The sequence below is a fragment of the Methyloceanibacter stevinii genome, assembly GCF_001723355.1.
Lineage (GTDB): Bacteria > Pseudomonadota > Alphaproteobacteria > Rhizobiales > Methyloligellaceae > Methyloceanibacter > Methyloceanibacter stevinii.
Genome location: NZ_LPWE01000003.1, coordinates 1 through 168,281, shown reverse-complemented (window position 1 = coordinate 168,281; position 168,281 = coordinate 1). Strand labels below are relative to the sequence as shown.

The window sequence follows — 168,281 nt, the reverse complement described above, 5'->3', positions numbered from 1 at the left end:
GCGCGAGCAGCGCGCGGGCCGGCGGCACAACTGGGATCAGCGATGAAACGAGGGGCGCCGCGCCGCGTTGGTTAACGCGGCGCCTCGAAACCACAACATGTCGTAGGGAACAGCGTGCGAAGATTTACGAACCCCTGATTCGTCGCTGCTCTGTTCACGGTGCGGCCTCGCGCGAAGCGCCCATGGCGCGGCCTCCTACACAAGATGTGGGAGGCCACACCGATCGCTGGCGGATCCTTACGACGTTCCGAACTTCAGAAGCTTGATCGCGTCGAAGTCCTGCACGCCGCCGCCCACGCGCTTGGTCGTGTAGAACAGCACGTAGGGCTTGGCCGAGAAGGGATCGCGCAGCACGCGAATGCCGGCCCGGTCGACCACGAGATAGCCGCGGCCAAAATCGCCGAAGGCGACCGCGAAGCTGTCCGTGTCGATGTCGGGCATGTCTTCGCTCTCGGCGATCGGGTAATTCATCAGCGTGGGCGACAGGTCCGCGCGCTCCGGCGGCTGCCAGAGATAGTTGCCGTCCGCGTCCTTGAACTTGCGGATCGTCGCCTGCGTGGCGCGGTTCATGACCCAATGGGCATTGGCGCGATACTCGGACTTCAGCGTGTAGATGAAATCGATCAGATCGTCGCTCGGGTGCGAGGCGTCGAACGCGCCGTCGTTGCCCGTGGCCACGTAGCCGATCTTGTCCCAGGCCCAGGAGCCGTTCTCGACTTTGCTGTAGTCGAGGAAACCGCGGGGCTTGTTGTTGCCGTCGCCGGAAACGAAGGCCGCGCCTTCCTGTTGCGCGAATGCCACCTGGATTTCCTCGGCCAGCCATTCGTCGATGTTGACTGCAGAGTCGTCGAGCAGGCTCTGGGTCGCCGACGGCATGGCGTAGATCTCCATGGTCGGGAAGGTCAGCTCGGCCAGCGTCGGCGAGTTGGTCTCGTCCCGCGTCGTGGTCTCGGCTACCCAGCCGGTCGCGGGGCCCGTGACGGAGAACGGCTTCTTGTAGACCGACGCGCTCACCGTGCGGTTGCCGGCGATGGCGCGAATGGGCGATATCTCCTTCACGCCGCGAAGCACCGCCGCCTCGACTTCCGGCGGCACCAGATAGCCGCCATCCGCGCCGTCATTGGTGCTGATCGCCAGTGCCTTTCTGCTCCAGCGACAAAAGCCCGGACGTCTCGCCCCGGCGCATATAGCCGTCGAAGGCGGCCTTGTGCTGCAGGCCGCGCCGGACGCATAGAGCGGCGAGGAAGACAGGCGCGGCCGCGCGCCCTTCAAGGTCAGCCGGTCCACGAGCGCCTTCTGCTCGTCCAGCGCCTGGTTGATGCGGTCGATCTTGTCCGTGGTGACGACGTCGACGGGCATGCCCTGCTGAAGCGCGCGGATCTTGTCGTCGTTCTCCTGTTTGAAGATCTCGAAGTTTCGCAGAAATTGCTCGAAGGCGAGCGCTACGTCGTCGCCGGTGCCGCCCGGCGTCGTGGTCACCACGCTCGTGGCCGGCACGCCGGGGTCGACGCCATCCATCTTGCCGTAGCGGGCCTTCGTCTCGAGGTCATCAAGCGCAGTCGTGTCGTGCTGTTCGTCCATCGTCAGTCCTCTGTTCTAGGGGCGGGAATGCGCCCCATTGTCTGTTAGGGGCGGAAGCACGCCCCATTGTTTGGTCGGGGGCGGAAGTACGCCCCATGCGGCAACGCCGCGGCGCGATAAACGCACCACGGACAAAGCCGTCAGGGGCTGGTGGAAAATTCAATCGCGCTTAAGTGGCGCGAAGCGCTACTCGTCGGAGGCGCGATAGAGCGTGGCCGCGGCAACCTACTCTGTGCGGCTGTCGCGGAACTCAGCTCAGCCTAGGCCGATAATTACGACATCGGGTTCTGTTGGATGATTGACCCATATCCGCACTCGCGTTTCAGCGCCCGGGACTATTGCACTTAGAATTGTTCGATTTTCTACGGTTCACACATCCACCCGATGGCTCGGCGTCTCAAGTTTGGCATCAAAAATTGGAAGCGCCCCTGGATCGACCTCGGCCGCGGGACCAAGCGTTACTTCTGTGTCGCCGTCGTCGGACATCATGCACCCACATGTAATGCGAGAGGGCGTCGACAGGATCAACTCATTCTCGATGAACCCCGGTCCGACACCGCGGTTCGGGTCGGAAATAAGAAGCATTGAATTCGGCGGTGCGACCCTAACAGTGCGCATCTGCTGTCCTCACTAGTGATTGCTTAGCCAGTTGCCCTGCCGTCGACTGCACTGAATACACTGTGGATAGAGACGTTGTGATCGGCAAAGAGGACGACTTCCTGCGCCTCGCAGAGGGCCAGGTAGCGCTCAACCAATTGCTCGTCAGTCATGTCGGAAACGGGCATGCGTTTCATGGCTTGAGTACTCCCAACCTACGCTGGGACGTAACGGCCCTCTTCCAATGCACGCAACATCCCACGCGCATCTCCTGCCTGAGGTTGTCGGTTCCGGTCGCTCAGCCATTGAAGTACCGCTCTCGAAGCCTTTGGCGCGACGGCCAGTGTCGCTAGCGCAGACTTCAGGCGAACTTGTAGATTTTCATGCTCATAGAGTGGTTGCAACAGTATGCGCTGATCACCCGCACGCGACTTCAGCTCAGCTTCAACAGCCTCCATCTTGTCGTAGAGGCGGTTGTAGCGCCCGTTATCGTCGTAGAGCATCGCCTGATCTTGCTCGATCGCGATTGCCACGAATAGCTCAACGAGCTCTTCCGGCGTCATGTCCTCAAGTCTTGCGCGCTTCACGGCCTTAGGACTCCCTGTTCGACCATTATCTCCAACCCAATCCGATACCGCTCTTCCCAGGTCTTGTCTTTGAGATAACTCCTTAGAGACACGCCTCCGTACTCTTTCCTCTTTCGCGAGAAACGCCCCGAAATCAGATGATGCTTGAAGGTCGGGATGCTCACAAGGTTATCAGGCGAATTGACCTTCGCGTCTTCCCCAAGCTGTTTCGAATTCTGCTCTACGATGTGGTGAATCTCGTAGCCTGGCCTCCTGCCCAAGGCCGCTGCATCCTGCAGTTCCTTGAGGGACTTCGGTGGATCGTTGTAGCTCTCGATGACCGGCCACAAGTCTTGCTCAATCCATGGCGCAAGTTCTGCGGCATAGAAGAGCTTCCGAAGCATACTCCGCAACGTGACCTTTTTCGCAGCGGACTCCACCGACTGTTTCATGATGTAGTCGGCAAACTCGCAGGCTATGAACTTGCCAGCTGCATTGACAAATTGAATCGAACTCGGCTTCTCCTTCGGAATATCTGAAAGCGATTGAATCGAACGCGGCAGGTTTCGAGGCCGTGGCGGGACATCGGTAAGCGTGTTCGGATCGTCGTTCTGCGCAACACGAATGCGTTGCTGATCGCTTGATCGTCCGCCACCGCCCCCAGCCGTCCATTGGCCCCCGCGCGGGTCGCCGGCCGGCACGCGCGGCTGATCGGGGTTGTATTTCCGCTCGACCGCGTCGCGCAGGTCCAGCAGCGCCTTCTCCACGCGATAGGCGCGGTAGAACCAATAGGCGCGGTGAAGCGCGCGCGAAGCCGCAAGGCCCGCAAGCGATACAGACATACCGGCCTCTCCGCCTCGCTATTTAATTGTGTTGTTCATCGCCCCCAAGCGGACTAGTCGCAATTGGGGAGCTTGATGGGCCGCCAGCCGCTCGCGTCGCGCGAAGCGCGGTAGCGCAAACAATCCAGCCCTCAAGCAGCCGCTAGGCGGTAGGGCAAACAATCCAGCCCTCAAGCAGCCGCTAGGCGGTAGGGCAAACAAAATGCCTACCAAAAGTCCCACGGAACATGGCCATGCACAGGCGTTCGCCGCCATGCCAAGCTCCACACGCGCGAGCGAACCAGGCGCGGAAAGAGAGTGCATCCCGAATGGCTTCCCGAAGAACGCCGATCGTCGGCCTGGCAATTGCCGGCGCCGTCACCGCTCTTCTTGCGACCGGATACTGGGCGACCCAAGACAGCCCGACGCCGCCGACCCCGGAACATGTGGCGGCGCCGGCAGCGCCACCGCAGCTCCAATGTGTTTTCATCGGCTATACGGGCGCCCCGCGCGTGGCCTTCCTGTTCGACATGAGCCGGGACGGAAACGAACCGCGGTTCGAACAAACGTCTCTCACCGAGATCAGCGGCACGGGCCGCACGACCAAGAAGCCGCCCTTTCCGGCCTGGCGCCTGGACACCGGCGTGGAGCCCGCGCGGCTGGAATCGGAGATCACCGTCATCGACAACACGGCAGCCGGTAAGCACATCGAGCAGATCGCAATCGAGCTCTACAAATACCGCCCCGAGGGGACCAACCCGGGCTTCATCGAAGCCGGCTTGAAGAACATCCACTATCAGAACTTGTCCGGCTCCTGTCAGCAGTCGCGCAGCCTGCCGCTGACCGTTTCGAGCAATTGACGGTGTGAAATGCCCGGCGCCATGGCCGCGTGCGGTTCGTCCCTCATCGCTCGTCTCCTCTAGATGCGAACCGTTGGCGGCTTGCGCGGGAGCGGGTTTGACCCGGCCAGCCCCGTGCGTTAGCGAAGGCGCCAGCGCCGCCGCAAACCCGATTCAGCCGACATGCCCAAGATGAAATTCGTAGCCAAGCTCGCTCTCGCGAGCATCGCCGTTGGGCTTCTCGTCCTCGGGTTGAAATGGGCTGCCTACCTTGTGACTGGCAGCATCGCGCTTTACTCCGACGCGCTCGAGAGTGTGATCAATGTCGCCACGGCGATCGCCGCGTTTCTGGCCGTGCGCCTCAGCGCCGTGCCGCCGGATGCGAACCATCCTTACGGCCACCAAAAGGTCGAGTACCTGTCCGCCGTCGTCGAGGGCGTCCTGATCGTCGTCGCCGCGCTCGCCATCCTCCGAAAAGCCTATTTCGGCCTGATGGACCCGCATCCATTTTCGGCGCCGCTGCCGGGCCTTGCCCTGAACGTCTTCGCCAGCCTCATCAATGCCGCCTGGTGCTTCGTGCTCATGCGCTACGGCCGCCGGCACCGCTCGCCCGCGCTCGTGGCCGATGCCAAGCACCTGCTCTCCGACGTGATCACGTCGGTCGGCGTCGTCGCCGGCGTCATTCTCGTCGTCCTGACCGGCTGGACCCCGCTCGATTCGATTGTCGCGGCCCTCGTCGCCCTCAACATCCTGTGGTGGGGCTGGTCGCTCATGCGCGAGTCCGTCGGCGGCTTGATGGACGAGGCTGTCTCGAACGAGATCCTGTCCGACATTCGCCTCGTAATCTCGCGTGAAGCCGAAGGCGCGATCGAAGCACACGATCTGCGCACGCGCACTGCGGGCCCTACCGTGTTCATCGACTTCCACCTTGTCGTTCCCGGATCGATGAGCGTCGAGGAGTCTCACGACATCTGCGACCGCATCGAAGCCGCGCTGAAGGAAGAGATGAACCACGCGGTCATCACGATCCACGTCGAACCGGAAGACAAAGCCAAAATGGGTTCGGGCGTGCCAGTCCTTTAGGAGCGGCGTTCCGGAACCCGACAGTCGCCGCCCCTACTGCGCGGTCCAGCCACCGTCGACGGTCAGCACCGAGCCGACCGCGAAGCGCGCCTCGTCCGAGGCGAGATAGAGCGTCGCCGCGGCGATCTCCTCGGGCTTGCCCAGCCGCTTGATGGGCAGCCAGCCCTTCGGCATCCTTGCGGCTGACTTTGTGATCGTCGATCCAGCGCAGGAACATGTCGTTCGGTATGTCGAAGGCGCAGGTCGCGATCGCGTGATCGAGATGTTCTCGGCCGCCACCTGCAGCGCGGCGGATTTGGTCAGCCCGATGATGCCGCCCTTGGTCGCGGCATAGAGGCCGTTGTCCGGCACACCCGTCATGCTGCTGGTGACCGAGGCCTGGTTGACGATGGCCCCGCCGCCGTTCTTGCGCATCTGCGCGGCCTCGTGCTTCAGGCAGTAATAGGTGCCCTTCAGATTGGTGTCGATCACCGTGCCGAAATCCTCCGACGGCAGATCGAGCGTCGGACCGGAGATTTCCTTCGAGGCGTTGTTGATGGCGACGTCGAGCCGGCCGAAGCTGGTCACGGTCTCCGCCACGAAGCGCGCCACGTCGGCTTCGCTCGAAATGTCGGCGTGACTGTAGAAGCCGTCCGCGCCGATCGTCTTGACCGAGGCCAGCGTCTCCTCGCCGCCGGAATCGTTGATGTCGCACAAGGCGAGCTTCGCGCCGCGCTCGGCGAAGGCCTCCGCCACCACGCGCCCGAAGCCTTGCGCCGCGCCGGTGATCAAAACGACCTTGTCTTTGAAATCGAACATTGGCTGTCCGCCCCTCTCCTCGGCGTTATCCACCATCACGTCGGCACATAGGACCCATCATCCAGCGCATCAAGCATCTCACGTGCATCCGCAGCTTGAGGATACCGATTTCGGTCGCTCAGCCATTGAAGAACCGCCCTTGAAGCTTCCGGCGCGACCGCGAGTGTCGCAAGCGCCGCTCTGAGTTTGACCTGCAGGTTTTCGTGTTCAAGGAGCGACAGCAACACCCTTCGCTGGTCGCCTGGACGTTGCTTTAGCTCCTGTTCGACATCCTTCATTTTGTCGTAGAGCTGGTTGTAGCGCCGGTTGTCGTCGTACAGCATTGCCTGATCTTGCTCGGTTGCGATGAAAACAAACCGCTCGATCAATTGCTCCTCGGTCATCTTGGGGACGGAGATGCGCGTCATGGCATGAGGACTCCAAACCTGACTAGCGCGCGAAGGCCAACGTTGTTGCGCACTTCCCACTCCTTATCCTTTAGGTAGTCCCGAGGTGACATCCCGTCGAACTTGTCATTCTTTCGCATGTACCAACTGGTAACGAGATGATGCTTGAAGGTCGGGATACTCACAAGGTTCTCGCGTGAATCGATCCTCGCCTCCTCGCCGAGCTGCTTCGAGTTCAGCTCTGTGACGTAGCCGCGTTGCATCCCATACTATCGTGCTTATCATCTGTCGTCGGACTAAGCTTCGCGCATCACGTGCGCGCCGCGACGTAAGGCCCGGGCGAAGGCCGGCAGATTGTCCGGGGCCCGCAAGCGCTGACGCCCATCACGCGGCAGCGAGACCGCTTGGCGTTTCACGGCGCTCACGCGCGCGTCGCAGCATGGGAAACGTCACCACGGAAATTTCCCAAAGATCGATCTTGTCGAGCCGGCGCACGCCCGACGCCGGGTCCGTGCGGCCCTGCACGGTGCGGAAGCCGATCGACAGTCCGTCGAGCGCGCCGGCCCGCATCAAAGACAGCACCTCACGGGCGCGCGTCACCTCGGGCATCAAGCGCCCCTTGGCGAACAGACCGCGCGCATCCTCGGCAAGCTCCAGCCACACGCCGATGGGCTCGTTGGGGTCGTGCTGAAACAGCAGCTTCACCCCACGGGCGCCGCGCGTGCGAGGCTCTCGCGGAACGCGCCCGGCATGACGAGGTCCTGGCCGAGATCCACCTGGCCGAACACGCTCGCATAGCCGGAGAACGTGCCGTCGGCTTCGACGGCCTGCAGATTGACGGGCGCGAACTTGACCTCGCGCTCCGGCGCGAGCTCGCCAAAGCGTTGCAGCATCGTTGTGGTCTTTCCCGTTGGGCGCGGCCGCCCAAAGGGTTAGCCCGAAAAGGGAAAATCCAAGGGGGACACGTGTGCTGGCGTCAGACGCCCTTCATCGCCACGCCTGCGGTCAGCATGCCCCAACCGAGCATGGCCGCCCAAAAGGCGAAGTGCGAAATGGACGCAAAGCCACCGTCGATCACGCCGAGCACGCCAAGCAGATACAGCACAAGCGCGACGACCACGCAGACGATGGATAGATAGAAGACGTTCTTGGTCGGTGGTGTCAGACGAATTGCCATAGCCCCTCTCCTTGCCGATTCTCTTCAGGTCCCGGCGGAAGGCTAGCATGGGGCACGGCGGCCGCCCAGCTTAGGGCGGCGGCGCGCCGGACAACGTATCGCCACCTTCGATGGCGCCATAGCCGACGGCCGCACGCTTCTCGTTGAGGGTTAGGAAGTCCGACGCCTGCACGCGTGCCCACAGGGCCTCGCGTTCCGTGGAGAGCGCCTCCACCGCGTCGAGATCGGGCTTCAGCTCCAGCGCCGGCGCGTCCGGTCCGTTCCCGAGGTCAAAGCCGGGCGTGAGCCAGGCCGACAGGGCCTTCGCGGTCCGGGCCACGAGCGGCAGCACCGTCTGCCGCCAGAAGGACCGGTTGGCCTCCGCATAGTTCGCATAGGTATTATCGCCAGGAATGCCGAGCAGCATGGGCGGCACGCCCAGCGCCAGGGCCACTTCCCGCGCGGCCACGTGCTTCGCCGAGATGAAGTCCATGTCGCGGGGACTGAGCCCCATGGCCTTCCAGTCGAGCCCGCCTTCCAGCAGCAGCGGCCGGCCGGCATTGGCCGCGCCGGCGAAACCGTCCTCGAGTTCGGTCTTCAGCCGCTCGTATTGTTCCGGCGAAAGCTGGCCGTCCTTCGCTGTGTAGACCAGCGCGCCCGAGGGACAGGCGGAATTGTCGAGCAGCGCCTTGTTCCAGACGCCGGCCGCATTGTGCAGGTCGAGCCCCACGGCGGCAGGTTCCAGAGGGCTCATGCCGTAATGGTCGTTGAGCGGATGGAACAGCGCCATATGCAGGATCGGCCGCACGCGCGAACCGTCCTGATCGAAACGCATGGTCTGCCCCGAGACGGCGTATTCATACGCCTCCGGCCAGCCGTCCGGCCCCGGCACCACCTTCATGCGGTCCGGGCGCAGCGCGTGGAGCTCGCGCACGGTGCCATCCACCGCCACGGCCTCCAGATACGCGTTCCCCGCCACGATCAGATGGCCGAAGAACGATTCGAGCAGATCCGGCCCGCACTCCATCGGGTTCGGCCGCTGCAGAAGCGCGAGCAGCGGATGCTCGTCGATCTCCTTCGCACCGTCGAACAGATAGAGCGGCACGGAGGCCGCGGCCTCCGCGATCATGCGCACGGAGCGATAGACGATCGGGTTCTTGGTGAAACCTTCGCGCGCCAGGCTCGCATAGTCGCGCGGGGTCCAGACGGCATGCCCGCCCGTGGCCCAGGCGATCAGCTTCGCCGTCTGGCTCGCCTTGGCTTCGAGGCCGAACAATCGCCTCAACTGAGACCGTAAACCCGTTGTCATGAATCACCTTTCACGAGTCGCAGAAGAGTCACATGAACCGCGCACGACGCCGTCCCCACCTTCGTCATTGCCGGACTTGTTCCGGCAATCCATTGGTGAGTCTGCAATGCGCCGCGCCGCCCCAATGGACCCCCGGGACAAGCCCGGGGGTGACGATGAGAGTATGGCGCCATCCTCGGGCAACGCGCAGCGCGGTAGTGCAAATCACCATGCGCTCAAGCAGGCCACCGCCCTCAAGTAGGCCGAAGGCCGGTAGGGCAAACAAGACGGCCGATAGCGCAGACTAAAGAGTGCGGACTCTCGGCTCCGCTTGCCCACGCAAACACAAATCCGTCAGGGCCCAGACCAGCGCGTCGACCCGGTCGGGGCTTCCCCCGCCGGAGAGGCCATCGAGACCGAAATCGCACATCTCGTCTTCGAGCGCGGGCAGCGCGCCTACATGAGACACGCACGCACGCTCATAGAGCGCGGCCACGGGCTCGGCGCGCAGCACCTTGCCGCGCATGGCGCGCACGCTCCGCACCGGCACGCACCCGTCCACCTGCCGCAACACGGTTTCGACCAGGTCGCCGCCCTGGTTCACCTCGGCGACGATGCGGTCCGCTTCGAGCGGCGGAAGGCGGCGATGACAGCGCGCGCCCAGTCGAGAGGCCGCACGCCCTGCACGGTCGCGTCCGCCAGCACGTAAGCACGTCCATCTTCCCCGAGACCGGCAACGACGATCCCGCACGCATCGGCGCGCGGGCCTGAACTTGCTGGCGGATCCACCGCCACGACGACACGCACCAGCGGCGGCGGCGTACCGACACGGTGCCGCTCGATGATTTCGCGCGGCCACAAGGCGTCCGGCCGGTCTTCCAGCAGTTCCGCCTCGAGTTCCTGGCGTCCGAGCCGCGTGCCGCGATAGCGCCCGACAATCGCCTCGAGAAAAGACGGCGCCAGGTTCGCGGCGTTGGCGGCAGTCGCGACGCGCGTGACGATCGCGCGCGCGTCCACGAGCAGCGCCTTGATCAACGGGATCGGCCGCGGCGTGGTGGTCACCACCTGCCGGGGCGCCTCCCCCAGACGCAGACCGAACTGCAGCATGTCCCAGGTCTCTTGCGGCCGCCGCCACTTGGCGAGTTCGTCGCACCAGGCTGCGGTGAATTGCGGCCCGCGCAAACTCTCCGGATCCTCCGCCGAGAACAGCTGCGCCACGGCGCCACTCTCCCAGCGCACTTGCCGCTTCGACGGCTCGAACACGGGCCGAGCGCCCGGCGGATGCACCGCCAGCAAGCCGGACACGCCTTCGACCATCACGGCGCGGGCATCGGACAGCGTTTCGCCGATCAAAGCGATGCGCGCATCGGATGCGCGGCGAGCTTGCGCGCGTACCCATTCGGCGCCTGCCCGCGTCTTCCCGGCCCCGCGCCCGCCCAGCATCAGCCAGGTGGTCCAGGGCGGCACATCGCCGAACGCGCCACCGGACGCTGCGGGCGGCAACTGATCGTCACGCGCCCAGACCTCGAAATCGTAATGCAGCGCCGTTAGCTCATCCGGCGAAAGCTTGAAAGGAATCGCTCAATCGTCTCCGGGCTGGAGGCGCGCAAGGCGGCCCGCAAGGTCGCGGCGGAGTCTGTCCGCATCGGCACCGTCCTGTGTCTTCTTCTGCTCTCTGCCTCCGCGCGCGGCCTTTTCGTTTGCGGCTTTGGCCTCGTCCATCTCGACGAGCTTGGCGTAGAGCCGCGCCAGGGAATTGAGATTGCGCGCCTCGCGCTCCGCTTCCGCCGCGCTTTGCGGGCGCCCGTCGTTCTCGGCCATACGCGTCTCGATCTCGCTCATCTTCGCATCCAGCAATTTGTAGAGCCGTTTTACGATCCGCCCGCGCCGCTTCTCGGTCGGTGTCGGCGGCAGGCCGTCTCCGAGCGGTCGCCGCCGCGTGGGCAGACGCACGAGCGGCGCCACCCGTACCCAGCCGCCCTCGTTCCGGCGCTTGGCGATATTGGCCGGCGTCGTGCCGTGTTTGTCGGCGATCCGGCGCAGCGCCATCCCGCTGTGAAGAAAGTCGTGGTGCACCGCCTCCCAGTCGATGGTCTCGGCGACGCGATCACCCCGAAAGGTGGGGGCGCTTGTCCCTCCCCGATCAGCGCGCACGGTCGAGCCTCGCCCGTCGGTGTCGGGCTGCGTCATGGCCACCTTGTCGATTGTGTTGAGGTGTGGAGACCGAGCGCCTCCTAGTGCGTCATGCCCGGACCCCGCGCTCAAGCAGGCCGCTAGGCCGGTAGCGCGTCAGGATGTCCGGGCATCCATTTTGGCCTCTCGATCGGCCGCCGACGTCTGCGTCTACCGCGCGGCCCCAATGGACCCCCGGGTCAAGCCCGGGGGTGACGATGAGAGTGTGGCACCACGCTCAAGTAGGCCGTTGCCCTCAAGCAGCGAAGCGGCAGGGCAAACGAGATGGCCGGTAGGGCAAGCAAGAATGCCCTCAAGCAGCCGCTGCGATAGGGCAGCAAAGACTCCTACCCCTGAAACCAACAACGCCGCCCCATTTCTGGAAGCGGCGTTCTAAACGCGATCAGCGACGCAGGAACTAGGAGGGAACGTCCCCCTCAAGGGGCCGTGCCCCTCGCCCAACTGTCGCGTTGTAGAGAGAACCTAGCCCATGAGCGTCACGCTGTCAAGGACTTTTTTCCTATATTTTCGTCTTCGAGGCTCAACTTTCTTCCTCCGTGCAGGTCGGGCGCCAGGTGAAGTCGGCATCCTTGGAGGGATCGGGGGCGTCCGGACCGGTCTTGCAGGGGGCGGCCTTGGGCGGGGGAGCGACAGGGGCGCCAAGCGGATCGACGCAGAACGTATAGCCGGTGACGGGGTTCACCTCGGCCCGCTTGCATGCCGGCGGTTCGTCTGCCGCGCGGGCTAGCGTGACCGGCCCCGCAGCCAAGATTGCCCCAGCGGCAAACGCCGCACCCACCAATAAAACCTCAGCTCGCTTCATCCTCATCTCCAGGTCGCGCCGCCTCCATCGGATGAGGTCTACGCGGGACGAGCCGCGTCCGTCTTGCATGAACTGGCTATGCGGGTGCGGCGCGGGCGCCCTACTCCGCCTTGGACTTGCAGGGAATGCCGTCGGCGAAGCACTTCGAATAGAGCCCCTGGACGGCGCAGCTGAGATTGGAGTCTTTGGCGAGATCGAAATCCAACTCCGTGTCCGGGAAGACCTTCGCAGCCTTCTCCATCCAATTCTCGATGGCCACGGTCTCGGCCTCGTCGCGGTCGGCCGTGAAGCCCGGACCGCTGCCGCTGATCATCTCGGTGCCGCATTCGAGGTCGGCGAACTCATCGGCTCCCGCTCCGGCCTCCGGCTTCGGCACGGACAGATCGAACGCATCGTCTTGAGCGAACGCCAGGCTTCCCAGCGTCATCAGCCCTATCGCGGCGATCGCCCCAATCGTCTTCACGGCAAAGCTCTGCATGGCCGGCACACTCCCTCCCAGTGACCCATTGTTCTTTTGGATGTCTCTTCTGCGCAGGACTGTCTCGTCTTGGATGGTTCGTTGTCCCTCAGATGGAGGAGGCTTGCGTCGGATAGAAGAGACCTGCAGTCGGTGACGCCATTCTTTCCGGCCTTTCCGGGAGATTCAAGGTCGCCCGCACTCACGCGCGCCAGCGCCCGGCACTGCCCGGGTCTCGCCCGCGCGCCTCACACAACTGTGATGGGCGAAGCCGGCAGGCGCGCGCGCCTGAGGCATTGGGACGCGCATATGTCCTTGATAACGCCTTTCTTTGCCGCAAATGTTGGTGGATAGGGTGGCGCTCGGGGGACTCGCCTGACACTAGATTGCTGTGGGCTCACGCCAAAAGGGCGGCTCTCCAGCCGCACCGGCATTAAGGCTGCGGGCTTTGAGAGACTTGCCGCCGGCGGGGTCGTTCGGGCAACGTGGCCGGCAGGTTCGTGGTTGCGTTAGGCGTGCGGCGTGTCCCGTGCGGAACGCCGAAGAGGGAATGTAGGATCGTGACGAGGCTTTGCGGGGCATTATTGGTCACTGCCGTCTTGGCGCTGGCGCTTGGCGCCTGCAGCCGCAAGGGTCCGGCCCCCGACGTATCCTTTCTGCCGACCGCCGCCGTCGAGGCCGAAGACAAGAAAGCGGCGTTCGAGGCGGCTAAGGCCGTCTGCCTCGAGCAGGCGCAGCGCAAAGGGATTTCCTCGGTAACCCGTATTCTTCTGTTCAAGGGCAAAGTCTCCGAATCCGACTACGTGGATTGCATGGAGGCAAAGGGCTTCGCGGAGCTCGAATAAGCTTGGGCAAGCCGTGAGGCGTCGGCGCCGGGCCCAGAGCACGCCGCGCGGGATTTTCTGCCGTACACCCCGCCAAACCTCTATAAATGGCCGTATTCGGTGTATACTTAAGAATTCGGGTCGTCTCCCTTGGGGCGGCCAGCTTTTGTGCGGGCGGAACGCACTCTCTCAAGAGGTCCAAAGTCGTTGCGGGATATCCAGGGCAATAATCGCGGCAAGCTGATTGATTGGCTGAAGATCGATTCGTGGATCGATTCGGGCCTTTATTCCGCGCTGACCGGCTTCCGCGATTGGTGGGGCGCCTACTCGTCCTTCTTCGGCCGTTTCGAGGTCAAGGGATTCTGGCGGGCCTGCAACGAGTTGGTTTGCGATGGCCTCACGCTGAGCGTGGCCGGCCTGCTCGTGGTCCTTGCCTTCGCGCTACCCTCGTTCGAGATCGCCCAGGGCAAGATCAACCTGTCGGACGAGTTCAGCGTCACCTTCCTCGACCGCTACGGCAACGAGATCGGCAAGCGCGGCCTCCTGCGCGACGACTCCGTGCCGCTCGAGGAAATTCCCGATCACATGATCAAGGCGACCCTCGCCACCGAGGACCGGCGCTTCTTCGATCATTTCGGCATCGACATCATGGGCACCTCACGTGCCCTGATCCAAAACGCCCGCGCCGACACGGTCGTGCAGGGTGGTAGTTCGCTCACACAGCAGCTCGCCAAGAACATGTTTCTGTCGCCCGAGCGCGCCATCACGAGAAAGATCAAAGAGGCGTTCATCGCCATCTATCTCGAAAACCACTACACCAAGCCGGAACTCCTCAAGCTCTATTTCGACCGCGCCTATCTCGGCGGCGGCTCCTATGGCGTCGAGGCCGCGGCGCAGTACTACTTCAACAAGTCGATCCGCGACGTCACCTTGGCGGAGTCGGCCATGCTCGCGGGCATGTTCAAGGCGCCCACCCGCTACGCGCCCCATGTCAATCTCGCCGCCTCGCGCGCACGCGCCAACGAAGTGCTGAGCAACATGGTCGAAGCCGGCTATCTCAGCGAGGGGCAGGTCTACGGCGCCCGGCTGAACCCGGCACGCATCGTCGAGCGCGGCGACTCGAACACGCCGGACTACTTCCTCGACTGGGCCTTCGAGGAGGTCCAGCGCATCATGGGCGGGCGGCCCAACCGCATCGTCGTGGCCCGTACGACGGTTGACCTGGGGCTGCAGAAAACAGCCGAGTCAGCCGTCGAAGACACGATCTCGAAATTCGGCCGCTCCCGGAACTCAACGCCGGCGGCCCTCGTCTCCATGGAGACCAACGGCGCCGTGCGCGCCATGGTCGGCGGCAAGGACTATGGCGTCAGCCAATTCAACCGCGCGGCACATGCCTATCGGCAGCCGGGCTCCTCGTTCAAACCCTACGTCTACTTGAGCGCGATCGAGCATCTCGCTACACGCCCAACAGAAAGGGTGGTCGACGGCTATGTGAGCTGCGGTCGCTGGTCGCCCAAGAACTATTCCGGCGGTTATCGTGGCGCCATGACCTTGCGGACGGCGCTCGCGAAGTCGATCAACACGGTGGCCGTGAAGCTCTCGCTGGAAGTGGACCGCCAGACGGTGCTGGATGACCTGAGCAAGATGGGCGTCAAGCATTTGAAGAAGACCTGCTCGATGGCGCTCGGCGACAACGGCATGACGCCGCTTGAGCATGTGGGCGCCTGGGGTGTCTTCGCATCGGGCGGCCTGTCCATCCGACCCTACGGCATCGAGGAAATCAGCACGATCGGCGGTCAGCTTCTTTACAATCATGACCGGGACGATCCGAAGCCGACCCAGATCTTCAAGCCTGAGGCGGTCGCAACGCTCAACAACATGCTGCAGACCGTCGTCGATGCCGGAACCGGCCGCCGCGCACGGCTCGACTACACCAATGCAGCCGGCAAGACCGGAACGAGTTCCAACTATCGCGATGCGTGGTTCATGGGTTTCACCGGCAAATACGTCACCGGCGTTTGGTACGGCAACGACAACTTCTCGCCCATGGGCCGCGTGACGGGCGGCAGCTTCCCTGCCCAGACCTGGAAGACGTTCATGGACGCCGCCTATGACGGCGACAACATTCCCACGGCCCCGGGCGTCACGCCGCATCCGCGGCAGATCGCCGAGCGCCAGCGGATTGCCGCGGTCATGTCGCAGAACACCTCCGCCGACCTGCCGGTGCCGCCGCCGGTCGACACATCCAAGGACATGTCCAAAGCGACACGCCAGGTTCTCGGCAATATCGCGACGCTTCTGCAAAAGGCTCCCGCCGTGTCGCCGAACAGTGCCGATCGCCAGAGCCGGGCGACCCAGCCCGTCGGCAACAATCCGAAATCGAACGTGGCGTCGGCCGAGGGTACGGGCGTCCCGCAGGCCGCCTCTAATCGTAATGCGGAGCGGGCGGCGCGCACAGCCAGCACCGACCGTCAGTAAGTCGCCCGCGTTGCGCCTAGATCGAAAGACGATGCTCGCGTGACAGCACTCCCCGACATGCCGCTTTCCGGAGCGCCGACGCATAACAGCCTTTGGCGCGACGAAGGCGGCACGTCCATGCGTGCGCTGGGCTACTTCATCGGCGCTTTTGCCGTCGCGCTACTCCTAGGCATCGGATCGGCCTGGTACATGATCGAGCGTGGTTCCATGCTCACCACCACGCGCGTGGGACCGTGGACGAGTTGGCTCAGCGAGGGAAATCCTAGCGCGGATCCATACACGCGTGCCCATCTCGCCCGGAGCGGCCGCCTACCGCTGACGTCGACGGCAGCCCGGTATTTCATGGCCGGCACGGACTCGGGTGGCAGCCACCTAAGTCCCCAATGCGAGTACCGTATCTCGGGCGGTCCTTTGAGGCCCGCTGGTGGTCGCTTGCGCTTTACGACTCGCAAGGGTCCATCATCCCCAACCCGTCCAACCGCTACAGCTTCAACAGCGAAGAAGCGATCCGCCGGTCGGACGGGAGCTACGAAATTTATCTTTCGAAGAGCGCGCGCCCCGGCAACTGGCTGCCGAGCGGGACCGATCCGTACAGAGACCTCAAACTCCTGCTGCGCGTCTACGGCCCCCGCGAAACGGACGCCAACGGCATCGGGCAGATCCCCGATGAGAGCCTTCCAACGATCGAGCGTGTGCGATGCGAGTAAGACTGCCGGGACTGTATATCGCCTTGGCCGTCGTGCTCGCCGGCCTCATTCACGTGGTCGCGGTGCTGACGCTGCCCATGCTCGCGCCGCGCGACGCCCATGCCCGGCTTGCGGCTCTCGGTCCCACCAACACCATCATTCAGCTTCCGCCGCTGAAGCCTGGACAACAGGTCATGCCCAACATGGCGCCGGACGTGCGCTATGCCATGTGCCTCTTCGATCTTTCCGACGGCCCCGTGCACCTGCGCGCGAATATTCCTGACGAGCTGTGGCTCATCGCCTTCTACACGCCGATTGGCGAGAATTTCTATACGGTGGTCGGTGCCGACATGAAGCGGGGCAACGTGGACCTCGTCGTCACGACCGGGGATCAGTCCGTCGCGGACGCGACGGGCGACTCTCCCGAAGCCCTCGAGAATCTGTTGGTGGTCAATTCACCCGCGAGCAAGGGCATTGCCTTGATCCGCGCACCCCTGGCCGGTCCAAGCCGCAGCTTCGAAGCCCAGCGCGCGCTCGAAGCCGCCTATTGCGGACAGCAGCGGGCCACGGCGGCACCCCCCGCAGAGGCGACGCCCCTACCCACACCGGCGCCTTCAGGCCTGTGACTTTGTCCGGGCCTGCGCCGGATGTTCTCCAGCGGCGGTAGACAGTGTCTGTTCGTGAGCGCCATGGCGCTCGATACGCACACCCGGAAAGATGATGATCTCACCGAGCGCCCCTTCGGCCGGCACTTCCTTTCGGGCGCCGTCGTGCTCCGTCACGCGGAATTCCAATATGGTCGCCATCTTAAGGTCTCCACGGCTTGCCTCACGCGATGCGCAAACAAAACGGGCGCGCAACGCGCCTTTCCTGGATTAGGACCCCGTTAAGGTTAACGAACCCCTAATGGACCCGGGCCGCTCAGGCCGCAATCAACGCGTCGCCGAGGAAGTGCCGCCCCTCTTTGTCCTCGACCGCGATCACCCAAAGGTCGGGGTCGAACTCCTCCTGCCGGTCGAGATATGCGGCGACGGTCGGCGCATCCGCGGCGTCGCCTCCGAGACACGCCACCCAGAAGCGCTCGGCATCGGTCGCGGACAGTCCAGCCGGCGCCGGCCCGTAGAGATTGAGCGTACCGTCCAGCCTGTCGACTTCGATGAAGATCGCACCCGCTTCCTCGTGGCCGCGCTTGACCACGACCGCCGGAACATTCTCAACGGCGCATCTGCGCAAGTAGGCGCTGACCCAGATCCCGCTCTTCAAACGCATGAGACGGCCTTCTTTAATCGGGTCGAGGGTACGGTGAGCGGGCTAACGGTTACTAGCCGCCGTTCTGGTGAAGTCGCGTCCTGTCACGCGCTGAAGCTCGGCAAGAAGTTCCGGCGTGATCGAGCCGGTGACGGCCATATTGCGGTCCTGCTGAAACGCACTGACGGCATCGGCGGTGTTTTCGCCCCATTGGCCGTCAATGGCCCCCGGTGCGTAACCGAGTTCGGCAAGCACCTGCTGCACGCGCAAGACCGTGCTGTCGCCGGCCGATTGCGCGGCAATGCTGTCGGCCGGCGGTACCGAGCCGGTCGCATCGGAATTGGCGATCGTGTCGCCGAGAAGAATCTGGCGCAGCACGTCGTCGCTCGGAAGACCAGTGATGGCAAGCCCTTCGCGCATCTGAAACGCGGAGATGGCCTTGCGCGTCTTGTCCGACAGTTGGCCATCGACGGTTCCCACGTCGTAGCCGCGCAACGAAAGCTCCCGCTGGATAGCCCGCACGACCAGCAGCGATTCCCCGTCTCCGGGTGGCTGCGACGGCAGGTCGGTCACGACCGGTGCCACGGCCCCACCGGACTCCGCCGTCTTCTCATAAGTGCTGGCTGTGCTGTCGGCACTCACGCGCGCACTCGGCGGCTCGACGCCGATCACACGGGTGGTGCCGGAGCCCGCGGACATCGCATCGGCCATGCCATGCGGCGCGTGCTCCTGCAGGTAGAGCGCGTTGTAAATGATCGTCGCGGTCATGCCCAAAAAGGCCAAAAACAAAAGCCGCGCTGTGACTACGCCCATTATTCCCACAAATCGATTGTTGAGGTCTCGCCCACTCGAATCGAGAAGGACATCACGCCCCTCCCCTAACGCATCTTGGCGCTGGAAGCTAAAGAGTTACTAAACGCCCGTCCGCGCCTAGGCAGCCGCCACAGAAGCCCCGTGCTCCTCGTTGGCCGGAGGTTCTGCCTCGACTTCGAGGGGTAGAACGATACGCACGGTCGTGCCCTGCCCCAGCGTACTTTCGAGGTCCAGCGATCCCCCATGGAGCTGCGCGAGCCCCCGCACGACGGACAGGCCAAGGCCCGCGCCCTCGTAGCTGCGGTCATAAGAGCTCGCGGCCTGGACGAATGGATTGCCAAGGCGCGGCAAGTCCTTCTCGGCGATACCGATGCCGTTGTCGGACACGGCAAACACCATGTTCCCGTCCTCGGCGGAGGCGGCAACTCTGACCCAACCGCCTTTCTCGGTGAACTTGACGGCATTCGAGATCACGTTGAGCAGCATTTGCTTGCAGGCGCGCTTGTCCGCCGCAAGTTCCGGCAAGCCGTCCGCGACCTGAGTCGTAAGCGTCAGCCCCTTGGTCTCGGCGGTATGGCGCAGGACATCGCAGCACGACTTCACCAAGTCGCCCACGCAGAAGGGCTCCCGCACGATGGAGAACTTGCCCGCTTCGATCTTCGACATGTCGAGGATGCCGTTGACCACACCCAGCAGGTGCTCGCCACTTTCATGGATCAGGCCCGCGTAATCGCGATAGCGCTTCTCACCCAGCTTGCCGAATAGCTCCCGCTCCAAAATCTCGGAGAAACCGATAATGGCGTTGAGCGGCGTCCGCAGCTCATGGCTCATACTGGCGAGGAACTGGCTCTTCGCACGGCTGGCGCTTTCCGCCTCGCCGCGCGCGCGCAGGAGATTCGCCTCGTATTCCTTATGTTGGGAGATGTCGCGCGTAACGGCAACGACGGCGGACTGGTCGAAGCCGTCTGCCTGCGGCATCGGCCGGCAGCGCATCTCGACCCAGGCGTAATAGGCATTGTCGCTCGAGCCGCCCCGGCGCAGGCGGAATTCGACCGATATCGGTTCATTGTTCACACGGCATCGGTTGAGCGCCGAGAGAAAGGCCGGGCGGTCGCCGACATGGACATGTTCGAAGAGGCCGTCGCCGAGCACGGCGGGCGCCGTGGCCCCGAGAAGCTGCCGCGCGGCTTGCGACGCGAACACCACACGTCCGCGGTGGTCATGCAGCGTGATCATGTCGTTCACGTTCTCGGCGAGCAGACGGTAACGCTCCTCGCTGGCTTCAATGGCGTATTCGGATTGCCGGTGAACGAGCTGAAGCGTCACGACCAGACCTGCCGCATAGGCCATCGCGCTCAAGGCGCCGATAAAGGCAAAGGCTGCAGGCGGGATCGGCAGGGTGAACGGCGTCGGGTCGATACCTCCGGCACCCAGCATCGCGAGCGCGACAAGTCCCGTGCCGGCGGCGCCGACGGCCCACGCAACGCTGCGCCTGTCAGTGCTGAGACCCGCCTCGAGCGGTACGGCGACGAGCCACGGCAACAGCGCCGAGGCGAGACCGCCGGTCAACCAGGCACAATAGGTGACGAGGCCGGCAAAATTGACCGCAGAGATCCGATGGGCCACGGCAAACCGGCCAGTCCGCGACAGATAGATCGCAATCGCGATCGGCGACATCAGCCAGAGGAAGGCGAAGGCGCTCAACAAAGAGGGCTTGCCCCCGACAACCAGATAGATGGGGAAGACGCAAAGCGCCAAGGCGCCGCCCAGGAGCCGCGAGGCAATAAAGGTCTGGTGCCGCGCCAAGGTCAGCGCGTCGCCACGCGCCGACTCGTGGACAAGCGACCGGAAATAGGCTGACAGGCCGCGGATACTCTCTCGACTCAACACTCGCAACTCGGAGCGGCACGGGACCGCTGCGTCCTAGAATCCTCAGTTAGCAGCGCATTATTCCCGAGCCTCACTTAAAGAAAGCATAAGGCCGCGACACTTACCGCCGCCCCGATGGCACTTCGCCCTGTGTGGCGCGCCAAACTTCCAGCCGATTCGATTAAAACTTTAGTCAAGTTTCTTTCAAATGCATTTACAGAGATAAACAGTGCGTTTACTTACCGGCCTCGCAAAACCCGATAGAGGAGGTTGAGAGTTCGAGTAAAAATTTACAGGGTTTCAGGAAAGGACGTTATTTTCTTGCGCGTATAGTTCCCTCATCTGCGAAAAATCGCGGAGCACAGAGCGGCAAAAAAAACGGGGCCGCCATCGACAGAGAGGGCAGACAAATGATGTTCCTGATTAGATCGGCCTTTTGGCTGGTGGTGCTCATCCTCCTGATTCCGACGGACGGGGAGCAACAAAAGAAGATTTACGGCATGGCGCAGACGGCTGTGGCCGACATTCGCAGTTTCTGCGTGCGCAACCCCGAAACCTGCGACTCGGGCCAGTTCGCGATCAATGTGCTCGTGCAGAAGGCGCAGTATGGCGCCCACATGGTTCAGAGCCTCGTCAACGATCAGACGGGCACCTTCGCGCCGGCGCGATATCCGGATAACAGCCAACAGGCCGCTGCAAATCGGCCGTCGGCGCACCAAGCACCCGTCGACAACTCTGTGATGCCGGTGCCGTCGGCCGTGCCGATCGAGCCGACACCCTGGATAGACAGCGGGTCGCAGAACACGCTGAGCCCGGAAGACCTTAAGACGGAGTGGAGCGGCCCGAACGTCTAGCCGTCCGGCTCGTTGCCACAACGAAGGTTATCCGGAAGCACCAAAGTTTCCCCGGCAGCCCCCCGCCTGCCACCAGACGCGCAAGCGGCCGGTCTCTCCCCTCGGGACCGTCCCTTGCGCGTTCCTTTGCCGCTCCTTGGCCTAAGCTCTCGCAGCGGGCGGCGAGCGGACCTATAATCGGGCTATGGATACCGCAACAACCACAGACCGCCCCTCGTTCGAGGAGATCCTCGCCGACTTCGAACTACTCGATGACTGGGAGGACCGCTACCGCTACGTCATCGAACTCGGCAAGAAACTCGAACCGCTGCCGGACGAGCTTCGCAACGCCGACACCAAGGTCCAGGGCTGCGTCAGCCAGGTCTGGCTTTCCACGACGGTCCATCCCGACGGCGTACCGCGCCTCACCTTCATTGGCGACAGCGATGCGCACATCGTCCGCGGGCTGGTCGCGATCCTTTTCGCCGTCTATTCCGGCAAGACCGCCAGCGATATTCTCGACATCGACGCCGTGAAGACCCTGGGCGAACTTCACCTCAACGAGCACCTCACCCCGCAACGCTCCAACGGGCTCATGGCCATGGTGACGCGCATTCGCACCGACGCGGAGAAAGCGCGCACCGGCGCGGCCTAGGTCACGCCGTCAAGCATCAGCCTGATCGGCCCCGTCCGCAACGCCGTCGATGCGCGGCCGATAGCCGGGCTGACCCCATTTTCGGAGCTTGCGTCTACGGTCATTGCCATCGGCGAGGAGACCGTAGTGTTTCGCCAGCCGTGTGAGGGCGATCTGGAGCACCACCTTGCCGGCGCGCTGCGGCCAGCCGTTCTCCTTCTCGGCCTCCTCGAGCCCCTTCAGTTCACAACAAATATCGACGAGAACGCCGGAGATCTCGGGCCCTACGGCGGCCAGCGCGCGCATGACCCGCTCCTTCGCCGCCAGGACCTCATCGCGCAGCGCCGCCGGGTCAGCCGGTGCTCCGCGCCGAGAGCGGCTCGCAGGCTCCACCGAGGACCAATTGGCCGTCACGCGCGGGTTCATCTGCGCAAACCAATAGTCCGTCCGCAAACGCTCCCCGGCTTCGAATTGCTCCTGGCCGATCAGCGGCCGACCGGCACGATCCTTCCGACTGCGAAGCCAGCCGAGCGGACTCTCGCCGTCGTTCAGGAGCACCGGTTGCCGGATACCGCCGATCTCACGCACGTCTTGGGTCCGGCATTGATGCTGCGCGCGGAAAGGTTCGACCCCGTCGGCACCGCTACGCCGGACGCGTGCGTACCCGGTATCGCTAAGTACCAAGCCGTGATCGGTGCGCTCCAGGAGGTCGGCTGCGAGGCACGCCATGACCACATCACGGTCCACGGATTTGAAGACGATGCGGCCGGCCTCCCTCAGAACGAAGCGGCCCTTGCCATCGTCGACGAGCACCGCGCCGCCGGCGAGACGCTGCAAGAGCCGGCTGTGTGCCGCTACGGCCGGTTTCGCGGGGCCACGCGAGCGCCGCGCGCTCACTAGCGCCTCCCGCGCCAGGAGAGCGCCCCGATCACCGCCGCGATGGCGCATTCGAGCCGTTCAACGCGGCTGTCCAACTCGGGGTCGTCGCGCCGATCCTCGACGACTTCGCAGGCATGGGCAACCGTCGTCCGGTCGCGCGAGAAAAGAGCGCCCACTTCCGTCATGCTCAACCCGCAGACGACATGGGTAAGATACATGGCCACCTGCCGAGCGAACGCGGCTCGCGGGGACCGGCGCGTCGCGGCGCCAAGCTCAGATGGATCGACCTCGAACACCAGCGCCACCGCAGGATCGATGACTTGGCGCAGCGCTGCCCGAGCGCCATGGCGCTGCCCAATTCGCTCCCGCGTATCCTGAAACCGCTCACTCCCCAACGCACTCATGAACTCGCTCCTCCAAACTCGTTATAGGAATCTTGTCCTATATACTCTAAGAGCGAACGCAATGACGGGGATAGAGAAGCTGCTCGGGAACGCGCTGAAAGAGCCCTTGTTCCCCCAAACCACCCGGCCTCAATGGCACGGCCTGCGTTGAATCCGAGACGTTACGCGCGCAGGGCCGTAGGTCCGGGCTGACCGGAACAATAGGCCGTGAATTCAGCGATTTGGTCGGCGTCCGTGTCGGGACATCGGGCGCATGGCAGAGGATGCGATCGACCCGGATGCCGTCATCGGAGAACGGCAGGCGCAGCCAGTAGAGCACGACATGGTCGCGGCCCTCGGCAGGTCCGCAGGCAATGCCCTGGGCGCATACGGCTTCCGTCGCGATCCTCGAATGAACAGCGTGCCACGGCTCGGCGCGGCGACCCGAGAACACTTCCGGTAGGGTCAGACCCGTGATCTCGCGTCCGTAGATCTCCCGCAAGCGCGTGCCCGCCAAGCGGAAATGGCTGCGTTCGAAACCATCGCGCAGGTCTATCAAACCGAGATTCGGGAGGAGTTCGGGGAACTTGAGCGGATCGAAATCCGCGCGGGCCGGCATCGGTCGCCCACGAGCGATGTCGCTCCAATAGTCCAAAAGCACACGCTGTTCCGGCAGCGCCAACTGTGCCCTGAAGGCGCAATCGGACAGCATCACATCCCCTCGCAAAATCGAATCGGCCCGCACCCCGACTATGGGGGTTTCACGCCGTCACATTCAAGAGAGGCGCGAAATTTTGCCTGATATCACAAGGGGTTGTGTCGATACGGCAAGCGCACACCGGATATTGCGCTTGCAGCCAGGCGGTGCAGTCTGACCGCAGAATGCCGGCACCAACGATGGTGGTGAAAATGACGGACACGCAGCCCAAAATGCGGTGTCCGTGAGCGGGCCAGCGCCCGCTTGCGCGTGCCTTAGCGGCGGCGCTGTCCGAGACCCATGCGCTTCGCAAGATCCGACCGGGCCGCGGCGTAGTTCGGTGCGACCATCGGGTAGTCGTGCGGCAGGCCCCACTTCTCCCGGTACTCTTCCGGCGACAAGTCGTAATGAGTCCGCAGATGGCGCTTGAGCGACTTGAACTTTTTGCCGTCCTCCAAGCAGATGATGTATTCCGAGGTCACCGACTTCTTGACCGGAACCGCGGGCCGAAGCTCTTCCTTGGCCGGCTGCGCACCGGTACTGGAGGCCTTCTTCAGCGCGTCGAATACGTTGTTGATCAGGGCCGGCAGATCCGTGGCCACAACAGTGTTGTTGGTGACATAGGCCGAAACGATCTCAGCCGTCAGTTCAACAAGCTCGTCCTTTTCCACCACTGCGTCCATGATTTGGCTCCTTTAGCCGCGAGCGTTTCTATTCGAACGCTGGAAACGGCGATTCAGCGACTCAATTCGCATTCCACACAATCTAGCGCCCTTGAAAGTCATCAAATTGCGCCGTTTTTGTGGCTTGAAACTATCGAACTTTGGAAACTAACAGCCTTTGAGCACGTTTAGTTCCATCAATTTGCTTCGTATAGCACTCTGCGACGGAATCGCAACGCACTTTTGCTCACGAAGACTGTGGAAAACGGACGTGGGCTCTGTCGGTTCTCGATTTTCTCTGCTTTGAAACATCCCAGAGTTTGTCTGCATTGCCGGAAATCTCTCGTTTACCGAGCAGAAGCGAGATCACGGTTGTGCGTTGCTGGATCAAGCTTGCGTGACACCACTTAGGGACCTGCGCGCGCCACCCTATATTCTGTAGCGAACACGAGGACGACGGATAGAAGGCAAGCCATGAGCACCACGCACAAGAAGACAGGCACCCCGATCCCGGCAACGAAGGACGACTGGCGCGAGCAACTCACACCAGAGCAGTTCCATGTGATGCGCGAGCATGGGACGGAGCGCGCTTTCAGCCATCCCTATCACCAGGAGAAGCGCACCGGCATGTATCGCTGCGCCGGGTGCGGGGCGGTCCTATTCAGCTCGGACACGAAGTTCGATTCCGGCACGGGCTGGCCGAGCTTCACCGACGTGGCCGCCGCCGAAACCGTGACGAAACACGAGGACAGCAGCTACGGCATGCGCCGTGTCGAGGTCCGCTGCGCCAATTGCGAAGCCCATCTTGGGCACGTGTTCCCGGACGGACCGGGGGATACCGGCCTGCGCTACTGCATCAACGGCTGCGCCCTCGACCTTGACACCGATGACCTTGACAGCGGCGGCGCGGACGGCAACACGTCGGGCTAGTCTCCGAGCGTGGGATGCCTCCATATTGGCCGCATCCCATGCTCAACCATGGTCCTATTACGCCTCAACTAGGCCTCACGAATGAACAAACCCGATCTTCCGGCGCGCGGCCCCATCGCCCCGCGCCGCCCCTCCCAGTCGCACCATCACGGCATCGATCGCGAGGACGGCTACGCCTGGCTCCGAGCCGACAATTGGCAGGCCGTGATGCGCGACCCTGCCGTTCTCCCCCGAGATATCTGCGCGCATTTGGAGGCGGAAAACGTCTACACGAAGGCTGCGATGGGGGATACCGAGGCGCTGCAGGAGACGCTGTTCGCCGAAATGAAGGGCCGGATCAAGGAAGACGATTCATCCGTGCCGGCCCCCGACGGACCGTTCGACTACTACACCCGCTTCGTCACGGGCGGGCAGCAGCCGCTGTTCTGCCGGCGCCCGCGCGGTGGAGGTGAGGAGACAATCCTGATCGACGGCAACGCGCTGGCCGAAGGCCAGGCCTATTTCCGCATCGCACAGGTAGCGCACAGCCCCGACCACAAGCGCATCGCCTACGCGGTCGACACCAAGGGCTCGGAATACTTCACGGCCAAAATCATCGATGCCGAGACCGGCGCGGTTGTCGAGGAAGCGATCGCGGATGCCTGCGGCGGCCTCGAATGGGCCGCCGACAGCCAGACCCTGCTCTATGTCTGGCTCGACGAGGAACACCGGCCGCGCAAGCTCTTCGCGCATAAGATCGGCGATACGGGCGAGGACCGCTTGGTCCACGATCAAACCGACCCCGGCCTGTTCCTCGACATCAGCCTGACCCAGGACGGCAAGTACCTTCTGCTCGGCACCCACGACCACGAGACGACGGAAGTCAGCCTGATCGATGCGGCCGACCCCTACGCCGAGCCCCGTCTCGTTGCGCCGAGAGAAGCCGAGCACGAATACTCCGTATGCCATCACGAAGGCCGGCTGATCATCCTGACTAATTCCGGCGGCGCGGAAGATTTCCGCATCGTCGAAGCACCCGCCGACAACCCCTCGCCCGCCAACTGGACCGAGATCGAACCGCACCGGCCCGGGCGGCTCATCCTCGACATCATCGCCTTCAAGGACTTCCTCGTGCGGCTCGAACGGGAGAACGGCTTGCCGCGCATCGTCATCCGCCGTTTCGCGGACGGCGAAGAGCACGAGATCGCCTTCGACGAAGAGGCCTACGCGCTCGGCATGAGCGCGGGCTACGAGTACGACACGACGACCTTGCGCTTCACCTATTCGTCGATGACCACACCGTCGCAGACTTACGACTACGACATGGCGACGCGCGAACGGACCTTGCGCAAGACGCAAGAGATCCCGAGCGGCCATGACCCGAGCCAATACGTCACGCGCCGCGTCTTCGCCCCGGCGAAGGACGGCGAGACCGTGCCCGTCACCTTGCTCTACCGGAAGGACACGAAGCTCGACGGCACGGCGCCCCTGCTGCTCTACGGCTATGGCTCCTACGGCATCACCATTCCGGCGAGCTTCATGACGAATGCGCTGAGCCTCGTCGATCGCGGCTTCGTCTATGCCATCGCGCACGTTCGCGGCGGCAAGGACAAGGGCTTCGCCTGGTACAAGAACGGCAAGCGCGCCAAGAAGACGAACACCTTCACGGATTTCATCGCCGCCGGCGAGTATCTCGCGAACCAGAAGTTCACGTCACGCGGGCGCATCGTGGCGCAAGGCGGCAGCGCAGGCGGCATGCTCATGGGCGCCATCGCCAACATGGCGCCGGATCTGTTTCTCGGCATCATCGCGAGGGTGCCGTTCGTCGATGTGCTGACGACCATGCTGGATGCCACCCTGCCGCTCACGCCGCCCGAATGGCCCGAATGGGGCAACCCGATCGAGAGCGCCCAGGACTACAAGACCATCGCCGCCTACTCGCCCTACGACAATGTGAGTGCGCAAGCCTATCCCAACATTCTCGCGCTTGCGGGCCTCACCGATCCGCGCGTGACCTATTGGGAGCCGGCCAAATGGATCGCCAAACTGCGCGAGACCGGCACCGGCAACAATCTCATTCTTCTGAAGACGAACATGGAGGCCGGTCACGCCGGCGCCTCCGGCCGCTTTGACCGCCTGAAGGAAGTCGCGCTGTCCTATGCCTTCGCGCTGAAACTGACAGATCGCGCCTGAGTAGACCTCTTGTTCGTCATGCCCGGACTTGATCCGGGCATCCACGATTTGCAGACTCGCACCATGAGCGGGGGCTGGGTCTATATCCTCACAAACAAGCCCAACGGCATTCTCTATACGGGCGTCACGCGTGACTCGCGCGGCGGGTGTTCGAGCATAGAGAGGGTGTGGCGCCGGGATTCTCACGCCGCTACGGCTGAAGAGGCTCGTATGGTGTGAACAGCATGAAACGATCACTGCAGCCATCCAGAGGGAGAAGACCATCAAGCATTGGTCACGCGCCTGGAAGGTGAAACTCATTCTGGCGGACAACCCTGATTGGGACGATCTCTATCTGACGCTAAATCAGTGAAGACGTGGATGGCCGGGTCAGGCCCGGCCATGACAAGGAACGGACGAATTCGCGGTTGCCGTCATCCCCAACCAAGCCACCACACTGTCATGCCCGGACTTGATCCGGGCATCCACGGAGCGCAGCAACGGCTAACCCAACGTACTGATAACAAGGCTTGCGGGCGCTTGCCTCTTGTCCGCAAGATGGCGGAGCCGCCATCGCCCTGAAGCCGTGACACCATGAGCCTTCTCGATATCCTGGCCTTTGCCTGGTTTTGCCTGTGCTATTTCGGCTATGCCTGGGCCGTGCGCTATGGCCCGCTGAAATCGCGCCGCGGGCTCGTCGCCGCTGTCAACGACCGGCGCGTGCAGTGGATGGAGACGGCGCTGCGGCGCGACATCCGCATCATGGACGCCCAACTCCTCACTTCGCTGTCGAGTGGGAACGCCTTCTTTGCGTCCACGTCCGTGCTGGTGCTCGGCGGACTGACGGCGATGCTCGGGGCCGCGGACAATGTGAAGGACCGCCTGGAACAACTGCCCTTCATCTCGGACGCACCAATCGTCATGTGGGAGTTCAAGATCCTGTTCCTCATGGTGCTGATGATCATTGCCTTCTTCGCCTTCGCCTGGGCGTTTCGGCTCACACACTACGTGGGCACCATGTTCGGGGCCTTGCCGCTCCAAACCGAGGCGAACACGGCTGAGGCGCGCGCCCATGCACGCAAGACCGCCCAGCTCGTCGGGCTGTCGGGGCGTCATCTCACGCGGGTCTTAGGACGATCTATTTCGCAATTGCCGGTCTCGCCTGGTTTGTGAGCCCCATCCTCTTTGCGTTCGCATGCGCCCTGGTGACCTTCATCGTTTATCGACGCGAATATCTGTCCGAGGCCTTCACCGTCCTCGACCGTTAGGGAGAGCGGGTAAGCTTGAGCAGATCCCTATGAGGCGTCATGCCCGGACTTGATCCGGGCATCCACCAACAACGGCCCTAGGCGAAGCCGCGCCACCTATGCGACAGTGCCGCCCATGCTGCTCTCCCGCGAAAAATCCCAAGTCCTCATCGTCGATGTTCAAGACAAGCTCCTGAAAGCCATCAACGGCGCGGATCGGGTTATCGACCGCTGCGTGCGTCTCGTCATCGCCGCCCGCAAGCTTGGCATTCCCATCACCATGTCGGAGCAATATCCCCAAGGTCTGGGGCCGACCCACGATTCCGTGCGCGATGCCTTCGCCAATGACGGCTTCGTGGCCGACAAGACCGAGTTTTCCTGCATGCGCAACGAGATGTTGCGGGACCGGCTCCATGCACTGCGCCGCGACGGCCGTTCCCAGGTCGTGATCGGCGGCATCGAGGCCCATGTCTGCGTGACGCAAACCGCCATGGACCTCGAATCGCAAGGGTTCGAAGCCTTCGTGGTCGCCGATGCCGTGGGTTCGCGTGCCAAGAGCAGCTACAAGCTCGCCCTATCGCGTCTGCAAAAATCCAGCGTCGACATCGTCGACAGCGAAATGGTGCTGTTCGAATGGATGGAACGCGCCGGAACCCCGGAATTCAAGGCGCTTCAGGCCCTCGTCAAGTAGCCCTCACCCCGGCCTCTTTGCCCCAAAATTTCAATGAACCGGCCCTGCAGGATCGGTTCATGTTGGGTTCAGGTGGAAAATCGCACTCTCCAAAGCGTCAGATCCCTGTACCTGATTGTAGCGAACCTTCCTCGGCACCGGGCGTGGAGTTCAGGGGCTCCACGCCCACCCCGATTTCTCCGGAACAATAGGGACACTTGCGGTATTGTCTTCCGCACCCCGCATCGCCGCCCGGGCCCTTCGACGCGCCCCGGTTGCTTCGGCATGGCCGACGCATTAGCTTCGCGCCGGACAGTGTTCTTTCCACCCCCTAGTTCGCGGAGACCCAAAGTGGCATTCGAACTCGAACCCCTCCCCTACGCATACGATTCCCTGCAGCCCTATATGTCTGCCGAGACGCTGGAGTATCACCACGACAAGCACCACAAGGCTTACGTGGACAATCTCAACAAGCTGATCGAAGGCACCGACTACGAGGGCAAGGACCTCGAGACCATCATCAAGGAAAGCTTCGGCAAGGACGCCGGCGTCTTCAACAACGCCGCGCAGAACTTCAATCACATTCACTTCTGGCCCTGGATGACCAAGGACGGCGGCGGCAAGAAAGTGCCGGGCGCGGTTCTGGCGCTGATCGACCGCGACCTCGGCGGCATGGACAAGTTCAAAGCGGACTTCCTGCAGGCCGGCGCGACCCAGTTCGGTTCGGGCTGGGCCTGGCTGACCCTGAAGGACGGCAAGCTGGAAGTGACCAAGACGCCCAACGGCGAGAACCCGCTGGTCCATGGCGGCTGGCCGCTGCTCGGCTGCGATGTGTGGGAGCACTCCTATTACATCGACTACCGCAACGCGCGTCCGAAATATCTGGAAGCCTGGTTCGACAATCTCATCAACTGGGAGCATGTCGAAGAGATGTACGCCCGGGCGCCGTCTTCTTAAGCGCGCCTCGCGCGTCAGCGCATCGCAGTCATTTCAGAAACGGGCGTCCCCAAGATCACATGATCGAAGGCGGGCGCCCGTTTTGTTTGGAGCGCGGCCTTACGCGTCGACCTCGGCCATGGCTGACTCGACCGCTTCGCTCGCGTCCAGCCAGCGCGCTTCGGCTTCTTCGATCTCGCGGGTGAGCTGCCCGCGCTGCTTCATGAGATCGCTGGCTTCGGCCGGCGTCGCATCGATCAGCTTGGCGTCCACCGCGTCGCGCTTCACCGTCAGCTTCTTCATGTCGGCTTCCGCATCGGCGATGGCCTTGCGTAAGGGTTTGGCGCGCTCGCGGGCGTCGGCGGCGGCTTTGCGCTTCTCCTTGCGCTCGGCCTTCGACAGCGTCTCCTTCGGTGCCTCTCCCTGCCGCTTGCCCTTGCCCGACCGGGCCGTGCTCAAGATGCTGTCGCGATAATCGTCGAGCGTGCCGTCGAACTCGTGCACGCGGCCGCCATCCACCAGCAGCAGCCGGTCGGCGATGAGGCCCAGCAGATGCCGGTCATGGCTGACCACGATGACCGCGCCGCCGAAACCGGCGAGCGCCTGCACCAGCGCCTCGCGCGCATCCACGTCGAGATGGTTGGTGGGCTCGTCGAGGATCAGGATGTGCGGCGCATCGCGCGTCACCAGCGCGAGCGACAGCCGCGCCCGCTCGCCGCCCGACAGCGCGCTGACCTGAACGCCGACCTTGTCGCCGGAGAAACCGAACCGGGCGAGATGGTTCCGCACCTCGCCGGGCTTCGCATTCGGCATCATGCGCTCCATGTGCTGGAACGGCGTGTCCTCCGGCACGAGCTCTTCGATCTGATGCTGTGCGAAATAGCCGACGTTGAGCTTGCCGCTCGCCTTGATGTGCCCATCCATAATCTGCACGCCATTGGGCGTGAGCTGTCCCGCCAGCGCACGCGCCAACGTCGTCTTGCCGTTGCCGTTGCGCCCCACCAGGGCGATGCGGTCGTCGGGGTCGATGCGTAAGTCGACATGCGACAGCACCGGCTTGCCGGGCACGTAGCCGACGGCGGCATCCTCCAGCATCATGAGCGGCGGCTTCACCTCCTTCGGCGAGGGAAAGTCGAACACGAGCGAGGAATCGTCGAAGATCTCGGCCTCCGGCGCCATGCGTTGCAGCGCCTTCAAGCGGCTCTGCGCCTGGCGGGCCGTGTGCGCTTTATAGCGCCAGCGATCCACATAGGCCTGCAGCTTCTGGCGCTTGGCGTCCTGCTTGGCGCGCATCGCCGCGTCCTGCGCCTGGCGCTCGTGCCGCTGCCGCTCGAACTGGTCGTAATTGCCCACGTAGAGCGTCGTCTTGCCGTGGTCCACATGCACGATATGGCTGACGACATTGTTCAGCATGTCGCGCTCGTGGCTCACCACGATCAAGCTGGCCGGATAGACCCGCAGGAACGACTCCAGCCACAGCGCCGCCTCGAGATCGAGATGGTTCGACGGCTCGTCGAGCAGCAACAGGTCGGGCTCGGAGAACAGCAGCGCGGCGAGCGCCACGCGCATGCGCCAGCCGCCGGAGAACTCGGTCAACGGCCGGTGCTGGTCGTCTTCGGGAAAGCCGAGCCCGGCCAGGATGCGCGCGGCCCGCGACGGCGCCCCATGGGCATCGATCGCGTTCAGCCGCTCGTGAATCTCGGCGATGCGATGCGGGTCTGTCGCCGTCTCCGCCTCGTCGAGAAGCGCCGCGCGCTCCTCGGCGGCGGCCAGAACAGTCTCGAACGGCGTGGCAAGCCCGCCTGGCGCGTCCTGTTTGAGATAGCCGATTCTGGTCCCGGTGGGCGCCTCGATGCGCCCCTCGTCCGCCTCGTAGATGCCGGCGATCATCTTGAGCAACGAGGATTTGCCCGCGCCGTTGCGGCCGACAAGCCCCACACGGGCTTTCGGTGGCATGGCGACGGAGGCGCGGTCCAGAATGACGTGACCGCCAAGGCGCAAGGTTATGGCATCGAGGGTGAACATGGCGCCCGTGTAGCACACGGTGAGCAAATGCCACTAGCGACCGCGCACGCGTCCCAATGCCACGAGCGCTACCGGCGGCGCTGACCCCCGAGCGCGTTGCGCCGGATCGCATCTTCCAGCACGCGCGTGGCCATGGGCACCACCGCGCGCACCACGGACTTGCCGAGCGCCGTCCAGAAGCCGTCGCCGCGCGAGCCGCCGGACGACTTCTTGGTGGTTTTGGACTTCTCCTCCGCGGCTTCCGCCTCGGCCGCGGCCTTCGCCCGCTCCTCGGTGCGCTTCGTCAGGATCTCGTGAGCCGACTCGCGATCCACCGATTCGTCGTATTTGCCGGCGACGGGATCCGTCTCCATGAGCGCCTTGCGTTCGTCCACCGTGATGGGTCCCACTTGCGAGGACGGCGGTTTGACGAAGGTGTGCTGGACGATGCTGGGCTGGCCCTTCTCGTCCAGGGTCGAGACCAGCGCCTCGCCGATGCCCATGGACATGATCATCTGTTCGGTGTCGAGGTCCGGATTGGGCCGGAACGTCTCGGCCGCGGACTTCACTGCCTTCTGCTCGGCCGGCGTGAAGGCGCGCAAGGCATGTTGCACGCGATTGCCGAGCTGCCGCGAGACCGTGTCGGGCACGTCGCGCGGGTTCTGCGTCACGAAATAGACGCCGACGCCCTTCGAGCGGATCAGGCGCACCACCTGCTCGACCTTCTCCAGTAGCGCCTTGGGCGCGTCGCGGAACAACAGATGCGCCTCGTCGAAGAAGAAGACGAGCTTGGGTTTTTTCGGATCGCCGATCTCGGGGAGTTCCTCGAACAGCTCCGACAGCAGGAACAGCAGAAACGTCGCGTAGAGCCGCGGGCTCTGCATCAGCTTGTCCGCGGCCAACACGCCGATATAGCCGCGCCCCTCGTCGTCGGTGCGCATCATATCCTTGCCCACGTCCAGCGCCGGCTCGCCGAAGAAATGATCGCCGCCCTGCTGTTCCAGCACCAGCAATTGACGCTGAATGGCGCCGATCGAGCGCTTGCCCACATTGCCGTATCGCGTGGTGAGTTCGTTGGACCGCGCCGCGAGATCCTCCAGGAGCGACTGCAAGTCCTTGAGGTCCGAGAGCGGCAGCTTTTCTTCGTCGGCGATGCGGAAGGCGATGTTCAGCACGCCTTCCTGCGCTTCGCTGAGGTCCATGAGGCGCGACAGCATCAGCGGGCCGAGTTCCGACACGGTCGTCCGCACCGGATGGCCTTGCTCGCCGAACAGGTCCCAGAAGATCACGGGATGGGCAGTGAACTTCACGTCGTAGCCGATCATGGCCGCGCGCTCTTTGATCCAGCCCTTCTCCTTGCCCATGGCGGCGACGCCGGACAGGTCGCCCTTCACGTCGGCGCAGAACACAGGGACGCCGGCCGCCGAGAAGCTCTCCGCAAGCCCCTGCAGGGTGACGGTCTTACCGGTGCCCGTGGCGCCGGTGATGAGGCCGTGCCGGTTGGCGAGCTTCAGGAGTATGTATTCTGGCTTGGTGCTCTTGCCGATGAACACGCAATCGTCGGGGATCTCGATCGGCTCCACGGCGGCGTCTTCGCTCTCCGCCGCCTCTGCCGGCTTGTCCTCCCCGGTCGCCGCGTCCTTCTCCGACGCTTTCGTCCGCCTCGCCATCCCCCGAACTCCTCCATTCGCGCAAATCTGCCGTTGCGGCACTCTAGCCGCCGCGCGCGCCCGACGCCAACATGGCCGCAGTCCGCAAGTCCCAATAAGTCACCCTCACTGGTTGCTCGCCCGTGGGTTTCTTGCCGCGCTGGCTTCTGCTAGGAGAAAATCCAGAACCAATCTAGCTTACGCGCATGTCAGACTTGTCACTCGTATCCGCCTTTCCGAAGGCCGAAGATTCCGCTTGGAAAGAGCTCGTTGAGAAAGCCCTGAAGGGCGCTCCATTTTCCGTACTTGAATCAAAGACCTACGATGGCGCCGTGATCGAGCCGCTCTATGCGCCTGCGACAAACGGCGCGGTCATTCCGAGCCGCGATCCGGGAACGCCTTGGGAGATCACCCAGCGTATCGACATCGCCGATGCGGGCGTGGCCAACGGCCAGATTCTCGAGGATCTGAACAACGGGGCTTCGGGGATCGCGCTCGTGTTTCAGGGCGCCGTCGGCGAATGCGGCTATGCGCTCCCGGCCGATGCCGATGCTCTCGGCGCCGCGCTCGAAGGCGTGCACCTGGAATGGGGCGTCCCGCTCGAGCTTCAGCTCGGCGCGAATGCGGCGGCCGTCGCCAACATTGTCGCCGATCTCGTCGACGCGCGCGGACTGCCTGCGAACCACACCAATATCCGCTTCGGCTTCGACCCCATCGGCGTTCTGGCGGCACACGGCGCCACTGACGCATCGCCAGAGGATGTCGCGGCGCTTGCCAAGGATTTGTCCGCGCGCGGCTTCAAGGGCCCCTTCGCCGCCGCCGACGGCCGTCTCGTGCACGACGCCGGTGGCACCGAGGCCCAGGAACTGGCCTTCGCTCTTGCCTCCGCCATTGCCTATCTGCGCGCGTTCGAGGCGGCAGGCATTCCGTTGGATGAAGCGCGGCGGATGATCTTCTTCCGCCTGTCCACCGATCAGAACCAGTTCCTGACCACTGCGAAGTTCCGTGCCCTACGCAAGCTGTGGTCCCGGATCGAAGAAGCTTGCGGCCTGACACCGGAGCCAGCCTTTGTGACCGGCGAAACCGCCTGGCGCATGATGACCAAGCGCCACGCGCAAGGAAACATCGTCCGCGGCACCATCGCCGCGCTTGCGGCCGCCGTGGGCGGGGCCAATGCGGTCACCGTGCAGCCCTACACCGCCGCGCTTGGCCTGCCCGAAGCGTCGCGCGCCGCGTTGGCCCGCAACACTCAGACCGTGCTGCTGGAAGAGTCCAACCTTTATCGCGTGGCCGATCCTGCCGCCGGGTCCGGCGCGCTGGAAGCACTGACAAGCGATCTGTGCGCCAAGGCTTGGCGCCTGTTCCAGAAATTCGAAGAGGCCGGCGGCGTGATTGAGGTTCTCGGGACGGGGCTGTTCCAAGAGGCCGTCGCGGAAACCCGCCGCCCGAGAGACAGCATGGCACGGCGGAAAGAGTCGTTGATCGGCACATCGGACTTTCCCGATCTCGGCGAAGACGATCTCACCGTGATGGATGTCGCCCCGGCCCCGTTCGAGACCGGCGCGCAAGAAGTGATGCCGCTCAAGCCGATGCGCCTCGGCGCACCGTTCGAGGCTTTGCGCGACCGCAGCGATGCCGTGCTGGCCAAGACCGGCGCGCGCCCGAAAATCTACCTGGCCTGCCTCGGGCGTCCCGCCGATTTCAACACGCGCGCGTCCTTCGCCAAGAGCCTGTTCGAGGCCGGCGGCATCGAGGCCATTGCCGCCACGTCCGAGCAAACGCTTGCTGAGACGGTGGAAGGCTTCCGCGCATCGGGCGCCTCGCTCGCGTGCCTGTGCTCCTCGGACAAGGTCTACGCGGCCGATGGCGCCGAAGCTGCGAAAGCGCTCCGGGACGCCGGCGCCGCCCATGTCTATCTCGCCGGAAAGCCGGGCGACCTGGAAGCCGCGCTCCGTGAAGCGGGCGTTGAGAGTTTCGTGTTTCAAGGGTGCGACGTGCTCGCTGTACTGGATGGGGCGCAGGCAACGCTCGGAGGCTAACGGCAAAGTAGCCAGATGTATGAAACGGAACGACAAGCCGAGATCGAAAGAGTCGAACGCGAACTGCAGATTCTGCGTGAGCGTTACGCCAACCTCGATCGTGGCGGGCGGCACCTGCGAATTTTCTCGTACGCAGTCCCAATTATACTCGGTGTGCTTGCTGGAGCGGTTATCGTGGGATTGTTTTTGAAGGACCCCGTCGTAGCGATCGTTGTCGCCGCCGTCATTCTGCTGAGCGTCCTTGTGGCCCTAGCCGTTAGCGTGCCTTATGCCCGGATCATGGAAAAGCGCGTCGACCGTCCAATTCGATGGATTGATTACGCTGATTTTTTTGGAGTTGGTATTTGGCGGTTCGCCGTTCGACAGAGTGAAGCGAGCGCCGTTGAGGATATGGTTGCCGAACGGACCGAGCAACTCGCGAGGTTGAGAGGAAACGAAAAAGTGACGGGCATTCCGAAGTTTACCGATATCGAGTATCGCGAACCGCAAGAGCCGGTGCTTGGGCCTCCGGCCGACCCCTGGGAGACGCCTGAGGGCATCCCCGTCAAGCCCGTCTATGGCGAAGAGGATCGGGAAGGTCTCGACTTCCTCGACGGCTGCCGGGCCTGCCGCCCTACTTACGCGGCCCCTACCCCGACCATGTATGTGCAGCGCCCCTGGACCGTGCGCCAATATTCCGGCTTCTCGACGGCCGAAGATTCCAACGCCTTCTACCGGCGCAACCTCGCCGCCGGTCAGCAGGGCGTGTCCATCGCCTTCGACCTTGCCACCCACCGCGGCTACGACTCTGACCATCCGCGCGTGACGGGTGACGTGGGCATGGCGGGCGTCGCCATCGATTCCATCTACGATATGCGCGTTCTGTTCGACGGCATCCCGCTCGACCAGGTCTCCGTGTCCATGACCATGAACGGCGCGGTGCTGCCGGTGCTGGCGCTCTTCATCGTGGCGGGCGAGGAGCAAGGCGTCGGCCACGACCAGCTCTCCGGCACGATCCAGAACGACATCCTCAAAGAGTTCATGGTGCGGAACACCTATATCTATCCGCCCGAACCTTCGATGCGCATCGTCTCGGACATCATCGGCTACACGTCGAAAGAGATGCCGCGCTTCAACTCGATCTCGATTTCCGGCTACCACATGCAGGAAGCCGGCGCGACGGCGGACCTGGAGCTCGGCTATACGCTCGCCGACGGCATCGAGTACGTCCGCGCGGCGATCGCTTCCGGCCTCGACGTGGACGCGTTCGCCCCGCGCCTGTCCTTCTTCTGGGCCATCGGCATGAACTACTACATGGAGATCGCCAAGATGCGCGCGGGCCGCATCCTGTGGGCGAAGCTCATGCAGGAAGAGTTCGCGCCGAAGAACGCCAAGTCGCTTGCGCTGCGCACGCACTGCCAGACCAGCGGCTGGAGCCTGTCGGCGCAGGACGTCTACAACAACGTGATCCGCACTTGCGTCGAGGCCATGGCCGCCACGCAAGGCCATACGCAGTCGCTGCACACGAACGGTCTCGACGAGGCGCTTGCACTGCCCACGGACTTTTCCGCGCGCATCGCCCGCAACACGCAGCTCATGCTGCAGAAGGAAAGCGGGACCACGCGCATCATCGACCCGTGGAGCGGCAGCTACTATGTGGAGCGCCTGACTTACGACCTGGCCGAGAAAGCCATGGCGCATATCAAAGAGATCAGTGACTTTGGCGGCATGGCCAAGGCCATTGAAGCGGGCATTCCCAAACGCATGATCGAGCAGGCGGCCACGGCCACGCAAGGCCGGATCGACTCCGGCCGTCAAACCATCGTTGGCGTAAACAAGTATCGCTCCGAGACCGATGCGGACATTCGTCTCCTGAAAGTCGACAACCGATCGGTGCGCGAACAGCAGCTCGCGAAGCTTGATCGTCTGAGAGGCGAGCGCGACGAAGCCGCCGTGACGCAAGCCCTCGACGCTCTCACGCAATACGCCGAGAGCGGCAAGGGCAACCTTCTCGAAGCCGCCGTGAGGCCGCGCGCGAAAAAAGCGACCGTGGGCGAGATTTCCTATGCAATAGAGAAGGTGTACGGTCGGCACCAAGCCAGCATCACGGCAATCACCGGCGTGTACAAATCCGAGATGAAGAAGGACGGCAACATGGACCGCGTGGCCGACATGATCGACGCCTTCGAGGCCGAGCACGGCAGACGGCCGCGCATCCTCGTGGCCAAGATGGGCCAGGACGGCCACGACCGCGGCCAGAAGGTCATCTCGTCCGCCTTCGCCGATCTCGGCTTCGACGTGGATATCGGCCCCCTTTTCCAGACGCCGGAAGAAGCGGCCCGCCAGGCCATCGAAAACGACGTACACATCCTAGGTGTGTCCTCGCTCACCGCCGGTCACCTGACGCTGGTGCCGGCCTTGCGCCAAGCGCTGGAGGACCAGGGTCGCGGCGACATCATGATCGTCGTGGGCGCGGTGATCCCGCCGCAGGACTATCCTGAGCTCTTCGAGGCGGGTGCGAAGGCCATCTTCGGCCCCGGCACGCCCATCGCCAATGCCGCCATCGATATTCTCGGCAAGCTCGGCGTGGCTCCCAAAGCCGCCGCAGAGTAGATGACGGCCAGAGCTTCAAGCAGTCCGGGCGCCGCCAGCGCCAGGCCCCCGCAAAGCATCGACGAGATCGCCGCCGCCATTCGTGGAGGGGACAGGGTGGCGCTGGGCCGCGCCATCACCCTGATCGAGAGTACCCGGCCCGAAGATCAGGCCCGGGCGCGCGAGTTGCTGAAGACCCTCCTGCCCGACACGGGCAAGGCGATCCGCATCGGCATTAGCGGCCCGCCCGGCGCAGGCAAGTCCACGCTCATCGATCAGTTTGGCCTCAACCTGATCGAGGCGGGTCACAAAGTGGCCGTCCTCGCCGTGGACCCCACCTCGTCGCGCACGGGCGGCTCCATTCTTGGCGACAAGACGCGCATGGGACGGCTGGCCTCGGAGACGGACGCATTCATTCGCCCCTCGCCTGCCGGGTCCAGCCTCGGCGGCGTCACCAAGACCACCCGCGAGACCATCGCCATCGCCGAGGCCGCCGGATTCGACGTGGTGCTGGTGAGACCGTCGGCGTCGGCCTCGGAGACTGCCGTCTCCAACATGGTCGACGTGTTCGTGGTCGTGGCCATTCCCGGTGCGGGCGACGAGCTGCAAGGCATCAAGCGCGGCCTTCTGGAGCTTGCCGACATCATCGCCGTGAACAAGGCCGACAGCGACAACGTGGAGCGTGCGAACCGCGCCGCTGCGGAGTATCGCGCGGCGCTGCATATTCTCGCCTCCGGCAACATCGCCTGGCAGCCGGCCGTGCTCACCATGTCGGCGCGCGACAACACCGGCCTCGATACGCTGTGGGAGAAGATCGGGGAGTGCCGCCGCTCGCTCACCGAGGCCGGCGTGCTCGACGAACGGCGCGCCGAACAGGCGGCCACCTGGATGCGCGAGATCTTCGAGCAGCGCCTGCTTGCCGCCTTCAAGGGCGGACGCCGCGCCGCACGCGAATATCAGGACATCGAGGACCAGGTACGCGCGGGCACCATGAGCCCGGCCGAAGGGGCGGACGCGCTCGCCGGACTCGTGGGGCTGAACGACACCGAATAGCCGCAAGGCGGCTCAGCCGCTCGGGTCAACCACAAGTCCGATAAGCCCTTCCCTCAAGGGCTAAGCGGGGCTAAGCCTTCAGTCATGGCAGACGTCTCGTCAGACCCTTCGGCGCACGATTCGGCAAGGCCACGCGTCCTCGTCACGGGCTTTGGCCCGTTTCCCGGCGTCGCCGAAAACCCATCCGGCTGGCTCGCCGAACGGGTGGCCGCAACCGCGCCCCCCACCGACTGCATGCTCTATCGCGCGGTGTTGCCGACCGAATGGACCGCTGTCGCCAGCCGCGCCGCCTATTTCCACCAGGCTATTCGGCCGCGCCTCATGATCCATTTCGGCGTCCAGACCCAGGCGACGGAAATTCAGCTGGAGTGCAAGGCCCATAACGTGACCGAGCAGCGCCCGGACGCGGCCGGCGCCCATCCCGGACGCCCCGACGTGATTTCCGGCGGCGGCGACATGCTTGAAACCTGGCTGCCCGTCGATGCGCTCGTCGCGCGGCTGCAAGCGGAGAAGTTCCCGGCCAGCGTCTCTCAGTCCTGCGGCCGCTATGTCTGCAACGATCTCTATTTCCGCTCGCTCCATTGGGCGGAGCAGAACGGCAGCGACGCGCTCTTCGTGCACGTGCCCCAAACCCATGTCCTGAGCCTACACACTCTGCTGCAGGCGGCGGAAATGATCCTGCAGGAGGCGCTGCAAGCCGTGCAACTGCAGAGCAAGTTCGAGGCGGGGCCGTTGGACACCCTGCCGCCGACGGACACGCCATGACCAATCCCCGGAAACCCGCCGGCCCCGGCGGCGGCCTCCAGATCGGACGGCGGGACGCACTGCTGGCGGGCCTGGGTACAGGTGTCGGCGCCGGCCTCAGCATGGCCGGCCCGCACACGGCTCTGGCGTACGATGGTTCCAGCAGCAGCCGCATTGCCCCGGCGGGCGGCGCGGTCTCGCAAACCGCGACGCTGCAACAGGCTCTGAACGATGCGGCCGCGAACGGCGAACCACTGTTCCTGCCCGCAGGGACCTACAAGACCGGCACGCTGACGCTTTCAGCCGGGACGCATGTGCAGGGCGTTCCGGGACGGACGATTTTGAAGTCGGACGGCGTGCCGATCCTTGTCTTGGAAGAGGCGGACAACGTGCGCCTGTCGGGCCTGGTGCTCGACGGCGGCGGCTCACCGCTTGGCGAGGACAGCGCGTTGATGACGGCGACCGGCGCGACCGGCCTAGATGTCGCCGCATGCCGCTTCCTCAACAGCGGTGGCGGCGGCATGACCTTGCGCAAAGCCTCGGGCCGCGTTTCGAACTGCACGTTCGGCAACATCACGAGCGCAGCCCTCTTCAGCGAAGGCGCGGCCGGCCTCGAGATCAGCAGCAATCACATCCACGATTGCGGCGACAACGGCATCCTCGTCTGGCGCACGGAGAAGGGCGAAGACGGCACGCTCGTCACCGACAACCGCATCGAACGCATCGCCGCCAAGAGCGGCGGCAGCGGGCAGAACGGCAACGGCGTCAACGTGTTCCGGGCAGGCTCCGTGCTCGTGACGCAGAACCGTATCTCCGACTGCGCCTATTCGGCCATCCGCAGCAATGCCGGCTCGAACTGCCAGATGGTGGCCAATTCCTGCTCAAGGCTCGGGGAAGTCGCGCTCTACGCCGAGTTCGGGTTCGAGGGAGCGCTCATCGCCAACAACATCGTGGATACGGCCGCCACCGGCATCTCGGTGACCAATTTCAACGAGGGCGGCCGGCTCGCCGTGGTTCAAGGCAACATCGTCCGTAATCTGTTCTTCCGGAAGACCGGCGAAGCCGCGGCAGCGGGATTGCCGTCGAGGCCGATACGACGGTCACCGCGAATGTCGTGGAGGGCGCGCCGGCCTACGGCATCATCGTGGGCTGGGGCGATTATATGCGCGACGTGACCGTGACCGGGAACGTGATCCGCAAAAGCCATATCGGGATTGGCGTCGCGGCCGCTTCGGGCGCCGGCGCCGCCCTCATCACCGACAACCTGATCGACGGCGCCCAGGACGGCGCCATACGGGCGATGAAAGGCCCGACGCCGGTCGGTCCGGACCTCGCTTTGGAAAGCGCGGAGTCCTATCCGAACCTCGCCGTTTACTCGAATGTCGTGCGCTAATCGGCTTGCCGTTCAGGCTCCGCCGCTTGGGACATCAGCTCGGTCGGAACACCCGGCGCTTGCTTGGATGTCCGGATCACGAGCGAGGTCTTGACGCTCTCCACATTGGGCGCGGCCGTGAGATCGTGAATGATGAAGTCCTGAAACATCGTCAGGTCCGGCGCCACGCAGCGCAGCAGGAAGTCGATCTCGCCCGAAAGCATGTGACAGTCGCGGACCACGGGGCTGGCGGCGACCCACTTCTCGAAGGCGATCAGATCCGCCTCGGCCTGGCTGTGAAGCTTGATCATGGCGAAGGCGGACACGTCGAAACCGAGCGCCCGATCGTTGAGCAGGACCGTGAAGCCCTTGATAATGCCCGCCTCTTCCAGCGCCCGGACACGGCGCAGGCAGGGCGGCGCGGAAATGCCCACTTTGCGCGCCAATTCGATGTTCGTGATGCGGCCGTCAGCCTGCAATTCACGCAAGATCAGCCAATCCGTGGAATCGAGGCGGGCGGCACGCATCGGGCCCCATGCTCCCTAGACGATCGCGGGCGCATCGCGGTAGAAGGCGCGATGGCAGGTCACTGACGTTCAGTGGGGAAGTTTTGCATACTTTTGTGCCTCCCACACAACGGAATCGAAAAGAATTTGAGCATTTTCCATTCTGGAAATTCTCGTGAGTAGGATTTAAGGAAACCCATGCCGGAAACCTGGATCGTCACGGACGGCGCGGTGGGCATGGAGGCACAAGGCATCGCCGTGGCTGAAGCGGTAGGCCTGCCCTATGTCCTGAAGCGCGTGAAGCCCACCGGGCCGATGCAGCTGATTCCGACCCGTTTCCAGCACCTTGTGCCCGCGAAGGGCCGGATTTCGGCCTCGCAGTCGAACAGCCCCCTCGCCCCGCCTTGGCCGCGTCTGGTCATTTCGATCGGGCGGCGCAGCGTGCCGCTGGCCCTCGCCATCAAGCAGCTCGGCGGCGCCTATGGAGTCCACATCCAAAACCCCAAGGTCCCGGCACGCTTATTCGACCTCGTCGCCGCGCCGGTGCATGACGATTTCGAGGGGCCGAACGTGATCACGACGTTCGGGGCCGTCCATAGGGTAACGGCAGATAAGCTGGCCGAGGCCGGCGCGCGCTACGCGCCACGCATCGCCGATCTGCCTCACCCCCGCATCACCGTGCTTCTGGGCGGCGAGAGCCGCGCCTTCAGCTTCCCGCCGGAGGCCGGCGCACGATTTGGGGCGTCGCTGGCAGCGGCCGCCCGAGAGACCGGCGGATCCCTCCTGATCACACCCTCGCGCCGCACCCGCCCCGACACGCTGCGTGCCGTCGCCGAAGCAGTCGCGGACGTGCCGCACGTGGTCTGGGACGGGACCGGCGAGAATCCCTATCTCGCGTTTCTGTCGCTGGCGGACGCCATCGTCGTCACCGAGGACTCCGTCAATATGGTCACCGAGGCCACGGGTACGGGCAAGCCCGTCTACACGCAGGCCCTCTCCGGCCGGTCCGCGCGGCTGTCCCGATTCCATGCCCTGATGCGCGAACGTGGCGCCACGCGCCCGTTCGAGGGCCACGTCGATCCGTTCGACTATGCACCAGTCAACGACACCGAAGCCGTCGCCGCCCCGATCCGCGCGGCGCTCGGTCTTGATTCGAGAGGATAAAGACGTTGTGACACGGCACGGGTTGCGCCCGGACGCGCAACTGCTTACCTCTCCCATCCGACGCGACAAGCAGAGCCACAGCACATCCGAAAGGCAACGCCCATGGGTTCCCGCCACGAGAAGCTGATCATCATCGGCGCCGGTCCGGCCGGCTACACCGCGGCCATTTATGCGGCCCGCGCCATGCTGAAGCCGCTGCTGATCGAAGGCATCCAGCCTGGCGGACAGATGACCATCACCACCGATGTGGAGAACTATCCGGGCTTCGCCGATGTGATCCAGGGACCGTGGCTGATGGAACAGATGCGCGCGCAAGCCGAGCATGTGGGCACGGAGATTATTTCCGACATGGTGGTCGAGGCGGATCTGTCACAGCGCCCCTTTCGGCTGAAGGGCGACAGCGGCGAGGAGTACACGGCCGACGCGCTCATCATCGCCACGGGCGCAAAAGCCCGGTGGCTCGGCCTCCCCTCCGAGGACAAGTTCCAGGGCTTCGGCGTTTCGGCGTGCGCCACCTGCGACGGCTTCTTCTATCGGGGCAAGAACGTCATCGTCGTCGGCGGCGGCAATACGGCCGTCGAGGAAGCGCTCTATCTCGCCAACCTCGCGGACAAGGTGACGCTCGTGCATCGCCGCGACGAGCTGCGCGCCGAGAAGATCCTGCAGGAGCGCTTGTTCAAGAACCCGAAGATCGACGTGCTCTGGGACCACAATCTGGTCGAGGTTCTCGGCGCCGACGACCCGCTTGGCGTCACGCACGCAAAGCTCGCCAACGTCAGACCGGGCGACGAGACCACGACCGAGATCGACGGCATCTTCATCGCCATCGGGCACTCGCCACAGACCGAGTTGTTCAAGGGTCAATTGGAGCTGAAGACCGGCGGCTATATCCAGACCGCGCCCGGGTCCACGGAGACCAGCGTCGAGGGCGTGTTCGCGGCCGGTGACGTCACCGACGACGTGTACCGTCAGGCGGTGACGGCAGCGGGCATGGGATGCATGGCCGCGCTCGACGTTGAGCGTTATCTCGCGAGCGTCGAGGCCCACGCGGAAGCGGCCGAGTAGCGGCTCTCGGTAGCCCTCAGAACCACACCGAAACGACGCCGAACAGGCTTTCGCCCGCCACCAATCCTGCGGCCACGCTCAAGAGAAAACGCGCGGCCCAGTGGGGTGCGAATTTATGCGCGATGGCGGCCAGCCCCGCGCCCGCGAACAGCATCAGCGACGTGCTGGCCGGGATCACGAAGGCGAGGCCCAGTGCCGCCCCGCTCGGCACGAAGATCAGACGTTTCGGGTCCAGCCAGCGCTCCAACAGAGCCAGCACCACGCCGAGCACCCCGCCGACGGCCATGGCCCAAAGCGCGGACGGGGCGATCCCGCCAAGTCCGTCGCTGAGGGCCTCCGCCACTGCCTTCCAAACGGCGACGGCGGGCGCGGGCCATTCCGGCGTGAACAGTTGCGTGGCCGGATCCGGGATCAGCATCAGGTACACGAGACTGCTGACGATGCTGCCGACCACGACGCCCGCGCACTGGGCCACGACCTGGCGCGCCGGATGCGCACCGACCTCATGGCCCGCGCGAAAATCGTTGAGAAGGTCCGCAGACTGGCCCGCCGACCCGCCCGCTACATTGGCGGTCATGAGATTGGTGATGGGCTGGCCCGGGGCCATAGCCCCAAATGTCAGCTGTGAGACCTTGCCGATCGCCCCGATCGGCGCGACCGATGTCTCTCCGACGACGCGGGCGGCCACCGTGGCCAGCACGAAGGCCACGGGGATGGACGCCAGCGCCATCGTCCAATGCACATTGAACAGGACGACCTGGAGCACGATGGCGAGCGCCGCCGCGACGGTAAACCCGGCGAACTGAAACCAGCCGTTCCCGGATGCGCGTGTGGGCGCCTGACCGTGCGGATGGTGTTTCGAGACCGCGAACAGCGAGGCGGCGAAGCTGGTGAGACTGGCCGCCACCATCACGGCGACCCCCGGCCAGAGCAGCCAGCCGACCAGCGGCTCGAACCAGCTCACCTGGCTTTCCGAGACCTGAACGATCCCGTGCTCGATCAACACGGGCCCGATCAGACCCCACGCGAGCAGCGCGCCGATCAGCAAGCCGAGGCCCGCCCGCAAGCCGATGATGCCGCCGAAGCCCAGCAGCAGCAGCGATGGATCGAACACGAAGGTCAGCTTCGAGGCGGTCAGGGTGGGCCCCACCCTCGGGATTTGCCAGACCAGCTTGTCGAGTACGTTGAACAGGATCGCGCCCACCAGAGACGACATCAGGACCTTGACCCGCGACATCGCCTCGTCCGCATGGGCGAACATATCGCGCATGGTCTGTGCCGCCGCCATGCCGGCGGGAAAGACGAGATCGGACTGCTCGATCATCCGCGGCCGCAGGAACCAGCCGATCCACACGCCGAGGAAGCTCACCGAGAACACCCAGACGATGAGGGGTAGCCAGGGCAGGTTCTCGCCCGTCATCGCCGCCAGCGCCGGGATCGGCGCGACGAGGCCGCTCGACGTAATGGCCGCGGCGGCCGAGGCCGTGGTTTGATTGATGTTGCTCTCGAGCATGCCCCAGGACGGGCGCCGCAGAAGCCGCGTTATGGGCGCCCAAAACGCAAAGGCCAGCAGCAAGGCGGTGATCGACATGTTGAACGACCAGCCGATCTTCAGCCTGAATAGACATTGCAGGGGGCCAGGAGCGCGCCGAGGATCAGGCCGGTGGCCAGCGCCCTTGGTGTTAGCTCCCTTGCTGATGGCACCCTTGGCGTAGGCTCCCTCTGGGAGGGAGCGGCATCCGCCTTGGACGCCGAACCCGCCGTCAAGCTGTCGTGAATCCCCGCCATGGCTTCAGCTAACTGCCACGATCAGTTCACCATACCAAGCGAGAACGGGCCCGGAAGGCCCCAAAAGCACGGTTTACGGGCCTTTGGGGGGGCGGGGCGGCAAGCGTTCCTTAAGGCCCCTGACATAGCTTTCGTGGCCGAATATGCTGTATTCTATGTCCCGTATCGCGTTGGGCTCAGGGCCCTTTGAAGAAGAGAGCCGGGCTGAAAGGGAACCCATGAATAAGAAACAAATGTTCGAATTTCCAACAGACATGCGTGACTTGGCCGAGAAGAACGTCGAGCAAGCACGCGTGGCTTATGGCCAGTTCATGGAGTTCATGAGCCAAGCGATGAACGCTTGGTCCGCGTCCGGCGTGCCAGAGGCGAAGAACTTCAAGACGATTCAGGATCGCGCGATTGGCTTCGCCAAGGAAAACGCCGAGCGCTCGTTTGCGCTGGCGAGCGACATGGCCAAGGCCCACGATCTGCAGGAGGTCATGACGCTGCAGAGCCGCTACGTGCAAACGCAGATGCAGACCTTCGGCATCCAGGCGCAGCAATTGTCGTGGCTAATGGCGGACGCCCTGCAAAACATGCAGACGGGCCGCCCGAAGCGCTAAGCGACGCCGAACGCGCACATGGCCCCTCGTGCGCCATGCCACGGCGCGCATGGTCACCCCCAATCCAAGGGTCTCCTACGTGCATGGCGCATCGGCCATGCACGCGCTGTCATGCGCGCAAAATTACGCGCTGGAGGCATCAGGCGCCGATTGCCAAGCGGCGAATCCTCACGCTACAACGGCTGCCGCGGGGAACGGAGCTTTGCTTGATAGGCTTGAGCGAATCGAGAACGCTCGGGCGGAGGACACTCAAGGACGGTGGCTCGGGACGGCTCTCGCCCGGTGCCTCCTGAACGATGGAAGGCCCTGATGGCGTACACCCGACTGATCGCGCTCGCGAGCGCCCTTCTTATTCTGACCGCCGCCCCGGCGCTCGCCGCGCGCTGCGGCAACAACGCCAACGGTTTCGAAGCGTGGAAACGCTCCTTCGCACAGGAAGCCAAGGCCAACGGCATCGGCCAGCGCGGCATCAATGCGCTCATGGGCACCCGTTACGCCTACGGCACCATCAAGGCCGACCGAGGCCAGCACAGCTTCAAGCTGTCCCTGGACCAGTTCATGAAGAAGCGCGGCGCCTCCGCCATCGCTTCGCAAGGCAGGCGCTATAAGGCCTCGAACGCGGCCCTCTTCAACGCAATCGAGCGCCGGTACGGCGTGCCGCCCGGACCGTTGATCGCGATCTGGGGCATGGAGACGGGCTTTGGGCGCTACATGGGCCGCCAGAACACGATCTCGGCGGTCGCCACCCTCGCCTATGACTGCCGGCGGCCCGACTTCTTCCGGCCGCATCTCTACGCGGCCCTGCAGCTCGTCGACCGGGGCGCCTTGAGCCCGAGCCAGGTCGGCGCCATGCATGGCGAAGTCGGCCATACACAGTTTCTGCCGCGCAACGTCCTGCTCTACGGCGTCGACGGCAGCGGTGACGGCCGCGTCGATCTCAACAACAAGGCCGACGCCCTGGCCTCCACCGCCAACTTCCTGCGCGGTCACGGCTGGCGGCCCGGCGCCGGCTATCAGCCCGGTCAGCCGAACTATCGGGCCATCCAGGGCTGGAATGCCGCTGGCGTCTACCAACAGACGATCGCGATTGTCGGCGCCCAGATCGATGGCGGCTGATGGCCCGAAAGACAACTTCCAGACCCGGAGTAGTACGTCGACCCGGCGGCGGTCTACGCCGATGACGCGGCGGACGCTCATCAATCAGCTGGGGCGCGCGATCGCCCTGCTGCTCGTGCTGGGTCTGGTCTTGCTGCTGAACCGCTATTGCGGGATGGAATCCGAGATGATCGGTCCGGGCGCGAAGCTCGTCGCCGTCGATGGCGATTCCTTGCGCGCCAGCAACGGTGAGGATTACCGCATCTTCGCCATCGACGCGCCGGAACTCCACCAGACCTGCACCGACGCCAAGGGCAAGGAATGGTCGTGCGGCCGCGCCGCGAAAACCGAACTCGCCAAGCTCATCAAGGGCGGCGATGTCTCCTGCGTCGAGCAGGCAACCGACAAATACGGCCGCAACGTCGCCCAGTGCGGGGCCAAGGGCGTGCCGGATATCGGCGAGGCCATGGTGCGGGAGGCTACGCGATCGATCTCGGCCGGCAAACGGGCTACGCCTATGCCGGTGCGGAAAGCGAGGCCCGCGCGGCCGGCAAAGGCATCTGGGCCGGCACCTTCCAGCGCCCCGGCGAATGGCGCCAGCAGAACCCCCGCACGAACTGACGCCTGGCTCTGACGCGGACCGGCTGTCGCCGCCTATGGCGTGGCGGCCGGCTTTGGCTTTTCCGTGAAGGTCCAGTAGCGCCCGCCATCGGTTTTCACCGGCGCAAGGCGCGAGCGCTTGTCCGGGCGCTTGCCTTCGAGAATGAGATCGCGCAGATCGCCGAGCACCGTGTCCGAGTCCCCGTAATAGCCGTGGCCGACGAAGTCGGTACGGATGGCGCTCGCATCGATCGTGTCGACGCCGGGCGCGATAATCACGCCGTCGGCCGTATCGCCCGCGCGCGGATAGCCGGCAAAGGTCTTCGACGCCAGCAGCGCGTAGTCGCCCGAGGAGGCATAGAGCGTCGTCCCGCCCTCGCCCGCCAGGATCTTCGGCGCGATGTCGCGCTTGAACGTGTCCGCGTCGATATCGGGCGCCGCAAGAATGATCTCGTCGAACTTCTCGCGGATGCTCGGGTCTTCCAGCACGAGTTCCTTCAGCGCGCCCGTCAGGACGCGCGTACCCATGCTGTGGGCGATGAGATAGATGTGCTCCGCGCCGGACTGCGCGACGAAGTCTTTCAGGAAGTTCTTGAAGTCGAGCCGCGCCCACTCCGCGTTGGTCTCGTCCACCTTGTACGAGGCGTAGCTAGCTTGTGACGGCCAGCTGTAGAGTACCGGCGCACCACCGAAGCCGAGGTCGTAGGTGATCTGCGCCGTCCGCCGCGCAGCATCGACGAAGGCCACGTTGTAGCCATGCACGAAGACGAAGGCGGACTTGCGGTCCGAACTCTTCACACGGGCCGCGACGTCATCGAAGAATTTGGTCTTGTCGACCTCGTCCACCGAAAGCAGCACCACGAACTGGTCTGGATCGTTGCACCATTCGAGCCGCCAGATCGACGGCGTTTCGACCACGCCGACCTGGTGTCCAGGCGGGATGCCGACCGCCGCGACGCCGAATGTCAGCGGGCCCCTGTCGCCGCCATAGACGGAGGCGGGATCGGTCTTGCCGGTGTTCTTGCGGTCCGTGGCATAGAAGACCTTCACTACCGCGTAGGAGGTCTCCTGGCGCATATAGGCGTAGCGCCGCACCTTCTTGCCTTCGAGCTTGCGGGCGGCGGCAAACGTCTTCTCCGCCTCCTTGGTGCGGCCTGCGGCCATGTAGACACCGGCCAGCGCCTCCATGGTCGCAATGGACTTTTCGTTGCGCGCGCCATACTCGGCCTGCCGGATGGACAGCGCGCGCTTCATGGCGCGCACGGCGTCCTTGTAGCGCTTGGCGTTCTTATAGAGATAGGCAAGCTGCTCGGCGCTGTCGGCCACCTCGACGCTGCGCGGGCCGAACGCGGCGACGCGGATCGCGAGAGCCTTCTTCAGCAGTGCCTCCGCCTTGCCGAGCTTGCCCTGCTGCTGGAACACGAATGCAGCTTCGACCAGCGCCGGCACCACGCCCGGCTGATCGGCGCCGTAGCGCTCCTTGGACAGCGCGACGTAATGGTCGGCCAGACGGGCAGCTTCCGCATCTTTGCCCTTCGCCTGAAGCTCCTGAATTTCGAGCGGCAGCGCCTCGAGCATGCCGCGCCCGACCGCCTTGGCGCGAATGGCCTCCACGCGGACCAGGAGCGACTCGGCGTCCGCGAACCGGTCCTGCTGCTCGTAGAGCCCGGCGAGATTATTCAGGCTGGTCGCGACGAGGGGATGATTGGGCCCATAGGCCTTCTCGCGGATCGCAAGCGCCTGCTTGAGCAGTGGCTCGGCGTCGGCGTAGCGCTGTTGCTGCTTGTAGACCCAGCCGAGCCAGGTCAGCGCCGTGGCGTATTCGGGACTGTCTTTGCCGGCCTCAGCGCCGCGTCCGCCACATAGCGCTCAGCCAGCGCCTCGGCCTCATTCATTTTGGCACGGGCGGCGAGCGCCGGAATTTCGCGGCTGATCTCGGAAAAGTCCTCAGGCTCCTCCGCTTGCGCGCGGATGCCTGGAACGAGGAGGAAGGAAAGCGCGATCAGCGCCACGGCCAGGGGCACGGGCGCTGATCGCAGTGTTCTAACATTCCGGCGGCTTTGCGAAGCCATTCAACTTTCCCAATCGGGAAGAGGATCGCCGGGCTGATCCGTCTTACGCGGCCACCCTTACGCGGCTTTGGCGTAGTAGGACTTCAGCTGGTTCAACACGGTCGCCTTGTCGAACTCGGCGCCCATGGCGAGCATGGAGTCGGCGAAACGGCTGACGATCTCGGTGATCTGCTCCGGCGAAAGCTGGTTGAGGATACCGATACGGACCTGAACGGGCTCGGACAGGGTCGGCCAGATGCCGAAGCCCTGCGCACGTGCGCCCTGGACCAGTTCCTTCTCGCGACCGGCCAGCTTGCCCGGCAGGTTCAGCACCACGAGGCTCGGCATGTTCGACGTGACCTCGCAGCCCATGGCCTCAACGGCCTGGCGCAGCGCAGCCTCGTGATACTTGTAGTCCGACGCCTTGCGGGCGCGGCCGTAGCCCAGAATGATGCGCAGCGCCTCGTGGAAGGCGGCCACGGCATAGCCGGAATGGGTCTGGTGGTAGACGGGGGTGTCGACGTCCTTGCCGTCGATGATGCCCCAGTGACGCGCGTCCAGAATCGGATGATGGACGAAAGTCCGGCAGCCCCGCTTCTTGACCATCTCGATCGCCTTGTCGGTGAAGCTGACCGGCGCGTAAGTCAACGGCAGGGACAGCACGCCCTTCTGCGGACAGGACGCCCAGGCCACCACGCCCGGATAGTCGTCGATATTGAAATCGCCGACGCCAAGGCTCGACACGGCATCGACGATGCCCATGACACCGTGCTTCACGCAGGCGTCGGAGAAGCCCTTGAGGTCGTTCACGCGGCCCGAGCCCGTCTCCCAATGCGCCATGAAGGCCCACATGGGCTTGTGCTCGGCAAGCGCCTTGTCGATGGTTTCGGCGGAGATCGACTGGCCGTGCGGCGTATCGATGATCTTCACGCTGGCCGGCTTCGGATCGAGCGAATTCTCGGCGAGTTCCTCCTGGGTGGCGGCCTTCATGCGAATGGTCAGGCCGTCGATGCTGGAGAAGGTGCCGTTGACGAACGCCACGACCTCGTCGCCCGGAAGGATCAGGCTGTGCACGCAATCCAGACCGTCCCAGCCCGTGCCCGCAACGCCAAAGGTGTAGACATTCTTGGTGCCCCACAATTCGCGGAGCATCAGCTTCGCCTCCTTCATGCCGCGCAGCACGTCGGCTTGCATGTGGTCGGCGACGCCGGTCTTGGCGAAAGCCTCGAGCACGCGGGGATCCGTGTTGCCGGGCCCGGGGCCTGCGGCAAGTGTCTCCGGGATTACGAGAGCTGGAAATACAGTCATGGGATTACCCTCTGGAAGCTAACTGACATCAGACGAAAGTATAAGGCACCATCGTCTACCGGTATGGGAGACGCGGGGCAAGGCCCGGGGCCAAAATTTGGTAGCTCCAAGCCTACCAGACGACCCAGAACGAATCACCCCGCCCACCCTTGATCCAGCGCAATCAGGCAGCCTGATCGCGCCGGTGGGACAGCACCTGATCGGCGGCTTTGCCCACCAATTCGGCCAAATGATCGTGCCGGGCCTGGAACGTTCCCACGCCCGCCGTCGCCGACCGCAATTCCACGATCAGGGTCTGGATTTCGGCTTCGGGAATATGGGCTTGAACCACGTCCCAGCCCGGCCAGCCCGGACGGGCATCGAAGCCGAGAATCTGGCCGCGGTGCGAGGAGACGATGGAATTGACCCGGGGGGTCGCCTCCGACGGAACCGCGATCTCCACGGCCATGATGGGCTCCAGCAGCACCGGCTGACACTGCGGCATCCCCTCGGCCATCGCCAGCCGGCCGGCCTGGCGGAACGCCATGTCGGAGCTGTCGACCGAGTGGTAGGACCCATCGACCAGGCACACCGCCACATCCACCACCTGGAAACCCAACGGCCCCGTGTGCAGATAGTCGCGCACACCGTGTTCGACGGACGGGATGTAGTTCTTCGGCACCACGCCGCCGGTGATGGTCTCGGCGAAGGTGAAGCCGCTCCCGCGCGGCAACGGCTTGATGTCGAGCACCACGTCGCCGAACTGGCCGTGACCGCCCGACTGCTTCTTGTGGCGCCCGCGCACCTGCGCCTGCTTCCGGATCGATTCCTTGTAGGGAACCTCCCGCGGATAGGTGGAGGCCGCCGCCCCGTATTTGCGGATCAGGCGTTCCAGGGCGACGCGCAAATGCATCTCACCCTGCCCCCACAGGATCATCTGACCCATGTCCTGATCGTGGGCGACGGAGATCGACGGATCCTCCTCGACGATCTTGGCGAGGCCCGTGGTCAGCTTCACCTCGTCCTTCTTCTCCTTGGCGACGAGCGCCAAGCCGAAAACAGGCTCGGGCATGACCGCCCGGTCGATCGACGGGACCGCGGCCTTGTCGGTCGACAAGGTGTCGCCGGTCTGCACGCTTTCGAGCCGCCCGAAAGCGACCGTGTCACCCGGCTTGCCCGGACCGCGCTTGACCGGCTCCTGACCCAGGACATCGAAGGTCCCGGCGATACGCTCCTCGGCCGCGCCGCCGAAGACCGCATCCCCGTCGGCGAAGGTGCCGGCGAGAATCCGCACGAGCGACAGCTTGCCCGCATGAGCCGTGTGGAACGTCTTCATCACGAAGGCGCAGGATGCGGCATCCGCCACACCGAGCCGTTCAGCCGCCGTTTCGACAAAAGGGGCTTCGTGGCGAAGGGCCTTCAGGAGCCGGGCAATACCGTTGCCGTTCTCCGCCGACCCCAACAGCACGGGACAGATCACGCCTTCGCGCAGGTCCTCCGCCAAATCGTCAAAGACCTTGTCGCGCGGCGGCGGCACATCCTCGAGAAGCTGTTCCATCAGCTCGTCGTCGTAATCGGCAAGCTGCTCCAGCATCGAGAAGCGGCGCTCCTGCTCCCGGTCGGTGAGAGCGTCGGGGATGTCGACCACCTTGGACGGCGCGTGCTCGCGATAGACGTGCGCGCGCTCCAGGGCGAGATCGATGAAGCCCGTGACGATGCTGTTTTCCCAGATCGGCACCTGGCGCAGCACCAGCGGCACGGTCGATGCGGGCTGCAGCATCGGCACGATGTCGCGCACGCGGGTTTCGGCCTTGTCGATCTTGTTCAGGAACAGGAAGTGGGGGATGCCCCGGTCCTCGAGCTGCTTCAGGATGAGCTGCAGGGCCGGAACCTTCTTCTCGTCCGGCTCGCACACCACGACCGCCGCGTCGCAGGCGCTAAGCACATTGGCGGCATCGGCCTGGAACTCGATCGAGCCCGGACAGTCGAGAAATGTGAATGTGTCGCCGAGAAATTCGACCGTGGCGGCGTTGAGCTCCACACTCATGCCGTGATGGCGGGCCTCGTCCGAGGCATCTCCGACCGTGTTGCCGGCCGCCGCCGAACCTTGCCTCTTGATGGCGTCGGTCCGCGCCAGAATGGCTTCAAGAAGTGTTGTTTTTCCGCTGAGATAGGGGCCAACCAGTGCGATGCAGCGAGCGCTGCGGGCTGGTTGGCCCTGCGCTTGGCCCATATCTTCCTCCCATGTTTTGCGCCAAGGCAAAACGCGCGAGGTGGGCCGATTTGTTCCGGCCCTTCGTCCTTACGCGAGCCTTGACGACACCATCGTGACAAGGGAAATCGGGTCTGGCAAGGGCCCCGTCTTCGACTCCCCCAAATGGCCCCTCGCCTCTTCTGATCCACTCGCTGAGACAGTATGGTGTCGCCGAAAGCTGCCGGGAGTTCCTCATGCGTCTTGTCACCGCCTTCGTGCTGTTGAGTGTTCTTTGGTTGTCGCCGGTCGCCGTCGGCCAGGACCGGGCCGCGGCCCTCTCCGCACCGCCCCAACCGGGCCAGACCCTCGTGCAACGGGCGAAGATCGTGTGCGGCGACGACGGCACAGGATATCGCTGCCGCAGCGAAGGCGGCGCCATCCGGCGCGGCAAGATGCCGGACATCCCGGACAGCGGTAAGCCGAGCGCACCGAGCGACGGGTCCTCGGGCGGCGGCCTCTGGGGCGGCGGTGGCGGGCTCTGGGGCGGCGGATCGCTCTGGGGCGGCAACAAGAACGAGGCCCCGGCAGCTGCGCCGTCGACCGGCGGTGCGGGCAGCGCTGCCGCGGGCGGCTGTCCTCCGAACTCCGAAATGCTCGGCGGCCATTGCATCCCCTACAAGCAAACCTGCAGCCGGGGCCTGGCCGCGAACGCCCCGCCGCAGTCCTGCCGCAGCGCCCAGGAGAAGCTCGTGTGCGATTTCCGCGCCGACGGGCTGAAGGACTGCTGCTGCCGCATCTACAGCCAGAACTGACGGCTCACCTCTACTCCGAAACCGCGTGCGGCCCGAGCGGCTGCCCGTACGAGAACTCGACGATGTAACCGGTGGGGTCCTTGACCCCGCACAGATAGCCGGTGGGCGGGGCGTATTCGTGCGGCTCCCAGTGGAGGCAACCGTCGTCCCGGGCAAGAGCCGCGATCCGGTCCACCTCTTCGCGCGTCGCGACGCCGAACCCGTAATGGGTCATGTCGCTTTCGTCCTGTGCCCGCAAGGCGCCGCCGCCAAGGAGAACGAGAACGAACCGGCCGCTTGCACCGGGGCTCGCCAGCCAGACCACGCGCTTGTCGTCCTCACCGTGTTCCTTGACGATCTCCATGCCGCAATAACGCGCATAGAAGTCGATGGACTTGTCGAGGTCTGCCGCCTGAAGGGCGCAATGGGTGAATGCCACGGTCATCACGACCGTATTGGACCACAGACGGGAGGGGAGACGTAAGTCCCGGCGCTACGGCGCGGGTGGCGCTGCGCGGCTGCGGCGTGGCGGCTTTGTCCGGATCCGATCCAGGATTCGCTCAAATGCGCCGAAGAGCCAGTAGTGTCCCATGCCCTCGATGACTTCGAGCCGGCAATTCGGCAGCACCTCCGCAAGACGATAGGCCGCTTCGGGCGGCACAATCGTGTCTTCACTACCCTGCCAAATCGTAACCGGCGTCTCCAACTTGTGCAGGTTCAAGCCCCAAGGATGGCAGTAGAGGCGCAAATCCTGCACGGCGCCCTCGACCGAATGGCTCAGACCTTCGCGCATGCTGGTGCCCAAGGAATGGCGGAGACCGTATTGATCCAAAATGGCGCGGTCCGTCTCGGTCGCGTATTGGGTCACCAGATATTCGGCGCTGTGCGGGAACCACGTGACCATCGAACGCACACCCTCGAAATAGACGCGCGCCGCGGTCTCGGAATGCCCCAGATAGGAGAAGATGAAGTGCTGCAGGCTGGTCATGGATACGCGTTCGGCATCGGCAACGAGCCCGACCGGCGAGATCAGGCCAACCTGCTGGATCCGGTCTCGCATGAGAAGCGCCGCCGCCAAGGCATGGGGACCGCCGCCGGAGAAACCGACCAGGAAGAAGCGGTTGATGCCCAGACCGTTCACCAAGGCTTGGATATCGTAGGCTGTATCCTTCAGGGTTGCGTGGTGGTGCGGATCCGACAGGCCATAGCCGGCCCGGTCGGGCGCAACGATCCTGAATCCCATTTTACGTGCAACGGAGTCCGTGCTTTCGAACAGCATCCGCGACCCCGGCGTTCCGTGCAGCACAATTACCGGCAGCCCTTCGGGCGCCCCGTACTCCGCAAATCCGATGCGACGTCCCTTTTCCAGCCGCAGCACGCATGCGGTGCGGTCAACAATAGTATGGGGTTCGTCCAAGACGAGCTTGTCCATGGCCTTGCTGGGTTGGTCTGGCTTAGAGACTCGATGCAATAGCTGTGCCGTGCGCCCCGCTCCGGACGGCCTCCGCCGTCAAAGGCACGGACGGGAGTCCAGCGCTATTCGCAACCGATCATGATGTCGACGGGGTTGACGATCAACGTGACCGCCTTGCCCTCGTAAAGCTTGAGCGTCTCGAGCGAGGCGATCGTCACGCTGACTTCCACCATCGTATCGCCGGCAATCTGCACGTAAACGATGGCCGTCACGGCCCCTTTGCGGATCTCCATGATCTTGCCCGCGAACTGGTTCGCGGTGCTGAGCTTGGAGAGCTTCATCTTTGGTTCGTCTGACATCGTCCCCGCCTCTTCATTCGTTTTTTGTTTTGTCAGTGTCGCGCGCTCACGTGAGACTAGCGCAGAAGCGCTGAATGCGCATGCACGCCTCTTTCAGCGCCTCGATCCCGGTCGCATAGGAAATACGGAAGAAGGGCGACAGCCCGAAGGCCTCGCCATGCACGACGGCAACGCCTTCTTCCTGCAGAAGCAGCTCGGCGAAGTCGCCGTCGTTCCCGATGACATCGCCCTTCGGGGTCTTCTTGCCGATCGTGCCTGCACACGACGGATAGACATAGAACGCGCCTTCGGGCGTCGCGCAGGTGATGCCTTCCGCCTCGTTGAGCATGGACACAACGACGTCGCGGCGTTCCTGGAACGCCTTGACCCAATCGGCCAGGAAGTCCTGAGAGCCGCGCAGAGCCTCGACGGCCGCCCACTGGCTGATCGAACACGGGTTCGACGTGGACTGCGACTGCAGCTTGCCGATAGCCTTGATGAGTGGGGCCGGCCGCCCGCATAGCCGATGCGCCAGCCGGTCATCGAATAGGCCTTGGACACGCCGTTCAGCGTCAAAGTGCGATCCTTGAGCTTGGGCTCGACCTGGGCCGGCGTCGAAAATTCGAAGCCGTCATAGACGAGATGCTCGTAGATATCGTCGGACAGGATCCACACCCGCTCATGGCGCAGCAGCACGTCGGTGAGCGCCTTGATCTCGTCGCGCGTATAGGCCGAACCGGTCGGATTGGACGGCGAATTGAAGATGAACCACTTGGTCTTCGGTGTGATCGCTTTTTCCAGGGCCTCGGGCGCAGCTTGAAGCCGTCCTCGAGCTTCGTCTCAACGATGACGGGCTCGGCACCGGCCAGCAGCACGATGTCGGGATAGCTCACCCAATACGGCGCCGGGATCACGACCTCGTCGCCGGGGTCGAGCGTGGCCAGGAGCGCGTTGTACAGGACGTGCTTGCCGCCGCTGCCGACCGTCACTTCTGCGGGCTGGTACTCCAGGCCGTTCTCCCGTGCGAACTTCTCGCAGATCGCCTGCTTCAGCTCCGGGATGCCGTCGACGCTGTGTACTTCGTCTCGCCCCTGTTGATCGCCTCGATCGCGGCCGCCTTGATGTTGTCCGGCGTATCGAAATCGGGCTCCCCGGCGCCAAGGCCGATAACGTCAAAACCGGCGGCCTTCATCTCACGAGCCTTGTTCGTGATGGCCATTGTCGGTGAGGGCTTGACCCGTTCAAGCGTGCGGGAAACCAGTCCCATGAAGTGCTCCTGACGATTTCAGAGGGCTGCGAAAGCGCAGTCACTGCGGAAAAATCTGGGCAACCCTATGCGTGCGCCTGTTCTGCTGCAAGTGCATTGCACCATAGATTTTCGGAGGAGACGAGACACGGTACGGAACGCCTCCGGCAAGGCAAAATGGGGCGCCATCGCGCGCGGCGGTGTGTGCAAACCGGCAAGTATCGCCCCGCCAGCACTCACGCTTGCGTGTGGTAAGCGAGGCGCGATCCGCTTGCGTCAGACCGGCCATGAGACACTGAAGCACGGTAAGTCATTGAAATATATCAGTTTAGCTTGAAACCAGCTCTATGCAGCACTTGAATATCGGGGTACGGGCGCCAGAGTCTCGACGCCGGGGCGTCCATCAGCCTCTTTCGGAGGCGCTACTCTGTGGTAATGTCTCCGGCCATACGGGAATCGGCCCGGTTTGGGACCGACGAAAGTGACGGGACCTTTGGGAATGCTGGAAGCCTTGGCAGTGTGTGTTGTTCTGCTCGGAACGCTGGGCTTTGTTGCGCTGCAGATGCAGCGGCAGCCCGCCCGCGCGAAGGCCGCGCCGCGGCGCAGCCGGAGGAGCGTCTGATGCGAAAGCAGACTTTGAAGCCGTCTTCCATGCCGGCACCGCGCCGGCGGCTTGCCGCAAAGACGTGCCTGGCCGCTTCCGCCGCGCTGGTCGCGTTGTTCGCAGCGTCCAACGTGCGCGACGCCTTTCCCACCATGAACGAGGACGGGCTCGCGCAGTCCTTGCGTCAGAGCGCGTGGACCAAGGCCCTGTCCGATCAATCGCCGCCGAGGCGTGGCCGTGGCAGAACGTTTCGCAGCACATGTCGGCGTTGCCGTCGGCGAAGGTGCGCCGGCTGGGACTGAGCGCCTCATTCCGTGACATGACGGAAGTCGCCGCCGAGCCCAGCCGCGACGCCAACCCGTCCCTGGCCAGCCAGAAATCCAGCCCGCGTTCCGCGCAAGGCGACGTGGCGCTCGGCGATGTCGGCTCCGGCAAGGTGGGCATCGGCGACAGCATCACCTTTACGGCTGACGACGGCGCGACGTGCGTCTATCGCGTCACGGGGCGCCCGGTCGTGGATCCGCACCTCGACTCGCGCCAAGCCGAGGGCGCCAAGGGCGAAGCAGGACTGTTCGATTGCAGCCCGCTCGACACCTTGATCATGCGCGCAACGCAAGCGGCCCCAAAGGCTGCACCCGAAGCGCACGCGATCGAGCACCAGCGCAAACTCTAGATCTCTGACGGCAATTAGGCTTAAGCCCGCACGACGCAGGCCCGCTTGCGGCCGCGCTCAGTGCTGCCCGGCAAGACGCTCGGCCGTTTAAGGCTGCTCTGCGGGGGCCTCGGCGGCCGGGGCATCAGAAGCCGGCGCCTGTTCCGGCACCACCGATTCACCGCCTTCAGGCGTTCCGGCCTCGGGGGTTTCCGCTGGCGCCACCGGCGCGACGGGCGCGGGCTGCGGCCTCGCCTGTGCTCTTGTGGATTCGACGGTCTGCTTCAGCTTCTCCAGGCCGTCCTCGTAGACCTCTCCGATATAGCCGTCGAGCATCAAGCCCTTCCAGCGCTTGATCGGGCTGGATCCGGATTCGAATTCAAACGACCAGGTGACTTTGGATCCGGCGCCGTCGGGCACCAGCTGGAAATTACTCGTCCCCTGGACGCCTTTGACATCCGCAGCCAGCGTCAGGCTATGAGGCGGATCGGACTCGACGATCTGGATGCTGCCGTCCCCAACGGAGGCGACGTCGCTCTCCCACTGAACCTTTGCACCGTTGCCCTCGGGCGGCCCCGAATAGGTCATCTTGATATTCTCGTCCTTGACCGCCCACGGCGCCCATTCCTTCTGGTTCCGCAGATTGTTCAAGTACGGATAGATCACGTATTCCGGTGCGTTGATGACCACCGACCGCGTGGCTGTGACATAGGCCGGGAGTCCAAGCGCTACCGCCGAAAGAATCAGAACAAGTACACCAAGCCCAAGGATGAGCCGCATCATCGGCGCCATACCCACGTCTCCTGTATTCCCGGCGATGAGCCCCTGCAAACGGCCGCCACTGTGGCACGAGCGCCACGGTTCCGCGCTCGCAAAGTCACAGAAAACGATTACAGTTTCAACGTCAACATGAGGGAGGGTTTGACAATGAATCTATCTCCGCCAACCACCATGGTCTTCGTCATTTCGATCGTTCTGGCGATTCTGGCGGTGCTCAGCACGTTCATGCCGCTGCCGATCATCGGCGAGTACAAGTTCTGGGTGGCGATCGCCGCCTATGTAATCCTCGCGGTCGGCAATATCTTCAGGGGCGTCTAGGGGCCGGTCCCACGCGGCTCGGCCTGCCGGCGGGAGAAAACCCGCCGCGTACCGTCCGTGGACGGACGCCGCAACTGCTTGAGAGCGCACAAAACTTGAAGGCGCACAAAATAAGAAGGGCCAGCATCGCTGCTGGCCCTTCGTGTTTTCAGCGACAACCGGTCTAGTCGTCGTCCCGCGCCCAGGAAGGCCGATAAGGCATCGGCGTGGGCGCCGGACCCGGCGTCGTTCCGGGCATCGGCGGCCGTGGCGGCGTGTACCCGGGTATGGCGCTTCCGGGACCACCTGGCCGCGATGGGGTACTGCCCAATCCGGGCGACGACGGCTGCGACGGCGACGGCTGTGCCAATGGCGGCCGTTGCACCGGCTGGGCCACAGGCGGTCTTGGTGCCGGCCGCGCCATCGGCGGCGCAGCAGGCTTCGGTGCCGGTGCCACGGTCTTTGGCGCCACGGCCTTCGGGGCGACCTTCTTCGGGGCAGCTCTTTTCGGAGCGGCCTTTTTCGGCGCCGCTTTCTTCGCGACCGTCTTCTTCTTCGCGACAGTTTTCTTGGCTGCCGTCTTCCTGGCTGCCGTCTTCCGCGCTGGGGCCTTCTTCTTCGCGGCCGCCTTCTTCACTGCCGACTTTTTTGGCGACAGTTTTCTTCTTAGCGGCCGACTTCTTGGCTGGCGCTTTTCGAGCGGAGGCCTTTCGTGCCGACTTCTTGGCCGCGGATTTCTTGGCCGCGGACTTTCGTGCCGTGCCCCTCCGGGCCGCACTCTTCCGCGCCGTCGATTTCCGCGCTGTCGATTTGCGTGCGGTTGACTTGCGTGCGGTGGACTTGCGCGCAGTGGATTTGCGAGCCGTCGATTTCCGCGCCGCCGGTCTTGCGAGCAGCCGTCTTCCGGGCTGCCGTCTTGCGAGCGGCCGGCCTACGCGCCGCCGTTCGTCGTGCCGCCGTCCGGCGGGCTGGTGACTTCTTACTCGCTGTACGTTTCTTCCCAGTTGTTCTCGTAGCCATTGGTTTGCTCCGATGCTGTTTGGTGTCGCTCAGCGACCCGTTCACGAGGACGCGTACTCCAGATTACGCTTCACTAGTGCTCCAGGCTTGCCGCACCACATGGCAAGTGAACTCCTTTTTTTTGGTATACGCACATATAATGCGCATTGTGGCAATTCAACAGATCACACCGTTGAACTGCAACACGCGAATCTTTCACAGCGCGCTCCACGATACAGCCGTTCGTGCCTCACGGACACCAACCGATTCGCTTTGTGCAGAGGAAACGCCGCAATCATATTGCAGTGCAAGACGCCTTCCGAACCTCTGCGCCAACCGGTTGGACCGTATACGGCTTTTCACGCATACGCGCCGGTTGGCGCGCACCGCGGACTTAGTCCATCTGCAGCAAGGCGTCGGCGAATGGCCCTCGTGAAATGTGCGGATCGCCCGTGAACGGAAAGTCGAAGGCGATGCCGAGAAACAGCGTCAACGCCAGCAGCGCCGCCAGTGACCCGGTCATGAGAACTTGCGCGTCCAGATTGGACGACGCGAAGAAGGCGGGATAGCCGAGAGTGATGAAGCCGCCGACGATGAGCACGAACCAGAGCACCCCCGGCACCGACCCATTGGCGCTGTCCAGCCGTTCGTTGCGGTTGTCCGTGATCAGCGTAAGCAGGTCGAGTGCTTGCTGAAACAGCACCTGCTCCTTGCGGCTCGAGGGCTCCAGGTCGAGTATCGCCTGGTTGAGGGCGACGAGGTTGCGGCCGACGACCTCGCTTCGTCCGCCGAGCGCCATGGAATCCCACGAAGTGTCGTAGACGCTCTTCGTGTAGCGCAGAACCGCCTCACGGACATTGCTGCCCTCGTCCGGCAACGCCAACGCGACGTGATAGAGGTCGATGGTTGCCTTGGCCTCGTCGCGTACCGAGTCCTCCGTATGGGTGTAATCCTCCCAGACGGCGATGACGACGAATGCCAGCAGCACCGCGTACAAAACACCGACCACGGCATATTTGAACCCTGCGACCTCGTTGTTCTCCTTCAGACGGTCGGCGCCGTAATGAAAGCGCGTGAGCAGCATGAGCCCGACCGCGTAGCCCACCACCACGGCCGTCACGACGGCGCCGATCACCCACAGGGGCGTGTCGCGCATCAAGCTGAGGAAGGCGATTGGGGGAGCGGCGTCTACCATGAGGCGGCAATCCTCGCGTCGGCGGTGTTGGGCGCGTCCGGCCGTGTCCGCTAGACTTCGCCGGCACTCAAAGCGATTCGGGACACAGAAACCTATGGCCGACAAAGGTTCAAGCTCAAACGAACCCCAGCCGCAAGAAGGGCTGACACGACGGGAGAGCAAGGAGGCGAAGGAGCGCCGCCGGCTTCGCGCCGCCGTGGTGTACGAGATCATTCGCCTGGAGGGCGAAGCTGAACTGTCGCGCAGGTTCAACGCGCTGTGGTGGTCCGCCCTGGCCGCAGGGCTATCGATCGGCTTCTCCGTGCTGTCGCAGGCGCTGCTCGAGGCGCAGTTGCAACGCTTCCCCAGCGCGGCGATCATCGCCGACTTCGGCTATTGCGTCGGCTTCCTGATCGTCATCCTCGCCCGGCAGCAGCTCTTCACGGAGAACACACTCACCGCTGTCCTGCCCGTCATGGTGCGAAAGGACTGGAGCGCCGTGTGGGACGTGTTGCGCCTGTGGGCCATCGTCCTTGGCGGCAACCTTGTCGGCTGTTTCTTCTTCGCTGCCTTCCTCGCCTATTCGGGCGCGTTCTCCGACACCACGCAACACGCGATCACCGAGATCGGGCGGCATCTGATGGCCAACAGCCCGACCGAAATGTTCATGAAGGGCATCATGGCCGGCTGGCTGATCGCCGCGCTGGTGTGGATGCTGCCCTCCTCCGAAGGAACCGAGATATTCATCATCACGCTGATCACCTACATCATCGCGCTCGGCGACTTCACCCACATCATCGCCGGCTCGGTGGAGGCGATCTACATGGTCCTCATCGGCGAGGTGGGCTTCTGGCAGGCGTTCGGCGGCTTCTTCATACCGACGCTGCTCGGCAATGTCGCTGGCGGCACCGTTCTCTTCGCCATGATCAGCTACGCGCAAGTCCGGCAGGAACTGGAAGGCTAGGTCTTCGGCCGACTTCCGCCAATTCTTGATCTGGCTCAAGCAAACGCGCGGCGATTGTCGGTTTCCCCTCAAACGGGGGCGCCGAGAGGTGAGCGCGTGTCCTGAAATCGGGCCGTTTTCCTCCTGGCATGGCGATTGCTTTCCAGTGACGGAGGCCAAGCGGCCTCGCTGGGCAAACTGTCAGGATCGGAGGCACGCCGTGGCCAACGTCACCTTCTCCTCGCCGAAGCTGGCGAAGGACGTCACCGTTTACGCGATCGCCGGAGATCGCGGGACCATTCTCTCTCTGGCCAAGGCGCACAAAGTGCCCATCCCGTTCGATTGTCAGGACGGTGAATGCGGCTCGTGCCTCGTGGAGGTCAGCCATCTCAGCCCGACGACCAAGAACGCGATCGCGCTGACGGAAAAGGAGAAGGAACTCCTCAAGCAGCTCGGCAAGATCACCAAGGACGAGATCTACGACGCGGAGGTCAACGACATGCCGCCGCGCTACCGGCTCGCCTGCCAGTGCTTCGTGCGGCACGAGGACATCGTCGTCACCTTCCAAGGCGACGACACGGTGCCCGATCAGGGTCCCTACATCACCCCTGCGGCCAAGGTCTTCGCCGGCGGCTTGCAGATCGCCACGGTGGATGAGTTCCTCAGCTACGCGGTCAAGGTCGAGGAAGATGCCGCCGACCATTACAACCAGCTGGCCAAGGACATGGGCGCCTGTGGCGACTCCGAGCTCGAGAGCCTCTTTGAGCAGCTGGCAGACTCGGCGCGGATGCATCTTGGCGAGGCGAAAGCACGCGCCGGAAGCATCGACGACGGCAAGTCGGTTCCCCCCGACTATGTTTGGCCCGAACAGGTTGGGCCGGAGCAAAGTTCGTCTTTCGCGGGCGATTCCACGCTGAGAAGGCTCGGCGTGCTCCGCGTCGCGTTGCAAGGCGCCACGCGGGCCTACGAGTTCTACGTCTCGGTGACCGCCACGACCAAAAACCCCGAGGTCGCGTCGGTGGCCAGGGACTTCGTCGCGCACAAGGCGGAGCGGCTCAAGGTCATCGAGGCCTGGATCACGCGTGAGGAATGGGCGGAGAAGAGCGCCAAGCAACCCGCCACCGTGTGAGCGAGTTCACAGCCACCGGCTGGGCAGCAGCGAACCTGTGGAGGAAAGCGCAATGGAAAGTGTAGAGGAGTTTCTCGCCTACGCTATGAACCTGGAACGCGAGGCGGCCGAACGTTTCGGCCAGCTCGCGGACGCCATGGACGCATCTGGCAATCGAAACGTCGGGAAGTTGTTCCGGCAACTGTCGGAATATTCGAGGCTCCACTACGGCGAGGCAAAAGCCCGCTCCGGGTTCCGTGAAATCCCCGATCTGAAACCGGGGGACTTCAGCTGGCCCGAGCTCGAGAGCCCCGAGACAGCCGCGATCTGGGCCGCGGACCCCATGATCGGCCGCGACGCGGCGTTGGAAATTGCGTTGGACGCCGAGACCGCAGGCTTCGATTTTTACAAGACCGTTCTCGACACCACCAAGGACCCGGAGATCAAGGCGCTGGCCAAGGAGTTCGTCGAGGAAGAACGCGGGCATGTCACGGAACTGAAGCGGTGGATCGCGGCCCACAAGGCCGGCAAGCCGCTGCCCGTGGACATCGTCTTGACCGCTCCCTAGCCAGCTAGGCAGCCCCTACCCGCGAGCGCTGTCCAACTGGCGCGTCAGAGTTCGTAACTGTACGTCGCGCATGGTTCGGATGTGGCCGTCGGCGCGTCTTCGCCCGTGAACACCCCCAAGACCATCTCGTCGCCTTTCGGATTGGGTGCGATCATCACATAGGTCACGGGCTGGTCGGGCATGCCGCAGAGCTTGTTGCCGTTGAGAAGTTCCGGATCGGCCGGGCTCTCAAGCTTGTAGATCTCCCCGTCGCCATCCGAGCCGCCACTAAAACTGGCCCAAGGGGCCGGCGCATTGGCCACGGCGGTCATCGTCAGCGAGGTACCGTTGGCAAAGGTTAGGCTGTTGGGGAGATACACCACGTCTCCCGTGATGGAGTCTGCCGTCTTGCTGGTGGCATGCCAGGTCACGGGCTCGCCCGGCGCGGGCTGTTCCTTCGCAACAGACTGAGCAGACAGGGCCAAAACGGCGACTCCGGCCAACAAGTACGTCCGACGCGTCATCTGAAGTCCCTTTCTCGTGAGTTCGACACCCTCACTGTGCGCACACCCTGCCCAAGAAACCGTGAAGACAATCGTTAGAACTGGCATGGCAACAACGCGTGACGAGAGCCGCTGCGCGCCGCAACTAGGCCCCCTCCGAAGAGCGACCTCTCGCCCCTAGCCAACGCCCTTCCCGGTCGCCATATTCGCGAGCATGCCCCCTCGCCCACCCAAGACTTTCGGATCCCGCGCCGAACCGCGCGCCGTAACCGGCGAAGCGGCCGGCATGCCCGTGTCCGGCGACGGCGCGACCCCGGTTTCGGCGAAGCGTCCCAACCCCTGATCCAGGACCACCCGCTCGTCACGGGCGCGGCCATGGCCTTCACGCCCCATCGGCCCGCGCGCCCGGAGAAATCCGAAGGCGGCATCGAGCTCAACCTCCAGACGGAGATGGAGCCGAAGGGCGACCAGCCCCAAGCCATCGCCGAACTCGTGGCCCAGGCGGATGCGCAGGAACGCGATCAGGTGCTGCTCGGCGTCACCGGCTCGGGCAAGACCTTCACCATGGCCCAGGTCATCGCGCGCACCCAGCGGCCGGCGCTGATCCTGGCACCCAACAAAACGCTCGCCGCCCAGCTCTACGGGGAGTTCAAGAGCTTCTTCCCCGACAACGCCGTGGAGTATTTCGTCTCCTATTACGACTACTACCAGCCGGAAGCCTACATCCCGCGCACGGACACCTATATCGAGAAGGACTCGTCCATCAACGAGCAGATCGACCGCATGCGCCATGCTGCGACGCGCGCGGTCATGGAGCGGGACGACGTGGTGATCGTCGCCAGCGTGTCCTGCATCTACGGTATCGGCTCGGTCGAGACCTACACGGCCATGACGTTCAGCCTGAAGCGCGGCGACCGCATCGAGCAGCGGCAGCTGATGGCTGATCTCGTGGCGCTGCAATACCGGCGCAACGACGTGAACTTCGCGCGCGGCTCTTTCCGCGTCCGCGGGGACACGATCGAGCTGTGGCCGGCCCATCTGGACGACCGGGCCTGGCGCATCTCGCTGTTCGGCGACGAGATCGAATCCATCGTTGAGTTCGATCCCCTGACCGGCGCCAAGACCGACGAATTCGCCATCGTGAAGATCTACGCCAACTCGCACTACGTGACGCCGAAGCCCACGCTGAAACAGGCCGTACGCGGCATCAAGGAGGAGCTGAAGCAGCGCCTTATCGAGTTGAACGGCGCCGGACGGCTTCTGGAGGCGCAGCGCCTCGAGCAACGGACCCTGTTCGATCTGGAGATGATCGAGCCACCGGTCCTGCGCCGGCATCGAGAACTATTCGCGCTACCTCACCGGCCGCAAACCCGGCGAGCCGCCGCCGACCCTGTTCGAGTATCTGCCCGACAACGCGCTTGTCTTCGTGGACGAGAGCCACGTCACCGTGCCCCAGATCGGCGCCATGTTCCGCGGCGACTACAAGCGCAAGTCCACACTCGCGGAATACGGTTTCCGCCTGCCCTCCTGCATGGACAATCGTCCGTTGCGCTTCGAGGAATGGGACGCAATGCGCCCGCAGACCGTCTACGTCTCGGCGACGCCGGGCGGCTGGGAACTCGATCAGACCGGCGGCGTGTTTGCCGAGCAGGTCATCCGACCCACAGGGCTTGTCGACCCGCCGGTCGAAATCCGCCCCGCCACCACCCAGGTGGACGACCTCATCGACGAGACCCGCAAAGTGGTGGCCAACGGCTACCGCGTCCTCGTCACCACACTGACGAAACGCATGGCCGAGGACCTGACCGAATACATGCACGAGCAGGGCTTGCGCGTGCGCTACATGCATTCGGACGTGGAGACGCTGGAGCGCATCGAGATCATCCGCGATCTTCGGCTCGGCGCCTTCGACGTGCTGATCGGCATCAACCTGTTGCGCGAGGGCCTGGACATTCCCGAATGCGCGCTTGTCGCCATTCTCGATGCGGACAAGGAAGGCTTCCTGCGCTCCGAGACCTCGCTCGTGCAAACCATCGGCCGCGCCGCCCGTAACGTGGACGGCAAGGTGATCCTCTATGCGGACGGCATAACCGGCTCCATGGAGCGCGCCATGGCCGAGACCTCGCGGCGGCGCGAAAAGCAGGTCGCCTGGAACGAGGCCAACGGCATCACGCCGGAAAGCGTGAAGAAGAATATTGGTGACATTCTCTCGAGCGTATACGAGCGCGACCACGTGCTGGTGGACGCGGGCGCGGGCTTCGCCGAGGACGGCCAAACGCCCCTCGAAGGCACGGTCGGTCACAATATCGAAAGCGTCATCCAGGACATGGAGAAACGCATGCGCACCGCCGCCGCCGACCTCGAATTCGAGGAGGCCGCCCGCCTGCGCGACGAGGTCAAACGGCTGCGTCAGATGGAGCTCGCCATCGCCAACGACCCGCTGGCCCGGCAATCGGAGCTGGAACGCTCGGCGGCATCGACCGACATCTCCCGCCCGCATAAGCCGAGCCTCGATGAGATGGGACCGCACAACCGCGAGATCCCGTTGCGGAGGGCAAAGCCCCGCTCGCGCTCCGGCAAGCCCGGCACGCGGACGTTCAAGACAAACCGGACGTGACTAGCGCTCACCGGTCGCTGATTCGAATCAGCCCAAGCCTGCAATTGCGCGTCCCATGCTTGCCAGTGCTCTTCGCGCCGCCTGTACCACTCAAGTACCCGGTCGTAGGTCATGATAGTTATTTTCGAATCGTCCCATATCTGCTTTCGCAGCTGATTGAATCGACCCGTGACCATCGAGCGCCGTCCAACAATGACCCAACCCCAAATCCCGGCCATGTTGTCCAGTCCGAGGCCATCTTGGTCCCGCGGTCTAATGGCGTGATCGAGGTTGTTCAGCAACCAATCGCGCCAGTCCTTGACCTGCTGCACTCCGCCTCTAACTCTCTCCCCCAGATGGCCAGACGCCGTGACAAGCTGAGCATTGGCAGGCTCAAGTTCTACCAAGGTCCAAAAGGTCCCACCGGAAGTCATTTCTGGGAGTAGATAATCGGACACATACTTTCCACCAAAACGGAACTTTGGAATCACGTGGTGGCAATGGGGTAGCTGCTCGGCGAGGATGAAAGGGTTGGCGGTCAGAAAGCGCTGAATCTCTTCCTCGGACGTTGCATCGTTCAACAACTTCTCAAACTCGTCAGCAAGCCCCTCAGTCGGACTGGGTCGAGGCACACTGAAAGCTTCCAGCCAAGATTCTTCTGTCATAGGCGTCAACCTGATGTTGCAAAAGTCCATAGTACCATAGGAAAATTGGGTCACCTGAATTGCAAGTTTGGACGATTGCCACTTGATCCAACGCAAGGCCGGCTTGCGTGCGGCGCGCCAATCTTCGCTTTGGGTGGAGAGATGGGCCGCGCCATGACGTCTCCTGCCGCATGTCCTTGAGGATCCAGCGAACGCATCCAAAAGGACATGGCTCTTCGCCCCCAACTCCTCGTGCCACAAGCGAGGGGAAGCCTATCGACCCGGAAGCCTGGCGTTCGCGCCGGGCTTCTAGGTTATTGGGCCCAGGAACGCCGCGGAAAACAGGCCGTTCCAAACCGATCCCCCCTTTAACGCTTTTTCAAGCCTATGAAGCGAAAGTGGTTGCGTACCGATTTGAGTACGCAACGCGTAGAGGGAATCAGTTATGCGCACCATCATCGCTCTTGCGGTCGTTACCGCGACGCTCGCCCTTGGCGGGTGTTTCCATTTGCACCAGCAGGCTGTTGTCACGGAGCTTCCCCCGGCCCCCGTGCCGTACAAGTAGTCTGTTGTCGTCGTAAGCCTTCCCGGTTTTGCCTCCCCTCGTCCGCGCCCACTCGCGTGGACAGTCCCCGGAGACCGGAAAGCAAAAGTTTTGCGTCGAAAAGCTCGGCCTCCGCGCCGGGCTTTTTCGTGGGCGCTCCCTCGCGCAGCGGTCAAGCGCTTGTGAGGAGATATGAGCCTTACGTGACGGCAAGGTCGGCTAGCTTGGCTGCAGATCAAATTGGCAGCAGGGAGTCGAAATGTCTGCACTCGTCCGTTTACTGAAGAGCGGCCGGAACTTGGCCGAAGGAATCCCCTACAGCCTGGTCGCGCTGATCGCGCGTCTGTCCGTGGCCTCCGTGTTCTGGCGCTCGGGCCTGACAAAGGTAGACGAGTACTTCCAGCTGAGGAGCACCACGTTCTTCCTCTTCAAGGAGGAATACAAGGTGCCCGTCATTCCGCCGGAGGTCTTGGCCTATCTCGCCACCTACCAGGAGCTCATCGGCGCTGTTTTGCTGGCGATCGGCCTGGCGACCCGCCTGACGGCGCTGGCCTTTATCGGCATGGTCGCCGTCATTCAGGTCTTCGTCTATCCGCAGGGCTGGCCCGATCACATCCTGTGGTTTGCGCTGCTGTTCCTCCTCGTCGCGCGCGGCCCCGGAGCGATCTCGGTCGATCACCTCATCTGGCGGCGCGTGACGTAAGGAAGGGCTGTGCCCGCAAAGAAATGCGGGCCGGTGCGCGCCTAGCCGCCGGCCTGCAATTTCCGCAACAGCGCGTGGCTCGGATAGCCGTCCGCAGGCAGCCCGTATTGAAGCTGCATAGCGCGGATCGAATCCCGGGTCGCTGCGCCGATCACGCCGTCGACCTTGCCGACATCGTAGCCGCGCTGCACGAGCAGCCGCTGCAGCTGCTTGCTCTCCTCACCGCTGAAAGGTTCGGGGTTGCCGGTGCGAAGCGGCGGCGCCCCTGCCAGCCGCGTGGCGAAGTAGCCGGCGGCCGTCGAGTAGACCAGCGAATTGTTCCAGTCGAGGTAGACATTGATGAAGTTGGGATAGGCGAGGAAGGCCGGTCCGTTGCGTCCCATCGGCAGGAGCAGCGAGGCGGGCGTCGCGTCCGCGGGCACGGGCTGCCCGTTGCGATACTTCACCCCGTATTTGGACCAGAACAGCCGCGGCCGCTGGATGGTCACGTCGGCCTGATCCCACGGCAGGTTCTGCGGCACAATCACTTCTTCCAGCCAGGGCTGACCGGCCTGCCAGCCCTTCGAGGCGATGTAGTTCGCCGCCGAGGCGAGCGAGTCCGGTACGCTCTTGACGAGGTCGCGGCGCCCGTCGCCATCGTAGTCGACGGCGAAGTTGTAATAGGTGCTGGGCTGGAACTGGAACTGCCCCACCTCACCGTGGGTCGGCCCGCGCATCTGCGAACGGTGAAGGTCGCCCCGGTCGAGCACCTTCAAGGCATCCAGCAGCTGCTCGCGAAATTCCTCGGGACGGCGGCAGTCGTAACTCAGCGTCGCCAATGAGCGGATGCTGTCCATGTTGCCCATGAAGGCGCCGAAGTCGGTCTCGAGGCCCCAGTAGGCCACCAGCACGGGGCCGGGCACGCCGTATTGCTGTTCGATACGCTTGAAGACCGGCGCGTACTTCTGAAGCCGCGCCCGGCCCGACGCCAGGCGGTTCTTGTTCACCATCCGATTGGTGAAGGTCAGGTAGTCCTGCGCGAACACACCTTGGGCACGGTCTTTCGCGACGACCCGCGGATCGTATGTGACGCCGTTCAGGGCGGTGGCCACGGTCTGCGGCGAGACCCCTGCCGCTATGGCTTGCTGTTTGAAGCCTTGCAGCCACTTATTGAAGCCTGCGGGGCCGGGGCACTTCTGCGCGAGCGCAGACGAAGCGGAACCGAACAGCACCGCCGCACACAGGCCAGCAAGCACTGAGAATCGAATGACGCGAGTCAGGGGGTGTGTAGACATGCGCGCCACTGAACCCAGTCGGACGGCATCCGTCAAGCAAAGAGGAATGAGTTCGAACAGATCGGCGAATGCTTGTCATGCCATCGTAAAATGGCCCGACCGCATAGAGGCCGTGTCCGGCAAATCAGAGCGGGAGCGCGTGATATACGCGCCGCCACCTGTGGGAACGTGCCCCGCGAAAACCGATGCTAATCGGTGTGCGGCGGGAGTTCCCAAATCCTGATCTTCTCTCGCAGCACGTCGATGCGCCGGGATGCCTCGCTGCGGCTCAGCCCCTGCTCGAAGGCCTTCGGTTCGTGCATCTGGTCGGCGAGTGTCTTGAGGTAAGTTGCCTGCGTCACGGTCATCGGCTCCAGCCCATTGGCGTCCCCCGCCATATACTGACTTTCCTGACCTTCAGGCATCCTCTTCTCTTGTTCCATCTCTCACGCGTCCTTGGCTTTCCCCATTGGAATCTGTTTGTACATAAGAGTGTTACAATAGGGACTAAAAAGGGCAAGCATTAGGTGATGTAAGTCAATGATTTGGGCACAGATTCGGACAGCCTAAACTGACGGCAGATATCGTCGAGACTTGCCGGCGCCAAGAACGGCCATCCGACCGCGAAAGCTTGTGGTCATGCCGTGGTATCGCGCCACAGTCCTTTCGGGCATCGCGCTGGCACAATTTGGCGCAAAAAGATAAGCTTTTGTAATATTTGATAAAAGCGTGGCCACGCCGCCAGCAAATGGCCTTCCAAAGACCGCGCGGCCGCCAGCTTTCCGCCGCCTTCTTCCATAAATTCCAGTCTGCGCAGAACGAGCACTGCTGACTCGCGAACGACCGAGTCCCCAAGCTCGAACCCCTCCCAAGATTGAAGGAGATAAGAAACGCATGTTGAAAATGCGCGTAAGACTGTTGTTGGTGGGACTTCTTTCGGCGGCGTTCCTGCTGCCGCTCAACGCCGCGAACGCTGCCCAGGTGGGCAACGCGTCTTGGTACGCCCTCCACTCGATGACTGCGAGTGGCGAGCGCATGAATCCCAACGCCCTCACCGCCGCCCACCGCTCGCTGCCGTTCGGCACCAAGGTGCGCGTGAAAAACCTGCACAACGGCCGCTCCGTGGTCGTGCGCATCAATGACCGCGGCCCCTTTACCGGCGGCCGGATCATCGACGTGTCCAAAGCTGCCGCCTCGAAGCTCGGCATGATCAGCTCGGGCACCGCAAAGGTGAGCCTGACCCGCCTGAACTAGCGGGCCGGCCGGATCTCTCGCCAAGAGGCGGGGTCACATGCTGAGAGGGATGCCTGGGAGGACCGGGCGTCCCTCTTTTCGTTGAGAGGCCGGCGCGCAATACGCAGAAGATTTCCGACCGTTGCCCGGATGCCACAGGCACGGGCCGAAAAAGCCTTCATATTCTCCATTCGAATGGTTTTCGAAGGCATTGTCTTCGATCGTGCGTGCAAGTGACGCCCGAACCAAATACTGTGAGAATCGAATGTCGGGCCATGCGGGCCCGGCCCGACCGGAGGCTACCCAAATGCTCACGCTAGCGGCTTTCTTCAGAGCGCTCCCCCTCGCGACCCTGATCGTCGCGACCTCTATTGGCCTTTCGGTCGAGACGGCCGAAGCCCAGAACGGCGCCCGCAGCGAACGCTCCGGCGGCCTCTTGCAGAAGCCCCATCGCGGACCGGCCATTGGCGGCACCTCCTGGACCTTGAGCGATGTCTGGGGTACGCCGGAAATGCCCGAGCCGTCCGTCGAAGCGCCTGGCTTCGATTACGGCGCCGGTGGTTACGAGCTCAATGGGCCGCCGAACCAGTCGCCCTACCCCAACTAAACGCCTCGTTTGTATTGCCCTAGCCTCGCCCAAGAACAACTTGGGGTCTTGCGCATGACTAGCAGACACAACTAGAGTGAGGCGCTTTATTGGGCAGACTGCGAACCAGGGTTGAGGCTGGCCGCTCACGCTCCGTGGGAAGTGACGTGGTTTCTTTTCCCGTTTCCTAGACTTGCCTATATTTCCCGCGCGCGCGGGACCTATTGGAGGGGGAAAGGAGCTTCCCATGCGTCAGACCGGTACGGTCAAGTTTTTCAATCACACGCGAGGCTTCGGCTTTATTACGCCAGACGACGGCGGAAAAGATGTGTTCTTGCATATCTCTTCTCTGCAGCGATCCGGTCTGCCAGCACTCGACGAAGGGGCACGGGTCTCGTTCGAGACGGAGCCGGACCGCCGGGGCAAGGGACCCCAGGCGATCAATGTCCAGCTCGGAGAATAACGTCCCGAATACCTGAAGTTGTTTACCCGCCGCGACTCTGGCGTCATTGGACGCTAATGTCGACGGCGGGTTTTTGTTGGCCGGTCGACGCAGCACGGCCAGATACAAGACGAGCGAGTTCATGACAGTGCAGGACAACGGCGTGACGCAACGCGGGGCGGACCTTGCGCAGACAGCGTTCTGGACACGCTCGAGAAAGATCGGGCTGACGCGCTCGCCCGCCTCACTGCGTTCCTGGCCATTCCCAGCATTTCGACCGACCCGGCCTATCACGACGCCTGCCTCGAGGCGGCCGGCTGGTGCGCAGAGACGTTGCGCGGCATCGGCTTCGAAGCCAGCGTCGAGCCGACCGACGGCAAGCCTATGGTCGTGGCGCGGTGGCGCGGCGAAACGAACGGACAGCCGCGCCCGCATGTCCTCTTCTACGGTCACTACGACGTGCAGCCACCGGATCCGTTGGAGGCCTGGAACGCGCCGCCCTTCGATGCGCAGATTGTGGACGACCCGACCCACGGCAAGATCATCGTGGCCCGCGGCGCCTCCGACGACAAAGGCCAGGTCATGACCTTCGTCGAGGCATGCCGCGCGTGGATGGACGCGACCGGCGCCCTGCCCGTCGATGTCACGGTCCTGCTCGAGGGCGAAGAGGAATCCGGAAGCCCGAGCCTGGAACCGTTTCTTCAAGCGCATGGAGACTCTCTCAAGGCCGACATCGCGCTCGTCTGCGATACGGGCCAATGGGATGCCGAGACGCCGGCGATCACGGCTTTCCTGCGCGGCTTGGCTTTTTCGGAAGTCACCTTGCATGGACCCTCGCGTGATCTGCATTCGGGCATCTACGGCGGCCCCGCTCAAAATCCCATTCGCGTTCTGGCCGAGCTGATCGCGGGCCTGCACGACGACAACGGCCGCATCACGATCCCCAATTTCTACGACGGCGTTTCGGAGCCCTCGCCTGAACAACGCGACGCCTGGCGTGCGCTCAATTTCGACGGAGAGGCTTTCCTCGGCGAAGTCGGCCTGAGCGTGCCCGCCGGCGAAACGGATCGGAGCGTCGTCGAACAGCTCTGGAGCCGGCCGACCATCGAGGTGAACGGAATCCTCGGCGGTTACACGGGCCCCGGCACCAAGACCGTCATTCCCGCCGAAGCGTCGGCGAAGTTCTCCTTCCGGCTCGTGCCGGGCCAAGAGCCGAGCAAGGTCATCGAAGGTCTCCACCAATACATCGCGGCGCGCCTGCCCGCCGATGTCGACGTCACTTACAAGGGCGAAGGCGGATCACCGGCCGTCGGTTTCGATACCAATGCGCCGGCCTTTCGCGCCACGGCGCAAGCGCTCGCGGCGGAATGGGGCAAGGCGCCGGTGATCGTCGGCTGCGGCGCCTCCATCCCGATCGTCGAGGCGTTTAGCACACGGCTCGGCATGGACGCGCTGCTGGTCGGCTTCGCCTTGGAGGACGATGCGATTCATTCGCCGAACGAGAAATACAATCTCTCGAGTTTCGAGGAGGGGGCGCGGAGCTGGGTGCGCATCCTGGCTGCGCTCGGAGCCGCCGATGCCGCGGCGTAGCGCGTCTGTCTGCGCCCTCGCCCTGGCGGCGTCGCTCCTCGGCATCGCGCCGGCGTGCGCCGACAACGGCCCCGAACCGCACGCCTTCCGCCACGCCGATCCCGGCGACGTCGATTACTACGCCCTCGTTCTGAGTTGGTCCCCGACCCACTGCCTCACCGAAGGGCACGAGCGCGGCGACGACCAGTGCGACGAAGACCGGCAGGCCGACTTCGTCCTGCACGGCCTATGGCCGCAATACGATCTCGGCTGGCCGGAAAACTGCTACCATGGCGAACGTCCGTGGATTTCGTCAGACGTGATCCAGGAGATGCGGGGCATCATGCCCGACAAGGAAATCGTCATCCACGAGTACAAGACCCACGGCACATGCACCGGTCTCTCGCCGTCCGCCTACTTCGCCAAGGCGCGGAAGGCTTACGAACAGGTCACGATCCCCGGTTCTCTCGACGACCCGCAGACGCAGCTCTTCCTGTCGCCCGAGAAGATCGAGAGCGAGTTCCAGGCCGCCAACGACTGGATGCAGCCGGACATGATCGCGGTGAGCTGCCGGCGCGGCAATCTCTTCGACGTGCGGATTTGCTTCAGCACGGAGTTGGAGCCGCAGGCATGCGGGGCGAACATCGACCAGAAACGGTTATGCCCGCTTCAACGCATCACGGTGCCGGTTTCTAGAAGCGATAGATGACCGAGCCACGGAACGAGTTCGAATCCGGATCGAAGGTCTGCTTGTTGCCGCCCTGGAATTTGACGGACTCTTCGCCAAAATCCGTGAACTGATAATCGAGGCGCAGGCTCCAGTCCTTTTGAAACGCGTATTCGGCGCCGCCGCCCGCGCTCCAACCGGTGAACGAGGTTTCGCGAAAACCGCCGCCGGGACCGCTCATATACACATCGGCGCCGGCCCAGGCACCGCCCAAGGTGCCGAACAACAGCAGGTTCGGCGTGATGGTGTAGCCCAAGCGCATGCGCAGATCGGCGAGATTGTCGAAACCGATTTTGGCTTTATTGACCCCGTTGTTGATGCTGCCGCCGCCTTCGATATCGGCGCCCATGTAGTCGCCCTCGAGGCCAATCACGAACGGGCCGTGCTGCCAGCTGAAGCCGCCGATGACACCGCCGACGAAGCCGTCGGAATCGACCGAACCCGGCGATGTGCTGTAGCTGACGGTGGAACCGCCGATCGTCGCGCCAAGCCACCACCCCTCGAACGTCGAGTCAGAGCCCATCGTGCTTGAGCCGTAATACGACGTGCTGTCGTACAGTCCGTAGTCCTGCGCGCTGGCAGGCATGGAGGCCGTAGCACAAATGCCAAGAGCCGCGGAAAAGGCGATCGCCCGGTAAAATCCCGTACGCATTAGTTACTCCCTCAATGGATCGAGCGCCGGTTTCGTCCCAAATCCCGTTACGAAACCAGGCCTCACCCCCCGAAGGATAGAGCCCGCCCCTAAACGTCTCTTAACGATGAAGGGCGGCAAAACTTCGTATGGTTAGTGGCGGGTTAAGGGCGTCAGCGCGGCGACGGCAGGGGCGCGATGGGCGGTCGAAACCGTGCCGCAACCGGCCTGTCGCCGTAATGCAAACGCATCGACTTGGCGCCTGCACGTTGCCGCGCTAAGTCCCTTGCAATACCCCTTCGGCGGGACTGATGGTGCGGCCAAGACGCGCTATGGTGACCGCACAACAGTTAGATAAATCAAGGCAGTACATCATCGTGGGCAAGAGCGGATCGCGAAAGCTGAGAGACCGTTTCCTGGAGTGGCAGTGTCAGTTAAGGAAGACGGCAATGCGGGAACAAGGGGGACGGCCGTCAAGCGGCATGTGTCCCCGCGTGTTGAGCGACTCCGGGAAGGAACAGCTCTCCGCCCTCACCGTCTTGCTGGCGCCTGAAGAGCCGGAGGAAAGCACCGCCTTCTTCCGCTTTCAGGTTCAGAAATCGGCAGACCCGCGCGAGACCTATGAGAAGGCGCTGCGCTTTCTCCAGTCGGAGTACTATCAAGAGACGAAGCAGTTCACCGACCGCCTATTGGCGGTACTACCGCCCGACGCGCCGCTTACCGGTATGCTTATCGAGGACGGCCGGTGCATCCTCGATTTTTCTCAAGGACGGCACGCCTTCCGCATCCCCTGCAAGGTCAAGGCTGTGAAGGAAGGCAACGCCAACCACGAGGCCGCGATCTGGCACAATCGCGTGTTCAACCCCGCCCTGCCCGACGGCATGCAGGTGCTGGCCTTCAAGCCCGATTGGAAGTCGGTCGAAACGAACTTCTAAACGCGCGGCGCGGAAGCCGGCGCCGGCCCGACACTCTCTCTCACCCAACCGAACCGTGAACGTAGAAGGGCGCCCGCAAACGGCGGGCGCCCCCCTCTGCTGGCGGTCTAAGTGAGGGCTTAGACCGAGTGATCGTCGAGAGCCTTACGGATGGCTTCCTTGCTGCCGTACTTAGCCACATCCTCCTGGAACTCTTCCTTCTCCTCACGGAGTTGGATGATGTGCCAGAGGATCCACGCCGCGACACCGGCGATCACCATGATCAGTTCACTGCCTTGCCAAGGATAGATCGCGCTTACGTTGGCAAGATCGACTGCCCAAGTGCTACCCATAGTGGTTTTCCTTTCTATATCTTGCCGTCACCGTTACACGAGCGCCTTTTCGGCTTCGCGCACGTCTTCCCGTGCCTGCTCTTCGTCGGCCAGGGTCTTGAAGTCCAGACCCATGAGTTCGATTCGCGCGGCACCCGGAGGAGCCCCATCCCGTTCAGGATCTTGGCAACGATCCAGGCGGGAACAAAGCCGAGAACGAAGAACATGATGACCGCACCGATCGTGTTACCGAGCGGATTGATCGCCGCGTAGCCTTCATAGGGCGAGGACGGGTAACCCCAGAGCATGAACCCTGCGATCACAAGACCGACAAAGCCGGCGTAGCCGTGAACGGCCACCGCACCGACCGCGTCATCGATCTTGAATGTCCGCTCCACCCAATAGTGCATCTTGTAGGCAATGAACGTACCGATGCCCGCGATGAACATCGCCTGGATCGGATGGTACAAATCGTTGCCCGCAGAGGCCGTGATGATGCCCGCGAGGCCACCCGAATACGTCCAGAACGGATCGCCTTTCGAGATGATGTAAGCCACCATCAGACCGCCCGACAGAGACATCAGGAAGTTGAAGGTGATCGCGCCAAGCGTGGTCGGTGTGAGATAGATGGTCGTCGCCGTCCACGTCTCACCGGTGATCAGGCCGCCGATACCTTCCGGCGAAATGATCGGAACGTTACAAGCGGCATAGAAGCCCCAGAAGCCCGTGTAGATCAGGAACAGACCCACCGTCACCAGCCAGGGATTATGCGGTACGAAGTCCCGCGCCGTGCCGTCCGCCCGGAAGCGGCCGAGCCTCGGCCCGAGTACGACGAGAACGCCGAGCGCGGTACCGCCGGCAATGGCGTGGATGACGCCGGACGCATACGCATCGTGATAGCCGAGAAGCTTGACCATCCAGCCATTGGCGCTCCAGCCCCAGGCCGCATCGATGATCCAGGTTACGGAACCGATCATGACCGCGATGATCCAGAACGCACCGGAACGGATACGCTCAATCACCGAACCGGAAACGATAGAGGCTGCCGTCCAAGAGAACAGGAGGAAAGCTGCCCAAAACACGCCGGTAATTCGATCGGAAAGGTCAGTCGCCATCGTCGGAGAGGTGGGCAAATTCGCGGCCGCCGTCTCCGTATCGAGTCCGCCGGTGATGAACGGCCCGTTGGGGAACGCCCAATAAATCCACCAGCCGAAGAAGAAGAACGTGATGGTCACCAACGGGATCAGCATCGTGTTCTTCATGAGGGTATGCATATGATTCCGCCGCCGGCTGACGCCGACCTCGTACATGCAAAACCCAACGTGAATAAGAAACATGAAGACAACCGTTACCCAGTAATAGAACTCGGTAAAGACGGTTGTCAGCGCGTCTAAGTTATTGCCCATATTTGTAACCCCCCTAGGGTTCAGTGGCGGGACTTATATTTAGATCTGTCCCTTTGCCATGTTGATTGGACGTTATGTTGGTAAGTTGGTCGCTAGCACACCTCCTTCGAAATCCATCGGACCCGCCCCAGGTTATACTTGGGGAACACACCGATTAATCTGGCATGCTAAGCGCCGCCAACGGCTCCGTCAATTGTGTGCAAAATTTTTTACCAACAGGAAATATTGCCGCGTCATGGCGCTGCTCCCAGGGGCAATTTGGCCCTATGAAAACACCTAGTTTCCTGATGTGAAAAGCCCCGATCTGCGCCAGAAATTAAGTGCACGTCCCGGGTCGCGCAGCGGGCAAGACACCCTTCATCGCCGCAGAATCAAAAACGGCCGAGACCCATATTTCAGGATCCCGGCCATCGCTTGAGAAAGGCGCCGCAACGGCGCCTTCCCGTGTTGTCTAGGTGCGCGCTACGTCCAGAAAATCACGTAACCGATACCGGCCGACAGGACGCCGCCCACCAAGGCGATATAGGGCAACGCGCCTGCCTTCGCTTGCGAGATCGTCTTTCCGTCTACTGACAAATCCGACAACATCTGAGGCGGAAACTGTCCCTTGTCTTGGATGTAGTGCCGGAAAATAAAGACCGGGATGACGAGGCCGATGGCGATCGCACCTGCGACCAAGGTCCCCGATCCCCAAACCTCCGCGCCCGCGCCCAAGAGGAACGCGTTGACGAAGGCCAGCACCACGCCAATGCCCATGAGGAAGGTGGGCGCCTTCCACGGGCGCTTCACATGCGCATTGTCGATCCGGTGGATCCAGCCTGCGTTCAGGTTCAAGAAGTTGAATACGATGTAGCAGACATTCGAGACCGCCAGCACGAACAGATAATCCGACATGAGGAGCAGGATCAGATTGAAAGCGAGATCCGTTCCCATGCCGCTCGTCGGCGCACCGTGCTTGTTAACGCGGCTGAGGTAGCGCGGAAGCCATCCGTCTACGGAGCCTTGGTAGAGCGTCCGCGAGCTGCCGGCCATGGCCGTCGTAATGGCGAGCATCAAAGCCAGCAACAGCATCACCACGAGCAGATTGGTGATGAAGGCACCGCCACCGACCATGCCGGCCATGGCCTGGGCAACGCCCGAGCCATCGACGATGCCCGGCGCGATAACCCCGGCAAGACCGAGCGCACCCTGGAACGACAGCGGCACCAGCACGTACACGGCAATACACAGAAGCCCCGAATAGAGGATCGCCTTGTAGGTGTCCGTCGCCGGATCGCGAAACTCGCTCGTGTAGCAGATGGCCGTTTCGAACGCATAGGCGGACCAGGCGGCGATGAAGAGTCCGCCGAAGAACAATGTCCAGCCTGCCTTGTCCCAAGCCGCCGTTGCCGGGTCCGTGCCAGGCGCGAACGGCTTGAACGCTTCCATCGCCACATCGCCGGTGATCAGCGGCACGATGCCGATGATCAGAAGCGGGATCAGGACCGACGCGCCCACGATGGTCTGCACCTTGGCGGTCGACAGAATTCCCCGATGCTGAATGGCAAACGAGATCAACATAAGAATCGCACCGATGAAGAACGTCGCATCGACGCGAAGGCTGAGCCCCTCCTTGAAGAAGGACAGGTCGAGGAACTGAATTTCCCAGGCTCGGATCGCCGAGTCCGCGGGGAACAGTGCCGTCAGAATGTAACCGGCCGCGATGCCGCAACCGATCGCCAGAACCGGAGTCCAAGCCAACCAGTTGCACCAGACCGAAAGCGGCGCGATCAACCGGCTGTATCGAACCCAAGCGGCAGCACCGTAGACCGATGCTCCACCCGACTTAGTCGGGAAGAGGCCTGCAATTTCCGCATAGGTGAAAGCCTGAATGAATCCGAACAGAACCGAAAGCGTCCAAACAAGAACGGACGGTGTTCCGACGGTGGCGGCGATGCCGCCGATTGAAAAGAGCACAAGCGCCGGGACGCCACTAGCGACCCAGAATGCATCCTTCCAACCAATCACACGATGAAGCGTAGACTCCGTGCCCGGACTTCCGGCAGCGGAAGCCGTGGTTGCATCTGACATTTTGTTCCTCCCTCAAGGAATCGGCCGCACTAGGCGGCTCTGATGTCGCCCTCGCTGTTTTTTTTGTGCTCGGGCGTTCTGCGTTTGCATTGTTAAGTCGTAGCTGCGGACACACCTCCTCTGTTGATTGACTCTGGTTCTTTCGACGCGGCGAACCGCAAGTTCGTTAGAACTTGCGGTAAGCCTTGTTCAGGTCGTGAAGTGGATGGTTCGGCGAAGTCTGGAAACGGATCAGCAGTTCGCGGGCGATCATGTCCCGGTCCTGCTGGTTATTCGGAAGCGCCATTGACTTCGGAATACGGACCCAGCCGTTGATGTTGCGATCGAAGATCGCGGGCTGACCTTCCTCGTAGCCCATGTGGACGTCCTCCAACCAGTTGAGGTCGTCCCAACCCATGAACTCCATGTACTCTTTGAGGAACGGCGTGATCTTGTCGTCGTCGGGCAACAGGTTCACGTCGTAGCGGTAGCCGATGTGCTGACCGATGACCTTCTCGCGCTCGGTGTCGAGACCGGCGGAGTCCTTCAAGTACTTATCGACGTCGTTCTGATCTTTCTTGGACATCGTCTTCCTCACCCCAGCTTGTGATAGTTCTCGACACCGACGGTCATGTCGGTTCCCGCCAGCGGCACCTGGGCCATGGCGGAGGCTTCCATTGTCAGCGCCGCAAGGTCTTCCGGCTCCAGGCTGTGGATGTCGGTCTTGCCGCACGCACGGGCCAGAAGCTGCGCTTCCAAGGTCAGCGTGTGCAGGAAGTTGTAGACCCGCTCCGCCGCCTCTTCCGGATCGAGCCGCTTGCGCAGCTCCGGATCTTGCGTCGCCACGCCCACCGGGCAACGGCCCGTGTGGCAGTGGTAACAGCGGCCGGCGGGCACGCCCATCTCAGCCTCGAAATCCGACTCCGGAATTTCCTTGTTGCAGTTGAGCGCCATCATGACCGAGTGGCCGATGGCGATCGCGTCCGCACCAAGTGCAAGCGCCTTGGCGACGTCGCCGCCGTTGCGGATGCCGCCCGCGTAGACAAGGCTGACCTTGCCCCGCATGCCGAGCTCATCGATGGCCCGGCGTGCCTGACGGATCGCGGCGATACCTGGCACGCCCGTATCTTCCGTCGCGATGTGCGGACCCGCACCCGTCGAACCTTCCATGCCGTCGATATAGATGGAATCCGGACCGCACTTCACGGCCATGCGCACGTCGTCGTAGACACGCGCGGCGCCGAGCTTCAGCTGAATGGGAATTTCCCAATTGGTCGCTTCGCGAATTTCCTCGATCTTCAGCGCCAGATCGTCCGGACCCAGCCAATCGGGATGCCGCGCGGGCGACCGCTGATCGATACCGGCGGGCAAGGAGCGCATCTCGGCGACCTGGTCGGTCACCTTCTGGCCCATCAAGTGGCCGCCAAGGCCGACCTTACAGCCTTGTCCGATGAAGAACTCGCAACAGTCGGCCAGCCGCAGATGATGCGGATTGAAGCCGTAGCGCGACTGGATGCACTGGTAGAGCCATTTCGACGAATAGCGGCGCTCGTCCGGGATCATGCCGCCTTCGCCCGAGCACGTTGCCGTACCCGCCATCGTGGCACCACGCGCCAGCGCGATTTTCGCCTCGTAGGACAGCGCACCAAAGCTCATGCCGGTCACGTAGACCGGAATATCCAACTGCAGCGGGCGTTTCGCCTGCGGCCCGATCACCGTCTTGGTATCGCACTTCTCGCGATACCCTTCGATGACGAAACGCGTCAGCGTACCCGGCAGGAAGGTGAGGTCATCCCAGTGCGGGATCTTCTTGAAGAGCGAGAAGCCGCGCATTCTGTAGCGGCCCAACTCTGCCTTCACGTGGATATCGTTCATGACCTCCGGTGTGAAGATCTGACTCTTACCCAGCAGAAACCGGCTTTGTTCGGCGGGCTCTTTCGCGCCGTTCGCCTTCTGCTTCTTATCCTTAGCCATCTCAGCAAGCTCCCCTTACAGAACCAATTTCTTCTCGGTCGGCTCTAGATTGTCGTAGTTCCAGAGCTGCTTACCGGCGACGATTTTGCGGAACGATCCGATGCCGCCTTTCGGCATCACGTCGTACTTCGTGAGTTTTTTCTCGAGCCACTCCCGATCGAGATCGGTCATGTCGCTCCAGACCGCGTCAACGCCAAGGCTTCTCGGTTCTCCACCCAGGAAGATGGTTCCGTCGTACATGGAGTCGCCAAGGTTCTTGCCGGCATTGCCGCAGATCACCATGCGGCCGCGCTGCATCATGAAGCCGGTGAACGAACCTGTGTCGCCGCCGACGATGATGTTGCCGCCCTTCATGTCGATGCCCGTGCGCGAGCCGACATCGCCTTTGCAGACGAGGTCGCCACCGCGGAGCGCGGCACCGAACTGCGAACCCGCGTTCTTCTCGATGAGAATGGTTCCGCTCATCATGTTTTCGCCGCAGGACCAGCCGACGCGGCCGTTGATGCGGATATTCGGTCCGTCGACCAAGCCACAGCCAAAATAGCCGAGCGAGCCTTCGATGATGAGATTGAGCCGATTGAGAATGCCGACCGCCAAGGAATGCTTGGCAGCGGGATTCTTCAGAACGATCGTCCCGTAGCCCTCGCCCATCATCTCACGGATGCGGGCGTTGACATGCTTCGCATCCATATTGGACGCATCGATCTCACCGCGCTTGTTGAAGTCCACGTCGAACGCGTCGGGCAGACTGAACCCGTGATGGGCCTCGTTGAGATCAATATCGAAGAAAACCTGCTGCGAACGACCGGTGAGCTGTTCCGTATGCATGCCCATTTCATGGGACTTGCGTTCCTGCTCAGACGGCGCAGCTTGCGTTAGCGTTGCCATACCCGCACCTCCTCATCATAGGGATCAGACGTATCGATTTCCCGGGGAACGATGGCGCGGATGGCCACTTCCTCCGAGGCGAGCGCAACGATGTCGTCGCTTTCGTAGAGAACCATGGGCTTCGCGGCCATCGTGTCCTTGGCCATGCCCAGTTCTTTGTCCGTGGCGACGATGTAGGTGAAGACGCCGTCGATCTCCTTGATCGACGCCCTCAGGGAGTCTTCGAGCGTCGCGCCCTGCTCCAGATTGTTGGCCGTATAAACCGCCAGCAGTTCGGAGTCGCAGTTCGACATGAACCGATGACCAAGTCGCTCCATTTCGCGGCGCATGATCCAATAGTTCGTGATCTGCCCGTTATGGACGACACTGATGTCGTTGTAGGGATAAGCCCAGTACGGATGCGCCGAACGGATATCGACATCCGATTCCGTGGCCATGCGCGTGTGCCCGATGCCGTGCGTACCCTGGAAATCGGCAAGGCCGTACTGCTGGGACACGACCGTGGCGTCGCCCAGATCCTTGATCAGCTCAAGGGAGTTACCGAAAGACAGGACTTCACCGCCCTCGATATGCTCCAGGTCCGAGGCCAGTTGCTTCGTGTCGCCCGAAAAGCGCAGGCGATAACGAAATGCATAAGGCGTCGGCTGCTCGACTTCGATCGTCTGCGCACCGAGTTCGGCCAGCCGATTGTCGACCAAGGCCTGACGGTCGCGGATCTTGTCACGGATGTTGTAATCCGTTTCGAAGTCCTCTGCTTCGGCGAGCTTCAAGCGCATGACGTACTCGTCAGGCTTCGTCACGCCGTAAACGGCAAACCCAGTCGAGTCGGGTCCACGATGCTTCAGACTTTGGAGCATCGCGGTCATCTCTTGACCGACGCCCACCGCTTTACCGCGATGAATGACACCAGCAATCCCGCACATTGTTTTTGTTCCTCCGTTTCACCAAGCGCGCCGCGCAAAGTGCGCGACGCGTTCAACTCGTTGTTCAGCTGCTATGGCAGGCAGTTGAGGTAGGTCTCCACATCCCATTCGGTGACGGTGTGGTTGAAACGCTCCCACTCGTCCCGTTTGTATTCGCTGTAGAGACGGTACATTTCGCCGGGCATGCCACGCTGCACGACTTCGTCGTCCTTCAAAGCCTGGAGCGCCTCGCCGAGATTCATCGGCAGCCGCTTCACTTCCTTTCCGGCCGCGATGGCTTCGTAGATATTGCGCTCCTCGGGCTCGCCCGGATCGAGATTGTTGTCGATGCCGTCGTCGGCGGCCGCCAGGATCGTGGATCCCATCAGATAAGGGTTCACCATCGAGTCCACGGAGCGGTACTCGAACCGGCCAGGCGCCGAAACGCGCAAGCCCGTGGTGCGGTTCTGGAAGCCCCAGTCGGCAAAGATCGGCGCCCAGAAGCCGGTGTCCCAGAGACGGCGATAAGAGTTCACCGTCGAGGAGCCGACCGCGGTCAGGGCGCGCAGGTGATGCACGATGCCGCCGATGGCCGCGAGCCCCGCCTTGCCAGGCAATTGCGGGTCGTCGCCGTCGGGCATGAACGTGTTGTCGCCGCCCGAGACGTACATGTAGTTTTCGCGCATGCCCGGCAGGTCGTCGGGGTCGTTGCCGGTCCGACGGAACACGTCCTCACCGCCGCGCCACAGCGACATGTTGTGGTGACAGCCACTCGCCGACACACCCATGAAGGGCTTGGTCATGAAGCAGGCGATGATGTTGAACTCGCGCGCGACCTGCGCACAGATCTGACGGTAGGTGGTCAGACGGTCCGCATTACGCAGCACATCGTCGTACATCCAGTTCAGCTCGAGCTGGCCGGGCGCGTCTTCGTGGTCGCCCTGGATCATGTCGAGACCCATCTTGCGGGAATACTCCATCACCTTCATGTAGACGGGGCGAAGGCTCTCGAACTGATCGATGTGGTAGCAGTAGGGCTCGGAGTAGCCGCCGTTCGGCTTGCCGTCCTCGTCCTTCTTCAGCCACATCATCTCCGGCTCGGTGCCGACGCGGAGCTGCAGGCCGTCGTGCTTCTTCTGGAAGTCCTGATGGAGACGGCGAAGGTTGCCGCGGCAATCCGCGGTCAGGAAGCCGCCCGGATTCTCTTTTTCCTCGCGGTTCCGGAACAGCGTGCAGTACATGCGCGCGACGCGCTTGTCCCATGGCAGCTGCATGAAGGTTTCCGGGTCGGGGATGCCGACGAGCTCGGCAGCCTCGGGGCCGTAGCCGAAATATTCGCCATGCCTGTTGAGGAACAGGTTGACCGTCGCGCCGTAAACGAGCTGGAAGCCCTTCTTCGCAACGCTCTCCCAGTGATCGGCCGGGATGCCCTTGCCCATGATGCGGCCCGTGATCGACACGAACTGCAGGTACAGATACTCAATTCCAAGTTCGTCGATCTTCTTCCGAACTTCTTTGACCAGCTCCTGGCGTTGCGGGTCATCTACATAGGTTTCGATATCCATTGACGTCTCCCTAACATCAACTCCACGGAAATGGGCTGTGGGAGACCGGATGCAGCTCACCCTTCGCAAAGCGCCCGAAGCGGAACGGCTCCAGTAGCTTGCTCTTCTCCCCAACCAGCTCTTGCGCGACGAGCTTACCAACCCCGATCATTTTGTAACCATGGTTGGAGTCGGCAATGACGTAGACATTCTCCCGGAAGGTATCGAACACCGGGAAGTTGTCCGGCGTGAAGCAACCAAGGCCGCCGGACTTCTCTTTGTGTTTGTAGGCGGAGATCTTGCCTTCGAAACGCTTCTGGCAATGGGCCAGCATCGAACACCACATGTGGATGAAGTCGTCGCCGACGATGAAGTCCGGCGAGTCCGGCCCGTAAGGATCGAGGGCGACCTTGTCGGGGTCTTCGTCCACCTTGTACGGAGAGGCGCCGCCCTGAATGCCACCGAAGTTGAAGTCGGGCTTGTAATAGAGGCCCCACAGCTTGTCGGTGATCAACGACCCGTCGACGTCCGAATAGAGCGGCGCGTCGGTATCCACGTGAATGACCGGCGGCATGCTGCCGTTGTTGGTCTTGTGCATGTCGGGATCGACGCCGAGCGTCCCCTCCTCCAGGCACCAGAATTTCCACATCGGCACGTCGTCGTGCATCTCGCCGTCGGGCCCTTTGATGGAGATGGCTTTCGGCAGCTCAAGCATGTCCCAGAATTTCAGCACCCAAGGACCTGCGCCAACGACCACCGCATCGCAAGCGATCGTGCCGCGGTTCGTCACGACGCCGGTGACGGCGCCGGAGTTGTTGCCGTATTCGAAGCCGAGAACCTCGACACCGGTCGCGATCCGCACGCCCTCTGCCTCGGCCTTACCGGCCAGACCATAGAGCGAGGCCGTATTGTTGGCGTAGCGCCGCGTTTTTCGTGCAGGACCGAGGTAATGCCTTGGGCCTGCCAGTCGTCGAAGATGCCCAGCATGTATTTGCGGCAGTCGTCGGTCCCCTCGATGAAGGTGGACTCGTAATCGATGGCCTGCTGCTGTTCGTAGATCGTCGCCACATCCGAATGCATGCATTCGGCGCTGATCTGCATGTACCCGACAGGGTGGTAGCTGTATGCCTTGGGATCGCTCTCCCACACCCCGACCGAGTGCGCCATCAACTCGCGCATGGCCGGCTGGAAGTAATTGTTGCGCACCACGCCGCAGGCAATTCCCGATGCACCGCCGCCGATTGACGCCTTGTCAATGACGAGAATATCCTCACCGGACCCCTTGCCCGTCGCCTTGAGCTGGAGGGCAAGGTGATACGCTGTACTCAGGCCGTGGATTCCGGCCCCGATAATCACGTATTTCGAGCTGGCTGACTGTTCCATGAGTCCGTCTTCTCGCCTAAACTGCTGATATCGAACAACAAATTCTGTTGTTTCTTGTCAGTCTTCGTTTGTTGAACCTGGTTCAACTTACCCATTCACTTCCGTGCAATTCCATACCCATTGGAGGGTAGGTGTCGGAATTGTGTCCGAGCGCCGGCGAAGATTGTCGCACCCATAAGCCCTGATCATAAGCCAAAAACGCCCTCAAACTCAACGTTTGCGGGGCCTTCCCGAGCCGGCGATCGTGGGGCCTCACTCTGAGGACATACGCCGAATGCCAGATGGCGGCCGGAACGGCCTTCCTCCTGGGGACTATCTCTTCGGGTGTAGTTTCATCAGTTGAAAGCTCAGCTATCGTGATTCACATGATGAAGGATCACTTTTGCTCGGTAGCCGACGCCGTCGACGATTTGCAACGGGGCCGAATGGTCGTCCTGATCGACGATCCGGACCGGGAGAACGAGGGCGACCTCGTGATGCTCGCCGAGCACGCAACACCCGAAGCCATCAGTTTCATGGCCACGCAAGGACGCGGCCTGATCTGTCTTCCGCTTCTTGAGGACGATTGCGACCGGCTCGGTCTCGAGCTGCAGCCGAAACGCCACAGCAACGCCTTCGGCACCGGCTTCACGATTCCCATCGATGCTGCCGACGCACCGGGGCCCGGCATCAGTGCCCAGGCCCGGGCCCACACGGTCCGGCGTGCCGCGGATCCCGAGGCATCCTCGGTCGATTTCAACCGGCCCGGCCACATCTTTCCCTTACGGGCGAAGAGCGGCGGGGTCTTGGTGCGCCCGGGTCATACGGAAGCCATCGTCGATTTCGCCAAACTCGCCGGTGCGCGGCCTGCGGGCGTGATCTGCGAGATCATGAACGATAATGGCACCATGGCGCGGACGCCGGACCTGCACAGGTTCGCGCGGAAGTTCGACCTCAAGGTCTGCACGATCGAGAGCCTTGTGGCCTACCGTCAGCAGACCGAGCGGCTGTTCGAACCGATCGAGCTCAACATCCCGATGCCCACGCGGTACGGGACCTTCATGCTGCATCTGTTCCGCAGCATCCTCGATGGCTCCGAGCATCTTGCCCTGACCCGCGGAATTCCCGGGCCAACCGTGATGGGCACCTCACCGGTTCAGAAACCTATCTTGGTGCGCCTGCACTCGGAGTGCATGACGGGCGACGTCTTCCACTCGCTGCGCTGCGACTGTGGCGAACAACGCGATGCCGCCCTCGAGCGCATCGCGGCGGCGGATTGCGGCGTCCTGCTCTATATGCGCCAGGAAGGACGCGGGATCGGGCTCGCCAACAAGTTGGCGGCCTACAGGCTACAAGACGAAGGCCTCGATACGGTCGAGGCGAATCTTCATCTCGGCTTCCCGGCAGATAAGCGCGACTACACGATCAGCGCGCAAATTCTGAAGTTTCTCGGCCTCCAGCGCATCCGTCTCCTGACGAACAATCCGCGCAAGGTTCACGCGCTCAAGGCCGATGGGCTGCAGGTCGTCGAAAACGTGCCGCTCCGCATCGAACCCAATGCCGCCAACCAGCGCTATCTGGAAACGAAGCGCGACAAGCTGGGCCATCAATTGCCTCATCTGAACGCGATGAGCGGTGAAATGGATGGAACACAATCGACCCGATAGCGCCTCACCGGCGCGCGTGATCCGGCCATTTCGGCTGCCGGAGATGAAGCGCGAAATCCCTTCCAACTCTCTCACTTGAGGACCCCATGGCCATCAAGGATCTGATTATCAGTTTCGACTCCCTCACGGCCCCTGACGCTCAACTCCCCTACGCCGTTGAGGCGACCGAGGCCCTGGGTGCACACGCGATCGGCGTCGCCCACGTGCCGGCAGGCGAGACGGCGCCGCGCGCGGAAGCTCAACGAGCGATGGATCGATTCGCGAGCGCCGGCGACCAGCGCGGCATCAGCTGGGAGACTCGTCTTGCGACATGCGCCACGGGCAAATTCGCAGAGCAGCTGTCGGTTCAGGCGCGCCATGCGGACTTGACCATCATTGGCCAACCGTCCTCCGAGGGCGCCAACGGCAAACATCAGACTGCTCTCTACGAGGAACTGCTGTTTCACAGCGGTCGCCCCGTCCTTGTTGTGCCGTGGGCGGGACATCCCAAGCCCAAGCCCCGCACCGCAATCGTCGCTTGGGATGCGAGCAGCACGGCCGCGCGCGCGTTGGCCGATGCCGTGCCCCTTCTGAGCCTCGCGGAAAAGGTGATTGTCCTCGTCGCCACGGACGACCAGCAGTCGGACCTCGGCACGGATCCGGGAGCCGACATCGCGCATCACCTGGCCCGGCACGGCCTCAATGTCGAGGTCCGGCGCATTCCACTCGATCCCGACACACCGACCGCGGACCTCCTCTTGTCACAAAGTGCGGACCTTGGCGCGGACCTCATGGTCATGGGCGGCTACCACCACAGCCGCATGCGCGAGCTTCTTCTCGGGGGCGTTACCCGGACCATCATCAAGACCATGACGGTCCCGGTCCTCATGTCCCATTGATCGGATTTCCGGGCGCGGTATTGGCGCGGCGGCGGAAGACGCGGTGTCCGGCGCCCTCGGGGCCGGCCTAGGACCCGTCCTTCGGGCCGGGCTCGACGATGATCGAGAGAAATCGGATCGGCAGCTCTATGAGCTCGACCGGCCCGTGCGCCGTCGTCCCCTCAAAGAAAAGAGAGTCGCCTGGAGACAGCCGATGGGGCTTTCCTCCATGCTCGTAGACCATTTCCCCGCCGAGCATGTGGATGAACTCCACGCCCGGATGTTGAAACAGGGGAAACACCTCCGACGTGTCGTTCAGTTCGATCATGTACGGCGACACCGACAGCTCCTTGCCGACGCCGTGTCCCAGCAGCTGATATTGGTGGCCAACCTTCGACCCCCGGCTTTCGATAAAGAGCCCACCATCCTTCTTGACGTAGCAGCAGCCCTGCGTCTCCTGGTGCGTCTCGAAGAAGAAGGTCATCGGTACCCGGAAAACACGGGACAAGGCGTGAAGTGTCGTGAGCGAGGGGAACGCGTTGCCGTTCTCGACCTTCGACAGCATTCCTGAAGATAATCCAGTCAGTTGGGCCACTCTGGCCACGGTCATGCCGTGCCGGTTGCGCGCAGCCCGGACCTGAACACCAATCGATAGAGCCACTTCCCGGCCCAAGCTTCATCGTAGGTTTCTTCAGTATCGGCCGTCAGCAGGGGCGTCAGTCTTATCGAGGGCCATTGCTTAGTGTCCGTTGGGCGGCGCTGTGCTGCAGCGCAACACGCCATGCGAATACCAGCATAGCCGATTACTATTACCCCTGGCCATGAATATTATTCAATGATATTGAACAATGCTGCTGTGCTTGATCAAGGTCAAATGAGGAGGTCCGCCGCGCCGAAGAGAGGGCGGCTTTTTTCCTAGGGATCTCCGCGCTGAGATGTCGCGATGGGCAAGGTGACACCAGACACGAAAAATGCCGAGAGGAATGCGGCATGACGGAAGCGCGAGGGACAAAGCTGGCCCCGCGTTCCGCATGGTTCGCCCCCTGCCTGGTCGGCAGCGAGCGAGAGCAAAGCCCGAGCACGACAATAAACCTGCTCAACAAGATTCTGACGCGCCTCCTCTCCGACCCGGACTCCGTAGAGCCCTTCGAGCTCGTTCTTTCTCACATCATGGATATGACCGATGCCCGGTCCGGTGCGATCTTCGTCAGCACCGAAAGCGGCCGGCAGTTGGTTCAGCTCGCGGTCGTGGGAGATGACGATCGGTCCCGCTGGCTCCACATTATCCGGCAGAGCCGTCTGTTTTCCTCCTTGGACACGCCCGAGGGCCCCAAGATCGTCGGCGATGTGACAGACCCGCACTCCTCCGTCGTCGTGCAGAGTTTCTCCCAAGGCATTTCGGGAATCGGCCTTCTGCTCTTACGCGTCGAGAGCAGCGAAATCCCTGTGTCCAGGACAACGCTGGAATCGTTCACCGAGTACCTCTCAGGCGTCATCGAGAGTGCACGATGCGCTCGCATGAAACTGCGTAGCGCGCAGAGCGAGGAACGCGCGGCGATAGCGCGTGAGCTACACGACTCGCTCGCGCAGTCCATATCGTATCTGAAAGTGAAGGTAAGCCTGCTGCAGGACACGCTGCGCAAGCGCACCGACAGTGTTCCCGATATCGAAAAGACGCTTCAGGAAGTGCGGAGCACGCTCAGCACCGCGGACCTGCAACTGCGCGAGTTGATAACGACCTTCCGCCTGACGATGCGCGGCAGGACGTTTTCGCAAGCGCTGGAAGACTCCATCGAAGAGTTCGAGCGCCGTAGCTCCATCGCCTTCGACTTGGACAACCGGTTGAAGGCGGGACGGCTGACGGTCTCCGACGAGATGCAGCTGCTGCTTATTCTTCGCGAAGCGCTTTGCAACGTCGTACGCCACTCCCACGCGAGTCTTTGCTGGGTCAGCGTCCGCGTCCGCGACGATGGGGCCATTCTAATGCGGGTCGAGGATAACGGGGTCGGCATGCAACTCGCCCTGCAAGGCGGCGAGCACCATCACGGCCTCATCATCATGCAGGAGCGCGCCCGCGCGCTCGGCGGAACGTTCCGCATCGAGGACCGTACTGGCGGTGGCACGCGTCTCAACGTGTATTGCCCCGGCACGGAAGACTCGGGTTTCAATGCGATTGTCGACTGAGAAGGTGTTGGTATGGCTGAGTGCTGCAAAGTCTTGTTGGTAGATGATCATCCTCTGTTCCGCTCCGGCGTCGCACAGTTGATCTCGTCTCAACCGGACTTCGAGGTCGTCGGCGAAGCCGCCACCTGCGACGACGGCGTGGCCCTTGCTGAATCGCTTGGCCCAGATCTCGTCATCATGGATATGCACATGGGCGAAGGAAGCGGACTCGATGCGCTCCGGCGCATCAAGGAGGCCGAACTCAGCACCGAGGTTATCATGCTGACGGTGTCGGATGCAGAGACGGATTTTCTTCGTGCCGTGCGGGCCGGGGCCAAGGGCTATCTGCTGAAGGGATCCGAGCCGGAGGAAATCCTGAACAAGCTTCGGCTTGCCGCGCGCGGCGAGTCGGTTTTTACCGAGCCCCTGATGAATCTTCTGCTGGGCGCCATGCGCGATGGAGCACCGAAGCCCGCGCCCGACGCCGAATGCCTCACAACCCGAGAAAAGCAGATCCTGCAACTGATCGCTGCGGGCAAGAGCAACAAGCACATCGCGCGGGATCTCAACATCAGCGACGGAACCGTCAAGGTTCACGTGAAGAACCTTCTGCGAAAGCTGAATTTGCAGTCGCGGCTTGAGGCGGCTGTCTGGGCATTAACGCCCTAATACGACATCGCGCGCCCTGGCGCCGATCGGCACCACGCAGAGGCCGCTCTTGTTGGTCCCGCAGTTTTCCATAGGCAGATGTCCGAGTATCTACCCGACCCGACCGTCCCTTTGGACTTAGACACCACAAAGCATCCACGCGCTGAATGGTCCGCCTATTCCCGCAACCAGACTGTTGCGTTTGTCCCACCAGGAACTCTCGCGTTACAAATAGACACTTGGCGAGTTGATCCCCGCCTCCTTCGATACCACCAATGTAGTACCCATTAAGATCATCAGCACTTTTGCTTGTTGACTAACCGATCTGCCGAGCGAGACTATCTTCGGCAAGCTAAGGGTGAAGACCTGAGGATCGGACGCACCGGAGAGTCCAGAAGAGCTTTCGCGAAATGGGAAATGCCACAATCAAACAACTGTCGGAGATCCTAGCGCGCGCAGGTTCCTTGCTTGAGACCGGCCCCTCTGGTCTCGTACCCACCCAACCACACCTCTTCGAACTGCTTCTCGACACCATCGAGACAATCGTGTTCGTGGCTGACACTGATGGCCGGCTTCGCTATGCGAACGCAGCTTGGGAGCGCCTCACAGGATTTAGCCCTGCGGACACGCGCGGGCTTCCGAACGCCTACTACCTCCACCCACGAGATCAAGACCGCTGGATACGCTTTTTGGATGCGTCCAAGCGCGACCCGGAAGGGCATCCTGTTCTCGTTCTTCGCTTTCTGACGCGCTCGGGCGAAACCGTCTACCTGGAAGCCAGTGCGCAGGGGCTGATTTCCAACGACAACAACTGCCGCGGCTTCGTTGGCACGCTGTCGGAAGTCGGCAACCGCGTGCAGCAGGAGAATATCAGGGAAGCCAGCCACCGGACTCTCGATATCCTGATCAACAACCTGCCCGGCCTTGTCTACCGTTGCCGCAACAATCGTCAGTGGACGATGGAATATATGAGTAAGGGCTGTGAGGCATTGACCGGCTACCCGGCGGAGGCCCTGGTCAACAACAAGCAACTTACTTATGCCGACCTCATCCTGCCTCAAGAGCGGGAACAGGTCTGGGAACACGTTCAGGCGGCCGTACGCGAGAACCGTCCGTTCGAGTTGATGTATCGTATTCAGACCGCGAGCGGCGACGTGAAGTGGGTCCTCGAGCGGGGGCACGGCAACTTCTATACCAGCGGCGAACTTCTTGGCGTCGAGGGCTTCATCACCGACATCACGCGGGAGAGGCACGAACAGCTGAGACTGAGGGGCGACAGCCTCTACGATTCTGCCAGCGAACTTCCACGCCGGCGCTATTTCTCGATCGCATCAAAATGGCATTGCTGAACGCCACACCCGGCGAGCACCCGGCGGTTCTGGTCGTCCATTTGAACCAGCTACAGAACTGGCATGAGTCTCTCGCACCCGAAGACAGAGAGCGGGCCCTGCTCAACATCGGCCGACGTATCGACGGCGTTCTGGACCGGTCGGACTCGTTGTGCCGTTGGACGCGCAATGAGTTTGCCATCTTGCGCACGAGAACGCAGTCCGTCGACGACGCCATCAAGCTCGCCGAAAAGGTCCAGAAGGCTCTGCGCGCGCCCATCGGCGATGGCGATGACGCGTTCTTCCTCACAACGAGCATCGGGCTGGCAACCGGCTTCGAGGCCGCTACGACGGACAGCGCCGAAGATGTCCTTGGGGTCGCCTCCGGCGCCGCGGCGCGCGCGAGCAATCTCGGACTTGGCCGTATCGAGATTGCAAATCTGGACGACGCGCCTGCGGCCTAGCGCGCGATCATAGCGAGACAGCCGCGTCGCCCCAGCTCGTCAGGAGTCCTGGTCGCGCAGTTCCTCCGCGATTTCGAACATGTCTCCAACGATGCCGTACTTCGCGATCGTGAAGATGGATGCTTCAGCGTCCTTGTTGACCGCGATGATGTTCGGCACGTGTTTCATGCCGGCCATGTGCTGGACGGAGCCGGAAATACCCAGCGCCAAATAGATCTTGCACTTGGCCACGGTCTTTCCGGACTGACCGACTTGGCGTGACTTTGGCAACCAGCCATTGTCGGCGATCGGTCGAGAGCAGCCCAAGGTGAACCCGAACGCGTCGGCGAGTTCCTTGAACTCCTCGACATTGTCTTCCTCGCCGACACCACGCCCGATCGACAGCATGTACTCGGCTTGCGTGATATCGACGTCGCCGGTTTGCTCCGGTTCGACGTAGGCAGGTGCTCCGTGTGCGCTTCCGCCGATGGCGCCTCGAAGGAGGTCACGGCCGGGCTTCCGTCGTCTTCCAACGGTTTGAAGACATTCGTCCGCACAGTCAGCAGTACGGTTTCCTTGCCCGGGAAGTCGACTTCCATATGCAGTTTTTCCGCATAGGCGGCACGGACGGCAACAAGGCCCTCGGCCTCGAAACGCATTTCGAAGACGTCCGTCGCACAACCGAACTGGCCCCGTGCCGCGACTGCCGGTGCATAGCCCCAGGCATCCACGGTGTGCGCGCACATGATGACGGCCGGTTTCCGCGCGTCGGCCAGCGCCAAGACGGCAGCCTCGTAGGTATCGTTCTGAAACGATGCCACCGGGACAGGAACTTTTACGACTTCGTCGACACCCGCCTTGGCAACGAGGCCTGCGAAGTCATCCGGCGATTCTGCGATGACCGCGACGGTCACCTTGTGGCCGGACTCCTCCTTCAATGCGACGGCCGCGGCGATGATTTCCAACGTCGCCGGGTTGAGTTGCCCCTGGCGATGCTCCGCGATCACAAGGATCTCTCCCATTATGCCGCTCCCTTGAGTTCTTTGATGATTTCCGCAAGACGCGCGGCCTGCTCGGCCGGCGTACCTTCAATGAGTTCGGCCTGACCCGTCTCCGGCTTGTACATACGCCGCACCCGAAACGAAGCCTGTTCGGCGAGGCTGTCGCCGGATAGACCGAGATCGTCCAGAGACAGTTCCTCGACGGGCTTCTCTTTCGCCTGTTTCAGGCCTCGCAGCGACGCGTAGCGCGGCGTGTTGATGCCGAGCTGGATTGTCAGGACAGCGGGACACTCCACCGAGAGCTTCTCCACAAGTCCGCCCTCGAGTTCACGCAGAAGCGTGGCCTTGGGGTCGCCGGGCGTCCACTCGATCCCCGTGACGACCGCCACATGCGGCCAGCCGAGAGCGGCCGCAAGGGCGACGCCAGTTTGCGCGTAAGACCGATCGGAGGACAGCGTCCCGGTCAGGATCATGTCCGGCTTTTCGCGCGCTGCGACGCCGGCGAGGACTTGCGCAACGACGGCAGGGTTCGCGTCTTCCAACGCGTCGTCCCACACCCGAATGCCTCTATCGCCACCCTTGGCGAGGCAACGGCGCAGAACATCCTCGGCATCGTCCGGGCCGACGGTCACGGGAACGACTTCGACGCCGTCCGACGCTTCCATAATGTTCAGCGCGGCTTCGTAGGAATAGTCGTCCCACTCATTCGCTTCGAAGTTCAGATAGTCGGGATCGACGTCCTTGCCGTCATCGCGAAGCTCGAAGTCCTCGTCCACGACGGCGATTTGCTTGACGGGAACTAGGATTTTCATGGTCTTACCCTCACACCAATATTCCTTCCGATGTTGTCCTCAGGTCGAATTCGCTCTTTTGATCAATGCGCTTGCAGCCGAGAAGCGCACTTGTGGCTCGGGATCGCTCAGCATGCTGACGAGGTCGGCCTCCGCCAGGTTCCGATGCCGCACCAGAAACGCGCGATTGAGCGGGTACGGATCCTCGAGCAGCGGGACCAAAGCCTCGCGGGGCGCGTCTGGATTGAGGATGACCGAGCGGCGGACATCGGCGTCGGCGCTGCCAGCGATACGGACGAGTAGATCGAGTGGCGCGCGCGGGTTCCGTCCCAATGCCGACAAGACGTCGGCGTCGTCATCCAGTCCGAGCACGCCGATCACGTCATCCGGAACATCGGCGCGAAGCGCGACCCCTGCCCGGACCCAAGCCACCGTATCCCGCGACAACTGCCGCAGCAGGCCGAGCGGGGTCGACCGATTGCGGCTCACGCTACGCCGTACGTCGGCCTCCTCGTCGGCGGCAAGACGAACGAGGACATCTTCTGGTACCGTCGGATTTCGGGCCAGCCAGCGCCGGACCCAGGCGTCGGGATCGTCTGCAAGCCGCCGCGCCACATCTGCGGCCAACCCATCTCGACGGGCTTCCGCACGCCGCACCCGCAGACAGGGATCCGCGGCGACTGCATCGGGTAGCGCCTCGTCCGGCGCGAACCCCCGGATGGCCGCCGCCCGAACCGTCCCGTCAGGATCGCCCAAAAGCTTCTCGAGCGACGCAGTTTCGACCGCCGGATTGGACGCGAGCTTGCGCCGGACAAGTGCCTCGGAGTCCGTCAGGGCCGCGTCCATGACGTCCTGTGGCGCCGACGGATGTGCCGCGACCTCAGCGCGCGTGTAGGCATCGCCTTCTTTCCAAAGGAGACTGAGGACGTCTGCGGGCGTATTCGGGTTTCCGGCCAGGGCCTTCTTGTTTGCAGCCTCCGCCACGGAATAGAGCGCGCGCAGCGTCTCCGCCGGCGTGTTCGGATTGCCGCAAAGTGCATGACGGACCGCAGGCGATGGAGACTGCGCGAGTCCTGCCAGCGTGTCAGGGGACACATTCGCGTGCGCAGCCACGGCGACGGCCATCTCTTCGACGGGGCTGCTCTCGACGAGTGTGGCCAAGGCTTGCGGTGAGGCCGCGGGATTTCGCGCCACCCGCAAGCGCACCTTGCCGTCTTCGTCGGTTGCCAGACTGTCCAGCAGCGAACGCGGAACATAGGGCGCGGCGCCGAACTGACGCCGGATCTTCGCCGTCCGGAACAGCAGCGCTTCGAGCTTCTGCCGCTCCGGGCGCGGAGTGGCACCGTGAACGGCGGCTGCCAGGTACACGTCGCCGGAGGTTAGTGCGCGATCCACAAGGCTCATGACGGTCCTACTGGACACCTTGGACCGCTGCATCCGCCGCGCGCTGCTCCTCAGCCGCAACGGCGCCTGCGTCCTCACCGAAATCCATGCACTCCTCGACGAGCTCTATGAGCTCCATGACACGGAAATTGTCTTCGTTGCCGGTGGACTTGCGCGCGTCTCGAACATGTTCATGCATTTGGGGCAGTTCACGACGAGAACATCGAGCCCGTCGATCTTGGCCGCTTCGCGGACGCGATTTTCGGACGGCTTCTCCTTGTCCGTGGGATCGGCAATCCAAATGCGTCCCCCGCCCGCGCCGCAGCAGAAGGAGTTGTCCCGCGACCGCTCCATCTCGACAAGTTCCGCGCCGAGCATCCGGATGGATTCCCGCGGCGGCTCGAACCCCTTGTTCAGACGCCCGAGATGACACGGGTCGTGATAGGTCACGCGCGCATCGAACGTCTTCGACGGCTTGAGCTGCCCCGATGAGAGCATCTGCTGAATCATGGCGCTGGCGTGCTCGATCTCAAAGACGCCTTCGAAGTCCGGGTACTCGTTGCGGATCGTGTTGTAGGAATGCGGATCGGTCGTCACGATCCGATTGAACTCGCACCCCTGCAGCGTCTCGATGTTCGATTCGGCGACGTGCTGAAACAGCCCCTCTTCACCGACGCGGCGGACATCGTTGCCCGCGTTCATCTCGGCTTCGTAGAGGATGCCGAAATCGACGCCCGCATGGCGCAGCAGACGCGCAAAGGCCTGCGAGACCCGCTGATAGCGCGGATCGAACGACGCGAAATCGCCAACAAACCAAAGAACGTCGACCGGCTCCTTCCGCGCATCCTTGATCTCGAAGTCGAGCTTCTTCGTCCAGCCAGGCCGCTTGCGCTTGTTCTCGCCGAGCGAGTTGCCCTTGCTGTGGATGTTCTGCAGCGCCTTCTGGAGCGTGGGCTCCATTTCGCTGGCATCCACCAGAGCCCGGCGCATCTCGACGATGATCGGCACATGCTCGACGCCCACCGGGCAGATCTCGACACAGGCCGCACAGGTCCGGCACGACCACAACGTCTCCGGCCGCACCTGATTGATGCCGTCGCCGATCGCAGCCAGACGGTCCTGCGGCGGAAGGCTGAACCCTTCGAGGGTCGCGTTCGACAATTCGCGAAGCGTCAGGACGAGGTCGCGGGGCGACAGCGGAAAGCCCGTCGCGTTGGCGGGACAGGCCTCGTGACAGCGGCCGCACTTCGTGCACGCGTCGAGATTGAGAAGCTGCTTCCAGGTAAAGTCCGTGATCAAATCCGCGCCGACCTTCTTCGCGGTCAGGTCCGCTTCGGGAAGATGCGCGGCCGGCTTCGCATCGCGAACCGCGAGCGAGGCCATCGCCGTGAAGATGTGCTTCGCCTTCGTGTAGGGAATGGCCGCGATGAAGGTGAGTGCCAGAAGGCCGTGGAACCACCATAGCCCGATACGCAGCTCCCCTGCCCCAGCCGGCGTCAGGCCGAGCGCTTTGTAGCCGTAAGCCACGATCGCCCCTACCGGCGACCACCAGCGGTAGTCCCAGACCGTGGGGTCGGCTTGCAGCCAGACCAGGCGCGCGGCCTCGAGCATAAAGCCGGTGATGCCGAGCAGCACCAGGGCCCACAGAAATAGCCAGTCCTCGATTCGGTACCAGTCGCGGCCGTAGTCGGGATCGGAGGGGACACGGTCGGGACGCCGGTAATTCAGCTTCGGAAGCGCCAGCCACTTCCTTCGATACATCATGTACAGGAGGCCGACGACGAAGCCCGCGCCCGCAATGTCGAGCACCAGCGAGAACCAGAGATAGAAAGAGCCGTGCCAAAACTTGATGCCGGCGATCGGCTCGAGAATGTCGTACTCGAGCGTGATGGTCGCCGTACCGATGAAGAGCAAGGCGAAGCCGAAGAAAATGAGCGCATGATTGCGGCCGGCAGCAGAGTCGCGGCGGCGGATCGTGCGATGCGTCAGCATCGCCTCGATCATGCCTTTGACGCCGGACCAAAGACCTTCTCCGGTCTGCGCGCGGCCGCGGGCATATTTCCGGACCTGTGCGTAGCAGCCGTAGACAAAGACCGCGATCGCAAGGATCGCGACGACGTAGAATGACACCAGCATCCACGTCGGAAAATCTTGGAACAGAATTCGGGTGACCTGCTCCGGGTTCTGTCCCGCTTCGATCAACGTCGTCTCCTGACGGGTTGAGGGCGTTTCTTGGAACCCGCGCTCCCTGATCGCGAGTCGTGTCGCTCAGGTCGGACCGTTCGGATTCCCTTGTGCCAAAGCCCCAAAGTTCGCTGTTGAAAGATCGTCCCGGGCGGGGGAGAGCACCGCCCGGGACAAAGTCGTTCTATTCTTGGTATTCGATTTCGACCGCACCGCCCGGCATATGCGACGTGCCCCAGACAGCCACTTCGCGGCGGTAGGGCTTCGGATGCTGCGGATCGTCTTCTTCGATCTCGCGGGCGATCCGGTGTCCATCAAAGGTCGCGTCGGCAATGAGCTTGGGAGCCCAGGCATCGCCGATGACATACACACCCTTGATGCCCTTCTCGGCCCACTCGCTCTTCCGCTCCTTCAGGCCGCGATAGATCTCGTCGTCCGAGGAACGGCCGGTCACAAGCACCAGCGTGTCGAAATCAACCCAGCGCTGGGTCTTGTTCTCATCGCGCGGCAGCTGGCCGGGGCCCTTGTACTGCCGCTTCCAGCCATCGCCGTAGATGTCGTAGATCTCGATACGTCCTTCTTCGGCGCGAGACGCCCAGACGCCGTCGATCATCTCAACATGGTTGTTGTGCAACCAGCGGTGCAGGTTGGGCAGTTCGAGCGTGAACTCCATGTAGCGGCCCATCTGCACGCCATTGATGATCGTGACGTCGTGGCCCGCTTCCTTGAAACGCTGCGCAAGGCTCGGCCCCATGAAGTACCAATCGCAGTTGAGCACCACGACCTTCTTGCCGATCTTCTTCTTGCCTTCGAAGATCTGCTCGGGCGTAACGCACCAGTCCTGGGTCGTTGCGTCGATACCCGGGATCGCCTCGTGGGTCAGACCGCTCGTGCCGTCCGTGTTCCAATGGGAGCCGGTCGCCACGATGATCTTGTCGGCGCCGTAGTCGAGACAGTCGTCGACCGTCATCGGCTTCACGCCGAGCGCAACCTGCGAGTCCTTGTTCTTCTTCAGAAGCTTGTTGAGCTGGGTCTCGCGGTAGTCACGGTGATAGCTCCACTCGCCGAGGCCGGGCAGCGTCGCGATCGTGTTGACGCAACCGCCGACCTTGTCGGCCTTGTCCACCAGGTGAACGGTGTAGCCCCGCTCCATGAGGATGCGCGCGGCCTCCGAACCGGACGGGCCGGCGCCGAGCACGAGGATCGAGTCGTCGGACTCCGCCTTCGGGAACTTCTCGGGATGCCATCCGCGGCGATACTCTTCACCAGCCGTCGCGTTCTGCGTGCAGATGAAGGGCGGTCCGCCGATCTCCCAGCGGGAGATACAGACATTGCACCCGATGCAGGTCCGAATGTCGTCGAACCGGCCTTCCTTGATCTTCTGGGGCAGGAACGGATCGGAAATGCTCGGCCGCGCCGCGCCGATGATGTCGAGCTCACCGGCACGGATGACCTGCGCCATCCTCTCGGCATCGGTGAAACGGCCAACGCCAAGAACGGGCTTCTTCGAAACCGCCTTGATGTGCTTCTGCCAGGGGATCTGATGACCCATGCGATACCAGCGGGAGGGTCCGGCGTCCTCGCCCCATTCGGCGATGTCGCCCACATTGACGTCCCAGACGTCGACCAGCGGATCTGCCAGCTCGACGAATTTGATGCCGTCTTCCTCGACCTCGACGCCGCCTTCACCGTAAAGCGTGTCGACCGCAAAACGAGTCGCGATCGCGCAGTCCTTGCCGACCGCATTGCGAACCTTCTCCAGCGTCTCGAGCCAGAACCGCGCACGGTTCTCGAGCGAGCCGCCATATTTGTCGGTGCGCCGATTGTAGTAGGGCGACAGGAACTGGAGCGGCAGATAGGAGTGCGCGCCGTAGACGTAAACAATGTCGAAGCCCGCGTCGCGCGCACGAATGCCGGCGTCCACGTAGTACTGCTGCAGCCGGTTGATGTCGTCCTGATCGGCCTCGTGGCAATAGGTCAGATTCTCGTATTCCGAGTTGAACTGGCTCGGCCCGTAGGAGGTGCAGCGCGTCTCCATGCAGGGAGCGTGTGCGGCGCCGTACCACATCTCGACACCGGCCAGCGCGCCATTGGCATGAATGTGATCGGTCATCGCACGCAAGTTGCGGATGTCGCCGTCGTCCCAGATTCGGGCGGACACGCGATGGCAATCGTCCGACTCCGGATGAATCGAGCAGTATTCCGTGTTGATGCCGGCCCAGCCGCCTTCAGCCTTCAACGAACGGTGCGCAGCCTGGAAACCCGGCTTGTCCGATCCGGCGCCGATACAATGGGGCACCTGATAGAAGCGGTTGCGGAGGGTTTTGGGCCCGATCTTGATGGGCTCGAATAGGATGTCGTATTTCGAGTCACTCGCCATGGAGTGCATCTCCCTTTCTCTGGCGGTGGGGAGATCAGCTCCGCTCAACCGCTATTCTCGACCAGCCAGAGCCCGGAAAAGTTTCGTCCGGCTTATTGTTATGTGCCGAACCGGCCGCCCAACCCGAGACATCTTGGCCATGCAAGTCTCGGCCAATTCGGCCCAATTCCAATTCCCTTGGATGGATACCCACTTGGGGTTAGCCGCCGCCCGGCGCGCGGCAGGAACCGGCCGCTTATTCAGAATGGGCTACCTCCACGAGAGTAATTGTCATTCGGCGTATTCACTTCGACACTGCGGATAGCCGCCACGATGCGGTTCTGATCGAAATCACGCACACGTTGGGGCGACATGAGCACGCGAAACTCCGCATTGAACAGTCGACACGAAGCTTTGGGATCGAAACTCGACGGCGAGACATGGTGCGATATGCGCGTACCATGGAGCTATGCCACCGACCCGAACGACGAAGTCGTCGCGGTACGGACCTGCGCCGGGCTTTACGACGTCTCGGCGCTGAACATCGTGCGCGTGACAGGCCCCGACGCCGTCGCCACGCTCAATGGCCTCGTGGCCATCGACGTATCCACGATCGCTCCGGGCACGGCGCGGCTGGGCGCGGAAGTGAACGAGAACGGCGCCCTCGTCGACGACATCATGATTATTTGCGATGGGCCGGACGAATATCGCGTGACCCACGGCAGCGGGGCCACGCCGGAGCATCTCAAGAAGGTCTCCGCGGGCAAGAATGTCTCCGTCGAGTGGGACCGGGATACCCATGTTCTTTCGCTGCAAGGTCCGGCTTCTCTGAAAACGCTGAACCCACACACGCCCATGGCGCTGGAGACGCTCCCCTTCTTCAATCACGCCAAGACGACCCTGTTCGGCAAGGACGTCATTATCGGCCGCTGCGGATATTCGGGAGAGCGTGGTTACGAGGTCTATTGCTCTTCGGCGGATGCGGGTGAGATGTGGGATAGCATTCTGGCCGCCGGCAAAGAGTTCGGCGTGGTCCCGGCCTCTTGGACATCGCTCGATCTCATCCGCGTCGAGTCCACGCTTCTGTTCTTCCCCTACGACATGCCCGAAGGCGACACGACGCCGTGGGAAGTCAACATGGGCTGGGGCATCGACGAGGACAAGCAAGCGGACTACATCGGCAAGCAGGCGGTCCTTTCCCTTCGCGGCCGCGAGCGAGTCAAACAAGCCGGCATCGTGTGTGACACCGACGACGCGGTCGAACCCGGCACGCGCATCTTCAAGGACGGCAAAGATGTCGGTGTCGTCACCAGTTCGAGTTTCAGCCGGTACCTCATGAAGTCCTTGGCTATGGTTCATCTCCTCCCGGACTGTACCGGACTTGGCACGCAGGTGACGTTGGGCGGCGAACCGGGCATTTGCACCGGCACGGTGGTGCGGACCCCGTTCTACGACCCAATGCGCCTGCGTGTTGAGGAATAATAGCCCCGAGTGCCGCCTGCTACTGGCCGCGGGTGGTACCGAGAGCCGGTTGTGTGCACGTCACGCGGCCGGCTCTTTCCTTTCGTTGCGTTCGGTCGGAAACCGTACTCGGCCGCGATCAAGCCGATACCCAGAGATGGCAGGCTAGCGTGACGGCCAACGCGCCGGCGAGGGCCAGATAAGGCAACAGACCCCCACGCGTCGCCACTCCCGCCTCCGGGCCGAGATGCATGTCCTCGGCCATGTTCTCCGGATAGACGCCTTTGTCCTGCACATAGTGCCGGTAGATGAAGAACGGCACGGCCAGGAACACGATGACGAAGCCGGTCAGCAAGGTGCCCTGCCCCCATATGTTCGCACCGAGCCCGGCCACGGCCATGTTGACGAACGACATGAGGACGCCGGCGATCAGAAGGAGCCGCGGGACCCGATATGGCCGGACCCAGTGGGGGCGATCGAGCCGGTGGATCCAACCCGCGTTCACGTAGAGAAACGTGAAGACCATGTAGGAGACATTGGTCGCGGCCAGGACGAAGATGTAGTCGGACATCAGGAGCAGGCCGAGGTTGAGAACCAGATCCGTCCACATGGCGTGTGTGGGGGCGCCTGCCTTGTTCACATGGGAGAGGTAGCGCGGCAGCCATCCCTCGACCGACCCCTGATAGGACGTCCGCGCCGCGCCGGACATAGCCGTCATGATGCAAAGCATAATTGCGAGAATCAGCAGCACCGCGACGATGGTTTCCAGGATCAAGCCGCCACCGAGAATGTCGGCCAGAACATGCCCCACATCCATGCCGCTGCGGATACCCGGCGCGATCATGCCTTCGATCCCGAGTGAGCCTTGAAAGGCCAGCGGCACGAGCGTGAAGACCCCGACGCACAACAGCCCCGACGACATCAGCGCCAGAAACGTATCCCGAGCCGGGTCCTTGAATTCGCGCGTATAGCAGGCGGCCGTCTCGAATCCGTTGGCGGACCACAAGGCGACGAACAAGGCGCCGCTGACAGCGATCCAACCCGCCTTGTCCCAGCTGCCGTCGACCGCTTGACCGGCCGCGTCGTAGGCCAGCGGGACCAGCGGCAAGAAATTCTCGCGCGGCATGTCGCCGGTGAACAGCGGAACGATGCCGATCAGAATGAGCGGCACGAGTGCGGCAATCCCAAGCAGCATCGTCACGCGCGCAGACCGAAGGATACCGCCGCGCTGGATCGCGAAACAGCCAAGCAGCAGCGTGGCCGCGACGATGAACGTCGCGTTGATGCGTAGGGTGAGCCCCTCCTTCAGCCATCCGAGATCGGCCAGCACGATTTGCCAACTGGTGATGGCGGCGTCCGGGGCGAAAAACAGGTTGAGAACGTAGCCGGCGCCAAGACCGGCGCCGATCGACAGCACCACCGACCACGCCGACCAATTGCACCACACCGCGATCGGAGCGAACAACTTGCCGTATCGCGACCAGGCGATCGCACTATGGATGGCCGCGCCGCCGGACTTGCCGGGGAACAAACCTGCGATTTCCGCGTAGGTGAAGGCTTGGATAAAGGCCACGGTGATGGCCGCGACCCAGACGAGCCAAGAGGCCTTGCCTGAGGTGGCGGCGACGCCGCCCATGGTGAAAAGAACCAGGGCCGGGACGCCACTGGCGACCCAGAATGCATCCCGCCAACCAATCTGCCTCTGCAGCGATCGCGGGCTTTCGCCGGCGTCTTGTCCCACGTCTTCTACGGCCACCGGCTTTCGATCGTTCCCCGACTGGGACGGTTCCTAGGCCCCGTCCTGTTGTTTTGTTGTCCGCACGAAGGTCCCGCATCCGCCAAAAGCGAGCAATGCTCTGATCGAAGTAACTCCTAAGAGGTACGATCTTGTAAGAATGCAGTGCTCTGTGAAGCTGTGCTAAATCTCGACAAGAATTGATTTTCCGGGGACCACGCACACGCCGATGATGCAGACACAAACGCCCATTCTCGAGGTTCGCGATCTTGGCCGCATCTTTGGCGGCATCGTCGCCATCAACGATCTCAGCCTGACTGTTCGTGAGGGCACGATCCACGGCCTGATCGGTCCTAACGGCGCCGGCAAGACGACGACCTTCAACGTCATCAGCGGCTTCTATCCGCCGTCCCGGGGCAAGATCCTGTATTGCGGTGAGGACGTTTCCGGCCGGCCGACCAGCGCGCTTGCCGAACGCGGCCTGATCCGCACCTTCCAAGGCACCACGCTGTTCCACGAATTCACCGTGATCGAGAACGTTCTGCTGGGATGCCATCGCAGCGCGAAGGCAGGCGTGGTCAGCCGAATCCTCGGAACGGACCGCAATATCGAGGCGGCCGCGAGGGCCAAGGCTTACGGGATTCTCGAGTTCCTCAATCTGGCGCATCTTGCGGACGAGCTGACGGCGAACCTATCGCACGGCCACCAGCGCGCCCTTGGACTGGCGGTCTCACTTGCCGCCGAACCGCGGCTGCTGCTCCTCGACGAGCCCTTTACCGGCATGAACCCCGAAGAAACACGGCAGATGATCAAACTCGTCCGGCGCATCCGCGAGGAGCAGAGTGTCACCATCATGCTGATCGAACACGACATGCAGGCGGTCATGGGCCTCTGCGACATCATCACGGTACTGAACTTCGGAACGCTCTTGACCGAAGGCACGCCGGAAGAGGTTCGCACCAACCCCGCCGTTATCGAAGCCTATCTGGGAACCGCAATCGATGCTGCTTGAGATCAAGAACATCAAAGTTCACTACAACAAGGTCGCCGCCCTGAAGGGCGTCAGCATGGCTGTTCCCGATAAGGGCATCGTCACCATCGTCGGCGCCAACGGCGCCGGCAAGAGCACGACCTTGCGCGCCATCTCCGGCCTTGTCCGGATCAGCGACGGAGAGATCATTTTCGATGGCCAGCGGATCGATCGGCTGGCGCCTGAAAAGATTGTCGCGCTCGGGATCGCGCATGTGCCCGAGGGGCGGCGGGTTTTCCCCGACCTGACGGTTGAAGAGAATCTCAGAACCGGTGCTTTCCTGCGGTCTGACAAGGACGGGATCGAAGCGGATCTCCGCGACGTCTTCAAGCGTTTCCCGCGCATGGAAGAGCGCCGGGGTCAGTGGGCCCGGTCTCTCTCTGGCGGCGAACAGCAAATGCTGGCCATCGGCCGCGCCCTGATGTCCAGGCCGCGCATGCTGATCCTCGACGAGCCCTCCATGGGGTTGTCGCCGGTTATGGTTCAGGAGATGGCGCGTGCCATTCGCGACATCGTGGATCGCGGCGTTCCCGTCGTTCTCGTCGAACAGAACGCCGAGCTCGCCCTGAAGCTTGCGAATTTCGCCTACGTCCTCGAGACCGGAACAATCGCGCTGGAAGGACCAGCACGGGAGCTGCACGACAATGACCATGTTCGAAAAGCCTACCTCGGCGCCTGAGATCTGGAGTCTGCAGGAACTCGTCAACGCCGGCTGGAGCGAAGACGATCTGGCGTGGGAAGCCACCAGCGAGGAAGCGGTCGCGGCCGCATGTGCAGGCGACTTCGAGCGGGCAAAGGCTGAGGCCGGCAGCGCCTTGCGACTTGCGCGCGAGACCTTTGAACAGATCGACCCGCGACTTGGCACAAGCCTCGCCAATTTCGGAATATGTCTCGCGCTGACCGGCGACACGAACGACCTCCCCGCGCTGGTCGCAAAGGCCCTCGAGACCTGGCGCAGCGCTCATCCCTGGATAGCGCGCATGCAGCGCCCCGCGTCGCGCGCAGCTCGATGTTTCACCTCCGCATGGAGGCTCTTCACCGCGATACCTACCGCGCCCTATGGCAGAAGCGGTGGAACGCAATCGCCAAGGACGCGGCAGCGCGCCTGGAGGCTTTGCGGGACAATCCGGGTACGCTCAGCGCGCCCGACGCAGCTGTTTTCACGGCTTGGCGTCGCGAACGGCCGGCCATGTTGAACGACACCCGCAAGCTGCTGGCGGCCGGTCAGCTCTTACTTGCGCCGGCGCCAAATCCTAGCGCCTAGAGCCGCTCTTCCTGTCTGCTTGAGAACTTAGTGGCCGTTATTGCGCGCCGCGTGCGGTTTGCCGCGCGGGCCCGGCCAAGCGCCAGACCCGCCGAGCCTCACTCTGCGACTTGAGGCGACGCGAGGGATCCGTTCCCCTCTTTGTCCCGTCCACGGAACAGTCGCTTGATCTTCGGAACCAGGCTCTCCAGCCCATTGGGCAGGAACAGAATCGCGATGATCAGGAGCGCACCGTAAAACATCGGCCGCATCTCCTCGACACCGAGGGACCGCAGCACGATTTCGTTCACGATGGTCAGGACCACGACGCCGATGATGGGACCGTAGAAGGTGGCCGTGCCGCCGACGATCGCCCAAATTAGTATGTAGACCATCTCCTCGACGCTGAACCTGTTGGGCGCGATTGCCCCCACGTAGTGCGCGTAGAGCGCACCGGCGAGACCGGCAAAGAACGCGGAGAACACGAAGGCGAGCGTCCGGTAGCGGAACGTATTGACGCCGACGGATTCGGCAAGCTTGTCCTGCCAGTGAATCGCATGGAACGTCAGTCCGATGCGCGACTTCTCAATGCGATACAGGATGAGAAGCGAGACCGCGACGACTACGAGGCAGAGATAGTAGTAGTTCACCGGCTCGTAGAAATCGATCGTCAGAAAGTCCGGGAAGGCGGGAATACGCTTGATGCCCTTCGGACCGCCGAACAGAAATGTCAAGTCGCTCCACTTCCACGAAAGACGAATGACCTCGCCCGCCGCAAAGGACGCAATGAGGAAGTAGAAGCCCTTCATGCGGAACAGCGGAAAGCTGAGAAGAAACGCGATAAAGCCCGCCATCGAGGCGCCTGCCAACATGGCAAGCGGGACCGGGACCGACAGCTTCTTTGCCACCAGGGCCGATGTATAGGCCCCCACGCCCATAATGACCGCATGGGCCAGAGACCACTCGCCTGTCAGCGTCAGCAGCCGGTAGCTGCAAACAAGCAGTACGTTGATCACGAGCAGAACCAAGACCTCCTGTTGCGAGAACGACAGGAGATGAGGGAGCACGATGAGCACGCCTGCCAAAAGTACGAACCCAAACGCAGCAGCGAGGTTCACGGAATGACTGTCAGGCTTATGCACGTTCTTTAGCTCCAAATAGTCCTGTTGGCCGCACGATGAGGACGCCGAGCATCAGGAGGAGACCAACAATATTCGCCAGGGTCCCGTCGTAGAGCGTCGTCACGAAGGTGTGGACGAACGCGTAGAGGATCGAGACCAGCACAGCCCCTTCCAATGAACCGAGGCCGCCAACGATAATGATGATGAAGGCGGAGACGACGACGGGGTGCCCCATATAGGGCGTTGGTGAAACCAACGGCGCAGTCAGAGCGCCGGCGACGCCGGCAAGCGCCGCGCCAATGAACATCGCCAAGCGTGCCGTGTTGTTGATCGACATGCCTTGAAGCACGGCCGCTTCCCGATCTTGAGCACAGGCTCGCAACGCCCAGCCAAACTTACTCTTGCGCAAGAATACCCAAAGCGCCCCCAGCAGGGCGACGGCGGCTACGATGACGTACAGTCTCTGGTAGGTCAGAACGACCCCGTCCATGAAGACAATTTTGTCCTGGGTCGACGGCGGCACGTTCTTCATCCGCACGCCGAATCCGAGAACCGCAATCGTCTGCAGGATGAGGAGAAAACCGATCGAGGCGATCAGGCCGCCCAGCGGATTATCGCGTAAGGGCCTGAACAGCGCGAGCTCCATGAGAAGCCCGAGCACCCCGACAAAGGCGAGCCCGGCCGCGACCGAAAGAAAGAATGGCAATCCTTGGTCGGCATATAGGGCCACGACAGTATAAGCCCCTGCCATATAGAGCTCGCCGTGGGCAAAATTGACCACGCCCATCACGCCGAAGATGAGGACGAATCCAACCGCGATAAGCGCCATGTAGCTCGCGGCATAGGTCGCGTTGACGACTGTCTGAAAGAAAAGTTCTGCTGTCATTCCATATCGCTCCGCCGCGCACCCGGCCCAGTATGGGGCCGGGTGCCAGCAGTCGTTTGCACAGAAAGAATGGCTCTGGCGGGTCCGCGCCGTTCACGGCGCGCGTTGCCGATGTTAATGTTCGCGCCGCGTTTGCGAACCAGCCTGCGCCAAGTCTATTTAGCCGCGCTGATAGTACATCTGATTGAGCGCCTTCATGTGCTTGATCATCAGATCGCTATGCTTTTCCCACCAGGCGGGGATGGACTTGAAGTCCTGAATCTTCGCCTTGCCATCCTTGATAGCCACGACGGGCCACTCGCCAACGAGCGCGTTGTCGATGCCAAAGAGCTCCTTGCCCCACCACTTGGCTTCGCCAAACGCCTGGCGCCCCGTACCGCCTACCTTCATGGCCTCGAGCACCTTGACCGGTTCGGTCGTTCCGGCGCGTCCCGCGGCGTCAGCCCACAGATCCATGATCGAGGCATACTCCCACGACACCGCGCTCCACTCGCCCTTTCCGTAGCGCTTCACGTACTCGCTGTAGAAGTCATTCGGCTTGTTGAAGTTGACGTGCTCGGCATTCATCGCCGGGTCGTCGAAGTCGGGGAACTGGAAGATGAAGCCTTCCATGAACTCCTTGGAGGTCTTCTCGACCAGCTTCTCATAGAAGTCTGCCGTACAAGAGATCATCTGGCCCTTGAAGCCTTGCTGGAACGCCTGCTCCACCAGCGGATGCACATAATCCGCGTAGCATGTATCGAGGCAGATGATGTCGGGCTTCAGCGCCAGCATCTTGGACATGAGGGGCGCGAAGTCGGTCGTCGCCGGATCGAAGAAGATGGGTTCGTCGAGGACCTCGATGCCCGCGGCCTCGAAGGCGGCGAGGTAGGTCGCCACAGACGGCTTGCCTAGGGAATCATCCTGCGCGCAGACGACGGCCGTCTTGAGTTCCGGCTTGTTCTCGGCAAGCCACTCAACGCCCGTCACGTTGTAGATCGGGTGCACCTCACACGGCGCAACCAGGAGCTCCGTCTCGGGGCTCAGGTCGCTCGGCAGAAGGGTCGAGAACAACATGTTCTCTTTCTCTGCGATCGGAGCGGCACCCGGCCACGGATCGCCGCCGAGCATCATGACGAACTTGACGTCGTCTTCCTTGACAAGCTTCACCGCGCCGGTCCGTGCCTTGCTCGGATCGTACTCGTCGTCATAGGCGATAAACTCGACCTTGTACGCCTCATCGCCGATCTTGACGCCGCCATCCGCGTTGACCCAGTCCGCCCAGATCTTGCAGCCGTCCAGGCCTGGCTTTCCCCAGGCGGAGACTTCGCCGGTCAAGGGAGCGAGGAAACCGATTTTGACCACGTTGTCCTTGCCGAAGGCGAACTTCGGCATCGACACGCCGGCCATGGCCGTTACCGCCGCCGTGGTTGCGAGAAAGTCGCGGCGACTAATCGTGAATTTGCTTGTCATTTAGTCCCTCCACGTCAAAAGACGGCACGACCGCGAGTGCGAACGGCCTGCCTGTTACACGCATTTCAGATGGGTGGTGAATGGGTGGTGCGGCGCAGTGGACGGTATGAAGCTCAGTTCGGTTATTCATGATGCCCAAGCTTCCAAACCGCGAGTTGCGCCACCAGTTTTCCGGCCTCGAAATCGGGCCGATATCGTTCTGATGCTCGGTAGTTTCGGTGTTGGAACGACGGCGGGGCAATCCTCTTGAGTGAGTAACTCCTAGGGGGTACGGAAATACATTAGACTTCTAAAAGACCACTTGGCAGAATTGAGCGATGAAACCTTGAGCAAGTCCTTCGAGGATTCATCATGCCAAGTGAGACGATCATAAAAACGACATGCGCACGCGACTGCTACGACGCGTGCGGAATAGCCGTGCATACGCGGGACGGGTCCATCACCAAGGTCATTGGCGATCCGGAGCATCCTGTGTCGCACGGAAAACTCTGCGGTAAATGCGCCATTGCCTACAACGGCGCATGGCGCGATCCGGCACTTCGGCTTTCCTCTCCCTTGCGGCGTGCGGGACCGAAGAGCGAAGGCAAGTTCGTCGCGATCTCCTGGGACGAAGCGCTCGCGGAAGTCTCCGAGCGCTTCAGGCAACTTGTCGCGCAAGACAACGCACACACTATTCTGCATACGCACTATACGGGCACAGTCGGCGTCGTAAACATCGCGTTTCCGCTGCGCTTCTTCCACCGCCTGGGCGCGACCGAGGTCGACCCCGACACGGTTTGCAACAAGGCCGGCCATGCGGCTTTGGACCTAACGTTCGGCACATCCGTTGTCGGCTTCGATCCACGCACGGCGCGGGATTCACGTTGCATCCTCATCTGGGGCGCAAATCCATCTCACTCGGCCCCCCACCAGGACCAGCGCTTCATAGCTGAGGCCGCTGCGGCTGGGACAACGATCATCGTCGTGGATCCGATCGAGCACGCCACGGCCGCCGCATCGGACATGTTCCTCAAGCTGCGCCCGGGCACCGACGCCGCCCTGGGATTTGCATTTCTCAACGTGATGAAGACGAACGGCTTAATCGATTGGGAGTTCGTCGATGCGCATGTCCTTGGCGCCAAGTCGCTCATGGAGACGATCGACCGCACAACCCCTGCCGTGGCGGAGAAGCTATGCGGCGTGCCGGCCGATTTGATCGAGAAGGCGGCCCGCGCCTACGCGGAAGGCCCCTCGTTGCTCTGGCTCGGACAGGGCGTGCAACGTCAAACTTATGGCGGGAATGTCTTCCGCGTCCTGTCGGCGCTCGTCGCCTTCAGCGGAAATGTCGGCCGCCCCGGCGCGGGTTTCCTCTATTTGAACGGTCCCGACCGCCGCGGCATCGACATGGACACGGTCGCGATGCCCGAGCTCGCGCGCGGCGAGACGCCGTCCATCAGTCACATGGACCTGGCGGCGACACTCGAACAGCCTGAGTTGGCGAAGGCACTCGTCACCTGGAACAGCAATCCGGCAGCGTCCTCGCCGGAGCAGCGGCGTCTGCGCAAAGCTTGATGCGCGACGACCTCTTCCACGTTGCGGTGGAACTCTTTCATACGGACACGACGTCCTACGCGGATATCGTTCTTCCTGCGGCGAGTTTTCTCGAGTGCAACGATCTGGTCCTGTCTTATTTCGACCTGACGCTGTCGGCCCAGGCGAAGGCTGTCGATCCTCCCGGCGATGCCGTGCCCAACCATGAGATATTCCGGCGATTGGCGGGCGCGATGCGCTATGAGGAGCCTGCTCTGTTCGAGAGCGAGGCCGATCTCATCGAGAGATTGCTCGAGCAAACGCCTTACGCCGGCAGCTTCACGGACCTAGCGGCGGTCGGGACGGTCACGCTCTACGACGAGCCCCAAATACAGTTCCCGGACCTTTCGTTCCCAACGGAATCGAAACGCATACAGCTCGCGAACGACGCCGCGGTCGAACTCGGACTTCCGCGCGCCCCGACCGCCCATGCGGACGAGCGGCCTCAACCCGGTTTTCTGCGGATCGTTTCGCCCGCATCGGCCTGGCTCATGAACTCGAGCTACGGCAACGATTCCGTTATCCAGAAGAAGCTCGGCGCGCCATCGATCATTCTTCACCCCGAAGATGCGGCCCAATACGGCGTCTCGGACGGAGATCCGATCGTTCTGGTGAACGACATCGGACGATTGACGCTGACCGTGACTGTCTCCGAGATCGCACAGCCCGGCATGGGAATTGTCTACAAAGGCCGCTGGCCGGGCACGACGGATGCCGATGCCAATGTCAACGTGCTTGTCTCCGGCCGAAAAAGCGACCTTGCGGAAAACACGACCGTTCATAGCACCGAGGTCCGGCACGAGAGGGTCTGACCCCACATGTTCAAAGACGAGAAAGAGGACAATCCATGGGACCGAGTTGGTGGCAAATCGCAGTCGTTATTGCCTTGTTCGTGCTTCTCTTCGGCCGCGGCAAGATATCCGACGTCATGGGAGACGTGGCCAAGGGCATAAAGAGCTTCAAGGAAGGAATTGCCGACGAGGACGTCGACAAGGTCGATCGCCACACCGGTTAGTTGTCCGAACCGCTGGAATGCAGTGGGTACGCCGGCCGCGTGCGCGTAGACCTGTGCTCGCTCCAGAACCGGAGGCCCCGCCCCTAGCGCGCAACGAACAACGCGACAAGGCCGCGCTGTTCGACCTCCACACGGGCAAAACGGCGATTCAGACCATCCGTCAAAGCGGCTAGGCTGTCCTCGGTATTATTGAAGACGCCCCGCTCGTTGTAGACCTTGAACAATGATCGGGCGGGCCCGTTGGGCCGCACGCCCTCACCGAGAATCGTGGCGCCGAACAGGCACGCATCTTGTGCCATGAGTGGCTTGAGGTGATCGAGCACCACGAGCTTCTCCGCCATGGACCCCGGCAGACAGTGAAGCACGTAGGTCAGCGCCACCGACGAGAACGGCGCAAGATCCAATGTCAGCGGCTCCAAGAGATTGGCCACCCGGCACTCCGGCTCGAACCGCGCCAGCCGCCGCGCCGACACTCTCAGGCAATGCGTGTTGATGTCGAGCAAGACCAGGCGGTCGAACGCCGTGCCGGCACGGTCGAGAAAAAGACCCGTGCCGACCGCGGCTTCCAGGTGGTTCGCCGACAGATACCGCCGATAGAGATCCGTGATCGTCGACGTCGGACAGCGCCACGCGAACCGATTGGAGAGACCGTGAACCGCAAGGTCGTAGAACGACAAAGAGGCGGGTGTATAGATGGCGTGAGCCTTTGCGACAGCGTCCATCGTGGCGACGGCATTTGCCCCGGCGCGCGCGACACCGCCCCGCGCTGATTCTGGACAGGGCGACGGGGCCCCCTCTTCCGATTTCGTCATCGCCTGAACATACGGGTTGGCTGAAAACGCGCACCAAAAAAGAAAAAGGGGCGCCGAAACGGCGCCCCTTTGGAAGGTAGTGTTTGGGTAAGTCTTAGAACGATGCGCTGATCGTACCGACAACGCGGCCGTCGCAGTTGTCGCCGGCACCAGGGGCGCCACCGCAACCAATATCGCTCAGATCGGTATCCCAGTAGCGGATATCGGCGGCCCAGTTGTCCAGGAAGCCGAGGGTCAGACCCGCATTCCAGTACGTGTAGTCCGTACCGGCATCGGCCCACTGAAAGCCGACCACACCGCTGACGCTGGGGGTGAAGAAGTTGAACCACTCATTGGCGAAGGCGTACTCGCCGCCGACCTCAAGAACGTCGTAGTCGGAGTCGGTACCCCAGTAGTTGGTCACGCCGAGGGTGAAGGCATCACCGAAGGTGTACGAACCGCCCGTCTTGATTTCGACGATGTCGATGCCGTTGGCACCCGGGTAGGTGTACCACAGGACGCCGATATCGAGGTCGAAACCGCCAATCGTCGGAGCGATACCACCGTAGTAGTCGATCTCGAGGCTGTCAGCGAAATCGACGTTCGAGCCCCACATGCCGACATAGAACATGCCGTAGGATGCATCGAGCGAACCCTGAACGGCCGGGTTCTGGTTGGTCTGAGAAATACCACGGAACACGTAGTCCGTGGTGAAAGCTGTCGTAGCGCTGAGCTCAAGCTGGTTACCAGAGCCACCGCCGAAGGGGCCAAATGCCTGGTCTCCAGGATCTTGCGCCTGTGCCGCAAGGGCGGAACCCGCAACGAGCGCCGCTCCCAAAACTGTAGATTTGAAGATCCCCGCAATATCACGCCGAGCCATTATCCAGTCTCCTGCTTTTCGCCTGTCCCTGACGACTTGATTTCGTTGTTTAGGATGCTGCTGACACGCTGTGTTCGCGGTGCAACGTCCCCCGTGGCTTTGACAATAGTCAGGGCTTTTGGGGAAGCAACGAAAAAGCAAGGTTGTGTCGAAATCTAAGAACCCAGTGTGTCTTATCTGCAATGGTTTGCAGTTTTTGATACCGCATTGGGCTTGAGAGCCGCTCTGGTCAGCCTACCTATTTGGCCAAATGCACAGTTGATAGGCGTTTTGTCGTCGGACTTTGGTGAGGTGGCCGCGGCGACCTGGGCGGGCCGGGGCGACTCAGTGCGGAATCGCGACCCCGCACCACGTCTTGTTCGCCAGATTTCGCTCCCATAGAGTGCCGATCCCACTTGGTTGGGACCCGCTTGGCGGGTTTTTTCCGATATTTCCGGCAGCAGCCTACGACTCGAAGGACACTATGGCCGCCAACCCCTTGGAAGCCTGTGCATTGGTGACAGGCGCCGCCCGCCGCTTGGGCCGGGCCATCGCGGAAGACCTGGCGCGCACCGGGTGGCGAGTCGCGATCCACTTTCAGACCTCCGAGGCGGACGCGCGCAGCCTTGTGGCGGAAATCGAGGCTTTCGGCGGACGTGCGGCAGCCGTTCAGGCCGATCTGTCGGAGATCCAGGCCTTGCCGAGCCTGATCGAGGACAGCGCCAAGGCCCTCGGCCCAGTGACCTGCCTCGTGAACAACGCCGCCTGTTTCTCCTGGGACTGGCCGGACGATTTCGACGAGACCGGCTGGACGCAGCATCACGAGGTGAACCTCCGTGCGCCGGTTTTCCTGACCAAAGCCTTCGCCAAGGCCCTGCCGGACGGGGTCGAGGGCAATGTCATCAATCTGATCGATCAGAAGGTTCACGCGCTGAACCCCCATCACTTTACTTACACAGTCGCAAAATCAGGCCTTTGGACCGCGACTCGTACCCTCGCCCAGGCCCTGGCGCCCCAGATCCGGGTCAACGCCATCGCGCCCGGCCCGGTGCTGCCCTTCGAGGGCCAGTCGGACGAGGATTTCGCGCGCGAATGCCGTGACACTTTGCTGAAACGCCCGGTCCCCATGAGTGACATCACGGCGACGGTCCGCTTTCTGTTAGAGACAGGGTCGATCACGGGCCAGATGATCGCGCTGGACGGCGGGCGGCACCTCAACTGGCGCGCCGACGCCGGCTAAGGCGATACTTGTACTATAAGCCCCGTCGAGGGGCACCCTTGAAGGTGGCCGGAGCCACTCCCTAGTTTGAATGACAGGTGTGCCCCGCGGAGACGTCGGCGCCAACACAATACGATTCCATGACACCGGAAAGCTCTGATAGCGAAAGCGCAAACCCGCCGCTGCAGCGGGAACCGGACGCGATTCCCGAGACGGGAGCCGCCGTCATCGCGCGCCATGCGAAGCTCGCCCCGCCCGGCCCCGGCGTCTATCGCATGTTCGATGCGGACGGACAGGTTCTCTATGTGGGCAAGGCGCGGCACCTGAAGAAGCGCGTCCAGAGCTACGCGCGCGGCACCGGCCACAACAATCGTATCGCCCGCATGATCGCCGACACGGCGGCCATGGAGTTCGTGACCACCAAGACCGAGATGGAGGCGCTCCTCCTGGAGGCGAACCTCATCAAGCGGCTGAAGCCCCGCTACAACGTGGTGCTGCGGGACGACAAATCGTTTCCCTTCATTCTGATTGCGCGCGACCACCCGGTGCCGCAGATCCTGAAGCACCGCGGGGCACGCAACCGCAAAGGCGACTATTTCGGCCCCTTCGCGTCGGCCGGTGCAGTGGGGCGGACCATCAATACTTTGCAGCGCGCCTTTCTATTGCGGTCGTGCTCCGACGGTTACTACGAGGCCCGCACCCGCCCCTGCCTGCTCTATCAAATCAAGAGATGCAGCGCGCCTTGCACCGGCGAGATCTCCGAAGAAGCCTATGGCGAGCTTCTCGACGAGGCGCTGGGGTTCCTGCGCGGCGAAAGCGATGAGGTGAAGCATCGCCTGCGCGCCCTCATGGAAGAGGCGAGCGAGGCCCAGGACTACGAGCGCGCGGCGGGGTTCCGCGACCGGCTGACGGCGCTGAGCCATATCCAGTCGCATCAGGGCATCAACCCGCACACGGTGAAGGACGCCGACGTGTTCGCGGCCCACCAGGAGGCGGGGCAGACCTGCATCCAGGTCTTCTTCTTCCGGGCGGGCAATAATTGGGGCAACCGGGCCTATTTCCCGCGCGCGGACAAGGCCCTGCCCGCGGAGGAGGTGCTCGAAGCCTTCATCGCGCAGTTCTACGACGACAAGCCGCCGCCCCGGCACATTCTGCTGAGCCACGAAATCGCGGGCCAAAGCCTGCTGGCGGCCGCCCTGGAACTGAAGGCCGGGCACAAGGTCGAGGTGCTGACGCCCCAGCGCGGCGAGAAGCGCGACCTGGTCGAGCATGTGCGGACGAACGCGCAGGAAGCCTTAGGAAGACGTCTCGCCGAACACGCCTCGCAGCGCGACATATATAGAAGACTGGCCGAGGCTCTCGATCTGGAGGAGCCGCCCGAGCGCGTCGAGTCTACGACAACAGCCATATTTCGGGGACAAACCCCGTCGGCGCCATGATCGTGGCCGGGCCCGAAGGCTTCCAAAAGGCCCAATACCGCAAATTCAATATGAAGGGCGACGGCCTCACCCCCGGCGACGACTACGCCATGATGCGGCAAATGCTGACCCGCCGCTTCAGCCGTCTTCTGAAAGAGCGCGAGAACGACGACGAAGACAAATGGTCCATGCCGGACCTGGTTCTGATCGACGGCGGCCCCGGCCAGCTCTCCGCGGCCCACGACGTCCTGGAGGAGCTCGGCCTGACCGACATCAATCTGGCAGCCGTGGCCAAAGGCCCGGACCGCAACGCCGGGCGCGAGCGCATCTACCGCAAAGGCAAGGAGACTTTGATGCTCGAGCCGCGCGATCCGGTGCTCTATTGCATCCAGACCCTGCGGGACGAAGCGCACCGCTTCGCCATCGGCGCCCACCGCACAAGGCGGAAAAAAGGCATCACCGCCTCGCCCCTCGACGAGGTGCCGGGCATCGGCCCCACTCGCAAGCGGGCCCTGCTCCAGCATTTCGGCTCCGCCAAGGCCGTGAGCCGGGCGGGAATCGCCGATTTGGAGAGCGTTGGCGGCATCAGCGAACACATGGCGAAAACGATCTACGATTTTTTCCATGAACGCGGTTAGCAGCGCCGCCCATTGCGTTATGTTGGGAGGCACGAACTTCAGTTGAGTGATCACGACATGTCGGAACAAGGATTGGCGGGACGGGGCGTTCCCGGTGGCCACAACGCGGATCGGCGGCATTACAGCAGCCTGCCGAATATCCTGACCTATGGGCGCATCGTCGCCGTTCCGGCCATGGTCGCCTGCTTCTTCATCGAGGCCGATTGGGGCCGCTGGCTCGCCATGTGGATCTTCATCGCCGCGGGCGTCAGCGACTTCCTGGACGGCTATCTCGCCCGCGCCTGGCAGCAGCAAAGCAAGCTCGGCCAGATGCTGGACCCCATCGCCGACAAGCTGATTGTCGCCGCGGCCCTGCTGATGCTGGCCGCGAACGGAACGATCGCCGGCTGGTCGCTCTGGGCCGGCGTCATCATCCTCTCCCGCGAGATCCTGGTCTCGGGCCTGCGCGAATTCCTCGGGGGCTTGAGCGTCAGCGTCCCCGTCACCAATCTCGCCAAGTGGAAGACCGTGGTGCAGATGGTCGCGATCGGCTTCCTGCTGGCGGGCCCTGCCGGCGACAAGGTCTGGTCCTACACCACCAATTTCGGCCTGACGCTGTTGTGGATCGCCGCGATCCTCACGCTCTACACCGGCTACGACTATTTGCGCGCCACGCTGCGCCATCTCATGCCCGACGAGAAATAGGCGCAACCAAGCAATGACACGCCTCCTCTACTTCGCCTGGGTGAAGGAAAAGACCGGCATCGCGTCCGAAGACGTGGAGCTGCCGGAAAGCGCCGGCACGGTCGCCGACGTCATCGCCTGGCTGAAGACACGCGGGCCCGAGTTCGAGAATGCCTTCGCGCAAGAAGAGACGATCCGCGCCGCCGTCGATCAGACCCATGCGCGCGCCGACGCCTCCATCGCGGGGGCACGCGAGATCGCCTTCTTCCCGCCCGTCACGGGCGGCTAGCTTCGAGAGGAGGCGCGCCGTGATCCGCGTCCAAGAGGGCGACTTCAATATCGGCGAAGAGATCGAGGCGCTGCGCAAAGGCTCCTCGGGCAAAGTCCGAACCGACATCGGCGCCATCGTCACCTTCACCGGCACCGTGCGCGACGCGCTTCGCGAGGGCGCGGGCGAAATCTCCGCCATGACCCTCGAGCACTATCCCGGCATGACCGAGAAGGAGCTCGCGCGCATAGAAGAAGAAGCGAGATCGCGCTGGCCGCTGCAAGCCTCGCTGATCGTCCACCGCGTGGGCACGCTCCTGCCCGGCGACAACATCGTGCTCGTCGTCACCGCCTCGGCCCATCGCGAAGCGGCCTTCGAAGCGGCGCGCTTCCTCATGGACTATCTCAAGACCTCCGCGCCGTTCTGGAAACGCGAGACGGGCCCGCAAGGCGAGCACTGGGTCGAAGCGAAAGACACGGACGACCAAGCCGCTGCACGGTGGCGGGAGGAGTAGGCTACCCGACGCATCTAGCCCAGCTGACAACGTCACATTGTCGGACGCGAACTGACGCCAACTGCGTGGTGGGTCATGGAGCCTGCGACACGGGTAGAGGGCCGTAGCTAGGGCCTAGATTGACCCATTCAGGCTTCCGTCTGTGAATAACTTGCCTGAGCAAACGTGGAAGATTGCCGAGAAAGAACTTGGTTTGGCTCAGATCCGTCTGATGAGCATAGCGCAAGTATTGGAAAGCGGTGCCTCCGGACTCAAGCGCGGATCGGAGGTCGGTCGGCAATGCGTCTCCTGTCGCTTTCGAGAACTCCGCAATCATGTGTTGTGTGGGGATGTCGCTGAGCCAGCCTTGTTCCAGCTCCTTCTGCGTTTTGCCCCGGAGCGCTTTGAATAGCTTTTTAAGGTTGTGTGTTGGTATGGGCTTGTTTCCCTCCAACAGGATCAGCGTCTTCAAGTAGAGTTCGCAGGCAAATGCATTGAGTACGAGCGATGGCAATCCTACGTACGCCCCCACGATCGGACTGTCGCTTTGCGACAGCTTGTTTCTGAGGTGCTCTTCGGCAAATCTAAATCATTCTGCCTGAACATAGGCGCGGCGCAAATCTGCTTCCGGCGTCGGTGATTCTTTTCCCATGGCAATGAGGAACCCTCGTAGCTTGAAACGCCGAGCAACTGTTCACATGCGCAGCACCAAAGCTATGCCGGTGCCCTATCTCCCTCACCGCACCCTGACGACCCGCGCGCCGTTGCGCAGCGATTTGAGCGCGGGGCCCCAGCCGCAGATCCAAAAGCATCAGCGTTATTCTAGCTCTTGTAGTAGAAGTTTGTCTTGGCAACCTGTTCGTCGGACTCTTCGATCCGGACGCGATATCGTCGAGATCGCGCGCGATGGTGACTGGTTGGAGTCAATCGCATTATGAAAAAAACGACATACTTCAACTCGGAGGACGTGAAGGGCTGGCCAAGGCCAGAGGAACTGAGGCCTTTTTTCTTCGCACCGCCAGGACGAGAGTGGTTCAACAGTACCGGCAACGACGGCGCGCTGCTCACTGGAGAAGGACTCTACGGCACCGACAATGAAGATCATCTTGCCGGGAAGCGGGTCGACCTCGATTTATATCTGTACGGCATGCCTGGCCTTGGTGTTCTGCTCATCTACCATAAGCACGGAGGCGGCTATCAGGAGGAGTATACGTCCGTCGGCGACATGAGCCGCCTGAAAGAGTGGGTAGAAAACCTCCATCAGACGAAGCTGCCCATCGGTCTCTTTATCCCCTTCCCTCGCGCCTATGACGCGGTGAAGGAATTCATCGAGACGGACGGAGAGCTTCCCAAATGCATCGAGTGGGTGGCCAATAAGGACTTACCCTATGGCACCTTCCCGGATCCGGCGGTGGAACTAGAAGAACGCTTCGGCAAAGACTAGCACTCGGGGGACATCGCCGCCCCCGCCGCCCCCTTGGTTCAGCCCTGCCTCGGCCAGCAGCCATTTGCGAAACGTCGCGACGCGCGGATCGTCCAGCGCGCGCGGCGGGCAAACCAGCCAATACCGGATCCCGACTTCATGAGTGATGTCGAACGGCGCGACGAGGCTGCCGGCCTCGAGTTCCGCCTCCACCAGATGCTGCCGCGCGACGGCGACGCCGAGGCCTTCGGACGCGGCGCGCAGCAGCAGCTCCGAATAGCCGAAGCGCGGCCCGCGAGCGAGATCGATGCCTTTGAGCCGCGCGGCCTTCAGCCAGAGCGGCCAGTCTTCCGGATGGGCATCGTTGCGCAGCAGAACATGATGGGCGAGATCGGCCGGCTCTTTCAGCGGGCGCGGCCCCTCCAACAGCGCGGGGCTGCAAACCGGGATCAGCCGCTCGGCGATCAGCGGTTCGCAATGAAGCCCCGGCCAATTCCCCTGCCCGTAGCGGATGGCCAGATCCACGTCCGATCCCGTGAAGCTCGCCGCCTCCATGCTCGCGTCGAGCCGCACCTCGATCTCGGGGTGCTTGCGCTTGAGATCGGCGACGCGCGGGATCATCCAGCGCACCGCGAATGTCGGCAGCATACTGATCGTCAGCGGCGCGTTGGGCTTCCGCTCATGCAGATCGGCGATGGCGAGCGAGAGCCGGTCCATGACCGCCTGAACCTCGGGGAGGAATCGCTGCCCGGCGCTGGTGACCGTCACGCCATGGGACCCGCGCTCGAAGAGCTGGGTGCTCAACGCCTCTTCCAGGCCGCGCACCTGGTGGCTCACCGCCGACGTGGTCACCGACAACTCTTCCGCCGCGCGGCGGAAGCTCCTGAGCCGCGCCACGGCCTCGAAGGCCCGGAGCCCCGCCAGAGACGGTATCGGAACGTGCGCAACCATGATGAATTCTTCTCAACACCCGATGAAAACATATCGCTTTTCAGCCGCTTTTCCGACTGTAAGTTCATGAGAAGATTTCACCAACTGCCAAGGCGCGCCTCATGAAGCCCATCCGCATTTTTCGCCACGAAGACTGGATTCATCCCGGCCGTCTCACGCAGTTCCTCAACGCCGAATCTGTTCCCTGGGAATTGGTGCGGATCGACCAGGGCGATCCCGTCCCGCAGACCATCGACGACGTGGCGGGCCTCGCCTTTCTCGGCGGCACCATGAGCGTCAACGACGAATTCCCCTGGCTGCTCGACGAGATGGCGCTGATCCGCAAGGCCGCGGCCCAGGACGTGCCGATGCTGGGCCATTGCATGGGCAGCCAGCTCATCGCCAAGGCGCTGGGCGGCTCCGTGGCGCCCATGCCGGATAAGGAAATCGGCTGGTGGCAGGTGACGAAGTGCGGCAACCCGGTGGCGCGGGAGTGGCTCGCCGATACGCCCGATCCGGTCGAGATCCTCATCTGGCACCACGAGGCCTTCACCCTGCCGCCCGGCGCGGCGCCGCTCTATTCGAGCCCGTTCTGTGCCGAACAGGCCTATGCGTTCGGCAACACGGTGGCGACGGTCGCCCATCCGGAGGTCACACCCGAACTGCTCGAGAGCTGGCTGGACCTCTACGGCTACGACATCGAGCCCACGGTCCCGAGCGTGCAATCCATCGAACAGATTCGCGAAGCCCTGGCCAAGCGTTGCGTGGCGATGCATGCAGCCTTCACGGACCGGATCTACGAAAAGTGGCTGGCGCGGATCGTGGCCTATGCACAGGCCCGAGAACACTCCGCCGCGTAGCCTAGCGCCGCAGGATCACGTCGTCGGTCGCGTGGCGGTGTTCCCAGCCCGCGCGCTGCAGCGTGGGCGTGTCGTCTTCGGCTTGCGGATAGCCCACGCAGAGATAGCCGATGAAGATCCAGTCTTCCGGCACGTCGAGCGCCGCCGTGACGCCCGCCGGGTCGATGATCGACACCCAGCCGACGCCGATGCCTTCGGCCCGCGCGGCGAGCCAGAACGTGTGCACCGCCGTCACTACCGAGTAGTCGATGGTCTCGGGCATGGTCATGCGGCCGAGCCCGTAGCCCTGCACCGTCTCGCGGTCCGCATAGACCGCGATCTGCACCGGCGCCTCGTCCATGCCTTGCAGCTTCAGGCGCGCATAGAGCGCCGCCCTATCCGGCGATTGCATGGACAGCGCCTCGGCGTTGCAGGCCTCGAAATTCGCCCGGATCGCGGCGCGGCGCGCTGGATCCTCCACCAGCACGAAGCGCCACGGCTCGCTGAGGCCGACGGAAGGCGCGAGACACGCGAGACCCAGCAGCCGGTCGATCGTGCCGTCGGGGAGCGGGTCGCGCTTGAAGCGCCGCACGTCCCGCCGCCAGCGTAAGAGATCGTAGAGCCGCGCGCGGAAGGCTCCGTCGAACCGGGGCACGGGCTCACGCGTGTTGGGATCGCTCTTGTCGGGCTCTCTCGTGCTGCGCTGCTGGAATTGTTCGCCAAACGCTTTCATCGCCGCAAATCCTAGCATGCTTGCGCGCAAGGGAAGCCGGTTGTTTGCGACCGGGCTGACGGTCGGGGCCGCACGATCACCTCTTTCAATACTTGATCGAGATGCATCTATTTCCCTGAAAACAACTCACTTCATGCAAGGATGGGAACCCGCTAGAACCTACTCATGACGTTCGGCCGCCCAGCCCGAATGTCAGAAGCGTCCCTGCCCGAGCCTGGGCGCTTCCTCATCTCAGCCTTGCGGCGGTCTCTCGGCTTCGGCCGGAGATCGCCGCATTCTTTTTATGGGCTGCTGATGCGCGCCCGCGCGCGCAGCTGGCCGGCGAAGCAGGGTCCACCGACAAAACCAGCGTAATCGCTATTTGGGGAGCTTCTGCGGGGGGCCGTTAGCCCGCCGCGGCGATGCTCTTGGCGGGATGCACGAGCGCGGCGTAATCGGCCATGAGCGTGCGCGTGATCTCGCCGGGCACGAAGCTGTACTCGCCGATGGAACCGACCGGCATGACCTCGGCGGCCGTGCCCGTGACGAAGCACTCGGTGAAGTCCGCAAGCTCTTCGGGAAGGATGCGCTTCTCGACCACGTCCCAACCGCGCTGCTTGGCGAGACCCATCACCGTGCGCCGCGTGATGCCGTTGAGGAAGCAATCGGCGGTGGGCGTGTAGATGACGCCGTCCTTGACGAAGAAGATGTTCGCGCCCGTGCATTCGGCCACGTAGCCGCGCCAGTCCAGCATGACCGCATCGGCGAAGCTTTCGCGCTCGGCGCGGTGTTTCTCGATGGTGCAGATCATATACAGACCCGCCGCCTTGCTGTGGACCGGCGCCGTCGCCGGATCCGGCCGGCGGTACTTGGCGAATTTCAGCTTCATGCCCTTCTCGATCGCGGCGGGATCGAAATAGGAGCCCCATTCCCAAGCAGCGACGGCGACGTTGATCTTCGTCTTCTGGGCCGAGACGCCCATCTGCTCGCTGCCGCGCCAGGCCAGCGGGCGCACATAGGCGTTGGAGAGTTTGTTGGCGGCGATGACCTCGCGCGCGGCCTTGTCGAGCTCGGCGACGGTATACGGCACTTCGAAATCGAGGATCTCGGCGGACTCGCGCAGGCGCTGATTGTGCTCGGTCAGCTTGAAGATCTCGCCGTCATAGGCGCGCATGCCTTCGAACACGGCGCTGCCGTAATGCAGGGCATGGGTCAGCAGATGCACCCGCGCATCATCCCACGGGATCATCTCGCCATTGAACCAAATCAAGCCGTCACGCTGATCAAAGCCCGGCATGGGTCTCCTCCAAGAATAGGGGCGCGCCGGTTTTTCCGAATGCGTCTGACCCCTGGGTAATTTCCACCCCAAATCCAGCCATACGATACCGTGTCAGAGCAATTGCGCACACGTGCGGCGGGGCGTATCAAGGGGTATTAAGTCAACATGGCTGACATAATCCAAGCCAAAATATATGTCAACATGACTGACCTAAATACACCACTCTCCCGTGGCCGCAAAACTGCGGGAAACAAGCGCGCGGGCACCCGCGCGGACGGAGCGGTTGTGGCCAGCAGCGAGACCATGAGCGAAACACCAGAGGCCCTGACCAAGGCCCCGATGGAGGATGTGGCGGCGGTACCGGCCGAACGCACGGCCGAGGCGCTGACCGAGGACAACCTCCACTCCTTCGCGGAACTCCTGTTCTTCGCCTATCGCGACTTCACGGGCGATCCGGATGCAATCCTCAAGGATTTCGGCTTTGGCCGCGCCCATCACCGGGTCTTGCACTTCGTCAAGCGCCACTCGGGCCTGCGCGTCGCCGACCTCCTGGATATCCTGAACATCACCAAGCAGAGCCTGTCGCGCGTGCTGAAGCAGCTGATCGATCAGGCTACATCACCCAGAGGCGGGCGCCGCGGACCGCCGGGAGCGGCTGCTCTACCCGACCGAAAGCGGCAAAGCCCTCGCGGCGCGCTTGGCCGCGCCGCAGATGGTGCGGCTTCGCGCGGCGCTGGAGGCTGCGGGCCCCGAGGGGGAGCCAGCAATTCGCCGTTTTCTGGAAGCTATGATCAATGCCGAAGATCGGCCCAAAGTGTCCGCCATAACGAATCCGAACCCGACGCACTCCGATCAGCCTGCGGCGGACCCCAAGGACGAAGGCAAACCCAGTTGACCCACGCGATCCACACCAAACCTCAACAGGGGGCCGGTCCGGAAGACAACGCGCAGCACATCCTCATCGTGGATGACGACAGCCGGATTCGGGATCTACTGGGGCGCTACCTCCAAGACCGCGGCTTCCGGGTGACCATGGCCGTCGATGCGGAGAGCGCCCGCGCCCAAATGCGCAGCCTCGCCTTCGATCTGATCGTGCTCGACGTGATGATGCCGAAGGAATCGGGCATCGACTTCGCCAAGTCGCTGCGGGCAAACAACCCGGTGCCCATCCTGATGCTGACGGCGAGAGCCGAGCCCGAGCATCGCATCGAGGGCTTGGAAACCGGCGTCGACGACTATCTGGCAAAACCCTTCGACCCGCGCGAACTGCTCCTGCGCATCGGCAACATCCTGAAGCGCGGCGCCCAGGCCGCACCGTCGGGCGAAATCCGCATGGGCAACTTCATTTTCCATATCAGCCGCGGCGAGCTGCAGCGCGACGGCGAGACCGTGCGCCTGACCGAACGCGAGCGCGAACTCCTGCGCTACTTCGCGCAGCGGCCTGGAACGCCGGTGTCCCGCCACGAACTCGCCAAGGGGTCCGATAAAGACGCCGACATCGGCGGCGAACGCGCAGTGGACGTGCAGATCAATCGACTAAGACGCAAGATCGAAAACGACCCTGCCAATCCGGTCTATCTTCAGACCGTGCGCGGCAAGGGCTACATACTCTATTCCGAGTGATGAGCGCCGTCTCCGATACCGCCCGCCCGCTCCCCGAGGAGCAAGCCAAAGCCGAGCGGCAAGGCCCGCTCAAATGGCTGTTGGCGCGTTTCGGCGAGCAAATGCCGAAGGGCCTCTATGCGCGCGCCCTCATCATCATCATCGCCCCGATGGTGCTGCTTCAGTCGGTCTTGACCTTTGTGTTCCTGGAACGTCACTGGCAAACCGTCACCCATCGCCTGTCGACGGGCACGGTGCAGAACATCGCCATGCTGATCGACATGTACGAGGAGCTTCCGAAGAAGCACAACGTCGCGATGCTGACGGGGCTGGCGGCGAAGAATTTGGGCTTGCGCGTGCGGTTCGCCCCCGGCGAGGATCTGCCGCAAGTCCGCTCGAAGCCGTTCTTCGACCTGCTGGATACGACCCTGTCCGATGAGTTGGAGCGGCGGATCGGCCGCCCCTTCTGGATCGACACGGTCGGCCGCTCGGACTTCGTCGACATCCGCATCAAGCTCGATGACGCCGTCATGCATGTGCTGGCGCGGCGCAGCCAGACCTACGCGTCCAACTCCCACATCTTCATCGTCTGGATGCTGGGAACGTCCGTCGTCCTGCTCACCGTGGCCATTCTGTTCTTGCGCAACCAGATCCGTCCGATCCTGCGCTTGGCCTATGCGGCCGAAAGTTTCGGCAAGGGACGCCCGGATGCCGCAGGACTTCAAACCGCGCGCGCGCGCGAGGTCCGCCAGGCCGCCCACGCCTTTGTCGAGATGCGCGACCGCATCGAACGTCACGTGGAGCAACGCACGCTCATGCTCGCCGGTGTAAGCCACGACCTCCGGACCATCCTGACGCGCTTCCGGCTGCAGCTCGCGATGATGGAGGAAGGCTCCGAACTCGAGGCCATGCGGGCCGACATCGACGAAATGCAGGCCATGCTCGAGGACTACATGGCTTTTGCAAAGGGCGACTCGGGCGAAGCCATCAGCTATTTGGACATCAGCGAGGTTTTGAACGAGGTCAGCTCTCAAGCCCATGGGGGCAAGACCGATCTCGAAGGCAAGACCGTGGAGGTCCGGATCAAGAACGAGCCGCTCGTCGTGCGCGCCCGCCGCCACGCTTTCAAGCGTGCGATCTCGAATCTCGTCAACAACGCCGCGCGCTTTGCGGACACCGTGCGCATCACGGCCGCGAAGGCGGATGGCGTCTTGACCATCGAGGTCGAGGACGACGGCCCCGGCATCCCCGAAGACGAACGCGAGCTCGTGTTCCGGCCCTTCTACCGGATCGACCACGCGCGTAACCAGGATTCGGGATCGACGGGGCTGGGGCTCGCCATCGCCCGCGACATCACCCGCATACACGGTGGCGACATCACCCTCGATCAATCTTCTCTCGGCGGACTGAAAGCCGTGCTAAAAGTCCCGGTCTAATTTTGTCACTCGGAGGTGCTTCCATGAAACGTGCGTCTATCGGGCTTGCCGCCATCGCGGCCCTGGCGTTGGCCGGCCCGGCCTTTGCCCAGAACGAGGCGGAGCCGGACGGCTTCCAGCAAGACGAGATGCCGGGCTCGGAGATTCAGATCGATATCGGCGAAGGCGGTGCGGACGTCCACCGCCAAGACGGCAACAAGATCTTCCCCGCTAACGAAGCGGCCGCCGAGGCCAAAGCGGCCACAAACGCACAAGACGACGAAGAACTGGAGAAAGAATTCCAGGAAGGAGAGGCGCTGGGCGACGACCGGGAAGAGCCCTTAGGTCCGAATGCGATCGATGAAGAACTCCCTGGCGAAGGTCCTGAGAGCCTCTCCGGTCCGGATGACGACGATCCACTCCCGTACTAGCCACGTATAGTAAGGAACCGCAAACGCCGCCACGGTCCGAGGGACCGACGACATGAGTGAGGCCTAAGATGAAAAAGTCGAGAGCTGAAAACGGCAACGACGTCGATGCACCCGTCGCCAGCCGCCGCGAACTCCTGGCCGGAGCCGCTCTTGCGGGTCTTGCCATGCCGCTTGCCGGAAGCGCCGCACAGGCCGCTCACGAACATCACGGCGGCGGCCACAAGGACCTGACAAAGCTGGCTCTGGACTGCGTAGGCTATGGCGAAGCCTGCGTGGCACACTGCATCAAGGTGCTGGGTACGGGCGACACGTCGCTCACGGACTGCCTCGTCAGCGTCAACGCGATGCTGCCGATGTGTGCGACGCTCGCCCGCTACGCTGTAACCGACGCCAAGCGCCTCAAGGAGCTTGCCCGCGTCTGCATCGATGTGTGTGACGACTGCGCGAAGGAATGCGACAAGCACGCGGCCGAGCACGAAGAGTGCAAGGCCTGCGGTGACGCCTGTAATGCGTGCATCAAAGCCTGCAAGAAGCTGATTGCCGCCTAACGCATTGAGCCTTTAAGCGGAAGACGGAACCGGCCCGGACTCGGGTGATGGCTTGCCGTCGGGCTTGCCCTTGCCTCCGAAGTTCCGCTTCAAGCCGCGCACGAGCCCGCACACGGTCTCGCAGGCCTTCTCCAGGCTTTGCATGCCGCGCTCCCCGTTCGTCAGACCGCGATCCAGCGTCGCCATGGTCTTGTCCAGCGACGGCGAGTCGTCGTCGAGCCAGATGCTGAACGCCTTGCCGTAGACGGCGGACAGGCCGGCGATGCGCACCAAGGCCGTCGGACCGTCGAGCTTCGCGCCAGCATTCGCGAGCGTCCAATATTGCGTGACCATCCGCGAGCACACGAACATCGAGGCCTCGCCCGGCCGGCAGCGCAGATAGGCCGCGATGCGCTTCAGCGCCTCTTTGTGCGGCCCCATCACCTCGAAGCGCGTCATCAAAGCCTCGAATACCTGATCGCGAACGGTGTCGTCGGGTCCGGCGGGTTTGGTACGCGCCAGGACCTGAGCATCGACCTCGGTTTGGAAGGCGCGCAGGATTTCGTTCTTGCAGACGAACTCCCGGCGCAGGTCCGCGATGCTCAGATTCGCTTCCTTGGCGATATCGTTGAGGCCGACGTCGCCCCAGTCGCGCTTGGCCGCGAGCGACATAGCCGCCATCACCGCCCGGTTCCGTCTGGAGAATTCCTCGAACATGGCCGTACTCCTCTATGGGACACTCGTTTCGGCGTCTTGTTGAAAGGGACGATAGGCCGATTTCGTGGCCATCGAAAGACGGGAGGTCCGGCGCTGCACGACGCGCGGGAGAAGCCTCAGGACGACAACTCCCGCGACCGTTTCGCAGCCTGCGCCACCGCGCGTGCGAGCAGCCTCTTAAGCGCGTCCTCTTCCATGAGCACTTCGAGCGCGGCCGCCGTCGTGCCGTTGGGCGAGGTCACGTTGGTCCGCAGCGTCGTGGCGTTCTGTTCGGACTGCTTCAGCAGCGCACCGGCGCCCGCCACAGTCGCACGGGCGAGACGCGCGGCAAGTTCGGGCGGCAGCCCCGCTTCCAGCCCAGCCTGCTCCAGGGACTCGACGAGGTGGAAGACATAGGCCGGACCGCTGCCCGAGACGGCCGTCACCGCATCCATCAACGCTTCCTCGTCGACCCAGACCACATCGCCGACGGCCGCGAGCAACGTCTCGCACGTCCGCCTTTGGGGTTCGCTCACGTGGGCATTGGCGACGCAGACCGTGATCCCCTCGCCGACGGCGCCGGCGTGTTGGGCATGGCGCGCACCACGGCGCAGGTTTCCGGCAGGGGATCGGCGAGACTTTCGAGCGTTCGCCCGGCCGCAATGGACAGGACAACCGTCTCGGCACCGACCGACGGCGCGATCACACTCAGGACCTCACCGGCGAGGGCCGGCTTCACGGCGAGGACGATGACGGCGGGCGGTTGCGGCAACCGAGGCGCCGCGCCTGCGACGATCCCATGGGCGGCCACCAATTCGCCGATGCTCTCCGGCAGCGCCGGTCCTGGATAAAGACGGCCTTGGGATCGATCCCCGGCCAGCCAGCCTCGAGTAACGCCCCGCCCATCTTGCCCGCACCCACCAGGAGCAACGGGCCGCTCAAGGCAATCGTCATGCTTGGTCCTGCCTCATCGGAACACCTGTCGTTTCCGGCCATCTAAGCAGCCGCCCGGTGTCCGGTCACGCCCAAAGCCGATCGTGGCTGACTGTTTCCTGCTAAGCGGTTCCTTGCGTCTCCAGCATCGTGGCCGCAAGCGCCTCTTCGGCGCTCTTCCCAGCCCACAGCACGAACTGGAAACTCTGGTAGTAGCGCTCGCAGGCTTCGAGCGCCGCGGTCAGCAGGCCCTCGCATTGCCCGACATGGGTCTTGGCCCCCGCCAGCAACAATCCGTTGCGGTACAGCAGCATGCCGTCCTGCCGCCACAGATCGAAGTGCCCCAGCCAAAGCTGCTCATTGATATTGGCCATGAGCCGATAGACCTCCGGGAGCCGCGCGTGCGTCGCCCGGAAATCGAAGGCGCACGCGAGATGCAGCGCTTCCAGATCTTCTCGCCAATTCAGCGAGACATGGTAGTCGCACCAGGACCCGGCGACTGTCAGGGACAGCTCGTCGGGGGTGCTGCGTTCGAAACTCCAGTCGCGGATGGTGGCGATCTGCTCCACCATGTCCACGGGGTTTTTGAAGTGGTCGTAAGTCGCTTCCATAGAAGCCATGCGTATCCTCTCGGCCCGCGTTGAGGGGGTCCGCGCACAAGAAACAGCAACCGCGAATCAGTAGATGAATCAGTTATATCCCGGCGAGTCCGCGCACAAAACGGCACCTGAGTCGCCCAGCGTCGAATTGCTGTGGATGGAGCAAGAAATCTGTGGATGAATCGGAGACTCGACTCGACTCTCCGCCAAGCGCTATCCCGGGTTATCCACAGCTAGCTTGGACTCAAGCACGGCGATACGGGCTTTCAGGGTCTCGTTTTCTTCGCGCGCCTTTTGCGCCATGGCTTTGACCGCCTCGAACTCCTCACGCTGCACCACGTCGAGTTCATTCAAGATTCGTTCGGCCTGGCCGCGCATCACTCCCTCGACCTCCTGCCGCACGCCGTCGGCGGCGCCGACCGCGTCGGTCAAAAGCTTACCCAACTCGTCAAACAAGCGACCGCTGGTCTGCGTCATGGCACGCAACCTCCGAAAATGTGATGCGAGACCCGCGCTTAAGCCGGATCCTCGCTTAGCGAAACTGTCATTTGCGCGGACTATTGCGTAGCGCGTTGGCTGAGGCAAGCGGACCGGCGCGGGTCCGCGGCGGCAATTCGTCGGGGCCAAAGGGCGCGCTTGACAGGGGTGGGCCTGCAGCCGAGGGTCGCCACGACTAATCTACCCGAGGCACCATGCAGCTTTTCGTCATCCCCTTCCCCGTCGTCGATCCCGTGCCTTCTCGGTCGGACCCGTTTCGGTCCGATGGTACGGCTTGGCCTATCTCGCGGGCATCCTCGCGGGCTGGCTCTACGGGCGCCGGATCGTCTCCCGCGCGATCTGTGGAACGGCAATCCGCCCATGACGGTGCGCCAGGCGGACGACTTCCTGCTCTGGATCACGCTCGGCATCGTGGTAGGCGGACGCTCGGCTTCGTCCTGTTCTATGAGCCCAGCTACTTCTGGCAGAACCCGACGCAAATACCGGCCATCTGGAACGGTGGCATGTCCTTCCATGGCGGACTGCTCGGCGTCGTGACCGCCGTCTATCTCTTCGCCAGGGCCCAAGGGATCAACCCGCTCTCGCTCGGCGACATCGCCTCGGCGGCCACCCCCTTCGGCTTGTTCTTCGGGCGCATCGCCAATTTCATCAATTCGGAAGTCTATGGGCGCCCGACTGATGTGTCCTGGGCCATGGTCTTTCCAGGCGTGGACGATCTGCCCCGGCACCCGAGCCAGCTCTACGAGGCCGCGCTCGAAGGCGTCGTCCTATTCATCATCCTGCGGATCGCCACACACTATTATAAGGAGCTGAACCGGCCCGGCACCGTGTTCGGCCTGTTTCTCATCTTCTATGGGATATTCCGCTCCGTCATCGAGGAGGTCGCGCGCGAACCGCATCCGGGACATCCTCTCGACATCGGAATTCTCACACCGGGCATGGCCTATTCGATTCCGATGTTTCTCATCGGGGTCTGGCTTATCTGGCGCGCCCGGCGGAAGGCGGCCCTCGCGGCCTGACGGACGGCACCATGGCGCCGACGCGAACACCGACCAGCATGGAGAGCACGCTGCTCAGCGTGCGCCTGAAAGCGCAAATTGCGCGGATCGGTCCGATCAGCGTGGAGCGCTACATGGATGTGTGCCTCGCCGACGCGACGGCCGGCTACTATCCCTCGAAGCAACCGATCGGGGCTGCCGGCGACTTCATCACGGCGCCCGAAGTCAGCCAGCTGTTCGGCGAACTGCTGGGACTATGGGCCTACGCCGTCTGGCAATCGATGGGCTCGCCACACCCGGTGATCCTCGCCGAACTCGGACCGGGACGCGGCACGCTGATGGCCGACGCGATACGCGCCTTGCGGCGCCTGCCGGGCTTCATGGACAGCGTGCATGTCGCCCTCGTCGAGACCAGTCCGCCGCTCCGCCGCGCCCAGGAAGAAGCCCTCGCCGGTTCCGGAGTCGAGATTTCGTGGCACGATACCATCGAGACCGTGCCGGCCGGCCCGCTGATCGTGCTCGCCAACGAGTTCATCGACGCACTGCCGGTCCGGCAGCTCATTTGGCGGGACGGCGAGTGGCGCGAACGCTGCGTGCGGATCGCCGCCAATGGCGGATTCGAGTTTTGCGACGGCCCTGCCCTCCCCGTCGAGGGCTTGCGCCGGAACGCCGAGTTGCAGCAATGGCCCGACGGGTCGATCCTCGAGGTCAGGACCGCGGCCAACGCCGTGGTCGCCGCCCTTGCGGCCAAGGCCGAGGTTGCCCCGCTCGCCGCGCTGATCGTCGACTACGGCCACGAGGCGACCGAATGCGGCGACACGCTCCAGGCCATCTCCCGGCACAAATTCGTCGATCCCCTCGAAGCGCCGGGCGCCGTGGACCTCACGGCCCATGTGGATTTCGGCGCATTGAAGGATGCGGTGCGTGGCGCAGGTCTCGCCGCCTATGGTCCCAAACTGCAACGCGCACTCCTGTTGGAGCTCGGCCTGGAAGCCCGGCTCGAACGCCTGTGCCGGGATGCAACCCCGGAGCAGCGTGAGGCACTCTTGGCGGGGGCGGAGCGTCTGGTCGACCCTGCGGCTATGGGCGTGCTTTTCAAAGCGCTCGCGATCACGAGTAATGACCTCCCGGCGCCCCCTGCTTTCGAAAACACTGCATGAGACGTTGAACACACTCCAATGATCACCGACGACAAACTCAGAATTCAGGCCCGCACTCTCGCCGAGATCGACGGCATCGACCACGGGTTCTTCACGCGGCTCGGCGGCGTGTCGGAAGGCCTCTATGAATCCTTGAATTGCGGCGTGGGCTCGAACGACGCACCGGACGCCGTCACGGAGAACCGGACGCGCGCCGCCAGACTACTGGGCGCGACGCCAGACAAACTCGCGACCGTCTATCAGAAGCACACCAACGTCGCCGCCGTGGCCGACGAGACCTGGACGCCCGATACCCGCCCCGAAGCCGACGCGGTGGTCACCGCCACACCGGGTATCGTCGTCGGGATTGTCACGGCGGACTGCGCTCCGGTGCTTCTATGCGACCCTGAAGCGCGCGTCGTCGGCGCGGCCCATGCGGGCTGGCGCGGCGCCTTCACCGGGATCGCCGAGGCCACGGTCGAGGCCATGACAGGGCTCGGCGCCGCACCGGAACGGATTGTCGCGGCGATCGGCCCTGCCATCAGCCAGGGAGCCTATGAGGTGGGCGAGGATTACAAGGCCCGCTTCCTCGAGACCGAGCCCGATGCCGAGGCCTTCTTCGCCAATGACGAAGGCACCGGGGAGCCGCATTTCGACCTGCCCGCCTATGTCGCCGACCGGCTGGACCGGGCCGGCGTTAGCAATATCTACGATCTTGGGATTTGCACCTATTACGACGAAACCCGCCTATACAGCTATCGCCGGTCGCAACATCACGGCGAGGCAGATTATGGCCGCCAAATTTCCGCCATCGTGCTTACCTGATTAGGATTCACCATAGACTGATCCGTCGGCTCCGGGACGGGCGGGGCGTCTGGACGCCCTCGGGGCCTGCCAAGTATGGTTGGCCGGAATTATCAACCTGGCCGGCTTGAGACGTTGGCCCCGCCAAAAGAACACTGGTTGGAAACGACGTTGGGAGCGCACGCGCGCAGCGCGCAAGACCGTGTGCAGCCAACGAGGGAGCGAGCGGTTGGCCGCTAAGCGATACAGAACGACACACGCCCTGGGCTTCGTCCTGACGGCCGCCGCGCTGCTCGCGGCCGCGCTGTCTCTGACAGGCTGCGGCGGCGGTTCGGGCATGGGCAATATCATGCAGGGCGCCGGCGGCTTGTTCGCCGGCTCCCCGAAGATCGCCATGGGCCCCGTCGTCGGTCCGCCCAAGAACGTGACAAGCCAGTTGACGCAGGCCCTTCAGACCGCCGGGGCCGATCGCAATCTCACCATCCTCCCCAGCGGTTCCGCCGAAGCGGAATACACGCTTCGGGGCTATCTCCTGACGGCCGCCGAAGGCAGCCGCTCCAGGATCTCTTATGTGTGGGACGTGGACGACGCGGCGGGCAAGCGCGTTACCCGGGTCTCAGGCGAGGAGGTCGTGTCCGGGGGATCCAGCTCCAATCCCTGGCGCGGGTTGAACTCCACGGCCATGGCCAACATCGCCAACAGCACGGCCTCGCAATTGGCTGCCAACCTGCCGGGGGGACGTGGGGGCGGTGCTGCGAAGCCCACCGCCAGTTCCTCCTCTTCGCCCTCTTCCTCCTCCTTTACGGGCCGCACCGCGGCGGCGACCGGAGCCGCAGTCGCCACGGGGGCAGCTGCCGCGTCCAACTCCCGCACGGCTTCCGCCCCGAAACCCTCGGGCGTCAAAATCGGGTCCGTCTCGGCGCCCCGGGCGATGGAAGCCGCAGCCTGGCGTCGGCCCTTCAGAAGAAGCTGCGCAGCTCCGGGGTCAAAGTCGTGACCCGGGGCTCGAACGTCTACACGGTCAACGGCACGGTGAAGCTGACCACCGCTGGGCTTTCGAAGGAAAAAATCCGCATCGATTGGCGCGTTCTGGAGCCGAGCGGCACGGTCAAGGGCACTGTGACCCAGGAGAACGTCATCCCGAAAGGCTCGCTGAACGGTCCGTGGGGCTCGATTGCCGACGCCGCGGCCGGCGCCGCCGTGCCCGGCATCAAGAAGCTGGTTCAATGACGCCCATGGGTCTCCGGCGCCCCTGCCGGCCGGCCCGCGACCATAACAACTGGGCATGGATAACTTCGAACGTTTACAGAGGTGCCACACGCTTGTTAAAAGCGGCCCGGGTGTGTCGGAGGCCCTCGGCTGACTTCACATTGGCTGGGTTTCGGGGAACAAGAGCATGAAACTGGTTGCAGGCAACAGCAACCGCCCTCTCGCTGAGGCAATCTCCAACTATCTCGATACGCCACTTGCGCGCTGCGTTGTCCGACGGTTTGCGGACAAGGAGATATTCGTCGAAGTCCAGGAGAACGTCCGGGGCGAGGATGTCTTCATCATCCAGTCGACCTCGCGCCCGGCCAACGATCACCTCATGGAACTCCTGATCCTGTGCGATGCGCTGAAGCGCGCGTCCGCGCGGCGCATCACGGCGGTCATCCCCTATTTCGGCTACGCGCGGCAGGACCGGAAACCGGGCCCCGGACGCATCTCCGCGAAGCTCGTCGCGAACATGATCGTTCGCGCCGGCGCCGACCGGGTTCTGACGCTCGACCTTCACGCGGGCCAGATCCAGGGTTTCTTCGACATTCCGACCGACAATTTGTTCGCCGCGCCCGTGCTGGTCGGTGACATCAAGGAGGTCATGGGGAACGATGACCTCATGGTGGTCTCGCCGGATGTCGGCGGCGTGGTTCGCGCCCGCGGCCTTGCGAAGCGCATCGATGCGCCGCTCGCCATTGTCGACAGCGCCGCGAACGGCCCGGCGGAGTCCGAAGTGATGAATGTCATCGGCGATGTATCCGGACGCAGCTGCATCCTGATGGACGACATCGTCGATTCGGGTGGCACACTGGTGAACGCGGCCGAAGCGCTTCTGAAACAGGGAGCCAAGCAGGTCACCGGCTACATCACCCACGGCGTCCTGTCCGGCGGCGCCATCGCCCGCGTCATGGCCTCGCAGTTGAAGGAGCTGGTGATCACCGATTCGATCATGCCCAGCGACTCGGTGATCAACGCGCACAACATCCGCGTCCTATCGATCGCCCCACTGCTCGGCGAAGCAATCGCGCGCACGGCGGAAGAGAAGTCGGTCTCCAGCCTCTTCTACTAGGCGTCTCTGACAGGCGCCCTAGCGCATCAGCATCCATACACCGAGGCCGATCAGAACCAGGCCGCCGGCGAACCGGCTGAACACCGCATAGCGCGTGTCGACGAAGCTCTGCACGGCGAAAGCCGCCAAGCCGAAGATGATCAAATCGTCGAGCATGAAGAAGACGACGTAGAGCGCGATATAGGCGTAGTAGCCGAACGTGGAGACGTCGCTCAACGCAAGCACGTGCGTGAAGATGGCCGGCAGCGCGGCCGAGCAGACAAACTCGATGGCATTGACCGCGAATGCCAGCCCGACGATCAGCACCAGACTGACGATACCGACAGGGGCCGCCACGACATCGCGGATGCGCGACATGGTCCGCTGCCGCTGCTCGACGTCACCGACCTCGCATTCGATTACGCCGCGCGTCCATGCCAGCTCATAGAGATGGCTGATGCCGAACCCGATGGCGAGGAGCGCGACGAACTCGGTGAGCGGCCGCACATAGCCCACCACGAGGAATACGTTGAGCCAGGCGGTCATCAGCAGGAAATAAAGAATGCCCGAGGTGAGTACGAAGGTCCCTACCAGCCACCAGATCTTCGCGCGGTCCCGCAGTCCCGCGATCAGCGAGATCAAGTAGATCAACACCCACATGGCACATGGGTTGAAGCCGTCGGCCAACCCCATGATCACCGCCAAGCCGGCCAGCGAATACCGGTCGGGATCGATCGTGCCGAAAACGGGCAGATCGATAGGGCCGGCCGCCTGCGGAGTCTCGCGCTCCGCCCCGCGCATCATCGCCAGCAATTCCACCCCCGTCGTCTCGGGCCGGTCGAAGCCGAGCATGTGCTGGTCGCCGAAAATGAAAAGAGGGACGCCGAGCTCCTGTTCGGAAAGGCCATAGTCCCGGGCCACCGCACGGAACAACCGTTCGTTCGCCGGTGTTGAAACGTCATGAATGTCGACGTCGATCTCAGGATGATCCCGGAGGAACGCGCGCGCGTCATGGCAATGTGGGCAGTCCGGATGCACGAAGATGTGGAGCCGCCCATCGTCCCGCCAAGCCAGGACGTCACCGGATGCAGGCTCTTCCCCCAGCCGCAGCTGCATCAACGCGAAGATGCCGAGCAGCAGAATCGCGAGCGCGATACGTACCCGTGCGGGCGTCGCGCTTTGGCTGATCTTTGAGGGAAAGGGTTGAGGCGAGTCGTTCGTCATACGGGAACTTGAACTTCAATAAAGGCCAGAAGTGGAATCGCCACGTGCCGCAAGGACGTAGCGTCCTACGTCTTGAGCATCTGGCACCCTGGTCAATCGCGTGACATGCTAACCGCCTACCGTCAGGGGCCAAACGCCTCACACGAGCGGCTGACACAAGAATCCCCAGGCTTGCCGATGGACGCAACCTGACCCACCGAGGAGGAGATGAGGAATGCACGTCAATCTCGAGAATGCCGAACAAGTCATCGAAGCAGCCCGCAAGAAGGCCATCGAACTGGACACGCAGATGTGCATTGCCGTGGTCGACTCCGGCGCCAATCTGAAGGCCTTCATGCGCATGGACGACGCTTGGGTCGGCTCCATCGACATTGCCATCAAGAAAGCGACGACCGCCTGCTTCTTCGGCATGGCGACCGGCGCTCTGGGCCAGCTCTCGCAACCCGGCAAGCCCCTCTACGGGATCGAGCACTCCAACGACGGGCTGATTACCTTTCCGGGCGGCCTGCCGATCGTCGACGAGGACGGCGTCCTAGTCGGCGCGATCGGCGTGAGCGGCAGCACGGTCGACAACGATCATGAAGTCGCGGCCGCAGGTGTCGCCGTTCTCGGCGTGTCCGAGATGCCGGCGCATCCCTGGCGCACCTGACCCCTCAAGGGCCGAAAACCAGATTCTCGGGCAAGGCGTTGACGTCGGCCGTTCCGGTCAGCGTCATCGCCTCGTCGAGTTCCTGCGCAACCAGGTACAGCGCGGCCGCCACGCCGCGCTCGCCATAGGGCGCGAGACCGTAGATGTAAGCCCGTCCCAAGAGGCAGCCATCCGCGCCGCGCCCGAGCGACTTCAGCACGTCGAAGCCGGAACGGACGCCACTGTCCAGGACCACCTCCACCGAATCTCCAACAGCATCGCGCACCCGCGGCAGCATCTCTATCGAGCTCGCGGCACTGTCGAGCTGCCGCCCGCCGTGGTTCGACACCACTACGCTGTCCGCGCCGAGATCGGCGGCAATCTTCGCATCCTCGGGGTCGAGAACCCCTTTCACGATCAGCTTGCCGGACCAGTTGTTCCGCAGCCATTCGAGATCGTCCCGGGTGACCGCTCCCTTGAACCGCGGCTCGGCCCAGGCGGAGACTGAGGGGAGGTCCTGCCCATCCGGGCAGTAGGCCGCGAGGTTGCCGAGCGACGGCTTGTTGCGCAGATAGCGCCAGACCCATCTGGGCCGGCGCACGATGTCCAACAACTGCCAAATCCGCAAATTCAACGGAATGCTCACACCGTTATCGAGATCGCGGTTGCGGCGTCCCTGCACGGCCGTGTCGACATTGACCATCAGCGCCGGGCAATTGGCTTGCTCCGCCCGCTGCAATAGCGATGCATTGATCTCGCGATCTTTCATCAAATAGAGCTGGAACACGAATGGCGTCTCGACGGCGGCGGCGACCTCCTCGATCGAGCACGAGGCCAACGAACTCAGGCAATAGGGCACGCCGAAGGCCGAGGCCGCGCGCGCGGCGTGAACTTCCCCTTGCGGATGAAATGCGCCGCCCATGCCGATCGGGGCCAGAGCGACAGGCATCGACGCGACCTGCCCGAATAGCGTGGTGCGCGTGGTCCGGATGACGGGATGGTCGAACACGCGCTGGCGAAGGCGCACAGCATCGAAGTCCGCCCGGTTCCGCCGCATGGTGATTTCGTCATGGGACCCGCCCTCGAGAAAATCGAAGACTATCGCGGGGAGATGCCGCTTGGCCTTGTCGCGAAGATCGTGTGGATGATTGGCCAAGTTTGATGGCCGGATCATTGCGCCCCCGCGCGGGTTCTCCCTGTCGGCACCGGTCACCCCTTTCGCGGGCACACCGGAAATAAGACCGTCGAACTCTTCATACATGACGTGCGCAGTCCCCGTTTTGCGCAGATCGGCAGCCTTCGGCTGCGCCCATTCGTGCAACACCCATCCCAAGCCAGGTAGATTACTATAGCCTGCCCGAGGCCGTACCGTCGAATTCCGGGCCCATCCATAAAGCGGCCATCACACCAGGATATGGGCTCATTTCCTTCCATCGGGCCGGGCCGGCTTTCATGACCGAAACGAACGACCTTCCCATCACGGTTGCCGGTGCCGGCAGCGTGGGCTGCTATGTCGGCGCGCGTCTCGCCGCAGCCGGGCGGAACGTCACGTTGCTGACCCGGCCCGCGCTCGCCGCCGAGATTTCCCGGCACGGTCTCCATTGCTCCGACTTGGAGGGGCACGACATCGACCTCAGCCCGGATCGGCTCACGCTCAGCACGGCACCGTCCGAGGCCCTCGCGGGCGCGAAGCTCATCCTCGTCGCCGTCAAGTCCCACGATACCGAAGCGATGGCCGCCCTGATCGCGGAGCACGCCGGCGATGATGCCGTCGCCGTGAGCCTGCAGAACGGCGTCTCCAACGCGGGCATTCTGCGGGAGCACCTCGGATCCGAGCGCGTGGTCGACGCGATGGTCCCATTCAATGTGGTTCAGAACCGGCCGGCCGATGCCCCGCCGCGCTTTCACCGCGCGAGCGGCGGGGTGATCCAGGTCGAGACGACGACGACAGGGCTGCGGTCCGTGCTCGACGTTCAACACATGCCGGTCGCCGAGCGAGACGACATCGAAGCGGTGTTGTGGGGCAAACTGCTGGTCAATCTGAACAACGGGCTCAATGCCCTATCGGGCCTGCCGATCGTCGAGCAGTTCGGCGACAGGCGTTGGCGGGCGCTCGTGGCCCGGCAGCTCGGCGAGGGCCTGGCGGTCCTGAATGCCGCCGGGATCCGGTACGCACCCTATGAAGGCGTGCCGCAGCGGGTCTTGGCGCTGGCCCTGCGACTCCCTGACGCCCTGTTCCGGGTCGCCGCCAAGCGGATGCTCTCCATGGACAAGAACGCCCGCTCGTCCATGTGGGAAGACCTGCAGGCCGGCCGGCACACCGAAATCGACTATCTCCAAGGGGAAATCATCCGGCTGGCGGATCAGGTCGGGCATCCCACCCCGCTGAACCGGCGGGTCCTGGCGCTCGTCAAAGAGGCCGAAACGGCCAAGAAGGGGTCGCCGGGCCTCCCGCCGGAGGCGGTCTCGGGCCCGCTTTAGGGCCGAAAAACAGCGCCGATAGGCGATTGTCTTCTTAGGTGTCCTTAGGCTATAAGCCTCTCAAATTCCGTCGCGGCGACCACGATCAGAGCGCCGCGCCCGATTCTGGGGGCCGGTTTCCGGCCCCTCACTATTTCAGACGTTCGGAGGATCAAATGGCTGAGGCGATCGAGCTCAAGGCGTGGTCGCGAGGGCGCACCGGAACCGGTGGCGCGCGCGCAATTCGCCGTGAAGGGCGCATTCCCGGCATCGTTTACGGCGGCAGCGACGAGCCGCTCAACATCGCTCTGGAGACGAAGGAAGTTTCCAAGCAGATTCAAACCGGTCACTTCCAGAGCACGGTTTACATGCTCGACATGGACGGCACGAAGATCCGGGCCATCCCGCGCGACGTGCAGGTCGACCCGGTCCGCGACTTCCCGATCCACGTGGATTTCCTGCGGCTCGCGAAGAACGCCGAGATCGACGTGGACGTGCCGGTGCACTTCCTCAACGAAGGCGCGTCCCCGGGCCTGAAGCGTGGCGGCGTGCTCAACGTGGTGCGCCACGAAATTTCTCTGCGCTGCCCGGCCGACAAAATTCCCGAAGCGATCGAGATCGATCTGGCGGGAATGGAGATCGGCGACTCCATCCACATCTCGGCCGTGACGCTGCCTGAGGGCGCTGTCCCCACGATCACCGACCGCGACTTCACCGTCGCGACCATCGCGGGCCGCGGTGGCGACGATGCGGGCGAGGAGGAAGAAGGCGCCGAAGAGGAACCGACGGAAGAAGCCGAGGAGACGAAGGAGTAGTCTTCTCCTTCGTCTGACGGGCCGTTCGGGCCGCGAGACGGGACGACGCGATGAAGCTCTTTGTCGGCCTCGGCAATCCGGGGGCGCAATACGCCTTCAACCGTCACAATGTCGGCTTCATGGCTGTGGACGTCATGGCCGCCGCACATGGATTCGCCGCTTGGCGCAAGCGCTTCCAGGGGTTGACCTGCGAAGGGCGGCTGGGCGGCGAACAGGTTCTTCTCCTCAAGCCGCAGACCTTCATGAACGAGTCGGGGCGCTCGGTGGGAGAAGCCGCGCGCTTCTACAAGATTCCCGTCAGCGATGTGGTCGCCTTCCACGACGAGTTGGATCTGGCGCCCGGCAAGGTGCGCGTGAAGATCGGCGGCGGTGTCGCCGGCCACAACGGGCTCAAGTCGCTCACGGCGCACCTGGGCAACGAGTATATGCGCGTGCGGATCGGTATCGGTCACCCCGGCCACCGCGAACGTGTCATCGGTCACGTCATGCGCGACTTCGCCAAGGCGGATATGGAGTGGCTCGAGCCGGTGCTTGCGGCGATGTCGGACGCGGCCCCCATCCTTGCCAAAGGCGAGAAGGACAAGTTTCAGACCCAGGTCGCCCATGAGACGCGGGACCTCATGCGGAACGACACCGGAAACGAAACGCAAGGCGAAACGGACTAGCCCGGAAAAGACGACGGGACGGCGCGACAGGAGCCAGAGCAGGATATGGGATTCAAATGCGGCATCGTGGGACTGCCGAATGTCGGCAAGTCCACCCTCTTCAACGCTCTCACCGAGAGCGCCGCGGCGCAGGCTGCCAACTACCCGTTCTGTACAATCGAGCCGAACGTGGGCGACGTGCCGGTCCCCGATCCGCGCCTCTCCAAGCTTTCGGAGATCGCAGGCTCCGCTCAGACCATCCCGACCCGCCTGACCTTCGTCGACATCGCCGGTCTCGTCCGCGGTGCCTCCCAAGGTGAAGGCTTGGGGAACCAGTTCCTCGCCCATATCCGCGAGGTCGACGCCATCGCCTATGTGCTGCGCTGCTTCGAGGATTCCGATGTGGTTCACGTCGACGGCAAGGTGGACCCCCTCGCCGATGCGGAAACCATCGAGACGGAATTGATGCTGGCCGATCTCGAGAGCCTCGAGCGGCGCGTGCCCGCGCTCGAAAAGAAGATTCGCGGCCAGGACAAGGAAGCCAAGGAGACCTTGGCGCTGTTGGAACGGGCCCTGGTCGTGCTGCGCGAAGGCAGGCCCGCGCGCTACGCCGCCGTGGATCACGAAGACCGCAAAGCATTCCATTCGCTCGGACTCTTGACCTCGAAGCCCGTTCTTTATGTCTGCAACGTGGACGAGGCCTCGGCCGGAAACGGCAATGCGCTCTCGGAAGCGGTCTTGGCCCGCGCCACCAAGGAAGATGTCGGCTGCGTCGTGATCTCGGCCAAGATCGAATCCGAGCTGGTGGAGCTCGACGCCGAAGAGCGACGGTCCTATCTCGCCGATCTGGGCCTCGAGGAACCGGGCCTCAACCGGCTGATCCAGGAAGGCTACAAGCTGCTCGACCTCCTCACCTATTTCACGGTGGGGCCTAAGGAAGCGCGCGCCTGGACTATCGAGCGCGGCACTCGCGCCCCGCAAGCGGCGGGCGTGATCCACACCGATTTCGAGAAGGGATTCATCCGGGCAGAGACGATCGCCTACAACGACTATGTCGATCTCGGCGGCGAGGCCGGCGCGCGCGATGCGGGCAAGCTACGCCTCGAAGGCAAGGAGTATGTGGTGAAGGACGGCGACGTCCTGCACTTCCGCTTCGCGAACTAGGCCTTGCTCGCGTCCTGCGCCTTGGTCTTTGCGGGGCGCTTGGGCTGCGCGGCCTTCGTGGCCCCGGCAGCCGCTTCCGCGGTCTCGCCGTCCAAGATCACGCCCTCCGGCGGAATGCCCTTGGGCGGGGTCACGCCCATGGACAGGTAGACATTCACGAGCCTCTCGACGCCGCCGTCGGCCGGCTTGACCCACTCTTGAGGCACGTAGACGAGCGCCCCGCCGAAGGGCACCGGCGCAAACGGCACCAGCACGGGCAAATAGGTTCTCTCCCCGATGATCACCGGCTCATGCGAGGGCATAAGAGCGAGAGTGGCGGCGCTGCCCTCTCCGCCAAAGAAGCACCAGACGGGGCTCATGCCTTTCAAACTGTCCTCGCCGTCGCCCCGGTCCATCATCGAGACGAAGCGCTTGGAGATGTCGTAGACATTCGAAACCAGCGGAATGCGCATCATGAACCAGTCGAAACTGTTGGAGATCCAGTTTCGCAGGCCCGATTCCACCGCGAGGCCCAGCAGGAAGATCAGCGCCAGAATGATGCCGAGCCCGATGAAATAGGCCACATGCGACGAGCCCGACAGGTTCAGCCCAAGATGGGTGATGAGATTGCCGAGGAAACTTCCAGGCCCCGCATAGGTGGCCACCAACGATCCCAGCCACGCGGTGACCAGGATCGTGACCATGATCGGCAGCAGCGCGAGGGCGCCGGATAGGAAAACTCGGAAGATGCGGCCCACGGGGAAACCTCCACTTTGAAACCGGACGCTAGCCCATCCGGGACATCAGGGCCAAACGCAAAAGCCGCCGGGACAAAAAGCCCCGGCGGCCCTACGCGGTACTGGAAACTGTGTGCTGCGCCGCGCGGGCGTCAGCTGGCGTTTTTCAGCGCATCGGCGGCCGCAACGCGGCGCAGGAAGTTTTCGACCGTGTGACGGAGCTGCTCGCCATGACGCGAGAGATCCTTGCTGACCTGCAGCATCTGCGCCGCGGACTGGTTCGTCTCATCCACGGCCTTGGTGCGTCCGGCATATGCGAGGCCACATCCTCGGTGCCGCGCGCCGCCTGACGGACGCTGTGGGAAATCTCGGAGGTCGCCGCCGATTGCTGCTGCACGGCCCCGGCGATCTCTTGCGTGTTCTGGTTCACGTCGCCCATCGTGGTCACGATGGATTGCATGGCCTCGACCGCGCTGTGGGTTGAAGAGCGGATCGCATCGATCTGTTTCTTGATGTCGTCGGTCGCCTTGGCCGTCTGATCGGCCAGCGTCTTGACCTCGCCCGCGACGACGGCAAACCCGCGTCCGGCCTCACCGGCACGCGCCGCCTCGATCGTGCGTTCAGCGCCAGGAGATTGGACTGCGCGGCAACATCCTGGATGAGATCGACAACGTCGCCGATCCGCTCCGCCGCTTCGGTAAGGCTCTGAACCTTGTGGTTGGCCATGCGCGCGTTCTCGGTCACCTGGTCGACGATCTTGCTGGCGGTGGAAACACGCGTGCCGATATCGCTGAAGGAGACGGCCAGTTCCTCGGCCGTTGCCGCCACGGACTGGACATTCGCCGAGGCCTCGTCGGACGCCGAAGCCACGACGGTGACGCGGTCGTTCGTGTCGATGGCAACGCTCGACAGGAGCCGTGCGGTATCGTCCATCTGCCGTGCGCTGTCGGCGAACGCGCCGAGCAAGCCGGCGATGGAGCCGCGAAACTGGTGGATGAGTTCTTCGGTCCGCCGCTGCGAGGCAAGGCGCCCCTCGATCTGGCTGTCCTGCTCGCTCTGGTGGGATTCGCTCCAACTTGTGGCATCGGCCTGAAACGTTTTGAGCGCATTGGCCATGACGCCGATCTCGTCGCGGCGCCCTGTATGGAGAACCTCGCCGGCCGTGTCCCACTTGGTTAGACGCTCGATGACGGCATGGAGATCCCGAAGCGCTCGCGAAAGCGATCGCCCGCACAAATAACCGGCGCCGGCGCCCAGTATCGTAGCGACGAACAGCGCGAGCAGTATGGCTCCGCCGACACCGGGGACGACCATCTGCAAGGTGATCGTCACGATGACGGCGACCAAGGCCGTGGCGCCGAAGTAAAGAGAAAATTTCTTGCTGAGATCCATTTGAAAGCTCAAATCCACTACCGCCAAATAAGCCGATCGCGTGCGACCGGGTCCCACCCGCGCAGGATTGCCCCGACACACCCCGTGGTGATCGCAGCTTCGACTGTTGTGGTTAATAGTCCCTTTAGGGGGTACAGAGATTTTTTGGCTAGCGCAGCGCCGCCGCGATGTTGCCGCCGTCCACGGTCTCCACATGGCCGGTCGTCTTGCGCGCTTTGGCAAGGGCCAGGAACGCCTGGGCGACATCGTCGGCCGTCACCTCGGCGTGGAGCAGATTGCCGGCCATATAGTCCGTCTCCGTGACGCCTCTCGCCTTCGACCGCGTGGCAATCATCTCGTCCGTCAGAAGCCCGCTTCTGATCCGGTCCGCGTTGACGCCGTTCGAGCGAATGCCGTCCGCGCCGTAGTCCAGCGCATACTGGCGCATCAGCAGCATGGTGGCCGCCTTGGGCAGCCCGTAGGGACCGAAATTCTGTCCCGGATTGACGGCCTGCTTGGAGATGTTGAACAGAAGCGCACCGCCCGTGCCCTGCTTCTGCATGATGGCCACCGCCTCGCGCGCCACGGTCTGGTGCGCGAAGAAGTTCAGCTCGAAGCTCTTGCGCAGGACCTCGTCGGGAACATCGCCGATGCGTCCCTGCCAGGCTGCACCCGCATTCGACACGAGGATATCGACCCCGCCAAAGCGCGCGCAGACAGCCTCGAAGGCGCGGGCCACATCGTCCGGCTTTGTCACGTCGCAAGCGATGCCGATACCCTTGACGGCGCGCGCGGCCTCGGCGGCAGCGTCGCCATCCACATCGAGGACGGCAACCGCGGCCCCGTCGCCGGCGAGCGCCTTGGCCGTCGCCGTGCCGATCGCACCGGCGCCCGTCACCACGGCCACCTGGCCCGTGAGCGGCTTGACCACTTGTTTGGCGAGCTTGGCCTGCTCCAGGCTCCAATATTCGAGGGCGAACAGATCGCTCTCGGGCAGCGGCTCGTAACGGCCGATGGCCTCGGCGTCGGTGATGACTCGAACCGTGTTCTCGGCGAGATCCCCGGCGATAGCCGCGTCCTTCGCCGACCGGCCGAGCCCGAACAGACCGACCCCCGGCACGAGGATGACGCGTGGCATGGGATCGAGCTTGGTCTTGGTCCCGCCGGCGGCCTCATTCTCCCGCGCGAAATACAGGTCGTACTCCGCCACGTAAGTCTCGACTGCCGCCTCAACGAACTGGGTAAACGCGTCGAGTTTTCCGGACTCGGGCGCCGGCACGACAAGCGGCTTATTCTTGGTCCGAATGATGTGGTCGGGCGTCACCACGCCGCGCTGACTGTAGGAGGTGAGTTCGGCTCCGTTTACGTAGTCGAGGACGGCGGGGCTGGACCGCAACTCGGCGATGAAACGCGTCGGCTCTTGCCCCGGACGGTGGATGGCGCACGCGCCGCGCAGGATCGGCGCGATCTCCGCGGCGCTCGCCGGCGCCGCTGGAAGATGCGCGCCCTGGAACACGACGGGCCGGCCTTGGCGCAGGCGGCTCTCCGCAAGCGAGACCATCTCGATCATGCGCTCATAGGCGTCCTGCGCCGTGTCGCCGAACGTGAAGATCCCGTGCTTGTGCAGGATCATCCCTTCCACATCGGGCTTCTCGTCGAAGACATCGGCAGCCGCTTTGGCAAGGTCGAAGCCGGGCGCGATGTAGGGGACGATCCCCATGCGCCCGTTATAGACCTCGCGGGCCAAAGCCACGCCGTCGGGCTGATCGACCAGCGACAGGACCGCCGCCGCATGGGCGTGGTCCACGAATTTGTGCGGCAGGAAAGCGTGCAGCAGCGTTTCGACGGACGGGTTGGGCGCGGAGGCATTCAGAAGGTTGAGCCGCTGGGTGTTGACCATGGCCTCGTCGGAGAGTGCATCGAGCGCGCGCATCTCCCGCAAGGGACCGAGCTTCACGGTGGGAAGTCCCCAAGGCTCGATTTCCGCCATGTCGGCGCCGGAGCCCTTCACCGCGATGACGTCGTGCTCCTGGCCGAGATCGTCGACCGCGCGGGTCTCACGGACGTGTTGCCACCGCCATGCAGAACCAGCAGCGGGTCGCGGCCGATCAGGCGGGTCGTGTAGACGCGAAGAGCGATGTCCTCGTTGACGCCGTCGGCGCATAGACCTCGACCGCGCGCTTCGCTTCGTCGTCATTCCATTGGCTCTTCATGGCGCGGGTTGTGGCAAGTTTCCGCCATCCCGGCAAGACGAGAACTCAAATTTCCCGCCCCCCGGCCCATGCCCTGGCCGAAAAGGATCGGGTGGACGCGAGAATCCTCATTTTCGCCCCAGGACGATACGGATTCGAAACAAATTCGGCTGGATAATCAGACCATAAGGGGCGCTTAGGGATGAGGGAGACATCGTCGTGGGGAGATTCCTGGACGCATACAAGCCGGAGCGGCACTACATGCGCGGGCCTGGGCCGAAATGGCACGCCAAGCATTCTGCCTCGCTCTTGACGGCCGCCAGTGCTCAGCCCGCCGGAAACCATGGTGCGGCGCTGAAAGAGCTTCGGGCGGCAGAGTTCCAATTGCTGGGCTGGATGGCGCCAATGGCCGCCGCGGTCACGCTTGGCTTCATGGCCGTGATGGTGCTGGCATAGCCCGAAACCGGCCTGAGCGACGCAGGTTTTGCGATGGGTTTCCGCGCGCGCGGACTCGCGCCCGGACGCGTCTGAGACAGCCCCGCAATTTCAAAAGATTCGTGAAATTCAACGCTTTGGGCTTCCCTTTTGGGCGATGGAGGCCCACCCTATAGGTCTACGAGGAAGGGTCACAAAGATCGCGAGGTATATCTCATGCGCTCAGTTCTCTTCACGACCCTAGCGGGGCTTCTCGCCATATTCATTGTGGCCAGCCCCAAACCCGCATCGGCTACGCCAGCCGCTGCGGTACTGAAATACAGCCCAGCGACGGCATCGGAAGTGGTGCCGGTCCGGCGGTGGTATAAGCGGCGGTACTATTACCGGCGTCCCTACTACCGGCCTTACCGATATTCCCGGCGGCCCTACTATCGGCCTTATCGCTATTACGGCCGTCCCTATTACGGACCCCGCTACCCCTACTATGGCCGGCGCTATTGGCGCGGGCCCCGTGTCGGCGTCTATGTGGGTATCTAGAAGGCCCGCCGCATAGGATTGTGGTTTCGAAGAAACGCGGTGCCCTTTAAGGCGCCGCGTTTTTTGCTGTCCACGCCGGCGGTCACATCAGCAGCACGCTCGCAAGACCGGCGATCAGCATCGCGAAGATCGCCAAGAGAAGCGGCTTGCCGAGCGCGACGCCGCCGAGCACGAAGGCGATCCCGCATTTGACCGCCGTGTTGACCAAGGACGCGATGACGATGGCGATCACGGCCACATGTGCACTTCCCGTCTTGGCGAGCTCCGCCATCGAAAGAGTGATCGCATCCACGTCCGTCAGCCCCGCGAGCGCCGCCACAGCGTAAACGCCGCTGTCGGAGAAATTCTCCTGCGCGATCTTGACCGCGACCAGCACCACCGCAAAGAACGCCGCGAACTTCACCGCCGACGTGACGCTGAAAGGGTTGGTCACGCGCAAGTCTTCCCGCGCGCTAACGTCCTTTCCATTCCGATGCCGGCGCAGATAGATGAGGCCTGCGCCCCCCGCCGCCACCAAGGCCATCGCCGCGAACGGTACGAAGATCGGCCCGAGGAGCGCGCGGTTGACGACCGCCACCACCACGAGAACGCGCACGAACATGACCGCCCACGCCACCAATATCCCGCTGGCGAAGGCCATTGTATTGGCGGGGTTGGTCCGCGCCTCGCGGGCGAACGATACGGTCACCGCGGTGGACGCCACGAGGCCGCCGGCAAACCCGGTCAGTAGCGCGCCCTTTCCGGGACCGAGCCAGCGTGTCATTGCGTAGCCGACCAGCGACAGGCCGGAGATCAGGATGACCAGGAGCCAGAGCTCGTACGGGTTGAGCGCGCCCCAAGGATCGATCGGCTTATCGGGGAGGAGCGGCAAGGCGATAAAGGTCGCGATCAGCAGCTGCAGTCCGGAATAGACATCGTCCCAGCCGAGCTGCTTCACGAACCCATGCATCGGATCCTTATAGGCAAGGACCGCTGTGGTGATGACGGCCAACGCGATGGCGATTTCGGTACCGCCCAGCATGTCGATCGCCCCGAGCACGAAGACGATGACGGCAGCCACCTCGGTGGTAAGGCCCACGGCCTCCTGCTGCCCGCGCGTCGTCGCGATGTAGCCTGCCACCACGAAGGCGCCCGTGATCAGAAGACCCGCCGCCACGATCCAATAGGAGTCGAAGACCCGGGCGAGCCAGGCCGTGCAGGCGCCCAGGAGTGCGAACAGGATGAAGGTCCGCAAGCCCGCCGTCTGCTCGGTCTTCGATTTGCGCTCGCGGCGATGCTTCTCGCGTTCGATACCGACAAGGGCACCGAGCAGCACGGCGATCCCGAAATGGATCGCGTCGGCCATGAGATCGTGCGGCTCCATCTTCGCCCTCCTCGCGGCGGACTACCGGCCCTCAACGGGCCACGTCGACGGCGCCTCCTGCCTCGAATATAATAGAGACAGCCCCTCACGCGAGGCCGGCGTCACGCCGCGCTCGGTGATGAAGCCCGTGACGAGCCGCGCCGGAGTGACGTCGAAGGCGTAGTTGGCGGCGGACGACCCCGGCGGTGCGATCGCGACAGTCGCCACCTCGCCATCGGGCAATTGCCCGGTCATGTGGGTGACCTCGCTGGCGTCGCGCTGCTCGATGGGAATCTCGCGTCCGTCGTCGAGCGTCCAGTCGATGGTCGAGTGCGGCAGGGCGACGAAGAACTGAACGCCATTGTCCTTGGCAGCGAGCGCCTTCAGGTAAGTTCCGATCTTGTTGGCGACGTCGCCATTGGCCGTGGTGCGGTCCGTGCCCACGATGCACAGATCCACGAGACCCGCCTGCATCAGATGGCCGCCGGTGTTGTCGGCGACGATCGTGTGCGGCACTCCATGCGCGCCCAGCTCGAACGCCGTCAGGGACGCGCCTTGATTGCGCGGCCGGGTCTCGTCGACCCAGACATGGACGGAAATTCCCTTGTCGAAAGCCTGGTAGATCGGCGCGAGCGCCGTTCCCCAATCCACGGTGGCAAGCCAGCCGGCGTTGCAATGGGTGAGGATGTTGACCGTCTTGCCCTTCTTGCGTTCGGCGTGAGCCTCGATCAGCCCCATCCCATGCTCGCCGATCTTACGGCAGGTCTCGACATCCTGGTCGCAGATCTCCGCCGCCCGAGCGAACGCACCGGCAACGCGGGCCGCCTCCGGCATTGGCTGAAGCTCGGCCACCATTTCATCGAGCGCCCAGCGCAGATTCACGGCCGTCGGCCGTGTGGCGGCCAGCACGTCGCAGGCTTTAGCAAGACCCGCATCGGAGGCATCCTCCCGCATGGCCAGCGCGACGCCATAGGCTGCCGTCGCACCGATCAACGGCGCGCCGCGCACTTGCATGCTGGAGATGGCGAGGGCAGCGTCCTCGAGCGTGCGTAGCGTGACGATCTCAAGCGCAAAAGGAAGCTTGGTCTGGTCGATGATCTCCGCGGAGATGCCATCGCTGCCGAGCCAGATGGTGCGATACGGTTTGCCGTCGATATTCATGGAACCGCCTTAGCACACCTGCCGAAGTCCGTAGAGCCCCAAGTGGTTCTTGGCCTTAGTCGCCCTCGAACGCCATCAGCGTGTGGCACGGCACGCCAAGCTCGGTGAGGCGTGCACTGCCGCCGAGATCCGGCAGATCGATGACGAACGCGGCGCCGACGACTTCGGCCTTGAGCTGACGCAGCAGTTCCACGGCCGCGACGGCTGTTCCGCCCGTGGCGATCAGATCGTCCACCAGCAGCACCGGTTCGCCGGGGCTCAGCGCGTCTTCATGGATCTCGATGACATCGACACCGTATTCGAGTTCGTATTCCTGACCGATCGCCTTGGCCGGCAGCTTGCCCTTCTTGCGGATGGGCACGAAGCCGCAATGCATGCGATCCGCCGCGGCCCCGCCCAGAATGAACCCGCGCGCCTCGATGCCCGCGACGGACTCGACCCGCTGATCCTGGAACGGCGCCACCAGCTGCTCGACGGACGCCCGGAAGCCGGACGGGTGACCAAACAGCGTGGTCACGTCGCGAAACATGATGCCGGGCTTCGGGTAATCCGGGATCGTCCGCACAAGGGACTTGATGTCGATTTCGGTGGATGCAGTCATTCGTAGTCTCTCCTTAGGTCAGCCCGTGACCGTTGATGTTTTTTTGTGACGCAACTCTCTTCGGGCGAAATCAACCATCTCCGCGACAATATCTTTAAATATTTCATCTCTAGTTACGACGACATCAACCGTATTTACCAAAGACCAAGCCAGAGCATAAGGTATATCCCGCGAGCCATCTCGCTCAAAAACATGATTTATTATCCTAGCTGCCCAGAAAAGACTGCTCTTAGGAAGTTTTTTCTTGATACTTCGGCACATAACAACGGAATTTTCTACAATATTGTACAGATTCTCCTCTATGAACACCTTACTTGGGGCAAATCCGTCATCCACATTCGACAGAACCCCATAATCTGTAAGCAGCCTGCATGCCACATTTACGGACGCTTGCTTCGCCGCAAGAACATCCGGTCTATGTTTATTTTTCGCATAACCTCTATTATCCTCAATAAAAGAAGATAATTTTCTGAGCGTTGATTCGTAGTATACTTCTCTAGACAGAAATTTCAGCCTATTTATGGCTGACGTATCAAGTGTTTTCATTATTTTTATTGGCAATGAGTAAGCTTTTTTATCAAGATCAGCAAACTGAGAGGGCTCTTGGTGCTCATTTACCCAATAATATAGCGCCTCTTGAGATTCCATCACAAAGCATACTGCGATGAATATTTCTGACGAAAACTGCCAAATAAATAGATCTTCTCTTTTTAAAGTGATTCTCCGAGCCCGCTTCGATGAAACAGATTTAACTTGGACATAAACTCTACACTTTTCGACTGCGCCCTCCGATACGGGCTGAAGAGATAGGTCCTCTCCGTAGTCAGAATAAATTCGATTTACTATCCAGCCCTCTTCGAGGAAGACCTTCTCGATGAAGTTCACCCCGATGTCACCGGTCTGATGGCTTTTTGGTCTCATAACTCAGAACATTGCTGAGTTCTCTTCCAGCGATCAACTCCCCAGCACACGCCCGGCGACCGCATCGAGCTTCTTTAGGAGCTCCGGGTCGCGCGCTTCTGGCGCCGTGATGATGGCGGTGTCGAGCGCACGATCGGAGCCGGCGGGACAAGACTCGTGCTCGCGCGGGAAGTCGCGGGCGAGCCGGCCCACGAGGCGCGCGGCCTTCTCCGCGTTGGCCGTGAGCACGCGGATGATGTCCTGCACCGTGACCGCGTCGTGGTCCGGATGCCAGCAATCGAAATCGGTGACCATGGCCACGGTCGCGTAGCAGAGCTCCGCCTCGCGGGCGAGCTTCGCCTCGGGCAGGTTCGTCATGCCGACCACCGAATAGCCCAGCCCCTTGTAGGTGAGGCTCTCGGCCAGCGTGGAGAACTGGGGACCCTCCATGCACACATAGGTGCCGTCGCGCACGAACGGGATGGACTCGGCCTCGGCCGCTTCGGCGATGCGCATGCGAAGCCGCGGTGAGGTGGGATGGGCCATGGACACATGGGCGACGCAGCCCGTGCCGAAAAACGATGTGGCGCGGTTGTGGGTGCGGTCCACGAACTGGTCGACGATCACGAATGTGCCCGGCGGCAGATCCTCCTTGTAGGAGCCGCAGGCCGACAGGGAAATGAGGTCGGTGACCCCTGCCCGCTTCATGACGTCGATATTCGCACGATAGTTGATGTCGGTGGGCGACAGGCGGTGCCCCTTGTCGTGACGGGGCAGGAAGACGATCGGCAGGCCGCCGATGTCGCCGAACCGGAGCGCGCCCGACGGATCTCCCCAAGGGCTCTCGATGCGCTCCTCACGCACGTTCTCAAGTCCCGGCAGGTCATAGAGACCCGACCCGCCGATAATGCCGAGCACTGCTTTTGTCATACGTCCCTCTCGGTGAATGAAGATGCGGCGGTGTTTTGCCCTGCCCCCTGCCCTACCCTGGGTCCGGCCAAACTCAGTCGCCTACATGCATGTAGACCAAGGCCCAGACATGGCTGCCGCGATTGTCTTTTCCGACTGTTTCGCCCTCTTTGCGCGTGTTCATGAGCCAGAGCGGCCCCTGCCCGTTCAGGCCGAGGGGCTTCCCGTCGGCCTCGAGCGCGAGAATATAGTCCGATCCGTCTATGTCTTCAGGCAAGAGATAGCCGCTGTACCCGTCCGTCGCGACGAAGCGCGTCTTGACCTTGGCGGCTTCGATCTCGACCAGGACGTCTTGCAGAAACGGCCCCTTGAAGACCGCCTCGCTTCCGAGCTCCGGGGTTAGAGCCGTGACCGTCCCTTGCGGCAGCGCGAGCAGCATCTTCCGGTCGAAGGCAAACGCGTTCTTGAAATCGACCTTCAGCTTGGCCAGCGCGCTGTCGCGGTTCTCATCGAACGCCCTGCGATTGGTCTTGCCCACCAGTCCGCCGACGGTGAGCAGCACCATGCCGTCGGGCGCGGGCTCACCACCGTTCTCGCCGTCGTCTTGAGCGACGGCCGCGAAGCTGACGAGCGCGATCCAGAAAAAGACGAGCGCCCGCAGCATCGATCGCGTCCTAGGTATCGGTCTTGGCTGCGGTCTTGGCTGCGTGCTGAGCCGCGTGGTCGCGCCTGTGGATCGGGGCCCAGACCACCCTCTTTGCGAGGAACATGATCACCGCGAAGACGATCAGGAAGATCATGATCCGCGCGCCGGTCTTGTAGCGTTGTTCCAGCGTGGGCTCGGCCGCCCACATCAGGAAGGCGGACACGTCCTTCGCGTAGTTCTTGACCGTGGGCTCGGTGCCGTCCGTGTACTCCACGACGCCGTCCGACAGCGGGCTCGGCATGGCAATCTGATGACCCGGAAAGGCAGCGTTGTAATGCATGCCCTTGCTCATCTTCATGTCGTGCGGCGCGTCCTCGTAACCGGTCATCAGCGCGTAGAGATAGTCCGGCCCGCCGGGGCGCGCCTTGGCGATGACCGACAGGTCCGGCGGAAGAGCCCCGCCATTGGCGTTACGAGCGGCCTGCTCGTTCGCATAGGGCGCCTTGAAGCGATCGGATGGCTTGGCCGGACGCAGGAACATCTCGCCCTTGTCGTTGGGGCCGTCCGAGATCTGGGCCTGGGCCGCGAGCGCCTTGACCGCCGCTTCCGAGAACTGAGGACCGCCCGGCTGCCCGAGATTGCGGTAGGACAGCAGGTCCATCGAGTGGCAGTTCGCGCAGACGAACTGATAGACCTTGTAGCCGCGCTGCAGCTGCGCCCGGTCGAAGTGACCGAAGGGCGGCCCGAACGACCACTCCTGCGCTTCTATCGCCGTGCCATGGCCGTCATCTGCGGCATGGGTGATGCCGGGAAGCGCGATGGCGAGAACCGCAATGGCGGCAAACAGTTTCATGACGTTCCGCATCACGCAGTCCCCCCGCTGGCGCTCGTATCCTTCTTTCCGAGCACCGACGAGGTGATACTGCCCGGCAGCCTCTTCGGTTTCTCGATCAGTCCGACGACAGGCATGATGATCAGGAAGAAGGCGAAGTAGTAGAAGGTGCAGATGCGCCCCCAAAGAAGCTTCCAGCCTTCCGGCGCCTGCGAGCCGAAATAGCCGAGCGCGATGCAGCAGATCACGAACAGCCAGAAGAACCATTTGAAGATCGGCCGGTAGCTGACGGAGCGGATGCGCGACGTGTCGAGCCACGGAATGAAGAACAGCACCACGATCGCGCCGATCAGGCCCATGACGCCGAGCAGCTTGTCGGGAATGGCCCGCAAAATCGCGTAGAACGGCAGGAAGTACCATTCGGGCACGATGTGCGGCGGCGTCTGCAGCGGGTTGGCCGGGATGTAGTTGTCCGTGTGACCGAGATAGTTCGGCGCGTAGAACAGGAACACACCGAACAGAAGGCAGAACAGCACGACCGCGAAGCCATCCTTGATGGTGAAGTAAGGATGGAACGGCAGCGTGTCGGCCTTCGTCTTGACGTCCACGCCCGTGGGATTGTTGCTGCCCGGAATATGCAGCGCCCAAATGTGCAGAACCACGACGCCCGCGATGATGAACGGGAACAGATAGTGGAGCGCGAAGAGCCGGTTCAGCGTCGGCTCGCCCACCGAGAACCCGCCCCAGATCCACTGCACCAGCGTCGTGCCGAGCCCCGGGATCAGGGTGTCAAGCGAGGTGAACAGGTTGGTGATCACCGTCACCGCCCAGAAGCTCATCTGACCCCAGACCAGCGAGTAGCCCATGAAGGCCGTCGCGATCATCAGGAACAGGATCAGCACACCGAGCATCCACAGGATCTCGCGCGGCGCCTTGTAGGACCCGTAATAGAGCCCGCGGAACGTATGGACGAAGGCGGCGAAGAAGAACATGGAGGCGCCGACGGCGTGCGTGTAGCGCAGCAGCCAGCCCCAGTTCACGTCGCGCATGATTTTCTCGACGGACTCGAACGCACCGTCCGTGGTCGGCACATAGTGCATGGCGAGCACGATGCCCGTCACGATCTGCACGGCCAGCATGAAGCTCAGGATCGCGCCGAACGTCCACCAATAGTTGACGTTGCGCGGCATCGGGAAGACCCCGAACTGGTCGTACATCAGCCGCGGAACGGGCAGACGCGTGTCGAGCCAGCGCTCAATGCCGGTCGAGGGCTTGTAAGTCGATTCGTGCGCCATGATCCGCCCTATCCGATCTTGATTTTGGTGTCAGAGGTGAAGGCGTAAGGCGGGATGTACATGTTCTCCGGCGCCGGACCTTTGCGAATGCGGCCCGCCGTGTCGTACTGCGAACCATGGCAGGGGCAGTACCAGCCGCCATACTCGCCCTTGTACGAGCCGACCGACTGGCCTTGCGGAATGCAGCCGAGATGGGTGCAGATGCCGATCATGACGAGCCAGGGCTCTTTGTCGGTCGCGGCCCGGTTCGTGTCGGTCGCGGGCGCCGTGTCCGCCAGATTGGCGTTGCGCGCCAACTGATCGGGCAATTCGCTCAGCTTCACGTCCTTGGCCGCCTCGACTTCCTCGGCCGTGCGATGGCGGATGAAGATCGGCTTGCCGCGCCACATGACCGTGATGGCCTGGCCTTCTTCGACAGGCGCAAGGTCCACGTCGATCGAGGCCAGCGACAGAGTCGAGGCATCGGGGTTCATCTGATCGAGCAAGGGCCACAATACGGCCGCGCCGCCAATGGCCGCAAAGGCCCCGGCGCCGATCAGGATCACGTCGCGCCGGGACGGATCGTCGTCATCTACAAAGGAAGGATCGGTGGAACTGTCTGAATTGGCCATGAAGCCAAACGCTCCTAATTTGATGGAGCCGAAGAGAGCAAAAGCCCAGCCTCTCGGCTCTCTTAGTTATGGCACGGTGCGTGCCGAAATTCTGTTGTTGCCCAACAAAAGGGCACCCAGCGTGCCGCAGGCTTGTTATTGCCCAGCCACGCGCTGCGGTGCAACGCGATTCATGGCGGTTTTCTGTCATTGCGGTGGGATGTTGTCCAGCAGACACAGTGGTCAAATTGGCGCAGGTAATTCCTGATGAAGATCAAGGGGGCGCCAATGGTGGCAACGACATGATGCATCCATGTGACGGATACGAACCGGTAAGGTAGATGGATCATGCAAGAAGAAAACGTCATCGAACGGGAAGTCATGGACGCGCAAGGATCGGAAAAACCCACGTCGAAGAACAACTTCGAAGCCAATAAGGACCGGGCGAGCCGCTGGTTCGAGGAGCTGCGCGACCGCATGCTGGCCGCGCTCGAAGCCGTCGAGGATGCGGCCGAAGGGGCGCCCGGCTGCGAGGGCAAAGAGGCCGGCCGCTTCACCCGCACCCCGTGGACCCGCGAGGAAGGCGGCGGCGGGGTCATGTCCCTGATGTCGGGCCGCGTGTCGAGAAGGTCGGCTGCCACACATCCACAGTCCACGGAGAATTCCCGAAGGAGTTCGCGGGCCAGATCCCGGGCGCGGCAGAGGATCCCCGTTTTTGGGCGAGCGGCATGTCCTTCATCGCTCACCCGACCAATCCCAACGCCCCCACGGGCCACATGAACACGCGCATGGTGGTGACCTCGAAGGGCTGGTTCGGCGGCGGCGGCGACCTCACCCCCGTGCTGAACCGGCGGCGCGTCCAGGAGGACCCGGATGCGTTGGATTTTCATGCGGCCATGAAGGCCTCTTGCGAGGGCCAGCCGTCCGCCGATTACCGACGCTTCAAGGACTGGTGCGACGAGTATTTCTACCTCAAGCACCGCAAGGAGCCGCGCGGCATCGGCGGCATTTTCTACGACTATCTGGATACGGGCGACTGGGAGGCGGACTTCGCCTTCACCCAGGACGTGGGCAAGGCCTTTGTCGGCATCTATCCGGAACTGGTGGCCCGCAATATCGGCACACCCTGGACCGAGGAAGACCGCACCGAGCAGCTGATCCGGCGCGGGCGCTATGTGGAGTACAACCTGCTCTACGACCGGGGCACGATCTTCGGGCTGAAGACCGGCGGCAATGTGGACGCGATCCTGTCCTCCATGCCACCCCTGGTCATGTGGCCTTAGCGGCGCCCTACCCCCGGATACCGGCGTACATCAGCGGAGTGTTGTCGGCGAACTGGCTGGCGGCCTGGGCGTCGGCGAGGATGCCGGCGGCGATCGCGATGGCTGCGAGAGCGACAAACGCCAGCGCGAAACCTGCGATCTTCTTCCCCGTGATGTTCCCCATAACCTGTTCCCTTCCTTGGCACCGGCGCGCGTCCTTTCCGCGCGTCGTAGGAACAGTTTAGTGAGGGGCGGCTGAACCCAATCTGAGAGGGCCGTTCATCTGCCGTACAGGTTTTGGTTAACGCCCCGGAAACCCTTTGCCCGCAAGGGTCAGCGGCCTGGGAGCGGCTCAAAAACGCTTGCCAAAAGTGCCAGAATGCCGCATGTTTAGGGGCACCGGGCGCCTGCTGTTGGGCGTGGACGAAGACGACGGTAAGCGACGAACGTAGCCAAGAGCACGACCCTTTCCTGACATCTGAAGACGCCATGGGCTTCTTCCTTGGGGGACTCCTTAGAGAACGCCTCAAGCGAAGGGGTCATGTGGCCCGTTATTTTAAAACTAGCGAACGGGAAAGGACTCCCCCGAAATGTCTCGTGTCAATGGCACCGTCAAATTCTTCAATCACACTCGCGGCTTCGGCTTCATCGAGCCGGAAGACGGCGGCAAGGACGTGTTCGTTCATGCTTCCGCTGTGGAGCGCGCTGGCATGCCGCCCCTGAACGAAGGCGACAAAGTCTCCTTCGAGATCGAGGACGACCGCCGCGGCCGCGGCAAGCAGGCAGCGAACATCCAGGCTGCGCAATAGCGCCTAGGACTGCCCAACTGCATATCGCCGCGCGCTTCTAAGAAGCGCCAGCAGGCTTTAGAGAACCGCCGGCCCCACACGGGGCCCGGCGGTTTTTTCTTGCCCGCAAGGGAACTTAGCCAGCCCGCCAACGTTCAGGCCAGGTTCATGTGTCCGCCCCTAGAGTGCCATGAACGGGGGGCAGATTGCCCCACGGATCTGGGGGGTCTTTCAACCTTCACGGCGCCCGGAGGCAACGGCGCCACATCCGAGGAACAGACATGATGGGTCGGAAATCGTATTTTGCATTTGTCGCTGCGCTCGTCGCAGTCTTCGCTCTGGTGGCGGCGGCTCCGGCGGAAGCCGGACGCGGCCATGGCCACGGTCATGGCAAGGGTTGGCGGGGCGGCCCCGGCGGTCCCTACGTCCAGAACAACTATTACGGCCGTCGTGGCGGCGGCAGCAATATCAACGCGCTCGGCGCCGGACTTGTCGGCCTTGCCGCCGGCGCGGTGATCGGCAGCGCGCTTACCCCCAAGGAGGTCTACGTGACCCCGCCGGCGCGGCCCGTGGGCTACCGTCCGGAGCCCTGGACGCAGGATTGGTATGCCTACTGCTCGTCCCGCTACCGGAGCTTCAATCCTCGGTCGGGGACTTTTGTCGGCTACGACGGATACGAGCATTTCTGCCGCTAGATCCATCGGTTGAACCCATATCGATTGATGCAGCACAGCCCGCCGGACCACAGCCGGCGGGCTGTTGCAGGCGCGCCACATGGAATTTCCCGCGGGGCCGTGCGCGGCACGGCTTGCGCCAATCGAGATCGCACTAACGTGCTGATTTGGTTTGCTGGTTTCTTTTCATCAACCCTTAATGACACTGACATTCATTGCGTCTTGAACGCGATGCCGTCACGGCCCAAAATTACGAACGTGTCCGAACGCGTTCAGCGCGGCTTGCCATATTTTGTTGCCAGCCGCCGTGTTTTGTTGTCTTGACGCAAAGTCGTATCGCAACGCCGCGACTACCGTCTTGACGGTGTTAGAAAAAATCGAAGCTCAAGAATCCGAGGACTGTTGCAGCCCATGTCCGTTTCCGTTGTCGCCGAACCCGCGATCACTGAAATCTCCCGCGACCAGCCAAACGCCCCAGCAGACCGAGAAGCCCTAAAGAAGATCCGGCCCTATCAAGGCATGGTGGCCTGGCCGACCGTGTTTCTGGCGATCGGCATCGTGGCATCGTTCGTGGCCGTGTGCACGCTGGGAACGCTCGGCATCATCCCCCTCTGGCTCGGACTGATCCTCAACAGCCTCATTCTCTACGCGGATCAGACGCCGCTGCATGAGGCCTGCCACGGCAATATCGCCGGCAAGCACTCTCGCTATCTATGGCTGAACCATCTCGTCGGCTATGTGTGCGGCACGATCCTGCTGCACGAATACAAGGCCTTCCGCTACATGCATCTGGCGCATCACCGGGAGACGAACGATCCGGAGCTCGATCCCGACCATTGGGTCGCGGTGAACAACCCGTTCCTGCTCGTTTGGCGTTGTCTGACGATCGTGTTCGTCTACCACAACTATTTTTGGCGCCACATTGCCTTCCATCCGCAGGTCCCGGGCATGCGCAGCCTCTCGATCCAAATCGCCCTGATGAACGGCCTCTACTACGCGGTCATCATCGGGCTCTGCGTGATCGGCTATTGGCGCGAAGTTCTGATGCTGTGGGTCCTGCCGCACATTTTCGCGTCGGCGCTCATCATCTACTTCTTCGCCTATCTGCCCCATAAGCCGCACAAGGTGCGCGAACGCTATCGCGACACGAACGTCTTCTGGGTGCACGGCAAGATCATCGAGCCGGTCGTGGACTGGCTCTACCTGTTCCAGAACTTCCACCTGATCCATCACCTGTTCCCGCGCATCCCCTTCTACAAATACAAGGATGCGTTCGCGGATCTGCGGCCGGTTCTGGAGAAGGAACACGCGCACATCTACGAATACGATTTCGGCCCGCACCGCGAAGCCGCAACGGAAGCGCGCTAGCGGCGCACATGCCTCATCGCGAATATGAAAATAGCCGGGCCTGAACCCGGCTATTTTTTTAACGCAAAGACACTGGGCGTCAGGAACACACTTGGCGTCAGTAGGAGACCTGGCGCCTGATGAGATCAGGCGAGCTTGCGCGCGACGATGAAGGGCACGGAGACATCGGTCACGAAGTGCCGCGTCTCGAGGATCTCGAATCCGTGCGCCTCGATCTGCTCCCTGAGTTCCGCCTCGCGTTGGAACCGGACATAGGGCGCCTTTCCCAGAGCCTGCAGGATCGGCAGAACGATCTTCATCAGCCGCCACTTCAGCGGCGCCTTGGGACCGAGGCCGCAAAAGGTCTTGGAGATGAACAGACCGCCGGGCTTCAGCACGGAGGCGATCCGTTTCAAGTCCTCGTCGAGCGTCGGCAGCAAGTGCAAGAGGTTGAAGCCGAGAACCGCATCGAACGGCGTGTTCTTATCGGCGATCTCGCCGACGGCTGCGGTCTTGAAGGCGACATTGCGCGCGCCCTTTTCGAAGGCCTTCTCGCTCGCGATGCGGATCATGCCGCTGGAGACATCGCTGCCCACATATTCGCGGACGTTGTCGCAGAGACGCAGCGCCGTGCTGCCCGTTCCGCAACCCACTTCCAAGACGCGCTGATCCTCGTCCAGGTAGTACCGCGTACGATCGAGCGTGGCGTTATAGGCCGCCTCGTTCGCGATCGGCTGTTTTGAATATTTCTCCGCCTGGGCGTCCCAGAACTGTGCTGCGTGAACCATGAATGGGCTCCTTTCGTGAACGCAGAGTGCCATGCAAATCTGAAATGTGAATTGTCAAAATTCGCAGTTTGTGTATGCAAATTTGCATGAACTGGCAGGCCATCTCCTTCGACTGGAATCAGGTCCGTGCCTTTCTCGCGACCGCCGAGGAAGGCTCGTTCTCCGGCGCGGCCCGGGTCCTGGGGCTGACGCAGCCGACTCTTGGCCGTCAGGTCGCGGCGCTCGAGGAGGATCTCGGCGTCATGCTGTTTCAACGGATCGGCCGCACGCTCGAACTGACCCCTTCGGGCCTTGAGCTTCTCGATCATGTCCGGGTCATGGGCGACGCGGCACACCGCGTCTCGCTGGCAGCGTCCGGACACAGCCAGGCCATCGACGGCGTGGTCCGGGTGACCGCGACGAACATGTATGCGGTGTACTTCCTGCCGCCCGTCATCGAGCGCCTGCACGAACTCGCGCCCAACCTGGAAATCGATATCGTCGCCTCGAACGAGCTGCGCGATTTGAGGCGGCGCGAGGCCGATATCGCGATCCGCCATGTGCGCCCGCATGAGCCGGACCTTGTCGGGCGGCTCGTCAACGAAAGCGACGGCAGCCTCTACGCGTCGAAGCGCTATCTCAGCAAGTACGGACGCCCCCGCTCGCCGGCGGACCTGGAGGGGCACTACTTCATCGGCAGCAACAACCAGCAGGAGATGGTGAACTATCTCGGCCGGTTCGGCATCTCGCCCGCACGGGAGAACTTCCGGTTCGGCACAGACTGCGCCCTCGTCATGTGGGAGATGGCGCGCCAGGGCTTCGGCATGTGCCTCATGGCCGCCGCCGTCGCCGCCAGGACACCGGGCATGGAACCCGTCTTTCCGGACATGGCGCCCATGAGGTTTCCGACCTGGCTCGTCGCGCACCGGGAGCTCTACACAAGCCGCCGCATCCGCCTCGTCTACGACACGCTGGCTGAATTTCTCTCGAACCAGAGTGAGCATCCCTGAGAGCGCGGAGATCCTAGCGTTTGGCCCATCGTCGGCGGCACAGCCGGCTGGGGCTGCTGTCGCCGACTGTGGCATTAGGCAGTACCCGCACCTTGTTCCGCATCAATGTGTCGCAGCCGCAAAACGTGCTAGCCTCCTCGGTTCCTGAAGATTGGAGGGCACCATGACCAACAGAAGGCTCGCCGACATCTTGGGGGACCAGAGGCTCCTGGCACTCAGGGAGCATGCACCAGTCCGGGAAGCCTGCCAGTGCATGTGGGAGCGTCGCAAGGGGTCGGTCCTCGTGATCGATCAAGACAGCCGGCTCATCGGCATTTTCACCGGCCGCGATGCCGTACGCGTACTTGCCGAAGGCAAGAGCGCCGACGCCACGCCCCTGATCGAAGCGATGACGCCCAACCCTGTGACCGCGCGTCCCGCGGCCAGCGCCGTCGACGCCCTGCGCACCATGAGCGACCGGGGCATCCGCCACCTTCCCGTGGTGGAGAACCACACGATTTTCGGGGTCGTCTCCCGAAACGACTTCAAGGGCATGGAGATCGATCGCCTCGATGAAGACGATCATCTGTCGGAATGTCTCCGCTGAGCCCCAGGCTCCCGCCTGCTGTACGCCGGGGTGTCGCAGGCGCTTGACGCGCCGGCCCTAGGACGCTTCGGCCCGGCAGCGCTTCACACCTCACGCACTCCGCGAGGACGCAGGCTGGTGGCCGTCCATGGCTGGATCCCAGACGAGCGCTCGGTTTCGCCCCGCGGCTTTCGCGGCGTAAAGCGCCTCGTCGGCGCGGGCGATGGATGTCTCCACCAAAACACCCGGCTCAAGGCGCGTGACGCCAAAAGAGGCCGTCACGTGAACAGGCTCGTCTGACCCGATATCTTGGGGAACGCCCGCGAGCTCACCACGGAGCCGATCGATGATGGCCAACCCCTCTTCGATCGTGGTCTCAGGCATCACGACCACGAACTCTTCGCCGCCATACCGGAACAGCTGATCGTAAGGCCGCAAGCCGCGCGCCATGTGGTGCGTACACGCCTTCAGGACATGGTCGCCCGCGGCATGTCCGAACGCGTCGTTGACGGCTTTGAAGTGGTCCAGATCCATCATCGCGACACAGCAGGATTGCGCGCAGCGCTCCACGAGGGCTTGCTGCTCGCGCAGTCTCGACAGGAGGCCAAACCGTCCAGGCACGCCCGTCAACGGATCGACCGCCTGAAGCGCATCCTCCATGACTTGTCTCAGCGCGGCGATTTCCAGTCGCATGTTCTTGAGCGCGGCGATGAAGCGCTGGTACTGCTGAATCGTGACCCGCTCGCCGGCGGCGGTGGAACGCAACATGTCAGCCGCATAGCAGTGCATCCGCTCATGCGCCGTTCCGAGTTCCGCAAAGCCCGGACGGTTCGAGAGGGCAAGAGGCTGCTTCGCCTCCGAGTAATACCACTGGCCAAGGCGGCACTTACGATGGGGATTGTCGTCGATGTCACGCTCGTCCGGCGGCAGGGCGCAAACGAGTGTGCCCATCAGCGACTCCAGCCACTGATCGTGGTTGTAGCTGCAGCGGTCGAGTTCGGCGATTGCCGCACAGAGTTCGTCAGACGAAAGAGTATCGATAGCCATCATCGCCTCTCGTTAGAAGAGGTTGAACTTGCTTGATACAGGAGCGCCCTATCCAGAACGTTAAGGGCCGTTAACGAGATTTTGCTCTCGCGTCCCAGTTTTCGCTTCGAGCGGCACGTCTCAGCCGCTCGAGAGGATCACGCGCCTTGTTCGAACGTGAGGTCCGCCGGCGAAATCAGCACACCGAATTGCTGACACCAGATGACCACGGACGGAAAGTCCTTGAGGTTGACGCCCGCGGGGATCGCGTAGTTCTGGCTGCCCTTGAAGGCGCGCAGACGCCCGAGGTCCACGTACATCGTATCCTTCACGTCGTCCGACGACCGAATATCGGCCTTGGGCACCAGATAGACGTGATAGTCGGGGCCGGGCCCGACCTCGAAGTCTTGGCCGAGAAACACCGTCTTCGGATAAACGCTGACGTCGCCTTTGCCGTAATGGACGGGGTCTGACGGATTGGCGTGGATGAACGTGCCCTTGGCGACGAGCGCGCCCGCCTCATTGCGGTTGAGTGTCTCCATCGCGTCCGGCGGCGGGAACAGGTACGGGAAGAAGAAGATGCCGAGGCCGAGGCCCAGCACCAGCCCGATCAGAATGCCGGAAAAGAATCCTTTGATGAATCGCCACATGTCGCCCCTCCCAATGCCCCACGACCGCACCTAGCGCGGTTGGGAGCTTGCCATGGTGTGGGCATGAAGGCGAGCGGCGGATGCCGGACTAGCGACCCTAGTGGACCTGTAATTCACCCGCGACGAAGCTGAACTCCGTGGGCGAGATCAGCGCCTTGTGCGCCACGCGCACCCGGTAGAGCGGCCCGTCCAGACTGGTGCGCCAGAAATCCAGGAACTCGGAGAGCCGCGGGAAGCGCGGCGCGAGATCGAAATCCTGCCAGACGTAGCTCTGCAGAAGCTCCCGGTGGTCGGGCAAGCGGTAGAGAATTTCGGCCGTGGTGAGAGAATACCCAGCCATTTGATTGGCGAAGGCCTGATCCATCGGTTCTCGTCCCCCATTTTCGTCGCGTTCTTGACTCGTCGATGCTAGGACCGTCCCGCACCCTCGTCCAGACGATTTATTGAGCAATATCAGCATATTGGCAGCACACGACAGGGAGTGCTGATTTTTTGGCACTCCCACCTTGAAAGTGCCAAGAAGCCCATCTACATAGCGTGCGAGAGGGACCCGGTTCTCGGGTAACGCCCTCGATTCACGACAATTTTTGGACAATCTCTCTGGAGGAGTAAGCAAGATGAAGTTTCGTCCATTGCATGACCGCGTCGTTGTGCGCCGGATCGATGAGGACGAACGGACCGCTGGCGGCATCATCATTCCCGACACGGCCAAGGAAAAGCCGCAGCAGGGTGAAGTCGTAGCCGTGGGCCCGGGCGCGCCGACGACAAGGGTCAGGTTCAGCCGCTCGACGTCCAGGTTGGCGATCGCGTGCTGTTCGGCAAATGGTCGGGCACAGAGGTCAAGATCGACGGCGACGACGTTCTCATCATGAAGGAGAGCGACATTCTCGGCGTCCTCGAAGGAGCCACCGCCTCGAAGAAGAAGGCCGCGTAGGCAAGAGACTGGCCGATCGGCCAATCGCAGTCTGTTCTGCCGCTTGAGCGCTGCCGCAAACGCGGGGCGGGGCAAGCGGACAAAGTTTCAAGGAGTGAAAACCACATGTCTGCAAAAGATGTGAAATTTGGCCAAGACGCGCGCGAGAAGATGCTTCGCGGCGTCGACATTCTGGCTAACGCGGTCAAGGTGACGCTCGGCCCCAAGGGCCGCAATGTCGTCCTCGAGAAGTCGTTCGGCGCGCCCCGCATCACCAAGGACGGTGTGACGGTCGCCAAGGACATCGAGCTCGAGGATAAGTTCGAGAACATGGGCGCCCAGATGGTGCGCGAGGTTGCTTCTAAGACGGCCGACGAGGCCGGCGACGGCACCACCTCCGCCACAGTCCTCGCCCAGGCCATCGTCAAGGAAGGCGCGAAGTCCGTCGCCGCCGGCTCCAACCCGATGGATCTGAAGCGCGGCATCGACCTCGCCGTCGGCAAGGTCGTCGAGGCGCTGAAGGAGAAGGCCAAGAAGGTAACTTCCAACGACGAGATCGCCCAGGTCGGCACTATTTCGGCCAATGGCGACGCAGAGATCGGCCGTTTCATCGCCGAAGCCATGCAGAAGGTCGGCAATGACGGCGTGATTACCGTCGAGGAAGCCAAGAGCCTCGACACCGAGCTCGAGGTCGTCGAGGGCATGCAGTTCGACCGCGGCTACCTCTCCCCTTACTTCATCACCGATGCCGACAAGATGCGTGTCGAGTTGGAGAACCCCTACATCCTCATCAACGAGGCGAAGCTCTCCAATCTTCAGTCCATCCTGCCGCTGCTCGAAGCGGTTGTGCAGTCGGGCCGTCCGCTCCTCATCGTCGCTGAAGACGTCGAGGGCGAGGCTCTGGCCACGCTCGTGGTCAACAAGCTGCGCGGCGGCTGAAGGTCGCGGCCGTCAAGCGCCGGGCTTCGGCGATCGCCGCAAGGCCATGCTGCAGGACATCGCGGTCCTGACCGGCG

Annotated in this window: 161 protein-coding genes and 16 pseudogenes; 84 read left to right on the top strand and 93 right to left on the bottom strand. The window is 63.0% G+C overall.

Annotated features, from left to right (window positions below):
- Window positions 1-237: 237 nt before the first annotated feature.
- The 4 genes from AUC70_RS02425 to AUC70_RS02415 all read right to left on the bottom strand — a co-directional run bounded on the left by AUC70_RS02425 (window position 238) and on the right by AUC70_RS02415 (window position 3,586).
- The gene (locus AUC70_RS02425) at window positions 238-1,581 is read right to left on the bottom strand and encodes a phage major capsid protein (protein ID WP_244505463.1); all 1,344 of its coding nucleotides are present in this window, start codon (window positions 1,579-1,581) and stop codon (window positions 238-240) included.
- Window positions 1,582-2,222: 641 nt separating this feature from the next.
- Window positions 2,223-2,375 carry a hypothetical protein gene (locus AUC70_RS16975; RefSeq protein WP_158007331.1) on the bottom strand — a complete coding sequence of 51 codons (153 nt, stop codon included), beginning with the start codon at window positions 2,373-2,375 and terminating at the stop codon, window positions 2,223-2,225.
- An 18-nt stretch (window positions 2,376-2,393) separates the two neighbouring features.
- Window positions 2,394-2,741 carry a DUF2019 domain-containing protein gene (locus tag AUC70_RS02420; RefSeq protein ID WP_069443437.1) on the bottom strand — a complete coding sequence of 116 codons (348 nt, stop codon included), beginning with the start codon at window positions 2,739-2,741 and terminating at the stop codon, window positions 2,394-2,396.
- 20 nt (window positions 2,742-2,761) lie between these two features.
- Window positions 2,762-3,586: a hypothetical protein gene (locus AUC70_RS02415; protein WP_069443419.1), complete on the bottom strand. Its 825-nt coding sequence runs from the start codon at window positions 3,584-3,586 to the stop codon at window positions 2,762-2,764.
- 308 nt (window positions 3,587-3,894) lie between these two features.
- Here AUC70_RS02415 and AUC70_RS02410 point away from each other — a divergent pair, with 308 nt between their 5' ends.
- Both AUC70_RS02410 and AUC70_RS02405 read left to right on the top strand, forming a co-directional pair.
- Window positions 3,895-4,425, top strand: a complete 531-nt coding sequence (locus tag AUC70_RS02410) for a hypothetical protein (protein ID WP_069443418.1) — start codon at window positions 3,895-3,897, stop codon at window positions 4,423-4,425.
- A gap of 171 nt (window positions 4,426-4,596) precedes the next feature.
- On the top strand, window positions 4,597-5,487 hold the full coding sequence (locus tag AUC70_RS02405; protein WP_069443436.1) for a cation diffusion facilitator family transporter: 891 nt from the start codon (window positions 4,597-4,599) through the stop codon (window positions 5,485-5,487).
- A 33-nt stretch (window positions 5,488-5,520) separates the two neighbouring features.
- On the opposite strand, the gene AUC70_RS02400 is transcribed toward AUC70_RS02405, so the two are convergent.
- The 9 genes and pseudogenes from AUC70_RS02400 to AUC70_RS02355 form a co-directional block, all read right to left on the bottom strand.
- On the bottom strand, window positions 5,521-6,285 hold the full coding sequence (locus tag AUC70_RS02400) for an SDR family NAD(P)-dependent oxidoreductase (RefSeq protein WP_069443435.1): 765 nt from the start codon (window positions 6,283-6,285) through the stop codon (window positions 5,521-5,523).
- Between the two features lie 35 nt (window positions 6,286-6,320).
- Window positions 6,321-6,692 (bottom strand): DUF2019 domain-containing protein, encoded by a 372-nt coding sequence (locus AUC70_RS02395; RefSeq protein ID WP_069443417.1) that lies wholly within the window; start codon window positions 6,690-6,692, stop codon window positions 6,321-6,323.
- A gap of 402 nt (window positions 6,693-7,094) precedes the next feature.
- Window positions 7,095-7,564: pseudogene (locus AUC70_RS02385) on the bottom strand (HK97 family phage prohead protease); the annotation flags it as partial.
- 83 nt (window positions 7,565-7,647) lie between these two features.
- A complete protein-coding gene (locus AUC70_RS02380) occupies window positions 7,648-7,848 on the bottom strand; it encodes a hypothetical protein (protein ID WP_069443415.1) in 201 nt (66 codons plus the stop codon).
- A gap of 70 nt (window positions 7,849-7,918) precedes the next feature.
- A complete protein-coding gene (locus AUC70_RS02375) occupies window positions 7,919-9,136 on the bottom strand; it encodes a phage portal protein (RefSeq protein ID WP_069443414.1) in 1,218 nt (405 codons plus the stop codon).
- A gap of 283 nt (window positions 9,137-9,419) precedes the next feature.
- Window positions 9,420-10,693, bottom strand: a pseudogene (locus AUC70_RS02370) (DNA-packaging protein).
- Between the two features lie 3 nt (window positions 10,694-10,696).
- Complete coding sequence (locus AUC70_RS02365; protein WP_069443413.1) at window positions 10,697-11,305, bottom strand: hypothetical protein; 609 nt, start codon at window positions 11,303-11,305, stop codon at window positions 10,697-10,699.
- 523 nt (window positions 11,306-11,828) lie between these two features.
- Entirely contained in the window at window positions 11,829-12,110 is a 282-nt protein-coding gene (locus AUC70_RS02360) for a hypothetical protein (protein WP_141701906.1), read from the bottom strand.
- A gap of 100 nt (window positions 12,111-12,210) precedes the next feature.
- Complete coding sequence (locus AUC70_RS02355) at window positions 12,211-12,588, bottom strand: hypothetical protein (protein ID WP_069443411.1); 378 nt, start codon at window positions 12,586-12,588, stop codon at window positions 12,211-12,213.
- Between the two features lie 539 nt (window positions 12,589-13,127).
- On the opposite strand from AUC70_RS02355, the gene AUC70_RS02350 reads away from it, so the two are divergent.
- From AUC70_RS02350 to AUC70_RS02335, 4 genes are all read left to right on the top strand, one after another.
- Window positions 13,128-13,412, top strand: a complete 285-nt coding sequence (locus AUC70_RS02350; RefSeq protein ID WP_141701905.1) for a hypothetical protein — start codon at window positions 13,128-13,130, stop codon at window positions 13,410-13,412.
- Window positions 13,413-13,598: 186 nt separating this feature from the next.
- Window positions 13,599-15,869 (top strand): transglycosylase domain-containing protein, encoded by a 2,271-nt coding sequence (locus AUC70_RS02345; protein WP_069443409.1) that lies wholly within the window; start codon window positions 13,599-13,601, stop codon window positions 15,867-15,869.
- Window positions 15,870-16,252: 383 nt separating this feature from the next.
- Window positions 16,253-16,576, top strand: coding sequence for a DUF1214 domain-containing protein (locus AUC70_RS02340; RefSeq protein WP_069443408.1), 324 nt, complete (start codon window positions 16,253-16,255; stop codon window positions 16,574-16,576).
- A complete protein-coding gene (locus AUC70_RS02335) occupies window positions 16,567-17,181 on the top strand; it encodes a DUF1254 domain-containing protein (protein WP_083241180.1) in 615 nt (204 codons plus the stop codon). The genes AUC70_RS02340 and AUC70_RS02335 overlap by 10 nt, the downstream gene beginning before the upstream one ends.
- Here AUC70_RS02335 and AUC70_RS02330 read toward each other — a convergent pair.
- From AUC70_RS02330 to AUC70_RS02315, 4 genes are all read right to left on the bottom strand, one after another.
- On the bottom strand, window positions 17,170-17,361 hold the full coding sequence (locus tag AUC70_RS02330; RefSeq protein ID WP_069443406.1) for a hypothetical protein: 192 nt from the start codon (window positions 17,359-17,361) through the stop codon (window positions 17,170-17,172). The two genes, AUC70_RS02335 and AUC70_RS02330, sit on opposite strands and share 12 nt — an antisense overlap.
- A gap of 115 nt (window positions 17,362-17,476) precedes the next feature.
- The gene (locus tag AUC70_RS02325) at window positions 17,477-17,824 is read right to left on the bottom strand and encodes a DUF1491 family protein (RefSeq protein WP_069443405.1); all 348 of its coding nucleotides are present in this window, start codon (window positions 17,822-17,824) and stop codon (window positions 17,477-17,479) included.
- A 42-nt stretch (window positions 17,825-17,866) separates the two neighbouring features.
- A complete protein-coding gene (locus tag AUC70_RS02320; protein WP_158007330.1) occupies window positions 17,867-18,571 on the bottom strand; it encodes a peptidoglycan-binding domain-containing protein in 705 nt (234 codons plus the stop codon).
- A 162-nt stretch (window positions 18,572-18,733) separates the two neighbouring features.
- Window positions 18,734-20,506, bottom strand: coding sequence for a PAS domain-containing sensor histidine kinase (locus tag AUC70_RS02315; protein WP_083241178.1), 1,773 nt, complete (start codon window positions 20,504-20,506; stop codon window positions 18,734-18,736).
- Window positions 20,507-20,895: 389 nt separating this feature from the next.
- Between AUC70_RS02315 and AUC70_RS02310 the strand changes: the two genes are divergently transcribed.
- Window positions 20,896-21,339 (top strand): DUF5330 domain-containing protein, encoded by a 444-nt coding sequence (locus AUC70_RS02310; RefSeq protein ID WP_069443403.1) that lies wholly within the window; start codon window positions 20,896-20,898, stop codon window positions 21,337-21,339.
- A 184-nt stretch (window positions 21,340-21,523) separates the two neighbouring features.
- Window positions 21,524-21,973 carry a SufE family protein gene (locus tag AUC70_RS02305; RefSeq protein ID WP_069443402.1) on the top strand — a complete coding sequence of 150 codons (450 nt, stop codon included), beginning with the start codon at window positions 21,524-21,526 and terminating at the stop codon, window positions 21,971-21,973.
- A gap of 9 nt (window positions 21,974-21,982) precedes the next feature.
- On the opposite strand, the gene AUC70_RS17340 is transcribed toward AUC70_RS02305, so the two are convergent.
- The 4 genes from AUC70_RS17340 to AUC70_RS02285 all read right to left on the bottom strand — a co-directional run bounded on the left by AUC70_RS17340 (window position 21,983) and on the right by AUC70_RS02285 (window position 24,594).
- Entirely contained in the window at window positions 21,983-22,849 is an 867-nt protein-coding gene (locus tag AUC70_RS17340; RefSeq protein ID WP_069443401.1) for a DUF6456 domain-containing protein, read from the bottom strand.
- Window positions 22,849-23,235: a helix-turn-helix domain-containing protein gene (locus AUC70_RS02295; RefSeq protein WP_083241177.1), complete on the bottom strand. Its 387-nt coding sequence runs from the start codon at window positions 23,233-23,235 to the stop codon at window positions 22,849-22,851. Before AUC70_RS02295 ends, AUC70_RS17340 begins: the two co-directional genes overlap by 1 nt.
- A 46-nt stretch (window positions 23,236-23,281) precedes the next feature.
- The gene (locus AUC70_RS02290) at window positions 23,282-23,926 is read right to left on the bottom strand and encodes a PAS domain-containing protein (protein WP_069443400.1); all 645 of its coding nucleotides are present in this window, start codon (window positions 23,924-23,926) and stop codon (window positions 23,282-23,284) included.
- A 260-nt stretch (window positions 23,927-24,186) separates the two neighbouring features.
- Window positions 24,187-24,594, bottom strand: a complete 408-nt coding sequence (locus AUC70_RS02285; RefSeq protein WP_069443399.1) for a Ros/MucR family transcriptional regulator — start codon at window positions 24,592-24,594, stop codon at window positions 24,187-24,189.
- 453 nt (window positions 24,595-25,047) lie between these two features.
- On the opposite strand from AUC70_RS02285, the gene msrB reads away from it, so the two are divergent.
- From msrB to AUC70_RS02255, 6 genes and pseudogenes are all read left to right on the top strand, one after another.
- Window positions 25,048-25,503, top strand: coding sequence for a peptide-methionine (R)-S-oxide reductase MsrB (gene msrB / locus AUC70_RS02280; protein ID WP_069443398.1), 456 nt, complete (start codon window positions 25,048-25,050; stop codon window positions 25,501-25,503).
- 81 nt (window positions 25,504-25,584) lie between these two features.
- Complete coding sequence (locus AUC70_RS02275) at window positions 25,585-27,675, top strand: S9 family peptidase (RefSeq protein WP_069443397.1); 2,091 nt, start codon at window positions 25,585-25,587, stop codon at window positions 27,673-27,675.
- 63 nt (window positions 27,676-27,738) lie between these two features.
- A pseudogene (locus AUC70_RS17715) lies at window positions 27,739-28,027 on the top strand (GIY-YIG nuclease family protein).
- Between the two features lie 221 nt (window positions 28,028-28,248).
- Window positions 28,249-28,922 (top strand): annotated as a pseudogene (locus AUC70_RS02265) (DUF599 domain-containing protein).
- 49 nt (window positions 28,923-28,971) lie between these two features.
- Entirely contained in the window at window positions 28,972-29,592 is a 621-nt protein-coding gene (locus tag AUC70_RS02260) for an isochorismatase family protein (protein ID WP_141701903.1), read from the top strand.
- A 330-nt stretch (window positions 29,593-29,922) separates the two neighbouring features.
- Entirely contained in the window at window positions 29,923-30,528 is a 606-nt protein-coding gene (locus AUC70_RS02255; RefSeq protein ID WP_069443394.1) for a superoxide dismutase, read from the top strand.
- 99 nt (window positions 30,529-30,627) lie between these two features.
- On the opposite strand, the gene AUC70_RS02250 is transcribed toward AUC70_RS02255, so the two are convergent.
- Together AUC70_RS02250 and AUC70_RS02245 are read right to left on the bottom strand one after the other, a co-directional pair.
- Window positions 30,628-32,532: an ABC-F family ATP-binding cassette domain-containing protein gene (locus AUC70_RS02250; protein WP_069443432.1), complete on the bottom strand. Its 1,905-nt coding sequence runs from the start codon at window positions 32,530-32,532 to the stop codon at window positions 30,628-30,630.
- Between the two features lie 68 nt (window positions 32,533-32,600).
- A complete protein-coding gene (locus AUC70_RS02245) occupies window positions 32,601-34,181 on the bottom strand; it encodes a helicase HerA-like domain-containing protein (protein ID WP_083241175.1) in 1,581 nt (526 codons plus the stop codon).
- Window positions 34,182-34,366: 185 nt separating this feature from the next.
- Between AUC70_RS02245 and AUC70_RS02240 the strand changes: the two genes are divergently transcribed.
- From AUC70_RS02240 to AUC70_RS18265, 6 genes are all read left to right on the top strand, one after another.
- The gene (locus tag AUC70_RS02240; RefSeq protein WP_069443393.1) at window positions 34,367-36,199 is read left to right on the top strand and encodes a methylmalonyl-CoA mutase family protein; all 1,833 of its coding nucleotides are present in this window, start codon (window positions 34,367-34,369) and stop codon (window positions 36,197-36,199) included.
- Between the two features lie 441 nt (window positions 36,200-36,640).
- On the top strand, window positions 36,641-38,791 hold the full coding sequence (gene scpA, locus AUC70_RS02235; RefSeq protein WP_069443430.1) for a methylmalonyl-CoA mutase: 2,151 nt from the start codon (window positions 36,641-36,643) through the stop codon (window positions 38,789-38,791).
- Window positions 38,792-39,823: a methylmalonyl Co-A mutase-associated GTPase MeaB gene (meaB, locus tag AUC70_RS02230; protein ID WP_069443392.1), complete on the top strand. Its 1,032-nt coding sequence runs from the start codon at window positions 38,792-38,794 to the stop codon at window positions 39,821-39,823.
- 84 nt (window positions 39,824-39,907) lie between these two features.
- Window positions 39,908-40,588, top strand: coding sequence for a pyroglutamyl-peptidase I (locus AUC70_RS02225; protein WP_069443391.1), 681 nt, complete (start codon window positions 39,908-39,910; stop codon window positions 40,586-40,588).
- Window positions 40,585-41,742 (top strand): TIGR03808 family TAT-translocated repetitive protein, encoded by a 1,158-nt coding sequence (locus AUC70_RS02220; protein WP_141701901.1) that lies wholly within the window; start codon window positions 40,585-40,587, stop codon window positions 41,740-41,742. The genes AUC70_RS02225 and AUC70_RS02220 overlap by 4 nt, the downstream gene beginning before the upstream one ends.
- Entirely contained in the window at window positions 41,682-41,960 is a 279-nt protein-coding gene (locus AUC70_RS18265) for a hypothetical protein (RefSeq protein WP_280138194.1), read from the top strand. Before AUC70_RS02220 ends, AUC70_RS18265 begins: the two co-directional genes overlap by 61 nt.
- Here AUC70_RS18265 and AUC70_RS02215 read toward each other — a convergent pair.
- Window positions 41,957-42,466 (bottom strand): Lrp/AsnC family transcriptional regulator, encoded by a 510-nt coding sequence (locus tag AUC70_RS02215; protein ID WP_069443390.1) that lies wholly within the window; start codon window positions 42,464-42,466, stop codon window positions 41,957-41,959. The two genes, AUC70_RS18265 and AUC70_RS02215, sit on opposite strands and share 4 nt — an antisense overlap.
- A gap of 177 nt (window positions 42,467-42,643) precedes the next feature.
- Here AUC70_RS02215 and AUC70_RS02210 point away from each other — a divergent pair, with 177 nt between their 5' ends.
- Together AUC70_RS02210 and trxB are read left to right on the top strand one after the other, a co-directional pair.
- The gene (locus tag AUC70_RS02210; protein ID WP_069443389.1) at window positions 42,644-43,609 is read left to right on the top strand and encodes a mitochondrial fission ELM1 family protein; all 966 of its coding nucleotides are present in this window, start codon (window positions 42,644-42,646) and stop codon (window positions 43,607-43,609) included.
- A gap of 102 nt (window positions 43,610-43,711) precedes the next feature.
- The gene (gene trxB / locus AUC70_RS02205; protein WP_069443388.1) at window positions 43,712-44,674 is read left to right on the top strand and encodes a thioredoxin-disulfide reductase; all 963 of its coding nucleotides are present in this window, start codon (window positions 43,712-43,714) and stop codon (window positions 44,672-44,674) included.
- A 16-nt stretch (window positions 44,675-44,690) separates the two neighbouring features.
- Here the strand turns inward: trxB and AUC70_RS02200 are convergent, their stop codons facing one another.
- Window positions 44,691-46,289: an OPT/YSL family transporter gene (locus AUC70_RS02200; RefSeq protein WP_280138197.1), complete on the bottom strand. Its 1,599-nt coding sequence runs from the start codon at window positions 46,287-46,289 to the stop codon at window positions 44,691-44,693.
- Between the two features lie 328 nt (window positions 46,290-46,617).
- Here AUC70_RS02200 and AUC70_RS02195 point away from each other — a divergent pair, with 328 nt between their 5' ends.
- From AUC70_RS02195 to AUC70_RS02185, 3 genes are all read left to right on the top strand, one after another.
- Window positions 46,618-47,064 carry a phasin family protein gene (locus AUC70_RS02195; protein ID WP_158007329.1) on the top strand — a complete coding sequence of 149 codons (447 nt, stop codon included), beginning with the start codon at window positions 46,618-46,620 and terminating at the stop codon, window positions 47,062-47,064.
- Window positions 47,065-47,373: 309 nt separating this feature from the next.
- On the top strand, window positions 47,374-48,180 hold the full coding sequence (locus AUC70_RS02190; protein WP_069443386.1) for a lytic murein transglycosylase: 807 nt from the start codon (window positions 47,374-47,376) through the stop codon (window positions 48,178-48,180).
- A 61-nt stretch (window positions 48,181-48,241) separates the two neighbouring features.
- Window positions 48,242-48,793 carry a thermonuclease family protein gene (locus AUC70_RS02185; RefSeq protein WP_244505462.1) on the top strand — a complete coding sequence of 184 codons (552 nt, stop codon included), beginning with the start codon at window positions 48,242-48,244 and terminating at the stop codon, window positions 48,791-48,793.
- 20 nt (window positions 48,794-48,813) lie between these two features.
- On the opposite strand, the gene AUC70_RS15975 is transcribed toward AUC70_RS02185, so the two are convergent.
- The 4 genes from AUC70_RS15975 to AUC70_RS02165 all read right to left on the bottom strand — a co-directional run bounded on the left by AUC70_RS15975 (window position 48,814) and on the right by AUC70_RS02165 (window position 54,330).
- On the bottom strand, window positions 48,814-50,568 hold the full coding sequence (locus AUC70_RS15975; RefSeq protein ID WP_280138196.1) for an alpha/beta fold hydrolase: 1,755 nt from the start codon (window positions 50,566-50,568) through the stop codon (window positions 48,814-48,816).
- Entirely contained in the window at window positions 50,565-50,831 is a 267-nt protein-coding gene (locus AUC70_RS02175) for a hypothetical protein (protein WP_141701899.1), read from the bottom strand. The genes AUC70_RS15975 and AUC70_RS02175 overlap by 4 nt, the downstream gene beginning before the upstream one ends.
- A 57-nt stretch (window positions 50,832-50,888) precedes the next feature.
- Window positions 50,889-52,118: a pyridoxal-phosphate-dependent aminotransferase family protein gene (locus tag AUC70_RS02170; protein ID WP_069443384.1), complete on the bottom strand. Its 1,230-nt coding sequence runs from the start codon at window positions 52,116-52,118 to the stop codon at window positions 50,889-50,891.
- Window positions 52,119-52,281: 163 nt separating this feature from the next.
- Window positions 52,282-54,330, bottom strand: coding sequence for an elongation factor G (locus tag AUC70_RS02165; protein ID WP_069443383.1), 2,049 nt, complete (start codon window positions 54,328-54,330; stop codon window positions 52,282-52,284).
- Between the two features lie 215 nt (window positions 54,331-54,545).
- On the opposite strand from AUC70_RS02165, the gene AUC70_RS02160 reads away from it, so the two are divergent.
- A complete protein-coding gene (locus AUC70_RS02160; protein ID WP_069443382.1) occupies window positions 54,546-55,103 on the top strand; it encodes a hypothetical protein in 558 nt (185 codons plus the stop codon).
- 10 nt (window positions 55,104-55,113) lie between these two features.
- On the opposite strand, the gene AUC70_RS02155 is transcribed toward AUC70_RS02160, so the two are convergent.
- From AUC70_RS02155 to AUC70_RS02140, 4 genes and pseudogenes are all read right to left on the bottom strand, one after another.
- A complete protein-coding gene (locus AUC70_RS02155; RefSeq protein ID WP_069443381.1) occupies window positions 55,114-55,527 on the bottom strand; it encodes a VOC family protein in 414 nt (137 codons plus the stop codon).
- Between the two features lie 48 nt (window positions 55,528-55,575).
- The gene (locus AUC70_RS02150; protein WP_069443380.1) at window positions 55,576-56,514 is read right to left on the bottom strand and encodes an alpha/beta fold hydrolase; all 939 of its coding nucleotides are present in this window, start codon (window positions 56,512-56,514) and stop codon (window positions 55,576-55,578) included.
- A 104-nt stretch (window positions 56,515-56,618) separates the two neighbouring features.
- On the bottom strand, window positions 56,619-56,855 hold the full coding sequence (locus tag AUC70_RS02145; RefSeq protein ID WP_083241172.1) for a TOBE domain-containing protein: 237 nt from the start codon (window positions 56,853-56,855) through the stop codon (window positions 56,619-56,621).
- 46 nt (window positions 56,856-56,901) lie between these two features.
- Window positions 56,902-58,101: pseudogene (locus AUC70_RS02140) on the bottom strand (pyridoxal phosphate-dependent aminotransferase).
- 842 nt (window positions 58,102-58,943) lie between these two features.
- On the opposite strand from AUC70_RS02140, the gene AUC70_RS02135 reads away from it, so the two are divergent.
- Entirely contained in the window at window positions 58,944-59,357 is a 414-nt protein-coding gene (locus AUC70_RS02135; protein ID WP_069443378.1) for a hypothetical protein, read from the top strand.
- An 87-nt stretch (window positions 59,358-59,444) separates the two neighbouring features.
- On the opposite strand, the gene AUC70_RS02130 is transcribed toward AUC70_RS02135, so the two are convergent.
- The gene (locus tag AUC70_RS02130; RefSeq protein ID WP_069443377.1) at window positions 59,445-60,128 is read right to left on the bottom strand and encodes an SRPBCC family protein; all 684 of its coding nucleotides are present in this window, start codon (window positions 60,126-60,128) and stop codon (window positions 59,445-59,447) included.
- 135 nt (window positions 60,129-60,263) lie between these two features.
- Here AUC70_RS02130 and AUC70_RS17290 point away from each other — a divergent pair, with 135 nt between their 5' ends.
- Window positions 60,264-60,434 (top strand): hypothetical protein, encoded by a 171-nt coding sequence (locus tag AUC70_RS17290; protein ID WP_162273585.1) that lies wholly within the window; start codon window positions 60,264-60,266, stop codon window positions 60,432-60,434.
- On the opposite strand, the gene AUC70_RS18720 is transcribed toward AUC70_RS17290, so the two are convergent.
- Together AUC70_RS18720 and AUC70_RS02120 are read right to left on the bottom strand one after the other, a co-directional pair.
- Window positions 60,431-61,309: a histone H1-like repetitive region-containing protein gene (locus AUC70_RS18720; protein ID WP_425283576.1), complete on the bottom strand. Its 879-nt coding sequence runs from the start codon at window positions 61,307-61,309 to the stop codon at window positions 60,431-60,433. The two genes, AUC70_RS17290 and AUC70_RS18720, sit on opposite strands and share 4 nt — an antisense overlap.
- Before the next feature lie 497 nt (window positions 61,310-61,806).
- Complete coding sequence (locus AUC70_RS02120) at window positions 61,807-62,607, bottom strand: bestrophin-like domain (RefSeq protein ID WP_069443375.1); 801 nt, start codon at window positions 62,605-62,607, stop codon at window positions 61,807-61,809.
- A gap of 94 nt (window positions 62,608-62,701) precedes the next feature.
- Between AUC70_RS02120 and AUC70_RS02115 the strand changes: the two genes are divergently transcribed.
- From AUC70_RS02115 to AUC70_RS02105, 3 genes are all read left to right on the top strand, one after another.
- Window positions 62,702-63,550, top strand: a complete 849-nt coding sequence (locus AUC70_RS02115) for a formate/nitrite transporter family protein (protein WP_083241170.1) — start codon at window positions 62,702-62,704, stop codon at window positions 63,548-63,550.
- A gap of 199 nt (window positions 63,551-63,749) precedes the next feature.
- Window positions 63,750-64,658 carry a 2Fe-2S iron-sulfur cluster-binding protein gene (locus AUC70_RS02110; protein ID WP_069443373.1) on the top strand — a complete coding sequence of 303 codons (909 nt, stop codon included), beginning with the start codon at window positions 63,750-63,752 and terminating at the stop codon, window positions 64,656-64,658.
- Between the two features lie 52 nt (window positions 64,659-64,710).
- Complete coding sequence (locus AUC70_RS02105; protein WP_069443428.1) at window positions 64,711-65,205, top strand: ferritin-like domain-containing protein; 495 nt, start codon at window positions 64,711-64,713, stop codon at window positions 65,203-65,205.
- Between the two features lie 44 nt (window positions 65,206-65,249).
- On the opposite strand, the gene AUC70_RS02100 is transcribed toward AUC70_RS02105, so the two are convergent.
- Entirely contained in the window at window positions 65,250-65,708 is a 459-nt protein-coding gene (locus AUC70_RS02100; RefSeq protein WP_069443372.1) for a hypothetical protein, read from the bottom strand.
- Window positions 65,709-65,891: 183 nt separating this feature from the next.
- On the opposite strand from AUC70_RS02100, the pseudogene uvrB reads away from it, so the two are divergent.
- A pseudogene (uvrB, locus tag AUC70_RS02090) lies at window positions 65,892-68,151 on the top strand (excinuclease ABC subunit UvrB); the annotation flags it as partial.
- Here the strand turns inward: uvrB and AUC70_RS18715 are convergent.
- On the bottom strand, window positions 68,097-68,948 hold the full coding sequence (locus AUC70_RS18715) for a Shedu anti-phage system protein SduA domain-containing protein (protein ID WP_425283575.1): 852 nt from the start codon (window positions 68,946-68,948) through the stop codon (window positions 68,097-68,099). The pseudogene uvrB and the gene AUC70_RS18715 sit on opposite strands and share 55 nt — an antisense overlap.
- A 782-nt stretch (window positions 68,949-69,730) precedes the next feature.
- On the opposite strand from AUC70_RS18715, the gene AUC70_RS02085 reads away from it, so the two are divergent.
- Window positions 69,731-70,174, top strand: a complete 444-nt coding sequence (locus AUC70_RS02085) for a DoxX family protein (protein WP_069443370.1) — start codon at window positions 69,731-69,733, stop codon at window positions 70,172-70,174.
- A gap of 41 nt (window positions 70,175-70,215) precedes the next feature.
- On the opposite strand, the gene AUC70_RS02080 is transcribed toward AUC70_RS02085, so the two are convergent.
- Window positions 70,216-71,448: a lytic murein transglycosylase gene (locus AUC70_RS02080; protein WP_069443369.1), complete on the bottom strand. Its 1,233-nt coding sequence runs from the start codon at window positions 71,446-71,448 to the stop codon at window positions 70,216-70,218.
- A gap of 188 nt (window positions 71,449-71,636) precedes the next feature.
- Window positions 71,637-71,852 carry a DUF3072 domain-containing protein gene (locus AUC70_RS02075; RefSeq protein ID WP_244505461.1) on the bottom strand — a complete coding sequence of 72 codons (216 nt, stop codon included), beginning with the start codon at window positions 71,850-71,852 and terminating at the stop codon, window positions 71,637-71,639.
- A gap of 469 nt (window positions 71,853-72,321) precedes the next feature.
- Between AUC70_RS02075 and AUC70_RS02070 the strand changes: the two genes are divergently transcribed.
- The 5 genes from AUC70_RS02070 (at window position 72,322) to AUC70_RS02050 (ending at window position 75,966) form a co-directional block, all read left to right on the top strand.
- Entirely contained in the window at window positions 72,322-72,681 is a 360-nt protein-coding gene (locus AUC70_RS02070; RefSeq protein ID WP_069443368.1) for a septal ring lytic transglycosylase RlpA family protein, read from the top strand.
- A 286-nt stretch (window positions 72,682-72,967) separates the two neighbouring features.
- Complete coding sequence (locus AUC70_RS02065) at window positions 72,968-73,267, top strand: hypothetical protein (protein ID WP_069443367.1); 300 nt, start codon at window positions 72,968-72,970, stop codon at window positions 73,265-73,267.
- A gap of 226 nt (window positions 73,268-73,493) precedes the next feature.
- A complete protein-coding gene (locus AUC70_RS02060; RefSeq protein WP_045368101.1) occupies window positions 73,494-73,709 on the top strand; it encodes a cold-shock protein in 216 nt (71 codons plus the stop codon).
- A gap of 180 nt (window positions 73,710-73,889) precedes the next feature.
- Window positions 73,890-75,278 carry a M20/M25/M40 family metallo-hydrolase gene (locus AUC70_RS02055; protein WP_069443366.1) on the top strand — a complete coding sequence of 463 codons (1,389 nt, stop codon included), beginning with the start codon at window positions 73,890-73,892 and terminating at the stop codon, window positions 75,276-75,278.
- The gene (locus tag AUC70_RS02050) at window positions 75,265-75,966 is read left to right on the top strand and encodes a ribonuclease T2 family protein (RefSeq protein WP_069443365.1); all 702 of its coding nucleotides are present in this window, start codon (window positions 75,265-75,267) and stop codon (window positions 75,964-75,966) included. Before AUC70_RS02055 ends, AUC70_RS02050 begins: the two co-directional genes overlap by 14 nt.
- On the opposite strand, the gene AUC70_RS02045 is transcribed toward AUC70_RS02050, so the two are convergent.
- The gene (locus AUC70_RS02045) at window positions 75,950-76,636 is read right to left on the bottom strand and encodes an outer membrane protein (protein WP_069443364.1); all 687 of its coding nucleotides are present in this window, start codon (window positions 76,634-76,636) and stop codon (window positions 75,950-75,952) included. The genes AUC70_RS02050 and AUC70_RS02045 overlap by 17 nt on opposite strands.
- Before the next feature lie 428 nt (window positions 76,637-77,064).
- On the opposite strand from AUC70_RS02045, the gene AUC70_RS02040 reads away from it, so the two are divergent.
- Window positions 77,065-77,550: a hypothetical protein gene (locus AUC70_RS02040; protein ID WP_141701896.1), complete on the top strand. Its 486-nt coding sequence runs from the start codon at window positions 77,065-77,067 to the stop codon at window positions 77,548-77,550.
- Between the two features lie 119 nt (window positions 77,551-77,669).
- Here the strand turns inward: AUC70_RS02040 and AUC70_RS15960 are convergent, their stop codons facing one another.
- The 10 genes from AUC70_RS15960 to AUC70_RS18255 all read right to left on the bottom strand — a co-directional run bounded on the left by AUC70_RS15960 (window position 77,670) and on the right by AUC70_RS18255 (window position 88,007).
- On the bottom strand, window positions 77,670-77,882 hold the full coding sequence (locus AUC70_RS15960) for a hypothetical protein (protein WP_083241165.1): 213 nt from the start codon (window positions 77,880-77,882) through the stop codon (window positions 77,670-77,672).
- A gap of 14 nt (window positions 77,883-77,896) precedes the next feature.
- A complete protein-coding gene (locus AUC70_RS02035; protein ID WP_244505460.1) occupies window positions 77,897-79,267 on the bottom strand; it encodes an ammonium transporter in 1,371 nt (456 codons plus the stop codon).
- 462 nt (window positions 79,268-79,729) lie between these two features.
- Window positions 79,730-81,337 (bottom strand): trimethylamine N-oxide permease, encoded by a 1,608-nt coding sequence (locus tag AUC70_RS02030; RefSeq protein WP_069443362.1) that lies wholly within the window; start codon window positions 81,335-81,337, stop codon window positions 79,730-79,732.
- A gap of 166 nt (window positions 81,338-81,503) precedes the next feature.
- The gene (locus tag AUC70_RS02025) at window positions 81,504-81,902 is read right to left on the bottom strand and encodes a hypothetical protein (RefSeq protein ID WP_069443361.1); all 399 of its coding nucleotides are present in this window, start codon (window positions 81,900-81,902) and stop codon (window positions 81,504-81,506) included.
- Window positions 81,903-81,910: 8 nt separating this feature from the next.
- Window positions 81,911-83,290 (bottom strand): FMN-binding glutamate synthase family protein, encoded by a 1,380-nt coding sequence (locus tag AUC70_RS02020; RefSeq protein WP_069443360.1) that lies wholly within the window; start codon window positions 83,288-83,290, stop codon window positions 81,911-81,913.
- Window positions 83,291-83,305: 15 nt separating this feature from the next.
- The gene (locus AUC70_RS02015; protein WP_069443359.1) at window positions 83,306-84,178 is read right to left on the bottom strand and encodes a GltB/FmdC/FwdC-like GXGXG domain-containing protein; all 873 of its coding nucleotides are present in this window, start codon (window positions 84,176-84,178) and stop codon (window positions 83,306-83,308) included.
- On the bottom strand, window positions 84,166-85,101 hold the full coding sequence (locus AUC70_RS02010) for a class II glutamine amidotransferase domain-containing protein (protein WP_069443358.1): 936 nt from the start codon (window positions 85,099-85,101) through the stop codon (window positions 84,166-84,168). The genes AUC70_RS02015 and AUC70_RS02010 overlap by 13 nt, the downstream gene beginning before the upstream one ends.
- A gap of 71 nt (window positions 85,102-85,172) precedes the next feature.
- Window positions 85,173-86,645, bottom strand: coding sequence for a glutamine synthetase family protein (locus AUC70_RS02005; protein WP_069443357.1), 1,473 nt, complete (start codon window positions 86,643-86,645; stop codon window positions 85,173-85,175).
- 16 nt (window positions 86,646-86,661) lie between these two features.
- Window positions 86,662-87,486, bottom strand: a complete 825-nt coding sequence (locus AUC70_RS18260) for an FAD-binding oxidoreductase/lyase (RefSeq protein ID WP_206599296.1) — start codon at window positions 87,484-87,486, stop codon at window positions 86,662-86,664.
- Window positions 87,411-88,007, bottom strand: a complete 597-nt coding sequence (locus tag AUC70_RS18255) for an NAD(P)/FAD-dependent oxidoreductase (protein WP_206599289.1) — start codon at window positions 88,005-88,007, stop codon at window positions 87,411-87,413. The genes AUC70_RS18260 and AUC70_RS18255 overlap by 76 nt, the downstream gene beginning before the upstream one ends.
- Window positions 88,008-88,372: 365 nt before the next feature.
- Between AUC70_RS18255 and ribA the strand changes: the two genes are divergently transcribed.
- Entirely contained in the window at window positions 88,373-89,653 is a 1,281-nt protein-coding gene (ribA, locus tag AUC70_RS01995) for a GTP cyclohydrolase II (RefSeq protein ID WP_244505464.1), read from the top strand.
- A gap of 86 nt (window positions 89,654-89,739) precedes the next feature.
- On the top strand, window positions 89,740-90,531 hold the full coding sequence (locus AUC70_RS01990) for a universal stress protein (protein WP_069443356.1): 792 nt from the start codon (window positions 89,740-89,742) through the stop codon (window positions 90,529-90,531).
- A gap of 67 nt (window positions 90,532-90,598) precedes the next feature.
- On the opposite strand, the gene AUC70_RS01985 is transcribed toward AUC70_RS01990, so the two are convergent.
- Complete coding sequence (locus AUC70_RS01985; protein ID WP_280138193.1) at window positions 90,599-91,171, bottom strand: helix-turn-helix domain-containing protein; 573 nt, start codon at window positions 91,169-91,171, stop codon at window positions 90,599-90,601.
- Window positions 91,172-91,500: 329 nt separating this feature from the next.
- Between AUC70_RS01985 and AUC70_RS01980 the strand changes: the two genes are divergently transcribed.
- The 4 genes from AUC70_RS01980 to AUC70_RS01965 all read left to right on the top strand — a co-directional run bounded on the left by AUC70_RS01980 (window position 91,501) and on the right by AUC70_RS01965 (window position 95,113).
- Entirely contained in the window at window positions 91,501-92,694 is a 1,194-nt protein-coding gene (locus AUC70_RS01980) for a histidine kinase (protein ID WP_069443354.1), read from the top strand.
- Window positions 92,695-92,706: 12 nt separating this feature from the next.
- Window positions 92,707-93,342: a two-component system response regulator NarL gene (narL, locus tag AUC70_RS01975; RefSeq protein WP_069443353.1), complete on the top strand. Its 636-nt coding sequence runs from the start codon at window positions 92,707-92,709 to the stop codon at window positions 93,340-93,342.
- Between the two features lie 389 nt (window positions 93,343-93,731).
- Entirely contained in the window at window positions 93,732-94,670 is a 939-nt protein-coding gene (locus AUC70_RS01970) for a PAS domain-containing protein (protein WP_069443352.1), read from the top strand.
- Complete coding sequence (locus AUC70_RS01965; protein ID WP_069443351.1) at window positions 94,658-95,113, top strand: diguanylate cyclase domain-containing protein; 456 nt, start codon at window positions 94,658-94,660, stop codon at window positions 95,111-95,113. Before AUC70_RS01970 ends, AUC70_RS01965 begins: the two co-directional genes overlap by 13 nt.
- Window positions 95,114-95,152: 39 nt before the next feature.
- Here AUC70_RS01965 and AUC70_RS17705 read toward each other — a convergent pair whose 3' ends face one another.
- The 7 genes and pseudogenes from AUC70_RS17705 to AUC70_RS01940 form a co-directional block, all read right to left on the bottom strand.
- Complete coding sequence (locus tag AUC70_RS17705) at window positions 95,153-95,290, bottom strand: hypothetical protein (RefSeq protein ID WP_244505466.1); 138 nt, start codon at window positions 95,288-95,290, stop codon at window positions 95,153-95,155.
- A 45-nt stretch (window positions 95,291-95,335) separates the two neighbouring features.
- Window positions 95,336-95,500: pseudogene (locus AUC70_RS17700) on the bottom strand (FAD-binding protein); the annotation flags it as partial.
- Window positions 95,501-95,640: 140 nt separating this feature from the next.
- Window positions 95,641-96,114: pseudogene (locus tag AUC70_RS17695) on the bottom strand (electron transfer flavoprotein subunit alpha/FixB family protein); the annotation flags it as partial.
- Window positions 96,114-96,905, bottom strand: a complete 792-nt coding sequence (locus AUC70_RS01955) for an electron transfer flavoprotein subunit beta/FixA family protein (protein WP_069443350.1) — start codon at window positions 96,903-96,905, stop codon at window positions 96,114-96,116. The pseudogene AUC70_RS17695 and the gene AUC70_RS01955, both read right to left, overlap by 1 nt.
- Window positions 96,906-96,944: 39 nt before the next feature.
- Window positions 96,945-98,288, bottom strand: a complete 1,344-nt coding sequence (locus tag AUC70_RS01950; protein ID WP_069443349.1) for a hypothetical protein — start codon at window positions 98,286-98,288, stop codon at window positions 96,945-96,947.
- Between the two features lie 105 nt (window positions 98,289-98,393).
- Window positions 98,394-100,469, bottom strand: a complete 2,076-nt coding sequence (locus AUC70_RS01945) for a heterodisulfide reductase-related iron-sulfur binding cluster (protein WP_244505459.1) — start codon at window positions 100,467-100,469, stop codon at window positions 98,394-98,396.
- Between the two features lie 166 nt (window positions 100,470-100,635).
- Entirely contained in the window at window positions 100,636-102,831 is a 2,196-nt protein-coding gene (locus AUC70_RS01940; protein WP_069443426.1) for an oxidoreductase, read from the bottom strand.
- A 372-nt stretch (window positions 102,832-103,203) separates the two neighbouring features.
- Here AUC70_RS01940 and AUC70_RS01935 point away from each other — a divergent pair, with 372 nt between their 5' ends.
- A complete protein-coding gene (locus AUC70_RS01935) occupies window positions 103,204-104,292 on the top strand; it encodes an aminomethyl transferase family protein (RefSeq protein WP_342021942.1) in 1,089 nt (362 codons plus the stop codon).
- A gap of 118 nt (window positions 104,293-104,410) precedes the next feature.
- On the opposite strand, the gene AUC70_RS01930 is transcribed toward AUC70_RS01935, so the two are convergent.
- Window positions 104,411-106,027: a trimethylamine N-oxide permease gene (locus AUC70_RS01930; protein ID WP_069443347.1), complete on the bottom strand. Its 1,617-nt coding sequence runs from the start codon at window positions 106,025-106,027 to the stop codon at window positions 104,411-104,413.
- 208 nt (window positions 106,028-106,235) lie between these two features.
- On the opposite strand from AUC70_RS01930, the gene AUC70_RS01925 reads away from it, so the two are divergent.
- The 3 genes from AUC70_RS01925 to AUC70_RS01915 all read left to right on the top strand — a co-directional run bounded on the left by AUC70_RS01925 (window position 106,236) and on the right by AUC70_RS01915 (window position 108,300).
- The gene (locus AUC70_RS01925) at window positions 106,236-107,018 is read left to right on the top strand and encodes an ABC transporter ATP-binding protein (protein WP_244505458.1); all 783 of its coding nucleotides are present in this window, start codon (window positions 106,236-106,238) and stop codon (window positions 107,016-107,018) included.
- A complete protein-coding gene (locus AUC70_RS01920) occupies window positions 107,011-107,715 on the top strand; it encodes an ABC transporter ATP-binding protein (RefSeq protein WP_244462720.1) in 705 nt (234 codons plus the stop codon). Before AUC70_RS01925 ends, AUC70_RS01920 begins: the two co-directional genes overlap by 8 nt.
- A gap of 330 nt (window positions 107,716-108,045) precedes the next feature.
- Entirely contained in the window at window positions 108,046-108,300 is a 255-nt protein-coding gene (locus tag AUC70_RS01915; RefSeq protein WP_141701894.1) for a hypothetical protein, read from the top strand.
- Between the two features lie 98 nt (window positions 108,301-108,398).
- Here the strand turns inward: AUC70_RS01915 and AUC70_RS01910 are convergent, their stop codons facing one another.
- The 3 genes from AUC70_RS01910 to AUC70_RS01900 all read right to left on the bottom strand — a co-directional run bounded on the left by AUC70_RS01910 (window position 108,399) and on the right by AUC70_RS01900 (window position 111,738).
- Window positions 108,399-109,421, bottom strand: coding sequence for a branched-chain amino acid ABC transporter permease (locus tag AUC70_RS01910; RefSeq protein WP_206599288.1), 1,023 nt, complete (start codon window positions 109,419-109,421; stop codon window positions 108,399-108,401).
- A complete protein-coding gene (locus AUC70_RS01905) occupies window positions 109,414-110,286 on the bottom strand; it encodes a branched-chain amino acid ABC transporter permease (RefSeq protein WP_069443344.1) in 873 nt (290 codons plus the stop codon). The genes AUC70_RS01910 and AUC70_RS01905 overlap by 8 nt, the downstream gene beginning before the upstream one ends.
- A gap of 159 nt (window positions 110,287-110,445) precedes the next feature.
- Window positions 110,446-111,738, bottom strand: coding sequence for an ABC transporter substrate-binding protein (locus AUC70_RS01900; RefSeq protein WP_069443343.1), 1,293 nt, complete (start codon window positions 111,736-111,738; stop codon window positions 110,446-110,448).
- A 351-nt stretch (window positions 111,739-112,089) separates the two neighbouring features.
- On the opposite strand from AUC70_RS01900, the gene AUC70_RS01895 reads away from it, so the two are divergent.
- From AUC70_RS01895 to AUC70_RS01885, 3 genes are read left to right on the top strand one after another with little or no spacing between them, the layout of a single operon-like run.
- Window positions 112,090-113,289, top strand: coding sequence for a molybdopterin-dependent oxidoreductase (locus AUC70_RS01895; protein ID WP_083241163.1), 1,200 nt, complete (start codon window positions 112,090-112,092; stop codon window positions 113,287-113,289).
- Window positions 113,289-114,119 carry a molybdopterin dinucleotide binding domain-containing protein gene (locus AUC70_RS01890; RefSeq protein WP_069443341.1) on the top strand — a complete coding sequence of 277 codons (831 nt, stop codon included), beginning with the start codon at window positions 113,289-113,291 and terminating at the stop codon, window positions 114,117-114,119. The genes AUC70_RS01895 and AUC70_RS01890 overlap by 1 nt, the downstream gene beginning before the upstream one ends.
- 35 nt (window positions 114,120-114,154) lie before the next feature.
- The gene (locus tag AUC70_RS01885) at window positions 114,155-114,322 is read left to right on the top strand and encodes a twin-arginine translocase TatA/TatE family subunit (protein WP_069443340.1); all 168 of its coding nucleotides are present in this window, start codon (window positions 114,155-114,157) and stop codon (window positions 114,320-114,322) included.
- A gap of 83 nt (window positions 114,323-114,405) precedes the next feature.
- On the opposite strand, the gene AUC70_RS01880 is transcribed toward AUC70_RS01885, so the two are convergent.
- Window positions 114,406-115,044 (bottom strand): class I SAM-dependent methyltransferase, encoded by a 639-nt coding sequence (locus AUC70_RS01880; protein WP_069443424.1) that lies wholly within the window; start codon window positions 115,042-115,044, stop codon window positions 114,406-114,408.
- 184 nt (window positions 115,045-115,228) lie between these two features.
- Window positions 115,229-115,993 (bottom strand): TorF family putative porin, encoded by a 765-nt coding sequence (locus AUC70_RS01875; RefSeq protein ID WP_083241161.1) that lies wholly within the window; start codon window positions 115,991-115,993, stop codon window positions 115,229-115,231.
- Window positions 115,994-116,456: 463 nt separating this feature from the next.
- On the opposite strand from AUC70_RS01875, the gene AUC70_RS01870 reads away from it, so the two are divergent.
- The 5 genes and pseudogenes from AUC70_RS01870 (at window position 116,457) to moaE (ending at window position 120,692) form a co-directional block, all read left to right on the top strand.
- The gene (locus AUC70_RS01870) at window positions 116,457-117,212 is read left to right on the top strand and encodes an SDR family oxidoreductase (protein ID WP_069443338.1); all 756 of its coding nucleotides are present in this window, start codon (window positions 116,457-116,459) and stop codon (window positions 117,210-117,212) included.
- Between the two features lie 119 nt (window positions 117,213-117,331).
- Window positions 117,332-119,247, top strand: a pseudogene (gene uvrC, locus AUC70_RS01865) (excinuclease ABC subunit UvrC).
- 42 nt (window positions 119,248-119,289) lie between these two features.
- Complete coding sequence (gene pgsA, locus AUC70_RS01860; protein WP_244505457.1) at window positions 119,290-119,931, top strand: CDP-diacylglycerol--glycerol-3-phosphate 3-phosphatidyltransferase; 642 nt, start codon at window positions 119,290-119,292, stop codon at window positions 119,929-119,931.
- Between the two features lie 13 nt (window positions 119,932-119,944).
- A complete protein-coding gene (gene moaD, locus AUC70_RS01855) occupies window positions 119,945-120,199 on the top strand; it encodes a molybdopterin converting factor subunit 1 (protein WP_069443336.1) in 255 nt (84 codons plus the stop codon).
- A gap of 19 nt (window positions 120,200-120,218) precedes the next feature.
- Window positions 120,219-120,692 carry a molybdopterin synthase catalytic subunit MoaE gene (gene moaE / locus AUC70_RS01850; RefSeq protein ID WP_069443335.1) on the top strand — a complete coding sequence of 158 codons (474 nt, stop codon included), beginning with the start codon at window positions 120,219-120,221 and terminating at the stop codon, window positions 120,690-120,692.
- Between the two features lie 73 nt (window positions 120,693-120,765).
- On the opposite strand, the gene AUC70_RS01845 is transcribed toward moaE, so the two are convergent.
- Window positions 120,766-121,143 (bottom strand): hypothetical protein, encoded by a 378-nt coding sequence (locus AUC70_RS01845; protein ID WP_069443334.1) that lies wholly within the window; start codon window positions 121,141-121,143, stop codon window positions 120,766-120,768.
- A 462-nt stretch (window positions 121,144-121,605) separates the two neighbouring features.
- Here AUC70_RS01845 and AUC70_RS01840 point away from each other — a divergent pair, with 462 nt between their 5' ends.
- On the top strand, window positions 121,606-122,115 hold the full coding sequence (locus AUC70_RS01840) for an Imm1 family immunity protein (RefSeq protein ID WP_069443333.1): 510 nt from the start codon (window positions 121,606-121,608) through the stop codon (window positions 122,113-122,115).
- On the opposite strand, the gene gcvA is transcribed toward AUC70_RS01840, so the two are convergent.
- The gene (gene gcvA / locus AUC70_RS01835) at window positions 122,089-123,045 is read right to left on the bottom strand and encodes a transcriptional regulator GcvA (protein WP_069443332.1); all 957 of its coding nucleotides are present in this window, start codon (window positions 123,043-123,045) and stop codon (window positions 122,089-122,091) included. The genes AUC70_RS01840 and gcvA overlap by 27 nt on opposite strands.
- A gap of 101 nt (window positions 123,046-123,146) precedes the next feature.
- Here gcvA and AUC70_RS01830 point away from each other — a divergent pair, with 101 nt between their 5' ends.
- Window positions 123,147-123,884 carry a type 1 glutamine amidotransferase gene (locus AUC70_RS01830; RefSeq protein ID WP_069443331.1) on the top strand — a complete coding sequence of 246 codons (738 nt, stop codon included), beginning with the start codon at window positions 123,147-123,149 and terminating at the stop codon, window positions 123,882-123,884.
- 1 nt (window position 123,885) lies between these two features.
- On the opposite strand, the gene bluB is transcribed toward AUC70_RS01830, so the two are convergent.
- Window positions 123,886-124,596, bottom strand: a complete 711-nt coding sequence (bluB, locus tag AUC70_RS01825; RefSeq protein WP_083241159.1) for a 5,6-dimethylbenzimidazole synthase — start codon at window positions 124,594-124,596, stop codon at window positions 123,886-123,888.
- Window positions 124,597-124,981: 385 nt separating this feature from the next.
- Complete coding sequence (locus AUC70_RS01820) at window positions 124,982-125,872, bottom strand: branched-chain amino acid aminotransferase (RefSeq protein ID WP_069443330.1); 891 nt, start codon at window positions 125,870-125,872, stop codon at window positions 124,982-124,984.
- 285 nt (window positions 125,873-126,157) lie between these two features.
- Here AUC70_RS01820 and AUC70_RS18490 point away from each other — a divergent pair, with 285 nt between their 5' ends.
- The 4 genes from AUC70_RS18490 to AUC70_RS01800 all read left to right on the top strand — a co-directional run bounded on the left by AUC70_RS18490 (window position 126,158) and on the right by AUC70_RS01800 (window position 129,850).
- Complete coding sequence (locus tag AUC70_RS18490) at window positions 126,158-127,477, top strand: response regulator (protein WP_342021941.1); 1,320 nt, start codon at window positions 126,158-126,160, stop codon at window positions 127,475-127,477.
- Complete coding sequence (locus AUC70_RS01810; RefSeq protein WP_069443329.1) at window positions 127,477-128,892, top strand: ATP-binding protein; 1,416 nt, start codon at window positions 127,477-127,479, stop codon at window positions 128,890-128,892. The genes AUC70_RS18490 and AUC70_RS01810 overlap by 1 nt, the downstream gene beginning before the upstream one ends.
- Before the next feature lie 23 nt (window positions 128,893-128,915).
- On the top strand, window positions 128,916-129,302 hold the full coding sequence (locus tag AUC70_RS01805) for a hypothetical protein (RefSeq protein WP_069443328.1): 387 nt from the start codon (window positions 128,916-128,918) through the stop codon (window positions 129,300-129,302).
- Between the two features lie 68 nt (window positions 129,303-129,370).
- A complete protein-coding gene (locus AUC70_RS01800; RefSeq protein ID WP_069443327.1) occupies window positions 129,371-129,850 on the top strand; it encodes a four-helix bundle copper-binding protein in 480 nt (159 codons plus the stop codon).
- 12 nt (window positions 129,851-129,862) lie between these two features.
- On the opposite strand, the gene AUC70_RS01795 is transcribed toward AUC70_RS01800, so the two are convergent.
- The 4 genes and pseudogenes from AUC70_RS01795 to AUC70_RS01780 all read right to left on the bottom strand — a co-directional run bounded on the left by AUC70_RS01795 (window position 129,863) and on the right by AUC70_RS01780 (window position 132,534).
- Window positions 129,863-130,546, bottom strand: coding sequence for a TetR family transcriptional regulator (locus AUC70_RS01795; RefSeq protein WP_141701893.1), 684 nt, complete (start codon window positions 130,544-130,546; stop codon window positions 129,863-129,865).
- A 116-nt stretch (window positions 130,547-130,662) separates the two neighbouring features.
- Window positions 130,663-131,479 (bottom strand): annotated as a pseudogene (proC, locus tag AUC70_RS01790) (pyrroline-5-carboxylate reductase).
- Between the two features lie 101 nt (window positions 131,480-131,580).
- Complete coding sequence (locus AUC70_RS01785; protein ID WP_069443325.1) at window positions 131,581-132,078, bottom strand: type III secretion system chaperone family protein; 498 nt, start codon at window positions 132,076-132,078, stop codon at window positions 131,581-131,583.
- A gap of 192 nt (window positions 132,079-132,270) precedes the next feature.
- Window positions 132,271-132,534 (bottom strand): accessory factor UbiK family protein, encoded by a 264-nt coding sequence (locus AUC70_RS01780; protein WP_069443324.1) that lies wholly within the window; start codon window positions 132,532-132,534, stop codon window positions 132,271-132,273.
- Window positions 132,535-132,749: 215 nt separating this feature from the next.
- On the opposite strand from AUC70_RS01780, the pseudogene lgt reads away from it, so the two are divergent.
- The 6 genes and pseudogenes from lgt to AUC70_RS01750 all read left to right on the top strand — a co-directional run bounded on the left by lgt (window position 132,750) and on the right by AUC70_RS01750 (window position 137,822).
- Window positions 132,750-133,574: pseudogene (gene lgt, locus AUC70_RS01775) on the top strand (prolipoprotein diacylglyceryl transferase).
- A gap of 11 nt (window positions 133,575-133,585) precedes the next feature.
- Complete coding sequence (locus AUC70_RS01770; protein ID WP_244505456.1) at window positions 133,586-134,713, top strand: class I SAM-dependent methyltransferase; 1,128 nt, start codon at window positions 133,586-133,588, stop codon at window positions 134,711-134,713.
- Window positions 134,714-134,731: 18 nt separating this feature from the next.
- Window positions 134,732-135,517, top strand: coding sequence for a peptidoglycan editing factor PgeF (gene pgeF / locus AUC70_RS01765; RefSeq protein WP_069443322.1), 786 nt, complete (start codon window positions 134,732-134,734; stop codon window positions 135,515-135,517).
- A 208-nt stretch (window positions 135,518-135,725) separates the two neighbouring features.
- Window positions 135,726-136,493, top strand: a complete 768-nt coding sequence (locus tag AUC70_RS01760) for a hypothetical protein (protein ID WP_141701892.1) — start codon at window positions 135,726-135,728, stop codon at window positions 136,491-136,493.
- Entirely contained in the window at window positions 136,490-136,726 is a 237-nt protein-coding gene (locus AUC70_RS01755) for a hypothetical protein (RefSeq protein WP_069443320.1), read from the top strand. The genes AUC70_RS01760 and AUC70_RS01755 overlap by 4 nt, the downstream gene beginning before the upstream one ends.
- Before the next feature lie 166 nt (window positions 136,727-136,892).
- Complete coding sequence (locus AUC70_RS01750) at window positions 136,893-137,822, top strand: ribose-phosphate pyrophosphokinase (protein ID WP_069443319.1); 930 nt, start codon at window positions 136,893-136,895, stop codon at window positions 137,820-137,822.
- Between the two features lie 18 nt (window positions 137,823-137,840).
- On the opposite strand, the gene AUC70_RS01745 is transcribed toward AUC70_RS01750, so the two are convergent.
- Entirely contained in the window at window positions 137,841-139,025 is a 1,185-nt protein-coding gene (locus AUC70_RS01745; RefSeq protein WP_069443318.1) for a thioredoxin domain-containing protein, read from the bottom strand.
- 214 nt (window positions 139,026-139,239) lie between these two features.
- Here AUC70_RS01745 and AUC70_RS01740 point away from each other — a divergent pair, with 214 nt between their 5' ends.
- Window positions 139,240-139,674 (top strand): GlcG/HbpS family heme-binding protein, encoded by a 435-nt coding sequence (locus AUC70_RS01740; RefSeq protein WP_069443317.1) that lies wholly within the window; start codon window positions 139,240-139,242, stop codon window positions 139,672-139,674.
- Between the two features lie 4 nt (window positions 139,675-139,678).
- On the opposite strand, the gene AUC70_RS01735 is transcribed toward AUC70_RS01740, so the two are convergent.
- Complete coding sequence (locus AUC70_RS01735) at window positions 139,679-140,914, bottom strand: alpha-hydroxy acid oxidase (RefSeq protein ID WP_141701891.1); 1,236 nt, start codon at window positions 140,912-140,914, stop codon at window positions 139,679-139,681.
- A 191-nt stretch (window positions 140,915-141,105) separates the two neighbouring features.
- Here AUC70_RS01735 and AUC70_RS01730 point away from each other — a divergent pair, with 191 nt between their 5' ends.
- From AUC70_RS01730 to ychF, 4 genes are all read left to right on the top strand, one after another.
- The gene (locus AUC70_RS01730; protein WP_069443316.1) at window positions 141,106-142,134 is read left to right on the top strand and encodes a 2-dehydropantoate 2-reductase; all 1,029 of its coding nucleotides are present in this window, start codon (window positions 141,106-141,108) and stop codon (window positions 142,132-142,134) included.
- 155 nt (window positions 142,135-142,289) lie between these two features.
- Window positions 142,290-142,928, top strand: coding sequence for a 50S ribosomal protein L25/general stress protein Ctc (locus AUC70_RS01725; protein ID WP_069443315.1), 639 nt, complete (start codon window positions 142,290-142,292; stop codon window positions 142,926-142,928).
- 50 nt (window positions 142,929-142,978) lie between these two features.
- Complete coding sequence (gene pth / locus AUC70_RS01720) at window positions 142,979-143,593, top strand: aminoacyl-tRNA hydrolase (RefSeq protein WP_069443314.1); 615 nt, start codon at window positions 142,979-142,981, stop codon at window positions 143,591-143,593.
- A 45-nt stretch (window positions 143,594-143,638) separates the two neighbouring features.
- Window positions 143,639-144,736 carry a redox-regulated ATPase YchF gene (ychF, locus tag AUC70_RS01715; RefSeq protein WP_069443313.1) on the top strand — a complete coding sequence of 366 codons (1,098 nt, stop codon included), beginning with the start codon at window positions 143,639-143,641 and terminating at the stop codon, window positions 144,734-144,736.
- Here ychF and AUC70_RS01710 read toward each other — a convergent pair.
- From AUC70_RS01710 to AUC70_RS01700, 4 genes and pseudogenes are all read right to left on the bottom strand, one after another.
- Window positions 144,733-145,473, bottom strand: a complete 741-nt coding sequence (locus AUC70_RS01710) for a DUF502 domain-containing protein (RefSeq protein ID WP_069443312.1) — start codon at window positions 145,471-145,473, stop codon at window positions 144,733-144,735. The genes ychF and AUC70_RS01710 overlap by 4 nt on opposite strands.
- Window positions 145,474-145,604: 131 nt before the next feature.
- Window positions 145,605-145,745 (bottom strand): hypothetical protein, encoded by a 141-nt coding sequence (locus AUC70_RS17690; RefSeq protein ID WP_244505455.1) that lies wholly within the window; start codon window positions 145,743-145,745, stop codon window positions 145,605-145,607.
- Between the two features lie 86 nt (window positions 145,746-145,831).
- A pseudogene (locus AUC70_RS15950) lies at window positions 145,832-146,623 on the bottom strand (methyl-accepting chemotaxis protein); the annotation flags it as partial.
- A 369-nt stretch (window positions 146,624-146,992) separates the two neighbouring features.
- A pseudogene (locus tag AUC70_RS01700) lies at window positions 146,993-149,036 on the bottom strand (bifunctional aldolase/short-chain dehydrogenase).
- A 198-nt stretch (window positions 149,037-149,234) separates the two neighbouring features.
- On the opposite strand from AUC70_RS01700, the gene AUC70_RS01695 reads away from it, so the two are divergent.
- Together AUC70_RS01695 and AUC70_RS17330 are read left to right on the top strand one after the other, a co-directional pair.
- Window positions 149,235-149,471, top strand: coding sequence for a hypothetical protein (locus tag AUC70_RS01695; RefSeq protein WP_069443310.1), 237 nt, complete (start codon window positions 149,235-149,237; stop codon window positions 149,469-149,471).
- A 195-nt stretch (window positions 149,472-149,666) separates the two neighbouring features.
- Window positions 149,667-149,987, top strand: coding sequence for a hypothetical protein (locus AUC70_RS17330; protein ID WP_083241156.1), 321 nt, complete (start codon window positions 149,667-149,669; stop codon window positions 149,985-149,987).
- 82 nt (window positions 149,988-150,069) lie between these two features.
- Here AUC70_RS17330 and AUC70_RS01690 read toward each other — a convergent pair whose 3' ends face one another.
- The 9 genes from AUC70_RS01690 to petA all read right to left on the bottom strand — a co-directional run bounded on the left by AUC70_RS01690 (window position 150,070) and on the right by petA (window position 158,284).
- Window positions 150,070-151,350 carry an MgtC/SapB family protein gene (locus tag AUC70_RS01690; RefSeq protein ID WP_069443309.1) on the bottom strand — a complete coding sequence of 427 codons (1,281 nt, stop codon included), beginning with the start codon at window positions 151,348-151,350 and terminating at the stop codon, window positions 150,070-150,072.
- Window positions 151,351-151,371: 21 nt separating this feature from the next.
- Window positions 151,372-152,490 (bottom strand): S-methyl-5-thioribose-1-phosphate isomerase, encoded by a 1,119-nt coding sequence (mtnA, locus tag AUC70_RS01685; protein ID WP_069443308.1) that lies wholly within the window; start codon window positions 152,488-152,490, stop codon window positions 151,372-151,374.
- A 55-nt stretch (window positions 152,491-152,545) separates the two neighbouring features.
- Window positions 152,546-153,091 (bottom strand): adenine phosphoribosyltransferase, encoded by a 546-nt coding sequence (locus AUC70_RS01680; protein ID WP_069443307.1) that lies wholly within the window; start codon window positions 153,089-153,091, stop codon window positions 152,546-152,548.
- Between the two features lie 18 nt (window positions 153,092-153,109).
- Entirely contained in the window at window positions 153,110-153,976 is an 867-nt protein-coding gene (locus AUC70_RS15940) for a DUF4365 domain-containing protein (protein ID WP_158007327.1), read from the bottom strand.
- A 69-nt stretch (window positions 153,977-154,045) separates the two neighbouring features.
- Window positions 154,046-154,921, bottom strand: a complete 876-nt coding sequence (locus tag AUC70_RS01675; RefSeq protein WP_069443306.1) for an S-methyl-5'-thioadenosine phosphorylase — start codon at window positions 154,919-154,921, stop codon at window positions 154,046-154,048.
- Window positions 154,922-154,994: 73 nt separating this feature from the next.
- The gene (locus AUC70_RS01670; RefSeq protein WP_069443305.1) at window positions 154,995-155,564 is read right to left on the bottom strand and encodes a hypothetical protein; all 570 of its coding nucleotides are present in this window, start codon (window positions 155,562-155,564) and stop codon (window positions 154,995-154,997) included.
- Between the two features lie 10 nt (window positions 155,565-155,574).
- Window positions 155,575-156,411 carry a cytochrome c1 gene (locus tag AUC70_RS16970; RefSeq protein WP_069443304.1) on the bottom strand — a complete coding sequence of 279 codons (837 nt, stop codon included), beginning with the start codon at window positions 156,409-156,411 and terminating at the stop codon, window positions 155,575-155,577.
- Window positions 156,411-157,673: a cytochrome b gene (locus AUC70_RS16965; protein WP_069443303.1), complete on the bottom strand. Its 1,263-nt coding sequence runs from the start codon at window positions 157,671-157,673 to the stop codon at window positions 156,411-156,413. The genes AUC70_RS16970 and AUC70_RS16965 overlap by 1 nt, the downstream gene beginning before the upstream one ends.
- An 8-nt stretch (window positions 157,674-157,681) precedes the next feature.
- The gene (gene petA / locus AUC70_RS01655; RefSeq protein WP_069443302.1) at window positions 157,682-158,284 is read right to left on the bottom strand and encodes a ubiquinol-cytochrome c reductase iron-sulfur subunit; all 603 of its coding nucleotides are present in this window, start codon (window positions 158,282-158,284) and stop codon (window positions 157,682-157,684) included.
- A gap of 360 nt (window positions 158,285-158,644) precedes the next feature.
- Between petA and hemF the strand changes: the two are divergent.
- Window positions 158,645-159,546 (top strand): annotated as a pseudogene (gene hemF, locus AUC70_RS01650) (oxygen-dependent coproporphyrinogen oxidase).
- 7 nt (window positions 159,547-159,553) lie between these two features.
- Here hemF and AUC70_RS16960 read toward each other — a convergent pair.
- Window positions 159,554-159,709 carry a hypothetical protein gene (locus AUC70_RS16960; protein WP_158007326.1) on the bottom strand — a complete coding sequence of 52 codons (156 nt, stop codon included), beginning with the start codon at window positions 159,707-159,709 and terminating at the stop codon, window positions 159,554-159,556.
- 406 nt (window positions 159,710-160,115) lie between these two features.
- On the opposite strand from AUC70_RS16960, the gene AUC70_RS01645 reads away from it, so the two are divergent.
- From AUC70_RS01645 to AUC70_RS01635, 3 genes are all read left to right on the top strand, one after another.
- Window positions 160,116-160,334 carry a cold-shock protein gene (locus tag AUC70_RS01645; protein WP_045368201.1) on the top strand — a complete coding sequence of 73 codons (219 nt, stop codon included), beginning with the start codon at window positions 160,116-160,118 and terminating at the stop codon, window positions 160,332-160,334.
- A gap of 263 nt (window positions 160,335-160,597) precedes the next feature.
- Window positions 160,598-161,008: a BA14K family protein gene (locus AUC70_RS01640; protein WP_069443420.1), complete on the top strand. Its 411-nt coding sequence runs from the start codon at window positions 160,598-160,600 to the stop codon at window positions 161,006-161,008.
- Between the two features lie 390 nt (window positions 161,009-161,398).
- The gene (locus tag AUC70_RS01635) at window positions 161,399-162,355 is read left to right on the top strand and encodes a fatty acid desaturase family protein (RefSeq protein WP_069443301.1); all 957 of its coding nucleotides are present in this window, start codon (window positions 161,399-161,401) and stop codon (window positions 162,353-162,355) included.
- 125 nt (window positions 162,356-162,480) lie between these two features.
- On the opposite strand, the gene AUC70_RS01630 is transcribed toward AUC70_RS01635, so the two are convergent.
- Entirely contained in the window at window positions 162,481-163,122 is a 642-nt protein-coding gene (locus tag AUC70_RS01630; RefSeq protein WP_069443300.1) for a class I SAM-dependent methyltransferase, read from the bottom strand.
- Window positions 163,123-163,208: 86 nt separating this feature from the next.
- Here AUC70_RS01630 and AUC70_RS01625 point away from each other — a divergent pair, with 86 nt between their 5' ends.
- Both AUC70_RS01625 and AUC70_RS01620 read left to right on the top strand, forming a co-directional pair.
- The gene (locus AUC70_RS01625; protein ID WP_069443299.1) at window positions 163,209-164,111 is read left to right on the top strand and encodes a LysR family transcriptional regulator; all 903 of its coding nucleotides are present in this window, start codon (window positions 163,209-163,211) and stop codon (window positions 164,109-164,111) included.
- Window positions 164,112-164,274: 163 nt separating this feature from the next.
- Entirely contained in the window at window positions 164,275-164,697 is a 423-nt protein-coding gene (locus AUC70_RS01620) for a CBS domain-containing protein (RefSeq protein WP_069443298.1), read from the top strand.
- Between the two features lie 90 nt (window positions 164,698-164,787).
- On the opposite strand, the gene AUC70_RS01615 is transcribed toward AUC70_RS01620, so the two are convergent.
- From AUC70_RS01615 to AUC70_RS01605, 3 genes are all read right to left on the bottom strand, one after another.
- Complete coding sequence (locus tag AUC70_RS01615; RefSeq protein ID WP_069443297.1) at window positions 164,788-165,726, bottom strand: diguanylate cyclase; 939 nt, start codon at window positions 165,724-165,726, stop codon at window positions 164,788-164,790.
- Window positions 165,727-165,860: 134 nt separating this feature from the next.
- Entirely contained in the window at window positions 165,861-166,352 is a 492-nt protein-coding gene (locus tag AUC70_RS01610) for a DM13 domain-containing protein (RefSeq protein ID WP_069443296.1), read from the bottom strand.
- 97 nt (window positions 166,353-166,449) lie between these two features.
- On the bottom strand, window positions 166,450-166,716 hold the full coding sequence (locus AUC70_RS01605; RefSeq protein ID WP_069443295.1) for an usg protein: 267 nt from the start codon (window positions 166,714-166,716) through the stop codon (window positions 166,450-166,452).
- Between the two features lie 253 nt (window positions 166,717-166,969).
- Here AUC70_RS01605 and groES point away from each other — a divergent pair.
- Window positions 166,970-167,286 (top strand): annotated as a pseudogene (groES, locus tag AUC70_RS01600) (co-chaperone GroES).
- A gap of 105 nt (window positions 167,287-167,391) precedes the next feature.
- Window positions 167,392-168,281 (top strand): annotated as a pseudogene (groEL, locus tag AUC70_RS01595) (chaperonin GroEL); the annotation flags it as partial.

Coding starts and splice junctions, on each gene's coding strand:
- AUC70_RS02305 (WP_069443402.1), top strand. CDS start 21,524: ATGGATACCGCAACAACCACAGACCGCCCCTCGTTCGAGGAGATCCTC.
- AUC70_RS01725 (WP_069443315.1), top strand. CDS start 142,290: ATGGCTGAGGCGATCGAGCTCAAGGCGTGGTCGCGAGGGCGCACCGGA.
- AUC70_RS02100 (WP_069443372.1), bottom strand. CDS start 65,708: ATGACGCGTCGGACGTACTTGTTGGCCGGAGTCGCCGTTTTGGCCCTG.
- petA (WP_069443302.1), bottom strand. CDS start 158,284: ATGGCCAATTCAGACAGTTCCACCGATCCTTCCTTTGTAGATGACGAC.
- AUC70_RS02220 (WP_141701901.1), top strand. CDS start 40,585: ATGACCAATCCCCGGAAACCCGCCGGCCCCGGCGGCGGCCTCCAGATC.
- AUC70_RS02085 (WP_069443370.1), top strand. CDS start 69,731: ATGTCTGCACTCGTCCGTTTACTGAAGAGCGGCCGGAACTTGGCCGAA.
- AUC70_RS02030 (WP_069443362.1), bottom strand. CDS start 81,337: ATGTCAGATGCAACCACGGCTTCCGCTGCCGGAAGTCCGGGCACGGAG.
- AUC70_RS01885 (WP_069443340.1), top strand. CDS start 114,155: ATGGGACCGAGTTGGTGGCAAATCGCAGTCGTTATTGCCTTGTTCGTG.
- bluB (WP_083241159.1), bottom strand. CDS start 124,596: ATGAAAGCGTTTGGCGAACAATTCCAGCAGCGCAGCACGAGAGAGCCC.
- AUC70_RS02295 (WP_083241177.1), bottom strand. CDS start 23,235: ATGAGTGCGTTGGGGAGTGAGCGGTTTCAGGATACGCGGGAGCGAATT.
- AUC70_RS02335 (WP_083241180.1), top strand. CDS start 16,567: ATGCGAGTAAGACTGCCGGGACTGTATATCGCCTTGGCCGTCGTGCTC.
- AUC70_RS02355 (WP_069443411.1), bottom strand. CDS start 12,588: ATGCAGAGCTTTGCCGTGAAGACGATTGGGGCGATCGCCGCGATAGGG.
- AUC70_RS02075 (WP_244505461.1), bottom strand. CDS start 71,852: ATGCCTGAAGGTCAGGAAAGTCAGTATATGGCGGGGGACGCCAATGGG.
- AUC70_RS01795 (WP_141701893.1), bottom strand. CDS start 130,546: ATGTTCGAGGAATTCTCCAGACGGAACCGGGCGGTGATGGCGGCTATG.
- ribA (WP_244505464.1), top strand. CDS start 88,373: ATGATGAAGGATCACTTTTGCTCGGTAGCCGACGCCGTCGACGATTTG.
- AUC70_RS02320 (WP_158007330.1), bottom strand. CDS start 18,571: ATGACCGCGACGATCATTTACAACGCGCTCTACCTGCAGGAGCACGCG.
- AUC70_RS02175 (WP_141701899.1), bottom strand. CDS start 50,831: ATGGCTTCGCAAAGCCGCCGGAATGTTAGAACACTGCGATCAGCGCCC.
- pgeF (WP_069443322.1), top strand. CDS start 134,732: ATGATCACCGACGACAAACTCAGAATTCAGGCCCGCACTCTCGCCGAG.
- AUC70_RS01615 (WP_069443297.1), bottom strand. CDS start 165,726: ATGATGGCTATCGATACTCTTTCGTCTGACGAACTCTGTGCGGCAATC.
- AUC70_RS02195 (WP_158007329.1), top strand. CDS start 46,618: ATGTCCCGTATCGCGTTGGGCTCAGGGCCCTTTGAAGAAGAGAGCCGG.
- AUC70_RS02325 (WP_069443405.1), bottom strand. CDS start 17,824: ATGCGTTTGAAGAGCGGGATCTGGGTCAGCGCCTACTTGCGCAGATGC.
- AUC70_RS01675 (WP_069443306.1), bottom strand. CDS start 154,921: ATGACAAAAGCAGTGCTCGGCATTATCGGCGGGTCGGGTCTCTATGAC.
- AUC70_RS02375 (WP_069443414.1), bottom strand. CDS start 9,136: ATGACAACGGGTTTACGGTCTCAGTTGAGGCGATTGTTCGGCCTCGAA.
- AUC70_RS01630 (WP_069443300.1), bottom strand. CDS start 163,122: ATGGTTCACGCAGCACAGTTCTGGGACGCCCAGGCGGAGAAATATTCA.
- AUC70_RS02400 (WP_069443435.1), bottom strand. CDS start 6,285: ATGTTCGATTTCAAAGACAAGGTCGTTTTGATCACCGGCGCGGCGCAA.
- AUC70_RS01820 (WP_069443330.1), bottom strand. CDS start 125,872: ATGCCGGGCTTTGATCAGCGTGACGGCTTGATTTGGTTCAATGGCGAG.
- moaD (WP_069443336.1), top strand. CDS start 119,945: ATGACACGCCTCCTCTACTTCGCCTGGGTGAAGGAAAAGACCGGCATC.
- AUC70_RS01830 (WP_069443331.1), top strand. CDS start 123,147: ATGAAGCCCATCCGCATTTTTCGCCACGAAGACTGGATTCATCCCGGC.
- AUC70_RS02045 (WP_069443364.1), bottom strand. CDS start 76,636: ATGCGTACGGGATTTTACCGGGCGATCGCCTTTTCCGCGGCTCTTGGC.
- AUC70_RS02285 (WP_069443399.1), bottom strand. CDS start 24,594: ATGGACGCAGTGGTGGAAAAGGACGAGCTTGTTGAACTGACGGCTGAG.
- AUC70_RS01805 (WP_069443328.1), top strand. CDS start 128,916: ATGAAACGTGCGTCTATCGGGCTTGCCGCCATCGCGGCCCTGGCGTTG.
- AUC70_RS01905 (WP_069443344.1), bottom strand. CDS start 110,286: ATGACAGCAGAACTTTTCTTTCAGACAGTCGTCAACGCGACCTATGCC.
- AUC70_RS01875 (WP_083241161.1), bottom strand. CDS start 115,993: ATGGCTCGGCGTGATATTGCGGGGATCTTCAAATCTACAGTTTTGGGA.
- AUC70_RS02210 (WP_069443389.1), top strand. CDS start 42,644: ATGCCGGAAACCTGGATCGTCACGGACGGCGCGGTGGGCATGGAGGCA.
- gcvA (WP_069443332.1), bottom strand. CDS start 123,045: ATGGTTGCGCACGTTCCGATACCGTCTCTGGCGGGGCTCCGGGCCTTC.
- AUC70_RS01970 (WP_069443352.1), top strand. CDS start 93,732: ATGGGAAATGCCACAATCAAACAACTGTCGGAGATCCTAGCGCGCGCA.
- AUC70_RS02330 (WP_069443406.1), bottom strand. CDS start 17,361: ATGGCGACCATATTGGAATTCCGCGTGACGGAGCACGACGGCGCCCGA.
- AUC70_RS18255 (WP_206599289.1), bottom strand. CDS start 88,007: ATGGAACAGTCAGCCAGCTCGAAATACGTGATTATCGGGGCCGGAATC.
- AUC70_RS02185 (WP_244505462.1), top strand. CDS start 48,242: ATGACGCGGCGGACGCTCATCAATCAGCTGGGGCGCGCGATCGCCCTG.
- AUC70_RS01770 (WP_244505456.1), top strand. CDS start 133,586: ATGGCGCCGACGCGAACACCGACCAGCATGGAGAGCACGCTGCTCAGC.
- AUC70_RS02310 (WP_069443403.1), top strand. CDS start 20,896: ATGATGTTCCTGATTAGATCGGCCTTTTGGCTGGTGGTGCTCATCCTC.
- AUC70_RS01645 (WP_045368201.1), top strand. CDS start 160,116: ATGTCTCGTGTCAATGGCACCGTCAAATTCTTCAATCACACTCGCGGC.
- AUC70_RS17705 (WP_244505466.1), bottom strand. CDS start 95,290: ATGGCCGGCATGAAACACGTGCCGAACATCATCGCGGTCAACAAGGAC.
- AUC70_RS16970 (WP_069443304.1), bottom strand. CDS start 156,411: ATGCGGAACGTCATGAAACTGTTTGCCGCCATTGCGGTTCTCGCCATC.
- AUC70_RS01680 (WP_069443307.1), bottom strand. CDS start 153,091: ATGACTGCATCCACCGAAATCGACATCAAGTCCCTTGTGCGGACGATC.
- AUC70_RS02290 (WP_069443400.1), bottom strand. CDS start 23,926: ATGCTGTCCGATTGCGCCTTCAGGGCACAGTTGGCGCTGCCGGAACAG.
- AUC70_RS01890 (WP_069443341.1), top strand. CDS start 113,289: ATGCGCGACGACCTCTTCCACGTTGCGGTGGAACTCTTTCATACGGAC.
- AUC70_RS02135 (WP_069443378.1), top strand. CDS start 58,944: ATGTCGGCGTTGCCGTCGGCGAAGGTGCGCCGGCTGGGACTGAGCGCC.
- AUC70_RS01925 (WP_244505458.1), top strand. CDS start 106,236: ATGATGCAGACACAAACGCCCATTCTCGAGGTTCGCGATCTTGGCCGC.
- AUC70_RS01670 (WP_069443305.1), bottom strand. CDS start 155,564: ATGCTGCGGGCGCTCGTCTTTTTCTGGATCGCGCTCGTCAGCTTCGCG.
- AUC70_RS02410 (WP_069443418.1), top strand. CDS start 3,895: ATGGCTTCCCGAAGAACGCCGATCGTCGGCCTGGCAATTGCCGGCGCC.
- AUC70_RS01895 (WP_083241163.1), top strand. CDS start 112,090: ATGCCAAGTGAGACGATCATAAAAACGACATGCGCACGCGACTGCTAC.
- AUC70_RS02360 (WP_141701906.1), bottom strand. CDS start 12,110: ATGAAGCGAGCTGAGGTTTTATTGGTGGGTGCGGCGTTTGCCGCTGGG.
- msrB (WP_069443398.1), top strand. CDS start 25,048: ATGAGCACCACGCACAAGAAGACAGGCACCCCGATCCCGGCAACGAAG.
- AUC70_RS01635 (WP_069443301.1), top strand. CDS start 161,399: ATGTCCGTTTCCGTTGTCGCCGAACCCGCGATCACTGAAATCTCCCGC.
- AUC70_RS02120 (WP_069443375.1), bottom strand. CDS start 62,607: ATGGTAGACGCCGCTCCCCCAATCGCCTTCCTCAGCTTGATGCGCGAC.
- AUC70_RS02420 (WP_069443437.1), bottom strand. CDS start 2,741: ATGACGCCGGAAGAGCTCGTTGAGCTATTCGTGGCAATCGCGATCGAG.
- AUC70_RS15960 (WP_083241165.1), bottom strand. CDS start 77,882: ATGGGTAGCACTTGGGCAGTCGATCTTGCCAACGTAAGCGCGATCTAT.
- AUC70_RS16975 (WP_158007331.1), bottom strand. CDS start 2,375: ATGAAACGCATGCCCGTTTCCGACATGACTGACGAGCAATTGGTTGAG.
- AUC70_RS01900 (WP_069443343.1), bottom strand. CDS start 111,738: ATGACAAGCAAATTCACGATTAGTCGCCGCGACTTTCTCGCAACCACG.
- AUC70_RS01740 (WP_069443317.1), top strand. CDS start 139,240: ATGCACGTCAATCTCGAGAATGCCGAACAAGTCATCGAAGCAGCCCGC.
- AUC70_RS02365 (WP_069443413.1), bottom strand. CDS start 11,305: ATGACGCAGCCCGACACCGACGGGCGAGGCTCGACCGTGCGCGCTGAT.
- AUC70_RS02130 (WP_069443377.1), bottom strand. CDS start 60,128: ATGGCGCCGATGATGCGGCTCATCCTTGGGCTTGGTGTACTTGTTCTG.
- AUC70_RS02060 (WP_045368101.1), top strand. CDS start 73,494: ATGCGTCAGACCGGTACGGTCAAGTTTTTCAATCACACGCGAGGCTTC.
- AUC70_RS02405 (WP_069443436.1), top strand. CDS start 4,597: ATGAAATTCGTAGCCAAGCTCGCTCTCGCGAGCATCGCCGTTGGGCTT.
- AUC70_RS01880 (WP_069443424.1), bottom strand. CDS start 115,044: ATGGACGCTGTCGCAAAGGCTCACGCCATCTATACACCCGCCTCTTTG.
- AUC70_RS18715 (WP_425283575.1), bottom strand. CDS start 68,948: ATGACAGAAGAATCTTGGCTGGAAGCTTTCAGTGTGCCTCGACCCAGT.
- AUC70_RS01745 (WP_069443318.1), bottom strand. CDS start 139,025: ATGACGAACGACTCGCCTCAACCCTTTCCCTCAAAGATCAGCCAAAGC.
- AUC70_RS02035 (WP_244505460.1), bottom strand. CDS start 79,267: ATGGGCAATAACTTAGACGCGCTGACAACCGTCTTTACCGAGTTCTAT.
- AUC70_RS02275 (WP_069443397.1), top strand. CDS start 25,585: ATGAACAAACCCGATCTTCCGGCGCGCGGCCCCATCGCCCCGCGCCGC.
- AUC70_RS01950 (WP_069443349.1), bottom strand. CDS start 98,288: ATGAGCCTTGTGGATCGCGCACTAACCTCCGGCGACGTGTACCTGGCA.
- AUC70_RS01625 (WP_069443299.1), top strand. CDS start 163,209: ATGAACTGGCAGGCCATCTCCTTCGACTGGAATCAGGTCCGTGCCTTT.
- AUC70_RS01990 (WP_069443356.1), top strand. CDS start 89,740: ATGGCCATCAAGGATCTGATTATCAGTTTCGACTCCCTCACGGCCCCT.
- AUC70_RS17290 (WP_162273585.1), top strand. CDS start 60,264: ATGAATCTATCTCCGCCAACCACCATGGTCTTCGTCATTTCGATCGTT.
- AUC70_RS02395 (WP_069443417.1), bottom strand. CDS start 6,692: ATGACGCGCATCTCCGTCCCCAAGATGACCGAGGAGCAATTGATCGAG.
- AUC70_RS01785 (WP_069443325.1), bottom strand. CDS start 132,078: ATGGCTTCTATGGAAGCGACTTACGACCACTTCAAAAACCCCGTGGAC.
- AUC70_RS02415 (WP_069443419.1), bottom strand. CDS start 3,586: ATGTCTGTATCGCTTGCGGGCCTTGCGGCTTCGCGCGCGCTTCACCGC.
- AUC70_RS02250 (WP_069443432.1), bottom strand. CDS start 32,532: ATGTTCACCCTCGATGCCATAACCTTGCGCCTTGGCGGTCACGTCATT.
- AUC70_RS02080 (WP_069443369.1), bottom strand. CDS start 71,448: ATGTCTACACACCCCCTGACTCGCGTCATTCGATTCTCAGTGCTTGCT.
- AUC70_RS01870 (WP_069443338.1), top strand. CDS start 116,457: ATGGCCGCCAACCCCTTGGAAGCCTGTGCATTGGTGACAGGCGCCGCC.
- AUC70_RS02070 (WP_069443368.1), top strand. CDS start 72,322: ATGTTGAAAATGCGCGTAAGACTGTTGTTGGTGGGACTTCTTTCGGCG.
- AUC70_RS02165 (WP_069443383.1), bottom strand. CDS start 54,330: ATGGGCCAAGCGCAGGGCCAACCAGCCCGCAGCGCTCGCTGCATCGCA.
- AUC70_RS02340 (WP_069443408.1), top strand. CDS start 16,253: ATGCGAGTACCGTATCTCGGGCGGTCCTTTGAGGCCCGCTGGTGGTCG.
- trxB (WP_069443388.1), top strand. CDS start 43,712: ATGGGTTCCCGCCACGAGAAGCTGATCATCATCGGCGCCGGTCCGGCC.
- AUC70_RS01955 (WP_069443350.1), bottom strand. CDS start 96,905: ATGAAAATCCTAGTTCCCGTCAAGCAAATCGCCGTCGTGGACGAGGAC.
- AUC70_RS02040 (WP_141701896.1), top strand. CDS start 77,065: ATGCGGGAACAAGGGGGACGGCCGTCAAGCGGCATGTGTCCCCGCGTG.
- AUC70_RS01980 (WP_069443354.1), top strand. CDS start 91,501: ATGACGGAAGCGCGAGGGACAAAGCTGGCCCCGCGTTCCGCATGGTTC.
- AUC70_RS02380 (WP_069443415.1), bottom strand. CDS start 7,848: ATGGCAATTCGTCTGACACCACCGACCAAGAACGTCTTCTATCTATCC.
- AUC70_RS02105 (WP_069443428.1), top strand. CDS start 64,711: ATGGAAAGTGTAGAGGAGTTTCTCGCCTACGCTATGAACCTGGAACGC.
- AUC70_RS02025 (WP_069443361.1), bottom strand. CDS start 81,902: ATGTCCAAGAAAGATCAGAACGACGTCGATAAGTACTTGAAGGACTCC.
- AUC70_RS02240 (WP_069443393.1), top strand. CDS start 34,367: ATGTCAGACTTGTCACTCGTATCCGCCTTTCCGAAGGCCGAAGATTCC.
- AUC70_RS16960 (WP_158007326.1), bottom strand. CDS start 159,709: ATGGGGAACATCACGGGGAAGAAGATCGCAGGTTTCGCGCTGGCGTTT.
- AUC70_RS02020 (WP_069443360.1), bottom strand. CDS start 83,290: ATGGCTAAGGATAAGAAGCAGAAGGCGAACGGCGCGAAAGAGCCCGCC.
- AUC70_RS01780 (WP_069443324.1), bottom strand. CDS start 132,534: ATGACGCAGACCAGCGGTCGCTTGTTTGACGAGTTGGGTAAGCTTTTG.
- AUC70_RS02150 (WP_069443380.1), bottom strand. CDS start 56,514: ATGGACAAGCTCGTCTTGGACGAACCCCATACTATTGTTGACCGCACC.
- AUC70_RS01750 (WP_069443319.1), top strand. CDS start 136,893: ATGAAACTGGTTGCAGGCAACAGCAACCGCCCTCTCGCTGAGGCAATC.
- AUC70_RS01610 (WP_069443296.1), bottom strand. CDS start 166,352: ATGTGGCGATTCATCAAAGGATTCTTTTCCGGCATTCTGATCGGGCTG.
- AUC70_RS02245 (WP_083241175.1), bottom strand. CDS start 34,181: ATGGCGAGGCGGACGAAAGCGTCGGAGAAGGACGCGGCGACCGGGGAG.
- ychF (WP_069443313.1), top strand. CDS start 143,639: ATGGGATTCAAATGCGGCATCGTGGGACTGCCGAATGTCGGCAAGTCC.
- AUC70_RS17330 (WP_083241156.1), top strand. CDS start 149,667: ATGCGCTCAGTTCTCTTCACGACCCTAGCGGGGCTTCTCGCCATATTC.
- AUC70_RS01940 (WP_069443426.1), bottom strand. CDS start 102,831: ATGGCGAGTGACTCGAAATACGACATCCTATTCGAGCCCATCAAGATC.
- mtnA (WP_069443308.1), bottom strand. CDS start 152,490: ATGAATATCGACGGCAAACCGTATCGCACCATCTGGCTCGGCAGCGAT.
- AUC70_RS02190 (WP_069443386.1), top strand. CDS start 47,374: ATGGCGTACACCCGACTGATCGCGCTCGCGAGCGCCCTTCTTATTCTG.
- AUC70_RS01605 (WP_069443295.1), bottom strand. CDS start 166,716: ATGGATCAGGCCTTCGCCAATCAAATGGCTGGGTATTCTCTCACCACG.
- pth (WP_069443314.1), top strand. CDS start 142,979: ATGAAGCTCTTTGTCGGCCTCGGCAATCCGGGGGCGCAATACGCCTTC.
- AUC70_RS02145 (WP_083241172.1), bottom strand. CDS start 56,855: ATGTCAGACGAACCAAAGATGAAGCTCTCCAAGCTCAGCACCGCGAAC.
- AUC70_RS02005 (WP_069443357.1), bottom strand. CDS start 86,645: ATGGATATCGAAACCTATGTAGATGACCCGCAACGCCAGGAGCTGGTC.
- meaB (WP_069443392.1), top strand. CDS start 38,792: ATGACGGCCAGAGCTTCAAGCAGTCCGGGCGCCGCCAGCGCCAGGCCC.
- AUC70_RS02115 (WP_083241170.1), top strand. CDS start 62,702: ATGGCCGACAAAGGTTCAAGCTCAAACGAACCCCAGCCGCAAGAAGGG.
- AUC70_RS02425 (WP_244505463.1), bottom strand. CDS start 1,581: ATGGACGAACAGCACGACACGACTGCGCTTGATGACCTCGAGACGAAG.
- AUC70_RS16965 (WP_069443303.1), bottom strand. CDS start 157,673: ATGGCGCACGAATCGACTTACAAGCCCTCGACCGGCATTGAGCGCTGG.
- AUC70_RS01965 (WP_069443351.1), top strand. CDS start 94,658: ATGGCATTGCTGAACGCCACACCCGGCGAGCACCCGGCGGTTCTGGTC.
- AUC70_RS01735 (WP_141701891.1), bottom strand. CDS start 140,914: ATGTATGAAGAGTTCGACGGTCTTATTTCCGGTGTGCCCGCGAAAGGG.
- AUC70_RS02155 (WP_069443381.1), bottom strand. CDS start 55,527: ATGACCGTGGCATTCACCCATTGCGCCCTTCAGGCGGCAGACCTCGAC.
- narL (WP_069443353.1), top strand. CDS start 92,707: ATGGCTGAGTGCTGCAAAGTCTTGTTGGTAGATGATCATCCTCTGTTC.
- AUC70_RS02015 (WP_069443359.1), bottom strand. CDS start 84,178: ATGGCAACGCTAACGCAAGCTGCGCCGTCTGAGCAGGAACGCAAGTCC.
- AUC70_RS01800 (WP_069443327.1), top strand. CDS start 129,371: ATGAAAAAGTCGAGAGCTGAAAACGGCAACGACGTCGATGCACCCGTC.
- AUC70_RS18490 (WP_342021941.1), top strand. CDS start 126,158: ATGAGCGAAACACCAGAGGCCCTGACCAAGGCCCCGATGGAGGATGTG.
- AUC70_RS02215 (WP_069443390.1), bottom strand. CDS start 42,466: ATGCGTGCCGCCCGCCTCGATTCCACGGATTGGCTGATCTTGCGTGAA.
- AUC70_RS02065 (WP_069443367.1), top strand. CDS start 72,968: ATGCTCACGCTAGCGGCTTTCTTCAGAGCGCTCCCCCTCGCGACCCTG.
- AUC70_RS02010 (WP_069443358.1), bottom strand. CDS start 85,101: ATGTGCGGGATTGCTGGTGTCATTCATCGCGGTAAAGCGGTGGGCGTC.
- AUC70_RS01840 (WP_069443333.1), top strand. CDS start 121,606: ATGAAAAAAACGACATACTTCAACTCGGAGGACGTGAAGGGCTGGCCA.
- AUC70_RS02160 (WP_069443382.1), top strand. CDS start 54,546: ATGCGTCTTGTCACCGCCTTCGTGCTGTTGAGTGTTCTTTGGTTGTCG.
- AUC70_RS01915 (WP_141701894.1), top strand. CDS start 108,046: ATGTTTCACCTCCGCATGGAGGCTCTTCACCGCGATACCTACCGCGCC.
- AUC70_RS02170 (WP_069443384.1), bottom strand. CDS start 52,118: ATGACTGTATTTCCAGCTCTCGTAATCCCGGAGACACTTGCCGCAGGC.
- AUC70_RS02225 (WP_069443391.1), top strand. CDS start 39,908: ATGGCAGACGTCTCGTCAGACCCTTCGGCGCACGATTCGGCAAGGCCA.
- AUC70_RS01810 (WP_069443329.1), top strand. CDS start 127,477: ATGAGCGCCGTCTCCGATACCGCCCGCCCGCTCCCCGAGGAGCAAGCC.
- AUC70_RS01730 (WP_069443316.1), top strand. CDS start 141,106: ATGACCGAAACGAACGACCTTCCCATCACGGTTGCCGGTGCCGGCAGC.
- AUC70_RS01620 (WP_069443298.1), top strand. CDS start 164,275: ATGACCAACAGAAGGCTCGCCGACATCTTGGGGGACCAGAGGCTCCTG.
- AUC70_RS01640 (WP_069443420.1), top strand. CDS start 160,598: ATGGGTCGGAAATCGTATTTTGCATTTGTCGCTGCGCTCGTCGCAGTC.
- AUC70_RS02050 (WP_069443365.1), top strand. CDS start 75,265: ATGCCGCGGCGTAGCGCGTCTGTCTGCGCCCTCGCCCTGGCGGCGTCG.
- AUC70_RS01690 (WP_069443309.1), bottom strand. CDS start 151,350: ATGGAGCCGCACGATCTCATGGCCGACGCGATCCATTTCGGGATCGCC.